Consider the following 225,139-nt stretch of genomic DNA (forward strand, 5'->3'; position numbering starts at 1 on the left):
ATCTAGGGCGTGGGACACCTCGTCCATCGCCTGCGCGCCCCAGGCGGCGGCATCTTCGGCCTCGGCTGTGGTCGGCGCGAAGGCCGGATCGTCGCTCGGACGGGCCAGCACCGCATGCAACTCGGCCAGCCTGCGCCCGGTGGCCCGGATGAACGGGGTGAGCCCGTTCACCTGTTCGTCGAAGGCGGCCCCCTTTTCTTCGCCGGCCGGCGTGGTGGCACCGAGTACGCGGCGCAATTGCTCGATCATCCAGGTCCAGCCGTCGCCCTGGTTGCGCACATGGCCCAGCAGCAACGCGACCACGGCGGGCTGGCTCTCACCATCGAAGCGCACCACTTCCCCGAGCAGCGGCGCCGTGTTGGCGTATTCCTGTTCGGTGAGATGCCGCGCCATCTCGGATTCCGGGTGGATGCCGAATACCGTGCGACGCACCACCTTCAACACCGCCAGATCCTCGATGATGATGGTGGAGTTCGACTGTTCGGCGGCGATGCGCAGCACCGGCGTTTCGGCCGGAATGTCCATCGCGGCGAGCCGCGCGGTCGGCACGAAGCGCAGGTCGCCGCCGTCCGGGATGGGCAGCGCCAATTCCTTGCGCAGGGCGGCGATCACCGCATGCGGCATGGCATCGAGGGTCAGGGCATCGGTGAGATAACCCACCCGGCGGCCCTGGCGCACCCGCGATAGGGCGAGCTGAGTCACCAGCGGCGCGGGCTGCTGATCTTCCCAGGCGATGGCCAGCGGCATCATATATTGCTCGGTGCGCCCGCCCACTTCCACGTCGATGGCGGCAAGCAGCAGTTCGGAACGGTCGGCACCCGCAGGGAGGGACAGGGACCAGGCGATGCGGACCGCGCCCAGCTTCTCATTCTTGGAGGCAAACCACCGGCGTCGGCCGATGTAGGCAGGCAGGGCCTCGCTCTCCAGCAGCGCCTTGTGGCGATCGCGGCCTACCTCCGGCAAGCCAGAGCGCAGCACCAAAGTAACGAATTCAGGCAGTTGCTCGGGAGGCGGCGCGTGCCAGCTCGGTTCCGCGACCTCTTTCGAGAGGTAGAAGGCGTAAAAGCCATAGGCGGGCAGAGTGAGCAGATAGGGCAGGCGGCCGACGGGCGGAAAGGGCGTGCCGCCCACCATCTCGACCGGCACGCGATGCTCGAACTCCACAATATCAAGCTCGACCGCTTGTAGCGTCTGCGAGAGATTCGCCACGCACAGGATGGTCTCGTCCTGGTATTCGCGCAGAAATGCGAGGATCTTGCGGTTGCCAGGATAGAGCAGGCGGAAGGTACCACGGCCGAATGCGCTATGTCGCTTGCGAATGGCCAGAACGCGGCGCGTCCAATTCAGCAGCGAATGGGGATCGCGCAATTGGGCTTCGACATTCAACGCATAATACCCATACAGAGGATCCTGAATGGGCGGCAGGACAAGGCTTTCCGGGTCGGCGCGGGAGAAGCCGCCGTTGCGGTCCGGCGACCATTGCATCGGCGTGCGGACGCCGTCGCGGTCGCCGAGGTGAATATTGTCGCCCATGCCAATCTCATCGCCATAATAAATGACGGGAGTTCCAGGCATGGTGAACAATAACGCATTCATCAGCTCGATCCGGCGGCGGTCCCGCTCCAGCAAAGGCGCAAGTCGACGGCGAATGCCGAGATTGATGCGAGCGCGACGATCCGCAGCGTATACGCTCCACAGATAGTCTCGCTCGGAATCGGTCACCATTTCCAGCGTCAACTCATCATGGTTGCGCAGGAAGATCGCCCATTGGCAGTTTTCGGGAATGGCGGGTGTCTGGCGCAGAATATCCGTGATCGGAAACCGATCTTCCTTCGCAATCGCCATGTACATACGCGGCATGAGAGGGAAATGGAATGCCATATGGCATTCATCGCCCTCGGACCCAAAATATTGTTGTGTATCTTCCGGCCACATATTGGCTTCGGCAAGCAGCATTCGCCCGGTATAATTCTCGTCGAGATGGGCGCGGATCTTTTTGAGGATGGTGTGTGTCTCGTCCAAATTCTCGTTGGACGTGCCTTCACGCTCAATCAGATAAGGGACGGCGTCGAGCCTGAGTCCGTCGACGCCCATGTCCAGCCAGAAGCGCATGACGGACAGGACCCGCTCCAGGACTTCCGGATTGTCGAAGTTCAAATCTGGTTGGTGGGAATAAAATCTGTGCCAAAAATATTGGCCTGCGACTGGATCGTAAGTCCAGTTGGACTTTTCGGTATCAAGAAAGATGATACGCGTCCCGGAATATCCGTGATCATCATCGGCCCATACATAATAATTACGCTCCGGCGATCCCTTTGGTGCGGATCTGGCGGCCTGAAACCATGGATGTTGATCGGAAGTATGGTTGATGACCAGTTCGGTGATGACGCGAATGCCGCGTGCATGCGCCGCCTCGATGAAGCGGCGGGCATCTTCCATGGTCCCGTAATCGGGAGATACGCCCTCGTAAAGCGAAATATCATACCCATCATCGCGTCGTGGTGACGGGTAGAATGGCAGAAGCCATATGGTATCGACGCCGAGATCGGCGATATAATCCAGCTTAGACAGCAAGCCCGGAAAATCGCCAATCCCATCATTGTTGGAATCGAAGAATGATTTTACATGAACCTGATAAATAACGGCATCTTTATACCAATAAGGATTGGGATTGCCGGCGCCGGGTTCGCTCATTCAGGCCTCCCCGGACAAGCGGTAGATCGCGAAGGGAAGGGCCGGGTCGAGATGCTGGTGCTGGATCTTGCCACTCCAGCTAAAGGATTGATCATGAATGAGGTTTTCCACATGGATGGTGGCGTGGTCAGGCAGGCCGAGTTCCCACAGGGGGATCTCAAAGTCGCATCCCTGGGCCGCGTGAGGATCGAGATTCACGAGTATCACCAGAAGGTTGTCGCGATCAGGCGTAAATTTCGCGAAGGCCAGCACCTGGTCGTTCCAGGCATTGAGGAAGAGCAGGCCGAGATGGGTGCGCAACGCCGGGTTTTCCCGACGAACGCGGTTGAGAAGGGTGATTTCGGCACTTATACCGCCCTCTAAACCGTAATTTCGCGCACGTATCTCGTATTTATCGGAGGACTTGTATTCCTCCTTGCCCGGAACCGGATCCGCCTCGCACAATTCGAAGCCCGAGAACATGCCCCACAGCCCGGAGAGGGTGGCGGCGAGGGCGGCGCGGGCCAGGAAGCCGGGGCGACCGGAGGTCTGAAGGTAATAGGGATTGATGTCGGGCGTATTGACGAAGAAGTGGGGGCGATAAAAATCGCTGACCGGCGGCTCCGTCAGCTCGTTCATATATTGAACCAGCTCCGCCTTCGTGTTCCGCCAGGTGAAATAGGTATAGGACTGGGAAAAGCCGATCTTCGCCAGCCGATGCATGATCTTCGGCCGGGTGAAGGCTTCCGCCAGGAACACCGCGTCGGGATGCCGCGCGCGGATGTCGCCGATCAGCCATTCCCAGAAATTGAAGGGCTTGGTGTGGGGGTTGTCGACGCGGAACAGCCGCACCCCCTGGTCGATCCAGTGCAGCACCACGTCGCGCAGGGCCAGCCACAGATCGGGCACGGCATCCTTGGCGAAGAAGTCCACATTGATGATGTCCTGATATTTCTTCGGCGGATTTTCGGCATATTTGATGCTGCCGTCGGGCCGCCAGTCGAACCAGCCGGGATGGGCGGCGAGCCAGGGGTGGTCGGGGGCGCACTGGATGGCGAAATCCAGCGCGATCTCAAGCCCATGGTCCTTCGCGGCGGCCAGCATGCGGCGGAAGTCGGCGGCCGTGCCCAATTGAGGGTGCACCGCATCGTGGCCGCCTTCGTGGGAGCCGATCGCATAGGGGCTGCCGGGATCGTCCGGGCCGGGGGTCAGGGTGTTGTCCCGCCCCTTGCGGTTCTTCGCGCCGATCGGATGGATCGGCGGAAAATAGAGCACGTCGAATCCCAGGTCGCGGATGCGCGGAAGGTCCGCGATCACATCGTCGAACGTGCCGTGGCGGGTCGGCTCGCCGGAGGTGGAGCGCGGGAAAATCTCGTACCAGGCGGCGAAGGCGGCACGCTCGCGCTCGGCATCCACCGGAAACAGGCGGGGATGGCGCACCGCAAACGGCCTGACGTCGCTGCCGGCGAGGATCTCCTGGGTCTGGTCGCTCAGCAGCAGATCGCGCGCGCCCGCGGCGTCCGCGCGCGCCATGGCAAGGCCGAGCTCGGCGATGCGCGCGCCGGCCTCTCCGGTCGCCGAGGCACCGGCAATGAGCATCCGGCCTTCCTCGATCTCCAGTGCCACGTCTTGCCCCGCCTTCACCTTGGCCTCGAAGCCGTGATGGAAGCTGGCATAAGGGTCGCGCCACGCCTCAATGGTGAAGAGGTGGCGACCGAGGCGCTCCAGGGGGAACTCGGCGCCAAAGCGATCATTGCCGAGCGGCGCCATGCGCACTTCGCGCCAGGCGCCATCGTCGGCGGGGCGCCAGAGCAGGGCCACCGCTATGGCATCATGCCCGTCGCTCACCACGTCCGCTTCCACGGAGATGCGCTCGCCGACCACGCGCCGCACGGGAAAGGCCCCATCGTCCACCGCCGGGCTCACCGCTTCGATGGCGAGGCGCTGGGCGCGCGCGGCGCTAAGGGCGCCCTTGCGGCCCTGTTCCTCCAGCAAGACCGGCTGGGGGCGCTGGCCGTGCAGGCGCATCACCGCGCCGGGCGGCACGGCAAGGCTGGATGTGGTGTCAAAGACGGTTGCATCCGGCCCCTCGAACCGGGCGAAGCCGTCGGTGCGGGGCATCAGGGCGGCGCCACTGGCCTGGCCCTCGCGCTCAAGGCTGGCATTGGCGAGGACAAGGTCCGCCGCATGCCCGTCAGCGCAGGCGCGGATCAGCACCGCGAGCGGGGCGGCGGGTGGCGAGATCAGCCGCCAGGGTCCGCTGGCGCCATCGCTGGCGCGCTGCGCCATGTCCTCGTTCGCCTGCACGATGGCGGGCGAGAGATCGAAGGCGGCGATGTCCCGCAATTGGGCGAAGTCGGTTGGAACGGCGCCGGTCGGATCAAGGGGATCGCGCGCGCCAAATTCAAATCCCGCCGGCATCAGCAAGCCGTCGCCGAGCGCGGCCGCGAGCGCGAGAGCTCGCCGGTGGGCACGGGCAGGATCGCCGGCATCGGGCCGGGCGGGCAGCCGGGCGGCGAACGGCGCCTCGGGAAAGGCGATGACTGGGCCGAGGCGGTTCAGCATCGCCATTTCCTGCGCGAGCCAGGGCTTGCGAACATCCCACCACGCGAGCGAGGAAAAGCCGCCATCGAAGCCCGCCGGCAGCAGGGCTTCGATCTGCGCGTAGGTGAGGCCGGGCGTCCAGGCGAAGAAACGCGCCTCGGGCGCGGTCTCCCGTCCGGCGGAGATGATGGTGCGCCACACGCTGGCGGGCACCCGTTGCGGGGCATCGCAGCGAAAGCCGGCGACGCCGCAATCCACCAGCGCGCCGGCGAGATCGGCGAAATAGGCCGCCACAGCGCCGGCAACCCCGGCATCGGCAAAATTGACTTGTGCGCCCTCGCGGGCCGGTGCGCGGCGCGGATCGGGCGCGGGCGGCGCAGCTTCGCGCGGCTGGAACCAGTCGGGTTCCATGGCTGGCAAAAGACCGTCCGGCGCCATGCGGTCCACCACTAGGTCCAGGAACAGGTCCAGCCCGTGCTGGCGGGCCTCGTCCACCAATGCCGCGACCGCGTCAAGCGCGTCTCCGGGGCGCTCGAAACGGGCGTTCAGCTGGTCATGATCCGCGCTGAGGAACACGCTCTTGTCTCGCCCGGTGGCGAAGGGGGAGGCCAGAAGAATGGTGTCGAAGCCGAGGGCGCTCGCATGCGCGCACGCCTGCGCGAAGGCCGCCTGCTGCATCGGCTCAAGGAAATACAGCCGGGGGGTCGGGCGGCCCGAGACGGAACTTTGTGGGGTGGCGCGCGGTTCGGAGATTATCAGCATGGGCTCGTCACTGCGGCGGGAGAAGGCGAAAGGCTCTCGTCCGGCAAACAGCCGGCTGAGCCCTTTCAGGGAAGCAACGCGCCAGACCGTGGAGGGTTCCCCTTCTTTCGCGCGCCATTGGGGAGAAGCAGCATAACCGAGGGGCGGGCTGGGAACCGGCGCGGCGCGGCTTTGGTTATGACGATCACGCCGCTTCCCCGGCCCGAGAGCGGGAAGCGTAATGCGCCGGTCGCGCCGGGCTGCTTGAATGGCGGTGGCAGGGCGCTCACAGCCAGGGGAAGGACCATCCATGGATGCAGCAAGCGAGACCGGAGCGCTCCGGCCCCCGGCGACATGGTGGCAAAAGGCGGTGATCTACCAAGTCTATCCGCGCTCCTTCCAGGATTGTTCGGGCGATGGGGTGGGTGATCTGCCGGGCCTGCTCTCGCGGCTGGACTATCTTGCCGACCTCGGCGTGGACGCCATCTGGATATCGCCCATCTTTCCCTCGCCCATGGCCGATTTCGGCTATGACGTCAGCGATTACGTGGGCATCGACCCGCTCTTCGGAACGCTTGCGGATTTCGACCGGCTGGTGGCGGCGGTGCACGAGCGCGGCATGAAGCTGCTGCTGGATCTGGTGCCCAATCACACCTCCGATGCCCATGCCTGGTTCCAGGAGGCCCGGGCCTCGCGCAATAATCCCAAGCGCGACTGGTACATCTGGCGCGATCCCGCGCCCGACGGCGGCCCGCCCAACAACTGGCTGTCCGAATTCGGCGGCAGCGCCTGGACGCTGGATGCGGCCAGCGGGCAATATTATTACCACGCCTTTCTTGACCGGCAGCCGGATCTCAACTGGCGCAATCCGCAAGTGGTCGCGGCGATGCATGAGGTCATGCGCACCTGGATGCGGCGCGGCGTGGACGGCTTCCGCGTCGATGTCATCTGGCACTTGCTGAAGGATCTGGACTTCCGCGACAATCCGGAAAACCCCGCTTTCGCCACCGGGATGAATCCCTATTCCCGCCTCCAGCCCGTGCACACCACCGACCTCGCCGAGGTTCAGGATGTCATCGCCGGCCTGCGCGCCGTGGTGGATGAGTTTCCCGAGCGGCTGCTGATCGGAGAAATCTATCTCCCCATCGAGCGGCTGGTCACCTATTACGGCGCCGAATTGAAGGGCGTGCACCTGCCGTTCAATTTCGCCTTGCTCGATACCCCCTGGACCGCCCGGGCGCTGGACCGTCTCATCGCCACTTATGAGGCCGCCTTGCCGGCCGGCGGATGGCCGAATTGGGTGCTGGGCAATCATGATCGCCCGCGCATCGCGAGCCGCGTCGGGCCGGACCAGGCGCGGGTGGCGGCCATGCTGCTGCTCACCCTGCGCGGCACGCCCACGCTTTATTATGGCGATGAGATCGGCATGGCCAACGTTCCCATCCCGCCCGAGCGGGTGCAGGATCCTTATGAGAAAAACGTCCCCGGTCTCGGCCTCGGGCGAGACGGCGTGCGCACGCCCATGCAATGGGACGACGGCCCGTTCGCCGGCTTCTCGACCGTCGAGCCCTGGTTGCCCTTGGCGGCGGATTTTCCTGAAGTGAATGTGGCCGCACAGCGCGGCAATGGTCATTCCATGCTGACCTTGGTGCGGCGCCTCATCGAGGTGCGGCGGGGGCGCGAGGAGCTGATGCTGGGGGCCTATCGCGCCCTCGCGGCGCAAGGTGATCTGCTGCTTTATGTGCGCGTGCGCGACGGCGCGGGCCGGGTCCTGGTCGCGCTCAATCTCGGTGATGAGCCGCTGTCGGCCACCCTGCCGGGACTTGCGGGAGAGGTGCTGCTCTCCACCTTCTGCGATCGCGAGGAGGAGCGGATTTCAGGCGAAATCGCCCTGCGCGCCAATGAGGGATTGATGGTGGCGCTGGCGCAGGGGGCGGTTCTGCCGTCCTGAAGCCGGCGCACGTGGCCGCGCGGCGCGGGCGCCGGTTATTCCGCGGCCTGCGCCAAGGCTTCCAGATCGGCGCTGACGGTGATCCATTCCTCTTCCGCCTGCGCCAAGGCGTCCACCAGATCCCCGCGCTGCTTGGTCAGCCGGGCGGCGTCATTGGGGAATTTCTCGATCTTGGGATCGGCCAGGCGCTTGTCCACGGCGGCGATATCCTTCTCGATCTTCGCCACCTGGGCTTCCACATCCTTGAGGCGCTTGCGCAGGGGAGCAAGGTCCGCCGTCTCCTCGGCCGACGCCACCCCGTCGATGCGCTCCTTCTTGCCGTCGCCGGTCATGCGGCCGTTGGATTTGCTCAGCACCTCGCGGCGATATTGGTCAAGATCGCCGTCATAGGGCTTCACCGTGCCGCCGCCGACCACCCAGAGTCGTTCCGCGCACGCTTCCAGCAGATGCCGGTCATGCGACACCAGGATCACGGCGCCGGGGAAATCGTTGATGGCGGTGATCAGCGCCTCGCGCGCCTGGATGTCCAGATGGTTCGTCGGCTCGTCGAGGATCAGCATGTGCGGGCCGTTGAAGGCCGCAAGGCCAAGCAGCAGCCGCGCCTTCTCGCCACCCGAAAGCGAGGACACCTTGGTGTCGGCCGCCGCGCCGGAGAAGCCCATCTCGGCCGCGCGGGCGCGCACCTTCGCCTCGGGCGCGTCGGGCATCAGCTTGCGCACATGCTGGGCGGCGCTGTCGCCGGGGATCAATTCGTCCAATTGGTGCTGGGCGAGATAGGCGACCTCCAGCTTGTCGGCGCGCACCACTTTGCCCTTTTGCGGGGCGAGGCGATCCGCCAGCAGCTTCGCGAAGGTGGACTTGCCGTTGCCGTTCGGCCCCAACAGGGCGATGCGGTCGTCCTCGTCGATGCGCAGGTCGAGATTGCGCAGGATCGGCTTGTTTTCCACATAGCCGACCTCGACCCGGTCCAGCACAACGATCGGCGGGGAGAGCAGCTTCTCGGGATGGCGGATGGAGATGGCGGCCTGGGTCTCGCCGACTTCGGCGGCGAGCGGCTCCATCTTGGCCAGCGCCTTCATGCGCGACTGGGCCTGCTTGGCCTTGGAGGCCTTGGCGCGGAAGCGGGCGACGAACGCTTCCATATGGGCACGCTGGCCCTCCTGCTTCTTGCGGGCCTTCTGGTCCAGCAGCAGCCGTTCCCGGCGTTGGCGATCGAACGCCGTGAAGCCACCGCGATAGAGGGTGAGCTTGCCGTTGAAGAAATGCAGGATGTGATCGACGCTGGTGTCGAGCAGGTCGCGGTCATGGCTGATGAGGATGACCGTGCGCGGATAATTGGCGAGATAATCCTGAAGCCACAGCGTGCCTTCCAGATCGAGATAATTGGTCGGCTCGTCCAGCAGCAGCAGGTCCGGCTCGGTGAACAGCAGCGCCGCGAGCGCGACGCGCATGCGCCAGCCGCCGGAAAATTCCGAGCAGGGGCGGGCCTGCGCGCTCTCGTCGAAGCCGAGGCCGGCGAGGATGCGGGCCGCCCGCGAGGGTGCCGAATGGGCGTCGATATCCACCAGGCGGATCTCGATCTCGGCGATCCGGTGCGGGTCGGTGGCGGTCTTGCTCTCTTCCAGCAAAGCGGCGCGCTCGGTATCGGCGGCGAGCACGCGTTCCAGCAGGCTGTCGGGACCGGAGGGCGCTTCCTGCGCCACGCGGCCGATGCGGGTGCGGTTCGGCAGGCGCACCACACCGCTCTCCAGCTCCAGCTCGCCGACCAGGGCCTTGAAAAGGGTGGTCTTGCCCGTGCCGTTGCGGCCGACCACGCCGACACGCGCGTTCTCGGGGATGGCCGCGGACGCGTGATCAATGAGCAGGCGCCCCGCGACGCGGAGCGAAATATCGTCAAGAACGATCATGATGCCTGCCTTCTCGCAGGCGCGAAGGCGAAGGGCAAGAAAAAGCGCCCCGGAACGGGAAAAAGCGATACGAAAAGGCATGGCCCGAACGAGACCGCCCGCGGGCCGATCGGGCGCCGCGGCCGCACGGTAGGTCGGAACCTTCGCCGTGCGGCGAAGGTTGAATAGAGGAGGCGGGCGCACGGGCCCGCGACACCTCCCGAACCGTCCGGGTATCGCCAGCATGAACAGTTTCGTTCCCCCAGACGTCGCTTCGGATGCCCCGCGCGGCCATGCCATGCCGTTCGGCGCGCAGATCGAGACGGGTGCGGTGCGGTTCCGCCTGTTTGCGCCGGCGCAGCAGCGGGTGATGCTGGTGCTCGATGAAGCCCGCGCCTCACCGATGCATCGCACCCCCGACGGCTGGCACCAATGCGTGACTCCGGCGGCCGGCGCGGGAACGCGCTATCGCTTCCAGCTGGAAGACGGGCTGATGGTGCCGGACCCGGCCTCACGCCACCAGCCGGAGGATGCCCACGGCCCGAGCGAGGTGATCGACCCCGCCCGCTACGTCTGGCGCGATACGGATTGGCACGGCCGCCCCTGGCATGAGGCGATCATTTACGAACTGCACATCGGGGCCTTCACCTCCGAGGGCACGTTTCGCGCCGCGACCGAACGGCTCGACGATCTGGTGGAACTCGGGATCACCGCGGTCGAGATCATGCCGGTGGCGGATTTTCCCGGAGGCCGGAACTGGGGCTATGACGGCGTGCTCTTCTACGCGCCGGACAGTTCCTACGGCCGGCCCGAGGACCTGCGCGCCTTCGTGGATGCCGCCCACGCCCGCGGGCTCATGGTGATCCTCGACGTGGTCTATAATCATTTCGGGCCGGACGGGAATTACCTGCACGCCTATGCCCCCTGCTTCTTCACCGATCGCCACCAGACGCCCTGGGGCGCCGGGCTGAATTTCGACGGACCAAACAGCGCGGTCGTGCGCGATTTCATGATCCACAATGCCCTGTATTGGCTTGAGGAATTTCATATGGACGGGCTGCGGCTGGATGCCGTGCACGCCATTTTGGACGACAGCGCCGACCGCTTCCTCAATGAGCTGGAACGGCGCGTGCGCGCCGCCTGCCAGGGCCGGCATGTGCATCTCATCGTCGAGAACGAGGCCAACGAGGCGCACCTTCTGGAAGGCGACCCCTCGACCCGCTTCACCGCCCAATGGAACGACGACGTGCACCATGCCGTGCATGCCGCCATCACGGGGGAGGCGGAAGGCTATTACGCCGATTATGCGGGTGACACCGAAAAGCTCGGCCGGGCCCTGGCGGAAGGCTTCGTGTTCCAGGGGGAACACATGCCCTATCGCGGCTCCGAGCGGGGCGAACCGAGCGCGCACCTCGCCTCCATCGCCTTCGTCGCCTTCCTGCAAAACCACGACCAGATCGGCAACCGTGCCTTCGGCGAGCGCATCACCGCCCTGGCGCCGCGTGAAGCGGTGCGGGCGGCGGCGGCGCTCTATCTCCTCGGTCCGCAGATTCCCATGTTGTTCATGGGCGAGGAATGGGCGGCCCCGCAGCCGTTCCTGTTCTTTTGCGGCTTCGATGGAGATCTGGCCGAGGCGGTGCGCGCCGGGCGCCGGGCGGAATTTGCCCGCTTTCCCGCCTTTCGAGATCCCGACATGCGCGAGCGCATTCCCGATCCGGTCGCGCAATCCACCTTCCTCGCCTCCAAGCTCGAATGGTCCGACCGCGACCTGGCCGAGCACATGGATTGGCTGGACTGGTATCGCCACGTCATCGCCGCGCGGCGCGAGCATGTGTGGCCGCTTCTGCCTCTGTTGACCGGGCGCCTGTCCGCCACGCGGGTGGTTGGCCGGGCGGCGGTGGAGGTGGCGTGGACGCTGGAGGACGGCCGGCGGCTCTGCCTCGCGGCCAATCTTTCCGCCGCCGCGCAGGAGGGCTTCAGCCCCCCGGCGGGCGCCGTGATCTGGACCGAGGGCACGTTCGAGGACGGCCGCGCGGCGCCTTGGTCCGTGCGCTGGTGCGTGGCCGGCGCTTAAAGTCGAGGCCATTGCAGCAGGGCATCGTCCTGCACGGGCGTCTCCCGTGCATCCACGCGGCCCCATTAGCACCGGCGTTTCAAGGCCCGCGCGGGTGGCTCGGTGTGGATGGCCGGGACAGGCCCGGCCATGACGTCCGGACCGTATTTATGGGTTGAGGCCATTGCAGAAGAGCATCGTCATGCACGGGCCTGTCCCGTGCATCCACGCGGCCCCATTGGGACCGGCGTTTCAAGGCCCGCGCGGTGGCTCGGCGTGGATGGCCGGGACAGGCCCGGCCATGAAGACCGGTCGAAGAAAGACAATGGCGTGCAATTGCCGTCAGCGCCTCGACGCTCCACCACGCCGCCGACTGTCAATTGTCCCTAGGCGCCGTAGATCCAGCCGTAATGGTCGATGAGCCGGTCGGCAGTGATGCGCAGCAGCGCGTCGCGGGCAAATTTGGCCGGGCCGGAGAGATGATAGACCGTGCCGTTGGTGCGCGCGTCGCGCTGGATGCGCGCGGTACGCGGCTGGCGCGCGGTCTCATAGGCGCGCAGCGCGGCGGTCACGCTCGAGGCCCGGTTCAGCTCGGCGGCGAGCGCGGCGGCGTCCTCGATCGCCTGGGCGGCGCCCTGGGCGAGGAACGGCAGCATGGCATGGGCGGCATCGCCCAGCAGCGTCACCCGCCCCGAGCCCCAGCGGGGCAGGGGATCGAGATCATACAGGCCCCAGCATTGGAAAGAGGGGGCGGCGGCAAGCAGCCGGCGCACCGGCTCGGCCCATTCGGCGAAGGCGGCATGCACGCGGCTCGCGTCGCCTTCCTCGCTCCAGCGGGTGACCGGACGCGATTCCTGCACCACCGCCACCACATTGATGGCGCGGCCGGACCGCACGGGATAGGTGACGAGGTGCGCCTCGGCGCCGAGAAACAATTGCACCACGTTCGGCGCGCGCCCCTGTTCCACGGGCACGGTGGCCCGATAGGCCACGCGCTGCGCGAACACGGGCACCGCCGAAAGTCCGATCTGCGGCCGCACCACCGAGCGGATGCCATCCGCGCCCACCAGCAAATCGGCTTCGAGCGGCACCGGGTCGCCGGCGCGGTTGGCCACCGCCGAGGCCTGGCTGTCGTCGGCTTCCACGCCTTCGAGCCGCGTCCCCAGCATGATCTCGGCACCGGCCGCGCGCGCGGCCTCGCTCAGCACGCGGTGCAGGTCGGCACGATGCACCACCAGGAACGGTGCGCCGAAGCGGGCGGTGGCGGCGTCATAAGGGCAATGGGCGATGACGGAATCGCTGCGCCCGTCGCGCACTTCCAGCGCGTCGGGAGCGATCGCCACCGCTTCCAGCGCCGGCAACAGATCCAGATCGCGCAGGACCCGCGTGGCATTGGGCGTGAGCTGGAGGCCGGCGCCGACTTCCTCCAGCGCCTCCGCCTGTTCCAGCACGCGCACGGACAACCCCGCGCGGCGCAGGGCGATGGCGCAAGCCAGCCCGCCGATTCCCGCACCGACGATGATGGCGCTGCGCGCGACAGGGGATGTCATGGGCGATCAGGCGGCGACCGGCCGCTGCTCCCATACGCAGCCCTCGGGCTTGGCCTCGTCGGCGTGGAGCGCCGGATTAAAGCGATAGAGGGTGGAGCAATAGGAGCACACCGCCTCCGTCTCATCGCCCATGTCGATGAAGATGTGGGGATGATCGAACGGCGGCCGGGCGCCGATGCACATGAATTCTTTCGCGCCGACCTCGACCACGGTTACGCCGAGATCGTTGCAGAAATGGGGAATGCTGTGGGCTGCCATGGCTGTGCCTTGTCCGTCATCGCCGGCCTGAATCCGCGCGACATTAGCGCTTCGTCCCGGCCCCTCCAAGGGGAAAGGGGCGCGCCGGGTGCGGCGGCGCGACACAAATTGCGGCGCTGCCGCAAAGGTATCGCTGGCCGCCCTTTAGCGGCGCGCCTTGCCCTTTTTATGCCGCTTCTCTAGCGTAGCCATATGTCCATCGCGAACAGGGAGGCCACAGGATGAAGCAGTTTATCGCGCTCGGCCGCCGTTCGCCGATTCCCGAAACGATCGCTCGGACCACGGCCCGCTAGCTCCGTTTCCGCGCCCCCGGCGCACACTCCTCTCCCATCGGATTTGCGACCTGCGCTCGCTTTGGCGCGTCGCGTCCGTTCCTCGTCTCCACCAGAGGCCGGTCCTGCGCACAGGCGCGACCGGAAGTCTGCCATGTCGTTTTTCGGTTCACACAAGCGGGCGGACACGTTCCGCACCGTCTTCGCGTTTCTCTGGGGCCATTGGCGCCGCCGGCCGACCCTGCTTGCCGCCATCATGGTGGGCATGCTGGTGGCGACCCTGGGCGAGGTGCTGGTGCCGATCTTCGTCGGCCGCCTGGTGGATGCCCTGTCTGCCGCCCAGGGCGGTGCCGAGACGGTGCGCCTCGCCGCGCGGGCGGTGGCGCTAAACGCGTTCCTCGCCATTCTCGCGCTCGGCGCGGTGACGGTGGTGGTGCGCCATTTCGCCTTCATGGGCATCGTCACGCTGACCCTGCGCATGATGTCCGATATCGCCGCCGACGCCTTCGCCCGGGTGCAGCGCTTCTCTTCCGATTGGCACGCGAATTCATTCGCCGGCTCGACCGTGCGGAAGATCTCGCGGGGCATGTGGTCGCTCGACCTGCTGAACGACACCATCGTGATGGCGCTTCTGCCCTCACTGGTGGTGCTGGCGGGCTCGGCGCTCGTGCTCGGGCTCTATTGGCCGGTCATGGGGCTACTGGTGGGCACGGGAGCGGTGCTCTATGTGGCCATGACGCTGCTGCTCTCCACCGCCTATGTGGCGCCGGCGGCGCGGCTCTCCAATGCCTGGGACACCAAGGTGGGCGGCACGCTCGCCGATGCGGTGAGCTGCAATGCGGTTGTGAAGGGCTTCGGCACCGAGGCGCGCGAGGAGGCGCGGCTGGCCGGCGTGCTCGCCAAATGGAACGCCCGCACCACCCGCACCTGGCGGGCCGCCACCTGGAGCGGCACCGCGCAGCTGGTGGCGCTGCTGGCCTTGCAGACCGGCATCATCGGCACCGCGCTGCTGCTGTGGTGGAACGGGCAGGCGAGCCCTGGCGACGTCGCCTATGTGCTCACTACTGAATTTGTGGTGCACGGCTATCTGCGCGAGGTGGGCATGCATGTGCACAATCTCCAGCGCTCGGTGAACGAGATGGAGGAACTGGTGGAACTGCACCAGACCCCGATCGCCATCGCCGACAAGGCGGGCGCGGTGCCAGCGCGGGTGGACCAGGGCGCCATCGCCTTCGAGAATGTGCGTTTCCATTACCAGGGCCACGAGAAGCCGCTCTACGACAACCTCTCGCTCTCCATCGACGCCGGCGAGCGGGTGGGCCTCGTGGGTCATTCCGGCTCCGGCAAGACCACGTTCGTGAAGCTGATCCAGCGGCTGCACGACGTGACCGGCGGCCGGGTGCTGGTGGACGGGCAGGATGTGCGCGACGTGCAGCAGGGCTCGCTGCGGCGCTCGATCGCGGTGGTGGCGCAGGAGCCGATCCTGTTCCATCGCTCGCTGGCCGAGAACATCGCCTACGGCCGGCCCGACGCCACGCGCGCCGAGATCGAGCGGGCGGCGGCGCTGGCCAATGCCAGCGGCTTCATAGACCGCCTGCCGCGCGGCTATGGCACGCTGGTGGGCGAGCGGGGCGTGAAGCTTTCTGGCGGCGAGCGTCAGAGGGTGGCCATCGCCCGGGCGTTCCTCGCCGATGCGCGCATCCTGATCCTGGACGAGGCCACCTCCAGCCTCGATTCGGAATCCGAGGCGCTGATCCAGGAGGCGATGGAGCGGCTGATGGTAGGGCGCACCACGCTCGTCATCGCGCACCGTTTGTCCACGGTGCGGGCGCTCGACCGCCTGCTGGTGTTCGACAAGGGGCGGATCGTGGAGGAGGGCGACCACGACGCGCTCGTCGCGCGCGAAAACGGCCTTTATCGCCGGCTGTTCGAGCGCCAGGCGCTGGACCTCGTGAAGGGGCTGGCCGCCTGAGGGATGCAAAAATAACGGGGTGGCCGCGTGCCACCCCCTGACAAAGCCACAAATCGATCCCCATATGCCACCCATCTGCCGTTAGGTCATCTCCTGGATAAGCGGAGGGGCCGGGGCGGACTGCGGGTGGTTCCTTTCGAGGGTGAAATGAAGATTTTCAAGCGCATGCCGGTCCTGATGGGCGTTCTCGCTCTCGCCTCGGCGGTGACATTGACGATGGTGGATCATGCCGACGCACGCCAGGGCGGCGGCTTCGGCAGCCGGGGAACACGCACCTTTCAGGCCCCCGCCGCGACCAAGACGGCGCCCGGCGCGGCGCCGATCCAGCGGTCCATAACGCCCCAGCCCCAGCCCGGCATGAACACCGCCGGCGCGGCCACTGCGGCGCGTCCGGGCGGCATGTTCGGCAGCGGGTTCGGCGGCGCGCTGATGCGTGGATTGCTGATCGGCGGCTTGGTGGGCATGTTGTTCGGTGGCGGCCTCGGCGGCCTGTCGGGCTTCCTCGGCCTGCTGCTCCAGGTGGCCCTGGTCGGCGGCCTCGTGTTCCTCGCCATGCGCTTTTTCGCGAACCGTCGCCAGCAGCCCCGGCCGGCTGGCGCGGGGGCGCCCTTCCCCGGGCCACTATCGCGCGACAGCATGTTCGGCGGTCCGTCGCGTCCCGCCGGGCCGGCTAATGGGCGCAGCGCGCTCGGCGGTCTCGGTGGAATCGGCGGCGCGGCTCCGCGCCCGGTGCCGCAGGAGCCGGCCCCGGCCAACCGCGTGAAAGACGAGCTTGGCATCGGCCCGCAGGATCTCGACGCGTTCGAGCGTCTGCTGTCCGAAATTCAGGCCGCCTTCTCCCGCGAGGATCATGGCGCGCTCGCCGAGCGCACGACGCCGGAGGTGCTCGCCGTGTTCTCCGAGGAGCTGCGTGACAATGCGGCCCGCGGCGTGCGCAACGACGTGAGCGACGTGAAGCTGCTGCAGGGCGACCTCTCCGAAGCCTGGCGCGAGGGCAATCTGGAATATGCGACCGTGGCCATGCGCTATGCGATCCGCGACCTGATGCGCGACCGCGCGACCGGCGCTCTGGCCGCCGGCAGCACCGATGCCGTGAGCGAGACCACCGAGGTGTGGACCTTCGTGCGCCCCAAGGGTGGGCAATGGAAGCTCTCGGCGATCCAGGACGTTTGACCGCCCTCGATCGGCGATCCCATTCAACACGAACGGCCGGGATTTCCCGGCCGTTTTTTTATGCGTGCCGTTCCGCCGCCCCGTTTTCCGATGCTGGGCTTGACGCTGCGACATCCTGCCGCGCGTGTCCTGATCTGGCCCAGCGGCCTTCGGCTCCCTAGCTATAGTCTCACGATCCGGGCCCCTCTGGCGCGTGCATGAAAATGCGTGCGTGATGTCGGATCTCTTCCGACATTTTTGCCGGCGAGAGGCCCAATGCCCTGGATCGACCCTCTGACGCATTTTCGCGCGCGCATTTTTGCCGCCGCTCCCGCCTGCCGCGATCCGCATCGCCGTCGGCTCGGGGCGGCTTTGCCGCGCGCCGTGTCCGTCCGGGCCGGCGCCCCGGCGCGCAAATCCCATCTTCCCCCGTTCGCACGGATCGTCGCGGTTCGCGGCGCGCCGTGTCACAAGTTTCATCCGTCGAAGGCAGGTGAGTGATCCATGGACTATCTTTTGCAATTGGCAGCCGATCCCGCGGCCTGGGTGGCCCTCATCACTCTGGTGGCGATGGAGGTCGTGCTCGGCATCGACAATCTGGTGTTCATCTCCATCCTCACCAACAAGCTGCCGGAGGTGCACCGCTCCAAGGCCCGGCGGATCGGCATCAGCCTCGCCCTGGTGCTGCGCCTTGCGCTGCTGGGGACGGTGGCGATCATCGTGCAGCTCACCGAGCCGGTGTTCTCGGTGTTCGGCCAGGCCTTTTCCTGGCGCGACATGATCCTGATCGCCGGCGGCCTGTTCCTGGTGTGGAAGGCCACCAAGGAAATCCATCACACGGTCGACCCCGCGCCCCATGACGACGTGTTCGGCACCAGCAAGGTGACCCTCGGCTTTGCTGCCGCTATCGCCCAGATCCTGATGCTGGACATCGTGTTCTCGGTCGACAGCATCATTACGGCGGTGGGCATGACGGACCATATCCCCATCATGATCATCGCCGTGATCGTGGCGGTGAGCGTGATGATGCTCGCGGCCGATCCACTGGCGCATTTCATCGAGGCCAATCCCACGGTGGTCATGCTCGCGCTGGGCTTCCTCATCATGATCGGCATGACGCTGATCGCCGACGGCTTCGGCGCCCATGTGCCCAAGGGCTATGTCTATGCCGCCATGGCTTTCTCCACCGGTGTGGAGGCCTTGAACATGCTGGCCCGGCGCGCGAAGGCGCGGTCGAACGGGGCCGGAGGCCACGCCGAGGGCGGTGCGCGCCCCCACTGACCGGCATCATTGGCACCAAAGCAAAGCGGCCCGCCTCCTGTCGGAAGCGGGCCGCTCTCTTTCATTCGAACGCCGGCGCGGCGAGGCGATGGGCGTGGGTGCGGATATCTTCCGGCCACGCGGCGGTGAGCTTGGCAAAGCCCGCCGCGTCCCCCGCATAGAAAGCCCGCAGCGCCTCCTCGAACTGGGAGAGATTGCCGGCGAGCGCGCTCATGAAGCGATAGGCGGCGTCCTGCGCCGCGCGGCGGCGGGCGGGCGCGCTCTGGTCGCGCCGGGCGGCCTCCACCAGCTTGCGCAGCGCCACGGAGGCGCCGCCCGGCTGGGCGGCGAGCCATTCCCAATGGCGCGGCAGCAACGTGACTTCGCGTGCGACGACCCCGAGCTTGGGCCGTCCGGGGCCACGGGCCGGCTCGGCTTCGGGCGGTGCGGGGGGGACAGCATAGCGCGCCGCCACGTCCTCGGGCGTGCCGCGCAGATCGAAGTCCACCGGGTGGGCGGTCTCCAGATCGAACGTCAGCACCTCCTGCGTCTCGTCTTCGAGCTGCAGGCGCTTGACGGCCGCTGCCACCTCTGAGGCGGAGCCTTCCGCAAACCGGCGCGCACCGGCAAACGCGATGAACGGGCCCGAGAACGGGAGGGGCGGAAGGGAAGCGGGGGCGGTGGCTGTCATGGGAAAGTCCTTTCCCGCCCGTTATATCCGGGTGTAATTGGCTCGTCAATTTGATCCGGATAAAAATAATCGACTCCACGACGGATCGGCATTCGGCGGTGCGGGGAATAGCGCGGGCCTTGAAGCGCCGGTGCCGGCGGTGCCGCGTGGATGCACGGGGACCGGCCCGTGCATGACCATGCTCCCGCGACGACGGCACGCCAGGATTGGCGACGGGTCCCAGGGCACCGGCTTGCCACAAATGGCGTTTATCTCTTCAACTGGAGAAGAAGATGGCGCGTATCCTGGCCTTGTTTGGTTTGCTGGCGGCCTTCGCTGGCCTCTTGCCCTGGGCAGCGCCCTTGGCGAAGGGCGGTGCACGCCTGATCCAAGCGCGCGACAATCCCGCCCTTCTCTCCGATCTCGCGCTCCAATCCTTTAGCGCCGCAGATGCCGACGAGGCGATCGCGCACGCGCTGGCGGATGATGACGGGGAGCTTGCCGCCTCCTATCTCGAACTTGCCGATGCCCGCGGCCTTGCGGTCGATCCGAACCTGCGCGCCCGTGTTCTCGCGGCCAACGATGGCGCCGCGGCGGCCTGGCGGTCCGCGAAGCATTTCGGCTACGGCTTCTTCACCGGCACGCCGGAGGATCTGGCGGGTTTCGCCGGTGCCGCCGCCGGCGATCTCACCGCCTGGGGCGATCTGCGCGACGCAAGCCGCGAAGGCTGGAAATATGCCAATGGCGAAGCGGTGGATCCGTTGATCCTGGGCCTGTCGGTGGCCGGGCTGGCGCTCACCGCCGGCACCTATGCCACCTTCGGCGCCGGCCTGCCGGTGCGGGCCGGGGTGAGCGCGGTGAAGATCGCCAAGCGCACCGGCCGCCTCTCGGTGGGCATGACCCGCCTGCTGACCCGCGCGGTGAACGAAACCGTGGATTTCGCGGCGCTGCGCCGCGCCGGCACGAGCCTGGATGCCACCGCCCTGAAAGGCGCGGTGCGGGCCGATGGCTTGAAGCCGCTCGCCCGTCTCATGGGCGATCTCGGCACCGTGCAGGCGAAAGCCGGTTCGCGCGCCGCCGTCGCCGGTCTTGCCGTTGCGGAGAATGGCAAGGACCTCTCCCGCCTCGCGCGCCTCGCCGAGGCCAAGGGTGGGCAGACGCTTGCGATCCTCAAGACATTGGGGCGCGGCGCCCTGGTGATGGGCTCGGCGCTGCTTAAGCTGGTGTGGTGGGGACTGGTGGCGGCGCTTTGGCTGTTCGGCCTCGTCGCCTCTTTCAACCGCTTCTGCGTGGAAATGGTGCGGCCCATCTGGCGCCGCAAACGGGTGCGCGGGCGCAAGGCGCAGCCCCGCGCCCTGTGTGCAGCCCCCATGCCGCCGGCCGATCCGCGCCTTGATGTGAGCGCGAGCGCCGACGCGACCCACCCGGCGCCCGCCGGACCCTCAGCCGTCGCTCGCTTCGAACAGGCGGCGCGGGAGGCGGCCTCCCTCTCGGCTGTCTGAGCGCGAGGCCAGACGGCTTTCAACAGGCAGAAGATCGTGGCGGAACAGGGCCTTGGGCGGAGGCGGCGAGCGCACGGGCAGCTTTCGCTTCCGCAAAGCCCCGCGGCGAATTAGGGTCCGCCCGAAACATCGCTTCGGGATACGCTTATGCCCCTCCTTTCCGCCGACGGTCTGGACATCTCCTATCTGGACGAGGGTTCCGGCCCGCCGATCCTGCTGATCCACGGCTTCGGCTCCACCAAGGAGATCAACTGGGTCCATACCGGCTGGTTCAAGACCCTGATGGGCGCCGGCTATCGGGTGATCGCGTTCGATCATCGCGGCCATGGCGCCTCCAGCAAGCTGTATGACCCCGCGCTCTACGACACCCGCCTGATGGCGCAGGACGCGCGGCGCCTTCTCGACCATCTCGGCATCCCGCGCATCGACATCATCGGCTATTCCATGGGCGCGCGGGTGGCGGCGCAATTTGCTCTCGCCGAGCGCGATCGGCTCAACAGCCTCATCATGGGCGGGCTCGGCATCCATCTGGTGGAGGGCGATGGCCTGCCGCAGGAGGTGGCGGCAGCTTTGGAAGCGCCGAGCCTTGCGGACGTGACCGACCCCCTCGGCCGCATGTTCCGCGCCTTCGCCGATGCCAACAAGGCGGATTTGAAAGCGCTCGCGGCGTGCATTCGCGGCTCGCGGCAGACCCTGACGCGCGCGCAGGTGGCCGATATCGACCAGCCGGCGCTGGTGGCGGTGGGCACGCGCGACCTGATCGCCGGCAGCGGGCAGGAACTGGCGGACCTGCTGCCCCGGGGCGAGATGCTGGACATCCCCGGCCGGGATCACAATCCCGCGGTCGGCGACAAGGTGTTCAAGCAGGGCGCGCTCGACTTCTTCGCCCGGCATGGATGATGTGCGCGAGCCGGCTCGGAACGACGGCCGGCTTGTGCTAGAAATGCGTCGAAACGTGATCCACCGGGAGGCAGGAATGCCCCAGTCTTTGTTCAAGGCGCCGCACCAGCCGTTGGCGCGCATCAATACGGAACGCTTTCAGGACGTGGTCGACCCCGTCTGGGCGCGCATCCGCAATGAGGCCGACCTTGCCGCCGAGCGCGAGCCGCTGCTGGCCGGATTCCTGATCGGCGCCGTGCTGGGGCAGGGGAGCCTCGAAGCGGTGATCGGCGAACGCATCGCCGCGCGCCTCGACCACGCGGAGCTGCCCGGCTCCGCCATTCGCGCCGCCTATCACGAAGCCGTGTCGCAGGATCGCACCATCTCCCAGGCGGTGCGCGCCGACATCATGGCGGTGGTGGACCGCGACCCCGCGACCACCCGCGCGCTGGAGCCCGTGCTCTATTTCAAGGGCTTCCACGCGCTCCAGACGCACCGTCTGTCCCATTGGCTGTGGACCCACGACCAGCGCGACTTCGCGCTCTATCTCCAAAGCCGCGCCTCCTCCGTGTTCTCGGTGGACATCCACCCGGCGGTGCCCGTGGGCCGCGGCATCTTCCTCGACCATGCCACCGGCATCGTGATCGGCGCGACCGCGGTGATCGAGGATGACGTCTCCATCCTCCAGGGCGTCACCCTCGGCGGCACGGGCAAGGAATCCGGCGACCGGCATCCCAAGATCCGGCGCGGTGTGCTGCTGGGAGCGGGCGCCAAGGTGCTCGGCAATATCGAGGTCGGCCATTGCGCCCGCGTCGCCGCAGGCTCGGTGGTGCTGAAGCCGGTGCCGCCCAAGACCACGGTGGCGGGCGTGCCGGCCAAGGTGGTGGGCGAGGCCGGCTGCGCGGAACCCTCGCGCGCCATGGACCAGATGTTCGACGACAATATCTTCGCCGGCGCGGACATCTGAGCCGCCCTTAGATTTCACGCGCATCTCGCGCTTTCGTGGCCGTCCCCGGGCGGCCATTCGACCCTTGGAGGAAGACACTTGGATAAAACGGAACTCGAGCGCGTGCAGCGCTACATGCGCACCCTGTTCGGCAATCCGCAGATCAAGGTGACGGCGCGCCCGAAGAAGACCGATTCGGCCGAAGTCTATCTTGGCGACGAATTCATCGGCGTCCTGTTCAAGGACGAAGAGGACGGCGACCTCTCCTACAATTTCCAGATGGCCATCCTGGAAGCCGACCTCGACTGAGTTTCGGCGCGACCGCCTGCCGGCCGGTCCTTCTCGATCGGCTCTTCCACCCTCCGGCCCGGCTGGAGGGTGTTTTCGGCGCGATTGGGGGCGCTTTCCCGCCCATCGACCTTGCCAATTGCCGGCAAGGCTTTAAACCGGCGTCGTATACAGAATGCCGACCGGGGGTCCCGTGTCCGTCCTCGATATTGCAGGTGAGCGTTTCCGGGTTCAGGTTGAGGGCAATGAGGGCGCGCCGCCCTTGGTCCTCGCCCATTCGCTGGGCACCACGCTGGAGATGTGGGACGCGCTCGTGCCCCATCTCACGCCCCATTTCCGCGTCATCCGCTATGACGCACGCGGCCATGGCCAGTCCAGCGCGCCCGACGCGGTCTATGCCATGGGCGATTTCGGCCGCGATCTTCTCAACATCCTCGACCGTCTCGATGTTTCCGAACCGGTGAACTATTGCGGCCTCTCGCTCGGCGGCATGGTGGGGCAATGGCTGGCGCTCAACGCCCCGCAGCGCCTGAAGCGCGCCGTGCTCGCCAACACCACCGCCCATGCCGGCCCCCATCGCATGTGGGAAGGGCGCATCAAGGCCGTGCGCCGCACCGGCACAGCGCCCATCGCCGATGCCGTGATCGACAGCTGGTTCACGCCGAAGTTTCGCGCGGCCCACCCCGACCAGGTGGCAAAGGTGCGCGAGATGATCGTGCACACGGCGCCAGGTGGCTACATGGGCACGAGCTGCGCCATGCGCGACATGGATTTCCGCCACGGCCTGCCGCACATCAAGACGCCCTGCCTGGTGATCGCGGGCCTTCAGGATCGCTCGACCCCGCCCGAATGGGGGGAACTGATCGCCGCCCATATTCCCGGTGCGGAGCTGGTGAAGCTCGACGCAGGCCATATGTCGGCAATCGAGCTGCCTGCGGATTTCGCGCGCGAGGTGCTCGGCTTCCTCAGCTGAGGTCTGGCCCTATTTTATTGCGCCGAGGGGCGCGCGAGACCGTGCACGATGGTATCTAGGCGGCCGTCAGTTTCGCGACCGCGGCAAGGAGCCCACCATGACGGCACAGGGGCAAGACCAGCACGACGGCAAACCTACACCCGGTACGGCATCCGAAGAGGCATCCCAGCCCGTTTTCCCACCGGGGCATGAGAACCACAATCACGCCAGCCACAACCATGCCGGCCACGACCACGGCACCGGCCATGCCCATGCCGCGCCGGCGGCGAAGCGCGGGGACACCGCGCTGCACGACCACGCAACGCATGACGATCATGGCCACGAGGATCACGACCACGGCGCGGGCGAAGGCAGCCATTCGGGCCACGATCATTCCGGCCACAGCCATGGCCATGGCGGGCACAATCACGCCCATGCGGTGCCGAGCTCGCTTCGGGCGTTCGCCATCGGCGCCTCGGTGAATTTCGGCTTCGTGATCATCGAGGCCATCTTCGGCCTGCTGTCCGGCTCGCTCGCTTTGCTGGCGGACGCGGGCCACAATCTGTCCGACGTGCTCGGCCTGCTGCTCGCGTGGGGCGCCGCATGGCTCTCGCGCCGCGCGCCGAGCCCGCGCCGCACGTTCGGCTATGGCCGGTCCTCCATTCTTGCCGCGCTCGCCAATGCCATGATCCTGCTGCTCGGCACCGGCGGCATCATCATCGAGGCAATCGGGCGCTTCGGCGATCCCGCGCCGATCCAGACCGGCGTCGTGATGATCGTCGCGCTGGTGGGCATCGGTGTGAATTTCGGCACCGCCATGCTGTTCATGGCCGACCGCAAGAATGACCTCAATGTGCGCGGCGCCTTCGTGCATTTGATCGCCGATGCCGCCGTCTCGCTGGGCGTGGTGGTGGCGGCGGCAGTCATCGCCGTCACCGGCTGGCTGTGGCTGGATCCGGTGGTGAGCCTCATTATCGCGGCCGCGATCATCGCAGGCACATGGGCGCTGCTGCGCGACAGCGTGAACCTCGCCATGGATGTGGTGCCGAGTGGGATCGACCATGACGCCGTCGCGGCCTTCCTCGCTGCCCGCCCCGGCGTCAGCGAGGTGCATGACCTGCATATCTGGGCACTCAGCACCACCGATTGCGCGCTCACCGTCCATCTGGTGCGCCCCGACGCACCGCTGGACGATGTCTTTCTCGCCGAAACCTGCGCTGCGCTGAAGGCGCGGTTCAACATCGGCCATGCGGCGATTCAGGTGGAGAACGGCACCATTCCCTGCGCCCTCGCGCCCGCCCATGTGATCTAAGGCGGGCCCGCGCGGCCCTATGGACGAAACCAGCCGGAAAGGCGGACCCATGACCACTGACGGCCTTGCCGATTTTCGTGCACTGCTCGGCGAAGCCGGCGTGATGACCGCGGCGGATTTCATCGCCCCTTATGTGGTGGACCATCGCCAGCTGATCCGCGGCGACACGCCGGCGGTGCTGCGGCCGCGCACCACCGAAGAGGTGCAAGGCCTGGTGCGCCTGGCCGCGCAACTCGGCTTCGGCCTCGTGCCCCAGGGCGGCAACACCAGCTATGTGGGTGGGGCGACCCCGGACCAGACGGGCCGCCAATTGGTGGTGAGCCTGGAGCGCATGAACCGCATCCGCGCGGTGGACCCGCTCGGCTTCACCCTGTCCGCCGATGCTGGCGTGATCCTCGCCGATGCGCAGCGGGCGGCACAAGAGGCGGGCCTCATGCTGCCGCTGAGCCTCGGTTCGGAAGGCAGCTGCCGGCTGGGCGGCAATGTGGGCACCAATGCCGGTGGCCTTTCTGTGCTGCGCTACGGCATGACGCGGGACCTGGTGCTTGGCCTCGAAGCCGTGCTGCCCGACGGCAGCCTGCTCGGCGACATGCGCGCGCTGCGCAAGAACAATGTGGGCTACGACCTCAAGCAGATGTTCATCGGCGGGGAGGGTACGCTCGGCATCGTCACCGGCGTTGTGCTGAAGCTGTGCCCCGAACAGGTGCTCACCGCGACCGCCTGGCTGCAACTCGCCAAGGGCGCGCCGCTGCCGCAGATGCTCGCGGAAGTGCGGCGCGAGACGGCGGACCTCATCTCCTCGTTCGAATTCATCACCGCCAATTCGGTGGCGCTGGTGGCGGCGCTGAAGCCCGGCGAGGTCAATCTGACCACGGGCAGCGGCGGGGCGGTTCTGCTGGAGGTCTCGTCTTCATCCCGGCGGGTTCCGCTGGATGAAATTCTCATGGGAACGCTGGAAGCACTGATGGAAAAAGGATGGGTGGAGGATGCGCTCCTCGCCCAGTCCGAGCGCCAGCGCGCCGACATGTGGGCGGTGCGCGAGACCATTCCCGAGGGCGAGAAGCACGCCGGCGGATCGGTGAAGCACGATATCTCGGTGCCGATCTCCGCTCTCGACGCCTTCCTGGAGCAGGGCGGCGCGGCGGTGGCGGCTTATGATCCCGCGTTGATGCTATCGGTGTACGGCCATGTGGGCGACGGCAATATTCACTACAATATCGTCGTGCCGCAGGGCGAGGACCGGCTGGCCTTCACCCGGAAGATCGAGGCGGGCCTCGCACACGACCTTTATGCCATCGCTGCCGCGCTGGGCGGCAGCTTCAGCGCCGAATATGGCATCGGCCGGCTTAAGCGGGACCTGCTGGAGCGCTATGGCGACCCTGTCCGCCGCGCGCTCATGGGGCGGGTGAAGTCGGCCTTTGACCCGGCCGGCCTCATGAATGCCGGCGCCATGGTCGATCCCGCGCGCGATCCTTCAGCCTGAGCCTCAGGCCGCGACGGACGTGCCGCGCAGGCTTTCCAGGGCTTCCTTCGCGATCGGAGAGAGGCCTTCGCCGCCATGATCCAGATGTTCGAAGATCTTCGAGCGCATGCGCGGATCCCAGAACTTGTGGATGTGCTCGCGCGTGGAGGCGACCGCCGCCGCATGCTGCTGGGTGGAAAAGGCGGTCGCGATCTGGTTCGCCATATAGACGAGGCGGTCGTTGGTGCTGGTGCTATGCGACATGTGCGTGCCGTGAGGATGACCCGAGGTCGATGCGCTCGGGATGGGTGAAGAGTTCAAACCCGTCGCCGCGCACGATGGCGGCCAGCGTGATGCCGGCCGCCTGCGCGGTACGGATGGCGAGGGATGTGGGGGCAGAGACGGCGGCGATGACCGGCGTGCCCAGCACGGCGGCCTTCTGCACCATCTCGATGGAAACGCGGCTCGTCAGCAGAACCATGCCGTGGGCGGGATCGGCATCGAGCTTCACCACCTTGCCCACCAGCTTGTCGAGGGCATTGTGGCGGCCGACGTCCTCGCACACGGCGAGCAGGCCGCGCCCCGGCTCGAAATAGCCGGCGGCATGCACCGCGCGGGTCTCATGGTTGAGCGTCTGGGCGGGCGCCAGCGTGGCCATGGCCTCCAGCACCAGGGCGGCTGAGAAGACCGGGCGCGCGGTGACCTGCGCGGCGGGCTTGATGGCTTCGGCAAGGCTCTCCACCCCGCACAGGCCGCAGCCGGTCGGCCCCGCCATGGCGCGGCGGCGGGCGCCGAGCACGGCGGCCTTCTCCTCGGCGATCCACATCCGCGCCTCGATGCCGTCTTCCACGGCGATCACGTCGAGGCTGAGAATGTCCGCCGGGCTGGAGATGATCCCCTCGGTGAGCGAGAAGCCGAGAGCAAAGTCAGCGATGTCGAGCGGGCTCGCCATCATCACGGCATGGGTGGTGCCGTTATAGGTGAGGGCCACCGGCGTTTCCTCGGGCACCGCGCGTTCCGCAACCGTGACGCCATCCAGACGCCACACGTCGCGGCTCACACGCCGCACAGGCTCGGGAAAATCGGGGATTTCGGACATCTCATCCATGAGGCGCGCCACCGGGTGTTGCTGCCATCAAGGTTGTGCCGAACGCGCCCGCATTCAAGTGCGGCCCCGCCATGGGCACCTTGCCCCGCTTGCAAGCGCATGCGAGGACGGAACGGCCGGCAAACGCCCACGACCCGACGCCCGATGTTCCTCGTCCCAGCCCTCGCCCGCGTACGGGAGAGGGGCCTGGGTCCAGGCGGGAAGGGCGCGGGGCGGCGCCGGCCTTCATCTCACTCCGCCGCTTCGGCGATGCGACGGCTCTGGCGGGAGAGTTCTTCATACTCTTCCTGCCAGGCGCTCGGCCCGTTGGAGGGGGCGACCTGCACGGCCGTCACCTTGTATTCCGGGCAATTGGTGGCCCAGTCGGAGAAGTCCGTGGTCACCACGTTCGCCTGCGTCACCGGATGGTGGAAGGTGGTGTAGACCACGCCGGGCTGCATGCGCTCGCTGATCACCGCGCGCAGGGAGGTGCCACCGGCGCGGCTTTCCAGCTTCACGAAATCGCCGTCGCGAATGCCGCGGTTCTCGGCATCGTGCGGGTGGATTTCCAGCACGTCTTCCGGATGCCAGGCAACATTCTCCGTGCGGCGGGTCTGCGCGCCGACATTGTATTGCGACAGGATGCGCCCGGTGGTGAGCAGCAGCGGGAACAGCGGGCCGGTGCGCTCGTCGGTGGCCACATATTCGGTGAGCACAAACTTGCCCTTGCCGCGCACGAAGCCGTCGATATGCATGATCGGGGTGCCTTCCGGCGCCTTCTCATTGCACGGCCACTGCACCGAGCCCAATTCGTCCAGCTTCTTGTAGCTGACGCCCGTGAAGGTGGGGGTCAGGCGGGCGATCTCGTCCATGATCTCGCCGGGATGGCTGTAATCCATGGGATAGCCGAGCGCCTCGGAGAGCATGACGGTGACTTCCCAATCGGCATAGCCGTTCTTGGGGGCCATCACCTTGCGGATGCGCTGGATGCGGCGCTCCGCATTGGTGAAGGTGCCGTCCTTCTCCAGGAACGAGCAGCCGGGCAGGAAGACGTGGGCGTAGTTCGCCGTCTCGTTCAGGAACAGATCCTGCACGACCAGGCATTCCAGCGCGCCGAGGCCGGCCGAGACGTGGCGGGTGTCGGGGTCGGACTGGAGGATGTCCTCGCCCTGCACATACATGCCCTTGAACGTGCCATCGACGGCGGCATCGAACATGTTGGGAATGCGCAGGCCGGGCTCGGCATCCAGCTTCACGCCCCACAGGCTCTCGAACAGCGCGCGGGTGGCGTCGTCGGAGACGTGGCGATAGCCGGACAGCTCATGGGGGAAGGAGCCCATGTCGCATGCGCCCTGCACATTGTTCTGGCCGCGCAGCGGGTTCACGCCCACGCCGTTGCGGCCGACATTGCCGGTCGCCATGGCGAGGTTGGCGATCGCCATCACCGTGGTGGAGCCCTGGGAATGCTCGGTTACGCCGAGGCCGTAATAGATCGCCGCATTGCCGCCGGTGGCATAGAGGCGCGCGGCCTTGCGCACGTCCTGGGGATCGACGCCGGTGTATTTGGCGACCGCTTCCGGGCTGTGGCGCTCGTCGGCGACGAAAGCCGCCCATTCCTGGAACTCGTCCCAATCGCAGCGCTCGCGGATGAACTGCTCGTTCATCAGCCCTTCGGTGACCACCACATGGGCGAGCGCCGTGACCAGAGCCACGTTGGTGCCCGGGCGCAGCGGCAGATGGAAGTCCGCCTGCACATGGGGCGTGCGCACGAGGTCGATCTTGCGCGGGTCGGCGACGATCAGCTTCGCGCCTTCGCGCAGGCGCTTCTTCATGCGCGAGCCGAACACGGGATGGCCGTCGGTCGGGTTGGCGCCGATCACCAGGATCACGTCGGTCTCTTCGATGGAATCGAAGTCCTGCGTGCCGGCGGAGGTGCCGTAGGTCTGGGAGAGGCCGTAGCCCGTGGGCGAGTGGCAGACGCGGGCGCAGGTATCGACATTGTTGTTGCCGAAGGCGCCGCGGATCAGCTTCTGGACCAGATAGGTCTCTTCATTGGTGCAGCGCGAGGAGGTGATGCCGCCCACCGCGCGGCGGCCGTACTTCTCCTGGATGCGCTTGAACTCGGAGGCGGCGTATTGGATCGCCTCCTCATAGCTCACTTCCTTCCACGGCTCGTGGATGGAGGAGCGGATCATGGGCTTGAGGATGCGTTCCTTGTGGGTCGCATAGCCATAGGCGAAGCGGCCCTTCACGCAGGAATGGCCGCGGTTCGCCTTGCCGTCCTTATAGGGCACCATGCGCACCAGCTCGTCGCCGCGCATCTCCGCCTTGAAGGTGCAGCCGACGCCGCAATAGGCGCAGGTTGTCACCAGCGAATGCTCGGGCGTGCCGATGTCGTACATGGCCTTTTCGTTCAAGGTCGCAGTGGGGCAGGCCTGCACGCAGGCGCCGCACGACACGCACTCGGACGAAAGGAAGGTCTCGTTCATGCCCGGCGACACGCGCGAGCCGAAGCCGCGGCCGGAAATCGTCAGCGCGAACGTGCCCTGCACTTCCTCGCAGGCGCGCACGCAGCGGTTGCAGACGATGCACTTCGACTGTTCGTAAGTGAAATAGGGGTTGGACTCGTCCTTGCCCAGCTTGGTGTGGTTCTCGCCCTCATAGCCGTAGCGCACGTCGCGCAGGCCGACCACGCCGGCCATGTCCTGCAGCTCGCAATCGCCGTTGGCGGAGCAGGTCAGGCAATCCAGCGGGTGGTCGGAGATATAGAGCTCCATCACGCCCTTGCGGATCTGTTTCAGCCGCTCGGTCTGGGTCTTCACCACGATGCCTTCCGCCACCGGCGTGGTGCAGGAAGCCGGGGTGCCGTTGCGGCCCTCGATCTCCACCAGGCAGAGCCGGCAGGAGCCGAAGGCGTCCAGCATGTCGGTGGCGCAGAGCTTGGGGATCTGGTTCCCGATCTCCATGGCCGCGCGCATGATGGAGGTGCCTTCCGGCACCTGCACCTTCATGCCGTCGATGACGAGCGAAACCAGCTTCTCGGACTTGGAGCGGGGCGTGCCGTAGTCGATTTCATGCACGAGGGACATTGAGTTCCTCCTATTCCGCAGCCGCGGGCAATTTCGGCGACACGCCGAAATCTTCCGGGAAATGGGTGAGTGCGCTGATGACGGGATAGGGCGTGAACCCGCCGAGGGCGCAGAGCGAGCCGAGCTTCATCGTGTGGCAAAGGTCGGTCAGAATGGCGAGATTGGCCTCGCGCCGATCGCCCTTGATGATCTTGTCGAGGGTCTCCACGCCGCGCGTGGAGCCGATGCGGCAGGGGGTGCACTTGCCGCAGCTCTCGTGCGAGCAGAACTCCATGGCGAACTTCGCCATGTGGGCCATGTCCACCGTGTCGTCGAACACCACGATGCCGCCATGGCCGATGAGCGCGTCCTTGGCCGCGAAGGCCTCATAGTCGAACGGCGTGTCGAACTGCGACACCGGCATATAGGCGCCGAGCGGGCCGCCCGCCTGCACCGCCCGCACGGGACGGCCGGACGCCGTGCCGCCGCCAATGTCGTTCACCAATTCGCCGAGCGAGATGCCGAAGGCGGTTTCGAACAGGCCGCCGAACTTGATGTTGCCCGCGAGCTGGATTGGCATCGTGCCGCGCGAGCGGCCCATGCCGAAGTCGCGATAGAACTGGCCGCCCTTGTCCAGGATCACCGGGACGGTGGCGAGCGAGATCAGGTTGTTGATGACCGTGGGCTTGCCGAACAGGCCCTTGTGGGCCGGCAGTGGAGGCTTCGCGCGCACCACGCCGCGCTTGCCTTCCAGGCTGTCGAGCAAAGCGGTTTCCTCACCGCACACATAGGCGCCGGCGCCCATGCGCATTTCCATGTCGAAATCATAACCCGACCCGGCAACATTCTTGCCGAGCAGGCCGTTGGCGCGGGCGATGGCGATGGCCTTTTCCATCACCGCCAAAGACAGCGGATATTCCGACCGGCAATAGACGAAGCCCTTGGTCGCGCCCACCGCGAGACCGGCGATGGTCATGCCCTCGATCAGGCAGAACGGGTCGGCTTCCATGATCAGGCGGTCGGCGAAGGTGCCGCTATCGCCTTCGTCCGCATTGCAGACGATGTAGCGCTGGTCCGCCGGGGCGGCGGCGACGGTGCGCCACTTGATGCCGGTGGGGAAGCCCGCGCCGCCGCGCCCGCGCAGGCCGGAGAGGAACACCTCTTCCACCGTTGCGGACGGACCGATTTCCACCGCTTTGGCCAGGCCGCGATAGCCACCGTGGGCCTTGTAATCCTCCAGCGAGAGCGGATCGATGATGCCGCAGCGGGCGAAGGTGAGGCGGGTCTGCTTCTTGAGATAGGGGATCTCTTCCACCAGCCCGAGATTGAGCGGGTGGGCGGCGCCCTCCAGCAGGCCGGCATCGAGAAGCGCGTCCACGTCGGACGGCTTCACCGGGCCATAGCCGACGCGGCCGGCGGGGGTCTCCACCTCCAGCAGGGGCTCCAGCCAGAACAGGCCGCGCGAGCCGTTGCGCACGATCTCCACCGAAAGGCCGCGTGCCGCGAAGGCGTCCTGCAGCTTACGGGCGATGCGGTCGGCGCCGCAGGCGACGGCGGTGGCGTCGTTGGGGACGAAAATGCGGGGGCTGCTCATCGGTCGGTCTCCGCGACCAGTTCGTCAATGGTTTCGCGGTCGAGGCGGCCGACCAGGCGGCCGTCGATCATGGCCGAGGGCGCGCAGGCGCACAGGCCGAGGCAATAGATCGGCTCCAGCGTCACGCGGCCGTCGGTCGATGTTTCGCCCATGGCGACACCAAGGCGTTCCTGGGCATATTCGGCGAGCTTGTCCGAGCCCATGGATTGGCAGGCTTCCGCCGCGCAGAGCTTCAACACATGGCGGCCCGGCGGTTCGCGGCGGAAGTCATGATAGAAGGTGACCACGCCATGGACCTCGGCGCGCGAGAGGTTCAGGCTCTCGGCGATCATCGGCACGACGGGCTCGGGCACGAAGCCGAACGTCTCCTGAATGGCATGCAGGATCGGCATGGTGGCGCCGTCCATATGCCGGTGCGAGGAGATGATCTCGGACGCGCGTTCCGCGCTCCACGATTCGTAGCCGACCATCGGCAAACACCCTTCCCTGGCCCGCTGGAGGCGGTTTCCTTGTTACGATTCCAGAAAGAATGGCACGTTGTCGCGGCAGATCAAGCGAGCTGTGGGATGTTGCGATAGAACATCTCTATCGAAAACAGCTCGCAAAATCCGGACATGTCTTGCAAACGCTCAATTGTGGCTCGCCCCCTCGTCCGGACAGCGGGTTTGTTCTCGGTATATTGATTGTCGTTCTCTATCTAAACCCCCTCGGCGCACCCCTGTCTCGCGCATGGATGGTGCAGTGCAGCATGCGCCGAGTGCCGTGCGCGGCTCGCTGAAGAGGCCGGCATTGGTGCGCTTCCCGTTTATTCAAGTCTCAGGGAAAGGACGAAGTATCTGAAAATAATGGGTTTTGCTGCACGCGGCTCGGATTGATCGCGAGCAGGACCTATTCCAGGGCTCGGCCATGGCGCCGGGGCCTGTCCACGGGCCGAAAACAGGTCGCGCGCGATCGCCAGGGGCTTCAGCCAGATCCTATTCCGGAGCGCCGGGCATGGGGCCATCAGGTGGCATATCTCAGATGTGCAATTTTAAAGTCAAAAAACATATTGATACCCGTATAGGTTGTAGTAATGTTCGCATCGTCACCGCGTTTCGTCGGATGCGAACGGAGGCGTGAGGCGGGCAATTGAGCCTGGCCTCAGCTGAAGTTTCTATCTCTCTGCTTTGGGTTTCGCGTGTCCGCACAAATGCGGACGGATGCCGCGCGAGCTGAACGCAGGCGAACCACGCGAGGATTGCTTTCAAAAAAAATAGGGGAGAAAACGATGGCTTACGCTCAATGGGCTGAATTCACCATCAAGGCCGTCAATTGTTCGGTGATGCTGAAGAACGTCGTCCATCAATGGGGAAAATTCTATATCGGGAGCAAGGATAACGAAATCAGCCCCGACAAGCTGGAAGGCAAGGTCATCAAGCCGGGCGATAGCTACACGTTCGGCGCCTGCGGCCGCGAGAACGCCTCGTCCGGCACTGAAGGCAGCTTCGATCTCTATGATGGCGACAAGAACATCGGCAATTATTACTGGGATTGCCCGTGGGGCAGCAAGACCAATACGTCCACCTGGACGCCCGGCTCCGACGCCTATATCGGCCAGCAGACCGGCGCCAATCTCAACAGCGGCGCCCTGGGCAACATCACGATCAAGGTCGCCTATCTCGGCTGATCCCGCCGCCGATCAAAGCGACACTTTCCCGGCCGGCCGCGCTCAGGTGCGGCCGGTTGTAAGCCTGTGCGATGGGCGAGACGGGTTCAGCCGAACTTGAACAGAACGCCGTAGCCGCCGCGGGGATAGCTCCATTCGATATCGCCAGTGGGCTCCGCAATCACACGGCAGGTGCCGCATTCCACGCAACCGTCCACAGTCACTTCCACCTGGCCGCTTTCGGTCAGATCGTAGCAGCGGGCCGGGCAAGCCTTCAGCAGGGCCAGCAGCGGCGCCGGCGGCACGGTATGGGGACGCACCTTGATATGGGCGCGGCCGGCATCCACCAGATAGCGATTGTAGAACAGCTTGTCTTCGACGCGGACGGACGGATCGCTCATCGTTCCAACTCCAGGGTTTGAGGGTGTCGGTGCGGTTTGAGGCCGGGGCATGGGGTGCGGCCCATGCCCCGCAATCTTCAGCGCCAGGCGCGGGCGAAGCGGAACGCGTCGCCGAACAGGCCGGCCCAGGAACGGGCGGCCACGAAGGAACGCAGCGTCATCTTCTCTTTTTCGATCTTCGGCGTGCCGTCGACGCGCACGAAGTTCTGCATCGCCTTTGAGACGAGCTGGGGATAGGTGAGGAAGAAGTTCTGCGACTGGACATGCATCAGCGCGGGCATATCCTTGTATTTCTTTAGATCCTTGATGACGAAGGAATCATCCAGCAGCGTCTTGTACAGCGCGAGATTCTTTGCCGTCATGGGCTCGCGTCGCGACTTGATCTGAAAGATCGCTTCGGCGGCGATGCGTCCGGAAGTCATGGCGAGGTTCGAGCCTTCGCGATGGATGGCGTTGTTGAGCTGGGCCGCGTCCCCCACCACCACCCAGCCGTCGCCATAGAGCTTCGGGATCGCCTTGTACCCGCCCTCGGGAATGAGGTGGGCGGAATATTCCTTCACTTCCGAGCCCTCGATCAGCGGCGCCACCGAGGGATGGTTCTTGAAGCGCTCCAGCAGGCCATAGGGGGTCTCGCCGGATTTCTGGAAATCCGCCACCAGGCAACCGATGCCGAGCGAGACGCATTCCTTGTTGGCATAGATGAAGCCCATGCCCGTCATGCCGCGGGAGATGGTGCCGACGGCCTCGATCACGGTGCCTTCGTCGCCCTTCAGATTGAAGCGCGCCTCGATGGTCTCGCGCGGCAGGAAGTGCATTTCCTTCACCGCAAGGGCCACATTGTCCGGCTTCGGACGCTCGCGCAGTCCCGAACGGGTGCCGAGCAGGCCGTTCACGCCCTCGGCCAGCACCACCACATCGGCATGGATCTGTCCGCCCTTGCGATCGGTGCGCACGCCGATCACCTTGCCATAGGCATCCTGCACCAGTTCCGTCACCGTGGTCTCGCACAGCACGACGGCGCCGGCCTCCTTCACCTTGGAGGAGAACCATTTGTCGAACTGGGCGCGGATGATGGTGTAGCGGTTCGGCTTTTCCTCGTTGAACTCGTCCGACTTGTAGTGAAGGCCGGTGTGCGAGCGGTCGTCCATCATCCAGAAGCGCTGTTCCACGAGATGGCGCTCCAGCGGCGCCTCCTCGCGGAATTCGGGGATGAGCTTCTCCAGCATGTCGGCATAGAGAATGGCGCCCTGCACGTTCTTGGAGCCGGAATATTCCCCGCGCTCCAGCTGCAGCACCTTTAATCCACGCTGGGCGAGGGTGAGGGCGGCGGCATTGCCCGCCATGCCCGCGCCAACGACGATCGCGTCAAATTTTTCCTCGATCATGGCACGCTCCTCCTTCAGCTTGCGATCCGGTCGCGCGAATGGGGCGACAGGCGGGCACGAAAAGCCTCGGTCAGCGCCGGCAGGAGCCGGATCGCGTCGGTGACGATGCCCACATGGGCGAATTGGAAGATCGGCGCGTTGGGGTCGGTATTGATGGCGACGATCATGTCCGCCCCCTCCACGCCCACGCGATGCTGGATCGCCCCGGAAATGCCGGCGGCGATGTAGAGCTTCGGCCGGATGGTCTTGCCGGTCTGGCCGATCTGCCGGTCGGAGGTGACCCAGCCCTTCTGTACCAGAGGGCGCGAGCAGCCATATTCCGCGCCAAGCACGCCGGCGAGCTGGCGCACCAGCTGGAAATTCTCCGGCGATCCGAGGCCGAGGCCGCCCGCCACCACCACGTCGGCATAGGCGAGGTTGGACTTCGCGGAATCGCGATCGGGCATGAAGGACAGCACCTTGGTGACGATGTCGTCCTCGATCATGCCCAGGGGGTGGGTGATGATCCGTCCCGCCATCTTCTCCACGCGCTCGGGCATGGACATGACGCGGGGGCGCACGGTCGCCATCTGCGGGCGATAATTGAGCGTGTAGATGGTGCACAAAAGCGAGCCGCCGAAGGTCGGCCGGGTCGCCGCGAGCGAGCCGTCGGCATCCACGTCCAGCTCGGTGCAGTCGGCGGTAAGGCCGGTGAGCAGCGTGGTCGCCACCGAGCCGGCAAGGTCGCGGCCGAGCGTGGTGGCGCCCAGCAGCAGGATTTCCGGCTTATAGGTGTTCACCACATCGGTGAGCGCCTTGGTATAGGCCTCGTTGCGATAATCGGCGAGGAGGTCGTCCGCCACCACATAGGCGAGGTCGGCGCCGTAGCAGAAGGATTCGGCGGCGGCACTGCGGGTGGCCTCGCCCTCCGGGCCGATCACCACCGCCGCCAGCTCCACCTTGAGCTTGTCGGCGAGAATGCGCCCCGCGCCCAGCAATTCCCAGGAGACCGGATGGACGACGCCGCGCTCCTGTTCGATGAACACCCACACATGCTTATAGGCCTTGAAGTGCTCGGGGAGCTCCTTCTTGGTTGCCGCGCGGCCTGCGGCCGGGGCGGGCGCTTTGGTTGGTTCGCTCATCGCCTTGGTTCCCTCGTCCTTCGCTCAATAGCCGCGCGCCAAGGTCCCAAGCTCGGCTTCGAGCTTGGGCTGGCGCTTGAAGATGTCCTCGATCAGGGCCTCCGCGGGCGGGCGGCTGGTAAAGTCCACCATCGCCACCTTTTCCGCGCGCGGCGGCGGGGCGAACACGCGCTTCACAATGGTGGGCGAGCCCCGCAGGCCGCATTTGGCGATATCTTCCACGCCGGCATCCTGCGCGCTCCATTTCACGATGGTGGCACGCGCGGCCCGCAGGGCGTCTTCCATGCCGCCGCGCCGGATCTCGTTGGTCGCTTCCAGCATGGTGATGAGGCACGGCAGCTGCGTCTTGAGGACCTGCACGCCGCCTTCCGAGCGGCGCTCGGCCTCGATGGTGCGCGCCTCCAGGTCCAGCGTATTGATCTTCGCCACATAGGTGAGCTGCAGCAGCCCGAGCCTTTTCGCGATGCCGGGACCGACCTGGGCGGTGTCGCCGTCAATGGTCTGCTTGCCGGTGAAGATCAGGTCCGGCGCGCCGAAGGTCTCGCCGATCTTGCGCACGGCGGTCGCCAGCGCATAGGTGGTGGCGAGTGTATCGGCGCCGGCGAAGAAGCGGTCGGTCAGCAGCACCGCGCGGTCGGCGCCGAAGGTGAGCGCCTTGCGCAGGCTGTCTTCCGCCGAGGGCGGGCCCATGGTGAGGACAGTGACCTCGCCGCCGAACGTGTCGCGCAGGGCCAAAGCCGCTTCAAGCGCGAACAGATCGTAGGGATTGATGATGGTCGGCACGCCCTGACGCATGATGGTGTTCGTCACGGGGTGGACGCGGATCTGCGCCGAGTCTGGAACCTGCTTGATGCAGACGACGATGTGCATTCGGTTGCTCCGAGCATGTCTGACAGTTCGAAGAAGACAAACGCAAGTGTCGTACCAAGTGCGAAAAGAAATAAATTGCCGATCGAATTCAATAAGTTGCGCACATTGGTCGGAGTGTGTCGCAAGGTGGGCCGGCGGGCGCTGACAAAAGCGGGCCGAACGCGTCGGGAATACGACAGCCCGGCGGCGAGACCGGACGACGGATGTGGGATCGCCGTTGCCATCGGGTTTGTCGGTGCGCTTCGGCACCGCCGATACGCAAACGGCCGCCCCGTCCTTGATGCGGAGGAGGCGGCCGGCGGATACGTTCGGAAGACGTCGTTTTTAAAATGCGATTACTTGAGCACGTTCAGCTGGACCATGGGCTTCGGCTTGGCCGGCGCCACGGCGTCCTTCAGCACTTTGAACACCCGTTGATCAATGGGGGAGGAGGCGACGAAGTCGGCATAGGCCTGTTCCAGCACCGCCTTGCAGCGCTGCGTCACGGCCTCTTCGCTCAGGCCGGTGAAATCCTCGCTGACGAGATATTGCCCCATGCGACGCAGAATGTGCAGGCGCGCCACATTGACCACCAGAGGATCGTATTCGACCCCCAGCAGCGTGAAGAAATCCTCGGCGGATGATGCTTTGTTCAAGTTTTCGAGCACGCGGGGCGCATTGCTCACCGATCCTGCGGAACTGCTCATCGCCTGTCTCCTTCGCACATGTTGAGCCACGCGGCGCGGTGGCCGCGCCCAGCCGGGACGCGGGCGCCGGGGATTGAAAAGGCAACCGGCGTGCCAATCGACCGGGGTGACGCAAGTCCATGATTTTTTGAAGTTTTAAAAACGTCGCGCGATGTCGCGCTTGCGACAATGCGGGGCGGTCCGGCCGGTTGGCCGAACCAGACCGCCGTCACAGCCGCCGGCGCAGCCGCACCACCACATCAATGCCGGAGACTTCAAATCCCTCCGGAATGTCCGGCAGCCGGCCGATCACCACGCTGTCGGCGGGAATGTCGCACAGCGTGTTCTCGTCCTCGATATAGAAATGGTGATGCTGGCTCGGGTTCGTATCATAGAAGGCGGTGGCGCCGTCGATGCCGATCCGCCTCAGCAGGCCCGCTTCGGTGAAATGGTTCAGCGTGTTGTAGACGGTGGCGAGCGACATGGGCACGCGCGCCTTCTGCGTCTCCTCGTGCAGGATTCCGGCGGTGATATGCCGGTGACCCTTGGAGAACAGCAGGCGGCCCAGCACGATCCGCTGGCGGGTCGGCCGCAGGCCGGCGCGGCGCAGCATCCCGCCGCAATCGACCCAGTTCCGATCTTCCTGCTTGGTCCGCCGCCACATCAACCTCAGTTCCAGGTCCAGATCCTGGTCGAGGACGGTCGGTTCGCAGGATGCGGTGGCGTGCATGTCTTCCATCGGGCGCACCATGATCAGGAGGGTTGGGACGAAGCGAGATCGGTTTCGGATGCCGCCCCGAGGGCCAGCGAGCGGCGCCGGTCCGCCATTCGGCTTTCCCCGCTCTCGTCGCCGAAGCAGAGCGCGAAGTCGTTGCATTGGGTGCAGACCGGCGTGGAGCACATCACGAAGCCGTCGTCCTCGCAGAGCATGCGATAGAACAGCCGCTTCCAGCGCATGTTGTTGGTGTTGCGCTCGGCAAGCGGCGCGAAATGACGGGCGATGAGGCGCGAGAGTTCGGCGCGGTCACGCAGTCCGAGGTCTTCCCAAAGATGGTTCGGCTCCATGGCGCGGCGGGCGATCATCGCGGCCAGCCATCGGCCGGTGTCGCCGTGAGAGGAGCACTTGGCGCGCAGGAGGTCGCGCACCATGGCTACCTCTTCTTCCATCGGCGCCGCGCCCTGCGCAATCCAGCTTGCGGTGCGCGGGTGCGCCAGAGGGAACCATTGGTCCATGAGTTCGGAGAGTTCGCAGGGGGAGAGGCCAACCCGTTCCGCGACCGGCGCGCCTTCCATCGCGGCCACCGCGATGATCGAAGCCAGCACGTGCCGATCGAAGGCGATGTCGTCCTCGGCTACGACGGTGTCGGGCGTCACGCCGGTCAGCATGCGATAAGCCGCAATGCCGGGATGTTCGGGCTGATCGCGGGTCCGCCCAAGCTGCGACAGGGGCCGCAGAAAGCCGAGGGCTGGGTCGATCCTATCCTCTCGTGTCGCGGTAAGGCTCACGGTGCGCTCCAAAGGCCGTCGTGCAGCCCGCCTGTGGTTGTCTCCGGCCCGGTTGCGGCGATTGTTTTCGCCGGCTCATGATATCTGGGGGAGATGCCGGCCCGTGGGCCGGCATCGTATTCGCTAAGACGTGCAGGCCTCAGGCGGACATGGCAGCCAGTTCGGCAGCGGTCTTGCCGACGACGCTCTCGTCCACGGCCTTCATGATGCCGTGCTCCATGAGCATGTCTTCCAGCTCGTCCATGGTGATCGGGGTCGGGATGATGCCCTTGCCGCCGTTCGCATGGATCTTCGTCGCCAGCGAGCGATAATGGCCCGCCTGCACCGAGTCCGGAGCGTATTCGAGCACGGTCATGCGGCGCAGCTCGGCGTGCTGCACGATGTTGTCACGCGGCACGAAGTAGATCAGATGCGTGCCGAGCTTCTTCGCCATGGCTTCCGCCAGTTCCAGCTCCTTGTCGGTCTGGCGCTCGTTGCAGACGAGCCCGCCCAACCGCACGCCGCCGGAATTGGCGTATTTGAGAATGCCCTTGGAGATGTTGTTGGCCGCATACATGGCCATCATCTCGCCGGACATGACGATGTAGATTTCCTGGGCCTTGTTCTCGCGGATGGGCATGGCAAAACCGCCGCACACCACGTCGCCGAGCACGTCGTAGGACACATAGTCGATGTCCTCGTAGGCGCCGTTTTCTTCCAGGAAGTTGATGGAGGTGATGACGCCGCGGCCAGCGCAGCCGACGCCGGGCTCGGGACCACCGGATTCCACGCAACGAATGTCGCGATAGCCGACCTTCATCACTTCCTCGAGTTCCAGATCCTCGACGCTGCCGGCGGCAGCCGCGAGGCTGAGGATGGTGTCCTGCGCCTTGGCGTGCAGGATCAGACGCGTGGAATCCGCCTTGGGATCGCAGCCGACGATGAGGATCTTGTGTCCCATCTCGGCGAGCGCCGCCAGCGTATTCTGGGAGGTGGTCGACTTGCCGATGCCCCCCTTACCGTAAAATGCGATTTGTCGTAGTGACGACATGATTGGTTTCCTTCGAACCGATTGCCAATGACCACCACGCGCAAGGCGTGAATGTTCCTCGCTCACAAACAGGCTCGCCGGTTACGGGAAGGAGCGCATCGCTCGTCGTCGCGTCTGCGTGCACTCAGCCCTCACTCGCCGTGCAGGATTTCTTCAGCAAACCGCGTGCCAGATTGAGATATTCAGTAATTCGCTGATTTATAAGCGAAAAATCTGACGTTTTGCTTGTCGGGCGCTGTGTCTTGAATCGGACAGCGGGCGCTGCGCTGTCACAAACGAAACAAGCGGGCGGGCTCCGCACGGCGCCGCGAACTCTGCGCTAACCCGCGCGAATACTGGCATCTCCCGAGCGGAACGGAACTTGCTTCGAGCGGTATGGAACGCGGACGGGCAGATGTGCCGCGACACGCCAGCGAGGGTGACATGCAGATTGGTGTCGAAACATCAAAGGCCGTGGATCAGCGGCGCGTGTTTGTTGTCGATCAGGATGAAATCACGCGTGCCGCCCTCCAATTCATGCTGCACGATGAAATCGAGACGCATGAACTTGCGACCCCCGAAGAAGCTTATGAAAAGGGCGTCGGCTGGCTGAAGCCGGACGTGGTGTTGTTGGGCGTGTCCTTCCTCAGCGAGCGCGGCACCAACCTCGTGAGCGATCTCAATGCCAAGTTTCCCGGGGTGCGCATTCTCATCGTCTGCGAAAAGGCCCAGGAGGCCACGGCGGTTGATGGCATCAAGGCTGGAGCCCATGGCGCGCTGGTGAAGCCGCTGACGCTGGAGGCCGTGCGCAAGAAGGTGGATACGATCCTCGGCCGTGGCGGTGCCCAGCCGATCGTGCAGCTCGGCTTCATGCGATAGGGGGCGGTCGTGACCGCGATCGTGTTCTTTCAAAAGCCCGGCTGCGGCACCAATGCGCGGCAGATCGCGATGCTGGAGCGCGCCGGCTATCGTGTGGAGGCGCGGGACCTGCTGCGCGAGCCGTGGACGCCCGAGCGCCTGCTCGGCTTCTTCGGAGATACGCCGGTGACGAGTTGGTTCAACCCGGCAGCGCCGCGGGTGAAATCAGGCGAGATCTTGCCGGAACGGCTGGATGCGGCGTCCGCGCTGGCGCTGATGATGGCCGATCCGCTGCTGATCCGCCGGCCGCTGGTGGAGCGTGGCACCGAGCGCTGCGCGGGATTCGATCGGGAGCCCGTGACATCCTGGCTGCGCGACGGGGACGCGCTGAAGGCCGTTCAGGGCTGCATGCGGCCCGAGGCTCCAGGCGGGTGCCCTGAGCCGGAACCGTCGGTTGCCGAGGCATGACGATCACCGCCCCGCAGGCCCTGAGCGCGGTTGATACGGTGCTCGCCTATCATGCGCGGACCAAGCACAGCCTGGCGCGCTATGCGCCGGGGCCGGAAACCCTGGATTGGGATGCGCAGCCGGATCCCTTCCGCGTCTTCGCGGGTGCGCCGCGTGTGGCCCTTCCGCTCGCGGCGCACGCCCTGAAAACGCGCTTTTCCCAAATATTTGACGCATCGCCCCGCCCCGCCGCGCTGAACCTGGACAGCGTCGCGCTACTGCTGGAAGTGTCGTTCGGTCTTGCGGCCTGGAAGGCGTTCGGGCCGGACCGGTGGGCGTTGCGCTGCAATCCTTCCAGCGGAAATCTTCACCCGACCGAAGTCTATGCACTTACGGCGCATGTGACAGGCCTTGCCGACGGGCTGCATCATTATGTCAGCCGCGACCACGTGCTGGAGCAGCGCTGCCACGCGCCAGCCTCGCCCGGCAGCGCGCCGCGTCTTTGGATCGGGCTCAGTTCGATCCATTGGCGCGAAGCGTGGAAATATGGCGAGCGCGCCTTCCGCTATTGCCAGCTCGATATCGGCCACGCCCTGGGCGCGCTGCGTTATGCGGCCGGTGCGCTGGGCTGGAGCGCCCGCATCGTGGAAGGCTACGATGCCGCGACCTTGGCGGCGATGATGGGGCTCGATCGTCCGGCGGATTTCTCTGGCGTGGAACCGGAAGACGCAGACGTAATCGTGGCCCTCGAGCCGGCCGCGAAGCCGGTTCATCGCGAGGTCGAGCGGCCTACGCCCGCTGACCTTGCAGGGGGCGACTGGGCGGGCCGCGCGAGCCTCTTGGACCCGCACCCGCTCTATCGCTGGCCGATCATCGCCGAGGTGAGCCGGGCGACGCGGGCGACGGCAGCTCCGGTCACACCCGCCGCTTTGCCTGCCCGTCCCGCCCTGACCGGCGCCGGTCACCAGCGCGCCGCCGAGATTCTGCTGGGGCGGCGCAGCGCCCAGCGCTTTGATAGCCGCTTTGAAATGCCGCGCCCCATCTTCTTCAGAATGCTGGACGCGGTGCTGCCGCGCGCCGCCGCGCCGTGGGATATCTGGCCGCACGAACCTGCCCTGCATCCCATCCTGTTCGTCCATCGGGTGGAGGGATTGCCCCCGGGGCTCTATGCCCTTCCGCGCTCCGAGGCGGCCGGCCGGGCGTTGCGGACGGCTTTGCGCGCGGATTTCGTCTGGGAGCCGGTCGAAGGCACGCCCGCTCATCTGCCGCTGGTACGCCTGGTGCAGAGCGATTGCCGGGGCATCGCGCGGACCGTGAGCTGCCACCAAGCTATTGCCAGCGACAGCTGTTTCGCCATGAGCATGTTGGCGCAATTCGAGGGGGCGGTCCGAACCGACCCGTCTCACTATCGCCAGCTACATTGGGAAGCGGGCCTGCTGGGCCATGTGCTCTATCTGGAGGCGGAGACGGCCGGGCTGCGTGGCACCGGCATCGGCTGCTTCTTCGACGATGCGCTACATGAGCTGCTGGGCCTCGCCACGCTGGAGTTCCAGAGCCTTTACCATTTCACGGTCGGTCGGCCGCTGAGCGACGACCGGATCACCACCGAGCCGGCCTATGAAGGCCGGGCGATGCTTCCCGAACGAGGATAGACATGCGCCAGCGCGTTCCGTTCCGCCGCCTCGGCCTCGCCGAGGCCGAGGCCCTGCTGGGTGGCAATCTGCTTCTTCTGGATGTCCGCGATCCGACGTCCTTCGGGGAAGCCCGGATTGATGGCGCGGTGCGGGTTACGTTTTCCGATCTCGGGCCGACGCTCGCCGGCACGCCGAAGGATCAGCCGATCCTGATCTATTGCTATCACGGCAATGCCAGCCAGGAATATGCGCAGGCCTTTTCCGATTTCGGCTTCTCGCAGGTCTATAGCCTGGACGGCGGTTTCGAGGCGTGGCGGCAGCGCACGCCGGCCGCGAAAGCGCTTCCGGCAGAGCTGGATGCTTGGCTCCAGGCGCAGGGATTCACGCCCGGTGCTGTCGAGGCCACCATCGCCAATGGTACGACCCCGCTCATGCACGCCGCCCACACGGGCGCGCTGGTTATGGCGCGGGCGCTGATCGCAGCGGGGGCACGGCTTAATGCCCGCAATGCGGACGGCAACACCGCCCTCTGGCTCGCTTGCGTCGGCCGGCATTTCGACATGATCGACCTGCTGGTGGAGAGCGGCATCGACCTCGACACGGCCAATGACAATGGCGCGACCGCGCTGATGTATGCCTCCTCCGCCGGGCTCGCCGATGTGGTGGCGCGCCTGCTGGAGCGCGGCGCCGATATCCGTCCCGAGACCCTTGACGGCTTCACGGCGCTCGACCTTGCCGGAAATGTCGAATGCCTCACGCTGCTGCGTCGAGCGAGCCAGGCGCAGGCTGTGGTGGCCTGAGCAAGGGAGCGGGTTTTCGCCCCGCGGCGTGACCACCGCGGGGCAGAACCGGACACTCTCAGGCCGCGCCGACTGCCACGCCTTTTTCGGCGAGCACGGTGGAAAGCTCGCCGGCCTGGAACATTTCCCGGACGATGTCGCAGCCGCCGATGAACTCGCCCTTGACGTAGAGCTGGGGAATGGTCGGCCAGCTGGAGAAGGCTTTGATGCCTTCGCGGATCTCGAAATCCGCCAGCACGTCCACGCTCTCGAACGGCACTTCGAGCCGCGCGAGGATCTGAACCACGGTGGCCGAGAAGCCGCATTGCGGCGCGGCCGGAATGCCCTTCATGAAAAGCACCACATCGTTTGCGGCGACGATGCCTGCGATGCGCTCTGCTGTGGAACTTGCCATCAATTTTCCCTTTCACGATTAGTGAATTGAACCGCCATTGCAATCGCGTCAGGCGGGCACGATGGTTTCGAGGGCGAGCGCGTGCAGCGTTCCGCCCATGTGCCCCTGAAGCGCGTCATAGACCATCTTGTGTTGCTGCACCCGGCTCTTCCCCCGGAAGGTCTCGCTCGTCACGCGGGCGGCGAAATGATCGCCGTCGCCCGCGAGATCCACGATGATCACCTGCGCTTCGGGAAATGCCTCCTTGATGAGGCGCTCGATGTCGGACCCGACCATTGCCATCGTCGTCGCTCTCCAGATGTCACCCGCCATGCCTCTGCAAGGTTCAAACCACCCCTGCGAAACCCGAAGCGGGCCTGCAAATGCTTCGATTCCCGGCCACGTGACGAAGGTTTCAAGCGCACGGCGGACAGAATGTTAGGGCCATGTCGCATTGCCGACAGGGGCGCGCGGTGTCGAACTCAAGGGACCGAAGCCCTTCCGCGACGGCCCGGCTCTTGCTTGGAGGGAGAGACATGCGCGGGCATCGGCTGGGTGATCCGGTCACGCCCGCTTGAGCGAGTCGCCGATGATCGAGCTTTTCCAAGACCGCGACCCCATCAATTTCGGCGACCTGCCGGCGGAGATCAATGCCTTGCTCCAGCAAGGCGTCGCCGCGTATCGGCAAGATCATGCGCGGGCAGACGGCCTGTTCCGCCAGGCGCTGGCCGCGGCCCCGGGCGAATTGCCGATCTATTTCTGCCTCTACAAGATCCACACCTATCAAGGAAACCTGGACGAGGCCCAGGCGGTGGCCGAGAGCGGGTTGCGCGAGGCGGCACGGCAGGCCGGGTGGGATGAGGACTGGCGCCGGTGGCGGCCGGAGCGGAACCTGCCCGAGGGCGCGGGCCGGTTCGCGCTCTATACGCTGAAGGCGCTCGGCTTCATCCATCTGCGGCGGAACGAGCCGGAGCGCACCGAGGAAATCCTTGCCGCTCTGCGGCACCTGGATCCCACGGGCGCCGTCGGCTGGACCGTGATCGAAGCGCTCGCGCAGGGCATTGCCTGACGCGAGCATGGCACCGCGTTTGCACGTCCTGTCCCATAGGCCGCCCAGAGAGGTTGGATTGGGACTGAAATTCGTGATGACCTTGGCGAAAGCCTCCGAAGCACCGGCGAATACGCACCGAAAACCGGCAAATGTCGGCGCTCTGCTTGCCGTGCCTGCGCCGTGTCGGTTCACCGCCATGTCTCAATGCCGCCAAGGTCGCAAATCCAACAGGGCAGCCGTTGGCGAGAGGGTGGCAGGCAGATGACACAGCTCGATGATGGCGGCGCATCGCACGCGACGCGCGTGGCAGGGCCCGAAGTCGGTGTGGACGAAGCATTGATGGAGGCGATCATTGCCGCCATCCGCACCGTTCACGATCCAGAGATACCCGTAAACGTCTATGATCTCGGGCTGATCTATCGCATCGACCTTTTGCCGGGCGGTCATGTGGAGATCGACATGACCTTGACTGCCCCAGGCTGCCCGGTTGCCGGCGAATTGCTGAGCTGGGTCGAGAAAGCGGTGGTCGGCGTCGAGGGGATTTCCGGGGCCGCGATCAAGCTTGTGTTCGATCCGCCTTGGGATAATTCCCGCATGTCGGAGGATGTGCAACTGGAGCTTGGATTGCTTTAGGACATCTTCAAAAGAACCAGAAGAAGTAAGAATTGAACGTTCTGGGCGCGAGCCTGGCACCTTATCCGCCGTCCGAATGACCGAGGCTGGGCGGATCGAGCACGCAATGCCTGCCTCAATCAGCGGCGGGCAAGAATTGAGGATGCCATGATCGAGCTTATTGCTTCCGACGGACATGCCCTTTCGGCCTATCGGGCCGACCCTGTGGAAGAACCCAAGGGGGCTGTCGTCATTCTCCATGAATTGTTCGGCGTCAATCCACACATTCGAAAGATCGCCGATGCTTTTGCGGCCAAAGGCTATGTGGCCATTGCACCGTCGCTGTTTGACCGGGTCCAGACCGGCGTAGATCTGAGCTACGACGAGGAGGGCTTTTCCGCCGGCCTCGCGGTGCTGGAGCAAGTGGACGATGCCAAGGCGTTCGCCGATATCCAGGCCAGCGTGGATGCCGTGAAAGAGGCCGGGAAGGTCGCCATCGTCGGCTATTCCTGCGGGGGCAACATGGCCTATGCGGCCGCGAACGCGGTTTCCGGCATTGCTTGCGTGGTCGCTTATTATGGTCCCGGCATTGTCGAAACCCAGGGCGAGAAGCGCAAGGTGCCGACCTTGCTGCACTTCGCCGAGAATGATCCGCTGATCCCGATCGAGCAGGTGGAGCAGTTCCGCGCCTCCCATCCCAATGTCAGCGCCTTCACTTATCCCGGCGCAACCCACGGCTTCAATTGCGATGAGCGGGGCAGCTATCACGCGGCTTCGGCGGGTCAGGCACTGGAGCGGACATTGTTCTGGATTTCGCAGTTCGTCGAGGGTCAGGCGCCGATCGCCCTGAAGAATTCGGGCATGTATGCGCAGGCCAAGGTGGAAAAGAAGAAGACCAAGAAGAGCGCCGACGATGATCTCGGCCCGCCGCTGGATTAAGCGGGTCGAGCGCGCGTCGCGGAGGTGATGATGAGCATCATCAAGGCTGATTTCGGAGCGGAGAAGCGCACGGCGGCCCGCCGCCTGCGCACCCTGCTGAGCTTGAACGCTTTGCACGAGGCCAATGTCCGGGGAAATCCCGTGCCCTATCTCGAGCGCGCCAGCGAGCGGATCTATCAGCTTGAAAAGGTGCTGTTCGAGGCCGCCGCCGCGTCCCGTTCTTGCGCGGACGTGGCGGATGGGGAAGGCCGGCGCGATGCCGAACCGGTGACGATCGAGAAAGCCGAGTATCTGCAATTGCTTGCATGCCGGGACATTGTCGAGGCCGCCTTGAAGCAGCTCGCTTCCGAGGACGCAGACGCGGAATTCTAGCCCGCGGGGCAGTGCGCATTCAGTTTCAAATGGAGGAATAGATGTCGCTTGAGGGCTTCTTCGTGGATTGGAACGGCAATGTGCGCGAAACGCGGGATCCGGGCGGCGGATATGTCTGCGAAAGCGATCCCGTGGCGCGCTATGTGGCGATCACCACCAAGGGCGGCACCCTGATCCACGAGGCCACATTCTATCGCAGCCTCGCCGACATCGCGAAAGCCGGGATCAAAGCGGAACTGGTGCCGGGATCGCACCCCTGGGGGCAGCGGGACGAAGGGTTTTGACCCCCTACCGTCGCGCGCGCCTGTCGCGCGTGACGGTTCACCAGGGAAGGCTTGCCATGAGGGGAGACGTGTCATGATGCCGACCACCATCCTCATCGACGAGGCGCCCCGCTGTGTGGTGCGGCCGGTCGACACCAAGGATCTTCAGCGCTTCCTGCGCAACGCCAAGTCCTATCTGCTGGCGGAACGGCCGGACGGCAAGATCAGCCATCGCTCCGCCGATGAAGCCGAGCTGGCACGCTGGCGCAATGCCTTGGCCCTGCACAAGGCCTGGGGCGGGGCAGACGAGGAGTTCTTCGGCGTTCCGCTTTAGGCACCGATCGGCTTACGGCCGGGCGTGGCCGGAATCATGGGGATTGTCGGCCTGGTTGCGCATCCAGTCCGCAAGCTTCGTCAGCGCCTCGTCAATCTCGCGCCGGGCGGCCTCGTCGGCGACGGTTTCCTCCAGAGCGCCGCGCATGCACACCAGCCACGCATCGCGCTCCGCATTGCCGATCTTGAAGCCCATGTGACGCTGGCGCAGGCGCGGATGGCCCTTTTCGACGGAATAGAGCTTCGGCCCGCCGGTCCATTCGCACAGATAGCGCTTGAGGACATTCTTTGTCGCCGAAAGATCCGGTGCATGCATCGCGCGGATCTCGCGCGCCTGCTCCAGTGTGTCCATCCGCCGATAGAAGGCTTCCACCAGGCGATCAATGGTGGGCGCCCCGCCGACGCGTTCGAACATCGAGATTTGCACCGCCACGTCAGACATGGCTCACCTCCAGGTTTTGGCCCACGGGCGGGGCCTGCCGGCCGGAAAGGGCGAGTTGCAGGAGTTCCGGATCGGTCACCGGCAGCGAGCAGGTCTCCCCGATGCAGACATAGGCCGTCGCCTTGGCCGAGATGCTTTCCTTGCCATGGGCAGGATGTCCTTGCGGCGGGTGCTCGCCGGCGCCCAGCACGCGCAGCACACGGTTCGGAATGCAGCAGGCGTGCACGGCGTCCACCAGGTCGCGCGTACCGGTGCCGGGGCAGATGATGATCTGAACGCTGTTGGCGAAGGCGTCGAGCCCGCTGAGGAAGGCCGCAAGCGGTATCGCATTGCGCGCCACCTCGCCGGCGAAGGCGCCGATCTGCCGCTCGGCGCGGGCGCGATATTCCTCTTTCCCTGTCAGCAGGAAGAGGGAGGAGAAGACCTCCACCATCATGCCATTGCCGGAGGGGGTCGCATGGTCGAACGCATTGCGGATGCGCGTGATGAGACCCGGCGCATCGTCGGGGGTGAGGAAATAGCCACCCCGCTCCGCATCGCTGAAATGGGCCTCCAGGAGTGCCGCCCAGGTCTCGGCACAGGCCAGATAATAGCCATCGCCGCAGGCCTGATACAGGATCAGAGCGGCGCGGCTCATGGCGGCATAGTCATCCAGCAGGCCGCAATGGGTCCGCCCCTCGCACCAGGAATGGTGCAGGCGGCCGCGCGCGTCGGTCATATGCGCGAGAATGAAGGCGAAGGCCTGTTTGGCGGCGTCGATCCAGTCCTCCCGCCCGAGCGCACCGCCGGCAAGGCAAAGCGCGCTGATGGCAAGGCCGTTCCAATCCGCCAAAACCTTGTGATCGCGCCCCGGACGCACGCGCGCGCTGCGCGCCTCGAGCAGCCTTTCGCGCGCCGCGGCGAGGCGAGTCTCGATGGCCGGCTCGGCAAGGTCCGGCTTCTCGGAACGGTTGAGGATGCTGCGCCCCTCCCAATTGCCGATCCGGTGCACGTCATAATGGGCTTTGAAAAGCGCGGCCTCCGAACCGAGCACGCGTTCGACCTCGGCGGCGGTCCAGACGTAGAACTTGCCTTCCTCATGCTCGCTGTCGGCATCGAGGGCGGCAGCGAAGGCGCCACCCTCCACGCGCATCTCGCGCAGCATCCAGGAGACGGTTTCCGTGATCCGCGCGGCATAAAGGGGATTGCGCGTTTCCTGCCAGGCCCAGGTCAGCAGCTCCACCAATTGGGCGTTGTCGTACAGCATCTTTTCGAAATGCGGGACGAGCCAGGCATTGTCAGTGGAGTAGCGCGAATAGCCGCCGCCCAGATGATCGTAGATGCCGCCTTGCGACATGCGATCCAGCGTCAGCAGAACGCCGTCGCGCAGCTTGGCCTTGCCGGTGCGCTTATAGCCGCGCCACAGCAGCGCGAGCACGGGCGATTGGTGAAATTTCGGCGCTTGGCCGATGCCGCCGTCCACCTCGTCGATGAGGTCCGAGAATTTGAGGCAGATCTCGTCCAATATATCGGGGGTGAGCAGATTGTCCGGCGGCGGCTCCGACAAGCGCGCGAGCCCCGCGCGCATCGCCGTCGTGTTCTTCTCCACCGTATCCTTCTGGCCGGAATAGACCTGTGCCGCACGCGCCAGCATGTCGCGAAATGCCGGGCGGCCGTAGCGGCTTTCGGGCGGATAATAGGTGCCACCCCAGTACGGCTCGCCCTTCGGAGTCAGGAACATGGTCAGCGGCCAGCCGCCGCGCTGGCCGAGCAGGGTGAGGGCGTTCTGATAGATGAGGTCGAGGTCCGGCCGCTCTTCCCGGTCCACCTTGATGGGAACGAACAGGTCATTCACCAGGGCGGCGGTCTCGGCATTCTCGAAGCTCTCCGCCGCCATGACATGGCACCAATGGCACGCGGCATAGCCGATGGAGAGCAGGATCGGCTTGTCTGCCGCCTGCGCCGCGGCCAGCGCCGCCTCGCCCCAGACCTGCCAGTGGACCGGATTGTCCTTGTGCTGGAGCAGGTAGGGACTGGTTTCGCTCGACAGATGGTTCATAGCCCCGGCGCTTCCCTTGCCGCAGATCTTCGCTGGTAAGGTCAAAGCAATTTGCTCGCCATCGACGCGGAAAGCGCCAGGCCGCGTGATTTTATTGGAAAGCGGCGCAGCGTGCCGGGGCTAAGAGTGAAGGAAGTGCGACATAAAACGTCGTATCATCATGGCCGACACGACAATGAGCACCCGGATTGGCGTCATTCATCCATGCTCGCAAGCAAGATGACCTCCGCCGGAGCGCCCGGGCCGTGATCTTCCACGAAGTCCAGCGCATCGACACGTGAGAGGCCACCGTCGGCCTCCATGAGGACGACCGCGTCCTTCGGCATCTGCATGAGCGCGTCGAGCAATTGGGCAACCGTCATGGCGATCCGCATCCTTCATTTTCCGCGGCCAGATCCGCTTCCGGCAGCAGGTCCACGTCCGGACGTGGCGCGCCGGTCTCGTCGAAACAGAGCGCCGCCGTCTCCTCGTCCAGCATCACGATCTCGGCGCGCTTCAACTGGCCGTTGGGGTGATAGGCATAGCGATGGGAGAGTTCCACTTCGCCGTAAACCATCTTGTCGAAGCCGCGCAGCACACCGGCAGGATCGTAATAGGCGTGGATGAATGTGTTGCGGTTTGACAGCGCATCCGCCTCGATTGCGTTGACCAGTGTGAAGGGCAGTTTCACCCCGGTGTAGGAGACAAAGAAGCGGCAATGCTCTTCGGTCGGCTCCGCCATGTGCCTCGTCTCCTCACAGCCCGTCATTCCGGGTGGATCATGATTTCCATGGTTTCATCGAGATCGCTAAAGGGATCGGGAAAGCCATCGTCTTCCACCAGCTCGATCCCGCACACGCACACCTCCCCGTCGACCACGGCCAGCGCGAGGGGCTCCAGGTTCTTGCCTTTGCAGGGACCCTTCACGCATGCCCCAGTGTCGATTTCAAAGGTGGAGCCGTGTCGTCCGCACCGCAGAAACTCCCCGTCGGGTGTGAAGAATTCGCCCGAGCCGATATTCAGCCAGCGGCCCTCATGCGGGCAAACGTTGGAATAGCCGAAATAATCGTTGGTTAGCGTGCGCACGATGAAGATGGGGAAGGGGCGGGTCTCGCGGCTTTCCCCGGTATCTACGACGCGGGACAGGCGGAACGATTTCACCCCGCCGGGGGCGATGGCCGACATTGGGCAAATGACGAAAACCTGAATTTCTCCTGGCGACATCGGCAAGCTCCTGCTCCCCTTCGCGGCGGCGTCGTTGCGTGCCCGGCGTCAGATCGCGGACAGGGTACGCGCACCCTGAAGAACCGGATAATTGTCGCGCAGCAGGCGTTCCAGCTTGCGGCACAAGGCGGTGTCGGACGCTGCGCCGGGACCGACGAAATCGGTGCCCTCATCCCAGATTTCAAAGAAGCAATGCAATTGCTCTTCATAGGCCGCATCTGGCACCACGGTGAGATCGTTGAGCCGCGCGATGCCTTCGGAGGAAACCTCCAGGCGCCAGCTGCGGTCATCAGCGACCGAGGCCAGCAAAGCGCTGACATCGGCTGTGGTCCAGGGTGATTTCAGGTCGAGGGCCATGCTGGTTTCTGTCGCAAACGCGACGCTCCCGGTCACACACCCCGCACAAGTGGCTCCTGTACGGGGGAATGCCCCGATATTTGCATGAAGCATGCCGTGAGACGCCCGCAGGCGTGCGCCTGCCAGCTTCCCGACATGGCGAGGATGACCCATGGCCCTGATGAAGTTCTATATGACGCCGGGATCTTGCTCCACGGGCATTCACATCCTGCTGGAGGAACTGGAGGAGGTGTTCGAGGTCTCGGTCGTGAACCTTCCCGCCGGCGATCATTTCAAGCCGGACTATGTCGCGATCAACCCAAAATCGACAATTCCGACCCTCGTCCGCGCGGACGGCTCGGCGCTCACCGAGGTCCAGGCCATCGCCTATTGGCTCGCGCGCAGCCGGCCGCGCGCAAGGCTCTGGCCGGAGGATGTGGAGCTTCAGACGCGGCTCGTGGAAGCCATGGCCTATGTGGTGGGAACGATCCACGGCCAGGGGTTCGCGCGCATCTTCGCAACCTCCACCTTCGCTCGGGATGTCGCGGAGCACGAGCGCGTGCGCCAGCTGGGCCGGGACATCGTGCACAAGGGCTTCGAGGTGCTCGACGCGGCGATCGGCCAAGGGCCTTATCTGGCGGGCGCCTTCTCGGCGGGCGATCCGGTGCTGTTCTATGTGGAATTCTGGGCCGAGAAGACCGGCATCGCTTTGCCGGAGAATCTCCTCGCCCATTACCGGCGGATGCTTGCGCGGCCGGCCGTGCAGAGAGTGCTGCGCGAGGAGGGATATAACACCGCGGTGCTCGGGCAGGGCGCCACCGTTGGGGCGGCATGAGATGCGCGCGGGATGAGGCGCGCACGGATCTTGCATCGCAGGGGCAGGGCGAACGCAACGCTTTGAGGGATCATCATGAGCCAGATGTTTGTCGTGGAAGAGCGTAATCAAGACGACATGTCCCGCAAGGCCGGAATTTATCTCTACGGCGATACGAAGCTCTGGCTGGACGGCGACGTGGTGCACCGCGCGGATGGCCCGGCGATTATCGGGCCGGATGGGGTCGAGCGCTGGTACATCCACGGCAAGGACATGACCCGCGACGTGAAGACCTTCTTCTTCGACCATCGCTGGCCGGTGCAGAGCGGGCTCGATACCGCGGAGAAACTGGCCTTGTTCCAGGGCCAGTTTCTCAAATAAGCCGCTGACCTGTAGCGGGGGCGGGCGATGCGCCTGTCCGTCCCGCGCCGTCAGGACGCAATCATCGTCGAACAGGCGGCGTATGTGCAAAGGCTGATCCCGTTCGGGATCAGCCTTTATCGCTTGGTCGCCCGCCTGGCTGACTAAATCCCTGCCGTCAGGCCGCGCTTGAGGTTGCTTCCGCTTTCAGGGTCTCAAGCTTGGTCTTCTCGATGCGGAACACGCCGCGGCCGCCCGAGAAGGCCTGGTAGACATCGCCCGCCCGGTCGCTGAGCAGATTGAACCAGTCCTGCGGGGTCAGGCCGGCCGGGCGCTCGCTGATCTCCACCACCGAGCCGTTCGGCACGAAGCGGGCATGGATCATCACGATTTCCATTTTTTCCTCCTGGCCGGTCAGGAATCGAAGCCGAGCAGCTCGATCTTGATGTTTTCGGTGCCGAGCACCTTCGCCTGGCAGGCAAGGCGCGACTTGGAGCTGACGCCGACGATGGCATCGAGCTTCTCATTCTCCTCGCGGGCGATCTTGGACAGACCCTTGCGGCCTTCCAGCACGAAGATATGGCAGCTGCCGCAGCTCGCCTTGCCTTCGCATTTGTGCGGGATGCCGATCTCGGCGCCGAGCATCGCCGCCAGCAGGCTGGAGCCTTCCGCGACATCGAACGACTTGCCGGAAGGCATAACGGTAAGCGTGGTCATTTTTCTCTCCTGAGATTGATGTTTGGACGTTAAAAGATTTGACTTGAACTCAAACTTCAGTAAATCGCCGCCCCGGCGCCCACGTTTATGGATGCATCCTTCATCGTGGCGACGATGAATTCGATCTGATCTTCGGTGAGGTGAGTGTGGAACGGCAGGGCCACGGCCCGGTCGGCGAGCTTCTCAGTGACCAGCAGGTCGCCGCGGCGATATCCCATGTCGAGATAGTGGCGCTGGAGGTGGAGAGGATTGCAGTACCCGGCCGCCTCCACATCCTCCACCCGCAAGTCTTCGACGATGGCGTCGCGGCTGGAGCGAGAGAAGCGGTTCCCGAGGTGGACGAGATAGAGGAACCAGTTCACCTCTGTGACATCCGGCCCCACATAGGGATCCTTGATGCCTTCGAATGATGCGACATGCTTGTAGTACAAATGCTCGATGAGCCGTCGCCGCTCCAGGATATCGTCGATGCGCTTCAACTGGGCCAAGCCCAGCGCGGCGGAGATATCGCTCATGTTTGCCTGATAGGGGGCAGAGCCGCCCACCACCACGGAACCGCGCTCTTCCAACCCATGCGCGCGGTGCCTGCGCACGGTGACCGCAAGGTCGATGTCGTCGGTCACCAGCATCCCGCCTTCGCCGCAGGTGAGTGCGGAGGGCTGGGAGAAATCAAACACCGACATGTCGCCAAAGGTGCCTACCAGCTTGCCTTGGTAGCGCGAGCCGATGGCTTCGGTGGAATCTTCCAATAGGGCGAGGCCATGGCGCTGCGCGAGTGCGCGCAGACCTTCCCATGCGGCGGGGTGGCCATTGGTATTGGCGGCGATGATGGCGCGCGTATGCGGCGTGATCTTCGCTTCGGCCTTTTCCGGCGCAAGCGTCCCGGCCCAATAGTCGATATCCGCGAACACCGGGCGCGCGCCGGTGAGGCTGATCGCGTGGGCGGTCTCGCGGAAGGAATAGGAGGAGGCGATCACCTCGGCGCCCGGCCCAATGCCCGCGGCCTTCAGCGCAAGGAGCAGGCCGATCGTGCCGCTCGGAACCGCGATCGCATATTTGCGGCCGAGATATGCGGCAAACGCATCCTCGAAGGCGGTCACGCCCGGACCCGCAGACAGGCGCGGCGCCCGCATCGCGGCGTCCACGGCTTCGATTTCGGCCAGCGTAATGTCCGGATCGGAAAGCGGGATCAGCTCCACCTCATCTTCGGCGGAGGAGGCGACATCATTGAATTCCTGGGAAACGGCAGCCTCGATCATGGCATCGCCTTCCGGACTGCAAGCACGATGCCGGTGGCGCGCTCCGGGTCCGCCGTGATCAGGACGCAATGATCGGCGGCATCGAGAAGGTGGACCTCGAATTTCGGATAGATCCTGAACGGGGTTTCGGTGACATCCGACGCATCGCACCTTGTCCAGGATAAATGTGGAAACCGCTTGCGTAAATCGGGGAACACGCCCGCATCCGCATCCACGGCTGAAAGTATCTGGTCGATCTGCGTCAAGTCGTCCGCTTTCAAGGCCATGTCCAGGATCCTGTGTTGGAGATCTGACAATTTTATCTATGCAAGATCATTGCCAGAAGGTGCGTTCGTCATCCATGTTCAGCTGGTCGAGGATCGAGCTGAGGCGGATGTGAACGCTGTGAAGCTCCCACGTTCCGGTCTTGTGGTTCTTCCAGAACAGGCGCCAAGTGCGGTGCTCCGGCTCGAACAGGAGCAGGGCCACGTCGATGATGCCGCCCTCGGCGTCGATATTCCGCGAGCAGCAGGGACTCGCGATGCGATAGCCGCCGTCCACGTCGACGACGCTCGGCTCCACATAGCGATAACGCCGCCGCGCCTTGATTCCGCGCGCGATGCGGCGGCGATCCAGCTCGTTCGGATGTGCCGATACGGGCGCCGCATGAGATTTTAGCGTTGCCGAATTCATGGCTCAGCTCGTGCTCTAGAGCGGAACGATTTCTTCTTCGAAGCAGCCGATCACGAGGTGCTCGCCGAATTCGACGAGATAGATCGGCATGTTGGCCTCGGTGTGGGTGCCAACCTGGACAATTTCGCCGGTCGCGCCGGTGGCCACCAGCAGCGCCTCCAGAGGGGCGGCGGGAAAAGAGCCGTCGTTGTGAAGGTCGATCGTCGCCTTCACGCGCTGTCCCCATTGGTATTTCGGAAGCCTGGGCTCGATCACGCTATGGTTCCTCCGGGCAGGGGAATGTCCGCCATGTCGTCGCGGGAAAGAACCGGCTCAAGTTCCTTCTTCTTCATGCCAACGCGATTGCCGCTTTCCATGAATTCGACGCCGTAGATATAGAATTGCTGAAGGAAGGTGCCGATGCTGACGACGTATCCCTCCTCGCCCTTCTTCGCGAGGATGTCGCCGATCTCCTTTCCGGCATAAGTGCCGTCGTTGCGAATGGTCCGCTTCGCCTTCACCTTTTCGCCGAAGGAAAAATAGGGAGGGGCGGTGATTTCGACGACGTCGCTATCGCGAACAATATTGCTCATCGCGGATGCTCCATTGATCGACCCTGGCTGTTCAATCTGCGCGAGCGCGCCATATCCTGGACGAACGCGTCCGCGTCGTCGGCAAGCTCGGCGATGTCTTCCACTGCGATCTGGCGCGCCACCTCGTAGCGCACGCGCCAGTCCGGATCGTGCCGCAGGCGGGCCAGCAGATCGGGCGACAGGCGCTGGGCGATCTCCAGTCGCACCGCCGCGTCGGCATCGTCCACCATCTGAAGCAGCCAGTCGCGGGGCAGGCGCTGCGCCACGATCCGGCGGACCTCGACCTCCGGATCTTCGATCATGCGCGCCAGCAGCGGCGCCGCGACGCGCCGGGCGATGACCAGGCGCACGTAATAATCCGGATCCGCCATCATGGGGATTAACTCGGGATCATCGAGCAGCGACACGATGCGGATGCGCACCTCGCGATGCGGGTCGTGCCGCAGCCGCAGGATCAACCGCTTCGGCAGCCGCCGGGCGGCGTTCCAGCGTACGGTTTCTTCCGGGTCGTCCAGCAGGGGCTGGAGCACGAAGGGGCTCGCGTGCTTCGCCGAGATCGCCCGCACTTCGAAATGGGGATGGGCGATATAGCTGTTTGAGAGGCCCGGATTCCAGTTGAAGAAACGGTCGATGCGCCGGGCATATCGGTCGTGCACGCAGGCATGCTTCAGCCGGCAGAGGCCCTCGGCGAGCAGATCCTGGTGCGCGCAGACAGCGCAATTGATTTCGTTGCCCTGCCAATCGCGGGCTTCGTCGATTTCATCCATCATCGTCTTGCCCAATGCGTTCGAGAACGTCGAGCAATACCTTCGCGCCGATCTTGTCGCTGGGGTCGAGCTGGATCAGCTTGGTGACGGCGGCGCGTCCCTCTTCCAGCGCACCCAGGCGCATCTGGAGGTAGGCGTAGCCCTTGAGAGTGAACAGATAAAAGCGGGGCAGCATGGCGTCGTAGCGACCGAACTCGGCATCGCCCGGGCTCACGTCCTGCCAGCGCGGGGCGAGATTGTTCTCGCGGGCCGCCTTTTCCAGGCATTGCTTCGCCACCTCGAGCGCCTCCGCAAGTCGCCCCTTGTAAAAATAAAACCGATAGAGGCCGATCAGCACGGCCGCGTGCCCTGGGGCGAGCGCCTCGGCTTCGCGCAGATGGCGCTCCGCGACCTCGTCCAGATGATAGGAACGGCCCGCCTGAGCGAGATGCGCCTCGGCTGCGGGCGGCAATCCTCCGCCGAGGAGGGCTGCCGCCAACACACCATCGTCGAGGCCGGGGCCTGCCATGTCCAAACGTGTGGTCTGCGTCATGGCTGGGGCCCCGACCTCGCGCGGCTTAGGCTCAACCGTGCGAACTGCACGAACGGGCCTTGGGATCGCGAAACACAAGCCCGGTCTGGGCGGGCGTGTCCGCGAAATCGATGGTGACGCCGTTCAGGAGGAGTCGGCTCTCGGCGGGCAGGAAGAAGCGCACGCCGTTGCGTTCGACGATCGCATCCCCCGCCGAAGGGGCGGGCAGGACCGCGATGTCGGCGGAGAGGCCCGAGCACCCGCCGGGCGTCACCGCCAGCCGGAACCCGCTGGTGGCGCCCCCGTCGGCACGCAGCATGAGGCGGACGAACTTTTCGGCTGCCGGTGTAATGGTGAAGTTCATGACGGGCGCCTCACGCCGGAGCTTGGTAGCGGGGATAGGAGGTGTCGATGACGCAGGTGTCGTCGACCGGGCAAACCGCGGTGCATTGCGGTGAATCGAAGTGCCCGATGCATTCGGTGCACTTCTTGGGATCAATAACGAAGGTGCCGTTCTTTTCCCGGATCGCCACGTTGGGGCATTCCGGCTCGCAGGCTGAGCAACTCGTACACTGCGAGGCAATGATCTTCAGGGCCATCGTCTGCTCCTAGACTTCGTCGATATTCGAATGATCAGGCGGCGGTGATCAGCGCGCCCTGGCGGATCTCGGCGTCTCCACGCTCGATATGCTCGATCTCGCCGCTGTTCACCTTGTCGAGATACGCCTTGAACCAGGCGATGGCCGACTTCTCGATGAATTCGTGGGCATACTGGTCCACGGGGTCGATCCCGGCCTTTTGCAGATCACCCTTGGGGCAGCCGCCGATCTTGGCCACGAACACCGCATGGCAGTCGTTGATGGCGCGGATCACGGTTTCCAGGCTGTCCTCGTCGCCATAGCCGCCCTGGCAATAGAGGTCGACGCGGCGGTGACCGACGAACTTCGCGCCGGCGGTGGAGAGTTCATAAACCTGGAACTCCTTCGCATGGCCGAAATGTTCATTGATGAGTCCCGAGCCCTTGGTCGCGACCGCCACCAGCAGCTTGATGTCGCTCTGCTCGCCGGCGAGCGTCGTCAGCTCTTCCTGCTTGGCAGCCACCTTGGCGACGCGCTCTTCCTCCACCATGGCCTGATAGGCCTTGCGGCTGTCCAGGTCGTAATTGACCTCCATGGCCATGATCTTGTCGGTGGTGAACTCGGCGCTGCGGTCCTCGCCCAGCAGGCCCACAGCATCGGCGCGGCACTGGCGGCAATGGCGCATCATATTCATCTCGCCCTCGCAGCTGTCCTGCAGGGCCTTCAGCTCTTGAGCCGTGGGGCCGCGCTGGCCGGTGAGGCCGAACACGGTGCCGTGCTCGGGCGCCGAGATCAGCGGCATGATGTTGTGCAGGAAGGCGCCGCGCGACTTCACGGCCTTGTTTACCTCGACCAGGTGCTTATCGTTGATGCCCGGGATCATCACCGAGTTGACCTTGCACAGGATGCCGCGCTCGGTCAGCATTTCCAGGCCCAGCAACTGGCGGTCGGTGAGCAGCTTGGCAGCTTCCACGCCGGTATAACGCTTGTGCTTCCAGAACACCCAGGGATAGATCTTCGCACCGATCTCGGGGTCCACCATGTTGATGGTGATGGTGACGTGATCGACGTTGAAGCCGGCGATGGTGTCCACGTGGTCGGGCAGGGTGAGCCCGTTGGTGGAGAGGCAGAGCTTGATATCGGGCGCGGTCTTCGAGATCAGCTCGAAGGTCTTGAAGGTCTTCTCCGGATTGGCGAGCGGATCACCGGGGCCGGCGATACCGAGCACCGTCATCTGCGGGATGGTGGAGGCGACCGCGAGCACCTTCTTGGCGGCCTGTTCGGGGGTCAGCTTCTCGCTCACCACGCCGGGACGGGATTCATTGGCGCAGTCGTATTTGCGATTGCAGTAATTGCACTGGATGTTGCATGCGGGCGCCACGGCCACGTGCATGCGGGCGTAATGGTGGTGGGCTTCCTCGCTGTAGCAGGGATGGTTCTTGACCTTCTCCCAGATTTCCGTCGGCAGGTCGCCCTGGCCGGCGGCGGAGCCGCAGCTGGCCTTGCCGCTGCCGCCCGACGTGCCGCAGCCCTTGTGCTCCGCAATCGCCTGCATGACTTCGCTGACATTCGCGACGCTTCCGGCCGACGCGCCTTCGTGCTCTGCTAATGCGTGCATGTCCGTTCCCCGTTGCTGGCCAAATTTCAAAAATGTCCTGGGGAGATACGAGCAACTCGCGTGCCACCGCCTGAAAATACATGAATTTGAGCAATATCAATTTCTTGCTCGCCATCCTGCTCTGTCGCCTTGCGAACATGTGTCGACGAAAGCTTTGGCGGTATGTTGGAAAGATTACAGATATCGCGGCGCGGTGCGGCGGCCCTGTTGGGCCGATGAGCCCTTCAAAAACACATCGGAGCGCCGAGGCGCTCCGATGGACAGGATGCGAAAGGGGAGGCAGATCAACCGCGCAAAATCTCCACGGCGCGCTCCAGCGGCAAGGCGATCGGTGTCAGGCCCTGGGAGATGAAAAAGCGCGTCTCGTTCTTAGACAGGGCCTGCGGCTCGACGATCGCAAAATGCTGCGATCCCGAACGCTTGGAAATCTGGCGCGCGTAGGTCCGCAACAGCTGGTCGTTGAAGCGGCAGCCGATGAACAGGAAGGTGCGTTGCGTGCGGCGATCCTTCACGACGTCCGGAATCGGCGTCTGAATGTCGATTTCCGTCAGGACTTCCACATAATCCGCGTCGGAAATCAGGAAGTTCTTCGCCGGCGCGATAGAGCCGTGCGGCTTGTAGAGCAGCGTCGTCCAGCCGGGAGCCGCTGTGCGCTCGGTTTCCGCACCCGAGGCATCGTAGAAGCGATACCAGCGGTCTTCGCCAATACCGGCGCGGGTGATGCCCTGCACCTCGCCCCAGTCGGAGCGGTCCGACAGAGCCGTGCGCATGGCGCCGTCATACCAGGTGTCGACGATCATCGGCAGGCGCAGGGTTGCGAGATAGCGATGCAAAGCGGTGGGCTCGACCGGCGGGCTGAAGGCTTCGTTCATCAGCGCCGTGACGGTGGAGCGGTGCTTCATGCTCTCGATGTGCTGGGCGGAGGCCCAGGCATTGCCCTTGGCGCGCCGCGGGAGCGCCACCTTGGTGGCGAAGAAGGCCGCCAATGCCTCTGGATTCATGGGAATGGCGGGCTTTGACAGCTCCGTCAGGCCCGGTCCGAGATAGGGGACGACCAAGCCGGCCCGCATCTGCTCGGCCACCTTGGTCAGCACCGCCTCGGCATCGACGGCGCTGGCGAAATCCATATGGGGAATAGGGGCGTTCATCGACGTTCAACCTTCTTCGCCACGCTTGCGCGCGTTGATGGTGATCGGCAGCGTGGTGCCTTCCGCCATTTCGGGCAGATCGAGCACCCAGCCGTTCGCGATCTTGATCCAGCCGCCCCAGAGCGTCTCGTGTTCGGTCTCGACGATCGGCTCCTCAAGGTCCTTCTTGGGCACATAGATGGACAGGCCGGTCTCGGGCGAGCGGCGGATCATGATCTTCATAATAAAGCTCCGTGAACTGGGGACGTGTATTCCGGTGTAGGCCTGCCGCTTCATTGTCAGTTGGGTGACAATGTCCGGAGTTTCGTGATGATCTCGGGCAGCACCTGCAAAACCCGGTCAACGTCATCGACCGTATTTTCACGCGAGAACGAAAAGCGGATGGCGCCGCGCAGGGCGCTCGCCGGCACGCCCATGGCGCGCAGCACATGCGAGGGCTCCATGGAGCCGGACGAGCATGCCGATCCCAGCGAGGCGGCGATGCCGGCGCGGTTGAGATGATGGAGGATGGCTTCGCCTTCGAGATGCTCGAAGGCGATGTTGGATGTATTGGGCAAGCGGTTGTCGCGGTCGCCGAGGACCAGGCAGTGGCCGATCTGCTGCACCGCATTGTGCTCCAGCCGGTTGCGCAGATCGCTTACTTGGCCGGGTGCCGCGGTGAGATGGGCACGGGCGAGTTCCGCCGCTTTGCCGAGCCCGATAATGCCCGGCACATTCTCCGTGCCGCCGCGGCGCCGCCGCTCCTGCGGGCCGCCGCGCACCAAGGGAGTGAATTTCGTGCCCTTGCGCACATAAAGCGCGCCGATGCCCTTTGGGCCGTGCAGCTTGTGCCCGGAAAGCGAGAGCATATCGACCTGCGTCGCCTGGAGGTCCACAGGAACCTTGCCGACCGCCTGCACGGCGTCGGTGTGGAACAAGGCGCCGGCGGCGTGGGCGAGCTCGGCGAGATGCGCGACCGGGAACAAGGTTCCGGTCTCGTTGTTCGCCCACATCACGGAGGCCAGCGCCGTGCGCGGCCCGAGCGCGTCGCGATAGGCGTTCATGTCCAGCCGGCCGCTGGCGTCGACGCCGATGATGTGGACCTTGATCCCCCGCGTCACCTGAAGATGTTCGACGAGGGCAAGCACCGCGGGATGCTCGACCGCCGAGGTGACGATCTCGTCGCGTCCCTCCTGCGCCTCGAGTGCGGACAGGATGGCCGTGTTGTCGGACTCCGTGCCGCCCGAGGTGAAGACGATCTCATGGTCGAAAGCCGCCCCCAGCAGGGCCTGGAGGCTCTTGCGGGCGGCCTTCAGGCCGGTGGCGACATCGCTGCCGAAGGCGTGGGCCGAGGAGGCATTGCCGAACTGCTCGGTAAAATACGGCAACATCGCCGCGACCACGGCCGGGTCCGTGCGTGTTGTCGCATTGTTATCGAGATAGATCGGCACCGCATGTCTCTTTCAGTGCCGTGCCTTCGCCGCGCCGGCCACCGGCACGATGCGCACCAGTTCGCCGAGGCGCTCGACCACCTTGGACTGGATGCCTTCCAGCGTCATGCTGGCCAGCTTGCAGAACACGCAGGCACCTGTGAGCCGCACCATCACCTTGTTGCCCTCGATACCCAGCAGCTCGCAATCGCCGCCGTCGCGTTGCAGGTTCGGGCGAATGTCCTCGATCACCGCCTTGATGATCCGCACGCGCTCGCTGTCCTCGGCGGGGGAGGCCTGCACATTCTCGGTTTCGGCCAGCATGATAATCTCCTGAAGAAGAATTCGGCGGAAGCGGGCATGCGCGTTGGGCGACGCGCATGCCCGCATGTGGATGAAAGAGTTCAGCCGAAGGATTTGCCGCAGGAGCAGCTAGATTTGGCGTTGGGATTCTCGAAGGTGAAGCCCGAGCCTTCCAGCGCCACCACGAAGTCGATGGTGGTGCCAGCCAGATATTCGTGGCTCTTATTGTCCACGAACACCTTGACGCCATTGCGCTCGATCACGGTGTCGTCCGGGTCGCCCTCGGCCACAAGGCCCATCTGATATTTGTAGCCGGCGCAGCCGCCCGCTTCGACCTGGATGCGCAAGCCGCTGGCGGGCTCCGCGGCCGAGGTCATCGCCGTCCGCACCGCATTCACAGCACTATCCGTCAGATTGATCATTGTCCGCCCTCACTGATTGGACCTGTCTGAGATGATTTCAGCAAGTCCCGTGCCATCCGGTAAGGGGTTGAATTGCAACGATATTGTTGACTTGATCCTGTGTGGTTTGCGACGCGTGTCGCCTTTGCGACAGGCCGCGCGGCGTCCGAAAGCGGACGTGCTTTGCCGGCGTCCGGATGGTGCCGGTGCGGTCCTTGCGCAGGCGCGCGTCAGGCCGCGTGGCCGAGTTCGATGCCTCGGAAAATCGCGCAACGCTCGAACACCTCGATCGTCGGCGGCACGCGCTTGTGGCGGCAATATTTCGCCACCAGCTTCGCCAGCCCCTTGATGTCGCGTCCCGTGGTGGCCGGAAACCGGTCCACCAGCGCATCGAGCAGCGGTGTGCCGAGGGAGAGGCCGAACTGGTCGCTCATCACGCCCCAAATCCGGCGCCGCGCGGCGCTGTCGGGCGCGTGAAACTTGATGAGGGCGATGCAGCGCGAGACAATCGCCTCGTCGATATCGTCGATGCGATTGGTGGTCAGGAACAGCAATCCGTTGAAATATTCCAGCACCCGCAAGAACACGCCAACCACGGCATTCATGGCGATGTCGTCTTCCCGTCGCTTGATGTAGACATCGGCTTCGTCGATCAGCATCACCGCGCCCCAGCGCTGCGCGCGGGTCAGCGTATCCTTCAGCGCGCTCTCCATGGCCGCCGCGTTCAAGCCCAATTGGCCGGAATGCACGCGGTAGAGCGGACGCTGGATGATCTCGGCATAGACTTCTGCGGTGAGGGTTTTGCCGACCCCGGGCGGACCCGCGCACAGCACGGTGGTGCCGCCGGACTTTCCCGCCACGATATCATCCATGAGCACATCCATCTCGGCGGTCAGGATGTCGATGAGGTCGGTCTGTTCCTCCGGCAGAACCAGCTTTTCCTTCAAGTTCGGCTGGTAGGCATAGGGCTCCATGTCATCCGCATGCACCCACAGATAATGGTGCAGGTCGAGATGAAACATGAGGATATAGGGATGGATCGGGATCCGGCTGAACAGGCCCGGGCGGATCGCTGCCTTCGATTCCTCCACCTCCTCCTCGGCGTCGTAGAGATTGCTCTTCGCCGCCTTGCGCAGATATTGGCCGAGAATGTCGCCGGTGACCTCAAGCGTCAGGGCACGGGCGGTGAGAATGCTTTCATCGTTTACCAGCCGCGCGGCTCCCCCGCCGGAGGACAACACCACCACATCCTTGCGCGACCAGTCGGTATCGCGATGGGAGGAATTTGGGTCGTCGGTGTAGAAGCCCGTGCCCCGGCCGGAGAATTGGGCGCCATAGCGCCCGCGCCAGGCGAAATAGCGCGTCTCGGTCTCCTCATAGGCGGCGATCAGTTCCGGGGTTTCCTTCAGGAATCCCTTGGCGGCGAAGATTTCCGCCACTGTCTTTCCTGCGATATCGCCGCCGGAAATGCGCAGCGTGGTGGAAGTGATGCTCCCCTTCGCATTGGCCTTCAACTCGACGAAGACGCGTCCGGTCTCATCATTGGAAGGTGGCGTGTAGTCGAGGCGGGTCACCACATAGGGCAGGGGCCGGCTGGCGACGCTGGCGGTGAACATCCAGCCGTGGATCGCCTCGCCGATCAGATAGCGGGCGATGGCCGGCACGACGGATTCCAGGTCGTTCGCAGCAAACCTGACACTTTTGTCGCTGAACGCCCGTTGCAGGGTCGCGATCTGCGCCGCGCGCGTCTGCATCTGCGGGCCTGCGCCGCGGTACAGGTGCTGGAGGAAGTCCAGCTCGACCTCGGAAAGATGGGTGAAGGCGACCTCGATCTTCTCGCCGAAGCGCAACTGCTCCGTGAGCGGCGCCAAGGCTGGAAAACGCGTGACCATCGCCTCGATATAGGGACGTTCGATTTGCAGCTTCATCGCCATGTGTCGGTTTGAAGGGGCGCGCAGACGCGGAGCTCTTTCGCATGCACGGTTCACGCCAGCAGGGAAGCGGCAGGCTATTTGCATCGGTGGTCCCGGTTGGCGCTTTTGCGCCGGAAATGTCTTTGAAACCCGGGGATTCATCCATGACGACGCTTGAGAAGACGATCACGATCGAGGAGACCGCGCTGGCCCGGCTTGATCGGGAGGGACGGCTGCTCAATGCGGTTCTCAAGGCGCCGACGAAGAAGCCGGGCCGCTTCGGCTTCCGTGGCGACATCGCGCTGAAGTTCCAGGCCCAGGTCGCGGACGAAAAGCGCCCGCCGGATTTCTCCATCGAGCAGGTTCTGACCGTCGTCCAGGCGGGCGAACCCACCATTCCGATCCTGGTGGGCTATATCCATTCCTTCGCTTATCTCTCGGTCGCCGCCGAGGTGCTGAAGGGATTGCTGAGCCCGAGCGGGACCTATTTCATTTTCGCCAACAACATTGATCTTCTGGCCAAATACAAGGTCGTGATCGACGGCATCACCTTCTTCGTCCTGCCGTGCGATGAATCGACGGTGTGGAAAGAGATGATGGACCTGATGAGCATCGACAAGAACGATGTGAAGAAGCTCGACACGGCCGGTAAGCTCGATCACCTGCTCGATGCGGCCATCGGCTTCAACGAGGCCTATACGCCGATCACCTTCGAGGAAGGCGTCGCCCGCATGGAGCCGGTGAAGAACCGCAACGAGAACCGGCCCGTCTGACGGGCCGGCGTTTCTTCACGCCTGCGCTTCGTCGGCGACCGCGTCGTCCTCCTCCGCGTCATCCTCCTCCACGAGGGTGACGCCGGTCACGCAGATGTCGTTGTCGAGGATAGCCAGCGCCACGGGAATGAGGCTCTTGCCCTTGCAGGGGCCATCCACGCAGGTGCCGGTGCCCAGCTCGAACAGGGCGCCGTGCTTTCCGCACATGAGGCGGATGCCATTCGGGTCGAGGAACTGGTTGCGCTCCCAGTCGAGATTCACCCCATCATGGGGGCATTTGTTGACATAGCCGAACACCTGGCGCCCCCATCGGACAACAATGATGGGCCAGGGCTTGGGTTCGCCGTTCTCCCCGATGATCATCAGATGAAAGCCGGCCGCCCGCTGGCTCGGAATGTCGCTCATGCTACAGATGGCGTAGGCCACGTTCTCGTCCATGTTGCGCTCGCTCATGAAGAAATCCCCGGTATCTGCAGGTTTGCGTGCAGGTTCCCCCGCGCGTCCCCAGGCAGGCCCTGTGCCGGCCGCGCCTTCGGGAGCAGCAGGCGGTTGGCGGCGAGCGAGAATTCCTGCCACGCCGCCGCGATATCCCGCAGAATGGCCTGCTCATAAGCCTTCGATAATTGATGCTCGTCAGGAAAATTCGATAAGGCGCAGGATGTACGGTTGAAGGCGATCACATCGCCCATCAGCGACTGCATGAAGGCGCCGAACGGCTCCTGGATCAACGGCGTCAGGCTGGATCGTCCGCGCTCCACACGCGCCGCGGCGAGATCGAAGGGCAGTTCGCCCAGTTTCACCAGCGCCTCGGCAAAGGTTGCCTCCGCAGCGGCGAGGATCGCCCGCTGGGTGATCTGTTCGCGCTGCTGGGTCGTGAGCGCCTGGGTCAGGCGCCGACGATAATCATCGAACGCGACGTCCCCTTGAAGCGCCACCCAGGCGCGCCAGGCGGCGAGCGCGGGTTCGTCTCCCCTGCCGTCGCCATCCTGAGAGAAAGTTCCATCGAGCCGGGTCTCTTGGGTGGCCCAGGCGTGGGTCAGAGCCCGCTCGATGCGCCGGGCGGCATCCAGCGCCCCTTCCAGATAGCCGGCGCCCTGCGCGGCCGTCTCCGAGCCCCCGATGTGCAGCCGGCCGCCCCACAGTGGGCGACGCAGAAGCGGATTGCCGGTGTCGGAATGGGTGCCGGTGGTTGCGTCCCGGTCGCGGGCGCTGCATGTGAAGGGCTCGCTCGCCCAATCCTGGCAATATTGCGTGCCGCCCTCCGCGGCCGCGCCGAACACTTGCACCAACTGATTGTCCATCAGCATGGGCAGGCCGATGCTGAAGGCTTGGCGCAATTGCGGCGTCAGGGCCAGAAAGCCGCCGAGCGCGGCCTTTTCCGCCGTGCCGTCGCAAGCATCGAACACTTCGCCGATGACCGCCTGTTCGTGGGTGACGAAGGCGTTGCCGGAGATCCCGGCGTCCCGCCAGAAGGCCCTGGGATAGGCGACCATCACCTTCGCTCGGGCCGCCATCCAGGTTTCGGTTCCCCGCATGGCATCGCGGACCGCCGCGCTGAGCTCCGGCTCGAACTGGATGCTTTCCTCCAGCAGGCGGGGTGGAAGGGCAAGGACCACGTGGCGCGCCTCCAGTGAGACCGTATGATCGCCAACGCGAAAGGCGAGGGCGACATGATCGCCCCGATCCGTCACGCGGGTCAGCACATGGCCGAGATAGGTCCGCGCCGACGGCAGATCTTGGGCCAGCGCGTCCACCAGCAGTCCTATGCCCCCTTCCAGGCGGCGGGCGTCGCCATGAACCTGACGATTCGTAATTTCCTCCGTGCGCTTGTCCGGGTCGCGCAGGTGCAGCACCACGCCTTCGTCATGCTGCGGAATATGGGCGAGGCAGGTCTCCGCGATGAGGCCGGTGACCAATGGCTGGCTCTGCGGCCAGAACCACGTGGGGCCAAGGTCGAGCGGAAGACCGCTCGTTGCGTCCTCAACCGTCAGGATGCGGCCGCCGAGCCGCGGGCGCGCCTCGAAGAGCGCGGCCGGCCGGCCGTGTCGGGAAAGGCTCCGCGCCAGGGCGAGGCCGCATAGCCCGCCTCCGATAATCGCCGTGTCCAGCATGGGCTGCCTACATCTGTTCGTCTCGCCGGAACATCCCTGCAAGATTCGCGCAAATTTCCCGCAGATAGGCACGCGATCGGCAGGTTCTGCCAGTCCACGCGGATGCGGGGGCAATTGGCACAGAAATTGATCTGTCGTTTCTCAACCCGCCATTGTTTGGAGACTGACATGAACGTTGCAGAAGAATTTGCCCAAACCTCCCTGGAAGAGCTGAAGGCGCTTCTTGCCGGCGGAACCTTGACCATCTATTCGGTCGCCCGGCCCCTCACCGCGGACCGGCCGGTGGAGCGCAGCGGCATCCTGACCACCTTCACCTTCGCCACCCCGGCGTTCGGCCCCGAGGCGGAAGGCGAGGAAACGCCTTTGTTCGTCGCGAGTTCGGTGCCGGCCGTTACGGTCGGGACGCCTGGCTTCGCGCGTGCGCGCACGGCGGACGGCAAGGTGGTGGCTGACTTCTCGGCCGGGCCTGGAAATCGCGAGATCAAGTTCGCGGAGGTGTCCTGCTCGGTGGGCGCCCCGGTGCGGATCGCCCATTTCAAATTCATCGCCGAGGGCGGCTGGCCGGAGCGGCCGGACTATTACGATGCGCGGCCCCAGCCGGGCTATGCGATGCCGCGCGTACTGTGACGGAAGCGGTGAGATAAGGCAGCACCGGGCGCGGGGGTCCGGTGTCTAATTCGCGACAGTGGGTCGGCTTTCCGACAGGGAGATCAAGTGCATGAGCTCGGAAAATCCTGAAGGACTTGTAACCACCGAATGGCTTGCAGCGCATCTTGCGGATCCGGATGTTCGGATCCTGGACTGCACTTGGCACCACACCAGCACAAATCTTGACGGGCGCACGCAATATCGCGGGCGTCACCTTCCCGGCTCGGTTCATTTTGATATTGATCACGTAGCGGATACATCGAGCCCGCTGCCGCACATGCTGCCGAGCGCCTCGGACTTCGCCAAGAAGGTGGGGCTTATGGGCGTGGGACCCGGCGATCGCGTCGTGGTCTATGATCGTTTGTATGGCGGCTCCGCGGCTGGTCGTGCCTGGTGGATGTTCCGCGTGTTCGGCCATGACAATGTGGCGATGCTCGACGGCGGATTCGCCAAATGGGTCAAGGAGAAGCTGCCGACCGAGATGTCGCCGGTCCGCCCCGAGCCGCGCGCATTCGAAGCCCGATTCCGGCCGGAACTGGTGCGCAGCATGGGCCAGATCCAGGACAACCTGCTCAGTGGAGCAGAACAGCTTATTGACGCGCGCGGCCCGGCGAAATTCGACGGAACGCAGGAAGATGTCTTCCCGGTGAAGAAGCTGGGCCATATCCCCAATGCCATCAACATTCCCTGGGCCGATCTGATCCATCCCGAGACCGGAGCCCTGCTGGGGCGCGAGGCCCTTGCGGCGCGGTTCGCCGCCGCGGGAATAGATCTCAGCCGGCCGATCGTCACCACCTGCGCCTCGGGGATCTCATCCTGCGTGCTCGCGCTCGGCTTGCATGTGATCGGCCATCCCTCGGCCGCCGTCTATGACGGCTCCTGGGCGGAATGGGGCGGCGCCGAGGACACGCCTGCGGCCGTGGCCGCATGAAAGTCGCGGCCAGAAGGAGGTCAAGCGCATGAGCGAGCAGACGATCGCGGCCGATATCATCCTGGAGGGCGAGGAATATCAGCTTTGCGCGGGCGGGGATGGCGCGTCCTTCGTGTTGCGGTTCAAGACCGAGCACATGGTTGCCCATCTCGCCGGAGACGACGCGGCCCGCTTCCAGAGCGATTTCGACACGGTGCAGCAGCAGTTCCCCGGCTGGAAGGCCGACCAGGCCCTGGCCCAGCTCTGGGATCAGGGTGGCTACAGCTGGCTTGCGACAGAAGAGGAAGGCAGATCATGACCACCCTCATCAAGACCACACAGGATGGACGGAAGCTGGAGGTGATCGGCCTCGCCATCTGTCTCGACGGCGCGCTTGAGGCCTTCGAGCTGATCGAGGTGAAGGATCATCCGAACCGGCGCGCGATCCTCGCTGCGGTACCAGAGGCCACCCACGTCGCCGGGCGCCTGCCCCTGACCCGCGAGGAGGCCGATAAGGTGGTGGCGGCATTCGCCGAAGCCGAGGCGGAAATTCTCGCGAGTCCAGCTGCCATCAACGAGCGCTTCCGCATCGCCGCCATGTGGAAGGCGCGCGAACAGGGCATCGAATAAGTTCGTTTGAAACAACGCGCGAATGAAACGGCCGCGGTCATGCATCCGAGTGGTGTGATGGCCGTGGCCGATGGCGTTCAAGTATCTTAGGAAGAACGGAATATCGGCGCCGGATCGGCGCGACTCCGCCCCGCCTTGGTACATGACGCCACCCGTCAATCGACAGTGATGAACCGGCATGTCACGCAACCGCCGGCTCGCGTCTCGCCGGCGGTTGCGTGCATTTCCTGCGGTGGCAGCTCAGGCGGCTTCCGCCTTCTCCGCGCCATGGGTCTGGCAATTGGTCGGGCAGACGCGCGCGCAGGCGCCGCAGCCGATGCAGGCCCCATCGTCGTTCATGACCATGATCTTCTTCTCGACTTCATCATCCTCATCGTCATCGAGGCTGATGAATTCGCCCTCTTCATTGATGCCTTTCAGGGTCATCACATCGCGGCCGCAGACCTTGTAGCAGCGACCGCAGCCGATGCACTTCTTAGCGTCGATGGCCAGGAGATATTCCGGCTGCCAGGCGCGGCCGTCGCGGGTTGCGTTTGACATGATGCTCTCGACTTTCAAATGAGACCAACGGCGCCGTTCCTTGACCGGCGCCGCGAGCGATTGCGTTGAGCCGCGCAGGCATCGCGCAAGGCGGATGCGCGCCGGTAGTATCAGGCGGCCTCAAGTGCCTTCAGCTGGGCGCGTTTCTGCTCCAGTTCGGCGAAGGCCTCGTGGGCCCGCTTGGCGACTTCCGGGATGGTCTCCCAGCTGATCGGCAGTTCCTCGGACAGATCATGCAAATCCATCTTGGCTGCCGTCGCTTTCGCCGACAGCTTCTTGATTTCAGCTTTCAAGCTTTCCAGGTCACTCATGGATCACCTCAATATTTCGCGACGGCTTCGAACTTCTCGATCATTTCGATGCCGGCATTGACGTGCTTCTGACCCTCCTCGGCCAATTTCGCGAGGGAATCGAAGCCAAAGCGGTGCACGTCGCGCAATTGCTTGTTCACCACGATCAGCCGGCCGCCGATCAGCACCATGCGGCCGAAGCCTTCATGGCTCATCTTCATCATGGGAGTGATCATCACGCCGGTTGCCTTCTCGATGGAGAGGCAGACAGCATTGAAGAACAGCTCCATGCGCCAGAGCGTGTCGGGATCGGGATCGCCGATGATCGGCAGGGCGCGGCGCGCCTCCTTGTCAAGAATATAGGGTTCCAGCAGGGCGAGATCGGCCTTGCTGTCCCACGCGCCATGAGAATCCTGCGCGCGCCAGACCTTGATCAATTCCTTGATGAAGGGGGCTTCGGCAGCGGTGGTCGGGGCGAGTTCTGCAGTTTCGGCCATGTGATCCTCATTCATCAAAGTCGAAGGTGCGTTCCTGGCCCTTGGACAGGGCCTTGCGCAGCCAGGGAGGAGGATTGCCCTTCAGCACATCCTCCAGCTTCACGAGAAGGTCGGAGATGTCCTCCGGCTGGTTCACCTTCATGGGATGGATGTTGTTCGCCACGACGCGCGCCGCGCCGGACCCGCCGATGGCCGCGACATAGAGGATGGCGCAATCCTTGATCGCCTCGATCTTCGGACCGAGCTTGTCCTCATTGCCATCTTCTTTGAGGTCGCCATCAAACTGGATGGCCTCGAGAAACTGATGCCCTTGGGGACCGATTTCATAGATCGCGATGTTCTTGGCCCAGCCAAAATGAGCATCGACACGCTTCAGATCCTGGGTGGCGAAGGCGATTTTCATGGGATCTTCCTTTCCTCGTCTCGCATCAATGCGCCGCGGCGGCATGGCCGGCGGCGTGGCCTTCGCCGCGCCAGGTATCGGGCGTGGGTTCGTGATTTTCCTCGTGGTCGGCAATAATGAGATTGCTGATGGCGAAGATCGTGTCGCGCGTGCCGCGATAACCAACGCTCAGCTGATGCCCGGCGCCGAGTCTGTCGAACATGGGCATGCCGGCGCGATAGAAGGGGATGTGCAGACGCTCGGCCGCCTGTCGGCCGTGGGAATGCGTCACCAGGAGGTCGCACCCGCGCGTCTTCGCAAGGGTTTCCAGATCCTCCAGATCACCGATCAGCACCTCCTCCGCCTCGACCCGGCAAAGAACGGGCGACTGGGTGGTGGTGACGGCCGCCGTCACATGGGCGCCCAGCTCATGCAGCATGGAGCTGAAATCGAACAGCAGGTCGGGTTCCGCGCCGATGGCGAGCTTGCGGCCGCCGATGTGGAAATGGGCGTCCAGCATGGCGTCGACCAATTGGCCCCGCTGGCGGCGATATTTCAGCGGGACAGGCCGGCCACTGATCTCGCTGAGGAAAGAGACGAACGCATCGTTCGGACCAAGGCCGCACAGGCGTTCGAACACCCGGAACGGGGTCCCGGTCTTCTTGTGCATGGCTTCGGCTGCGAGCTGCATCTGGGCGCCAATGGCGATAGTCCAGCTCGCCTGGCCCATGGTTGCGACTTCATCCACGCCGATGCCGCCGATGGTGGTCGGAGTGAACTCATCGGGGATGTGCCCGTCGAGCGAGCCTCCGAGGTCCGGCAGGAACGAGGGCTCCAGGCCGAAATCCTCAAGGATGGTGCGCACTTCCTCGATATCGCCTGGCGTGAGATGGCACCCGGGCAGAACGTTCACCCGCGCCGCATCGCGGCGGGCGGCATTGGCGGGCGTCTCCACCAGCACTTCCACCATGCGGGCCACGGTCTTTTCCCAGCCGTCCTGGAACGCGTCCTTGAAGTCGGGCGTCGAGACATAGACCATCGGCAGGTTGGCCACTTCCGGATGGTTCTGCCGGATCAGCTTGATGTACCCCTCCACGTCATCGCCCTTGGTCTCGGTGACGCCGGTGGAGCAGATGCCGATGATCTCCGGCTTGGTGCGCTTATGGATGTTCAGCACCGCCTGCTCGACGTTCTCATAGCCCCCGAGCACCGTGGCCACCTCGCTCATGGCGGTGGTCTGCATCGGGATCGCTTCCTTGAAATGCCGCACGAACAGCACCAGGCCGAACGAGGTGCAGCCCTGGGAGCCGTGCAGGAGCGGCATGGCGCCGCGCAGCCCCATGAAGGCGAGCGCGCCGCCGATCGGCTGGCTCATCTTCAGCGGATTGACCGCGCAGGCCTTCTTGCCGAGTGTGACCGTGGCCATGGCGCCGCCTATTCCGCAGCCTGGAGAGCAGGGACAGCCGTCATGGCGACGGCTGCGAGGATGTCGTCGATGCGTTCGGAGCAGGCCCCGCAGCCGCCGGACGCGTGGGTGTGGGTGCGCACACCCTCCACGTCGGTCAGTCCATGGACGGCGATCGCATCCTCGATGGTGCCGAGATCGACCGACTTGCAGTTACAGATCTTCTTCGCGCGGCGCGCGGCTTCGGCGGCCACCGGATCCGCCGCCAGCGCGGCGGCTTCCGCATCCATCTGCGCCATGGCCACGGCTTGCCAATTGGTGCCGGCGACTTCCCAGGGCGCCGCCTTGCGCACCTGTTCCCAGATGGGATTGTAAAGCGCCTTGTCGATCTCCTCGACCAGCTTCACCATGCCCACATAGCCCATATAGGCGTGGTGGCGCTCCTGGTTGATGTCGAGCCAGGGCATGGACGCCTTCAGCGCTATGAATTGCGAGCGACCGCCCGAGAGCATGATGTCCGCCTTCGCGTCCTTCAGCATTTTGTACATTTCGCGCGGCGTCATGTCGTCGATCATGTGGGCGTCCTGGCCCATCAATTCCTTGATGCGTTCCTTGTCTTCCTTGGTGGACTTCTTCACCGAGGTGCCCACCAGCTCAAGGCCGGCTTCCTGCAGCGCCGCCACGACCGACCATGATTTCACGCCGCCCGTGATGAGCAGAACCTTTTTGCCCCTGAAGCGGGGCTTGTAGGAGGCGATCGCGGCCCAGGCCTTGGCCTCCTCACGGGCGATCACCGCCTCGGTGCGGGTCATCAATTCCTCGGGCGCGCCGCGCTCGATCAGCAGGCGGGCGATTTCGCGCAAGGAGTCGCTGGAATCCTCAATGCCGTAGAAAGAGCCCTCGAAGAAGGGAATACCGTAGCGTTCCTCCATCTTGCGGGCAACATTGATCATGGCCTTGGAGCACACCATCATCGCCGCCTTGGCGCGATGGGAATAGGCCACTTCTTTGTAGCGCCCGTCGCCGGAGATGCTGGAGAAGATGCGGATGCCCAGCTCATCGAGCAGCGGCTTCACCTGCCACAACTCGCCGGCCAGGTTGTATTCGCCGATGATGTTGAGGTCATAAGGGGTGGTATATTCGGGTTCCTCGGTGCCGATGACATGCTCCAGCAGGGCTTCGCCCGCGAGCTTGTTGCCGAGATTCTTGGGGCCGACGAAGCCTGGGGAATTCACCGGAATGACCGGCTTGCCGAATTTCTCTTTCGCCGCCTTGCACACCGCATTGATATCGTCGCCGATCATCGCGGGCACGCAGGTCTGATAGACGAACACCGCGGGGGGGTCGTATTTCTCGATGACCTCGCGGATCGCCTTGAACAGACGCTTCTCGCCGCCGAACACGACATCGGTCTCGTTGATGTCGGTGGTGAAGCCGGTGCGCCAGATGTTGGAACCGGAGGATTTGGCCCCGCGATTGTCCCAGCTGTTACCTTCGCATGCGATCGGGCCGTGGATGAGATGAGCAACGTCAGTCAGCGGCTGGAGCGCGATCTTCGCGCCGTCGAACGCACAGCCGCCGGCGGCGCCGCCGGGTTGCAATTGCTTGGTGCAGCCCTTCTTGCGCTCGGCCTCGGACTTGTTGGCATTCTTGCCGCAGCCGGGTTCGTTGAAGACGTCCTGGATCGTGGCCGATAACGACGACATGCGCATCTCCTGTCCATGGAACGGATATGAAATGAACCAAATAATCGGGTCGTAAATACTTTCATTGGATGTGCCCCACCGCCCATTCGGGTGGTGGGGCAGGCTTGTGGAACCGCCGATCAGCGGATGATGTCGAAGCTGTAGTCGGTCTTCGAGGGGACGTTGGTGTTCTTGTCGATTTCGTCGAAGATCTTATCCAGGATCCAGACCAGCACGTTCATGCCACCCTGATAGCCCCACACCGGGTAGCGATGGTGGTGGTGGCGATCGAAGATCGGGAAGCCGATGCGGATCAGCGGCGTACCCGTGTCGCGCTCCAGATACTTGCCGTAGGTGTTGCCGATCAGGAAATCCACCGGATCCGTGAACAGCAGCGAGCGCATGTGCCAGAGATCCTTGCCGGGATAGACATGGCAGTTCTGGCCGAAGGGCGAGGAGTCAAACAGGGCCTGGACCTTTTCCGCCCATTGCTTGCTGCCGTTGGTGGCGAGCACATGGGTGGGTTCGGCGCCGAGCTCCAGCAGGAAGGCGGCGAGACCGAGGCACAAGTCCGGATCGCCGTAGATGGCGAACTTCTTGCCATGGATGTGCGCGCTGGAATCGGCGATGGCGTCCACCAGGCGACCGCGCTCGCGCGCCAGTTCCTCGGGGATTTCCTTGCCGATGATGCGGGACACCGCCATCAGGAAGGCGTCGGTGCCGGCCACCCCGATGGGATGGTTGAAGGCGACCACTTCCTGGCCGTGGGATTGAATGAAGGGCAAGGTCTTCTCGGTGCAATATTCCTGCATCGAGATGGTGGCCTTCGCGTGGAGCGCGTTGGCCGCCTCCTCCAGCGTGGTGCCGCCGTCATACATGCGGAACTCGCCGTCGGTGGGGGTGTCCCACACGTCGCTATTGTCGCCGAGGATGGTGTAGTCGGCGCCCATGATGCCGAGCAGCCGCTTGACTTCACGCAGGTTGCCGACGGTATAGCCGTCGAAGCCGCCGATGAAGTTGATCTTCTCGTTCGGCACCCGCTCCAGCACCGGCGCGGTGCGGGCCTTGCCGTCCCAGAAATGCTCGAAAATGCCCTTCATGACATTGTCGTAGCCGGTGACGTGGCTTCCGACGAAGGCCGGGGTGTGCGCGAAGGGCACATCATATTCGGCCGGCACGGAGCCTTTTTCCTTCGCCGTCTTGATGAAGGCGTTGAGGTCGTCGCCGATGACTTCCGCCATGCAGGTGGTGGACACCGCGATCATCTTCGGCTTGTACATCGCATAGGTATTCGCGAGGCCGTCGATCATGTTGTTGAGGCCGCCGAACACCGCGGCGTCTTCCGTCATGGACGAGGAGACGCAGGAGCTGGGCTCTTTGAAGTGGCGGGAGAAATGGCTGCGATAATAGGCGACGCAGCCCTGCGAACCGTGGACGAAGGGGATGGTGCCCTCGAACCCGACCGCGGCGAACACGGCGCCGAGCGGCTGGCAGGCCTTCGCGGGGTTCACGGTCAGCGCTTCGCGAGCGAAGTTCTTCTCGCGATACTCAGGGGTCTTGGCCCATTCCCGAACGCGCTCCACTTCGGCCGGATCGCGTGGGTTCTCGAACATCTTCTTCTTGTTCGCCAGCATCTGCTGGTATTCCGGGCCGCGGAACAGCTCGAGATGGTCGAGCACGTGATCGGCATTTTGAGTCATGGTGGTGTCCTCTTGAAATGTCATGTCCCGATCTGGGGTCCCGGCGCCTTCCGCGAACGGGGCGCCGGGACGCGGTTAAGCTATTCCGCTGCCATCAGGGTGGGCTTGGGCACCGCTTTCCACGGGGCCTTCGTCATCTTCCAGACGGGGGAATTGATCGCCATGTCCATGTCGCGCGCGAAGATCGCGAAACCGTCATAGCCGTGGTAGGGGCCGGAATAGTCCCAGGAGTGCATCTGGCGGAACGGCACGCCCATCTTCTGGAACACGTACTTTTCCTTAATGCCCGAGCCGACCAGATCCGGCTGGATCTTCTCGACGAACTTCTCGAACTCGTAGCCCGTCACGTCGTCATAGATCAGCGTGCCGTCCTTCACATAATGCTGGGCGGTGCGCTGGTAGTCGTCGTTGTGGCCAAATTCATAGCCGGTGCCGACCACTTCCATGCCGAGGTCTTCGTAGGCGCCGATGACGTGACGCGGGCGAAGGCCGCCGACGAACAGCATCACGGTCTTGCCTTCCAGGCGCGGACGATACTTCGCGATCACCGCATCCATCAGCGGCTGGTACTTGGCGATCACGCGCTCGGCGCCTTCCTTGATCTTGTCGTCGAAATAGCTGGCAATCTTGCGCAGCGATTCCGCGATCTTGGAGGGGCCAAAGAAGTTATACTCGCACCAAGGAATACCGTACTTTTCTTCCATGTGACGCGAGATATAGTTCATGGAGCGGTAGCAGTGCAGGACGTTGAGCTTGGCCTTGGGGGTGGCCTCAAGCTCCGCCAGCGAGCCGTCGCCGGACCATTGGGCGATCACGCGCAGGCCCATTTCCTCGAGCAGGATGCGTGAGGACCAGGCGTCGCCTCCGATGTTATAGTCGCCGATGATCGCGACGTCGTAAGCCGTCGGCTCGAAACGCGGGGTGGCGTCGGCCGGGATCTTGTCGAACACCCAGTCCCGGATCGCGTCGTTGGCGATATGGTGGCCGAGCGACTGCGACACGCCGCGGAAGCCTTCGCAACGCACGGGGACGATGGTCTTGCCTTCGTATTCCTTCGACTTGGCCTTGGAGACCGCCTCGATGTCGTCGCCGATCAAGCCGATCGGGCATTCCGACTGAACCGTGATGCCATTGTTCAGCGGGAACAGTTCCTGGATTTCGTCCATGATCTTGGCGAGCTTCTTGTCGCCGCCGAAGACGATGTCCTTTTCCTGGAAGTCGGACGTGAACTGCATCGTCACGAAGGTATCGATACCGGTCGTTCCGATATAATAATTGCGGCGCGCCGCCCAGGAATACTGGCCGCAGCCGACCGGGCCGTGGCTGATGTGGATCATGTCCTTGATCGGCCCCCAGACCACACCCTTCGAACCGGCATAGGCGCAGCCGCGGATGGTCATCACGCCGGGAACCGACTTCAGATTGGACTTCACGCCGCAATCGGACTTGCCGGATTCGTGGACATTGAGGTGCTTGGCGCGCCTCTTGGCGGTCTTCTCCGGGTAGACCTGCAGGACTTCGGTGATCAGCTCTTTGTTGCGAGCCTTGATTTCCTCAATGCTCTGTGTCTTTGCCAGGCTCATTTCGCTATCCTCGCTTAACCCCAGTTTTCGTGGCGGAAAACCAGCCCCTCACGAAAAGGGGCTGGGATTTGCTTTGAAAAGCCTCAGGCGGACATTGCAGCCAGTTCGGCGGCGGTCTTGCCGACGACGGTTTCGTCCACGGCCTTCATGATGCCGTGCTCCATGAGCATGTCTTCCAGCTCGTCCATGGTGATCGGGGTCGGGATGATGCCCTTGCCGCCGTTCGCATGGATCTTCGTGGCCAGCGAGCGATAATGGCCCGCCTGCACCGAGTCCGGAGCGTATTCGAGCACGGTCATGCGGCGCAGCTCGGCGTGCTGCACGATGTTGTCGCGCGGCACGAAGTAGATCAGATGCGTGCCGAGCTTCTTCGCCATGGCTTCCGCCAGTTCCAGCTCCTTGTCGGTCTGGCGCTCGTTGCAGACGAGCCCGCCCAACCGCACGCCGCCGGAATTGGCGTATTTGAGAATGCCCTTGGAGATGTTGTTGGCCGCGTACATGGCCATCATCTCGCCGGACATGACGATGTAGATTTCCTGGGCCTTGTTCTCGCGGATGGGCATGGCAAAACCGCCGCACACCACGTCGCCGAGCACGTCGTAGGACACATAGTCGATGTCCTCGTAGGCGCCGTTCTCTTCCAGGAAGTTGATGGAGGTGATGACGCCGCGACCGGCGCAGCCGACGCCGGGCTCGGGGCCGCCGGACTCCACGCAACGGATGTCGCGGTAGCCGACCTTCATCACTTCCTCGAGTTCCAGATCCTCGACGCTGCCGGCGGCAGCCGCGAGGCTGAGGATGGTGTCCTGCGCCTTGGCGTGCAGGATCAGACGCGTGGAATCCGCCTTGGGATCGCAGCCGACGATGAGGATCTTGTGTCCCATCTCGGCGAGCGCCGCCAGCGTATTCTGGGAGGTGGTCGACTTGCCGATGCCCCCCTTACCGTAAAATGCGATTTGTCGTAGTGACGACATGTGCTTCTCCTGCGAACTGGTTGCTTTGTCACGCCAAGGGCGTGAGCCGCTCATTTCCGAACTCGTCAGCCCTGCTTCGCGAAACGGAGGGGACGTTGCTTGTCCAGGTCATCGGCGTGAGCCAGCAACCAGTCGCCGTGCGCTGAATAGGTTTTGCAACTCCCGTGCCAAGGGTTTTGCTTTAACAAAATCCAGAGAAAACAACGGATTACGCGGCGCCGCAGCGCCATTTCAGAGTTGTTTCAAATCCGACATCCATGCAGGCCACCCGACATCCTTGGAGATGCCGCGACGAAGTCCCAGGCGGGCGCGAAACCTGATCTTTCGGATGCGCTTGCACGGGGTGGCGCCCGCAACGGGCGGCAGGCCGGATTTGGCCCCGGATGTGCGTGGCCTCCCGCAGTGTGCGAGTGGGCGGGTGCTGCCGATCGCCTTGCGCTTGCCGAGGTCGCCATACGCGTCGGACATCGGCCTGTAGCAGACGCGACACCCTGTCGGGCGCGCGACAGGGGCTCGCGGGTTCTATTGGAATTTATCCAATTAAATCAGCGAAAATCTGTGTGGCACAGGGCTTGCGTGGGCGATCTGGCGAGATGTCACGGGGACATCGTACGCGCGCTCTGGAGTCACGTAGATGGCCTACAAGATCGTCGCCTCGCAATGCACGGTATGTGGTGCATGCGAATTTGAATGCCCCAATGCGGCCATTCGCCTGAAGAACGACATGTACATTATCGACCCCAAGAAATGCACGGAATGCGAGGGCAGCTTCGAGACGCCCCAATGCGCCGCGGTTTGCCCGGTCGCAGACACCTGCGTTCCCGCCTGAGGCGATGAGATCCCACTCCGGGCGGGCGACCGCGCCGGACCCGTGCCGAACGGCGCCGCCGCCGACGGAGCCCGCGATTAAGGGCTCCCTCGGGAGCGCACGCGCCGCCTGTAACCGTGAGGGGAGTGACTGAATGGCCGCCGTACAAGAGACAGTCGAGCAGGTCCGCCGCATCGACGTCGAACAATACAAGTACGGGTTCGTCACCGACATCGAATCCGAGAAGGCGCCGAAAGGTCTTTCGGAAGATATCGTTCGCTTCATCTCCGCGAAGAAGAATGAGCCGGCCTGGATGCTGGAATGGCGCTTGGATGCCTATCGCCGATGGCTCACCATGCGTGAGCCGGACTGGGCGCGCGTCAGCTATCCGAAGATTGATTACCAGGATCTCTATTATTATTCCGCGCCAAAGAAGAAGCCGGAACTCGCTTCCCTCGATGAGGTGGATCCGGAAATTCTGAAAACCTACGAAAAGCTTGGAATCCCCTTGCGCGAGCAGGAATTGCTGGCCGGCGTCGTGCGGCCCGAGGGGGAGCGGCGCATCGCGGTGGACGCAGTATTCGACAGTGTCTCGGTGGCGACGACGTTCCAGAAAGAATTGCAGGAAGCCGGCGTGATATTCATGCCCATTTCAGAGGCATTGCGTGAATATCCCGAGCTTGTGCGTAAGTATCTCGGCAGCGTGGTGCCGACCTCGGACAATTATTTCGCGACCTTGAATTCCGCCGTCTTCTCGGATGGCTCCTTCGTCTATGTGCCGCCAGGGGTGCGCTGCCCCATGGAACTCTCCACCTATTTCCGCATCAATGAGCGCAACACGGGGCAGTTCGAGCGCACGTTGATCATCGCCGACAAGGGCGCATATGTGAGCTATCTGGAAGGCTGCACCGCGCCCCAACGGGACGAGAACCAGCTCCATGCCGCCGTGGTCGAACTTGTCGCCATGGATGACGCCGAAATCAAGTACTCGACCGTCCAGAACTGGTATCCAGGCAATGCCGAGGGCGTCGGTGGCATCTATAATTTCGTCACCAAGCGCGGCGATTGCCGGGGCGACAATTCCAAGATCTCGTGGACCCAGGTGGAGACCGGATCCGCCATCACGTGGAAATACCCAAGCTGCATCTTGCGCGGGGATAATTCCAGCGGTGAATTCTATTCGATCGCAATATCCAACGGCCATCAGCAGGTGGATTCAGGCACGAAGATGATCCACCTCGGCAAGAATACGTCGAGCCGCATCATCTCCAAGGGTATTGCGGCCGGGGTATCCCAGAACACCTATCGCGGCCAGGTCACGGCACATCGCAAGGCTGCCGGCGCGCGCAATTTCACCGCGTGCGACTCTCTGCTGATCGGCGACATGTGCGGGGCCCACACTGTGCCTTACATCGAGGCGCGCAATCCGACGGCTGTGTTCGAGCACGAGGCGACCACCTCGAAGATCTCCGAAGACGTGTTGTTCTACTGTATTCAGCGCGGCCTCTCCCAGGAAGAAGCGGTTGGATTGGTTGTGAACGGCTTCGTGAAGGATGTGCTCCAGCAGCTTCCCATGGAGTTCGCCGTGGAGGCCCAGAAACTGATCTCCATCTCGCTCGAAGGCAGCGTCGGTTAGGCGCTCGGCACGAAACCCGCACAGGATAGGAATTGGCGATGACTGCGCTTTTGGAAATTCGCGACCTTCGCGCCGAGATCGGCGGGCGGAAAATCCTCAACGGGCTCGACCTCACCGTCAATACGGGGGAGATCCACGCCATCATGGGTCCGAACGGCGCTGGCAAATCCACGCTGTCCTATGTGCTGGCCGGCAAGCCAGGGTACGAGATCACCGGCGGGCAAGTGCTGTTCAACGGCGAAGATCTGTTCGAGATGTCCCCGGATGAGCGCGCCGCCAAAGGCGTATTTCTCGCATTCCAATATCCGCTGGAAATTCCCGGCGTCGCGACGCTCACCTTCCTGCGTGCGGCACTGAACGCTCAGCGCAAGAAGCGCGGAGAAGAGGAGCTGTCCTCCCCCGACCTGCTGAAGCGCGTGCGCGAGTTGGCGAAAAAGCTCGGTATTGATCCGGAAATGCTGCGCCGGCCGCTCAATGTCGGCTTTTCCGGCGGCGAGAAGAAGCGCAACGAGACCTTGCAGATGGCGCTTCTGGAGCCGCGCCTGTGCGTCCTCGACGAGACCGATTCCGGCCTCGACATTGACGCGCTGAAAGTGGTGGCCAATGGCGTGAACCAGCTGCGCTCGGCCGAGCGGGGCATGATCGTCATCACCCATTACCAGCGGCTGCTGGACTATATCGTGCCCGATGTCGTGCATGTCCTCGCCGCGGGCCGCATCGTCGAGACGGGGGGCAAGGAGCTCGCCCTGCAGCTCGAAGCGACCGGCTATGCGCAATATCAGAACGAGGCGGCGTGACGGTCATGAACGCAGGGATCGCCGCCATCAAGACTGAGGCCGAGACCGGCCTTGCCGACACCTATGCGGCCGCGCGGCAGGACCTGCCGGGCGGACCTGCCGTGGCCGCAGCGCGCGCCGCGGCCTTCAATGTGTTCACGCTCGGCGGGTTGCCACACCGCCGCCTGGAGGCGTGGAAATATACCGACCTGCGCCGGTTGATGAAGGATGCCAAGCCGCTCGCGGGCACGCCCGATGCCGCTGCCCTGGCCGCCGCAAAGGTGGCCGGGCAATGGCTTTGCGACCTCGGCGCGCGACGCCTTGTGGTGGTGAACGGCACGTTCGCGCCCGCCCTGTCCGATCTCGCTGATCTTGAGGAGGGCGTGACGATCCGTGCCCTGGCGCCGGCGCTGGCGGGGGATGAGCCGCTTCTGGCGGCCGATCTCGGTCCGCTGCTTCCCCATAATGAGCCGGCGCTTGCGTTGAACACAGCGTTCGCCGGGGACGGCGTTATCATCGAGATTGCCGCAGGGGTGCAGGTAAAGCGTCCGATCCATCTGCTGTTCGTGACCGCTGGCGATGTGCCATCTGCGATCTTCACCCGATCGGCGGCGGTGATCGGGGCCGGTGCCAGCGTGTGCCTGATCGAGAGCCATGAAGGACCGGAAGGGCTGGACTATCAGGTCAATGCCGCGCTCCAGCTCCAGCTCGGCGACGACGCACGCCTCGATCATGTCAAGACCGTGGGTGAAGGCGGCGCAGCGCTTCATGTCGGCACCTTGCTCGCCGATATCGGGGCGCGGGCGCGGTTCAACGCATTCGGCTTCATCGTCGGCGGCTCGGTGGTGCGCAACCAGATGTTCGTGCGCCTTTCGGGAGCGGATACGGTGGCGGAGGTCTCGGGGGTGAGCCTGCTTGCTGGCCGGCAACATGCCGACACGACCCTCTCCATCGAGCACGCCGCACCCGGCAGCCAGAGCCGGGAGACCTTCAAGGCGGTGGTGGACGATGCGGCGCACGCGGTGTTCCAAGGCAAGATCGCGGTGCGGCAGCAGGCCCAGAAGACCGATGCGCGCATGATGTCACGCGCGCTTCTGCTTTCGGAGGAGGCGGAAGTCTTCAGCAAGCCGGAGCTTGAGATTTTCGCTGACGACGTCCAGTGCGGCCACGGGGCCACCACCGGCACGCTCGACGATCAGCTGAAATTCTACCTGATGGCCCGCGGCATCCCCGCCAAGGAGGCCGAGGCGCTGCTCATTCAAGCCTTCGTCGGCGAAGTCATTGACACCGTCGCGGATGAAAGCCTGCGCGATGCGTTGAGCGCCGCGACGCTCGCGTGGCTCGGCGAGCGGGGTTGAAGTGATGCATCCGGCCGTCAGCAATGGAAGCTATGATGTGAACCGCATCCGCGAGGATTTCCCCATCCTCGACATGCAGGTTTACGGCAAGCCACTGGTATATCTCGACAACGGCGCATCGGCCCAGAAGCCGAAGGCGGTTCTGGAGCGGATGAACCAAGCCTATACATCGGAGTACAGCAATGTGCACCGGGGTCTGCATTATCTCGCCAATGCGGCGACCGATGGATATGAGGGCGCGCGCGAGCGGGTTGCGGCGTTCCTGAACGCCGAGCGCACGGAAGAGATCATCTTCACCCGGGGCGCGACGGAAGCCGTAAATCTCGTAGCCCAGACCTATGGGCGCGCCAACATCGGCCCCGGCGACGAGATTGTGCTCTCGATCATGGAGCATCACGCCAATATCGTGCCCTGGCATTTCCTGCGCGAGCGGCAGGGCGCGGTGATCAAATGGGCGCCGGTGGATGACGAGGGAAATTTCCTCCTGGATGAGTTCGAGAAGCTTCTGAGCGATCGCACCAAAATCGTCGCGATCACGCAGATGTCGAACGTGCTCGGCACCGTGGTCCCAGTGAAGGAAGTGGTGCGCATCGCCCATGCGCGCGGCATTCCAGTTCTGGTGGATGGCGCACAGGCGAGCGTCCACATGGACGTGGATGTCCGCGACCTGGATTGCGATTTCTATGTCATCACCGGCCATAAGCTTTATGGGCCGACAGGGATTGGTGCGCTCTATGGCAAGCATGCGCTTCTCTCGCAGATGCCGCCCTTCAATGGCGGCGGCGAGATGATCCGCGAGGTTTCCCGCGACGCGGTCACGTACGGCGCGCCTCCGCATCGCTTCGAGGCGGGGACGCCGGCAATCGTCCAGGCAATCGGCCTTGGCGCCGCGCTGGATTATATCCGCTCCATCGGCAAGGATCGGATCCACGCTCACGAGACGTCTCTGGTGGCGTATGCTCACGAAAAACTAAGTGAAATCAATTCTTTGCGAATTATCGGCAATGCGGTGGGAAAGGGCGCCATCGTGTCCTTCGCCATGGAGAATGCCCATGCCCACGATGTGGCGACGGTGATCGACCGGGCGGGCATTGCAGTGCGCGCCGGCACCCATTGCGCGATGCCGCTGCTCGAGCGCTTTGGCGTCTCGGCCACCTGCCGTGCATCGTTCGGGCTGTACAATACCCACCAAGAGGTGGAAGAACTCGCCCGGGCGTTGACCAAGGCGGGCGAATTCTTCGCGTGATTTCAGCCTAGCCCGCGAGGCGCCTGGCGACAGGCGCTGGAAGGATGGAAAAAGGCCAGCAATGCGCTGGCCTTTTCTCGTTCAGGTTCGGTGAAGACGTAGCGCCCCAGCCAGCGCGCGCCGCCGCAGAAAGCCTGCCCCGCGTCGTGCCCCGCCTGGGGGCGCAGCGGTGCGACACGGGGCTGCGGACCTACCGGCCGGAGCCGTCCCGCCCGGTATCCTCGATGAGGCGCCGCAAGGCCAGTTCGCGTATTTCGCTCACCGGGTCATCGACAAGTGCCGCGAGATGGGAGCGGCCGATGCGCTCGGCCACTGCAAATCGCACACGCAGGTCGGTGTCTTTCATCAGCACGGTGAGGCGTTCGGGCGACAGCCGCTCGGCCACCACCAGGCGTACCAGCGGATCCGGATCGCCGGCCATGGTCACGAGATGGGGCAGGGCGATGCGGCGGGCGATTTCGCGGCGCACTTCCGGCTCGCTGTCGTAGAGCGCCATCACAAGCGACGCCGGCGGCACCCTGCGGGCAGCGGTGAGGCGGACCGCATAATTCTCGTCCGCAAGCATAGCAATCAGATCGTTGCCCTCCAGGCGCTGCGTGACCGCCATGCGGACGCGTGCGTCAGCATCCTTGCGCATGTCCCGGATCCGGGACAGGGGAAGGCGATAGGCCACCATGATCCGCACGTCGGGTTCGGGATCCTCGCGCAGCGGGGCGAGCAGGAACAGGCTGGCATGTTTCGCCGCGAGCGTGCGCACCTCGAAATAGGGATGGTCGAGATAGCGGGCGGCAAGATGGGGGTTTCGCGCAAAAAACCGATCTATTCGCTTGCCGCGGCGGTCGGCGACGCAGATCTTGCCGAGGTCGCATCGCCCCTCCGCATGAATGTCTTCATGCGGACAATCCTGGCAGCGCACGGGACGGCCCTGCCAGTCCATGGCCTCGAACGGTTCGACGGGGTGGGCTGGCGCTTCCCCGATCATGGCGCGCCAGCCCTGGCGGCCCCGCAGCCGCGTTGCGCGCCGGGCCACTGGAAGCGCTGGCCGGATGCCGGCGGTGCGATGGAGGCGCCGGGATGCATCAGAACCGCTTGATGTCGATGCCGTGCTTGCGCAGGGCATAGCCGATCTGGCGCGGTGTCAGATTGAGGATGCGGGCGGCTTTCGCCTGCACCCAGCCGGAGCGTTCCATGGCCTGGAGCAACTGCTCCTTTTCGCTCTGGCGCGGCGGCACCGCCGGGCAAGCCTCCGTGCCGGGACAGGTCGCGGGCGGCGCCGCCTCTGCGGCGGGCGTAGCGCTGGCTGGCGGCGCCGGCTGCAATTGGGTCAGCGTCTGCACCGGGGCGATGGGCAGCGGCTTGGGCGCACTGCCCTTCCACAGCATGGCGGAGAGGCATTGCCCGGTGTCGCAGGCGAAGTCGTGGGGCGTGATCACATCATCATGGGCGAGGGTTGCGGTACGCCGGACGCAATTTTCCAATTCGCGCACGTTTCCGGGAAAATAGCAGCGTCGCAGAACCTCAAGGGCCGGCGGAGACAGGCTCAGGCCCTGCTTGTTTTCCTTATTGAAGCGATCGAGGAAATTCTTGGCCAGCTTGGGGATGTCGCCCGGCCGCTCGCGCAGCGGCGGCAGGATCAGCGGCACCACGTGGATGCGGTAATAGAGATCCGCCCGGAATTCGCCCTTGGAGACGGCCTCCTCCAGATTCTTGTTGGTGGCGCAGACCAGCCGCACATCCACCTTCAAGGTCTTGTTGCCGCCGACCCGCTCGAATTCCCCTTCCTGGAGCACGCGCAGAAGCTTGGCCTGGAACGCGGGGGAAATCTCGCCGATCTCGTCGAGGAACAGCGTGCCGCCGTGGGCCATTTCGAAGCGGCCCTGGCGCATGTTCAACGCGCCGGTGAAGGCACCCTTCTCATGCCCGAAAAGTTCGGATTCCAGCACGGTCTCCGGCAGGGCCGCGCAGTTTACCTTCACGAACGGCTTCGCCTTGCGGGGCGAAAGCTCATGGATCGCACGGGCGAACAATTCCTTGCCGGTTCCGCTTTCGCCGCGCAGCAGCACGGTGGAATTGGAGCGCGCCACCACCTGGGCAGTCGCGATCAGGCGCTTCACCAGCGGACTATCGCCGACGATGCCCATCGGACCCGCGTCGGCGACGCTGGTGTCGGAAAGCTCGTCCGGCTGGGTCTTTTCTTCCTTCAGCGCTTTTTCCAGGCGATGGGTCTGGGCGATGAGGCGGTCACGGTCGCCGGCCACCAGAGTGTGCAGGCGCACCGCTTGCCCGACGAGATTGGCCACCATGGTGAGAAAACGCACATCCTCGTCGAAGCGGAAGCGCGCGGAGCCGTCCCATACCCGGTCGATGGAGAGCGTGCCCATCACCTGCGTATCGGCCTTGATGGGAACGCCGATGAAGGAAACGGTTGTATTGTCTGACGGTGCGAAGAGATCCTCGTGCCCCACGAACATGGGATCGGCGGAGACATCCTGCACCACCAGCGGCGTCTGGGTCGCGACGATCTGGTCGATGGCCTTCTGGGGCACACGCGCACGGATCTGGCCCGCGATCTGCGGCATCCAGCCGGTGGTCGCGACCATGTCCGGCTCGCCGGCGGAATCAAGAATGACGATCATGCCGTGCCGCATCTGCAGCATCGAGGACAGCACGTTCACCACATTGGCGAGCGTGACTTCCATCCGGCGCGGCGCGGTAAGGATCTTCGAAATTTCGTAGATGCCGATCAACGCGACTTCCGGCGACGTGCCCCGGGTCGGATGCGCGTGCGGCACCCCGGGCGCAATGCCGGAGCTTGGGTTCGACATGGCTAGCAAGGCTTCCCCGTTAGCGTTGCTGGACGCTCGAGGCACACGAATCTGAAAGACGTCGGACATGGACGTACTCCCCGCCGCAAGCGGCTCGCGAGAGGTTCGCCCTCCTGTCGGTGCTTCCCTGCGCCACCATCTTTTCGATGTGGCTGCAATTTTTTATAGAACTTTCAGGAAACACCCGGGGGTGATCGCAAGCTTTGATCCAGATCAAAAAAGTGTGCTCATTGACACAGCGACACGAAAGTCATTCCGCCGCCGCAGGCAGGTGCGCCGCTGCGGCTTCCTGGGCCACGGCCGCCGAAGCGACAATGGCGGCGATCCGCACCGCGGTCTGGATCTGCGCCTCGCTGATTCCCGCGTCGCGCAGAACTTTTTCGTGGGAATCGATGCACCGCCCGCACCCGTTCATGGCCGAAACGGCGAGCGACCAGAGCTCGAAATCCGCCTTGTCCACGCCGGGGCTGCCAATCACGCTCATGCGCAGCTTTGCCGGCAGGGTTTCATAGGCCTTGTTCGAAGCCAGATGCGTAAAGCGATAATAAACGTTGTTCATCGCCATAATGGAGGCGGCAGCCTTGGCGGCATCCATCGCGGCGGGAGAGAGGTGGGGCGCAGCTTCCGCCTCCAGCGCCTGGGCCACCGTCGCGTTGCGCGTGGTCAGGCCGCAAGCCACCAGCAGCCCGTAGAGCTGCTGGGACGAGATGGACTCCTCGCGCGTGAGCGAGGACAGGTTGAGCTTCACGTCCTTCGCGAAGTCGGGAAGCTGGGCTTTGAGCGCCTCGATGCTCATGGGGTCACGCAACCTTCAGCACGTCGCCGCCGACTTCGCGATTGCAGGGGCACAATTCGTCGGTCTGGAGCGCGTCCAGCACCCGCAGCGTATCCTTGGGATTGCGACCCACGTTGAGGTTGGTGGCATAGACGTGCTGGATCACGTTGTCCGGATCCACGACGAAAGTGTAGCGATAGGCCACCCCGTCGGGCGAACGCACGCCAAGCCCGTCCACAAGCGAGCCGTTGGTGTCGGCAAACGACCAGATGGGCAGGCGGTTCAGATCCTTGTGATCGCGCCGCCAGGCAAGCTTCACGAACTCATTGTCCGTCGAGCCGCCGAGCACGACCGCGTCCCGGTCCGCGAATTCTCCGGAAAGGCGGGCGAATTCAGCAATTTCGGTCGGGCAGACGAAGGTGAAATCCTTCGGATAGAAGAAAATGATCTTCCATTTGCCGGGAAAGCTCGCCTCGGTCAGAGGCTCGAAAGCGGGCTGGCCGTTCTCTTCATGGAAGTTGAACCCAGGCTTCACGCCGGTGACAGTGAAGGCGGGAAGGGTGCTGCCGATACCGAGCATGTCAGTCTCCAAAGTCGCCCAAGGGGCGCGTGCTGTGACGTATGGAGAGATTCTAGCAAGCCATGTGCCATCGGTGTTGCAGTGCGAAATGCTTCTGATTCCAATGAGCCGGTTTGCGACAGCCATGGCCTGTCCGGTTTGCGACACGACATTGCCTCGACGCGATGTCGGCCTATGTCGCAAAACCCACCGCTGACCCGGATGGCCCCGGCCGGCCGCTGCGAGCCCTTGCAAATGCAGCGGATCGGCCAGCGCACCGCGCGGACGCAGACGCGACCCATATTTCGGCGTGCCGCGAGGGCGACTTGGCACGAATGTCGCTACACGCGGTGCGACACGTTCTCGTGGGGCAATATTGAGATGCGCAGCGAAACCGAATTCACCCCGTCCGGGCGTGCGCCAGTGGCCGTGGTGCTCGGCACCAATGATGTGGCCTCGGCGGTGGCGCACCGGATGTTTCATGCTGGGTACGGGGTCGTGCTGTCGCGCGATCCTTCCCTGCCGGTCCTGCGCCGAAGCATGGCTTTTGACGATGCGTTGGTGACCGGCTTTTCGGAGCTGGAAGGCCTGCCCGCCCGGCCCGCGGATACTCTGGTGGAAGTGCTGCGCGGTTTCACCGAGCGCCACGCGGTCATGGTGACGTCTTTGGAGATGGGCGAGTTGCTGTGCCTCGGCCTCATCGACGTGTTGGTGGATGCGCGCATGCGCATGCGGAATTTGAAGGTGGATATTCGCCCCTTCGCCCGGGTCAGTGTCGGGCTCGGACCCGGCTTTACCGCCGGGCGCCACGTGGATGTGGCGGTGGAGACGGCCCCCGAAGCCATCGGTATTCTGCGCGATGGATCCACGCTGGCGCCCCATGGTCGCTCTACGCCATTGGCTGGGGCCGGCCGGGAGCGTTTCGCCCGGGCGCCCGCATCGGGCCTCTGGATGACACGCGCGGCGATCGGTGATCGCGTGCGCCGCGACGAGGTGATCGGCACCTGCGACAGAACTCCGATCGTGGCTCCGCTTGCCGGGCATCTGCGTGGCCTCGTGCGCAGTGGCATTGCGGTGCCGGCCGATCTCAAGCTCGCGGAAGTTGACCCGCGTCTTGAGGGAGAGCCAAGCTGGCTGGGAATTGCCGAGCGCCCGCGCCGGATCGCGGAAGCGACCCTGGATGCGATCCGCACGGTTGAAAACATGGCCACCGGCGCCGTCGGCGGCATCGCTCATTGACCTTTTCCGCCGCTCTCCCGCGGGCGGGCGGCCCCGGGAGGATTTCGACATGGATCTCGGCTGGTTGCCGGAGCGGCTTGACGCGCTCTTGGCGGAAGACGTCCCCCATGGGGATCTGACAACGCATCTCCTCGGCATCGGCGGCGCCGTTGCGCGCATGCAGTTTCAGATGCGGGCGGCGGCTGTCGCCTGTGGTGTCGAGACGGCGGCCGCGCTGATCGTGCGTGCCGGCGCGCAGGCCGAGGTCCTGGCGCCCTCCGGTTCGCGTGTGGAGGCGGGCGCGGTGCTGCTGCGGGCGCAGGGAAGCGCCGGCGCAATCCATCGTGCCTGGAAGGTTTCCCAAACCCTCGTGGAATATTTGTCGGGCATCGCCACCGCCACCGCCGCCATTGTCGATGCGGCACGCGCGGTCGCGCCCGGCATCTCCGTCGTCACGACCCGGAAAACCCTTCCGGGAGCCAAGGCGCCGATGATCGTCGCGATCCGCGCCGGAGGAGCCGAGCCCCATCGGCTCGGCCTGTCGGAAACGCTGCTGGTGTTTCCCGAGCACCGGGTGTTCCTCGGCGATCCCGCATCCACGATCGCGCGCCTGCGGCAGGCCGCACCGGAAAAGAAGGTTGTGGTCGAGGTCGCGTCGCTGGATGAAGCCGCAGCCATGGCGTCGATCGCCGATGTTCTCCAGTGTGAGAAGATGACGCCGCAGGACATCGCGTCCGTGGTGCAGATGGTGGCGGCTTCCGGCGTGCGGACGCTGGTGGCGGCCGCGGGTGGTGTGAATGCCACGAACGCTGCCGCTTATGCCCGGGCGGGCGCGCATATTCTGGTGACGTCCGCTCCCTATTGGGCTGCACCCGCTGATGTGAAGGTCACGCTTGGGCCCGCCTGAGGCCGGATGGGCCGGCGGCGCGTTTTTTCCTCAAAGCGATCGACGGTAGCTGTGTGGGAGAGGCGCGACAGGTTCTGTCGCGAACCTGCCGAACGCGTCGTCCCTCCGACGGAGGACGAGTGCACGGCTTCCCGAAAATGCCGAAGAAGAGTGCAAATTCAGGTGCTTAATTCAGTGGCACATCGCTTGCTTTAAGTTTTGGTTACAGTCTCAATCCAGTGGATAGCCGAGACACACCATGCTCGCTAAGACCTCTAAATCCGACAACATCCCCCAAGGCCGGCCCGGCTCCACAAACGCCCCCGGCTCGCATGAAAACGGGCGCTTCCGCGACGTTTTCCTCAACGACACCACCCTGAGGGATGGCGAGCAGGCGCCCGGCGTCGCATTCACCCGACGCGAGAAAATCGAGATTGCCGAGGCGCTCGCCGCCGCCGGTGTGCCGGAGATCGAAGCCGGCACGCCGGCGATGGGCGACGAGGAAATCGAGACCCTGCGGTCCATCGTGTCGCTGAAGCTGCCGACCCGGGTCATGGCCTGGTGCCGCATGAGCGAAGATGACCTTATGGCGGCGGTGGCTTCCGGGGTTGGCATCGTCAATCTTTCCGTGCCCACCTCGGATCGGCAATTGGCGGGCAAGCTGGGCAAGGACCGCGCCTGGGCGCTGGAGACGGTGACCCGCATCGTTTCGCTGGCGCGCACGCTGGGCTTCGAGGTCGCCGTGGGCGGCGAAGATGCCTCGCGCGCGGACCCCGATTTCCTCTGCCGCCTTGCGGAAACGGCCCGCGCGGCTGGTGCGTTCCGCCTGCGCCTCGCCGACACGCTCGGTGTGCTCGATCCCTTCTCCACCTATGCCCTGGTGCGCCGGGTGGCGGCGGCGAGCGACCTGGAGCTGGAATTTCATGCCCATGACGATCTCGGCCTCGCTACCGCCAACACGCTTGCGGCGGTGATGGGCGGCGCCCGCCATGCGAGCGTCACCGTTGCCGGGCTTGGCGAGCGCGCCGGTAATGCGGCGTTGGAAGAAGTCGCCATCGCATTGCGCCAGACGGCCCGCGCCGAGACCGGCATCACGCCCGCGGCCCTCGGCCCGCTGGCGGAACAGGTCTCGCTCGCGGCGCGCCGCCCGGTCCCGCGCGGCAAAGCGATCGTCGGCGCTGATGTCTTCACCCATGAATCCGGCATCCATGTCTCCGGCCTGCTGAAGGATCGCGCCACCTATGAAGCGCTGAACCCGGAATTGTTCGGGCGCGGCCATCGGGTGGTGCTGGGCAAGCATTCCGGTCTCGCGGCGGTGGAGAAGGCGCTGGCGGACGAAGGCATCACCGTGGACGTGGTGCGCGGCAGGGCGATCCTGGAACGGGTCCGGGCCTTCGCGGTGCGCACCAAGGCCACCGTGCCTTCGGAGATGCTGCTGCGTTTCTATGAGGACACATTCACCGAGGCGGCCCTGCGGCTGCGCCGGTCCACCGTCGGGAGCGCGACATGATCATGGGAACGAGCCGTCAGGAAGCCCCCGCCGCCGTCAACCGATCCGTGCCCGTGGTGCCGCGCGCGCCCGGCCTGTGGCGCCAGATCCGCGATGACATCGCCTGCGTGAAATCGCGCGATCCGGCGGCGCGCGCCACCCTCGAGATCGTGCTCACCTATCCCGGCGTGCATGCCGTGATCTGGCATCGGTGCGCGCACCGGCTCTGGCAGGGCAAGGCGAAGTTCCTGGCGCGCTTCCTCTCCTGGTTTGGCCGTCTGGTCACCAATGTCGATATTCATCCCGGCGCGCGGATCGGCGCCCGGTTCTTCATCGACCACGGCGCGGGTGTGGTGATCGGCGAGACGGCGGAAGTGGGAAATGACGTCACGCTGTATCACGGCGTCACGCTCGGAGGCACATCCTGGACCGTCGGCAAGCGTCACCCGACGTTGATGGACGGCGTCCTGGTGGGGGCCGGCGCCAAGATCCTGGGCCCGATCACGGTCGGGGTGGGAGCACGCGTCGGAGCAAATTCGGTGGTGGTGGAAGACGTGCCGCCGGGCATGACCGTGGTGGGCATTCCCGGGCGGATCGTGAAGCCCCTGTCCGAGCGCCGGCGATTGGGCGACGGGCGGATCGACCTCGAGCATCACCTGATGCCGGATCCGGTGGGAGAGGCGGTCGCCGCGCTGCTCGACCGGATCGAATTCCTGGAAATGCGGCTGAAGCACCACCAGGAGCAGGGGCATGTGGCAGGCGGGCGTGCCATGGCTGTGCCGGACGGGTGCGCCATGCCGATCGTGGCGCCGGGCACCGCAGCGCTCGAGACGCGCGCGCACGACACCCCCGTTCAGTAGTGCGGCGGCGTCGCCCTAAGGCTTGAGGGCCGCCAGCGCGGGGTCGCGCTCCATGATCAGATTCTGTTCCAGGCGCGGCGCGATGCGCCGGGCTTCCGCCACCAGCGCCGCGGTAATGGGCGTGGTCGGCTCGCGATGCGGCACCACGAGCCCGATGGAATGGGTGATGTCCGGCTCCACGATGGGGATCGAGCGGACAATCGAGGTCAGCCCGAGAGAATCCGCCAGCATTGCCGGCATGACGCTCGCCCAATGGCCGGTGCGGACATGGGTGAACAGCACGATCATGGAATTGGATTCCAGCGACGGCTTGGGCGGGCTGCCGCTAACGCTCAGCATGCCGTCGATGATGCGGCGGTTCTGCATGTCCGGCGTCAGCAGGCACAGCGGCAGGCCTGCGATCTCGGCCCAGGTCACCGCTTCGCGGTCACCATATTTGGCGTTCGGCGAGGTCACGAGGCGATAGCGCTCGCGGTAGAGCGGCACTGTGTTCACGCGGCCGAGCGGTTCGTTGTCCAGATAGGTCAGTCCCGCGTCGATCTCCAGATTTTCGAGATGGTTCAGGATCTCGATCGAGGTGCGCGAGATGATCGTGAAGCGCACATCGGGATGGCGCGCGCGGAACGGCGTGGTCAGCGCCGCCACCATCGGCAGGGCCGTGGGAATGGCGGCGATGCGCAGCGGGCCGGAGAGGCCGCGCTTCAGCGCGTCGATGTCCTGCCGCATGGCGCGCGAATCGGCCACGATGCGACGCGCCCATTCCAGGGTGCGCTCCCCCTCGGGCGTGAAGCCCATGAAGCGCGAGCCGCGCTGCACCAGGAGCACGCCGAGCGTGTCTTCCAATTGCTTGATGCCCGCCGACAGCGTCGGTTGGGTCACGCCGCAGGCTTCGCCGGCGCGGCCGAAATGGCGCTCGCGCGCCAGGGCGATCAGATATTCGAGTTTGTCGATCATGTCGCCGTTTCAACGCATAAGCTGACCTAAGGTCCCGTTCCTTCGCCCGGAATGGCGCGCGCCGCAAGCCACAAGAGCGTTGCGGCGAAGAAAGCTGGCGGATCGCCGCTCCACCCCCAGCGCTTGATCTGACGAGAGTGATGGAACTGTGTGGTTAATAAGGCGTTCCCATGGCAGCCCTCCGAGATCAGAGCGGAGGAAGGCGAGGCACCGACGGAGTTTTGCCATGTCCATGATCGCACGCGCGCTGGTCATCGTCTCGATGATGGTGACCCTGGTTTCCGCTTCCGCTTTCGTTGTCTTGCCTGAGTTGGACGCGCCCGCGCCCAAGCAGCGCTATTTCGGGCCAAGCGCCTTTGCTTCGCTCGAAGTCCCCGCTCCAGCACCCACGTCTATCGGTTGACCGGCTGCCGGCCCGAGAACGGAGGGGATGGAATGCGCACCGCGTTGAAGCTTCAGGCGGCCGCCGTCCTGCTGGTTGCAGTCGGCGCGGGGCCCGCGTCGGCGCAGAGCCCCGGCGATTTTTTCGCCGCCCTGTTCGGCGGGATCGTTCGCGCCGTACCAATTGCTCCGCCCACGATCACGGTCACACCTGGCGCAGAACCACGCCGCAGCACGGGCGGCAGCGGTGTCGCCTTCTGTGTGCGGACGTGTGACGGGCGCTATTTCCCCATGTCCGGCGTCACTTCCGGGCAGGAGGAGGGTCGCTGCGCCGCCCTTTGCCCGGCGGCAAGCACTGCCGTGTTTCGTGGCGGCAGCATCGAGCATGCGACGGACCGCGCGGGCACGTCCTATACCGATATGCCCAATGCCTTTTTGTACCGAACCAAGCTGACGGATGCCTGCACCTGCACCGGCAATGGTCCCCTCGGACTTGCCGCCGTCCCGATCGAGGAGGACACCTCCTTGCAGAAGGGTGACATCGTCATGCAGGCGGATGGGCCACGCATCTTTGCGGGCGCAAAGGGGGGCGTGCCTTATTCGCCCGCCGCGTTCGTGACGCCGGAGCGCTACCCGAGGATCACCAGCGACCTCAGGCGTCGCATCCAGGATCTGGTGGTCTCGCGCGAAGCAACGGGAAATATCATCCGCTGACTCCAAGTGCGCCCGGGGCCTAAAGCTGGCCCTCGGGATCAGCTGGCGCGCTTGCGTCTGCCGGTGCCAGCTTTCTCAACGCTGCCGGCGGGCTGCGCCTCGGCCGGGAGCGCGGGGGCGATGGTCGGTCCTCCGGCGAGGCCACTGGCTGCAGATGACGCCGACAGTGTCACCACCTGCTCGGCCAGGCCCGCAAGCGTCTTGCGCAGAAGATCGAGGTCTTCCTCGCGTTCCAGATGCGCGTCCCGCTCGGCGCGCGCCTTGGCGAGGGCGGCTTCCATCATGGAATGGTCGGCGCGCAGCATGTCGAGCGCCTGCGACAAGCGCGTCTGCTGGGCTTGAGCGGACGCGAACTCGTTCGCACGCTGCTGGGAGAGGGCTTGGAGAACGCCGCGGCTGGCATCCAGGTCTGCGGTGCTGGCGGCGAGGCGGGTTGTCAGGCTTTCGATTTCCGCCGACTGGGTCGCCAAAGTGACGGCCCGTTCTGCGGCGAGGGATTCGCTGGCGGCGAGACGGCGGCCTGTATCGGCCAGCGCCGCTTCCAGGCGCAAGCGCTCGGCTTCGGTGCTGGCAGCCGCTGCGGAGGCAGCGGCGCGTTCGGTCGCGAGGATATCGCTGGTTTCGGCCAAGGTGGCGCGGACGGCGGCGAGGTCTGTCGAGAGCTGGGTGCGTTCCGCCTGAAGCGCGGAAATGTCTGCGACACGCGCAGCGAGCTCCGTCTCCCGTGCGGCGAGGCGCGTGGCCAGATCCTCGGCGCGGGCGGTGGTCGTCGCAAGCGTGCTTCGGGTCTGTGACAGGTCCGCTTCGGTCTGCTCCAGCGTCGCGGAGGTTTGCGCGAGCTGCGTGTTGCGCTCGATCAGCGCCGTCTGCTCGGCATTGAAGCGCGCGTCCAGTTCACCGTGGGCGAGGGTCAGGGCTTCATGCGCCGCGGTCTTGGCGCTCAGCGCCTTCTCCAGCTCGACCAACTGAAGCCGTTGCTGCTCGATGGTGCGGGCATGGGTCACCACGCTTTCGCGCACCGCGTCGAGCTGGAGTTCCAGGCGCCGCTGGTTGAGCGCGAAGCCGGCGCGCTGCTGGTCCTTCTCCGCCTGAATCTCGAACATGGATATGGGCACAGCCGCTTCGATGCGGCGCGTGGTGAGGCGCACCGCCCGATGCCAAACGGCAGGCAGCACCATTAGAGCCACGAGGGTCGCCCCGAGGACGCCCAGCGCGAAATACATGATCTGCTCGATCACGCGGAACCTACGCTTTCAACTGCAACGTCCCGATACATACGACGCCGCAGCGTTTCGTGCCAGCGGGGGAGGGGCCTGCGCGATCAGAACGGATTCCAGGTGGCCTGTGGTGTGAATTTCAAATAGCCCACGTTCGCGCCGAGCCGCACGCCGACGCCGGAGCGGATGGGAACCACGACGATATTATCCGCGGTCAATGCGGTCATTCCAAAGCCCGCCACGAAATAGGCGGAGCCGGAAATCCCGCCGAAGCGGCGGAACACATCGTCCACGGTGCGCAGGTTATAGACCAGCACCATGGTGCGGGCGCCGTCGCCGCCGAAATCCCAGCCGATCGAGGGACCCTGCCAGAACACCTTGAGGTCGCCCGCGTTGCGGGTATAGAGCGTGCCCTCGCCATAGCGCAGGCCGCCGACGAACGCGCCGCCGCCTTCCTGGCCGAGGATATAGCCATTGGGCTGGCCCCACTGGCCGACCGCCTTCTCGATGGAGAGCGCGAGCCCGCGCGACACGCTGCCGAAGAAGGAGTGCCCCTTGCTCACCAATTCGTTCGTGGAATAGGGCGCCGGCTGGGAATTGGGCTGGGCGTACCGGTTCTGCGCGGCATATTGCGGCTGGGGCGCGCCGGCCGGCTGGCCCTGGACATATTGCGGGGCCGGCTGCGGCTGCTGCGCATATTGGGCCGAGGCGCCGGTCGCGAAGCCCGCGCACAGCGCGGACGCGGCGGCGAGGCGGAAAAGGGCGGATCGCAGTGCGGTCATGAAGGTCTCGCGCTGGGCTTTCAAGGATCGCCGCGAATCGGCAGCGTAGGTTCGCCGATGACTGTGACGCAGAAAAGGCGCGAGGCAAGGCGTTCGGACCTTTCTGCCTGCCGGTTTCTGCGTCATGGCATGTGCGCCGCGCCCTGGAATTGCAGGATTCTCCTCTCGACCTAGTCCAAAGCCGGCTTGTGGCCGGCCGAGGTGCGGGGTATCAGACCGCACTCGCTCCCGCGGGCATTGCCGGCTTCGCCTTCGCGGTGGGATCGGCCGGTCTCGCCGTCTACGGATCCGCCATGTCCCTTTCCGACGCCCCCGTGAAGCTTGCGGTCTCCCCTCTCGATCTTGCAGCACTGTTGTGTTCGCGGGTGTGCCACGACGTGATCAGCCCGGTGGGCGCGATCGTCAACGGCCTCGAAGTGCTTGAGGACGAGGACGCGCCCGACATGCGCGAGGTCGCGCTCGACCTGATCGCGAAGAGCGCGCGACAGGCTTCCGCGCGTCTGCAATTCACCCGGCTCGCCTTTGGCGCGGCGGGCTCGGCCGGCGCCACCATCGACCTCAGCGACGCCGACCAGGTGGTGCGCGGCATGATGGAGGATTCCCGCACCAAGATCGAATGGACCCTGCCGCGCGAGTTCCAGCCCAAGAACCGGGTGAAGCTGCTGCTCAATCTTGTATTGCTGGCCGGCACGACCATTCCGCGCGGCGGCCTGATCAAGGTGGATGCGGCGCCGGGCGGGGTGGAGAAGGGGTTCGTCATCACCACCAACGGCGTCAGCGCGCGCATCCCGCAGACGGTGCCGGCGCTGATCGCCGGCGGCATTCCCGACGGCGGGCTCGATGCCCACGCGATTCAACCCTATTACGCCGGTCTTCTGGCCCGCGATTGCGGCATTTCCGTCGATTTCGCTCTCGATGGCGAGACCGTGACGCTCAGCGCCCTGGCCGGCTGACCAGCCTGCAGGGGTCCCGCTGACGGGGTGCCGCCTACCGCCCTGCGGCGGAGCCGGCGCGGCGGTCGCCCTTGTTTTTCCGCTCCCGGGTCCCAATCTCTCCTCGCGCCGGTGGGGGCGCATGTCTGCCGGCGAAGTTGAGATGCCGCGGGCGCAGCGATGACGTCCGCACCAACGGAGCGCACAGTCCATGCCCCCTCTTGCCATGCCCCCGCATTCCATGCCCCCTCTTTCCATTCTCGACCTTGCTCCCGTGCCCGATGGCGGCACGCCGGCCGATGCGCTGGCTCGCTCGCTCGATCTGGCCCGTCACGCGGAGGCATGGGGCTACACCCGCTTCTGGCTCGCCGAACACCACAATATGATCGGCATCGCCAGTGCGGCGACCTCGGTGGTGATCGCTCACGTGGCCGGCGGCACCAAGACCATCCGGGTGGGGGCAGGGGGCATCATGCTGCCCAATCATTCGCCCCTGGTCATCGCCGAGCAATTCGGCACCCTCGCGACGCTGTTTCCCGGCCGCATCGACCTTGGGCTCGGCCGGGCGCCCGGCACCGATCAGCGCACCTGGCGCGCGCTGCATCGCGATCCCGCCGCGTCCGACCGTTTCCCGCAGGATGTTCTGGAGTTGCAAGCGCTTCTGGGACCGGCGCGGCCGGACCAGACGATCCGCGCGGTGCCCGGGACCGGCACCAACGTGCCCCTTTGGATCCTCGGCTCCAGCCTGTTCGGGGCGCAACTCGCGGGCATGCTCGGCCTGCCTTATGCGTTCGCTTCCCATTTCGCCCCGGATGCCCTGCTCCAGGCGCTGGAGGTTTACCGCGAGCGGTTCCAACCCTCGGCGCAGCTTGCGAAGCCCCACGCCATGGTTGGCGTGAATGTGATCGCCGCCGATACCGATGCGGAGGCAAAGCGGCTGTTCACCTCCGCCCAGCAGGCATTCACCAATATGTTCCGGGGGACCCGGGGACTGCTGCCACGACCGATCGACGATATCGAGACCTATTGGTCGCCGATGGAGAAGCACCAGGCGTCCGGCATGCTCGCGTGCTCGGTGGTCGGTGGTCCCGCTACGGTTCGGGCGGGGCTGGAACGGCTGCTTGAGCAGACCGGAGCCGACGAATTCATGGTCGCCGCAGCGATCCACGACCATGGGGCGCGGCTGCGCAGCTATGAAATCCTCGCTGAAGTCGGCGCCGTCGCGGCGCGCACGCCGGTGCCTGCTTGAGGGCGGGGCCGAGCTGTGGGAGGCTGACGGGCGAGCTCAACGAAGCGCATGCCTTTGAATGGAGCGGGTTATGACTGCCGATTCTTCGCCTTCCCCCTCCGATCCTGCTTCTCTTGCTTCCGCTCCCGAGACGGCGGAGACCAAGCTGACCCGCACCAAGCAGCGCTGGGCCAAGGAAGGGCGCTTCCTGACGGGGCGGATTTCCCGCCCGGAGGCGGAGCGCCTGCCGCCCGGCCAGCATCTGGTCAAAGACTGGCCGGTGCTGGATCTCGGCACGCAGCCCTTCGTCTCGCCCATGTCCTGGCGGCTGGATGTGGATGGGCTGGTGGAAAACCCGCTGTCCTGGGATTGGGCCGCCTTCCGTGCCCAGCCCCAGACCCATGAGGTCAGCGACATCCATTGCGTCACCACCTGGTCGCGCTACGACAATGGATGGGACGGGGTTTCCACCCGCGATTTGCTCGCCATGGTTGAGCCGATGCCGGAGGCACGGTTCGTGCTGCTCTACAGCTATGACGGGTACACAACCAACCTGCCGCTGGAGGATTTCGCCGCGCCGGACGCGATCCTCGCCCACAGCTGGCAGGGCGAGGCCCTCACCCGCGAGCATGGCGGCCCCATGCGGCTGGTGGTGCCGCATCTCTATTTCTGGAAGAGCGCCAAGTGGTTGAAGCGCATTGAATTTCTCCCGGCTGACACGCTCGGCTTCTGGGAGGAGCGCGGCTATCACGAGCGCGGCGACCCGTGGATGGAACAGCGCTATTCGGAGTGAGCGCGCGCGCGGCGCACCGGCCTCAGATCGGCGGCAGGTGCAGCCATCTTGAGAGCGCGGTCAGCACGATATCCACCGAAAGGGCGGCCAGCACCAGGCCCATGATGCGGCGGATCAGGTTCGCGCCTGAGCGGCCGATGAGCTTGAGCACGTAATCTCCCAGGAAAAACAGCACCGCCATCAGGCCCATGAGCAGGGCCAGCACGGAGATCGTCACCGCCTGGTGCTCCAGCATGCCGCGGTTGTTGTCGGCGAGGATCACCACGGACAGGATCGCGCCCGGCCCGGCAATGATAGGGATCGCAAGGGGATAGACCGCAAGCGAGGCGATATTCTTATCGGCATCCACGTCCAGGGTCGGCGCGGGATGGGGATCGGAAAAGATCATGCCGGTGGCGAAGATGAACAGGACGAGGCCACCGGCGATCTGGAACGACAGCACCGACACGTGCATGGCATCCAGCAACGCCCGGCCCGCTACGGCGAAAAAGACCAAAATCAGGAACGCAAAGAAGCAGCACAGAAGCGCCGTCTTGCGGCGCTGGACGGGCGGCATTTCCGCCGTCGTCGCAACGAACATGGATAGGTGGCTTACGGGTTCCAGCACAGCCCACAGAGTCACGAACTGGGTCAGGAACAGATCGTAATCTTCAAGCATGCCGCCGCCCCATGTATGAATGCGCCGAACGTGCAATAATTCGCAGGCCAACGCCACAGGTGCGTGGTCGCGTGATTTGCGCGGCCGCAGCGGGCGCAATCTTGAGGAGCATTCATGAAATGGGTTGTCTGGGTCGGTAGCGTGCGCAAGGGTTCCTACAACGCGGCGATTGCCCGCGCGCTTCACTCCCTGGCGCCCGTGGGCGTCGAGGTGGAAATACTACCTTCGGTTGCTGAACTCCCCATCTATGACGCGGACATCCAGGCGGATGGCTTCCCCGCCGCCGTCACCGCCCTCGGCGCGACGCTGAAGGCCGCCGACGGGCTGATCATCGTGACCCCGGAATATAATTATTCCGTCCCAGGCGGCCTCAAGAACGCCATCGACTGGGTGTCCCGCTTGCCCTCCAAGCCATTGAAGGAAAAGCCGGTTCTCATCCAGTCGGCGTCCATGGGTGTGTTTGGCGGGGCGCGGGCGCAATATCATCTGCGCCAGATCCTGGTGTTTCTCGACGCCTTCGTGATGAACGTGCCCGAGGTCATGGTGGGGCAGGCGCAGAACAAGGTGAACGAACAGGGTGAACTCACGGACGCAGGCACCCGCGAGTTCATCGCCGGCCAGCTCAAGGCGTTCGAGGCCTATGCCCGGCGGGTAGCGCCCTGATGTTCAGGGCGCTCAGGCGCCCTGGTATTCCGCCCAAGACATTGGCGTTTCAAACACTTTCACTGCGAACAGGGCTGGGAGCGCGGGCTTGGCACGCTCCCAGATCCACACCGCGATATGCTCGGCGGTGGGGTTCTCCAGCCCTTCGATCTCGTTCAGGCAATAATGGTCTAACCGCTTGAGAAGCGGGGCAAAAGCGGCTTCCACGTCGAAAAAGTCGACGACGAAGCCGCTGACCGGATCCACGGGCCCATCCAGCACCAGTTCCACCCGGTAGGAATGGCCGTGCATGCGGAAGCAGCGGTGCGTCTGCGGCACGTTGGGCAAGCGGTGGGCGGCTTCGAAGGTGAAGGCCTGGGTAATCTTCATGGGCGCATGCTCGGTAAAAACCTAAGGAATTCCAACCATCTTGTGGGTTTGGACGCTGAGGCGCCAGCGCGGATGGTCGAGGCAATAGGCAACCGCCGCGGCGGTATTCTCCACCCGGCGGGGACCGTCCATGGGTTGCAGGAAGAAATGGGCGAAATCCAGCTCATCCAAAGCGTCCGGTACAATTCCAGATTGTGGATAGACCAGCTTCAGCTCCTGTCCGCGTGTCACAACAAGCGGCGCGCCGGCCTTCGGGCTCACGCAGATCCAGTCGATCCCCTCCGGCGGCTCCAGCGTGCCATTGGTCTCGATCGCAATCTCAAAGCCGCGCGCATGGGCTGCGGCCACCAGATCAGAATCCAGTTGCAGCAAGGGTTCTCCGCCGGTGAACACCACATAGCGGCGCTCAGGTCCGCCGGCGCCCCACACCCGCGCCAGGGCCTCCGCCAGGGCGTCGGCATCGGCGAACCGGCCGCCGCCCTCGCCATCCATGCCAATGAAATCGGTGTCGCAGAAGCGGCAAATGGCGGTATCCCGATCCTGTTCTCGGCCCGACCACAGGTTGCAGCCGGAAAAGCGGCAGAACACCGCCGCCCGCCCCGCCTGGGCGCCCTCGCCCTGGAGGGTCTTGAACATTTCCTTCACCGCATAGGCCATGGCGCGCCTCTTAGCCCATTTTGCCGCGAAAGGGCAGATGGGCGCGGGCGGCCGACGAACGCCCGGTTTGAAGCGCTTCGCCGCGCTTCACCGCACCTTCTCGCACGGCATTCGGGAAAGTTCCGCCGATTTCCAAATGCGCCCGTGCAAACTTGCTTTGCGAAGGCGCTGCTCGCACCCTGAGGAGCCCGCCCCTAAGTAGATGGCCATGGACCCGGCCGACAGCGCCGGATCAAGACCCCAAACGGGCGGCGGGACGTCGCCTCGGGAGACGGCTATGGAACTCACCGGCATCCACCACCTCACCGCCATCACGGCGGATGCTCCGTACAATCATAATTTCTACACCAACACGCTGGGAATGCGGCTGGTGAAGAAGACCGTGAACCAGGACGACACCTCGGCCTATCACCTCTTCTATGCGGACGGGGAGGCCAACCCCGGCACGGACCTCACCTTCTTCGACTGGCCGGTGATGCCCGAAAAGCGCGGCACCAATGCGGTGGTGCGCACCGGCCTGCGGGTGCGGGACGAGGCGGCGCTCGACTATTGGGCGCAGCGCCTCGCCGATTCCGGCGTCAAGGCCGATCCCATCGCCGAGCGGGACGGGCGCGCGACGCTTGATCTTCAGGATCGCGAGGGCCAGCGCCTGAGCCTCATCGTCGATGGCGGGCGCGGTCCCGGCATCGCCTGGGACCGCAGCCCGGTGCCCGCCGCCCATCAGATCCGTGGCCTCGGCCCGATCACCCTGAGCGTGCCGGACCTTGCGCCCACCGACGCCGTGCTGACCGGCCTGATGGGCATGCGCAAGGCGCGCAGCTTCGCCGGACCGGACGGGGTGGAAACCTTCGTCTATGAGATGGGCGCCGGCGGTCCCTCGGCCGAAGTGCAGGTGCGGGTGGACAAGGGCATGGGCCGGGCGCGGCAGGGCGCGGGGGCGGTGCATCACGTGGCGTTCCGCGTGCCCACCTTCGCCGATTACGACGCCTGGTCGGCGCGCCTGCGGGAATTCGGCATGCCGTCCTCCGGCCCGGTGGATCGCTTCTATTTCCGCAGCCTCTATTTCCGCGAGCCCAACGGCATCCTGTTCGAGCTGGCCACCGACGAACCCGGCTTCACCGCCGACGAGCCTTTGGCGACGCTGGGCGAAAAGCTCTCGCTGCCGCCCTTCCTTGAGGCGCGCCGCGCCCAGATCGAGGCGGGCCTGAAGCCGCTGGCGGCGTGAGGGGACAATCTGGGCTTTAAGAACGGGCGTCGGGGGTTCCTCCGGCGCCATTTTCTTTTCGGTGGCTCGTCGTGGCCGGGCTTGCCCCGGCCATCCACGCGGCGCCGCGGGCGCAGGCGGGACAGGTTCGTGCGGGCGGCGCGGCGTGGATGCCCGGCATGGGGCCGGGCATGACGAGTGGTAGGAAACGGCGCGCAGCAGTAGGGCGGGGCGGCGCACCCTGGAATCCGGCTTCTCCCCCCGTGGATCACGGGGACGATCGCACCCGCGCCCTGTCGCGCGGCGCCTCGTGCGCTATCCTGGGCGGCCATCCTTGCGAGTCGTTTGTCCATGGCCATCCGCCGCCTGCCTCCCGTCCTGATCGACCGCATCGCCGCCGGCGAGGTGGTGGAGCGGCCGGCTGCGGCGGTGAAGGAGATTGTCGAGAACGCGCTCGATGCCGGCGCCCGCGCCATCGAGGTGGTGATCGACGGCGGCGGCCGCAGGCTCATCCGCGTCACCGACGACGGCGGCGGCATGGGGCCGGACGAGCTCTCGCTCGCCATCGAGCGGCACGCCACCTCCAAGCTGCCGACGGAAGACCTGCTCTCCATTTCGACCCTCGGCTTTCGGGGCGAGGCGCTGCCCTCCATCGGCGCGGTGGCACGGCTCGCCATCACCAGCCGGCCGGCGGGCGCGGCCCATGCCTATGAAATCCGCGTGGAGGGCGGCGTGGTCGCCCCGCCGCGCCCCGCCGCGCTCAATGGCGGCACGCGGGTGGAGGTGCGCGACCTGTTCTTCGCCACCCCGGCGCGGTTGAAATTCCTGAAATCCGACCGGGCGGAAACCGCCGCCGCGCTCGACGTGGTGCGCCGCCTCGCGCTCGCCCGGCCGGAGGTGGCCTTCACCTTGGTCGCCGAGGAGCGCGGCCCGCTCACCTATCCCGCCCGCACGGCGGACGATGCCGGCCGGGCGCTGCGCATCGCCGACGTGCTGGGGGCCGAGGCGGGGCATAATGTGATCCCCGTGCGGGGCGAGCGGGGCGGGGCGGTGCTGGAGGGGCTGGCGGGCCTGCCCACCTTTTCCAAGGCCAATTCGCTCTCCCAATATGTGTTCGTGAACGGTCGCCCGGTGCGCGACAAGCTGCTGATGGGCGCGATCCGTGGTGCCTATGCGGACCTGCTGCCGTCCGATCGCCACCCGCTGCTGGCCTTGTTCATCACGCTCGACCCGCGCGAGGTGGATGTGAACGTCCACCCCGCCAAGACCGAGGTGCGGTTTCGCGACGGCGGCAACATCCGCGCGCTCATCGTGCGCACGCTCACCGATGCACTCGCTTTGCGGGCACCCCGCACCGCTGGCAGCATGGCCGACCGGCTGGTGGCCTTCGCGCGTCCGCAGGAGCAGGCGTTCGCCATGCCTTTGCGGACGGGAACGGGCACGCTGGCCTCCGGGCCGGCCTGGACGCCGCGCTTCGTCGAGCCGCGCCCTTCGCCCGCCGCACCCTATGATTGGCGGACCTCGCCGGCGCGGCCTGTCGGGGACGATGGGTTTTCCGAAAGCGGGGAGGGCGCCGGATCGCTCCCGGGCCTGCAAGGCCTGCTGGACGTGGGCGCGCCGACCGCCGATTCCCGCCCCGCCGCGACGCCGGTGGATGGGGCGGATCTCGACAAGCCGCTCGGCGCCGCGCGGGCGCAATTGCACGAGACTTATATCGTCGCCCAGACCCGCGATGGCGTGATCCTGGTGGACCAGCACGCCGCCCACGAGCGGCTGGTCTATGAGAAGCTCAAGGCCGCGCTCGCCCGCGACGGGGTGGCCCGCCAGGGGCTGCTGGTGCCCGTGGTGGTGGATCTGGAGAGCGCCGAAGCGGACCGGCTGATTGAGCGGGCGGAGGATCTTTCCGCCCTCGGGCTGGTGGTGGAAAGTTTCGGCCCCGGCGCCGTGCTGGTGCGCGAGGTTCCCGCTTTGCTGAAGGACAGCGACGTCACGCGCCTGGTGCGCGACCTCGCCGAGCATGCGGCGGAATGGGACGATGCTTTGCCGCTGGAACGCCGCCTGCTGCATGTGGCCGCCACCATGGCCTGCCACGGCTCGGTGCGGGCGGGGCGCCGATTGAAGGTGGAGGAGATGAACGCTCTTCTCCGCGACATGGAATCGACCCCTAATGCGGGGGAGTGCAATCACGGCCGGCCGACCTTCGTCAGCCTGTCGTTGAAGGACATGGAAAAATTGTTCGCGCGGCGGTGAGGACCTACCAGGGCTAGTGCGGTCCATTCTCCCTCCCCCCTTGCGGGGGAGGGTTGGGGAGGGGGTCTCGGGCCGAAAACCCCAGCGCTGGGAGGGCGGAAAGATACCCCCCTCCCAAGCCCTCCCCCGCAAGGGGGGAGGGTGAAACCCCGTGCGGGGAGTGCAATCACGGCCGGCCGACCTTCGTCAGCCTGTCGTTGAAGGACATGGAAAAATTGTTCGCCCGGCGGTGAGGACCTACCAGGGCTAGTGGGGTCCATTCTCCCTCCCCCCTTGTGGGGAGGGTCGGGAGGGGGTATCGGGCCGAAAACCCCAGCGCTGGGAGGGCGGAAAGATACCCCCCTCCCAGCCCTCCCCCGCAAGGGGGGAGGGTGAAACCCTTTGGGGGAGGGCGAGTCGGGACGGCGCAAGCGCTTTCCGGCCGGGGCGAAAAAATGGCGCGAATATGGTTCGCCGGCTGTGGATGACGTGCATAAGACGGCCCGCGCGCCGGGGCCGCTATCCACAGGGCGGGACCTGCGGAAACTCCACGCCCGCAAGGGCGTTAGGACTTTATTAACAGGCAGTGGTCCACTATATTTAGTAGGCGAATGGCTTCGTTGGCCCCAAATCTGTGTTTGCGGAATCGGCAGACTCGCTTTAGCGTCAGTCACCTCAGCGGCGGACAAATCCTCTGGCTTCGGCCTCGGACCCGACCGGCGCGGATCCCCATCACAGCAGTCCGGCCAGGGACGGCGCACGCCGCCGTACCCGCTTTGTTGCGTACCGGTTGCGCCCTTTGAGCTAATATGTGCCCCCAGGGGCGAGGAGCTTCGGTCATGCGCGTTGAACGCCGCTACACCACGGATGGACAGTCTCCCTACGCGGCCATTCCGTTCCGCGAGACGGTGAGCGAGATCCGCAATCCGGACGGTTCGGTGGTCTTCCGCCAGGAAGGCATCGAAGTTCCGGCCCAATTCTCCCAGGTCGCGAGCGATATCCTCGCGCAGAAATATTTCCGCCGCGCCGGCGTCCCCGCGCGCCTCAAGAAGGTGGAGGAGAATGCCGTCCCCTCCTTCCTGTGGCGCTCGGTGGCGGACGAGGCGGCGCTCGCCGATCTGCCGAGGGAGCAGCGCACGGTGGGGGAAATCTCCGCCAAGCAGGTGTTCGCCCGTCTCGCCGGCACCTGGACCTATTGGGGCTGGAAGGGCGGCTATTTCGACACCGAGGCGGACGCCCAGGCGTTCTTCGATGAGCACCGCTACATGCTCGCCATGCAGATGGTGGCGCCCAATTCCCCGCAATGGTTCAACACCGGCCTCCACTGGGCCTATGGCATCGACGGGCCGGGGCAGGGCCATTTCTACGTGGACCACGAGAGCGGGGAACTGACCGCCTCAACTTCCGCCTATGAGCATCCCCAGCCGCACGCCTGCTTCATCCAGTCGGTGGCCGACGATCTCGTCGGCGACGGCGGCATCATGGATCTGTGGGTGCGCGAGGCGCGCCTGTTCAAGTACGGCTCTGGCACCGGCTCCAATTTCTCGTCCCTGCGCGGCGAGGGCGAGAAGCTCTCCGGCGGCGGGCGCTCGTCCGGCCTCATGAGCTTCCTGAAGATCGGCGATCGCGCCGCCGGCGCCATCAAGTCGGGCGGCACCACGCGCCGCGCCGCCAAGATGGTGGTGGTGGATGCCGACCATCCCGATATCGAAGCCTATGTGGACTGGAAGGTCGCGGAAGAGCAGAAGGTCGCCGCGCTCGTCACCGGCTCCAAGATCAATGCCAAGCACCTGAAAGCCGTGCTCAAGGCGTGCGTGAATTGCGACGGCAATGGCGATGATTGCTTCGACCCGGAGAAGAACCCGGCCCTGAAGCGCGAGATCAAGGCCGCCCGCAAGGCCTGCGTGGCCGACGCCGCGATCCGCCGCATCATCCAATATGGCCGCCAGGGCTATAAGGACCTGGATCTCGCCATCTATGACACCGATTGGGACGGGGAAGCCTATCTCACGGTGGCGGGGCAGAATTCCAACAATTCGGTGCGCGTCACCGACGACTTCCTGCGCGCGGTGGAAGCCGATGCGGACTGGAACCTGATCCGCCGCACCGACGGCAAGATCTCCAAGACCATCAAGGCCCGCGAATTGTGGGAGAAGATCGGCTCGGCGGCGTGGCATTGCGCCGATCCCGGCATCCAGTTCCACACCGCCGTCAACGATTGGCACACCTGCCCGGCGGGCGGCGAAATCCGCGCCTCCAATCCGTGCTCGGAATATATGTTCCTGGACGACACGGCCTGCAATCTGGCGTCCTTGAACCTGCTGCAGTTCCGCGACGCCGAGAAGCGCTTCGACGTGGAGAGCTTCGAGCACGCGGTGCGGCTGTGGACCGTGGTGCTGGAAATCTCCGTGCTGATGGCGCAGTTCCCCTCGCGCCGCATCGCCGAGCTGTCCTACGAATACCGCACGCTCGGCCTCGGCTACGCCAATATTGGCGGCCTGCTGATGAGCTCCGGCATTCCCTATGACTCGCCGGAAGGCCGCGCCATCGGCGGCGCCATCTCGGCGATCATGACCGGCATCTGCTATGCCACCTCGGCCGAGATGGCCGCCCAGCTGGGCACCTTCCCGGCCTATGACGCCAATGCCGCGTCCATGCTGCGGGTGATCCGCAACCACCGCCGCGCCGCCTATGGCGAAGCCTCGGGCTATGAGGGGCTTTCGGTCGCCCCGGTGCCGCTGGACCATGCCTCGATCAAGGACGCCCGCCTCGCCGCGCACGCCAAGAGCGCGTGGGACAAGGCGCTCGCCGGCGGCGAGGCCAATGGCTATCGCAATGCCCAGGTCTCGGTGATCGCCCCCACCGGCACCATCGGCCTGGTGATGGATTGCGACACCACCGGCATCGAGCCCGACTTCGCGCTGGTGAAGTTCAAGAAGCTGGCCGGCGGCGGCTATTTCAAGATCATCAACCGCGCCGTGCCCGAGGCGCTCCGCGCGCTCGGCTATGGCGAAGCGCAGATCGCCGAGATCGAGGCCTATGCGGTGGGCCACGGCTCGCTGGCCCAGGCCCCGGCCATCAACCATTCCACCTTGCGCGCCAAGGGCTTCGACGACGCGGCGCTGGCCAAGGCGGAAGCGGCGGTGAAGACCGCGTTCGACATCAAGTTCGCGTTCAACCGCTGGACCTTCGGCGAGGACTTCCTGGTGAAGTCACTCGGCGTTGTCCCGGCCCAGCTCGCCGATGCGAAGTTCGACCTCTTGACCCATCTCGGCTTCTCCAAGGCCGATATCGACGTGGCGAACGTGCACATTTGCGGCGCCATGACGCTCGAAGGCGCGCCCTTCCTGAAGGCCGAGCACCTGCCGGTGTTCGACTGCGCCTCGCCGTGCGGGCGCATCGGCAAGCGGTCCTTGTCGGTGGAAAGCCATATCCGCATGATGGCGGCGGCGCAGCCCTTCATTTCGGGCGCCATCTCCAAGACCATCAACATGCCGAACGACGCGACGGTGGACGATTGCAAGGAGGCCTATCTGCTCTCCTGGCGCCTCGCGCTGAAGGCCAACGCGCTCTATCGCGACGGCTCCAAGCTCTCCCAGCCGCTTAATGCCCAGCTCGTGGCGGACGATGAGGACGAGGAGGATGCGGTGGAAGCGCTGGTCGCCCAGCCCGCCGCCGCCCGCACCGCGACGGTCAGCGAGAAGATCGTCGAGCGGGTGATCGAGCGCATCGTCGAGCACCGGGTGCGCGAGCGCGAGAAGATGCCCGATCGCCGCAAGGGCTATACCCAGAAGGCGGTGGTCGGCGGCCACAAGCTCTATCTGCGCACCGGCGAATATGACGACGGCTCGCTCGGCGAGATCTTCATCGACATGCACAAGGAGGGCGCGGCCCTTCGCTCGTTGCTGAACAATTTCGCCATCGCGATTTCGCTGGGCCTGCAATATGGCGTTCCGCTGGAAGAATATGTGGACGCCTTCACCTTCACCCGCTTCGAGCCCGCCGGCCCGGTGCAGGGTAACGACACCATCAAATACGCCACCTCGATCCTGGACTATGTGTTCCGCGAACTGGCGGTGTCCTATCTCGGCCGCAACGACCTCGGCCATGTGGAGCCTTCCGAGACCGGCTTCGACGCGCTCGGCAAGGGCGTGGACGAGGGCAAGGCGCCGACCTCTGCGGCGTCGCGGGTGGTCTCCAAGGGTCTGGTGCGCGGCAAGAATGTGAGCCTGCTCGCCACCCCGCCGGCCGAGCCGCGCGCGGCCAGCGACAATGTCACCATGCTGCGGGCGCGCACCGAGGGGGCGACCGCCCTGAAGGCCGAGCCGGAGGTGTCTCCCGCCCTGCGCGAGGAGGAATTGCCCGAGACCGCACCGAGCCTTGAGATTTCGGTCTCGACCTCGCTCAACTGGGGCGCGGCCCGCACCGCCGACCGCCGCGCCGAGGCCCGCGCCAAGGGCTATGAAGGCGAAGCCTGCCCCGAGTGCATGAACTTCACCATGGTGCGCAACGGCACCTGCCTGAAGTGCGACACCTGCGGCGGCACCACCGGCTGCAGCTGAGGAAAAGCTGCGGCGCCTGATGGGCCGCACCGGTGCTTGAGTGAAAGAAGGCCCGTCGCTGGCAAGGCGACGGGCCTTTTCGCATCGAGGCGGGCAAGACGGGAAAGCGGCGGCTTCAGCAGCGGACAGGGGCTGATGATGCGCCGGCCAACCGGCGTTTTGCCTAATCGCGATGGGCGGCCGCGATGATCCATTCCTTGAAGCGGCGGATCTCCGAGCGGCGCTCGTGCTCGTGGGGATGGATGAGGTGCCAGCCGCCCGGCACCTCCACCGCCAGCGTGAACGGGGCGACCAGCCGGCCCTTGGCGAGGTCGTCGGCGACGAGGCTGCGGCGGATGATGGCGACGCCCACGCCCGCATGGGCGGCGCCGATGGCGAGGACGAAGGAATCGAGCCGTGGCCCGCGATCAATATCGTCCGCGCTGACCTGGGCGGCGGTCAGCCAGGTGCGCCAATCGTCCGGATCGGTGGTGGAGTGCAGGCGCGTATAGTGCAGCACGTCCTCCGGATTGCGCAGGCCCGGCCCCCGCGCGAGCAGAAGCGGGCTGCATACGGGGGTGATCTGGGTGCCCATGAGGAATGTGGCATCCAGCCCGGGCCAGCTCACCCCCACCCGCACCGCGATGTCCGCCTCCCCATGGGGGAAGTCAGCGGTGCGGTGAGAGGTCGTCAGGTGGATCTCCACGTCGGGATTGGCGTCGCAGAAGGATTTCAGGCGCGGCACGAGCCAGCATTGGGCGAAGCCGGGCAAGGTGCTGACCCGCAGGATGCCGGGCGGGCGCCGGGTTCGCACCGATTCCGACACGGCAGAAATGGAAAACAGGGCATCCTGGTAACGCGGCAGAAGCTGTGCCCCCGCTTCGGTAAGCTGAAGCATGTTGTGATGCCGAATAAACAGGGCGTTGCCTAAATATTGTTCAAGAAGCCGCACCTGCTGGCTGATAGCCGCCTGCGTCACGCCCAGATCCGTCGCCGCTTTCGTGAAACTCAAAGTTGCGCCGGCCGCGACGAATGACCGGAGGGCGTTCAACGGCGGGAGATTTTCCATTTTTGAACCCCTGGGAGATGCTGTGCATTAGATAATCTATCTCAACTGAAACATCTGCTAAACCAAAAATGGCGGAAATAGAGATTTTTCAAAGTTGGCACGGTCGTTGCGAGGAGAATGGAAACATTTTTTCTAATGGAGCCGATCATGCCGCACCTGCTTCCCCGGCGCAGCTTCCTGCAATTGATGGGCGCCGCCGCCGTGCCACTCGTCACCGGCCTTCCGGCCCGCGCGGCTTCGACCATCACGGTGGTGTCGGGCCGGCTGGGCTGGCCGCATTGCATGCCGTTCATCGCCACGGAAATGAAGCTGTGGGAGAAATACGGGCTTTCGGTCGATCACCGCGACCTCGGCAATGGCGGCGCCGCGGCGGAGGCCATGGCGGCCGGCAGCGCGCCCTTCGGCTACATCAACGTGCCGAACGCGGTGACGCTGCTTAACGTGGGCCTGCCCATCAAAATCCTGGCCGCGACCACGATCGGCGGCACCAGCGTTTATGCGTTCGACGACAAGATCAAGGCCGTCTCCGACCTTAAGGGCAAGAAGGTCGCGGTGCCGCGCGGCGTCACCACGCATGCGCTCCAGTTCGAAATGTACGTGATGCCGCAGGCCGGTCTCACCAAGGCCGATGTGGAGATCGTGCCGCTCGCGCCCACCGACAACATCACGGCCCTGCGGCGCGGGGATGTGGATGCCGCCGTGTCGTTCGATCCTTACGTGTCCCAGGCGGTCGCCATGGGTGCCAAGGTCCTGGTGCCGCCGGACCGGATGTGGGACGGCCCGGCCTATTCCGCCATCGTCGCCGCGCGGGCCGACATGGTCGCCAAGGACCCCGACACGGTGCGCAAGCTGGTCGCCGTCCATTGCGACGTCATCAAGTTCATCAACGATGATCCCAAGAAGGTCGCCGAGATGGTCAACAAGATCATGCGCGGCACAGAGGCGGATCTGGCGCTGCAGCTGGAATCCATGCGCAGCCTCACCTTCACGGCGAAGATCGAGCCGGCGGCGCTGTCGAAATTCGCCGACGCCATGGTGAAGTTCGGCATCATCAAGTCCGCGCCGGACCTCGCGCCCGTGGTCGATACGTCCTTCCTGCCGAAGGATGCCATGTGATGGCCGGCATCACCATTTCCAACGTCAGCAAGAGTTTTCCCAAGCCCGACGGCAAGGGCACGTTCGTCGCCCTCTCGCCCACGGACATCGAGGTGCAGGAGGGGGAGTTCGTGTGCATCCTCGGCCCGTCGGGCTGCGGAAAGACGACGCTGCTCAACATCATCGCCGGCTTCGAGAAGCCGTCCACGGGCGAGGTTCTGGTGGGCGGCAAGCCGGTGAAAAAGCCTGGCCCGGAGCGCGGCTACGTGTTCCAGGAATACGCGCTTTTCCCCTGGATGACGGTCGCGGAGAATGCCGCGTTCGGGCTGCGCAATCTCGGCATGGCCGTCGCCGAGGCGAAGCAGAAGGCCGGGGAGTTCCTGAAGCTCGTGGGCCTCGCCGGCTTCGAGGATTCCTATCCGAACCGCCTCTCCGGCGGCATGAAGCAGCGTGTCGCCATCGCCCGGGCGCTTGCGCCGAACCCCGACATCCTCCTGCTCGACGAGCCGTTCGCGGCGCTGGATGCCCAGACCCGCTACCTGATGCAGATCGAGCTGCTGCGCATCCAGCGGGAATCCAAGAAGACCATGGTTCTCATCACCCATTCCCTGGAAGAGGCGATCGTGCTCGCCGATCGGGTGATCGTCCTGTCCGCGCGGCCGGGGCGGATCAAGCTGATCGAGGCCATCGACCATCCGCACACCCGCAACCCCAACGATCCGTCCATGACCGAGCTGCGCTACCGCCTGTTCCAGGCCATCGCCGATGAAATCGCACCCGTGGGAGCCGCCGCATGAGCCTCACGAGCCTCGACCGGCGACCGGCGGACGGCAGCCACGTGAAGGACACCGCCTTGAAACTGTTCCTGCAATTCATCGCCCGCCCGCTGCGCCATCTCTGGCTGCTGGTCGCCCTCGTGGTGCTCTGGCACGTCGTGGCGTCATTGCGGATCTATCCGCCCTTCCTTCTGCCCTCTCCCAAAGCCGTGGTGATCTCGCTGGTTGAGATGACGCGGTCCGGATACCTGCTGCAGAACATCGGCATCAGCCTGGGGCGGCAGATGACCGGCTTCCTGCTCTCGGTGGCGTTCGCGCTGCCCGTGGGGGTGCTGCTGGGCTATTCCAAGGCGTTCCGCGAGCCGGTGCAGCCCATCCTCCAGCTGCTCTACCCGATCCCGGGCCTCGCCTGGGTGCCGCTGGCCATCTTGTGGTTCGGCATCGGCGTCGAGTCGATCATCTTCGTGATCTTCTTCTCGTCCATCTGGCCGCTGCTGTTCAACACACAGGCCGGCATCACCAGCATCAATCCCGTGTATCGCCGGGCGGCGCTCGCGCTCGGCACCTCGCAATGGCGCACCTTTACCCGCGTCATCATCCCCGCCGCGCTGCCGTTCGTCATCGCCGGCCTGCGGCTCACCTACGGCACGTCCTGGCGCGTGATCGTGGGCGCGGAAATCCTCTCCGCGCGCTCCGGCCTCGGCTTCATGATCGACAATGCCCGCGGGCTCATGCGGGGCGAAGAGGTGATCGCGGGCATGATCACCATCGCGATCATCGGCTACGTGTTCGAGAAATTCGCCTTCGACCTGATCGAGAAAGTTACCATCAAGAAATGGGGTATGAGTCTATGAGTGCCTTCGTTCTCGGCTCCAGCCAGATCGCGCCCGGCACGCGCGCCCTCGTCTCGCTGCCCGTCACCCGCACGCTGCGGGGCGACCTGTCGATCCCCGTCCACGTCCTTGCCGGCGCCACCGAAGGCCCGACGCTGGCGGTCCTGTGCTCCGTGCACGGGGATGAGAACGGCTCCCTCGTCGCCCTGAAGGCGCTGCTGGATGGCCTCGACCTCTCGACCCTGGCGGGAACCCTGCTGCTCCTGCCTGTCGCCAATCCCCTGGCGTTCGCGGACCTGCGCCGGGAGACCAGCGAGCAGCGGGAGAATACCGACCTTCATCGCTGCTTTCCCGGCAATGCGCGCGGCTCCATCACCGAGATGATCGCCGCGGTGATCGCCCGCGAGGTGATCGCGCGGTGCGATGCGCTGATCGACATCCATGCGGGCGGCAATGGCGGGCGTATCCAGCAGCGGGCCGACCTCAACGAGGACGCGACGGGTGATGTTCGTGCCCGCAGCCTCGCGATGTGCGAGGCCTTCGGCACCGGCTTCGTGCATGTGAACTTCCTGCCGCCGTCCACCGCGGCCGGCCACGCCAACAAGCTCGGCATCGCGGCCTGCGCGGTCGAAGTGGGCGGCACCTATCTTCCGACCCCGCTCGCCAATTTCTATCGCGACATGACCGTCCGCGGCATCGAGGCGGTCATGGGCCTGCTGGGGATGCTGGAGCGCCAGGCGGCGCCCGTCCCCGACCAGCATATGTTCGGCCGCAAGGCCCGGAAGGAGGCGAACCCCACGCGCGCCGGCTATCTTCTCTCGCTGGCCGACGAGCCTTCCGATCTCGGCCGCGCCGTGCAGCGGGACGAATTGCTGGGCACCGTGATCGACCCCTTCACCCTGGAAGCCGTGGAAGAGCTGCGCGCGCCGTGCGACGGCGTGATCTTCTTCAGCCGCATGTCGGGCATCGTGGATGCCGGCGCGAAGGGCTATGCCATCGCCGAAAGCGCCCTCATGGAGAGCGGGCATTGACCGCAGCCGCGCCTGCAGCCGCAAGTCGTGTGGAGGCCGGTGCGCTCGAGGCATTCGCAGCGCGGATCCTCGAGCAGGCGGGGTGCTCCCCCACCCATGCGCAGGAGACCTCAGCCTGCCTCGTCTCCGCCAATCTGGAAGGCGTGGACACCCACGGCGTCGCGCGCCTCGCCATCTATGCCCGGCGGGTGCGGGCAGGGGCCATCAACCCCGCGCCGTCCCTCTCCTGGATCAGGGGGCGGGGCGGGCTCGGCGTCCTCGACGGCGACAACGGCCTCGGCCCGGTCGTGGGGCAAGCGGCCATGCGCCGCGCCATCGACCTCGCTCGGGAGTTCGGCATCGGCTGGGTCATGGCGCGCAACAGCAACCATTATGCCCATGCCGGCTTTTATGCCGCCATGGCGGCGGAGGCGGACATGGTGGGGCTCAGCGCGTCGAGCGGCGAGCCCGTGGTCGCGCCCTGGGGTGGCACGAAGGCCTTCTTCACGAATAATCCGCTCGCCGTCGCCGCGCCCAACGGCGCCGCGCCGATCGTGGTGGACCTTGCCACCAGCGTTGCGGCGCGCGGGCAGATCCTGCTCGCCGCCCGCACCGGCCGCGCCATTCCGGAGGGCTGGGCGGTGGACGACAAGGGCGAGCCGACCACCGACCCCAAGGCCGCCCTTGCGGGCTCGGTGCTGCCGATGGCAGGCGCGAAAGGCTATGCGCTCATCCTCGCGCTGGAGATCCTCACCGGCATCCTCGCCGGTGGCGCGTTCGCGCCGAATGTGGGGTCCCAGCATTCGGCACAGGGCGCCGCCGGCATCGGCCAGCTGTTCGTGGCCATCGATCCCACCGCGCTCATGGACGAGGCGGACTTCGCAAGCCGGATGGCGCAGATGACCGATGCCCTGGCCGAGGCGCCCGCACGCGAAGGCGAGACCATCCGCCTGCCGGGTGCCCGGCGCCAGGCCGTGGCGCGCGAGCGCGCGGCGGCGGGAATTCCGCTGGCACCCGAAATCCTCGCCGAACTCCACGCCCTCGCCGACGAGTTCGGCCTGCCCGAAAGCATGCGCCTCCATGGCTGAAAACTGGCTCGGCTTCCGGCGTGCGGACGGCACGCTCGGCATCCGCAACCTGCTCGCCGTCATCTCCGCCACCGATGCCGCCAACCCGGTCGCCCGGCGGCTCGCGGCCGCCGTCCCGGACGCGGTGGCCCTGACCCCGCTCTATGGGCGCGGCCAACTGGGTGACGACCTCGACCTGTCCATCGGCACCATGGCCGGCCTCGGCCTCAATCCCAATGTCTATGCGGTCCTGGTGGTGAGCCTGGAGCCGGTGGCGGGGGAGCGCGTAGCGGCCCTGATCCGCAGCGGCGGAAAGCCTGTCGAGACGCTCTCCATCCAGGGGTGCCTGGGCACGCGGAATATGATGGAGGCGGGGCGGGCGATTCTGGAACGCTGGCAGGCGGACGCGGCGGCGCTGGAGCGCTCCGCTTTCTCGCCGGCGGAACTGACCATCGGCCTTGAATGCGGGGGCTCGGATTCCTCGTCCGGCCTGGTCTCCAACCCGGCCATCGGCATCCTCTGCGACAGGATGGTGGATGCCGGCGCTCGCCTCGTGTTTTCCGAACCGGTCGAGCTGCTCGGCGGGGAGGCGGCACTGGATGCCCGCGCCGCCAGCCCGGATGTCGCCCGTCAGGTGCGCGAGACCATCCTGAAATATGAGCGCATCGCCGAGGCGGCGCATGTCAATCTAAACGCGGTCAATCCGGCCCCGGACAACATCAAGGGCGGCCTCACCACCATCGAGGAAAAATCCCTTGGCGCCATGTGCAAGAGCGGGTCGCGCCCGCTGCGCGGCGTGCTCGCCTATGGCGCGGCGGCCCCTGCGCCGGGCCTCTGGCTGATGGATGCGCCCGCGCCCGCCACCGAGAACATCACGGCCCTCTCGGCGGGTGGCGCGCACATCATCCTGTTCGGCACCGGGGCCCTGAATTCCATTGGCAGCCCGGTGTCGCCGACGATCAAGATCTGCGGCAACCCAAGAACCTGCGCCACCATGGCGGAGCATATCGACGTGCCGCTGGATGATATCGTCACGGGGGACACCAGCCTCGCCGAGGCTGCGGCGCGCATCGAGGCCTGCATGCAGGATGTGGCGCGCGGCACGTTGACCGCCGCCGAGCGGCTGGGCGAGCTTGAAATCGCCATCAGCCGTATCCGGCCATCCATCTGAGGGGAGACTGAGAATGGCTGCGGTCGCATTCATCCTCCACACCAGCGACAATGTGGCGACCGTGCTCGGCGCGGATGCGCAGGCCGGCGAAGCGCTTGCGCTGCGGGGTGTGGAGCAGGGCCGGCGGGCGCCGTCCGCGCCGATCCCGGACGGTCACAAGTTCGCCCTCGCGGCGATCGCGCAAGGGGCGCCGGTCATCAAATATGGGGTGACCGTGGGGCGCGCCACCGCCCCCATTCCGGCCGGTGCGCATGTCCATATCCACAATATGGAGTCCCTGCGCGGACGCGGGGATCTGGCTTAGCGACGGGAGCGTCCCTGCGCCCGCGCTGGGCATTCAGCGTCACCGGCACGGCAGCGCCGGTCTCCGCGAGGATGGCGGGCCAGAAGCCGGTGCCGCCGGCCAATCCTCGCGACCGGGAACACCCCCTTCAGGCCCAGCGCTGAAAGGTCGATTCGGGTGCATCAGGCGAGGGCCGGAATGCCGAAATCCTGGGCCGCCTTGGCGAGCGCGGCCAGCGTTGTGTCCGCGATCGCGACACCCTCGCGCCGGCCGCGCTCGGCCGCAGCGCTCGCGCGCTCGCCGGGGAGCAGGATTTCGGAAAATCCGGCCGCCGGCGGTCCCGCCTTCACATCGCGCATCAGCATGTCGTAGCGCGCGCGGAACATCTCCATCGGCATGAAGGCGGGGATATGTATGGCGACGAAAAAATAACCGACGTTCGGCATACCGTCCCCCTCCTGGTACATATTGCGGGTCTGGAGGCCGAAGGCGGCGCCGCTGAGCACGCCCGACAGCAGGTCGATGAACAGCGCGAGCCCGGAGCCTTTCGGGCCGCCGAGCGGCAGCAGAACGCCGTCCATGGCGGCGGCTGCGTCCGTGGTCGCCTCGCCCTGCGCGGTCAGCGCCCAATCGGCGGGGATCGCCTCGCCCCGCGCGGCGGCAAGGCGGATGCGCCCCTTCGCCACCACGGAGGTCGCCATATCCAGCAGCAATGGGGCGAAGGTGCCGCCCGGCACGCCCAAGGTGAGCGGGTTGGTGCCGAGCGTCGCCACGCGGCTGCCCCAAGGCGCCACCGCCGGGGCGGCATTGCACATGATCATGGCGATGCAATCCTGCGCCATGGCCTCGGCCGCGAAGAAGGCGCCGACGCCGAAATGATTGCCGTGGAGCACGCTCGCCGCGCCGATTCCCTGTGTCTTCGCAAGGTTCACCGCCTCCTGCATGGCGCGCTGGGCGGTGACGAAGCCGACCGCATTGTCGCCATCCACCCGCGCCGCGCCTGGGGCGAGGGGGGTGATCGCGATGTTCGGCGCGGTGTTCAAAAGCCCGCGCCGCACGGCGGCGGCATAGCTCGGCAGGCGGCTGACACCATGGGACTCGGTGCCCCTGAGGTCGGCGAACACCAGGCACTCGGCCGAAAGGGCGGCGTGCGCGGGACACAACCCGGCGGCGGCGAGCAATTCTGCCGCAAAAGCGGTCAGTTTCTGATGGGGAACCAGAGCCATCGTCATCTTCTTTTTCGGAATTGGATGAGGCCATCCCAAAGCAAAAGGCGGGACGGTGATGAGATGCCGAAAAGATTTCATATCCAATAATGGAAGTCTAGAGAGGCAGCCTCATTCTGAGGCACTGCGACCGGCCTCATGGTGCGAAGCGATATGCACGCTAGGCGTGTACGCCATCGTTTGGTAGAGGCAAGAGCTAAAAATCGCGTATATCTCTCTATTTTGAAACGAAATAATGGCGACAGGCATAATATACATAATGAAAATTATGTATCATTAAATACAAATTGACAATATTTGATTTTAAAAATGTATAATATAAATATAGTTTCGAATCAAATCATAAAATACAAAATTTATATACAAATAGCAGATCATTATTCAGCGAATTAAAATTTAAAAATATCGAAATATAGGGGTAAAATACATATTTATTGCAACGCACCAAATTGGTGCGATAGACGCATTAATTGTTCTTCTTGCGCACTAAATACCTCGATGCTAAATTTTAAGTCGTGCCTCAAACTTAATCAGTGGTGGATTTGCCGACTTAACACATGCCCTTTTTCGGTGCAGGACGCCTCATCCTTAGGCGGTGATTTATTTGCATATATGCCATTCATTCGAGACGTGTGGGTGTAACGCCCTGTTGTTTCGGGTGTCATTAAAGGTATATCGCCATGAGTTTGTCAGATGCCGCTTATTCGTCTCCGGCTTCGATGGCCAATAAGCTGATTGCACATCTCCCTCAGGGGCCTTCCGCATTGTGGATGCTTGTGCCGTCGCTTCTGTTTGTGCTCGTGTTTTTCATATTTCCGTGCGTTTCACTCTTTTCCTACAGCGTGATGACCCAGGCGGGGGGAGGGCGGATCGGGGCGCCGTTCACTCTCGCCAACTTCGCCCAAATATCCGCTGACCCATTCATATGGCGTATATTTGTAGCGACGATCAGAATCAGCATAATTACATCAATCTTTTCCGTGATATTAGGGTATCCGGTCGCGATGGTGATCGCTCGCGGCGTTCCGCAGATCTCGCGCCTGACGACCATAATAATAATCGCGCCGCTGATGGTGAGTATCGTGGTGCGTACCTATGGGTGGCAGCTATTGTTGGCCAATAGCGGCAACGGCGTCGTCAATTGGGTGCTGTACCAGTTCGGATTTCCCAAGGTTACCTTCCGTGTGATGTTTTCGGAGACGGCGGTGATCATTGGCTCATTGCACGTCTTCTTCCCCATGATGGTGCTGCCGCTGGCCACCGCGCTCTCGCGCATTTCCCCGGCGGTGGAAGAGGCCGCGAAGACGCTCGGCGCGCCGGCCTGGCTGGTGTTCTGGCGGGTGACGCTGCCGCTGAGCATTCCCGGCCTTGCCGCCGGGCTCACCTTCGTCTTCTCGCTCACTGCGAGTTCCTACGTCACGCCCGCTCTGCTCGGCGGCAACCGGGCGATGATGCTGGGCAATTTGCTCGATCAGCAGATCACCGCCACCTACAACTGGCCGCTCGGCGCCGCGATCGCGGTGGTGATGGTGGTGCTGGTGTTCGCGGTGAACGCGCTGTCCATGCTCGTCCTCGAACGCCGGCGCGCGGGCGGGCAGGATGCGGCTCCCGCCGGCGCGCGCAAGGCCGGTGCCCAATGAAGCACGAACTCACGGGCGGCCTTGCCGTCGTCTCCTATGCGGTCACCGCGCTGATGCTGGTGTTCGTTCTGGCGCCCCTGGCGATCGTGTTCGTCATCTCCGTGTCGGATACCCCGCTCGCGGTGTTCCCGCCGCGCGGCTTCACCCTCGGCTGGTATTGGAAAGTGCTGGGCGATCCGGGTTTTCGCGGGGCGGTGGGCTTCAGCCTCGGGCTCGCGCTTTCCGCGACGCTCGCCTCCCTCGCGCTCGGCATTCCGGCGGCGCTGGTTCTGGTGCGCCATCCCTTCGCCGGCCAGTCGGTGGCCGAAGGGGTGCTGATGTCGCCGCTGGTGTTCCCCACCCTGATCATGGGCGTGGCCCTGCTGCAATTCTACGCGCTGTGGAACATGCAGAACTCGGCGATGAACCTGTTCTTCGCCCACATCCTGGTGACGCTGCCCTATGTGATGCGCACCGTCATGGCCAGCCTGCGGCAGGCGGACATGACGCTTGAGGAAGCTGCGCTCACCCTGGGCGCGAACCGGCTGCGGGTGCTGTGGCGGGTGACCTTGCCCCAGATCGCGCCGGGCATCGCCGCCGGGGCGCTGTTCGCCTTCATGCTGTCGTTCGACAATTACCCGATCTCCATGTGGCTCACCGACGCGAAGGCCGAGCCGCTGCCGATCTACCTGATCCAGGCCATGCAGCGGATCTTCGATCCCTCGGTCGCGGCCATGGCGAGCCTGATGACCTTGATCGGCGCCGTCGCGGTTTTCGTGGTCGAGAAGCTGGTCGGCCTGCGTCGTGCCATGAGCGTTTGAATTCCAGGAGGATGTCATGAACAAGCCCATCGCAAGACGTTCCGTTCTCGCCGGATTGGCCGTGGCGGCCGGCGGCCTCGCCGCGCCGGCCGGGTTTGTCCGCAATGCCTGGAGCGAGGGTCGCTCGATCAATGTGGGCACCTATCTCGGCCCCCAGGGCGAGTTTGTGCGCCACAATGTGATCCCGAAGTTCGAGAAGGATTTCGGCTGCAAGATCAACCAGACCCAGGGCGTGACGCTGGATCAGATCGCGATCCTACGGGCGCAGCGCGCCAACCCCACCTACAGCGTCATGTTCATGGACGATTCCGGCGTGCCGATCGCCAAGGACGACGGCCTCATCGTGCCGCTGCCGCGCGACAAGATGCCGAACCTGGAGAAGGTGATCTCCGGCCTCGTGGTCTCGGACGGCCATGGCGCGGCATTCGCGGTCTCCGCGCTCGTGCCGTACTTCAATTCCGACGTGGTGCAGAGCATCGACAGCTATTCTGACCTGTGGGACCCGAAGTTCCAGGGCCGCTTCATGATGCCCACCCCCAAGCAGACGCAGAGCCTGGCGCTGCTGATCGCCACCGCGGCGCTGGTCACCGGCAAGCCCTTGAAAGACGCGCAATACGATATCGACAGCGCCTGGAAGAAGATCGCCGAGCTGAAGCACAACATTCTGACGGTGTATGACAATAACGTCACCGCCATTCTCCAGGTCTCGCAAGGCCAGGCCGATGTGGGCGGGCCGGACTTCACCAAGTCCATCATCCCCTACATCCGCAAGGGTGCCACCATCGGCATCAGCTATCCCAAGGAGGGGATCGCGGCGGGTGTGAACTGCGTGACCGTGGTGAAGGGCTCGCCCGAGCCGGACCTCGCCGCCGCCTTCGCCAACCGCATGCTCGATCCCGAGGTCCAGGCGGGCATGGCCAACGCCACCTTCTCGGCGCCGAGCATCTCGGGCGTCACGCTGGATCCGGAGGTCGCCAAGGTCGCCATGTACCCGGAGGCGAAGATGAAGGAAAAGGGCCTGCTGCTGATCGACTGGTCCTACATCTATCCGCGTCGCGCCGAGATCATCCAGAAGCTTAACCAGGTTCTGGCAAGCTGATGGCGCTCGAGACCAATTCCGCCTCGGTCGCCCTCATGGGGTTGACCAAGACCTATGGCGGCTCCACCGCCGTGGACAAGCTGTCGCTGGAGATCGAGGCGGGCGAGATGGTCGCCTTCCTCGGTCCCAGCGGCTGCGGCAAGACCACCAGCCTGCGCATGATCGCCGGCCTGGTGCAGCCGAGCGCGGGCGATATTCTCATCAGCGGCCGGCCGGTGACGCGGGTGCCGGTGCATCGCCGCAACATCGGCATGCTGTTCCAGAATTATGCGCTGTTTCCCCATCTCAACGTGGCGGAAAACGTCGCGTTCGGCTTGCAGATGCGCGGCCTCAACCGGGCCGAGCGGGACGTGCGGGTGCGCGATGCGCTCGCCTTGGTGCAATTGGAGCGGTTCGCCGAACGCATGCCCAGCGCGCTCTCCGGCGGCCAGCAGCAGCGCGTCGCGCTCGCCCGCGCCTTGGTGATCGAGCCGTCCGTCCTGCTGCTCGACGAGCCGCTCGGCGCGCTCGACAAGGAATTGCGCGAGAATATGCAGATCGAGCTGCGGCGGCTTCAGCAGCGGCTCTCCATCACCACCATCATGGTCACCCACGACCAGGAAGAGGCGCTGACCCTGGCCGATCGCATCGTCGTCATGCGCGGCGGCCGGCTGGAGCAGGTGGGCACGCCCGGCGACATCTATGGGCGCCCCTCCTCGCGCTTCGTTGCCGGTTTCGTCGGCGCCTCGAACCTGTTCGAGGGGCGCGTCACCGCCAGCGATGGGCAGGCCTGCCAGATCGCGCTTTCCGGCGGCATCCGCCTGACGGCGGCATGCGCCGCCGACGTCGGCGACGATGTGCTGGTGCTGATCCGGCCCGAGGCGATCCATGTGCGCCCCGCCGATCTTGGCGCACCGGGCGCGCCCAACAGCGCGACCGCCACCATTGAGGACGCAATCTATCGCGGGCCGCTAACCCATCTCTACCTGCGCCTTTCCAACGACCGTCCCCTGGTGGTCTTCGTCCCCAACCGCGCCGGCCCCGCCGGTGCCATGCGCTGGGATCGCGGCATGCGCCTCGCGGTGGACTGGGCGGAAGACAGCAACCACATCATCCGAGACAAAGCCCATGCTGACCAAATCGCCGACGCTCACTGAGCCCGCGGACGCTCATTCCGACGGCATGTCGCTCGGCATCGACATCGGCGGCACCTTTACCGATCTCGTGCTGTGCGATGGCGAGGGCTGCTGCGTCAGCAGCCTCAAGGTGCTGACCACCCATGCCGATCCGGTTGCCGGCATCATGGAGGGCGTGGCGCGCATGCTCGCCGACGCCGCGACCGCGCCGGGCGAAATCCGCCGTGTGGTCCATGCCACGACCCTTTTCACCAATGCCCTGATCGAGCGCAAGGGCGCAGCCACGGCGCTGCTGACCACCGAGGGCTTTCGCGACGTGATCGCCATTGCCCGCGAGCGCCGCTACGAACTCTACGACCTCTCGCTCACGCCCGCCGCGCCGTTGGTGCCGCGCGACCTGCGGTTCGAGATTCCCGAGCGGGTGAAAGCGGACGGCACGGTGCTGCGTGCGCTCGACCGCGACGCGCTGCTGGCGCGGGTGGGCGAGGCGGTGGCGGCGGGGGTCACCTCCTTCGCCGTGGTGTTCCTGCACGCCGATCTCCATCCCGCCCACGAGGCCGAGGCGGCCGCACTCATCGCCGAGCATTTTCCCGCTGTTTCGGTGACCACCTCGCATGAGATCGTGCGTGAGGTGCGCGAATATGAGCGCGGCACCACCGCCACCGCCAATGCCTTCATCAAGCCGCTGGCCGAGGGCTATCTCCAGCGGCTCGGCGCGCGGCTGACCGATTTCGGCATCGAGCCGGCCTGTCCGCTGCTGATGATGCTCTCCAGCGGTGGCCTGACCCATCTGGACGAAGCGCGCCGGGTGCCGGTCCATCTCCTGGAATCCGGTCCGGCCGCCGGCGCGCTCGCCGCCGCTACCCTGGCGGGGGTGGAGGAAACGCGCCTTCTCGCCTTCGACATGGGCGGCACCACCGCCAAGCTGTGCGTGGTCGAGGACGGCGAGCCCGACGTGGTGTTCGGCTTCGAGGCCGCGCGCCAGGCCCGCTTCATCGAGGGCAGCGGCCTGCCGATCCGCATCTCAACGGTGCATCTGATCGAGATCGGTGCCGGCGGCGGCTCCATTGCCTATCCCGACTCGCTCGGCCTGCTGAAAGTGGGGCCGCGCAGCGCCGGCTCGGAGCCCGGCCCGGCCTGCTACGGGCGCGGCGGCAGCGAGCCGACGGTGACCGACGCCAATCTGCTGCTCGGCTATCTCGACGCGAAGAGCTTCGCCGGCGGTGACATTCCGCTGGACGTTGGCGCCGCGCGCGCCGCCATCGGGGAACTCGCCGCGCGCCTCGGGCTCAGTTCCGAGGCCATTGCCTGGGGCATCCATGATGTCGTGACCGAGGCCATGGCGGGCGCCGCGCGCACCCATCTTGCCGAGCGCGGGCGCGATCCCGGTGCCTTCACCTTGGTTTGCACCGGGGGCGGCGGACCGCTGCACGGCTTCAATCTTGCCCGCAAGCTCGGTATTCCGCGCATTGTGGTTCCGGCCAATGCGGGTGTTGCCTCCGCTCTCGGCCTCCTCACCGCGCCGCCGCGCGTGGACCGCCTCGCCACTCTCGCGCTCGCCTTGGCGCAGACCACGGCCCCCGAATTGACCGCGGCCTTCGCGGGCCTGGAGGACGAGGGCCTCGCCGTGCTCGCGCGCGGCGGCTGGGAGGCGGCGGAGATCGACATCGTGCGCTGCGTGGATGCCAAATGCGCCGGGCAGGGCACGCATATTCCCGTCGCCTTGCCGCCCATGCCCTGGCCGCAGGAGGCCGAGGCATTGCGGGCGATGGTGACGGCCGCCTTCCGCGCCGCCTATGCCGAGCGCTACGGCCGCGCGCCGCCCCAGGTCCCCATCGAGCTGGTGAATGCCCGCATCACTTTGCGCGGCCGGTCCGAGGCGCTCACGCTTTCCGCCGGGGCCGCCGATGGGGCCGCCGGCACCGGGCGCAGCCGTCCAGTGCATTTCGGCGACGGGCCGCCCCTTCAGGCCGCGCTGTATCGGCGCGAGCATCTACCGGTCGGCTTCGTCGGTGCCGGTCCCGCGCTGGTGGAAGAGGATGGCAGCACCCTGGTGGTGGGCCCCGGCGCCACCTTCACCGTTCTGCCCACCGGCAACATCGTCGTGGAGCTGTCCCATGTCTGAGCGCAACGCGGCCTCCGGCGCGATCAACGCCGTCACGCTGGAATTGATCTGGACCCGCCTCATCTCGGCGGTGGACGAGGCGGCGAAGGCGGTGGTGCGCACCTCCTTTTCCACTTTGTCGAACGAGGCGAACGATTTCGCCTGCGTGCTCACCGACGCCGTGGGCCGATCGCTGACGCAGAACACCGGTTCCATCCCCTCCTTCATCGGCACCTTGCCGGCGACCGTGCGGGCGATGCGGGTGCATTTTCCGGTCGCGGAGATGCGGCCGGGCGACGTCTATGTCACCAACAATCCCTGGATCGGGACCGGGCATCTCAACGACATCTGCGTGGTGCGGCCGATCTTCGCCGGGCCTGAGATCGTCGCGTTCGCCGCCGCCACCTCCCACGTGCCGGACATCGGCGGGCGCCAGCGCTCAACCGAGGCGCGCGAACTGTTCGAGGAAGGCTTCCACATTCCGCCCATGCGCCTTTTGCGCGAGGGCGAGCCCGACCGTTCGCTGATCCAGCTCCTGCGCACCAACGTGCGCACGCCGGACCAGACCGAGGGCGATGTGTGGGCGCTGGTGAATGCCTTGGCGCTGATCGAGGAGCGTGTGCGCGCCACCATGGCGGACCACGGCCTTGCCGACCTCGCGCAGGTCGCCGAGGAAATCTTCAGCCGGTCCGACCAGGCCATGCGCCGCCAGATCGCGGCGCTGCCGGATGGCGTCTACAGCCACACCATGCTGACCGACGGGCTCGCCGAGCCGTTCACGCTTGCGGTGCGCATCACCATCAAGGGCGATGAGATCCTGGCCGATTATGCCGGCACCTCGCCCCAGCAGCCGCGCGCGGTGAATTGCGTGCTCGCCTACACCTTCGCCATGACCGTCTATGCGCTGAAATGCCTGCTGCTGCCGCAGCTCGCCAATAATGACGGGATATTCCGGGCGATCCGCGCCGTGGCGCCCGAAGGCAGCCTGCTGAACCCGCGCCATCCGGCGGCGGTCGGCGGGCGGGCGGCCACCGGCCATTATGTGCCGGTGCTGGTGTTCAACGCGCTGGCCGATATCCTGCCGGACAAGGTGCGCTCGGCGCCGGGCTCGCCGCTGTGGATCATGAACATGGCGGGCACCACGGCGTCCGGCCGCACGTTCGCGAGCGTGATGTTCTTCAACGGCGGCACCGGGGCCGGCGAGGGGCATACGGGGGTAGACTGCCTCTCCTGGCCCTCCAACATCTCGGCGACCCCCATCGAGGTGGTGGAGCGCACCGCGCCGGTGCTGATCCACCGCAAGGTGCTGCGCGACACCTCCGGCGGCAGCGGGCGCCATCGCGGCGGCCGGGGGCAGGAGGTGGTGATCGAGACCGAGGCCGAGGACGTGGCGGCGGTGTTCGTGGCGGAGCGTCTGCGCTTCGGCGCCTCGGGCCTGCACGGCGGCGGCGAAGGCGCGCGGGGCGAGATCCTGATCGACGGCGTCGCCATCGACGGGCGCACGCTCCAATCCCTCAAGCGCGGCACCATCGTCACCGTGCGCACCCCCGGCGGCGGCGGCTTCGGCGCCGCCTGACCCCAATCCCCTTCTCCTTCAGCGCCGGGCCTTGCCGCCGCGTGCGCAGCGAAAGTCAAATCCATGTCCACCGTCCAGGATCCGACCCTCGCCCCCACCGGCTATCGCCTGCGCATTCCCGGCCCCGTGCCGGTGCCGGAGGTGGTGCGCGCCGCCCTGGCGCGCCCGGTGGTCGCCCATCGCGGCCCCTATGGCCGCGCGCAGATCGCCCGGATCCAGGAGCTGATCCGCCCGGTGTTCGGCACCCACAATCCGGTGCTGACGTTGGCGAGTTCCGGCACCGGCGCCATGGAGGCGGGCCTGCTCAATGTGATCGCGCCGGGCGATCGCGTGCTGGTGGTGGTGCAAGGCCAGTTCGGCGACCGCTATGCCGCCATCGCTGCTGCGCTGGGGGCGGTGGTGGACAAGGTGGAATTTCCCTGGGGCCAGCCGGCGCAGCCCGATGTGATCGCCGAGCGCCTCGCCGCTGCCGACTACCGCGCGCTGGTGATCACCCACAACGAGAGTTCCACCGGCATCGAGAACGACCTTGCCGCCATCGGCGCCCTGGTGCGCGATCGCGACACGCTGGTGGTGGTGGATTCGGTCAGCGGCCTTGCCGGCACCGCCATGCGCATGGACGACTGGGGCCTCGACGTGGTGGTCTCGGCCTCCCAGAAGGCGCTGATGTGCCCGCCGGGCATGGGGCTCATCGGCCTCAGCGACCGGGCGATCGAAGCGGTGAAGCGCGACAGCGGCATGCCGCGCTTTTTCTTCGATCTGCGCCGCGCGCTCGCCGTCATCGACGACGACCAGACCCCGTTCACGCCGCCGGTGTCGCTGAACGCCGGCCTGTGCGCGGCGCTGGAGCTGATCCACGAGGAGGGGCTCGACCATGTGTTCGCGCGCCACCGCAGATGTAACGATGCCCTGCTCGCCGGCTGCGCGGCGCTGGGATTTGAACCGTTCGGCCAGCATGCGGCACGCTCGCGCACCGTGGTGGCGCTCTCGGTGCCGGGCAATCTGGATGGCGGGCAGATCATCAAGGAGCTGATGGCGACCCATCGCACCGTGGTCGCGGGGGCGCGCAACCATCTGTCGGGGCGCATGATCCGCCTCGGCACCATGGGCCAGATCGGCCTGCCGGACGTGATGCAGGATATCCTGGACATCGGCGCGACGCTGGCGCGGCTCGGCCATTCCCGCGACGTCAATGCCGCTCTCGCCGCGGCGCTTCAGGCCTATGATAATGGCTGACAAGAGCAATGCGCCCTCCGCCCCGCGCGGGCGAGGGGGCGTCAATGGGAAAACGCGAACGGTGGCAGGCATCATGAGAGGACGACCCTCCCGCAGCAATGCAGAGACCCCGCTGGCCGACAAGGGTGCGGCCACGGCGGAGCGGGCCTTGCAGGTGCTGGACGCATTCCTGACCGCCGAGGAGCCGCTGTCGCTGCGCGATCTCGGCAAGCGCACCGGCTTCTACAATAGCACGCTGCTGCGCCTGCTGGCTTCGCTGGCGCGGTTTGGCTGCGTGAACCGGCTGGACGATGGACGCTATCAGCTCGGCGCAAAGGTGCTGCTGCTGGGCTCTGCCTTCCGGTCCACCTTCAAGCTCGACGATTACGTGCCGCCGGTGCTCGACCGGCTGGTGCGCGAGACCGCCGAGAGCGCCACCTTCTACGTGCCTCAGGGTGACGCGCGCCTGTGCCTGTTCCGCGTCAACAGCGCCCAGCCGCTGCGCGACCATATGCACATTGGCGAGCAGACCCCGATCACGCCCGTCGGTGCGCAATTGCGCTCCAACAGCTCGGCGGACCAGGCGATCCGCGCTTTTTCCGCCGGTGCGCCGGAGGAAAACCGGCCCGCCTTGCCAATCATCACCCAGGGCGAGCGCCTGCCGGGCATCGCCTCCATGTCGGTGCCGGTGTTCTGGAGCAACGGCCTGCTCGGCGCGCTGACCCTGTCCGGTCCGGCGAGCCGGTTCGACCAGGCGGAAATGGGCAAGTGCGCGCCGATCCTGATCCGCGAGGCGATGGATTTGAGCCGTGCGCTCGGCGGCAGCGTCGCCGCCTTCCGCGAGCTCGAGCCGGCATGACCCGCCCGCCGCTCGCCCTGCCGCCCTAGCCGGCGCTTCCCGGGCGCGTTCGCGCCGCCCGCGCAGTCCTCATCTCCCCGCATCGCCATCGTGCCGGCTGTCCCTCCGGCGCCAGCGGATCCGCGCGCCCATGTCCCAACCGGCCTCCTCTCCTCCGCCCGTTTTCGATGCCCCACCCGGCAAGGCACGCCCCAGCCTCGCCATTCCGCTCGTGGTGGCGCTGGCCATGTTCATGGAGCAGATCGACATCACGATCACGCTCACGTCCCTGCCGGCCATGGCGGCGGATCTCGGCACCACGCCGGTGGCCGCCAATTTCGCCGTGACCGCCTATGTGCTGAGCCTCGCCGTGTTCATCCCGGTGAGCGGATGGATCGCCAACCGGATCGGCGCGCGCACCGTGTTCTGCGCGGCCATCGCGCTGTTCACGATCAGCTCGGCGGTCTGCGGCCTCGCGCAAAGCTTCGAGCTGATGGTGCTGATGCGGATTGTCCAGGGGGCGGCGGGAGCGCTGATGCTGCCGGTGGGCCGGCTCATCCTGCTGCGCAATTATCCCAAGGCGGACCTTGCCATGGCGGTGCAGGTCATGACCACGCCGGCGATGATCGGCCCGGCCATCGGCCCGCTGCTGGGCGGCTTCCTGACCACCTATCTGTCCTGGCGCTGGATTTTCTACGTGAACGTGCCGATCGGCATCATCGGCATTGCGGCGGTGCTGCGCTATATTCCCAACACCAAGGGCGTGCGCTCCGGGCCGTTCGACCTGCTCGGCTTTCTCTTGTGCGCGGTCGGGATTGCGACCTTGCAAGTCGGCATCGAGATGCTCGGCAATGCCGAGGTCGCCGGGCTCACGACACTGGCCGTCCTTGTGCTGTCGCTGGCCCTGCTGGCGGGCTTCTATCTCTATGCCCGCAGGCGCGCCGATGCGGTAATCGACATCTCGCTGTTCCGCATTCGCGCCTTGCGCATCGGCGTGGTGGCGGGCGGGATATGCCGGCTGGGGTTGAACGGCGTGCCCGCGCTGCTGCCGCTGATGTACCAGATCCAGTTCGGCTACACCGCCTTCCAGGCCGGATTGATGACCATATTATCGGCGATCGGCGCGCTGACCACCAAGGGGTTGCTGCGCGCGCTGCTGCGCCGCTACGGCTTTCGCACCCTGCTGCTGTTCAACGCGCTCGCGGGCACGGCGGTCATCGCCGCCTTCGCCCTGTTCAAGCCGGGAACCTCCACTGCCGTCATGCTGGCGGTGATCTATGTGTTCGGCATGGTGCGCTCGGTGCAGCTCACCTTGAGCAATACGCTGAGCTATGCCGACGTGCCCGAGGCGCGGGCACACGGGGCGGTCAGCCTCGTGGGCTCGGCGCAGCAGCTCTCCATGGGGTTCGGCATTTCGCTGGCCTCCTTCATCTATTCGATGCTGTCCGCGGCCGGCCCGGTGTCGCACTTGGGCAGCATGCAGGAAACCTTCCTCTATCTCTCGCTCGCCACGCTGGTCTCGGTCGTCGGCTTCCGACAATTGACCCGCGAGGATGGGCGCGCCGTCAGCGGCTGAACCCTTCGCGCCGGACCGCCGGCCCCACCGCGCCCGTCCGCCGCCGGCGCCGGGCCTGACAGGAGAAATCGCAATGAGCGACCCCGCGGCCGTGGCCCGGCTGGCCATCGACATCGGTGGCACCTTCACCGATCTGGTGCTGGTGCAAGGGGCGCGGACCTTCTCCGCCAAGGTCCTCACCACCCACGATGCGCCGGAACGCGCGGTGCTGGAGGGGGCCCGCGCCATCCTCGCCGAAGCCGGCATCGGCCCGGATGCGCTCGGCCTCGTCATCCACGGCACGACGCTCGCCACCAATGCGCTGATCGAGCGCAAGGGCGCGCGCACCGCGCTGATCACCACGCGCGGCTTTCGCGACAGCCTGGAGATCGCCTACGAGCACCGCTTCGAGCAATACGACCTCTATATGGAGCGCCCCGCGCCGCTGGTGCCGCGCCCGCTTCGCTTCGAGGTGTCCGAACGCATGGCCGCCGACGGCACGGTCCTGCTGGCGCTTGAGGATGCGGAGGTGGAGGCACTCGCCGACCGGCTGGTGGCGCAAGGGGTGGAGGCGGTGGCGGTGTGCCTGCTGCACGCCTATCAGAACCCCGCGCACGAACAGCGGGTCGCACGAATTCTCGAAACCCGCTTTCCGCGCGCGCTCCTCTCGCTGTCCAGCGAGGTATGCCCGGAAATCCGGGAATATGAGCGCACCTCCACCACGGTCGCCAACGCCTATGTGCTGCCGATCATGGAGCGCTATCTCAGCCGGCTGGAACAGGGCGTGCGGGACCTCGGCTGCGCGGCGCCGCTGCTGCTGATCATGTCGTCGGGCGGCATCACGACGGTGGAAACCGCGCGGCGCTTCCCGATCCGGCTGGTGGAGAGCGGGCCGGCGGGCGGGGCGATCATGGCCCAGATGGTCGCCGCCCAGAACGGCCTGGCCCAGGCGCTGGCCTTCGACATGGGCGGCACCACCGCCAAGGTGACGCTGATCGACGATCTGAAGCCGCAGCACGCGCGCCATTTCGAGATCGCCCGCGCCGCGCGGTTCGTGAAGGGCAGCGGCATTCCCGTGCGCATTCCGGTGATCGACATGGTGGAGATCGGCGCCGGAGGCGGCTCGGTGGCGCGGGTGGATCCGCTCGGCCGCATCACGGTCGGCCCCGACAGCGCCGGCTCCATGCCGGGGCCGGCCTGCTACGGGCGCGGCGGCGACATGCCCACAGTTACCGATGCCGATCTCGCGCTGGGCTGGCTCGATCCGGTGCGGTTCGCCGGCGGGCACATTGACCTGGCGCCGCAAAGCGCCACGGCGGCGCTTGACCGGGTGCTGGCCGGCCCGCTCGCCATGGCGGGCGAGACCGCCGCCTATGGCGTCACGGAAATCATCATCGAGACCATGGCCAGCGCCGCGCGCACCCATGCGGTGGAGAACGGCAAGGCGATGGAGGGCCGCGCCATGATCGCCTTCGGCGGCGCGGCGCCGCTCCACGCCGCGCGGATGGCGCAGAAGCTCGGCATCTCACGCGTCATCGTGCCGGTGGGGGCGGGGGTGGGCTCCGCCCACGGTTTCCTCAGCGCACCCATCGCCTATGAGGTGGTGCGCACGCGGCTGATGCCGCTGTCGGCCTATGACGGCGCGCGGGTCGCGGCGCTGTTTTCGGACATGCGTGACGAGGCGGAAGCGGTCGTGCGCACCGGCGCGCCCGACGCCCCGCTCCAGGAACTCCGGGCCGGCCTGATGCGCTATCGCGGGCAGGGCCACGAGATCACCGTGCCGCTGACGGAGGCGGCGTTCGGGGCGGATGGCGCCGCGGTGGTTCGTCGGGCGTTCGAGGCGACCTATCACGCCCTTTATGAGCGCATCATTCCCGGCCTGGACATTGAAATCCTCACCTGGACGCTCGCTCTGTCGGAGGCGCTGATCTTGCCGCCCCGCGCGGAGGACGTGGCGGCCTTTCCCGCCCCGCCGCCGCGCACCCATCGCCGCCTCGTCGATCCCGGCAGCGGCGAACGGATCGAGGCGGCCATCTACGAGCGGGCCGACATGCAGCCGGGGGGTACCGTCAGCGGGCCGGCCATGATCTGCGAGGCGGAGACCTCGACCCTGATCCCGGCGGGCTTCACCGCCGCCCTCAACGGCGTCGGCCACATCATCATCGACAGGAGCCCGGCATGAGCGCGCAGATCGGCGAAATCCAGTTCCAGGTGCTGTGGAACCGCATCATCGCGGTGGTGGAGGAACAGGCGCAGACGCTGGTGCGCACCGCCTTCAGCACCGCCGCGCGCGAGGCCGGCGACATCTCGGCCGGGGTGTTCGATACCCGCGGCCGCATGCTCGCCCAGGCGGTCACGGGCACGCCGGGCCACGTCAATTCCATGGCCCGCTCAGTGGTGCATTTCCTCGCCGAATTTCCCGCCGATACGCTGAAGCCCGGCGATGTCCTAATCACCAATGATCCCTGGATGGGCACCGGGCATCTGTTCGACATCACGGTGGTGACGCCGGTGTTCAAGGCCGGCCGGATTGTCGCGCTGTTCGCCTGCACCACCCATGTGGTGGATATCGGCGGCCTCGGCGCCAGCGTCGAGGGGCGGCAGATCTATCATGAGGGCCTGCAGATCCCGCTGATGTACCTCGCCCGCGCCGGGGTGATGAACGAGGACCTGCTGCGTATCGTGCGCCGCAATGTGCGCGAGCCGGTGCAGGTGGTCGGCGACATCTATGCGCTGGCCGCCTGCAACGATATCGGCGCCGCTCGGCTGGTCGAGATGATGGATGAATACGGCCTCGATGCGCTCGATAGCGTCGGGGAGGAGATCATCGCCCGCAGCCGCAAGGCCATGGTGGAGGCATTCGCGCGTCTGCCGCGCGGCAGCTGGGACGCCAGCATGGTCATCGACGGCTTCGAGGCGCCGGTGACCATCGCCTTGCGCCTCACCGTCGAGGAGGAGCGCATCCTGGTGGATTTCGCCGGTACCTCGGGCCTCTCCAGCTATGCCATCAATTGCCCGATCTGCTACACCGAGGCCTATGCCGCCTTCGCGATCAAGGCGGCGCTCGCGCCCTTCGTGCCGAACAATACCGGCACGCTCGACATGGTGGTGGTGACGGCGCCCGTGAACACCATCGTCAATGCCCCGCACCCTGCGGCGGTGTTCGCCCGCTCGGTGATCGGCCACATGATCCCCGACGTGGTCTATGGCTGCCTGCATCAGGCCTTGCCGGACACGGTGCCGGCCGAGGGCACCTCCTGCCTGTGGAACCTGAGCCTCGCGGCGGGGCACGGCCTCACCGGCATCAGCGGCGACGGGACGACGGCCTTCAACGTCACCACCTTTCATTCCGGCGGCGCCGGGGCACGGCCGCAGCAGGACGGGCTGTCCGCCTCGCCCTTCCCCTCCGGCGTGCGCAACGTGCCGGTGGAGGTGACGGAAGCCATCACCCCCCTCGTCATCTGGACCAAGGAATTGCGCGCCGGCTCGGGCGGCCCGGGCGCCCGGCGCGGTGGGCTCGGACAGCGCATGGTGATCGGCAGCCGGGAGGATGCGCCGTTCGGCATTCATGCGCGCTTCGAGCGGGCGCGCTTTCCCGCCCGGGGCCGCGACGGCGGCGGACCGGGGGAGATCGGCCGCCTCTCGCTCGCCTCCGGCGCCAGCCTGCGGGCAAAGGGGTTTCAGGTGGTGCCGGCCGGCGACCGGCTGGTGGTCGAGATGCCCGGCGGCGGGGGATATGGCGATCCCTTCATGCGCGATCCGGAGGCGGTGGCGCGCGACGTGCGCCATGAATTCCTGGATGCCGCGCAGGCGGCCGCCCATTATGGCGTCGGCCTCACGGACACCGGCGCCGTCGATGCCGCGCGCACGCGGCATCTGCGCGGCGCCGCGCGGGAATGAGGTGCGCCGGGACGCGCGGCGCGGCCGATCGACGGGAACGGAAATGCCCACCGCGCGGCGCGCCGGCCGCGCGGATCAGCGCCCGCTGATCTGCTCCTGATTTTGCGTGTGCAGGGCGGCGATGTCCGGCGTCAGCGCCTCGCCGAAATCGGCGAACTCATACACCGGGCGGATCTCGATCTCGCTGGGGCCGGGCATGGGATTGGGGCAGCGCTTCACCCACGCCACCGCTTCGGCCATGTCCTTGACCTGCCACATCCAGAAGCCGGAGACGATTTCCTTGGTCTCCGCGAACGGGCCGTCGATGACCGTGCGGCTTGCGTCGTCGAAGGCAACGCGCTTGCCCTTGGAGGTGGGCTGCAGGCCGTCGCCGGACAGCATGATGCCCGCGGCAATCAGCTCGGCATTGAACTTGCCCATGGCTTCCAGCAAGTCGCTGGAGGGCATCAGTCCCGCTTCGCTCTCGGCGGTCGCCTTTACCATCACCATCACGCGCATGGGTCTCTCCTTTCGGGGCGTTTCCTTCGCCTTCCGACACGAGGACGCTCCAGGGGGCGCCGCGCCGACATTCGCCGCGACACTTTCAGGAGATCGTCATTCCATGACGACCGCGTGGTCATTGTCCGCCGGTGCGGCGGCGGGGGCGCGCAGCAGCAGCACCAGGGGCATGGCGATCAGCGTCAGGATCATCATGAACTTGAAGTCGTCCATATAAGCAATGATCGTGGCCTGAAGCGTGATGATCTGGTCCAGCGCCGCCCGTCCGCCGGCCAGCAGCGGGTCCAGGTGCTGATGCACCCACGGATCCTCGAAGGCGTGGTTGAAGGGCGTCACATAGGCCGCGATATTCTCGTGGTTCACCTGTACATTATCGGTCAATAGCGCGGTCACATAGGCGATGCCGACACTGGAGCCGATGTTGCGGGAGAGATTGTAGAGGCCGGTTCCCTCGCCGCGCATGTGCGCGGGCAAGGTCGAAAAGGCCACCGTCGTCAGAGGCACGAACAGGAAGCCCAGCCCCGCGCCCTGCACGAAGCCGACCCACACCACGGTCCATTGCGATACGTCTGGCGTCCATCCGGTCATGGCGTACATGGCCCAGGCGGTGAGGCCGAGGCCGAGGGTAAGAAGGATGCGCGTGTCCACCCGCCCGATCAGCCGGCCGACGATGAACATGCACAGCATCGTGCCCATGCCGCGCGGCCCCATCACCAGGCCGGCGGTCATCACCGGATAGCCCATCAGGGTCTGGAGATAGGGCGTCATCAGCGCCAGCGAGGCGAGATAGGTCACGCCGACGATGAAGATGAAGAACATGCTGACCGAGAAGTTCCGGTCCAGAAACAGGCGCGGATTGACGAAGCTGTTGGTGGCGGTGAACGTGTGGGCCAGGAACACATAGGTGGCCGAGGCGCACACCACCGCCCAGATGATGATCTCGCCGGAGGACAGCCAATCGAGCTGCTCGCCCCGGTCGAGAAACAATTGCAGGGTGGCGATCGCAACCGAGAGCGCGCCGAAGCCGAGCCAGTCGAGCTTCGCGGCAGCATTGCGCGTGGTCTCCGTGACGAAGACCGTGATGCCGGCGAACGCCAGCAGGCCGATCGGCAGGTTGATGTAGAACACCCAGCGCCAGCTCATGTTGTCGGTGAGCCAGCCGCCGATCACCGGCCCCAGCACCGGGCCGACCATCACCGAGACGCCGAACAGCGCCATGGCGGAGCCGCGTTCCTCCGGCGTGTAGATATCCAGCAAGATGCCCTGCGACAGCGGCACCAAAGCCGCGCCGAACAGGCCCTGCGCCAGGCGAAAGGCGACGATCTCCACCAGCGATTGCGACAGGCCGCACAGGATCGAGGCGATCACGAAGCCGGCGATGGCGGTCAGCAGCACGCGCTTGCGCCCGAACCGGTTGGCGAGGAAGCCCGAGGGTGGCGTCATGATCGCGGCGGCGACGATATAGGAGGTCAACACCCAGTTGATCTGGTCCGCGCTGGCCGAGACGCTGCCCTGGATATAGGGCAGCGCCACGTTGGCGATGGTGGTGTCCAGCGCCTGCATGATCACGGCGAGGATCACGCAAGCGGTGATCGCGCCCCGGTTGGCGATCGCGGGCGCGGCGCCCGCTGAGGCCTCAGCCATGGCTGGCGGTTCCGAACAGCTGGGAGATGAAAGTGGGCAGGCCGCGCGGATGGCCGGTGTCCACATCCACCGTGACGCTCATGCCGACGCGCAGCGGCGGCTTGCCAGCGAGATCGGTGAAATGGACGATCATGGGAATGCGCTGCACCACCTTCACCCAATTGCCGGTGGTGTTCTGCGCCGGAAGCAGCGAAAAGCTCGCGCCCGAGGCCGGGCTGATGCTGGCCACCGTGCCTGACCATACGATCCCGGGATAAGTGTCCACGGTGATGCTCACCGGCTGCCCCGGCTTCACGAAGGTCAGCTCGGTTTCCTTCGGGCTCGCTTCCACCCAGACATTGGTTGTCGATACAAGGCTGAAGGCCTGCTGGGCGGCATCGAGATAGGCCCCGACCTGGAGCGAGGGCACATTGGTGACGATGCCGTCGAACGGGGCCCGGACGGTCGCTTCGTTGAGATCGCGCTGGGCCTTGTCCACGGCGGATTTCGCCTGGAGATAGGACGGGTTCTGCTCCACCGGCTGGTCGGCGTTGCCGCCGAGCTGGGCCAGCGTTGCCATAGCCTGGGCCTTCGCGACATCCACCTTCTGGTTGGCGGCGTCGAGATTCTGCTTGGCCTGGTCATAGGCGGCCTTGGAGGCGGCCGCGCTCGCCAGCAATTCCTCCTGGCGCTTGAACGAGGTCTGGTAGAAAGGCAGATCCGCCTGCGCCTGGGCGATCTCGGCCTGGGCCTGTTTGTAATTGGCCTTCAGGGTCAGGATCTGGTTGCGCACGGTGCCGAGCTGCGCCTTGGCGCCGTCGAGCGCGATCTGGAACGTGTCCTGCTGGAGCTGGAACAGGATATCGCCCTTCTTCACCACCTGGTTGTTGTGCACGGCGATGGACGCGACGATGCCGGCGACGTCGGTGGAGATGCCCACGGTATCGGCCTGCACATAGGCATTGTCGGTCGACATGACGCTTCCGCCGGTGACGTAGAAATAGCCGCCGACGATCAGCGCCACCGGCAGCAGCGCGAACAGAAGGACGCGGATGCGGCCACGGCGCGATTTGGGGGGCTGCGAAGGAGCAGGGGGCGCGGCGACTTCGGGCGAAGCTTCCGCCTCCTCGGTGCGCGCCTCGCGCATCGTGTCGAGGCTGGCTGGCATCGCGGCGCCCACGGGGGCGCGGCGCGACGCGTCGGGGCGATTTAGGGTTTGGGCTTCAGCCATGGTTTTCCTCCTGATCGGGGCCAGGTTCGTTGGAAACGTTGAGAAGGTTCGCTTTCATGGTGGCGAGCGCGTGCATCATCCGGGTGCAATCCTCGTCCGAAACGCCGGCGAGGGCCTCGCAGCGCGTGGCTTCGCCCAGCTTCTGCATTTCGGTGAGCATGGGTTGCGCGCCTTTGCCCATGTAAAGCAGCCACACCCGCCGGTCGGTGGGGTGGCGTCGCCGTTCGATCAGGCCGCGCTGCTCCAGCTTGTCGAGAATGCGCACCAGCGTGATGGGTTCGATCTCCATCAGGTCCGCAAGGCCGCCCTGGTGGATGCCCTCATTGTGCTTGAGATAGGCGAGCGTTTGCCAATGGGAGCGCGTCAGCCCGCTATCGCGGGCGCGCTGCTCGAACCGCTTGCGCAGCAGGCGGGCAACGTCGTGCAACAGGAAGCCGAGCGTGGAATGGTCCACCATTGGAGAGCTTTCATATAATAAGCATGCTCATTACCAGCAGCATATACGACATCAACGCCCGTAGTGCCAGTTTTGTGCGATCACGCTTGCTCGATCCGGGTGCACGTCGGCCATGAACGGGGGCGAGGGCGGGGCGGGGCGGGGACGGGCTGCCACGATCGCGCGGCTGCGGTGGTGCCAGGGCCGCGCGCGCGGCAGGGCGCTCATCGGCCGTGCCGATGTCTCATGTCCAGATGCGGATTGCCGGACGTACGGACTGCCGGCCAGCGCCGGCGACCTCCGCCGTCTCAGGCTCAGGCTTAGACTTGTGCGGCGTGCGCCGATGCCACCAGCCGGTCCACCTCGGCGGACTCGGTGCGGAACGAGCAGACCAGGCGGACGAAAGCCCGGTCGGCCTCGATGGGGGCGAGCCCGGAGGCGAGGCGCGGCCATTCGTAATAATGCGCGCCGGCGGCTTGCAGCGCGTCATGCAGCGGGCGCGGCAGGATCGCGAACACTTCATTGGCCTGTGTCGGCAGGGGCAGCGCGACCCCAGGAACGCCGGCGAGCCCGGCCGCGAGCCGCGCCGCCATGGCATTGGCATGGCGCGCCGTTTCGAGCCAGAGCCCGTCTTCCAGATAGGCCGCCATCTGGGCCCCCAGGAACCGGCCCTTGGAAATCACATGGGCGCCGCGCTTCACGCGATAGTCGAAATGGTCCGCCAGCGCCGGGTCGAAGATCACGACCGCCTCGACCCCCATGGCGCCGTTTTTGGTAGCCCCGAAGCTCATCACGTCGACGCCGGCCTTCCAGGTCAGCTCCGCGGGGCTGGCGTTGGAAGCGGCGAGCGCATTGGCGAAGCGGGCGCCGTCCATGTGCAGGGTGAGGCCGTGCGCGCGGCAATAGGCGCCGATCTCCCCCACCTCCTCGGCCGTGTAGACGAGGCCGAGTTCGCTGGCCTGGGTGATCGACACCGCCGCCGGCATCTGCTGGTGGAAGCCGCGCTTGAAGTCGCGGCGCGAACGCTCGATCTCGTCCACGCTCAGCTTGCCGCCGAAGCCTTCCAGCGTGGTGAGCTTGGCGCCGCCGGTGAAGAATTCCGGCGCGCCGCATTCGTCCGTGTTGAGATGGGAATCGCGGTGGCAGAACACGGTGCCATAGGCCGGCGTCAGGGCGGAAAGCGCGAGCGCGTTGGCGGCGGTGCCGGTGGCCACCAGGAACACCCGCGCCTCGGTCTCGAACACGTCCCGCAAAGCCTGCGCCGCGCGCGCGCTCCACGGGTCCGCGCCGTAGGAGGGCGCGGGACCTTCATTCGCCTGCGCGAGCGCGGCCATGATCGCGGGATGAACGCCGGCTGTGTTGTCGGATGCGAATTCCATTGGGTGAGTAGACAGAATTCCGCCGCCGCGCGAAGCCCCATGGCGTTCACGATCCACAGATCAAACCGGCGCCGCCGGGCCTTTGCCCGGTGCGAACCCGGAGGACCAATCGACATTCATGGCTTGGCACGAGCGCAGCAGAGCATCGTGATGCACGGGCCTGTCCCGTGCATCCACGGGGCGCCGCCGGCACCGGCGTTTCAAGGACCGCGCCTGCGGCCGGGCGTGGCTGGCCGGGACAGCCCCGGCCATGACGACCGGTCCATGCGGACAATCGCGCACCCGCCGTCAGGCGCCTTGATGATCCACCATGCCGCTGAATCCCGGTCGGCCCTAGGCGCTGGCGGCGGTCGCGGGGCAGGGCTCTTCCAGCAGGATGCAATTGCGCCCCGCCATCTTGGCCCGATAGAGCGCCTTGTCGGCGCGTCCGTAGATATCGGTCGCGCTCTCGCCCGCAATGGCGGCGGCGACGCCGGCGGAGAACGTATAGGCGAAGTCCGGCCGCTCCGGCAGCGGGCGGGACTTCTGAATGGTGGAGAGCATCTGCTCCACCAGCAATTGTGCCTGGGTAATGGAGGTGTCGGGGAAGACCAGCACGAATTCCTCGCCGCCGATCCGCCCGAAGCAATCGCGCCGCCGCACCTGCCCCTGGATGCGCCGGGCGAAATCCCGCAGGATCAGGTCGCCCGCCTGATGGCCATAATGGTCGTTGATATATTTGAAATTATCGAGATCAAGCACGGCCACGCAACCCGTGCCGCCGGCCGCATCGGAAAGCGTGTCGTTGCGCGCGAGCATGTCGTCAATGCGCGCGAGCACATAACGCCGGTTGGCCACGCCGGTGAGATCGTCGGTATGGGCGGCCTTGATGGCGATGTCGCGGTCTTGTCGTACGCTGCGCTCTTCCGCGCGCAGGGAGGTGATGTCGCTGGCGATGCAGAGCATCCAGCCGTTGGGCTGCACGGTTTCCGTCATCCACAACCAGCGCCCGTCCATCAGGTCGGTTTCGAAGGCGCGAAATCCGATCTTGCCCCGGCGCGACTGGGTCGAGATCAGCCAAGCCTCGAAATCGGCGGTGCGGATCACGGTGCCGCGCCCGGCATGGAAGTTGCGCCGCATCAGCTCGCCCCAGAACGGCGCCTCGCCGGGGTCTAGGGAAAATGCCGCGCGGAAGGACGCGTTGGCATAGCGCAGCCGGTCGAACATGTCATACGCGGCCACCAGGACCGGCGTATGTTCGTAAAGCTGGGCAAGCGCTTCGCTCGTATCTTGCATCCCGCGCAGTGTAGACGAGCGCGCTGCCACAAACGAGCACGATTGCAGCATTCCGCCGTCGCAAATCCGCGCAAGCGGCGCTTGCCGATGGGGGAGGACAGGGCCAGCTGCCTTGCCTCGCGACATCTTTTATGCAGTTTCCGATGGGGCCGGCGCGACGATCCTTCGGCCCGGCCGCCGTTCAGCGGGTCTCGGGTGTGGTGCCGGCGCGTCCTGCGAGCCAGGAGAGCAGGGGATTGTCGTGCTTGGGCTGGGCACCGGGCAGGCTTGCCACGACGATGATCCGCGTGACCTCGCCGCGCTTATAGGCTTCCAGGAACTTCGGATAATCGTTGAACGAGATGCAGCCGTTCGAATCGCCGCGCGGACCCATCATGTAGCTGTGGGTCAGGAAGCCGTCGCGGCCATACATGGGCTCCTTGCCCACGGGGCGCATGCGCAGCGCCTCGACCCCATGGAACAGGGATTCGCGCATGGTCAGCTCATAAGTGTTCGGCGGGGTAGGGCCGACCATCTTTTTCGAGACGTGGCGCACGTCGTCGAAGGTGTCGCCATAGCCGGAATGCGCCTCCAGCTTCTCGCCGCTCGGCATGTACACGGTCTTGCCGGCGATATCGTAGACCGCGAAGCGGTCGGTGGGGCCGGGCAGGATGGATTGAGCGGCCGGTGGCACCACCTGGGGCGCGAGCTTGGGCGCGGGTTCCTCGCCGAACGGCTTGTCCGAGGGCGGCAGATAGGCGAGCTGCGTGCCGCCGATCTGGTTGGCGATCTGCCGGCCCAGCGGGTTGCGCGTGGGCAGCGGGGCGGTTCCGGACAAGCCGACATCGCTCGCGGCGGACAGCTCGGTCTGCGACGGCAGGCCGGGCGCAAGCAGCGGCTTCACCGGTGGCAGGGGCACGATGCGGGAGGCTTCCAGCGGCTCGGCCGGCGGAAGCGCCGACGCAATTTGGGTGCGGCGGGGCACGAAGGTGCCTTGCGCGGTCCGCACGCCGCCGTCGAACATCCAGCTCGGCGCCAGGATGATCGCCCCGGCGGAGCGGAAATTCTCGATGTCGGTGACGTCCTTGTCGGCGTCGTCGACGGCAGGGGCCGGCTGCACGGGGGCGGCGAACACCTGGACCGGCGGGGGCAGGGGCGCCGGGGGCACCTCGATGCGGTGGCTGGAACCACCCGCCAGCATGCGCCATTCAGCATCGGAGGTGACGATGAGCGTGGCGGCGGCCAATGCGCCGATGCCGATGACGAACGCGCCGAAGACGACCAGCGGCAGCCGGGCCTTGGATGAGACAGGGCTATCCATGTAGCCGGTGTCGTCAAAGGACGTGTAGGTCATGGTCCTCACTGCGCGAACGGATTTCGATCCCGATCCTAGGCGCGGCGGATTGTGCCACGCTGTGCGTACCGGATGTCTTCGCCCGCGCCGAACGGCCCGTGGGCTTTTCAATCACACCTTGTCGTGGCAGGGCGGAACCGATGGTCTATCCGTCCTGTCGATACCCCACAGCTACCATCGCTTGGTAACCATTTTATTGATCTTGCCGCTTCAAGCAAATCAGCATGGCGCAAATATGTAGCGCGTGCGCCCCGATCCGCGCAAACGCCGCGCCGTCGCACCTTAAAAGCGCAGCAAAACAAGCTGTTTGGAAAATTTTTCGCCGGGCGGCGCGTCCGCGCATTGGTGCTGCCCGGCGCCAGTGCGGATACGAAAATGGTATCTGAATGCGATGAACGCGCCGCGCGGCGGCGGCGGTGCGTGCGTGAGCGGCGTGGAAGTTTCGGTTGGAGGCGGCGACGGGCAGGGCCATCATTGCCCGATGATCGACCTGAGAAACATCGAGACCTTCTTCTGGGCGGCGGCGCTCGGCAGCCTGCGAGCGGCCTCGGAGAAGCTCGGCACGACCCAGCCCGCCATCTCCCAGCGCATCGCCTCGCTGGAGACGGCGCTGGGCGTGCGGCTGTTCGAACGCGAGGCGCGCGGCGTCAAGCTCACCGCCAAGGGGCATGAATTGCTCTCCCATGCCGAGCGCATGATGCAAGCGCGCCACGACATGCTGCAAGCGGCGCGCGACCAGACCACCATGAGCGGAACCTTGCGGATCGGCGTGGCGGAAACCATCGTCCAGACGTGGCTGCCGCGTCTCATCGAGCAGGTGCATTCCGCTTATCCCTCCCTGGTGCTGGAAATCGAGGTGGACAGCACGCACGTGCTGCAATCCCACCTCATGGCGCGGCAGATCGACGTCGCGTTTCTGATGGGGCCGGTGCTGGAGGCGCGGGTGGAGAATTTGCCGCTCTGCACCTATCCGCTGGCCTGGGTGGTGAAGCCGGGGGTTGATCTCGGGCCGGGGCCGGTGACGCTGGACCGGGTCGCCACGCTGCCGATCATCACCTATCCCTCCAACAGCTCGCCCTATCGCATGGTGCGCGACATGCTGATGCGGTGGGGGATATCGACGCCGCGCATGTATGGCTGCGCCTCGCTCTCCATGGTGGTGCGCATGGTGCTGGACGGCATCGGCACGGCGGTCATCACCCCGGTTTTCCTGGGCAAGGAGCTGGAAAGGGGCGAATTGCAACTGCTGGAGGTGGTGTGCGATCCGCTGCCGGATCTCGGCTTTACCGCGAGCTGGATCGACGGCCCGGAGAGCTATCCTTCCCGCGTCATCGCGCGTCTGGCGCAGACCGTGGCGGCGGGCGCTCCCGCGCGGGATTAGGAGACATAAATCCAGCTTATACGTCGCTTCCAAACATACAATTGGACAGTGGCCACTCCCATGCCTTGCAATGACCCTCAGAACGACGGCGTCAACGCTGCGGCAGAGGGATTTCAGCAATGGCTTACACGCGTGCGCTTGGCGTGCGATGGTCGTCCTGTGTGGATCGCGCCTTCGCGTCCGTCGGCTGAGAGCCGGCCATGCCATTTGTTTTTCCCATCGACGACTTGGCTTTCCTCGCGGCGCGGCGCGCGGCGCTGCTGGATCTTGCCGGCGCGCGCGGATGCGCCGGGATCGCGGTGTTCGGCCATGGCAGCGCGCTCGGCACCGGCACGAAATCCCACGGCGCCCTGCGGTTCCTCAGCGGCTGGGACGGACATGAGAGCGCCTCGCTGCTGCTGATCCTGCCCGGTGAAAGTCATCTCCTGGTGGCGAGCCCCTTCATGGTGCCGCTCGCCCGCGATCTGCGCCCGGACCTCATCGTGCACGATGTGCGGCCCGATGCCTGGGGCGCAACGCTCGGCGTGCTGCTGCCGGTGGGCGGCCGGCTCGGGCGCGTCGGCTTCGACGAGATGCCGGTGGGCATCCACCGCGGCCTCGGCGATTTCGGCGGCGGGCCAGCGCTGGATGCGGACGTGGCGCGGCTGCGGCTGGTGAAGGATGGCGCCCAGCAGCATCTCCACCGCGCCGCCGCCGCTTTGTGCGACGACCTGTTCGCGGCCTTGGGCGCCGAGCTTTCCGCCCGCCTGCCGGCCTGGCAGATCCAGCTGAACCTAGAGATGCGGGCCCGCCGCGCCGGTGCCGATTATTGCCGCACCTGGCTCACCATTGCCCCCCAGGCGGATTATTGCCGCTATTGGCGCGAGGAAGCCCAGGCGGTGCCGCAAGCCGGGGACCAGGTGCTGCTCGGCGTGGCGCTGACGGTGGACGGGCATTGGGGCCACGGCATCCGCATGGGCAGCATCGGCCCGCAGAGCGCGGCGCATGCGGAACTTACAGGCCATGTGGATGCTATGCTGGAGGCGGGCCTTGCCGCGCTGCGTCCCGGCCTGCCGCTGGCCGGCGTGGAAGCCGCCATGGAGGCGGAGCTGGCTCGGCGTGGCGTGACCTCCGCCGATCCGCGGCTGCGCCGGTTCAGAAACGGCCACGGGCTTGGCTGCTCCTACGAGGATCCTTTGCTGACCGATGCCTTCCGTCAGCATTTCGACCCCACCGCCGCGCCCGTGGCGGCGCCCGAGCTCACCTTGTCGCCGGGCATGCTGTTCGAGCTGCATCCCAATCTGTTCGTCGCCGGGCTCGGCGGGGCCGCGCTGGGCGAAATGGTGCTGCTCTCGCCGAGTGGGGCCGAGGTGTTGCTGCGTTTTCCGCGTTCCTGCGTGCGATGGAGCTGAATGTTCTCGTAACATCTCCAATAAAATCAAGATCAGAACCCAGACCAACCAGAGGATTTAAAATGAAACACCTGACTTTAGCCGCCGCCGCATTGTTTGCCGCGACTCTCTCCGCCGGCGCGCAGGAACTGCCCAAAACCAACCTGAAGGTCGTGGGCGGCCTGAGCAATCTCACCGCGTATCAGGATTATGAAAAGCCGTTCTGGACCAAGACCATCCCCGAGAAGTCGAACGGCCAGGTCACGGCCGAGATCAAGGGCTTCAATGAGATGGGCCTGAAGGGTCCCGAACTGCTGCGTCTGATGTCCCAGGGCGTGGTGGAGTTCGGCACCGCCACCTTGTCCTATTTCGCCTCGGACAATCCGATCAACGAAGCGATCGACCTCGCGGGCCTCGCCCCCGATGCGCAGACCGCCCGCAAGGTGACCGATGCGTTCGAGCCGGTGCTCGCGAAGGTCTATGGCGATGGCTCGAACGTGCGCCTGCTCGGCATCTCCACCTATCCGGCGCAGGTGCTGTTCTGCAATGCGGAGATCAAGAGCCTCGCGGACCTGAAGGGCAAGAAGGTGCGCACCTCCTCGCGCACCCAGGCCGAGTTCGTGGAAGCCTTCGGCGGCTCCAGCGTGACCATGGCGTTCGGCGAAGTGGTGCCGGCGCTGCAGAACAAGGTGGTGGATTGCGCCATCACCGGTTCGCTCTCCGGCTATTCGGCCAAGTGGTATGAAGTCTCCACCCACCTCGTGGCACTGCCCATCAATTGGAACCAGCAGATCCACGCCGTGAACGAAAAGGCCTGGCAGAAGCTGGACCCGAAGGTGCAGGCGTTCCTTACGACCAATATCAACGGCATGGTCAACGACATCTGGGCGGCTGCGGCCAAGCAGACCCAGCAGGGCTATGATTGCAACACCGGCGCTGCCGCCTGCCCGTTCGATGTGAAGGGCAAGATGGTGCTGGTGACCCCGAGCGATGCGGACAAGGCGCTGCTGCACAAGGTGCTGGAAGAGCAGATCCTGCCCAAGTGGGCGGCCCGCTGCTCGGCCGAATGCGTCGCGAGCTTCAATGCCACCATCGGCAAGGAACTCGGTCTCGCCGTCAACAAGTGACGGCGCCGGCTTGGGAGGGCCGTTTCCGCGGCCCTCCTAACCGTTGCGTCCGTGGAGCCTCTGCCATGAACAGCCCGAAACCCCTTCCAGCGCTTGCCAAGGTGCTCAGCTTCGCCGAAACCCTGTCGCGGGGCGCGGTATGGTTCGGCGGGGCGCTCACCATCGCCAGCGTGCTGCTGATTTCCTTCGACGTGCTGTGCCGCAAATTCATCGGCTGGACCACCGGCGGCGCGGATGAGCTCTCCAGCTACGCCTTCGCCATCAGCACCTCCTGGTCGCTCGCCTTCGCGACGCTCCAGCGGGCCAATGTGCGCGTCGACGTGCTCTACCAATATATGCCGGTGCGCGTCGCCGCGGTGCTGGACTGGCTGTCGCTGGTGGCGCTCGGCACCTTCATGGGCGTGCTGACCTATTATGCCTATGACGTGGTCGGGGCCTCCATCTCCCAGGGCTCGCACGCCAATACGCCGCTCGCCACGCCTTTGTTCATTCCCCAGGGCCTGTGGTTCCTCGGCCTCGTGTTCATGTGCGTGATCCTCGCCATGATGCTGCTGCGCGCCTCGGTGGCGCTCGTCACCGGCGACATCGCCACGGTGAAATCCATCGCCGGCGTACGTTCCACCCAGGAGGAGGCCGAGGAAGAAGCCGCCGCCGGCGAACGCATGGTGAAGGGAGAGGTGGCATGATCGCGACCACCATCGTCCTGCTGCTGGTGCTGATCGGCCTGTCCATTCCCGTGGGTGCCGCCCTCGGTGTGCTGGGGCTGATTCTCGACCCGCTCTATTCCATGCTCCCGCTTTCGCGCGCCATGGGCGAACTGGCCTGGAGCACCAACAACGAGTTCCTGCTGGTCGCCATTCCGCTGTTTATCCTGCTCGGCGAAGTGCTGCTGCGGGCGGGTTTCGCGGAGCGCATGTACAGCGCCATGAGCCTGTGGCTCTCCTGGCTGCCGGGCGGGCTGATGCACGCCAATATCGGCGCCTCGGCGCTGTTCGCGGCGACGTCCGGCTCCAGCGTCGCCACGGCGGCGACGGTGGGCACGGTGTCGATCCCGCAGATCAAGCGCTATGGCTATAACGAGCCGCTGTTCCTCGGCTCGCTCGCCGCCGGCGGCACGCTGGGCATTCTGATCCCGCCTTCCATCAATCTCGTCATCTATGGCGTACTCACCAACGCCTCGGTGCCGAAGCTCTATCTTGCGGGCATCATTCCGGGCCTCCTGCTGGCGGGCCTGTTCATGCTCACCATCATCGTGGCTTGCCTCGTCAAGCCGCATTGGGGCGGGCACAAGGTGAAGGCCACCTGGGGCGAGCGGCTGCGCAGCCTGGTGCATCTCGCCCCGCCGCTCGGCATTTTCCTGCTGGTGGTCGGCTCGATCTATGCCGGGCTTGCGACGCCCACGGAGGCGGCGGCACTCGGTGTGCTGGGGGCGCTCATTCTCGCCGCCTGGTTCGGCCGTCTCACGCTCACCATGCTGCGCGAGGCGGTGGAAGGCACCATGAAGGCGACGGCGATGATCATGCTGATCATCATCGCGGCCAGTTTCCTGAATTTCGTGATGTCGGCCACGGGGATCACCGACGCCATCACCAATTCCATCTCCGGGCTCGGGATTTCCGCGACGGCGATGCTGTTCGTGATCGTGATCTTCTATCTCATCCTCGGTTGCTTCATGGAGACGCTTTCCATGATGATCACCACCATCCCGATCGTGGCGCCGATCATGTTCAAGCTCGGGTACGACCCGATCTGGCTCGGCATCCTCATCATCATCCTGGTGGAAGCGGCGCTCATCACCCCTCCTGTGGGCCTCAACCTGTTCGTGGTGCAGAGCCTGCGCAAGAGCGGGTCGATGGGTGCGGTGATCGTCGGGTCCCTGCCGTTCGTCTTCGCCATGGCGATGCTGCTGGTGCTGATCTCCATCTTTCCGGGCCTCGCCCTTTATCTGCCGCGCGTCTTCTCCTGAGGCGCGGCTTTCCCCTGGTCTTTCTTCGCAGGTTGTCATGGAACTGAACTTCAACGTCGATGCCGAGGGCGCCGCGCGGGCGCTCACGGTCACCCTCACCGATCTCGTGGTCGCCGGCTGGGCCGGGCGCGACATGGCCGCCATCGAGCACCATATCGAGGAACTCTACGCCATCGGCGTGCCGCGCCCGAGCGCCGTGCCGCTTTATTATCGTGCCGCCGAGAACCTCATGACCCAGGCCGACCGCATCCAGGTGCTGGGTGCGGAAACCTCGGGCGAGGTGGAGACCTTCGTCTTCTCCGCCGAGGGCGAGATGTATGTCAGCCTGTCCTCGGACCATACCGACCGCAAGCTGGAGACGCAGAGCGTTGCGCTCTCCAAGCAGATTTGCGCCAAGCCCATCGCCCGCACCGCCTGGCGCTTCGCGGATGTCGCCGGCCATTGGGACGAAATGATTATCCGCGCCTTCATCGAGGAAGGCGGAAAGAGCGTGCTCTATCAGGAAGGCCCGCTCAGCGCGCTGCGTCCGCCGCTTGAACTGATCGAGGGCTTCACCGGCGGCGCCCGTGCGCTTCCGGCGGGCGTCGGCATGATCTGCGGCACGGTTGGCGCCATCGGCGGCATTCGCCCGGCGCCGGCTTTCACCATGGAGCTGTTCGACCCTGTGAAGGGCCGCACGATCCGCCACAGCTACACCATCGACATCCTGCCGGAAGTGGCCTGACCATGATGCGCCCCCTCACCGATCTGCGCGCCGACCTCGAGGCCGGCCGCACCAGCGCCGCCGCCCTCGCGGACTCGGCTCTCGACCGCGCGCGCGATCCGGCCGGGGAGGGGGCGCGGGTGTTCACGCGCCTCTATGAGGAATGGGCGCCGGAGCTGGCGCGCGCCTCCGACGCGGTGCGCAAGGCGGGGGTTTCCCGCTCGCCCATCGAGGGGCTGCCGATCTCCATCAAGGACCTGTTCGATGTGGCCGGCGAAACCACGCGCGCCGGCTCGGTCGCGCTCGACGACGCACCGCCCGCCGCCGCCCATTCCCCGGTGGTGGCGCGCCTGCTCGCCGCCGGCGCGGTGCTGACCGGGCGCACCAACATGACCGAGTTCGCCTTCTCTGGCCTCGGCCTCAATCCCCATTACGGCACGCCGCTGAACCCCTATGACCGGGCCACCTGCCGCATTCCCGGCGGCTCCTCCTCGGGCGCCGCGGTTTCGGTGAGCGACGGCATGGCAGCGGCCGCGATCGGCACCGATACCGGCGGCTCGGTGCGTATTCCCGCCGCCCTCTGCGGCCTTACTGGATTTAAGCCCACCCCGCGCCGGGTGCCCCGCGACGGCGTGCTGCCGCTCTCAACCAGCCTGGATTCCATCGGCCCCATCGCGCCGACCGTGGCGTGCTGCGCGATCCTCGATCGCATTCTCTCCGGCAGTGGGGACGCTGTGCCGGCCCCGGCCTCGCTTGAAGGATTGCGGCTCGCCGTACCCACAACCCTTGCCCTCGACGGCATGGATAGCGCGGTCTCCGCCGCCTTTTCCCAGGCGCTCTCGATCCTTTCGGCGGCCGGCGCGCAGGTGCGTGAGATCGCGGTTCCTGAATTCGCGCAGCTTCCCGCCATCAATGCCAAGGGCGGGCTGATCGCCGCCGAGGCGTGGCATTGGCATCGCGCGCTGATCGAGCGCGCCGGACCGCGCTATGATCCGCGCGTTATGGTCCGCCTCATGCGCGGCAAGGACATGTCGGCGGCGGATTATATCGACGTGCTGGAGGCGCGCGCCGCCTGGATCGCTTCCCTCGAAGCGCGCCTCGCGCCGTTCGATGCGCTGATTTTGCCGACCGTGCCCGTCATCGCCCCCGCCCTTGCCGCGCTCGAGGCGGACGATGCCGCCTATGGGGCCGCCAATATCCTGATGCTGCGCAATCCCACCTTCATCAATTTCCTGGACGGCTGCGCCCTGTCCATCCCCTGCCATTGGCCGGGGACGGCCCCGGTCGGCCTGATGATTGCCGGTGCGGCGGGCCGTGACCGCGCCATCCTCGCCATTGGACAAGCGGCGGAGGCGGCCTTCGACGCCGCCCTGCGCCGCTGAACGCACGGAGGCTCCCATGTCCCCAGCCCTTGCCGCCATGCCCAGCGCCACGATGCCGTACGAGGCTCGCCTTGCTGCCCGATCCGGCGTGCTGAGCGGGCCGACGGCGAATGTCGCGCCCGGCTTCGTGCAGGCCAATCTCGCCATCCTGCCGCGCGCGGTGGCCTATGATTTCCTGCTGTTCTGCCAGCGCAACCCGAAGCCCTGTCCGCTCGTGGGAGTTTCGGAAGTCGGAGATCCGTTTCTGCCGGTGCTCGGCCGTGACCTCGACATCCGCACCGATATTCCGCGCTATCGGGTATGGCGCGCGGGAGAACTTGTCGGCGAACCGACGGACATCACCGATCTGTGGCGGGACGATCTGGTCGCCTTCCTGATCGGCTGCTCGTTCTCGTTCGAGGAAGCCATGCTGGCGGCCGGACTGCCGGTGCGCCACATCGAGCAGGGCAGCAACGTGCCCATGTATCGCACCTCCATCCCCACCCAGCCGGCGGGGCGGTTCAGCGGGCCGCTCGTGGTTTCCATGCGGCCGCTCTTGCCGGCCGATGCCATCCGCGCCGTGCAGGTGACCTCGCGGTTTCCCTCCGTGCATGGCGCGCCGGTGCATATCGGCGATCCGGCCGCCATCGGCATCGCCGATATCGGCGCCCCGGATTACGGAGATCCGGTCGAGATCCGGCCCGGCGAAGTGCCGGTGTTTTGGGCTTGCGGCGTCACCCCGCAGGCGGTCATCGCCAGCGTGCGGCCGGATTTCTGCATCACCCACGCGCCCGGCCATATGCTGGTGTGCGACATCGCCAACGGGGCGCTGGCAGCCATGTGAGGCCCGCCGCGACCGAGACGGGCAGCGCAACGCCTTCTCCCGTCGTGCGCCGCGTTGTCCTCTCGCGCGCCGGCTTTAGTGTTCCGGCTTTCCCACGCAGGCCGGGTCGATGGCCTCTTGCGCGATCTGCCGAAAGCGCGGCCAGGGGCACAGCCCGTCCGCACCGCCCGCGCAGGCGGGCAGCGGCAGCAACGCCGTGGCCGGCGGGGCGACGTCCGAGAGCTCGGCGTCGGCGTGCATCTGCGCGATGGTCTGGGCAAAATAGACGAGGCGGACCATCCTCTCGCCGTCCGCGCTGCGCCACAGCTCGAACGCGACGGCCCCGCCGGGCGGGGCCTGCTCGGGCTGATAGCTTTCGAGCTGCCAGTTGAGATCGAGCATTCCCGCGACATTCAAGATCAGGTCGTCGTGGCTGGCGAAGACCTGGAGCACGGGACCATTGTTCGCCGCCGCCTCCAGCGCTGCCAGCATCCGGGCAAGGACTGGCGATCCTTTCTTCACGGCCTGATATTTCGGCATGTGCGCGGCGCGGTCGTAGAAGGCGTGGATGGCGCTGACGAATGTCAACGCTTCCGGCAGCGGACGGCCGCTCGCCGCCTCCAGCCGGCCCCACGCCACCTCATCGGCGGGATGTCCGGCGGCATATTGCATGAGAAACTGCTCGGACGGGGCGGTAGCGAGCGCGATCGGCCCCGGCGCTTCGGCGGATATGGGCACAGTCGAGAGCGAGCAGGGCGCGGCGGCGCCGTGGGCCGCGCAGCCGGCATCGGAAAACGGTCCGAGGGCCGCGTCCATGGCGGCGAGGGGCGCGCGCAATTCTCCCGCCGCCACAGCAGCCCAGGAGCCGCCGGCCATCGCCTGCGCGGCACGGGCCGCCAGCGCGGGATCGAAGCCGCAGGACGGCCCCTTGTAGACATCGGGGCTAATCGACCAGCCCGGGATCGCGCAGCCGGGAAACATGGCGTCCATCAGCGCGGCTGCCGTCACGATGGTGCGCTCGGACGTGTCGGCAGTGAAGGCCACGGCGTGACGCGGCGGGCAGGCGCCTCCCGCCAGCATGCCGAGCGCCGCATAATGGGTGCGATAGAATTGGCCGAGGCGGGCGACGCGCCCATAGCCTTCCGGCAGCAGGTGTCCGGCCGCGACATCGGCCGGCCAGGGACGGCTCGCGAGCGCGTCGAAGCATTCACCAGCTTCTTCGGCGGTGTCGCAGTGCGTGGCCTTGGTGGGGCCGCGCAGGCCATGGCGGCTCAGCAGCACCATGCCCTGAAGGCGCGCGCCCGCCGGCGCGGCCAGCCCTGCCGGCGCCTGTGCCGCACCGGGATTGGCCAGTGCCGCGCCGCAGAGGGTGGAAAAGGCCAGGAAAACACCCACGACGATTCGATACGGCACGGCGCACCCCGGCAGATTCGCGCATTCGGGCGCCTTCCGAAGCCTGCCGATCTGAGGGCGGCGCGTTCGCTTATGCCCCGAGCGGGGATCAGGAGGCGGCGCGCACCACATTTGCCTCGGCGGGATGGTCGGTGGCGATGCGATAGCGCCCCTGCGCGAACAGGAGCGTGCCGCGCTCGAAATGTACCGCGCGCCGGACCCGGCCGACAAGGATGAGGTGATCGCCGCCGCGATGCTCGGATTCCCGGGTGCATTCGAAGAAGGCGGCCACATTGTCTAGGATGGGCGCGCCGGTTTCCCCCACGCTCCAGCCGATGTCCTGGAACTTGTCCGGCCCCGAACGGCCGAAATGGCGCGAGAGGGCGATCTGGTCGTGGGCCAGCACATTGATCGTGAAATGGTCCGCGATGCTGAACTTGGGGTAGCTCTTCGACGCTTGGTCGATCGACCACAGGATCAGGGGGGGATCCAGTGAGACCGAGGCGAAGGAATTCACCGTGAGCCCCACCAGCTCGCCGCCCACATTGGCCGTCACCACCGTGACGCCGGTGGCGAACTGCCCAAGGCAGCGGCGGAATTCCTGGGGCTCGCGGGCGGGATCGCATTCAAAGGCCGCATGCACGCTCATGTCTTCTTCCTCCCTTGGGGGTGCCGCCGCGTGCACGGCGGCCCCGGCCTCGATGCGCCTCAGCCCGCCTTCGCATACATGCTCGCGGGACGCCGCAGGCCAAGATTTTCCCGCAGCGTGCTGCCGGTATATTCAGTGCGGAACAGGCCGCGATTCTGCAGCTCGGGGATGATGTGCTCGCAGAATTCGTCGAGCCCCGCGGGCAGGATCGGCGGCTGGATGAGGAAGCCGTCCACGCCGCGATTGAGGAACCAGCTTTCCATCTGGTCGACAATGCTCGAAGGCGTGCCCTTCACCGTGCGTTGGCCGCGTCCGGTGCCGAACTGCTCGTACATCTGGCGCAGCGTGGGATTGCCCTTGAGCATGTAGGAGACGCGCGAATTGGAGCGGCCCAGCTCTTCGGCGATGAGATGGGCGGGAAGGGGCTCCTCCACATCGCATTGGCTCAGATCGATGCCGCCGAGCGCGGCGGAGAGCAATTCCTTGCCGACGTCGGGATGGATGAGGCTCTGGAGATAGCGGATCTTCTCGTCCGCCTCCTTCTCGGTCGCGGCGACCACCACGTTGAGGCCGGGCATGATGACAATCTCGTCCTCGCCCCGGCCGTATTTCGCGGCGTGGTCCTTCAGTTCGCGATAGAATTTCTGCGCCTGCTCCAGGTCATGGAGCGGGGTGAAGATGACTTCCGCGATCTGTGCCGCAAGCTCCTTGCCGGTGTCGGAGGCGCTCGCCTGGAAGATCACCGGATAGCCCTGCGGGGGACGGGCAACGTTCAGCGGCCCGCGCACGGAGAAGTGCTTGTCCTTGTGGTTGAGGTAATGAAGCTTGTCGGGGTCGAAATAGCGGGCGGTGGCGCGGTCACGCAGGAAGGCATCATCCTCCCAGCTGTCCCACAAGCCCTTCACGACCTTGACGAACTCCTCCGCCCGCTCGTAGCGCTCATTATGGCCGTAATGGGCATCGCGGCCGAAATTATAGGCCTCCGAGGGGTTGGAGGAGGTCACCACGTTCCAGCCCGCGCGCCCGTGGCTGATATGGTCCAGCGAGGCGTATTTGCGGGCGAGGCTGTAGGGTTCGTTGAAGGAGGTGGTGGCGGTGGCCACCAGCCCAATGTGTTTCGTGACGGCCGAGATCGCGGAGAGCAGGGTCACCGGATCAAAATAGGCCATGTATTGCGGCCAGCGCGAGAGCGCCTGGAGGTTGCCGTCGCGGGTGGCGATGGCATCGGCGAGGAAGATCAGGTCGAACTTCGCCTTCTCGGCGGTTTGCGCAAGCCGCACATAATGGTCGAAATTGGTGCCGGCATCAATCTGCGAGCCGGCGTCGAGCCAGGCGGCCACGTGATTGCCCGTCGGATGGAAGAAGCCACCCAGCCTCATCTGATCTTTACGTCGTTCGGTCATTTTCTTGTTCTCCTCGTGCAACGCCGAGGCGCGGCACGGCTTTCTTGTTACGGGACGGGTGAAACGGGCAGATCACGTGGCGCCTAGGTCAGCGCGTCCTCACCATGTGGACGCCTTGGCCATCGCCTCGATCTTCTTCGCGTCGAAGTCGTTGATCTGGGGGATGAACTGGTTGGTGTAGGCGGCGGTGACGTCGAAGTCCTTGGGGATCAGCCCTTCCTCAATGGAGATGTCGGCCATGCGCTTCCATTGGGCTGGCACGTTCTCGCCCCACTTCACGCCCGGCTCCAGCTTGGTGAGATTGAAGCGGGAATCGAAGATGCGGCGGGCCTGCTTGAACGTCTCGTCATTCACCGTCTGCGGCTTCGTTTCGGGATACATCTTCCAGTGATTGCGCAGGGCGGCATCGGGATTGGTGAGGCCGTAGACCGAGGCTTCGGCGATGCCGCGCGCGACCTTTACCACCACCTCGGGCTTCTTCTCGATGGTCTCCTCGCGGGCGATGATCACGTTGCCCACCACCTCGTCGATCCACGGCGGGTCGATATAGCGGAACTTGAAGCCGTTGTTCTCCAGCCCGGCGATCACTGTGTCCCAGGAGGCCCAGGCGTCGATCACGTTCTGGCGGAAGGCGTTGGCGGCCTGTCCGCCGATGCCGACCGAGAGCCACTTCACGTCGCTCTGCGGGTTCAGGCCGGCGGAAGAGAGCACGGCGCGGGAGAACGGCACAGAGCCTGCGGACATGTCGGGCACGCCGATGGTCTTGCCCTTCAAGTCGGCGACGGTCTTGATCGGGCTGTCTTCCGGCACCACGATGCGATAGATCGACTTGCGGGCGTAAGTATAGACGGCCTTCACCTTGATGCCCTTCGACCGGGCGATCAGCAGTGCGTCGCCGCCCACGGTGGCGAAATCCACCTGTCCGCTGGCCACCTGCTGCACGCCGGCCGTGGCGCCGGACAAGCCGATCACCTCGACATCGAGGCCTTCCTGCTTCCAGAATTCCGCCGCGAGGGGAATCGAGGACTGGGCCGCGTGGCCGACCGAAATGTTGGACGTGGTGACCGCATAGACCACCTTCTCGGCCGCGCCGGCCTGGCCGGCGGCACCGGTCAGGGCGATCGCCGCCGCAAGCGTACATAAAGACAAACGAATGCTTCGCATAATTAAACTCCGCCTCTGGTTGTTTTAGGTTTATTTGGGTCGCCTTCAGCTGAGCGACTTGTTCCAAAACAGGAAGTGGCTTTGCGCCATGCGCATGAGCACGCTGAGCACGACGCCGAACACGCCGAGCACCACCAGCACCGCGAAGATGCGGGCCACGTCGAACTGGAAGTTTGCTTCCAGGATGAGATTGCCGAGCCCGGCCTTCGACCCCACGAACTCGCCCACGATCGAGCCCAGGATGGCGAGTACGATGGCGACGTTCAGCCCGGCGAAAATGAATGGCAGGGCGTTCGGCAGGCGCACGGTGCGGAAGGTTTCCCAGCGCCCCGCGCCGAGCGAGCGCATGAGGTCCAGCTTGCCCTGGTCGCAGGATTTCAGCCCCATGATGGTGTTCACCAGCACCGGGAAGATGGCCACCAGCGCGACGATGATGACCTTGGAGCCGATGCCGTAGCCGGCCCAGATGATGATCAGCGGCGCGATGGCGATCTTCGGCAGTGTCTGCAGTGCCACCAGCCAGGGATAGACGATGCGCTCCACGATGCGGAACTGCGCCACCACCGCGCCGATGGCGGTTCCGATCACAGCCGCCAGCAGGAAGCCGGCAATGGTCTGGAAGGCGGTGACGAAGAAATTATAGACGAACAGGCCGGAGGCAAAGCCATTGTAAAGGGAAACCGCGATCGCCGAGGGCGCGGGAAGGATGAAATCAGGAACCTTGAACAGATCCACCGCCAGTTCCCACACCAGCGCCAGCATCACGAAGCCGCCGAAGGAGATCAGGGAATCCACGCTGGAGACGGAGAGCCAGCGCAGGCGCTCGCGCTTGCGAGAGGCGAGGATTTCGGCCGCAGCCGTAGCGTCGAGGGACATGGCGATGACTCACGGGTTCGGGTGGCGCGAAAACGCGCGGGACAGGGCGATGCGGCGGGACGCGGTCTAGTCGGTGCCGACGTCCAGCAGGCGGCGCAGCTTTCCGGTGTAGGCGCCGAACTTTTCCTCGCTCAGCATGCCGATGTGCCGGGGCCGCGGCAGGGCGATATCCACTTCCGCGATGACCCGGCCGGGACGCGGCGACATGACGATCACCCGGTCGCTCATGAACACCGCCTCTGTGATCGAATGGGTGATCATGAAGACTGTCTTCTTGGTGGCGTCCCAGATCTTGAGGACTTCGGCATTCATGGTTTCCCGCGTCAGCGCGTCGAGGGCACCGAACGGTTCGTCCATGAGCAGCACCGAGGGATCGTGAATGAGCGCCCGGGCGATCGAGACGCGCTGGCGCATGCCGCCCGACAATTCAAACGGATACTTATCCTCGAACCCCTTGAGGCCGACCAGTTCGATCAATTCGTGAGCGCGGGCAAGGGAGGCCTGCTTGTCCAGGCGCAGCACCTGCGCGGGCAGAAGCACGTTCTGGAGAATGGTGCGCCAGGGCAGCAGGTTCGCGTCCTGGAACACGATGCCGACATCCCGGCTCGGGCCGCCGCCCTTGCGCCCGGAGAGGATAAGCTCGCCGCCGAACCCGTCTTCGAGCCCGCCGATGATGCGCAACAAGGTGGTTTTCCCGCAGCCGGATGCTCCGATGACGGAGACGAATTCCGCGCCGCGGATCGCAAGATTGATCTTGCTCAGCGCATGTACCGTGCCGCCAGATGCCGTTTCATAGACTTTCGTCACGTCATTGAGGGCGACGACGGGCGGGGAAGCCGGCTTCTGCGCATGGGTATTGACGATGAAGGGTGTCGCACCCGCCATTGCTGCCATAATGATCCTATTCTCCTCTGGATGCCCGGTCGCGCTTTTTGCGCAATTCTCGGACCAACTTGGAAATGACTTAAAAAACGCTCCTGGCCGGGGATGCGAGTGAGGGGTGAAGGCGGGCGCCGTCAGGGCGTCCGCTGGTGGAGAACGGCGATTTCCTCGAGCCGCTCGCAGAAGGCGGCGGCGCTCTTTACATGGTCGCGCATGGCCTTGGCCGCGCGCTCGGTGTCGCGCCGTTCCAGGGCCGCAAGGATGCCTTCCAACTCCGCGAAGCCGTCCTGCACGCGTTCCTGGGAAACCGCGCATACGCGGCGGATCCATTGCACCTTGTCGCGCAGGTCGAGCAGCGTCTGGCGCACCAGGGAATTGTCGGCGGCGTCATAGATCGCGGCATGCAGGCGATTGTCGAGGGCGATGAAGGCATCGGCGTCGCCTTTGGCGATGCGCGGCGCCTTCGCGCGGAAATCGGCCCGCAGGGTCTTGAGCATGGGCGCCGACATGCGGGTCGCCGCCGCGCCGGCGGCATGCATCTCCAGCAGCATGCGCAGTTCCGTCACTTCGCGGATCTCGCGCGGGGTGAGCGCCTTGATATAGGTGCCGCTCTGCGGGGAGATGGCGATCCACCCCTCCGATTTCAGGCGTGACAGGGCGGTCCGGATGGGCGAGCGGCCGACCCCCAGATCTTCCGCGAGGCGCGCCTCCGACAGTCGCTCGCCAACCCCATAATACAGATCCACGATGCGCCTCTTGATCTCGCGATAGGTCACGAAAGCGGCATTCGCCTCGTCGATATTGAGCATTTTCTACTCTCTTCTTGTTTTCGCCCGAACCCGCGCGGTTCCCGCGCTTGGCACTGCCGCCGCCGCTTTTTCCAGTCCCGGCCCCGTCAAGCTCGGCCTGTGCGCCGTCTTGCGGCACCCGCCGCCGCGGGGGGCGTGAGGCGTAACCTGCTCGAAAGCCGTCGATTTCCCTGAGTGCTTAGCGAGCTAGTCGACTAGCAAAGTGGTCAACTAATTTGGAACATGATGACGCAGGTGAGTCAAGCGCATCTGGTAGGCAGTTGGGGTGACCGCGCGCGGCGCCGGGCGTGTCGCTTCCGACGCAGCAAGGTTCGTGCCGTCGGAGCGATCTGCCGGCAGAGCGGATGATGGGATCATCAGTTCTTGCCATGGCGCCCCCTTCGCGGTGGAGCGGTCTCGCCCGGATCAAAAGCGCCAAATGCGGAAGATGTGCCGCCTGGCCGTACTGGCGGGCTGCGTCTGCGATACGCGCCTGTGTTCCTTGGGAGCGGCGCGCGCAAACGGCGCGGCGGCGAAGGGGGCTGCGGGAAAGGTATCGAAAGCCGGGAAAATCGGGCACACCCTTTTGGGGGAATGGGATGGGAAACGGGGTGCCGTGATGATCGACTTCACATTGTCCGCAAAATTGTTCGCGGCGCTTTTCGCCATCATGGGTCCCCTCAGCATCGCGCCGATCTTCCTGGCGCTGACCGCCGATGACACGCCTGCCACGCGGCGCAGCACGTTGATGGCCATGATCGCGACCGTAAGCATCGGCGCGTTGGTCTGCGCGCTCGCCGGACATGCGCTGCTTGGACTGTTCGGCATCAGCGTTTCGCATTTCCGCCTCGCGGGCGGGTTGATCGTGCTGTTGATCGCCCTTTCGATGCTCAGCGGCGACGACCATCCCTCCCATCACGGCGCCGAGGGGGAGCAGGAGCAGTTCAAGTCGGTTGAGAATGCGGGTGTTTATCCGCTCGGCCTGCCGATCGCCCTCGGGCCCGGTGCCATGGCGACAATCATCATCTTCGCCCAATCCGCACACGAGCCGAGCGACATCGCCGCCTTCTATATTGGCCTGATCGGCTATCTGATCTTTTTTGCCGGCGCGATGGCGCTCACGCCTTGGCTCGGCTCGCGGCTCACGCCGACCGCGCTCTCCATCTCCAAGCGCTTGATGGGCATCATCCTCGCCGCCATCGCCATGGAAATGATCGCCGGCGGGCTGAGCGCGATCTTTCCCGGCTGGATGCGATGACAGGTGGCGTCTCGGCGCGGAAAAAACGTCGCCGGGACTGCGCCCCTGTCTCCAGCCAGCCCATGCCGCCTTGGTGCGCTGCACGCGGCGTCCTAGGCTGAGGCGCGCTTTGCTTAGGGAGTCGCGATGACCGACCGCACCCGCCATATTCCGCTGAGCGGAAACGACATGCCACGCTTCGGCGGCATCGCCACCATGATGCGCCTGCCGCACATCGCCGATGCCGCGCAGCTCGATGCCGGCTTCATCGGCGTGCCGTTGGACGTGGGCACCTCGAACCGCGCCGGCACGCGCTTCGGGCCGCGCCAGATCCGTACGGAATCCGTGTTCGTGCGCCCGTACAACACGGCGACGCGCGCCGCGCCGTTCGACAGCCTCGCCATCGCCGACCTCGGCGACGTCGCGACCAATCCCTACAGCCTGGAACGCTCGGTGGAGCTCATCGAGGCGCATTTCGCCGGCATCTTCGCGACCGGCTGCCGCCCGATGGCGCTGGGCGGCGACCACACCATGACGCTGCCGATCCTGCGCGCGGCGGCAAAGACCCATGGGCCGGTGGCGCTGGTCCATGTGGATGCCCATGCGGACGTGAACGACACCATGTTCGGCGAGCGCATCGCCCATGGAACGCCCATGCGGAGGGCGCTGGAGGAAGGGCTCATAGATCCGCGCTGCATGGTGCAGGTGGGCCTGCGCGGCTCGGGCTATGCGGCGGATGATTTCGATTGGCAGCGCGGTCTTGGCGTGTGGGTGGTGCCGGCGGAGCGCTGCTGGCATCGCTCGCTCGTCGATCTGGCACGCGAGATCCGCACCCGCTTCATGGGGCGCCCAACCTATATTTCGTTCGACATCGACAGCCTGGACCCGTCGATCGCGCCGGGCACGGGAACCATCGAGCCGGCCGGCCTCACCTTGCCCCAGGCTCTGGAGCTGATCCGGGGCCTGCACGGCCTCGATATCGTGGGGTTCGACCTGGTGGAGGTGTCGCCGCCCTACGACACCACGGGCAATACGGCCCTGATCGGGGCGAACCTGCTGTTCGAGATGCTGTGCATCCTGCCGGGCGTCGCCTATCGCGACGCCCGGCACCCGCTCTCCTTCCGCCCCGACCTGCCGCCGGATTGGGTATAGCCGCACGCCGGCCGCATCAGCCACCCAGCATGTCGCGCAAGGTGCCGCCGGGATAAGCGCTCCGCAGGGCGCCGCGCGCCTGCAACAGCGGAACCACTTCGTCGACAAAGTCATCGAACGTATCCGGCAGGAAGGCCGGCGAGATCACGAAACCGTCGGCAAGGCCGGCATCGACGATGCTCGCCAGTTCGTCCGCCACATCCTGCGCCGTGCCGACGATGCGCGGGCACATGACGCCGCGCCCATAGACACGCCCCGCCTCGGCGATGGTCATGGAGCCGTCGGGGGCGATGCTGCGGAGCGCGGCGAAATTGCCCTGGCTGCCGGAGACCGGGATCTCATCCACCCGTGCCTCCAGCGGCAGGCTGGAGAAATCCGCATTGGCATGGGCGGCGAGCGTGGAGAGGCCGACGCGCGGGTCGATCAGAGAATCATGCAGGTCGCGCTTTTCCTCCGCCTCCGCGCGGGTGCGGCCGATGAAGGGCATCACCGCCATGAGCACTTTGCTGGCGTCCGGGGCGCGGCCGGCAGTTTCCAGCGCGGCGCGCACGTCGCGCGTGAATATGCCCATGCGCTCCCGGTTGGGCTGGAGCGCGAAAATCACCTCCGACCAGCGCGCCGCGAACGCCTTGCCGCGGCCGGACGAGCCCGCCTGGATGATCACCGGCCGGCCCTGCGGGCTGCGGGGAATGTTGAGCGGCCCGCGTGACTGGAACCATTTGCCCTGGTGGTTCACGTAATGAACCTTGTCCGGGTCGGCATAGATGCCGTTGGCGCGGTCGAGCACCAGCGCACCTTCCTCCCAGCTGTCCCACAGCTTGAAGGCGACTTCCATGAATTCGTCCGCGCGGTCGTAGCGCTCGTCGTGGCCGAGGTGCGGCACAGAGCCGAAGTTGAGCGCTTCCCCATCGTTCATGGAGGTGACGACGTTCCAGGCCACCCGACCCCCGGAGAGATGATCAAGCGTCGCGAATTCGCGGGCGATGTTATAGGGCGCGTCATAGGTGGTGGAACGCGTGGCGCCGAGGCCGATGTGCTGCGTCACCGCCGCCATGGCGCCGAGCACCGGCAGCGGATCCATGCGCGTGGCATCCTGATCGCCGAGCCGGATCCCGGTTTCCAGGCTCTCGCCATAGCGGTCGGCGACCGCGAGCCGGTCGGCGAAGAACAGGAAGTCGAATTTCCCGCGCTCCAGGGTGCGGGCGATATGGGCATAATGGTCGAGACTGAGGAAGGCGGTCTCGTGCGCGGGATTGCGCCAGACGGCGTGGCTGTGCACCACCGGTCCGGCGATGAGAAAGCCGCACAGATGCATGGGTTTGGGATGTGTCATGATGTTTCTCCCGGTGGCCTTGAGGCGCACGTTCTCGTTGCGCGCGGAGGCTCTCCGCGCGCTGCTGATGTCCAGGCTTGAAAAAGCGCTAGCGGATCAGGAAATCACGCCGACGATCGTGTTCTTGCCGCCCTTGACGACCTGCACCAGGAACGAGCGGTTGATCTGATCGCCCTTGGCGTCGAAATCGCAGCTTGCGCCGGCGCCCACGAACTTGATCTTCTTGCCGGCGCGGATCAGTTCCAGCCCCTTCACCACATCGTCCACTTCCTCGCCAGGCGGGTTGCAGACTTCGGTAATGGACTTGGCCCAGGTCAGCGCATCGCTGGATTTGGCGTGTTCCATCGCCAGCGCGGTGACGCACATCTGGTCGTGGGCATTGCCGGCGAACAGGAACACGGTGCCGGCCGGTGCGCCCATCTCCTTCACGAACTTCTTGTAGGACGGGGTATCGAGCGGGGGCGCGGGCTGGAGGTGATAGATCCCTTCCGCCACTTCCGGGCCGACGGCCTGGAGAAACTTGCCTTCCGCATCGGCGCCGATGGAGAGCGCCACGATCTTGGACTTGAAGCCGCCGCGATAGACTTCCTTCGCGATCGAGGTGAAATCGGTCAGCAGCGACAGGCAGAACACGCCTTCGGGGTCACTGCCGAAGGCCTTTTCCACCTCGGCGCGATAGGAGGGCTGGTCGGGATTGTACATGACCACGTCCAGCACCGTGCCGCCGAGCTTGGCCATCTCCGCCTTGAAGGGCTCGATCATCGCCACCACGAACGGGTTCTGCTGCGCCAGCACCACCACCTTCTTGGCGCCGATGGAATTCATCACCTTGGCGCCGGCGGGGCCCCAGGACGTGCTCTTGGCCTGGAAGCGCCACACGAGGCCCTTGGTGTCGCCGTCGGTCACCGCATTGGCCGAGCAGGAGACCATCTGAACCTTGTTGGCGGCCAGGATGATGGGCTTGGCGGCCAGCGCGATCGGGCTGCCCCAGAAGCCGCCCACCAGTTCCACCTTGTTGACTTCCAGCAGCTTCTTGGTGGCCGTGACGCCGACGGTGGGATTGGTCTCGGAATCCTCGATGAACAGCTTGAGCTTGCGCCCGCCGAGGATGCCGCCGGCCTCATTGACCTGCCCGACCACCAGTTCGGCCGCCTTCTTCATGTCGGGCCCATAGGGGCCCGTGGCGCCCGAGAACGGCAGCACCATGCCGAGCGGGATTTCCGCGGCCTGGGCGAACGCCGGCATCGCGGCGCCGACGAAGGGGAGGGCGCCGAGGCCGGCAACGACCTGGCGGCGGGTAAGACGCGGCGAGTGGCTCATGGCTGTTCTCCTGAGGTGGCTGGTTCTTCTTTTGGGTGAAGGTTGAGCAAGGTTTCGGCGACGCCGTCGTCGATCTGCAACGCGTCGTTGAACCGGTTGAAGAAACCGCAAAGCGCGATGCGCAGGGTCAGCTCCACGATCTGCGCTTCGGAGAAATGCGCGCGCAATTGGGTGAAGACGCCGGAGCGGATGCCCCAGGCGCGTTCCGTCACCAGCCGCGCATAGGCGATGACTAGGCGATCGACCTCGTCGAAGGCCTCATGCTCGGCATCGGGCAGCGCTTCGATCGCGGCGGTGGGTATGCCCTCCACGGCAAGCAGGGGGGCATGATGGGAGACACAATAGGGGCAGGCGTTCAACTTGGAGACCACCACCACCGCCAGCTCGATATAGCGCCAGGGCACCGCTTCGCGCGCCCGCAATTCCATGAGCATGCGGTAGATGTGGTCGAGTGCCGGCGGCACATGAGCGAGCACCGCCGCCTGATCGGCGAAATCGGCATAGCCGCCGGCGAATTGCTCGTAGACCTGCGCGATTTCGGGCGGCAGGGCACTGGAGGGTAGCGGGGTTACGCGAGGCATCAGCCTTCTCCCTTCGCATCGGGAAAGAATTCGGTCGCGCGTCGGCGCGGTTCCGCCACAAGGCCCTGCGGGCGCAAGATCAGCAGCAGCACGATGCCGATGCCGATCATGCCGAGCCGCAGTGCCGACAATTGCGCGCCGTCGATGGACGGCACGAGATCCTTCAGGAAGCGCGTCGCTTCCAGCAGCGCCATGATCGACCCGGCGCCGAACAGGAGGCCGAGATTGGAGCCGCGTCCGCCCGCGATCACCGCCATGAAGGCATAAGCGGTGATGATGGGGGTGAACTGGCTCGGGTCGATATAGGTCAGGTAGAAGGCGTGCAGCGCTCCGGCGAGGCCCATGACCGCGCCACCCACGGCGAACGCCCGCACCCGCAGCGCCAGCACCGGCTTGCCCAGCGCGGAGGCCACGGTGGGATCGTCCCGGACCGCCCGCAACACCCGGCCGAAGGGCGAGCGCACCAGCAGTTCCAACAGCACGAACACCAACAGCACCAGCGCGATGGCGAACGCGAGGATCACCCCATCCCCTCCACCGGGCGGCGTGACGGTGGCGAACGGGCGCGGAATGTCGGCAATGCCGAGCGCCCCGCCAGTGAGCCACCCTTCGTTCAGCAGCAGGATGCGCACGATCTCGCCAAAGCCGATGGTGACGATGGCGAGGTAATTCTCCTCCAGCCGGATCGAGAGCAATGCCAACGCCATGCTGATGGCGGCGCAGAGCGCTGCGGAAAAGATCATCGCCGGCAACCAGCCGATATGAGGCGCGGTGATCGCCACCCCATAGGCGCCGAGCGCCACGAAGCCGGAGACGCCGAAATTGACCAAGCCGGCAAGGCCCCATTGCAGGTTCAGGGCAAGGCCAACCAGAGCAGCGACGCTGACCAGGATGATGAGGGTAACGAGATAAGCACTCATTTGCGCACCGCCTTTGCGCCGAACAGGCCGTTGGTGCGGAACAGGAGCAGGAGGAGGATGACGCAGAAGCTCACCACCTGCCGGTAATTGGTCGGCAGGATCAGCGCCGACATTTCCTCGGCAAGGCCGATCATGAGCGCGCCAGCCACCGCGCCGAGCGGGCTGCCGAGACCGCCCAGGATCGCGGCGGCGAAGATCGGGATCTGGTAGTTCCAGCCCATCAGCGGATCAATGGCGCGATCGAGCCCGGCGAGCACGCCGGCGACCCCGAGCAGGGCGCCGGTCAGCGCCCAGGCAATGCGCGCGACGGTGCGCCGTTCCACGCCGCGCACGGCGGCGAGGGCGGGATTGTCGGCCACCGCCCGCATGGCGCGGCCGAGGGGCGAGGCGGTCAGCAGCAGATGCACGAGCAGAAGCGCCACGACCACCACGCTCGCGGTCACGATCTGCTCGTGATTGATGCGCACGCCTTGCCAGCGGATCGGCCGAGCGAGCGTCACGTCGAAGCTGCGGGCGGCATTGCCGAAGACGAAGCGGCAGATGTTCTCCACCACCAGCGACACACCCATGGAGGCCACCAGCAAAGTGATGGAGCCGCGATCGCGCAACCGCTCGAACACGAGCGCATCCGCGATGATCGATGCCAGCGCCACGCAGAGCGCCGCAAACGCGGCGGCGAGCGGCAGTGGCCAGCCGAACTGCACATTCGCGACGAAGCCCGCGTAGGCCCCGAAGGTGAGCAGGGAGCCGACCGCGAAATTGGCGAATTTGAGAATGCCGAACACCAGCGTCAGGGCGAGCGCGGGCAGGGCGAGGAGCAGGCCCGTAACCAGGCCGTTCAGGAACAGCTGCGCCATGTCAGGCCGCCTTTCCGAAGAACAGGCCGGCGAGATCGGCCGGCGAGACATCGTCCGCCGGCGCCCGCAGGCTGAGGCGACCGGCCACCAACACCACCACTTCGTCGGCGATCTTGAGGGCGGCGGAGACATTCTGCTCCACCAACAGGATGGTGACGCCGGAGTCGCGCACGCGGGTGATGGCCTCCATGGTCTGGCCGACGATCTTCGGGGAGAGGCCGGCGGAGGGCTCATCCAGCAGCAGCACTTCCGGATTGGCCAGCAGGGCGCAGGCGAAGGCCAGCATTTGCCGCTGGCCGCCGGAGAGGTTGCCGGCGAGCGTGCGCGGCCGTGCGGCGATCTCGGGAAACAGGTTCAGCACCCGTTCCTCCTGCTCGCGCCCAATGCCCGGGCGGCCGCGCAGGAATTCCGTGGCGAGCTTGAGATTTTCGCGGATGGTGAGGCTGCGGAAGACATTGGCCTCCTGGGGCACATAGGCGAGGCCGGCGAAGACCCGGCGGGCCGGGGAAAGCGTGGTGACATCGCTTCCGGTCACCGAAACGGATCCGGCGCGGGCCGGCAAAAGGCCGGCGATGGTCTTGATGAAGCTGGATTTTCCCGATCCGTTGGGGCCGATTACGGCGATAATGGATTCCGGCCGCTGCGCGAAATCTATGCCGCACACGATATCGCCGCCGCGGCCGTAGCCCGCGCGCAGCCCCTGCACCCGCAGGGCGTCCGTTTCGCGGTTTTCGATCATGCCGCGAGGCCCAGATAGGCGTCCACCACGCGGGGATCGGAGGTTGCTTCGGCGAAGGTGCCGGAGACCAGGGTCCGTCCCTCCGCCAGCACATGCACATGATCGCAAACTTCGCCCACGAGGTGCATGTCGTGCTCGACGATGCCGAACGAGAGGCCCTCCATCTTCAGTTCGCGCACCAGGCGGATGATCTCCTCGCGCAGCGGCGGCGAAACACCGGCTCCGGGTTCGTCCAGCAGCAGGAGCCGGGGCTCCAGCAGCAGCGCGCGGGCCACCTCCAGCAGCTTTTTCTGGCCACCGGACAGCGCGGCGGAGGATTGATCCGCCAGCTTCCACAGCCCGACGCGCTCCAGCAGGATGCGGGCCTTGGCGGCGTTCGCATGCTCTTGCGCCCACCATTTGCGGCGCGAAACCACCGCATGCAAAAGCCCTTCGCCGATCTGGTGCGGCGGGGCGAGCAGCAGGTTCTCAAACACGGTGAGGCTGGAAAGCTCCCGCACGATCTGGAAGCTGCGCACCACGCCGAGCGCGGCCATGCGATGGGCGGGCAGGCCGGTGACATCGACGCCATTGAAGATGACCGTGCCGGCCTCGGGCTTAGCAAGCCCGGTGAGCGCATTCAGCAAGGTGGTCTTGCCCGCGCCGTTGGGGCCGATCAGGCCGGTGACCTCGCCCTTGCGAAGCGACAGGCTGCACCCGTCGAGGGCCGCCACGCCGCCATAATGCTTCACCAGCCCGGAGAGCTCCAGGAACGCACCTGACATCCAATTATCCCCTATGTACATAGATTTTATTAATTATTATCTCACCGCTTGTCGACTGCCTTTTTTGGTTGCACATCCGGGTTTGATTCAGATCAAATTTTGCGCACTTGCCTATGAGGTAATCAATATTACCCAAGTCGTAACAAATTAAAGCCTGGATGAGTCAAGTAATCAAATTTATATTGCTTTGCGAAAAGCGAAATAATATTTATGAGCGCAAATGGCGCGTCCCCTCGAAATTACCCTCTTGCGCACCTTCGTGATGCTCGTTCAGGAGCAGAGCGTGACCCGTGTCGCCCGCAAGCTGAACCGCACCCAGCCCGCTATCAGCCTCCAGGTGAAGCGGCTCGAGGAGGCGGCGGGCCGCGCCTTGTTCGAACCGGACTTGCGGCACCTGCGGCTGTCGCGCCATGGCGAGATGCTCTTGCCCTATGCGCGCACCGTGCTGCGCATGCATGAAGAGGCGTGCCTGCGCCTCGCGGCCGAGGAGATCGAGGGGCGGGTCACGCTCGGCTGTCCCGATCTGTACGCCGCTTTCCTCCTGCCCGAGACCCTCGCCAGCTTCCGCGCCAGCTATCCGGGTGTGGAGGTGACGGTGCGCTGCGCGCTGTCGCGGCAATTGGCGCAGGACATGACCGACGGGCTGATCGACATCGCCATCGCCACCCGCATGCCCGGCGTGGCGCCGAAAGTGGGGCGCGGCACGGTTCTGCGGGCGGAGCCGCTGGTGTGGCTCGGCGCCGCCAACGGGACCGCTCATCTCGACGATCCGCTGCCGCTCGCCATGTTGCCGGACGGCAATCTCTATCGCGATTATGCCCTGGCGGGGCTGAACGAACAGGGGCGCCCCTGGCGCATCGCCTGCGTCTCGGAAAGCATCGCCGGCCTTCAAGCCATGGCGCTGGCGGATGCCGCCATCATCGTGCTGGCCGATTCGGTCCGCTCCACCGGGCTGGTGCGCCTGGGTGCGGCGGACGGGTTGCCGGCCCTGCCGTCGGTGGATCTCATCCTGTGGGAGCGCCAGCCGGGGCTGCTCCAGGCCGCGGATTATCTGGCGGCCCACATTGCGCGCAACGTCAGCGCCGAGCGCTCGCGCAAGCGGACCTGACTGGGCCGACCGTCAGCCAACCTGCGACATTGGCCCTCATTGCCCGACTAAATTGAATGTATATTATATGCAGTCAAATAACGTGCCTGACTGGATATCAAATGGCCACCCCCTCCTGGCCCGCCCTGTCCCCTCTGGAAACCGGCTTGCGCGGGCGCTGTCCGCGCTGCGGGCAGGGGCATTTGTTCAACGGGTTCCTCACACTCGCCCCCAAGTGCGAGGTGTGCGGGCTCGACTATTCCTTTGCTGATCCGGCGGACGGCCCCGCCTTCTTCGTCATCTGCTTCGGCTGCCTGCCGTCGACCCTATTCGCCATCTGGCTGGAAGTGGCGCACGAGGCGCCGTATTGGGTGCACCTGGTGACGACGCTTCCCCTGTTGCTGCTCACCTGCATTCCGCCCTTGCGGCCGCTGAAGGGGTGGCTCGTGGCAAGCCAATATTTCTACAAAGCGGAAGAGGGAAAGCTCATCCCTCTGCCAAAGGTTGCGGAAAAATGAATGGATATTGCCGGCCGAATGACTGCATCACTCGGGTGGCAGCAGGGTGATGCCGTAGCGCTCCGCCACCTCGATCAGCTTCGGAATATCCGGTGTGGCGGGTGGCGGGAAAGCCAGCGGGCCGGCGGTGGTCTCGCCGGCTGCCAGAAAGAATTGTTCGTGCAGACCGCCGGGCACATTGATCACCAGCATGCGCGCCGTTTCGGTACCGGTATTGCGGAAGCCGTGGGCGGTGCCGCGGGGCATATAGACGAAAGAGCCAGGCCCGTGCCGGCTGATCGCGCCGTCGCGGAACACTTCATATTCCCCTTCCAGCACATAGAAGGCTTCCGCATCTGCGCTGTGGACATGGGGCGGCGTGAAGGCGCCGGGCGCGGTGGCCGCTTCCACCAGCGAATAATTGCCCTCGGTCTGCGCGGCGATGCCCCGGAACGTGACAATGGTCCCCAGCAGATGGATCGAAGAGCCAACCTCTGGCGGCGCCGCCTCAGCCAGGGCGGCGGGTGAAAGAAGTGTCACGGCTTGTGCCCTTTCCATAATTTTGATACAAAAATCTCATAACGAGACATTTGTCTCATAAGAGGTTTGCATTGGATCGTCAATCGTCAGGTGAACGGGTCGCGCAGAAGCAGCGCACGCGCGCCGCCCTCTTGGCCGCGGCGCGCCGCCTCCTGGCGGACGGCGGCACGCCCACCGTCGGCGAGGCGGCGGACGCGGCAGCGATTTCGCGCGCCACGGCTTATCGCTATTTCTCGACGCCAGAAGCCCTGGCCCAAGAAGCGCTGCTGGATGCCATCGCCGAGGAGGTGGATGGGGTGATGCTGGACGCGGGGTTACGTGCGCTCCCCCCGGCCCGGCAGGCGGAAGAGGTGGTGGCGAGCGTGCTCGCCATGGTGCTGCGTCACGAGGCGCTGTTCCGCACCTATCTTTCACTGGCCGCCGCAGGCCAGGGGACCAGCCGGGGAGGCCGGCGGGTACGGTGGATCTCCGAGGCGCTGTCCGGCATCGCCGCCACCATGGCGCCCGAGGCCTTCACGCGCCTGGTCAATGCCCTGTCCCTGCTGGCAGGGATCGAGACGCTGGTGGTGCTGAAGGATATCTGCGGCCTCGACACGGCGCAGGTCGAGGCCACCGTACGGTGGATTGCGCGAACCCTGGTCGCCGGCTCCCTCAACGCAGCGACCACGTGACGCCACACTCGGGCGCGGCTGCTCTCGGCGCTGCTGCCGGGCTCAGCAGGTGGGGGTGGGCGAGACGCGGCCGTCGAGCCGCAGGCGGTTCACATGGCCCATCTTGCGGCCGGCGCGGGCCTCGTCCTTGCCGTAGAGGTGTAGGTGGGCGCCTGGCTCGGCCAGGATTTTCGCCCAATCGTGCGCGTCCGCGCCGATGAGATTGATCATCTGCACCTCGCCGAGGCGCGATGCGTCACCGAGCGGCCACCCGGCTATGGCGCGGACATGCTGCTCGAACTGGCTGGTGACGGCGCCGTCCTGCGTCCAATGCCCGGAATTGTGCACACGGGGTGCGATCTCGTTCACGATCACCCGTTCGCCCGAGGCGGCGGAGGTGATGAACAATTCCACCGCGAACACGCCGACATAGGAGAGCGCGCCGGCGATCTTACAGGCGATCGCATGGGCGCGGTCGGACGCTTGCCGGGACACGGCGGCCGGTACGGTGGAGGTGTGCAGAATATGGTCGCGGTGGACGTTCTCGGTCACGTCATAGGCGGCGAAGGCATCGTCCATGCAGCGCGCCGCGATGACGGACACCTCGCGCGCGAAGGTCACGAAGCCCTCCAGGATCGCGCTCTGCGCGCCGATGGCATGCCACGCGGCGAGGAGGTCGTCACCGGGGCGGAGGGTCACCTGTCCTTTGCCGTCATAGCCGAAGCGCCGCGTTTTCAGCACCGCCGGCAGGCCGATGGCGGCCACCGCCGCTTCCAGGCCGGCAAAATCGTCCACGGGGGCAAACGGCGCGGTCTCGATGCCGAGGCCGCGCACGAAGGTCTTTTCCAGCAGGCGGTCCTGGGTGATGGCGAGCGCTTTGGCCCCTGGCCGCACGGGAACGTACCGTTCCAGGAATTCGGCCGTGGCCAAAGGCACATTCTCGAATTCATAGGTGACGACATCGCTCACCCGCGCCAGCTCGGCGAGGGCGGCTTCGTCGTCATAGGCGGCGCAGATGTGGCCGCCGGCCACCTGGAAGGCCGGGCTGTCCGCGTCGGGACACAGAATATGGGTCTTCAGGCCCAGCTGCGCCGCCGAAAGGGCGATCATGCGGCCGAGCTGTCCTCCGCCGAGGATGCCGATGGTGGAGCCGGGCTTCAGCATGGATCAGACCGGCCGTTCCGTCACCGCCGCCGTGCGTTCCGCGCGATAGGCATCGAGCCGCGCGGCCAATTCCTCGTCGCTCAGCGCCAGCACGGCGGCGGCGAGCAAAGCGGCATTGGTGGCACCGGCCTTTCCGATGGCGAGGGTGCCCACAGGGACGCCGGCGGGCATCTGGACGATGGAATACAGGCTGTCCAGGCCGGACATGGCTTTGGATTCCACCGGCACGCCGAACACCGGCAATGGGGTGAGGGCCGCCACCATGCCGGGCAGGTGGGCGGCGCCGCCCGCGCCGGCGATGATCACCTTGAAGCCTTCCGCTTTCGCGCCCTTGGCGAAGGCGAACATGCGCTCAGGCGTGCGATGGGCGGAGACGATGCGCACATCGTTGCCGATCTCGAGTGCTGCGAGCGTTTCCGCAGCGTGCCGCATGGTCTCCCAGTCCGACTGGCTGCCCATGATGACGGCCACCGGCCGCGAACCCATATCGTTCATCCCCGAAAAAAGGAAAGCGCGGCTTTATAGGATAAGGGGTCGAGGGGCAAGCGGGGGATTTTGTCCAAGGCGTTTCGAGGGGTCATTATCGCCACCGCCGATGCAGCCAGAGCCATTGGCCGGGATATTCGCGCACCCAATCCTCGATCACCGAAGTCACCGCCTGCATGGCGCCCTGAACGTCGATGCGCCCGTCCGCGTCGCGCGGCAGCACGATTTCTTCCGTGATCTCGATACGGAACCGCCCCTTCGGCAGGCGGATCACCCGCATCCCATGCACCGGGCATTCGAACTGCCGGGCGAGCCGCGCCAAGGTGGGGTTTGTGGGGCAGGGGCGGCCGAAGAAATCCACCATCACGCCCTGGCCCCAATATTGATCCACCAGCATGCCGATATGCTGGCCCTCCTCCAGCATGCGCGCCATCTGGCGGCCGGCATTGCGGTTGGCGCGGATCAGCCCGGGCATGGTCTCCGCCCGCATATCCTCGATCAGCTTGGCGGCTTTCTGGATGTTGGGCGCGCGATACAATACGCCGCCCTTCACGCCTAGCTTGCCGCCGGTGATCGCGTTCAATTCCCAATTGCCGGTGTGGGAGGTGAAGAAGAGCGCCGGCTTGCCGTCGTCCCGCAGGCGGGCCATCACCTCGGTGCCGACGATCTCGATGCGTCCCCGGTCGGGATGGGCCGGATTGTAGTCCCAGATCCGGTCGAGATGGGCGAATTCCGCCGACATGCGGCCGAGATTGTCCCAGACGCCATCAAGGATGCGGCGGATCTCGGCGTCGCTCTTTTCCGGAAAGGCGCGCCGCAGGTTCTGCCGCGCCACCCGGCTGACCAGGAAGAACGGGCCCAGCAGGCGGGCAAGCGTGCTCACCACCGCCGACGACCAGGAGATGGGAAAGAGCCGCGACCACCACACGAGCACCCGCACGACGCCGACGATGATGCTCTCGGCGATCGGCGCGAGCGCGTGGCGCACCCGACGCACCAGGCGGCCCCACAGGATCTTCAGCGGCGACACGGCCGGTTTCCTCGCGTGGCTCTTTAGAAGCGCACGACGATCTTGCCGAACACCTTGCGGCTCTCCAGGCGCTCCAGCCCCTCGTTGAAGCGCTCCAGCGGCACCACGGTGTCGATCACCGGCTTCACGCCCCGGCCCATCTTTTCCAGGCCGTCCGCCACATTGCGGATGGTGGCGCCGAACGAACCGAAAATCTTGTACTGCCGCTGAAACAGCTGCATCAGGTTCATCTGCACGCTCACCCCGGAGGTGGAGCCGCAGGTGACGAGCCGCGCGCCGGGCTTCATGGACAGCAGCGAGGCGTTCCAGGTGTCGGCACCCACATGCTCGAACACCACGTCCACGCCCACCTTCTTGGTGATCTTGCGGACCTCGTGCTCGAACCGGTCGACGCGGTAATTGATCACATGGTCGGCGCCGAGCGCCTTGGCCTTTTCCATCTTCTCGTCGTCGCCGACCGTGGTGATGACGGTGGCGCCGATATCCTTGGCGAGGCGGATCGCGGCGGAGCCGATGCCCGAGCCGCCGGCGTGGACCAGCACGGTCTCGCCCTGCTCTAGCTTGGCATTGTCGAACAGCATGTGCTCGACGGTGGAGAAGGTGATGCCGGCGCAGCCCGCCTCCTCGAAGGAGACGCCCTCGGGGGCGGGAATCACCAGCCGCTCGGGCATGTTGATGATGTCGCGGGCAAAGCCGTCGATGTGGAAGCCCAGCACCCCGCCGACGCTTTCGCACAGATTGTCCCGGCCCTTGAGGCATTGCTTGCAATGGCCGCAGGTCATGGCGCCGTACATGGCGACCGTCTGGCCCACCTTCAGCCCGCGCACGTCGGCGCCGAGCGCGATTACTTCACCGGCGGCTTCCGCGCCCACCACCAGCGGCATCTTGCGTTTGGCGAACGCCATGCCGCGCCAGCCCCACACGTCGATATGGTTGAGGGCGAGCGCCTTGACGCGAATCTGCACCTCGCCGGCGCCGGGGGCGTCGGGCTCGGGCATGTCGACGATCTGGAGATTGCGGTCGGAAACGAGCTGAAGGGCGCGCATTTTGGTCCTGAAGGTCAGCGATGGACGGCAAGCTGGGCCGAGAGGCCCCCATCCACCGGGATCACGGCCCCGGTGATATAGCTTGCTCCCGGCGAGAAGAGAAACCCGACCAGCGCCGCGACCTCATCCACCTGTGCGAAACGCCCGGCGGGGATCTGTGCCGCCATGCGGTCGCGGTAGTCGGCGAACTTGGCGAGCATGGCCGTGTCGATGAAGCCGGGGGCGACATAATTGACCGTGACGCCGCGCTTCGCGCTCTCCACGGCCAGGCCCTTCACATGGGCCAGCAGGGCGGCCTTGGAGGCGGCGTAGGCGACATTGCCCTGGTTGGCCTGCAATGCCGCCACCGAGCCGATGGCGACGATCCTGCCCACCCGGGCGCGGATCATGGGGCGCACCAGCGCGCGCGCCAGGCGCACGAAGGCATGGTGGTTGACCTGCATCACCTGCTCGGCCTTGTCCTGGTCCACCATGGCCGCGAGCGTGTCGTAGGAGGCTCCCGCATTATGGCAGAAGCCGTAATAGGCCGCGTCCGCCTCGATCTCCTGCGCCAGGGCCTCGACGGCGGCGCGATCGGCAAGGTCCACCGCCTTGGCGCCGATCGCCGCCTGCGGATGGGCGGCGCGGATCTCCGCAAGCAGCGCGTCGGCCTCGGGGCCGGCGCTGCGATAGGTGAAGGTCACGTCATAGCCGGCCGCCGCGAGCGCGCGCACGATCGCCGCGCCGAGGCCCCGCCCGCCGCCGGTGACGAGAACCCGCTTGTTTTCGGACGCGGTCATGGATGCCCGCGCCCTGCGGCGTCGATCGGCGCCGTCCAGCGGCAGAAGCCGTGCCTCACGCCGGCTCCCCCGTCAGCACCAGGCACACATTCTGCCCGCCGAAGCCGAAGGAATTGGAGATCACGCGGTTCACACGCGCGTCGCGGGCGACGTTGGGCACCACGTCCAGAGGAATTGCCGGGTCGGGGATGGTGTAATTGATGGTCGGCGGGATGCGTCCGTTGGCGATGGTCAGCAGCGAGACCGCCGCCTCGATCGCGCCGGCGGCGGTGAGCGTGTGGCCGATCATGGATTTGTTGGACGAGATGGGAATGCCCGCGAGGGCCTCCTCGCCGAACACGGCTTTCATGCCGACATATTCCATCCGGTCGTTCTCGGGCGTCGAGGTGCCGTGGGCGTTGATGTAGTCCACGTCGCCGGGCGTGATGCCCGCATCCTTCAGCGCATTCATCATGCAGCCGATGATGGGCTTGCCGTCCGGGCTGGAGCGGGTGCGGTGGAAATTGTCGGACATCTCCCCGCAGCCTTCCAGCACGCCGAGGATCTTGGCGCCACGGGCGGTGGCGTGCTCCAGGCTTTCCAGCACCAAAGCGGCGGCGCCTTCCGCCATCACGAAGCCATCGCGATTCTTGGCGAACGGACGGGCAGCCTCGCCCGGCTTGTCGTTGGCGGTGGTCAGCGCCGAGAGCAGGGAAAAGCGGATCAGCGCCTCGGGATGCACCGAGCCGTCGGTGCCCAGCGAAAGGGCGACATCACATTCTCCGCGCCGGATCGCCTCGACGCCGAGCTGGATCGCCGTGCCACCGGAGGCACAGGCGGTGGAGAGGGAAATCGGCTGGCCCTGGGTGCCGAAATGATCGGCGAGGCGGTCCGCCACCGAGCCGAACAGGAAGCGCTCGTGCCACGCGGAGAATTTGCCCGTCTCCGCCGCGTCGAGAAGGTCATGATAGACCAAGGGCTTGTTCGGGACGACCTCGGCCAGGGCGCGCTTCTCCGGCCATTCCAGCTCGACCGGGGGCACGGCGGCGAACAGCGGGCCGGGGAAATTGCCCTTGGAGCCGATGCCGGCCTCCGCGATGGCTTCTTCCGCCGCCAGGGTCGCGAGGCGCTGGGAGAGATCGGGCGCGGGCACGCGTCCGTCGAACAGGAAGTCCACGGTTCCCGCGATGGTGGTGCGCATGCCTTCCAGCGGGAAGCGGGTGATGGTGTGGATGCCGGATTCGCCGGCGGTCAGGCGACGCCAATTCTCCGCCTTACCCTGGCCCAGGGAGGTCACGATGCCGATGCCGGTCACCACCACGATCGGGCGGCCGAACTTGTCCGTATATGCCTGCGCCACAGGCGCCTCCTTCCAAGGACGTCACACCAGGGTGAGCGTCCGCACGTCCTGGGGCCGCGCCCGTGACAGACGGCGGCGGGGCGGCGAGGGAGGGGGACGTCGCGCCTCCACCCGCATGGACAGACCTCATGGGACCTTCCGGCGCGCCCCTCGCCAGCCCCGATGTCCGCCCTCTTACGCGTGAGATATAAGGCTCAACCCACCCGTTCCACCAGCCCCGCGCCTTCACCGCGCCAATGGCCGACGGCGGTGACGATCACGCGGGACACGGCTTCACCACCGGTCTTTGGCGCATCGCTTTCCAGCGTATCGCCGGCCAAGGCAGGAAACAGCGTGCCCTCGTTCACCGCCAGCGCGGCAAGGGCAAGGCCGGCGGCAAACTGCGCCTCGAAGCCATGGCCGATGCGATTGGCGAGCGAACGGACCGGCAGGGCGGCCGCGCGCAGGGCCTGCGCTTCCGCCTCGGTGGCGCCACGGGCGCCGGTGGCGCCGGAGAATACGGCGGTGCCCGGGGTCGTGCCGGCCTTGGAGAGCAGCGCCGTCACCTTTTCGGCGACGCTGCCCGGCGTGTCGCGGCGTGCCCGTTCCGACCACACGCCGGAGAGCTTCGCCAGCGGCTTGGCGCCGCGCGCGGTCGCGTGCTCGGGCGATTCGAGCACCAGGAAGGCGCCCATGGAGCCGGAGGGAATGCCCGGCGCGCCATCCGCGCCGAAGATCGGCCGGAAGCCGTTTTTCATGCAGAAATCGTTCAGCGCGTAGAGGAGCAGCATGTCCTCGCGCTCGGCGTTATAGGCCCCGCCCACCAGCGCGATCTCGCTCTGCCGCGCGGCGATACGCGAAAACGCGATGCGGGTTGCATCCACGCCCGCGCTTTCCTCGCCCATGAAGGTGCGGGAGGAACCGGTGACGCCATGGACGATGGAGATGTTGCCCGCCAGCAGATTGGACAATTGCGCCAGCGAGAGCGTGGGCCGCAGGTCCGAGAGCAGGCGCTCGTTCAGCAGCCGGCCCGCATCGTTGGTTGCCAGGATATCGTTGAGAATCGCCGCATCGACGAGGAAGTCGCGCTCGCCGCCGCCGGCCGCGACGATCATGTCGGTCTGGCCGAGGATCTCGGCATTCTTGGCGATGCCCGCGCTGTCCAGCGCCAGCCCGGCGGCATAGGTGCCGATACGCTGCCACGGCTCCATCTGCCGCTGATCGCCCTTCTTGGGGATCTGGCTGTCGTAATTCACCTTGACCAGGGGATGGACCACATAAGGCGCGAAGCGCTCGGCATCGGTCACCGGGGCGGTGCCGGCGGCGAGCGCCTGCCAATTGGCCTGCGGCCCCTCGCCCAGCGAGGAAACCAGGCCGATTCCGGTGATCCAGACGTCGCGCTTGCCGCTTGGGCTGTGATCAGGCATCGACATAGTCCGCGATCGGGAATTCCACCCGCTCGGCCACCTTGAGCACCACGTCCTTCATCCGGCCCTCGGGCCAGGGCAGCACGCGGAACACCAATTCGGCGTTGCAGATCGGCTTGCCCTCGCAGGTGCAGCGGGTCTGCGCCACCACGAAGCCGGAGCCCTCGTGCAGGATCTTGGAATAAAGGTCCAGATTCTGGCCGGGGACGACGAAGGTGCGCAGCTTGGCTTCCTTGACGGTGGCCAGGAACGGCATCTTGTCGAATCGGTTGCGCGCGAGCACCAGCCAGCCGGTGGTCTGGGCCATGGCCTCGATCAGCAGGACGCCGGGCATGAGGGGATGGCCAGGAAAATGCCCCTCGAAGATGGAGCTTTCTTCCGGCACAAGGCCTTCGCAATGAATGGTCTCAAGGCCCGGATCGATCGCGACGACCCGGTCCACCATCTTGAAAACTTCAGGACGCATTCGCTCCGTCCGACCTCAGGCGGTCTTCGCCGCGACCAGATCGTCGATGCGAGCGCACAGGTTCTTGAGCACGAAATACTGCTCGGTGGTGGCCTTGCCGTCGTTCACTTCCTGCGTCCACTGTTCCAGCGGAAGCTTGATGCCGAACGCTTTGTCGATGGCGAAGGCGATATCGAGGAAGTCCAGGCTGTCGATACCCAGATCGTCGATGGCATGGCTTTCCGGCGTGATGGTGTCGCGCGGGATGTCGCACGTCTCGGCGATGATATTGGCGACGGTATCGAACGTCGAAGACATGAGTGCGCCTCTGTTATGGCTCGGCCGCTCGGGGCACGACCTGCTCGCTGCGGGCGAGACAAAGCGGCCACGGCCGAGGCTTGGCCTCTGCGGCCCCTCGGATAGTCGAAGTGCCCTATAGCGAAGGCGGCCTGAGGTTTCAATGGGAACCGCGCGGCGGTGGCGGTGCGATACCGTTTCCTCTCACGCTTCGGTTAAGGCGCGATCCAGCAGCCGGGCGGGTTCGGCAATGGAATTGGCGCCGAACAGTCCGCGCGGACGCAACAGCCGGGTTGCCCCAAAGGCATGGGCGATCGGCCGCGGCGCATGCGCGGCCAGCGCCGCCGCGGCGGCCAGGGCGGCGAGCCGCTCGGCAATGTGCCGGGCGCGGCTTGCCAAGTGGTCGCCCGCCAGGGAATCGGCAATGTCCCGGGCTGTCTCAACGGCGCCGGGCACCTCGCGTGCCTCTTGCGCCAGGGCCGCGATCACCGCGCGGGTCGCGGCGGCATCCCGGCCCGCCGCGCGCAGCAGGTCGAGCGCCATCACATTGCCCGAGCCCTCCCAGATGGCGTTCACGGGCGCCTCCCGATAGAGCCGGGGCAGGGGGCTTTCCTCCACATAGGCATTGCCGCCGAGCGCCTCCATCGCCTCATAAATGAACCCCGGCGCGGCCTTGCAGACGGCGAATTTCACCGCCGGCGTCAGCAGCCGCGCGCGGGCGGCTTCCAGCGGGTCGTCCTTCGCCCGGTCGAAGCTTTGGGCAAGGCGGAAGGCGAGGGCGGTCGCCGCCTCGCTTTCCATGGCGAGATCGGCCAGCACGGCGGTCATGGCCGGCTGGTCGATCAGCCGCTTCTGGAACACCGTGCGATGGCGGGCATGGTGCACCGCCAGGGCGAGCGCCATGCGCATGAGGCCGGCGGAGGAGACGGCGCAATCCAGCCGCGTCAATTGCACCATCTCGATGATGGTCGGTACCCCGCGCCCTTCCGCGCCGACGCGCCAGGCGAAGGCACGGGCGAACTCCACTTCGGACGAGGCGTTGGAACGGTTGCCGAGCTTGTCCTTCAGCCGTTGCAGATGCAGGGCGTTCACCGTGCCGTCCGGGCGAAAGCGCGGCACGAGGAAGCAGGTCAACCCGCCCGTCGCCTGCGCCAGCACCAGGAAGGCATCGCTCATGGGCGCTGAGAAGAACCATTTGTGGCCGGTGATCTCATATTCGTCCCCACCGATCGCCTCGGCGTGGGTGATGTTGGCGCGCACGTCGGTGCCGCCCTGCTTCTCGGTCATGCCCATGCCGAGGGTGACGCTGCTCTTCTCCCAGAACGGAATGAACCGCGAATCATAGGGGCCGGACGTGATGCGCGGCAGCCACTCGGCCAGAAGCGCGGGCGCGGCGGCGAGCGCGGCCGGGGCGGCATGGGTCATGGTGAGGGGACAGACGTGCCCGGCCTCCACCTGCGCGATCACGAACAGGCGCGCTGCCCGCGCCACATGGCTGCCCCCGGTCCAGGTGGAGCTTGCAAGACCCGCCGCGTGGCTGTGCGCCATCAGGGCGTGATAGGCGGGATGGAATTCCACAAGATCGAGCCGCCGGCCCTGGGGATCGTGGGTACGCAGGCGCGGCGGGTTCTCGTTCGCGTGCCGGCCGAGGTCCAGGCGCGCCTGCGTCCCCCAGTCCGCGCCGAACGCCGCCAGATCCTCCGCGGCCTTGCCGGAAAGGCCCGCAGCCTCGCGCAACGGGGTGTCTCGGGTCACCAGATTGATGTCCGCGAACGGCGGCGGCTGATTGAAGACGGCCTCTTCGGCGGTGGAACGGGTCATGGCGCGCCCTCCCAGATGGCATGTCCCGGTGCTTTGCGGCGCCTTCGGCTGGACACGCCTTTTCTGCCCGCTAAGCTGCCCGCCCATGCCCCTGTTCGCAACCACCTGGCCCTGGATCGGCCTCGGCGCTGCCGGGGCCTTGCTCATTGTGCTTGCCGCCACCGACGGTCTTCAGGCCGACCGGCGGATTGCGCGCTGGTTCGATCTGCAATGGCTCACCTGGCTGGCGGTGACGGCCTATTTGCTGCACCAGTTCGAGGAACATGGGGTGAGCCTCTTGGGCGCGCCTTATGCCTTTCGCGGCGCCTTGTGCGCGACGCTGGGCTATGGCGATGCCATCTCCTGCCCGGTGCCGCTGGCCTTCATCACTTCCGTGAACGTCTCGGCGGTCTGGGTCGCGGGCTTTGCGAGCGCCTTGGTGGCGCGGCGCTTTCCCTTGATCGCGCTCAGTTTCTTCGCTGTGCCGCTGGTGAATGCCTTCGCCCATATCGTCCCGGCGCTGCTGGAACGCCGCTACAATCCGGGCTTGTTCAGCGCAGTGGTGCTGTTCCTGCCGCTATGCCTGTGGACGCTCACGGTGGCGGTGCGGCGCCATGGGGCGGGGGCGAAGGCGATTGGGCTGGTGGTTCTGGCGGGCATGCTGGTGCATGCGGTGCTGATGGGTTCCCTGCTCGCTTATCTGCGGGATTTCATCGGGCTTTGGCTGCTGGTCGCGATCCAGGTGCTGAATGCCGCCGTTCCGGCGACGCTCATGGCGGTGGCCTTCAAGGGGCGGACGCCGCAGGGGCGGGTGCCCGCGCCGCCGCCGCCCCCGGCCGCACCGGCGCGGGCGCCCCGAAAACCCCGCCGCCCGGCGGCGCCGGCCGCCTGATGGCGTAAAATGTTTCACGTGAAACAATGGCTTAGCCTAGAAGAACAGGGGCGAGAAGGCAGTTTTTCGCGCCTCTCCGTGCCTTTCCAGCCGACCAAATCGCGATTTCGGCCAAAGTTTCCCGTCGAATTTCGGCGCGGCGAAATTTGCCGCCGCCCCCAGGTCCACGCCTGGACTCTCGGCGCCAGATTCGCCGCGCTCTAACCGGGCGCGCCGACGTTAGACGCTCGCGCCCTTGGCCTTGTCGCGCCGCAGGTGCTCGTCCAGCCGGGGCAATATCTCCACAAAGTTGCAAGGGCGGTAGCGCACGTCCAACTGGTTGACGAGGATTTCGTCCCACCCATCCTTGCAGGCGCCGGGGGAGCCGGGCAGGCAGAAGATGTAGGTGGAGCGCGCGACCCCGGCGGTGGCGCGGCTCTGAAGGGTGGAGGTGCCGATCTTCGCGAACGAGATCATGTGGAACACGGTGGAGAAGCCCTCCATGCGCTTCTCGAACAGGGGCTCCACCGCCTCCGGGGTCACGTCGCGGCCGGTGAAGCCGGTGCCGCCGGTGGTGATGACCGCGTCGATGGCGGGATCGTCAATCCAGCCTTGAACCACGGCGCGGATTTCCGCCACATCGTCCGGCACGATCTTGCGGTCCGCCAGCACGTGGCCTGCGGTCTCGATGCGCTCGGCCAGCACGGCGCCGGATTTGTCGTCGGCGAGCGCACGGGTGTCGGAAACGGTGAGCACGGCGATCTTCAGCGGCACGAAGGTGCGCGCGGCATCTATGCCTGGCATCAGATGGCTCCCTGCAAGGTGTTGCATTGCTGCATGGAGCCGCTCTTAAGCCCGCGCGTGAACCACGTCACCCTCTGCTGCGAGGAGCCGTGGGTGAAGCTGTCCGGCACCACCACGCCCTGCGACTGGCGTTGCAGGCGGTCGTCGCCAATGGCGGTGGCGGCGGCGAGCGCCTCTTCCACGTCGCCGGGCTCCAGGATGCGGAAGCGTTCGTTGGCGTGATAGGCCCACACGCCGGCGAGGCAATCGGCCATCAGCTCGGCCCGCACGGAAAGCGCGTTCGCCTCCCTCTTGGTACCGGCATTGCGCTGCGCGGCCTGGATCTTCGGCAGGATGCCCGTGAGGTTCTGCACGTGGTGGCCCACCTCGTGGGCGATCACATAAGCGGCGGCGAAATCGCCCGGCGCTTTGAACCGCGTCTTCAGCTCCTGGAAGAAGGAGAGGTCGAGATAGACCTTCTGGTCGGTGGGGCAATAGAACGGCCCCATCTCGGCCGAGGCGCCCCCGCAGCCGGAGCGGGTCTGGCCGGAGAACAGCACCATCTTCGGGTCCACATAGGTGCGACCCTGGGCGCGGAACAGATCGGTCCACACATCCTCGGTCTGCGCCAGCACGGCGGCGGCGAAGCGGCCGAGTTCGTCGGTGGGGGGACCCTGCCGGGTCGCCTGGGAGGGGGCCGGCTGCTGATAGGAGCTGCCGCTGCCGCCGCCCTGGATCGCTTCCAGGCCGCTGAGCAGCACAAGCGGATTGATGCCGAGCGCCCAGCCCACCACACCGACGATGAGGATGGTGCCGATGCCGAGGCCACCGCGCCCGCCCGGCATCTGGAACCCGCCGCCGCCGCCTTCGCCGCGCCGGTCCTCCACATTACCGCTGGACCGGAAGTCGTCCCACCGCATGCTCAAGCCTCCTGCCCACAGGCGCGCCACCTGATGCTTCGCGCCGTCTTCGTTTCCGCCGACTTGGCCGCAGAGACAACGCTTGAGGGGGCCTGTGGTTCGATCCTCGTTCTCTTAAAGCACAGCTTTGCGGCGAAATCCTCGTTTGCACGCCGGGGCGCGCCTCGGGCGCCGCCGCGACACTGCGCCTCGGCCGGGATTAAATTTTCCTTAGGGAAAGTTTTTGGCGCGAAACCGCGCTCCAGCCCGGCTCGACATTCAAGGGCCTGCTGCATGTTCGAGGCACTTGGGGGCGGTCGCGCGAATGTCTCTCCTTTACCGATCGTCATGGCCGGGCGCGTCCCGGCCATCCACGCCGGGCCGCCCGCGCGATCCTTGAAAAGTCGGTGCCAGCGGCGCCGCGTGGATGCACGGGACAGGCCCGTGCATGACGCAGCACTGCTGCAACGGCATTAAGCCCGGAGTGTCGAGGCCTCGACGGCAGGTCCGCGCCATCGTCATCCTTTGATCGGTCGTCGTCTTTTGCGCGTCATGGCCGGGAGCGTCCCGGCGATCCACGCCGGGCGGACCGCGCGGACCTTGAAAAGTGGGTACCAGCGGTGCCGCGTGGATGCACGGGACAGGCCCGTGCATGACGATGGTCCTGCAACGGCGCAACGCCAGGACTTTCGATCGGCCCTTGTCTCGCACCCGGCGCACCCTTGCCTTCGGCCGGCGGCGGCGCCACCCTCCCGCATCGTCGGTGAAGCCGAATCGCAACGCTCGGGGAAGAGAGTTCACGCCATGGCCGCCATCGAGCCCCGCTCCGCGAAAGCCAAGTTCGGCCTCAATTTCAAGCGCGAGCATGCCGCCTATAAGGCCGGCGCGCGGCCGGTCGCTGGGGCGGACGAGGCGGGGCGCGGCCCGCTGGCCGGGCCCGTGGTCGCCGCCGCCGTGGTGCTGGATCCCAAGCGAATCCCCGTAGGGCTCAACGATTCCAAAAAGCTGACGCGCGAGGTGCGCGAGCGCCTGTTCGCGGAAATCTGCGCCACGGCGGAGGTTTCGGTGTGCCTCGCGCCGCCGGGACGCATCGACCGGGACAATATCCGCCAGGCCACCTTATGGGCGCTCGCCAATGCGGTGCGCGGCCTGCCATGCGCGCCGGCGCTGGTCTTTGTCGATGGAAACGATCGCCCGCCCTTATCCTGCACGGTGGAAATGATCGTCGGCGGCGACGGGCTCATCGCCTCCATCGCGGCGGCCTCCATCGTCGCCAAGGTCACGCGGGACCGGCTGATGTGCGGCCTCGGCGCGCAATTCCCGGTCTATGGGTTCGAGCGGCACATGGGCTATGGCACCCGCGAGCACGGGGATGCGCTGCGCGCCCACGGCCCTTGCCGCCATCATCGCCAGTCCTTCACCCCGGTGCGGGAGCAGCAATTGCTTCTGTTTGGCGCGCCCGCCCCCGAGGCGGAGGCCGAAGAGTTGGTCGCTGCGGAATAGCGGCGGGTTCGCCTTTCAGGCGGCTTGCCCCGCAACGCCGAGCACCTTCTCCACATTGTGGCGGTGGACCGCCTCGTAAGGCTCGAAATAGGCGACCGCCCCGGTCGCCAGCGCCTCGGCGGCGAAGGTGGGGAGGTCCTGCGCGGCCAGCGCGGGTTCGCGCTCCAGCCGCAACAGCTTCTCCACATAGAGGCGGGTTGCCGCGATGAAGGCCGGCGGATACCCGCCCGCGAGGATCTGCGCCTTGGAGCCGTGATTGGGCAGGATGGTGGAGATGTCCCATTCCGCCATGCGGTCGAGGTCGCGCAGGTGGATCGCCAGCCGGTCTTCTTCGGCCACATAGGTGATCGGGTCTTCCAGCGTATCGCCCGCCAGCAGCACGCCGCCGGGCAAAAGCGCCACCGTGCCGTCACGGCTGTGGATGTCGAGCTGGCGCAATTGCACCGGGATCTGCCCCACCATGAGGTCGAGCGTGCCGGAAAACAGGCTGTTGGGGAGGATCAGCGGCGTGATGGGCGGATCGCCGCTTTCAAGCGCATCCTTGTGGGCCGCGAGGATCTCGGCCGTGTCCTGATTGGCGATGATCTCGCAATCGGCAAACACCTCGGTGCCGGCCACATGGTCGTCGTGCCAATGGGAGAGCACGAGGCGCATGTGCGTGACGCCCATCTCCTCCAGCGTGCGGCGGATGATGCGGGCGTGGGGCAAGGAGATGTGCGGATCGTAGACCAGCGCCTCCGCCCCATCCACCACCGCATAGGTGCAGATGCCCAGCGCGAAGGCGCCGTCGTCGAGCCAATTGGGCTTTTCGCTGTAGAGGCGCACGCCGGGGATGCGGCCATCATAGAAGCCGAGCAGATGGGGCGCCAGATGCAGCACCTCCATTGTCGAACCATAGTCCGGCATCGCGCACTCCTAGATGGGGGAAAGGGGCGGGCTATTCGGCCGCCGCCTTGGAATGGCCGAGCCGCTGGGAGAGCGTCACCAGGAGGTCGCGCGCGGCGTCGGCGATCACGGTGCCGGGCGGGAAGATGGCTTCCGCGCCGGCCGCGCGCAGGGCGTCATAATCCTGCGGCGGCACGACGCCGCCCACCACCACCATGATGTCGCCGCGCCCTTCCGCCTCCAGCGCCTGCTTCAGCGCCGGCACGAGCGTGAGATGGCCGGCGGCGAGAGAGGAGATGCCCACCACATGGACGTCATTCTCCACCGCCTGCCGCGCGGCCTCTTCCGGGGTGGCGAACAGGGGGCCGATGTCCACGTCGAAGCCGAGGTCGGCGAAGGCGGAGGCGATCACCTTCTGCCCGCGGTCGTGCCCGTCCTGGCCCACCTTGGCCACCAGGATGCGCGGCCGGCGGCCTTCGGCATGCTCGAACTCTTCCACCTGGCGCTGCACCTTGCCCACCTTGTCCGTCATGGCGCCGGCCTCCCGCTTGTAGACGCCGGAAATGGCGCGGATCTCGGCGCGATGGCGGCCGAACACCTTCTCCAGCGCGTCGGAGATTTCGCCCACGGTCGCCTTGGCGCGGGCGGCGTTGACGGCGAGTTCCAGCAGGTTCGCGCCCGCGCTCGCGCCATGGGTGAGGGCGGTGAGCGCGCTTTCCACCTCGGCATCGCTGCGCTCGGCGCGCAGGCGCTTGAGCTTTTCGATCTGCGCGGCGCGCACGGCGGAATTGTCCACCTTCAGCACGTCGATCTGCGCCTCGGTCAGCGGCTTGTATTTGTTGACGCCCACCACGGTCTGCGCCCCGCCGTCGATGCGGGCTTGCGTGGTGGCGGCGGCCTCCTCGATGCGCAGCTTGGGAATGCCGGCCTCGATGGCCTTCGCCATGCCGCCGAGCGCTTCCACTTCCTGGATATGGGCCCAGGCCTTGGCGGCAAGGTCCGCGGTGAGGCGCTCCACGAAGAAGGAGCCGCCCCAGGGGTCGATCTGGCGCGTGGTGCCGCTCTCCTGCTGCAGCAGGATCTGCGTGTTGCGGGCGATGCGGGCGGAAAAGTCGGTCGGCAGCGCGAGCGCTTCGTCCAGCGCATTGGTGTGCAGCGACTGGGTGTGGCCTTGGGTGGCCGCCATGGCCTCCACGGCGGTGCGCATCACATTGTTGAACACGTCCTGCGCCGTGAGGCTCCAGCCCGAGGTCTGGGAATGGGTGCGCAGCGGCAGGGATTTGGGGTTCTTCGCCCCGAGGTCGGTCATCAGGCGGGTCCACAGGAGGCGGGCGGCGCGCAGCTTCGCCACCTCCATGAAGAAGTTCATGCCGATGGCCCAGAAGAAGCTGAGGCGCGGCGCGAACACGTCGATGGGCAAGCCGGCGGCGGCACCCGCGCGGCCGTATTCGACCCCGTCCGCCAGCGTATAGGCGAGTTCGAGATCCTGCGTCGCCCCGGCTTCCTGCATGTGATAGCCGGAAATGGAGATCGAGTTGAAGCGCGGCATCTCCTTGGAAGTGTAGGAGAAAATATCCGAGATGATGCGCATGCTGGGTGCGGGCGGATAGATATAGGTGTTCCGCACCATGAACTCTTTGAGGATGTCGTTCTGGATCGTGCCGGAGAGCTTGGCGTGGGGCACGCCCTGTTCCTCGCCCGCCACGATGAACAGCGCCAGGATCGGCAGCACCGCGCCGTTCATGGTCATGGACACGCTCATCTGGTCCAGCGGGATGCCGGAAAACAGCGTGCGCATGTCGTAAATGCTGTCGATGGCCACCCCGGCCATGCCCACGTCGCCGGCGACGCGGGGATGGTCGCTGTCATAGCCGCGATGGGTGGCGAGATCGAACGCGACCGAAAGCCCCTTCTGCCCGGCCGCGAGGTTGCGGCGATAGAAGGCGTTGGAATCCTCCGCCGTGGAGAAGCCGGCATATTGCCGGATGGTCCAGGGCTGGTTCGCATACATGGTGGGGTAGGGGCCGCGCAGGAATGGCGCGATGCCCGGATAGGTGTCGATGAAATCGAGCCCCGCCACGTCCGCCGGGCCGTACAGCGGCTTCACCGCGATCCCCTCGGGCGTCACCCAGGGTGCGAACTTGGCCGATGGGGGCGCCAGGTCCGGCGCGCGCCAATCGATATCGGCGAAGGCGGGCAAGCGGCTCATGTCTCATCCTAACTCAGTTCGGCGCACCGCGCGAGCAAGCGCTGGGTGACGCAAGTCTTTCGGGCACTCACCAGTTCAGGCACTCAATTGCTGCTGGGCGGTGCCGAGCACGTCCAGCACGTCGCAGCCGGCGAACAGGAAGCCGTCCACGCCGGCGGCGCGCCAGGCCGCCTCATGTTCGCCCGGCCGGCCGGCGAGCCACACCGCTTTCGCGCCCGCGGCCTTCAGCGCGCGGGCGGCTTCCTCCGCCTGCTCGGCATACATCTCGTCGGAAGAGCACAGGCAGGCGATGCGCGCGCCGGAGACCGCGAACGCCGCGATGAGATCCTCCAGCGTGGCGAACCCTTCCGGCACCGGGGCGGCGATGCCGCCGGCCTCGAACAGATTGCGGGCATAAGTCGCCCGCGCCGTGAAGGCGGCGATGGGGCCGAGGGTGGCGAGGAAGGCGCGCGGCGCCTCCGCCTCGGCGGCATCGCGCAGGGCCTCGAACGGCTCGGCGAGGCGGTGGGGCGAAAGGGCGCCCTCCACCGGCACCGGCTGCGCGGGACTGGGCGCGAGCACCGCCGGCACGGCCTGCCCCAGCAAGGGGAATTCGGAGGTGCCGGTGATGGGCTCCTTGCGGGTCGCCACATCCTTGGCGCGGCGGGCGCGCACCTCGGCCACCTGCTGCTGCCACCAGCCGGTGGTCAGCGCCTGCGCCATGCCGCCCTTGCCCTCGATGGCGCGGAAGATCTGCCAGGCGGCGGCGGCGAGCCCTTCGGTCTGGGTCTCCATGGCGCCGGCGCCGGCGGAGGGATCGGCGACGCGGTGGAGGTTGGATTCCTCCAGCAACACCAATTGCGTGTTGCGGGCGAGGCGGCGGGCGAACGCATCCGGCAGGCCGAGCGCCTGGGTGAAGGGCAGCACGGTCACGCTGTCCGCCCCGCCCACACCTGCGGAGAAGGCTGCGACGGTGGCGCGCAGTAGGTTCACGTAAGGGTCGCGCCGCGTCAGGGAGCGCCAGGCGGTGGTGGCATGCACATGGGCGGGACGGGCGGCAACGCCGCTCTCGCGCTGCACGGCGGCCCAGAGCAGGCGGAGCGCGCGGAACTTGGCGATGGTGGCGATCTGGTTCACGTCGGCGGTCAGCGCCAGCTCGATCTGGCCGAAGGCGGCCTCCAGCGATACGCCCGCCGCTTCCAGCGCGCGCAGATAGGCGATTCCGGTGGCGACCACCGCCGCCAACTCCTGCGCGTCCGAGGCGCCGGCCGCGTGATGCACCGCGCCGTCGGCACGGGCGAAGCGGGCCTTGAAGCCCTTGCCGGCCAGAATGCCGGCGGTCTCGGAAAAGCGCTGGGCAAGATTGGCCCAGGGCAGGGGCGCTGAGCCCGCCGCCGCGAGATCGCCGATGGGATCGAGGCCGAACGAGACCGAGAGATCCGCCGGGCTGTGGCCGCGATCCTGCACGAGCTTCGCCAAGGCGAGGGCGTTATCGCGGCCCTTGAAGCCGCCGCTTTCCAGGCGCGTGTCGATGAGATCCAGCATCACCTCGTCCAGCACGCGGTCGAGCACCTCGCCGTCCGGCAGGCCGAAGCCATGGGCATGGGGCGAGGAGGCATAGACCAGCGTCAGGCCCGAGGCGCCGCCGTCGAGGTCTTCCAGCGCCTGCGTGTTGGCGGCGTCCTTGTCCGCCTGATCGACGCGCGCGCTGATGATCCAGGGCGCGCCGGCCGGGCGCCCGGCGATGGGCAAGGCGTCGCGCTTGCGCGGCGGCAGCGGATCGAGCGAGAGCCCCTCATAGGTGCGGGTGACCAGCTTCTTGTCATAGGGCGCGCCCTTCAGCACGCCTTCCACCAGCTTCAGCCAGTCTTCGCGCGTCACGGGGGGAAGCTCGGTCGTGAACGGCAAGGTGCCGGTGTTCTCGGTCATTGCGCAAACTCCTGGCTGGAGGGGGCGGGCGGCAGGCGCGGTTCCTGCGCGGCCAGATCCTGCGCGGCCAGGGCCTCTTCCCCCGTGAACATGTAATCGCGCCGCACCGGCACGTCGTCGCGCCGGTCGGACAGCAGCAGCTGGAACACCATGTTGGAGCCGTGCAGGAAGCCCAGTTCCACCGCCGCGAGATAGAATTCCCACATGCGGGTGAAGCGCGCGCCCATCATCGCCTCCACCTCGGAATGGCGCGCCTCGAACCTGTGGCGCCACGCACGGATGGTCCAATAATAATGCAGCCGCAGCACCTCCATGTCGGCGACCCACAGATGGGTGCGCTCGGTGGAGGCGAACACTTCCGACAGGGCCGGCACATAGCCGCCGGGGAAGATGTATTTGCGGATGAAGGGCGCGGTCGTGCCCGGCGGCGACATGCGGCCGATGGCGTGCACCAAAGCGAACCCGCCGGGGCCGAGCAAGTCGCGGATGGTGGAGAAATAGGCGTCGAAATGATGGACGCCCACATGCTCCATCATGCCGATCGACACCACGCGGTCGAACGGGCCCTTCAGGTCGCGATAATCCATCTCGCGAAAGTCGATGCTGTCGGCGACCCCCGCCGCCTCGGCCAGGCGGCGCGATTCCGCCAGCTGGTCGGGCGAGACATTGATGGCGGTGACGTGCACGCCGCAAGTCTTGGCGAGATAGATGGAGAGCCCGCCCCAGCCGGACCCGATCTCCGCCACCCGCATACCAGGGGTGAGCTTCAGCTTCGCCGCCACATGGCGGAACTTGTTGCGCTGGGCATCCGCCAGCGGCTCGTCTGGCTCGGAGAAATAGGCGCAGGAATAGGCCATGGTCTCGTCCAGCCACAGCCGGTAGAATTCGGCCGGATGGTCGTAGTGGCTGGAGGCGTTCTCCTTCGCCTTGGCGACCGGGTTGGCCTGATGGAACCGCCGCAGCGCGCGCCAGCCCTTGCGCAGCGCCTGCTGCACGGGATGGGCGCCGAGGCCCTTGCGGTTGACCGAGAACAGGTTCAGCAGGTCGAACACCGCCCCGTCCTCGAAGGTGAGGCGGCCGTCCATATAGGCTTCGGCGGAGACCAGTTCGGGATTGAAGAACAGGTCGCGCTCGAGCTTCTTGTCGTGCATGCGCACGGTAACGCTCGGCCCGTCCACCCCGCTGCCGAACACGTGCCGCACGCCATCCACGGTGATCACCGTGAGCTGGCCCTTCTCCACGAAACGCTTCAGCAGGTGCGAGAGCAGACGCATCAGAGGGTCCTTCCCCGTGCAGAGCCGGCGCTTACGCAGGATGCTTGCGGTGCGGCGAGGATGCCCGGCCCGAGGCCGGGCATGACGACCTGCGCCATAGCCCACGGCGCCGTCGCAAAATAATCTTTACCACTGTCATGGCCGGGCTCGTCCCGGCCATCCACGCGGTTGGGCCGGGACGGGATTTCGCGGGTCCATGCTTGCGGCGCGGCGTGGATGCCCGGCACGAGGCCGGGCATGACGACCTGCGCCATATCCCACGGCGCCGTCGTAAAATAATCTTCGCCGTTGTCATGGCCGGGCTCGTCCCGGCCATCCACGCGGTTGGGCCGGGACGGGATTTCGCGGGTCCATGCTTGCGGCGCGGCGTGGATGCCCGGCACGAGGCCGGGCATGACGACCTGCGCCATAGCCCACGGCGCCGTCGCAAAATAATCTTTACCACTGTCATGGCCGGGCTCGTCCCGGCCATCCACGCGGTTGGGCCGGGACGGGATTTCGCGGGTCCATGCTTGCGGCGCGGCGTGGATGCCCGGCACGAGGCCGGGCATGACGGCCTGCGCCATATCCCATGACGCCGTCGCAAAATAATCTTTGCCGTTGTCATGGCCGGGCTCGTCCCGGCCATCCACGCGGTTGGGCCGGGAGCAACATGGAAGGTCGGTAGCGGCAGCAGCGTGAAGCCCGGCATAAGGGGCACGCCTCAGACGATCTCGTCCCAGAGGTCGCGCCATTCCGGGTTGGCGTCCAGGATGAGGCGCACTTTCCAGGCCCGCGACCAGTGCTTCATGGTCCGTTCGCGTTGAATGGCGAGCCGGATCTCGGTATGCGCCTCGAAATAGACCAGCCGCTTCAGGCCATAGCGTTTCGTGAACCCTTCCGCCAGTTCTTCGCGGTGCTCGAAGATCCGCCGAACGAGATCGTTCGTGACGCCCAGGTAAAGTGGCCCGTTGGGGCGGTTGGTGAGCATGTAGACGAAAGCTGCGGGCATGCGAGGCTCCGCATTTACCATTGTCATGGCCGGGCTCGTCCCGGCCATCCACGCGGTCAGATCGGGCGGGGCGATCTGAGGTCGGTGCTTGCGACGCGGCGTGGATGCCCGGCACAGAGCCGGGCATGACGGACACCTCTGGACGAGAGTGCATCCGCGTGGCCAACGGTCGCGTGCAGGCGGAGCTGTCCCTTCCGTCCCCGGCCGACCGCCGGGATGGTGCAGAAGGGGAAAAGACAGCCCGCCCCTTCATCACGCGAATTCCAGGATCACCGCGTCCACCGCCAGGCTCTCGCCCGGCTTGGCATGGACTGCCTTGATGATGCCGTCGCGTTCGGCGCGCAGCACGTTTTCCATTTTCATGGCCTCGACCACGGCCAGCGCCTCGCCGGCCTTCACGTCCTGGCCCGGCACCACCGCGATGGAGACCACGAGGCCCGGCATGGGGCAGAGCAATTCCTTGCCGCCGCCCGCCGCCACTTTTTCCGGCATCAGCAAAGCGAGGGCGGCTTCCCGCTCGGTATAGACCCGCGCCTGAACCGCGACGCCGCGATGGGTGAGGGCAACGCCATTGGGAATGGCGCGGACCTGCACGCTGACCGTGTCATCGAAGATGGTGCCGTTCCACACCAGATCGCCCGGCTTCCAATCGGTCATCAGGGTGTAGGTGTTGGTCACCTGCCCGCCCCAGGTCAGCAATTCCACATGGAAGCCGCCCTCGATGGTGTCGATCTCGGCGGATTGGAATTGCGTGCCGCCTTCGCCCACCAACTGCACCACACGGCGCCGGTCGAACGTGACCGGCTTGCCGGTGATCTGGCCGGAAATCTGGCGTTTGCGGGCGTTCTGCACATGGTCGATGGTCGCCGCGACGGCGCACAGCGTATGGGCGGTCTCGCCTTCGGGCGCGCGGGCGTGGAAGCCGTCGGGATATTCCTCGGCGATGAAGCCGGTGGAAAGGCGCCCTTCCTTCCAGCGGTCGTGGGCCATGAGCGCGGAGAGGAAGGGGATGTTGTGGCCGATGCCGTCGATGGTGAAGGCGTCCAGGGCATCGCCCTGGGCCAGGATGGCTTCCATCCGGGTCGGCGCGTGGGTCACGAGCTTGGCGATCATGGGATCGTAGAACAGCGAGATTTCCCCGCCTTCATAGACGCCCGTGTCGTTGCGCAGGGTGATGCCATTGTGCACGCCTTCCGCCGGCGGGCGATAGCGCACCAGGCGGCCGGTGGAGGGCAGGAAGGAGCGGTAGGGGTCTTCCGCATAGATGCGGCTTTCCACCGCCCAGCCGTTCAGCTTCACGTCGGCTTGGGAGAAGGTGAGGGGCTCGCCGGCGGCGACGCGGATCATCTGCTCCACGAGGTCGATGCCGGTGATCAGCTCGGTGACCGGATGCTCCACCTGGAGGCGGGTGTTCATTTCCAGGAAGTAGAAGCTCTTGTCCTGGCCGGCGACGAATTCCACCGTGCCGGCGCTGTCGTAGCCCACCGCCTTGGCGAGCGCGACCGCCTGCTCGCCCATCTTCCTGCGGGTTTCCTCGTCCAGCAGCGGGGAGGGGGCTTCCTCCACGACCTTCTGGTTGCGGCGCTGGATCGAGCATTCGCGCTCGCCGAGATAGACCACGTTGCCGTGCTTGTCGCCCAGCACCTGGATCTCGATGTGGCGCGGATCGACGATGAATTTTTCCACGAACACCCGGTCGTCGCCGAACGAGGACTTGGCCTCGCTCTTGGCGCGGTCGAAGCCGTCCTGCACTTCCTCGCGGGAATAGGCGATGCGCATGCCCTTGCCGCCGCCGCCGGCGGAGGCCTTGATCATCACCGGATAGCCGATCTCGTCGGCGATCTTGGCGGCCTGGGTGCCGTCCTCCAGCACGCCGAGATAGCCCGGCACGGTGGAGACGTTGGCCGCCGCTGCCGCCTTCTTGGATTCGATCTTGTCGCCCATGGCGTCGATCGCATGCGGATTGGGGCCGATGAAGACGATGCCGGCCTCGGCCAGCGCGCGCGGGAAGGCGGCGCGCTCGGAGAGGAAGCCGTAGCCGGGATGCACGGCTTCCGCGCCCGTCTGCTTGCAGGCGTCGATGATCTTTTCGATCACCAGATAGGATTGGGCGGCCTGGGGCGGGCCGATATGCACCGCCTCGTCCGCCATCTCGACGTGCAGGGCGTCCTTGTCGGCGTCGGAATAGACGGCCACGGTCTTGATGCCCATCTTGCGCGCCGTCTTGATGACGCGGCAGGCGATCTCACCCCGGTTTGCGATCAGGATTTTCGAGAACATCTAGGTCGATCCCCTCGGCGCTCGGCGCCCTCGATTTCTTGCGCCGTCATGGCCGGGCTTGTCCCGGCCATCCACGGCCATCCCTGAAGCGTCGCCCCTGCGGCGCCGCGTGGATGCCCGGGACAAGCCCGGGCATGACAACCCTGCTAAAGGGGGAGATTGTCGTGCTTGCGGGCGGGCTGTTCCACCTGCTTGGAGCGCAGCATGGCGAGCGCGCGGGCGATGCGCCGGCGGGTCGAATGCGGCATGATGACTTCGTCGATATAGCCGCGCTCGGCCGCCACGAAGGGCGAGAGGAAGCGCTGCTCGTAATTCTTGGTCTGGGCCGCGATCTTGTCCGGGTCGCCCATGTCGGCGCGGAAGATGATCTCCACCGCCCCCTTCGCGCCCATCACCGCGATCTGCGCGGTCGGCCAGGCATAATTGACATCGCCGCCCACATGCTTGGAGGCCATCACGTCATAGGCGCCGCCGAACGCCTTGCGGGTGATGAGCGTGACCAGCGGGACGGTCGCCTGGGAATAGGCGAACAGCAATTTCGCGCCGTGCTTGATGAGGCCGCCATATTCCTGCGCCGTGCCCGGCAAGAATCCCGGCACGTCCACGAAGGTGACGATGGGGATTTCGAACGCATCGCAGAAGCGCACGAAGCGCGCCGCCTTGCGGGAGGCATCGGCGTCCAGCACGCCGGCCAGCACCATGGGCTGGTTGGCGACGAAGCCCACCGTGCGCCCCTCGATGCGGCCGAAGCCGGTGACGATGTTCTTCGCATAGGCCGCCTGGATCTCGAAGAAGTCCGCCTCGTCGACGGTCTTCAGGATCAGTTCCTTGATGTCGTACGGCTTGTTGGGATTGTCCGGGATCAGCGTATCGAGGCTCTCGTCGATCCGCAGCGGATCGTCGAAGGAAGGCCATTCCGGCACGCCGGCTGCATTGTTGGCGGGCAGGAAGTCGATGAGGCGGCGGGTCTGCAGCAGCATCTCCACGTCGTTCTCATAGGCGCCGTCGGCGACCGAGGACTTGGAGGTGTGCACCTTGGCGCCGCCCAGTTCCTCGGCGGTCACGGTCTCGTTGGTGACGGTCTTCACCACGTCCGGGCCGGTGACGAACATGTAGCTCGTGTCGCGCACCATGAAGATGAAGTCGGTCATGGCGGGGGAATAGACGTCGCCGCCGGCGCAGGGGCCCATGATGAGCGAGATCTGCGGGATCACGCCGGAGGCGGTGACATTGCGCTTGAACACCTCGCCATAGCCGCCGAGCGCCGCGACGCCTTCCTGGATGCGCGCGCCGCCGGCATCGAACAGGCCGATGATGGGCGCGCGGGTCTTCAGCGCCATGTCCTGGATCTTGGTAATCTTGCGGGCATGCTCTTCAGACAGAGAGCCGCCGAATACGGTGAAGTCCTTGGCGAACACGAACACCTTGCGCCCGTTCACCGTGCCCCAGCCGGTGACCACGCCGTCGCCGGGGATCTTCTGGGTTTCCATGCCAAAGTCGATGCAGCGATGCTGCACGAAGGTGTCGAATTCCTCGAACGAGCCGCGATCCAGCAGAAGCTCGATGCGCTCGCGGGCGGTCAGCTTGCCGCGGGCGTGCTGCGCCTCGATGCGCTTTTGGCCACCACCCAGGCGTGCAACGCCGCGCCGGCTCTCAAGCTCTTCCAGAATTTCCTTCATGCGCCCAAGTCCCCTGCCGGATTGCCCAGTCTCGTCCCGGTTTCTTGCAACCAGTCTAATGGTGCCGAACGCCCGAGGGAAAGGGTTCACATCCCCCTGCGCCGGGCGAAATGCGGCACGATGGCTGCTGCGCTAGCAAATGCAGTGAGAAAGTTGAATATGTAAAAAAATCATGTTGTAATGTGTAAAGAATTTGCAATTCGAGGCGACCATGCGCCAAAAGGTTTTCGCCGGCCATGCGGTCCGTCGCCTGCGCGAGAAGCTCGGCTTGAAGCAGAGCGAACTGGCCCATCGGCTCGGCGTCTCGCCCTCTTATGTGAACCAGATCGAGAGCAACCAGCGCCCGCTCACCGCCTCGGTGCTGATCGCCATTTCGCGCACCTTTTCCGTCGATATCACCTCGTTCGGCGCCGAGGATCTGGACCGCCTGGTGGCGGACCTGCGCGAGGCCGCCGCCGACCCCTTGTTCCGCGATCTCGACCTCGGCCTGCAGGACATGAAGGCGGTGGCCAATCTCTCGCCCGCCTTCGCCCATGCCTTCCTGCGCACCAATGCCGCCCTGCGCCGCACGGCGGAATGGCGCGCCTCCATGGACGACATGCTCACCGCCGGCATCGGCGACGAGGCCAAGCTCATCCCCTATGAGGAGGTGCGCGACTATTTCCATTATATCGACAATTACGTCGATGCCCTCGACCGGGCGGCGGAAGGGTGTGCGGAGCGGCTCGGCCTGCTGGCCGGGGCCGAGCCCATTTCCGCGCTCATCTCCTATCTCGCCGACCGCTTCAACGTGCGCACCGAGCTGGGCGCGCCCGATCCTGCCCTGCCGCTGTCGCGCTATGACGCGCGCAACCGCCTGCTCACCCTGTCCGGCGTGCTCTCTCCCGCGAGCCGGGCGTTCCGCCTCGGCGTGACAATCGCCCAGCTGGAGCATGGCCCGTTGATGGATCGCTTGGTGGCGGGCGCCGGGTTCCGCAGCCAGACGGCCGGGGAAATCTGCCGCCTCGCGCTCAATAATTATTTCGCCGGCGCCCTGGTGCTGCCCTATGGCCGCTTTCTCGATCTCGCCCGCGCGCGCCGGCACGATCTCGACCGGCTGGTGCTGGAAACCGGCGCGAGCCTGGAGCAGGTGTGCCATCGCCTCTCCACGCTCCAGCGGCCGGGCGCCAAGGGCGTGCCGTTCTATTTCGCCAAGGTGGATCGCGCCGGCAACATCACCAAGCGCCACAGCGCCACGCGCTTCCAGTTCGCCCGCCACGGCGGCGCCTGCGCGGTGTGGAACGTGCACGAGGCATTCGAGGCGCAGGGCCGCACCTTGGTGCAACTCGGCGAAATGCCGGATGGCGTGCGCTACATTTGCCTTGCCCGCTCGATCCAAGCGCCGAGCTTGCGCCACGGCCAGCCGCACCGCGCCTATGCGCTCGGGCTCGGCTGCGAGGTCTCGTTCGCCGACGACATGGTCTATGCGGACGGGCTGGACCTGAAGGCGGCGCCGGTGGCGCGGCTCGGCGTGTCGTGCCGCATCTGCCCGCGCCGCGACTGCGACCTGCGCGCGTTTCCGCCGCTCGACCGGGAAATCCACACTGATCCGCACATCCGCGACGTGGTGCCGTTTGCCATCTCATGATTAAGCCCGCGCGGTGTCGCAATGCCGCCGCGGTCACGTACCGGAAACGCCATGGAAACAGATCACGACTCTCGTTACCGGTGGCGTCACCGGATGAAACGAGGATGCGGATGATTGGGGCAATGAGGATCGCGGGCTGGGCTGTGGCCTTTGCCTGCCTGGCGGGGGCGGCGCAGGCCTCGCCCGGCTTCACGACGGCGGACGTCAACATGCGCGCCGGTCCCGACACCCAATATCCCCGCGTCACGGTGCTGCCGGAAGGCGCACCGGTGGAGATTTTCGGCTGCCTGTCCAACCAATCCTGGTGCGATGTGGCCTGGGGTCCCAATCGCGGCTGGGTCTATGGGGAATATCTCGCCTTCGACTATCGCGGCGAGCGGGTGCTGGTGCCGGAATATGCGCCGGTGGTCGGTATTCCGGTGGTCGGGTTCAATTTCGGCAATTACTGGGGCCGCTATTATCGCGGCGCGCCGTGGTGGAACCAGTACAATCGCTGGCAATATTATAATCCCCGCCCGCGCCCGGGCTGGGGCGTGCCGCCGCCCGGCCCCGGCCCGCGCCCGCCCGGCTGGTGGAACCATCCCGGCCGTCCCGGCTATCCGGTCGGCGGTCCCGGCTATCCCGGCCGGCCCGGCTACCCCGGCGGTCCCGGAGCGCCCGGCTATCATCCGCCCGGTGCCTATCCCGGCCGGCCTCCGGGCGGTTATCCCGGCAATCCGGGCGGCCCGCCTCCGGGCGCCTATCCCGGCCGCCCACCGCTGGGCAATCCCGGCGCTCCCCCTCCGGGCGCGTATCCCGGCCGCCCGCCGCACGGCAATCCGGGCGCTCCCCCTCCGGGCGCCTATCCCGGCCGTCCGCCGCACGGTAATCCTGGCGCACCGCCTCCGGGGCAGCCCCAGCAAGGGCGCCCGCCCCATGGCAATCCCGGCGGGCCGCCTCCCGGCGCCAATCCCGGGCGTCCGCCGCAGGGCGCGCCCGGCGGTCCCCCTCCGGGGCAGCAGCAGCGTCCGCCGCGCGGGGCGCCTGCCGGCTGTGCACCCGGCGCGCCGTGCCCGCCGCCGCAATGAGCCGAACGCGCCAGCGTCAAGCGTGATCCGACGGGTGGGGCGATGCCCCGCCCGTCTCGATTCCCAGAGCTGCGGATTCCGGTCCGCTCGCGGACGCGCCATCCTAGGAATCGACGCGCGCGGCGCCGCGCGCTATGGGCTTGGCCATGTCGGCATCATCCTCCTCTTCGGACTTCCTCGGACCCGCGCCGGTCCTGCGCTTCGCGCCTTCGCCCACAGGCCTGATCCATGTGGGCAATGCGCGTACCGCCTTGCTGAACGCGCTGCTCGCGCGGCGCGGCGGCGGCACCTTCATCCTGCGCTATGACGATACGGACGCGGCCCGCTCGCGCGCGGAGTTCGCCGACGCCATCGCCGAGGATCTCGACTGGCTGGGCATTGCGCCCGATCGCGTGGCGCGCCAGTCCGACCGGCTCGCCCTTTATGATGCGGCCGCCGAGGCGCTGAAGGCCGCCGGCCGCCTCTATCCCGCCTATGAGACCGAGGCCGAGCTGGACCTCAAGCGCGGCCTCCAGCGCGCGCGCGGCCTGCCGCCGGTGTATGATCGCGCCGCCCTTGCTCTGACGGCGCAAGAGCGGGCCAAGCTGGAAGTGGAAGGGCGCGTGCCCCATTGGCGCTTCCGGCTGGAGCGACGCGTGGTCACCTGGGACGACGGCGTGCGCGGCCCGCAGCATGTGGACACCGCCACCCTGTCCGACCCCGTGCTGGTGCGGGCGGACGGCACCTATCTCTATACGTTCACCTCGGTGGTGGACGATCTCGACATGAGCGTGACCTGCGTGGTGCGGGGCGAGGACCACGTCACCAACACGGCGGTGCAGATTGAATTGTTCGAGGCCCTCGGCGGGGTCGCGCCGCGCTTCGCCCACCACAATCTGCTGACCTTGCCGAGCGGCGAGGGCCTCTCCAAGCGGCTCGGGCATCTCTCGCTGCGGGCGCTGCGCGAAGAAGGGCAGGAAGCGCTGGCGGTGGCCGCCGCTGCGGTTCTGGTCGGCACCTCCGATGCGCTCGCGCCGGTGGAGAGCCTGGACGCGCTCGCCGCCAAGGTGGACCTCTCCCATATTTCCCGAGCCCCGGCCCGGTTCGATCCGGCGGACCTCGCCATGCTGAGCGCGCGCACGCTGCATCATCTGCCTTTTGAGGCGGTGGCGGGCCGGCTCGTGGCGGCGGGCATCACCGGCGGCGCAGATTTCTGGCTGGCGGTGCGGGGCAATCTCTCAAGCTTCGCCGATGCCGCCCATTGGTGGCAGGTGTGCTCGGACGCCGGGAGCGGGATCATCGCCGAGGAAGACCGCGAATTTCTCGCCGCCGCAGGCGCCCTCCTGCCGCCGGAGCCCTGGGACGCTGGCACCTATGGCCCCTGGATCGCCGCCGTGAAGGCCGCAAGCGGGCGCGGCGGCAAGGCGCTGTTCCGTCCGCTGCGCCTCGCCCTGACCGGGCAGGAGACCGGCCCGGAACTCGCGGCGCTCCTGCCTTTGCTGGGCCGCGCCCGCGTTCTGGCGCGGCTCGGTGTCATAAACCCGTGAGCCGCGGCAATTAACCTACGACCATACCGCAGCTTAAGGCCGCGGCGTTTACGGGGCGGGGTGTGATGCGGGCGAAGCAACTGGCGCTGCTGATGGTTTTTCCGGTGGCGCTGGCCCTGAACGGCTGCGCCACCTTGTCCAAGGAAGAATGCCAGGGCGGCAATTGGCAGGAGATCGGCCAGGCCGACGGCTTCAACGGCGCGCCGGAAAGCCGCCTGCAGGAGCATGCCAAGGCCTGCAGCAGCTATGGCGTCGCGCCGAACGTGCCGGCCTATATGGCGGGGCGCGAGGTGGGCCTGGCCTCTTATTGCACGCCGGCCTCGGGCTTTGCCCATGGGCGCGCCGGCGATGATTATGCCGGCGTCTGCCCGCCGGCCACGGCGGCCGCCTTCTCGTCCGGCTATATGGTCGGCCGCAAATTGTGGGACGCGCAGCAGAATGTGCGGCGCTATGAATCGCGGGTGCTGGACCTGGAAAACCAGTTGCGCCGCGCCGAGGACGATCTCTCCAAGCCGTGCGTGAACGATTCCGCGTGCTACTTCACGAAGCAGAACCAGCAGCGCACCCGCAACAGCCTCCGCAACGACCTCGACCGCGAGCGCTGGAACCTCTCGGACGCGCGCAACCGTTATAATATCCTGGAAGCGAGCGTGATGAGCCAGTTCCGCGCCAGCGGTCCGGGCGGCCTGCCGCCCGGCTGAACCGATGCCCGCACGGTCCGCGTACCGGAAGGGGACGTTGATTTTGCGCGCCGCATGGGCATCGTTGGCGCACCCGGCGCGCGACTCGCGCGGCGGGGCAAGGTGCGCGGCGCAGGATGTGAAACCGGGAGGCGCGGATGGGTGAAGCTCGTGGAGCGGTGTGTGGGTCCCCTCAAGCCGGCGCCCGGCGCCCCATGGCGCTGCTCGCCGGCCTGATGCTGGCGGCGGCGGTGGCGAGCCCGGCGCGCGCGGCGGAGCCCAATGCCTGGTATTCCGGCGAATACAAAAGCTGCGACCAGGACACCACGCCCGAGATCGTGCGCTGCATCACCAAGCTCACCGAGGGCTGGGAGGCCCGCCTGGAGACCGCCCTCAAGGCGCTTTCCGCCCAGCAGACCGCCCCGCAGCAGGAACGCCTGAAGGCGGCGCAGAAGGCCTGGACCACCTTCCGCGATGCGGACTGCGCCTTCTACGTCAATGGCGAGGGCACCATCGCCCGCGTGGAGGGCGCCGAATGCCGGCGCGTACTGACCCAGCAAAGGGCGCAGGAACTGGAGCAGGCGGGGCGGCCCTGATCGGCCGCACGCCACCTTTTCTCCGGCGCCGATGCACCCCATATTGGCGCCATGGCCAAAGCATCCCGACCCGGCAAACTTGGTGAGCGCTCGCAGCGTCATTTCGAGCCTGCGCCCTCCCAACCCCTTGATCCTGAAGTTGCGAAGTCGCTCGGCCTCGCACCGGGAGACATGAGCGGCGATTTCGAATCCGCCGGCGCCTCGGCGACCGTGGCGGCGCTCTCGCGGCTGATCGAGGAGGGGCGCCGCGAGGTCACCGGCCAGACCTGGACCCCCCATCGCCCGCCCCGCCCGGACAAGAGCGAGGGCGGCGTTCCGCTCGTGATCAAGAGCGAATTCGAGCCGGCCGGCGACCAGCCGGCGGCCATCGCCGAACTGGTGGCCCAGGCGCGCGCGCACGAGCGCGACCAGGTGCTGCTCGGGGTGACGGGTTCCGGCAAGACCTTCACCATGGCCAAGGTGATCGAGGAACTTCAGCGCCCCGCCATCATCCTGGCGCCGAACAAGACGCTCGCGGCGCAGCTCTACGGCGAGTTCAAGAGTTTCTTCCCCGACAATTCGGTGGAATATTTCGTTTCCTATTACGATTATTACCAGCCCGAGGCCTATGTGCCGCGCACCGATACGTACATCGAGAAGGAATCCTCGGTGAACGAACAGATCGACCGCATGCGCCATTCGGCCACCCGCGCGCTGCTGGAGCGGGACGACGTGATCATCGTCGCTTCGGTCTCCTGCATTTATGGTATCGGCTCGGTGGAGACCTATTCCTCCATGACCTTCAAGCTGGAGGTGGGGGAGCGCATCAACCAGCGCCAGCTGATCGCCGATCTCGTCGCCCTGCAATACAAGCGGATCCAGTCCGATTTCGCGCGCGGCACCTTCCGGGTGCGCGGCGACAATATCGAGATTTTCCCCGCCCATTATGAGGATCGTGCCTGGCGGGTCTCGCTGTTCGGCGATGAGGTGGAGAGCATCGCCGAGTTCGACCCGCTCACCGGCCACAAGACCGGCGACATGAAGTCGATCAAGGTCTATGCCTCCTCCCATTACGTCACCCCGCGCCCGACGCTGATCCAGGCGATCGCCGGCATCAAGGCCGAGCTGAAGACCCGGCTCGACGAACTCTACAAGATGGGCCGCCTGCTGGAGGCGCAGCGGCTGGAGCAGCGCACCCGCTACGATCTGGAGATGATGGAGGCGACCGGCGCCTGCGCGGGCATCGAGAATTATTCCCGCTGGCTCACCGGCCGCAAGCCCGGCGAGCCGCCGCCGACCCTGTTCGAATATGTGCCGGACAATGCGCTCGTCTTCATCGACGAGAGCCACGTCACCATTCCGCAGATCGGCGCCATGTATCGCGGCGACTTTCGCCGCAAGGCGACGCTGGCGGAATACGGCTTCCGCCTGCCGAGCTGCATGGACAACCGGCCGCTGCGGTTCGAGGAATGGGAGGCCATGCGGCCGCAGACGGTGCATGTCTCCGCCACCCCCGGGCCGTGGGAGATGGACCGCACCGGCGGCGTGTTCGTGGAGCAGGTCATCCGCCCCACGGGGTTGATCGACCCTCCGGTGGAGATCCGCCCCGCGCGCACCCAGGTGGATGATCTGCTCGGCGAAGTGCGGGCGGTGGCGGCGAAGGGCTATCGCACGCTCGTCACCGTGCTCACCAAGCGCATGGCCGAGGACCTCACCGAATATCTGCACGAGAACGGCATCCGCGTGCGCTACATGCATTCGGACATCGACACCATCGAGCGCATCGAGATCATCCGCGACCTGCGGCTCGGCGCGTTCGACGTGCTGATCGGCATCAACCTGCTGCGCGAGGGCCTGGACATTCCCGAGTGCGGACTTGTCGCCATTCTCGACGCCGACAAGGAAGGGTTCCTGCGCTCGGAAACCTCCCTGGTGCAGACCATCGGCCGCGCCGCCCGCAATGTGGACGGGCGCGTCATCCTCTATGCCGATCACGAAACCGGTTCCATGCAGCGCGCCATGGCGGAGACCACCCGCCGTCGCGAAAAGCAGGTGGCGTACAACACCGCGCACGGCATCACGCCGGAGAGCGTGAAGAAGGCCATCGGCGATATCCTCAACTCGGTCTATGAGCGCGACCATGTGCAGGTGGATGCCGGCATGGCGGAGGAGGGGGCGGCCTTCGGCCATAATCTCAAGGCGGTGATGGCGGATCTGGAAAAGCGCATGCGCGCCGCCGCCGCCGACCTCGACTTCGAGACCGCCGCCCGTTTGCGCGACGAGATCAAGCGCCTGCAGGCGACCGAGCTTGCGGTCTCCGACGATCCCATGGCGCGGCAGGAGGCGGTGGACGACAAGACCGGCGGCTTCCGGGGCGAGCGCAAATACGGCCGCGCCGCCAACCAGCCGCCCAAGGCAGCGGGTTCTTCTGCCGGCGCGTCTGCGGGTTCGTCCGGCCGGGGCGGGCGCAAGATCACGGGGCGGGCGAAATCCGACACCGGCAGCGGCCACGCGCCGGCTGTGCCGCCGACGGGGGCGCCGTCCGTGGAGGCGCCCGTGGGCCGGGTGAAGCCGGCCCCGACCGAGCGCGACCGCACCCCCGACGAACTCCCCCTCTACGCCCCGCGCGCCTCCTCCCGCGTGGCGAAGCCGACGCTCGACGACATGGGGCCGGGGAGCGACCGGGCCGAGCCCCTGTCGGCCCTCGACTACAAGCCGGGGCCGCGTCCCGATCCGGGGACGAAGGGGTATCGGAAGGGTGGGAGAAGGAAGTGAGGGGCGGCCGGTGAAGGGCTGGAGGCTCGCCACAACGGCCTTCTCCCTCTCCCCGACGGGGAGAGGGCTGGGGAGAGGGGGCACGCCGTCGGTTCGGCGACCCTTGAAGTCGTGAAAGGCCCAACCCCTCACCCGTCCGCTGCGCGGCCGACCTCTCCCCGTGGGGGAGAGGTGAAATTGGCGGCTTGCGCGTGGCGAAGCCCTCGCTGGACGACCTGGGTCCGGGGAGCGACCGGGCAGAACCCTCTCTGTCGCGACGATAAGCCAGGCCCCCGCCCCGATCCGGCGACGAAGGGATCAGAAGGGAGATCAGAGGAAGTGATAGGGTACTAAATTGGATCAACGCTTATACCGCCAAGGCGGGCAGCACGAGCATTCGCTTCATTTTGAACTAAGCGTAAGATAGTGCTCGGATTCTTAGCATCCGCAATTGGTAGAATAATTTTTATCGCCTCGTCACTTTCTAATGGGCTGTAAATGTAACCAATTCCGGCGGTTGTGATTATCGCGCTTACGACAGCCGCTCCTCTCAGTGTTGTTGATTGAACATTGACACTCCATTGTGTTAGTCCGCTCGCTCTATCAGCCATTTGCTGGTCCGATATGGGTTTGTTAAAGTAAACAATGTCCCAGGCTTGCATAGTCGCGTAGGAATCGTATGTATGGCCATAGGGTGATCCAAGGAGAAATATCGCGATACCGCCCACCGCTCTGTTTATCAGAGTTCCATTTTTTCTAAAAAGCTCAAGGAATGAATTTCTAAAACACTCTTCGTCTGAAGTAACAAATCCTGAAAAATCATAATTTTGATCTTTATACATATTTTTTTCTACATCAAAAATCATTTTAACTATATGAGAGTCGCCAATATATGCATTTTCAACATCGTTTGATATGGTTCCATTAGTGATTTTTCGAATTTGTACTCCGTCAATGTGTGATATTATGATGTAATCTGATTTATGAACATGACTTGAAATCTTTAAAGCCTCATATAATTCCGTAATTGATTTGTTTTTATCCCATTTTTGCTTACATTTTCTGATTTCATCAATAGACTGATTTGCTGGCCCTGCGTAGCAAATTGATATGCGTAAATCTATCACAACTGATTTTATTCTTCCAGGAAGTTTATTTGTTTGAGTAACGTCTGTATCTGAAATCATGGTATCGCTAGCAATGACTATTCTTTCTCCAAATTTTCTTGCAATTACGATGGACATGTGTTTATCAATCTAAATTAGCGCGTATGAAATTGTTTTATTTTGAACGTCGATTTATTTAATTGACTGAAATTTTTTTTAAGGGGTCATTTTTTCTGCTCTAAATATAGGTTTCATTGGTCGTCTAGACATAATTTTGACGGTCGTTTTTGGTGTCGCCCTTTAGTGGTATCTAGCTATTTCATTGGTTCATAGAATAAAATTTCTAGACTCGCTCAATCCCACCCCTTGCCCCACCCCCGCCCCTGCGGTAAAAGCCCCGCCCATGGGCCGGGACCTCCAGCAGATGCGGGCCGCACCATGAGCCAGATCGTCAGCGCCGCCGACAAACCCTCGACCATCGAACGGCCGAAGGATGAGACGCGCCCCAAGCTCGCGCGGCCGCGCCTGCATAAGGTGATCCTGCTCAACGACGATTACACGCCGCGCGAATTCGTCGTGATGCTGCTGAAAGCCGAGTTCGGCATGAACGAGCCCCAGGCGCTCGGCGTCATGCTCACCGCCCACCGGCGCGGCGCCTGCGTGGTGGCGGTGTTTCCGCGCGATGTGGCGGAAACCAAGTCCGCCCGCGCCTCGGAGGCGGCCCGCGCCAAGGGCTATCCCCTGATGTTCACCACCGAGCCCGAGGACTGAAGCCCGGCGAGGGGACACGCGCGCAGCGGCAGCCGGAGGGGCAACCCGCGTACCTGGGGAAGCGGCGCGCCGGTCCGCCCGCGTCGAATTCAGGCGCCATTCATTCTCTATGCGGTTTCCGCTATAGCTTACGGCTGGCCTTTTGCCGGAAGGCGCGGCCGGGCAGGCGGGTTCCCTCATGGAGTTGCATTTCCTCACGCTCTATTGCGTGATCATCCTGGTATCCCTCGCCCTCTCCATCGTCTGGGCCGCCATCGCCTTCGAATATGCCACCTTTCACGCCGCGCGCCTGTGGCTCGGCGGTTGCGGGCTGTTCACCGCCGGCGGGCTCGCCTTGCCGTTCCAGCACATGACCGCCTCCATGCTGCCCGCCGTCGCCGGCAATGGCATGATCGTCGCCGGCTTCTGGCTGTTGTGGCTGGGTGCCTTGCGCTTCCACGGCCGGTCCGGCGGATGGAGCCTCGTGGTGCTCGCCACGGCTGCCAGCGTTGTCGCCATCGTCCTCGCCTTCGGCAGTGGCATCGCCCAGGCCCTCGTCTATGCCGTGGCCCAGTCGCTCCCCATGGGCCTGAGCGTCGTGTTCCTGATGTCCGGCGGCCGCCGGGCGGTGGGGAGTGCCATCACATGCGGTGGGATCTTCATCGGGCTCGCCGGCCATGGCACCGTGATGCTGATCAATCTGTGGACCCTCTCCGGCCGCGCGCCGTTCACCGATTTCGGCCAGCTCGCCGCGCTCACCATGCTCGGGGTGATCTTCAGCGGCATCCTGTGGAATTTCGGCTTCGCGGTGATGACCATCGACCAATTGCGCGGCGAGGTCGCCGTGCTGGCGCAGGTCGATGCCCTCACCGGCGTTTGGAACCGCCGCAAGTTCGAGGAACAGATCGCCTTTGAGCATGCGCGCACGCTGCGGACCGCGCGGCCCTATGTGCTGCTGCTGCTGGACCTGGACAATTTCAAACAGGTCAACGACCGTTTCGGCCACGGTGCCGGTGACCGCAGTCTCGTCCATTTCGCCACGCTTGCCGCGAGCCGCATCCGCCAGACCGATCTTCTGGCCCGGCTCGGGGGCGATGAATTCTGCATCCTGATGCCGGAGACCTCGGCCGAGGAGGCGCGCCTGGTCGGTCTCGATATCGCCCGCGCCCTGGCGGAGCACCCCTTCGTGCATGAGGGCCGTGAGGTGCGGCTGACCTGCAGCATCGGCGTCGCAGAGGGAACGCCGGGCGTGGCGAACCCGCAGGCGACGCTGGAGAGTGCCGATCGCGCCCTCTATCAGGTGAAGGCCGACGGCCGGGACGGGGTCGCGGTCGGCTGGTCCTGAGCGGGTGCGCCCTGCGCGGCGCGATCAGGGCACGAGATAGTGGGCGGACCAATCGCTCTTCGGCACCGCTTTGCCGAGCGTATAATCGAACGAGAGCACGTTCATGCCGTCCTCGCTCGTGCGGCAGGAATAGGAGAGGCGATACCAGGTCTCGCCGCTGCGCACCGCCGCGCCCGGCGCCTTGACGGCGGTGCCGGACACTTGGGTATCCCCGAACGCATAGGCCACCAGTTCGTCGGGATGCAGATCCTTGCGCGCGCGGCTGATTTCGCCCATGGCGCGGGCGTTGCAGCGCTGCTCCATGCGCGTGCCGGGCGCCAGCGAGAGCATTTCCTTGTCGTGCGCGCCGCTGGTGAAGGTCTGATGGCTGTGGGAGGCCGCGTGGGCGCCGCTCGTGCCCAGCACCGCAAAGGCCAGCAGGGGGAGCGCGCAAAAGGGGAGGGGGCGACGAATCAAAGCGTGCGTTTCCAGTGTTGCGACGCACAAAACCGCAACATCTGTATGGCGAAGGTGAGGCCGAGCCTTAGCCTAATGGCGAATATGACACATATCCGCCATGCGCCTCGCGCGTCGAATTGGGCCTCAAGCTGGCACGGCCCGTGCGCGCCGGCGCGCACGGCGCAGCCTCAGCGCTCCAGGTCCTTGTCGATCAGCTTGAACGCGGGATCGAACTTGAGATCATAGGTATGGCCATCCCGGCAGATGGCGTCGTCCACTTCGAAGATGCCGTCGTCCACGTCGATCGTGCCGCCGGTGCAGCCTTCCCGTGCCAGCGCGGCCAATACTTTCGCGCGATCAGCCTCGGTGATCCTGCCGTCGGCGAAGACGGGCGCCAGGGTCATCAGAAGCGTGCCGCAAATCAGGGCGAGACGTCGCATCGTGCCTTCCTTAAATGCTGGGCGGGGGAAGCGTTCGGCATGGCGTCGCGCGCCGTGCTTTCCTGGTCGATGAATGCTTTCGGTTCAAAGGCTTTGGGCCGCAGGCGAGACGGTGTCCGAAGCGGCGCGCGACCGCACCAAGGGCGTCGCCCCTGCGCAGAAACGCGCCAGAAGGCGCGGCTCAGTCGCGCGCGCGGCCCTTGTTCGGCTTGGCCTTGCCGCCCTTGCCGGCGCCCGGCGCCTTGGGCGGATATTTCGCTCCGGCCGCTTTCGGCGGTCGCGATTTGCCGAACGCGCCCTTCACGTCGGTGCGGCCGGAGCCGGCGGGGCGGTCCATGGCGGCGGGGTCGTAGGCCGGCTTGCGGGATTTGCTGAAGCTCGGGCGGCGCGCGGCGGGTGCCGGATCGCCGGTCAGGGGCTCGATGGGCACATCGCCACCCTCGGAGGCGCGCGCGTTCGCCAGGAAGCTCTCGGCCAGGTCCTCGGCGATCTCGAACACGGTTTCGCTGTCGAAGATGCGAATCGAGCCGATATCCTGCTTGGTGACGACGCCGCGCCGGCAGATCAGCGGCAGCAGCCATTTGGGATCGGCATTCTTGCGCCGGCCCACCGGCATGCGGAACCACACGCTGGCCCCGCCGGGACCACCGGCGCCGCCGGCCCGGCTTTCGCGCGGCGCGCGCTCGGGGCGGCGCTCCTCGCGGTCGCTGTCGCGCAGGCGCACGGCGTTGCGGCCCTCGCCGGGGTCGAGCACGTCTTCGGGCGCCGGCAGGCGGTCGCGATAGAGCCGCGCCAAAGCGGCGGCCACCTGTTCGGGCGAGCGCTCGGCAAGGATCGCCTGGGCGAGGACCAGATCCTCGGGCGAGGGCTCCTCGTTCAGCAGCGGGTCGGCGAGCATGCGCTCCTGGTCGAGCCGGCGGATGTCCTCGGCGCTGGGCGGGCCGCTCCAGAGCGGCACGACGTTCGCGAAATGCAGCAATTGCTCGGCCCGGCGGCGGCGCGAGGGCGGCACGAGCAGGACGCTCACCCCCTTGCGCCCGGCGCGCCCGGTGCGGCCGGAGCGATGCTGGAGGCTCTCCGCATCGTGCGGCAGGTCGGCATGGATGACGAGGCCGAGATTGGGCAAATCAATGCCGCGCGCCGCGACATCGGTGGCGACGCAGACGCGGGCGCGCCCGTCGCGCAGCGCCTGGAGCGCCTGGTTGCGCTCGTTCTGGCCCATCTCGCCGGAGAGGCCGACGCCCGCAAAGCCGCGCTCCTGCAAGGTGGAGAGCAGATGCCGCACGCTTTCGCGGGTGTTGCAGAACACGATGGCCGACGGGGATTCGAAATAGCGCAGCAGGTTGACGACCGCGTGCTCCATTTCCTTGGGCACGATGCGCACGGCGCGATATTCGATGTCGGCATGCCCGCCCTGGGTGTTCGCCACCTCGATGCGCATGGCGTCGTGCTGGTAGCGCTTGGCGAGCGCGACGATGCCGCGCGGCAGGGTGGCGGAGAACAGCAGGCTGCGACGGGTCTCGGGCGCGGCGGAGAGGATGAATTCCAGATCCTCGCGGAAGCCGAGGTCGAGCATCTCGTCGGCTTCGTCCAGCACCGCCACCTGGAGGGCGGAGAGGTCGAGCCCCCCGCGCTCGATATGGTCGCGCAGGCGGCCGGGGGTGCCGACCACGATGTGCACGCCGTCCGAGAGCAGGCGGCGTTCGCGGCGCGGGTCCATGCCGCCGACGCAGGCGACGATGCGCGCGCGGGCGTTCTCGTACAGCCATTCCAGCTCGCGGTGGACCTGTAGGGCGAGTTCGCGCGTCGGCGCGACGATCAAGGCCTGCGGTGCGCCGGCGGCGCCGAGGAATTCGGCCTCCCCGAGCAGGGTCTCGGCGATCGCCAGCCCATAGGCCACGGTCTTGCCGGAGCCGGTCTGGGCGGAGACCAGCAGATCGCGCCCGGCGGTTTCTGGGGCGAGCACGGCGGCCTGAACCGGCGTCGGCTCGTTATAGTCGCGGGCCGCGAGGGCGCGGGCAATGGACGGGGAGGGGGTCGAGAAAGCCAAAGGCGAAACCTGTTTTCGATTGAGGCGCAAGCGCCGTGTCGCGCCTCCCTGGGGAAGCGCTGGATGGGGTAGCGTTACGGCACGGGCATGCACCCTGTGCGACAGGGCTCCGCCCCGCGCGGCCGTGACGCGAAATGAAAATGCGCTTCCTTCTAGCCGAGGGCGTGGCGGGAAGCCATTGAAACCGTGCAAATCCGCGCGCGCACCAGACCCGCGCCATGCGCCGGGGCCGGCGCCCGTGCGTTCCTGTCACTAAGGCGCGAGGCGGTTGCGCCGGGCCCGGCGGCGGGGCGATGATCCCCGCGGGGCGGGATCGAACCTCGCGGCCCGGCCGAGCGCGCAGGACATGCGGCGCATCGGGCGCAATATCGGGAGACGTTTCATGACATCCTCCTTCAGTCCCTCCGCGCCCGAACGCCGCGCGCCGGACCCGTCCGCGCCCGCCGCGGGCTTGTCCCGTCGCGATGCGCTGGTGCTCGGCAGCGCCGCAATCGCCGCCAGCGTGTTCATGCCCCATGTGGCGCGGGCTGCGGCGCCGTTCGTGATGCCGCCGCTGCCCTATGCGGAAGATGCGCTGGCGCCCACCATCTCGGCCCGCACGGTGGGCCTGCATTACGGCAAGCACACCAAGGGCTATTACGACAAGGTCAATGCCCTTTCGACCGGCAAGCCCTATGCGGATATGACGCTTTCGGAAATCGTCGTCACCTCGAAGCAGGCGGGCGATACCGCCATGTTCAACCAGGCCGCCCAGGCCTGGAACCACGATCTGTACTGGGCGAGCTTCACCGGCGGCCCGGCCGCGCCCACGGGAGCGTTCGCCAAAGCCATCGAGGCGGACTTCACATCGCTCGACGCGCTCAACCGCAAGATGGTCGAAACCGGCGACGGCGTGTTCGGCACCGGATGGGTCTGGCTGGTGCGCGATGGCGAGCGCCTCGCCGTGCTGGGCATGAAGGATGGTGCCAACCCGCTGCCCGACGGGAAGAAGGTGCTGCTCGGCATCGACGTGTGGGAGCACGCCTATTATCTCGACTATGAGAACCGGCGCACCGCCCATGTGGATGCGGTGCTGAAGGATCGGGTGAACTGGCAGGTGGTCGGCGAACGCTTCGCCTGAGCCGCGCGTTCGCCGTTGCCGGCAGCCCGCGCGGCGTGCGCGCGGGCGCTGGGGGTCAGAGACCGATATCGTCCAGCTTGACGCCGGTGGTCTCGATACGGAACTGCCAGGTGATCCAGGCGCCCACCAGCGAGGTGGCGACGAGGATATACAGCAGCGGTTTCGTGCCGAGATCCACCAGCAGGATCGGGAACAGAAAAGCGGTGAGCACCGCGCCGATCTTGGCGAAGGCGGCGGCAAAGCCCGCGCCGCGCCCGCGGATATGGGTCGGGAACACCTCGCCGGCCAGAAGATAGGTCTGCGCGTTCGGTCCCATATTGGTCATGAAGTTGAACAGCATGAAGCCGGTATAGATCAGGAAGATCTGCGCCCCGCCGGTATAATCCACGGAGAAGGAGGCGATCAGCAGCCCGGCCGCGCAGCCGATGAAGCCGAACACCTGGAGCGGGATGCGCCCGACCTTGTCCGCCAGCAGGACGGCGGCGCAGATGCCGACGATCAGCAGCAGGTCGATGAAGGCCGCGCCCTCCGCCGCCAGCATGTCGCTGGCGATGATGCCGGTGAGGTTATGTTGCACGCTCGCATGCGAGCCGATGGCGGCGGCGAGGATGGTGGGGGTGAAGATGCCGATGCCGTAGGTGCCGAGATCCTGGAGGAACCAGGGCACCGAGGCGAGGATGGTGGCCCGCAGGTTCTTCGCCTTGAACAGGGCCCACATGTTGCGCTCATGGTGCGGATGGGCGTGGGAATGGCGCACCTTGAGCTTGATTTCCTTGGGATAATTGGGATTGCGCTTGAGCAGCTTGTGGACCTCGCGCTCGGCTTCCGCCATGCGGCCGTGGGCCGCCAGCCAATGGCCGCTCTCGGTCACATAGAAGCGCCCGACCAGCACGATCACGGCGGGAATGATGGCGGTGGCATACATCAGCCGCCACGCCGCCAGCTCCGGGGCGAAGGTGAGGATGAGATAGCCCACGCCGGTGCCTACGAGGGCCCCGACAGCCTGAAAGCCGAAGGCGCTGAGCACCAGGCGGCCGCGGGCGCTGGAGGGAATGCTTTCGGAAATCACCAGATGGGCGGTGGGATAATCGCATCCCAGCGCCACGCCCACGCCGAACAGGAAGAACACCATCCAATAGAAGTTCGGCGCCACCGACAGCAGGATCAGGAACAGGATGAACAGCGCCATCTCGGCGATGAACATCAGCTTGCGGCCGAACTGATCGGCAAGGCCGCCGAGGAACAGGGCGCCGATCAGGATGCCGAACAGGCTCGCCGCGCCCACGAGGCCGTGCTCGAACGCGCCCATGGAGAATTCCACCGCCATCAGCGGCATGGCGACGCCGGTCATGAACACGACCAGCCCCTCGAAGAATTTTCCGGCCGCCGCGAGCCCCCAGATGCGCCATTGCATGGCCGTCATGGGCGTTACGGAAACTTCCGTTCCGTCACGCCACAGCGGGCGCTCGTCGATATAGTCCTGAACCGAACGGGCTTCCACCGTGGGCGTCGATGGCATCGGCACGTGCATATCGTTCATGAGCAATCCCCCGCGATCCCCGCACAGATGCGCACCGCAGATGAATACCATATGACAGGGGTACCCTGGTGGCCGGGCGAACTCTCGGATATGAAAGGCTTTTACACGGGAGGCTCGGGGATGGCGGCGTGTTTCGAAGGGCTCGGTCGGCCCATCTTTGCCCTTGCGGGATTGGCGCTCGCGGGCGTCGTGGCCGGATGCCAGGCGCCGGGGCCGAGCTGGGGCACGGGCGCCGTGGTCGAAACCGGGCCGTTCGACAGCGTTTCGGAAACCGTCGTCGGCATTCCCGCGCCCACCGCCGGGCCGCGCGTGTTCCAATGCAGCGGTCCGTGGGCGCCCACCACCACGGAAGTCAATCTGATCGCCGATTTCGGCCCGCAGGCGATCACCCGCGCCGATGTGCAGGAGCCGGACGGCTCCACCGGTCCCGGCTCGGTGCTGCTCGCGGGCGATCCCAAGCTGCGGGTCGACATGGCCTGGGCCGACGGGCTCGGCTACACCGTGCCGACCCGCGCCGCCTTCACCGAGGAAAGCGCCTGGAGCGTCGGCGGGGTGCGCATCGGCTCCTCGCTGGCCGATGTGGAACGGGCCAACGGGCGCCCGTTCCGCATCCAGGGCTTCGGCGGCAATGCCGGCGGCGTGGTGGTGGACTGGCAGAAGGGCGCGCTCGGCAATTTGCCCGGCCCGTGCCGGCTGGGCGTGCAGTTCGCGCTGACGGCGGAAGCCTCGAACGCGGCGCAGGCCAGGGTTTCCGGACCGAAGATCTTCCTGTCGTCGGATCCCAATGTCCGGGCGCTAAAACCGATTGTGGGTCTCTTCTGGGTGAATTATCGCTGGTAAGGTCTCACCGCTGCCCCACGGGGTGGGGCGGCGTTCAACGGAGCTTGTCATGTCTGAAACCAAGACATCCGGGACGACGTCCCGCCGGTCTCTCGTGCTGGTTTTTGCCCTGGGCATTGCTTGCACCATCGGCGCGAACGCGCTGGTGTCCTCGGCGCGCGCGAACCAGCCGTTCATGGACGCCGCTCTCGGCTCGCTGCGGGCGGCGCGCGCCAATCTCATCCAGGCCGAACCCAACAAGGGCGGTCATCGCGACCGGGCCATAGATCTGGTGGATCGGGCGATCAGCCAGGTCGAGGAAGGCATCGCCTTCGCCGCCGGCCGGTGAGGCGTTTCGACCTTCGGTAACACACTCTGCCGGCAGCGGACCTTGATCCGCCGCCGGCAGAGCCAGACGGGACAGCCCCCCGCAGTCCCGTCTGGATCACATGATTAACGGCTTCGCGGCCGATCCTTCTGTCGGCCTATGAGCCCGGCGCGATCCGCGCGGGATAGGCGAGCGCGGTCTCGCTCCATTTCGCGACCCGCAGCAGCTTCACGTCCTCGCCGAACGGCGCCACCAGCTGGATGCCGAGCGGAAGGCCGCGCGGACCCGTTCCCGCCGGCAGGGCGATGGCGGGAACGCCGATCGTGGTCCACGGCACGCACAGGCCGGGGTCGCCGGTTTCGCCGAGGCCCTCAGGGGCTTCGCCCGTCGCCGGCGCGGTCAGCAGCACGTCGAATCCGGAGAGGACACGCGTGAACTCCGCGCGGAGCGCCAGCTGGGCCGCGCGGGCGGCGAGATAATCGGTGGCCGAAATCGCGGCGCCCCGCTCCACCAGCGCCTGCAAGCGGGCGGAGGTCTTGTCCGGGAAGCGGGCCACCAGATCACCGAAATTGGCCGCGCCCTCGGCGCCGCACACGGTCGCGGAGATCGCCGGCAATTGGGCGAATGCGTCCGGCAGCGTCACCGCCTGCACCGTCGCGCCCGAACCGGCAAAGCGCGCCGCCGCCATCTCCATGAGTGCGATCTGGCTGTCCTCCAGGGCCGGCGCACCGGCCGGGCGGACCCATGCGATGCGCGGCGCCGGGAAGGGCGCGACACCCGCGACGCCGAACGGGAAGATCGTGCGCCGCGCGGCGCCCGGCCCGCCGGCCAGCAGCGCCAGCATGAAGGCGGCATCGTCCACGCTGCGGGCGAACAGGCCGAGATGGTCCAGCGATTGGGAGAGATCATGCACGCCCTTGAGCGCGATGGTGCCATGGCTCGGCTTCAGCCCGACGACGCCGCAATAGGCGGCGGGCCGCAGGATCGAACCCAGGGTCTGGGTACCCAGCGCCACCTGGACCGAGCCGCTGGCGACCGAGGCCGCCGAGCCCGAGGAGGAGCCGCCCGGCGTGTGCCCGAGATTCCAGGGATTGCGGGTGGGGCCGGGCTCGCGCCAGGCGAATTCGGTGGTGATGGTCTTGCCGAGGATCGTCGCGCCGAGATCCTTCAGGCGGCCGACCACATAGGCATCTTCCGCCGGCTGATGGTCCGCATAGACGGCCGAGCCATAGGTGGTGGGCATGTCAGCGGTGGCGATCAGGTCCTTGACGCCGACCGCGACGCCGGCGAGCGGCCCCGCGCCAGGGGGCGCGGTGGGCGCTTCGGCGGGGAGATGGGCGAAGGCATGAAGGTCGCCTTCCAGGGCAACGGCGCGCGCGTGGCTGGCGGCGATCAGATCCTGCGGCAAAGCTTCGCCTGCGGCCACGGCGCGCACGATTTCGAGCACGCCGGCGCTGGTCTTGAGGGCGGTCATGGGAAGATCCGGGAGGGGAGGGGTACAGGCGGGACACAGCGTCCGGGCGGAGCCGCCTTCCTGGGAAGGCGGCGCGCGTGGCGCCGGGGGCAAGCCTGCCCGGTGCCGGATCGAGGTCCGTGAAGTGGGGCTCCGGCGGCGAAGGGTGAGAACCCCGCCGAAGCCCCCTGACGCACGAAAAATCCGCGCGTCAGTTCGTGGGCATGGCCATCGCCTTGTCCATATAGGTCCGCGGCACGAAGGTCTTGTAGTCGGGCTGGCCGGAGAGGTTGCCGAGCGCGATCTGGGTGTCGAGCGCGAGGGTCAGCGCCGCGGGGGTGATGTCCACGCTGGTGGGATAGACGTTGTCGGCCAGCATGCGCTTGGTGGCGGCGGCGACCACGTCGGGATCGAGCTTCGGGAATTCCTTCTGCGCGATCTCGATGGTGCGGGCCTCATTCTTGTGCATGAAGCGAACCGCCATCTCCAGGCCGTTGGTCAGGCGCTGGGCGAGATCGGGATCCACGTCGGTGCGGGCGGTGATGGTGGAGAAGGCATAGGGGCCGTAGAGCTTCGGAAAGCCGAGCACGACCTTCATGCCCTTGGCCACCACCTGGTCGAGGCCGGGTTCGTACATGACCGCGACCTTGGCCTGGCCGGCGACGAAGGGACCGGGCTCGGTGCCGAGCGGGACCTGGATCATCTCCACGTCCTTATTGGCATCCATGCCGTTTTCCTTCAGCAGCTTGATGAACAGCGAGGTGCTGGTGGTGGGCATCAGGCCGGTGACGATCTTCTGGCCCTTCAGGTCCTTCACGCTGTCGAACTTGAAGTCGGGCGTGGTGGCGATCCACACGGCGGCGCCGTTCACCACATTGGCGATGGTGTTCACCGGCGCGCCCTTGGAGGCGGCGATCGCCGTCCATTCCGGCCCGTGCAGCGAGAATTGCGCGCTCTTCGAGATCACGGCCGAGAGGGCGACCGAGCCCGAACCGGCGCTTTCCTTGGTGAGATCAAGGCCCTGCTTTTCGAAGAAGCCCTCGTCCATGGCGACGTACAGCGGCAGATAGAGCATGGACTGGAAGGCCTGCGAGATGGTGGCCTTCTTCATTTCCACCGCGGAGGCCGGGGCGAGCGCGGCGGAGGAAAGCGCCAGGGCGAGGGAAAAAGCGCCCAGTTTCGGCATAAAAGTCATGAGGACATGTCTCCGGTAACGAGAGGTCAAACGTTGATCTGGGTTCCGCCCATCTGCTGCTTCCAGGGCAACAGGCGCTGTTCGGTGACTTCGACCATCTGGTAGAAGAGGAAGCCAACCAGCATGAGCGTGAACAGGCCGGCCCAGACCGTATTGAGGTCGTACAGGCTGGAGGCGATGTAGATCACATGGCCGAGGCCATGCTGGGAGGAGATGAATTCGCCCACCACGGCACCGACCAGCGCGAAGCCGATATTGATGCGGAAGGTGGCGATGATGGCCGGCAACGTGGACGGCGTGATCACCCGCTTGAAGATCTGGTGCTTGCTGGCGCCCATGGAGAACAGTAGCGCCTGCAGGTCCTTGTCCGCGTCCTTCGCCGCCTGATAGGCGGTGATGAGCGCGACGATGGAGGTGAGCGAGATGGCCAGAGCCACCTTCGAGGTCAGCCCGGTGCCGAACCACAGGATGATGATCGGCGCGAGGGCGATCTTCGGCACCGAATTGATGGCGGCGATGAACGGCTCCACCAGGCGGGCGACGAAGGCCGAATACCACAGCGCCAGTCCGATCACGGAGCCGATCAGGGTGCCGAAGGCAAAGCCGAGGATCGCCTCGAATACCGTGTAGCCGGTATCGACGAACAGGGAGCCGTCAGAGACCATCGAGACCAGCACGTGGAGGACGCCGCTCGGCTGTCCCACGAGGAAGGCATTGAGCCATTCCATCCGCACCGCCAATTCCCAGAGCAGGAAGAAGGCGACGACGGCCAGGACCTGCAGCACGCCGCGGCCGGCGGTGGAATCGAACACATTGCGCCGCTTGCTGGCACGCAGGTGCCGGCGGACGCTGGTTTTTGCGAGTTGAGCCATCTCAGTCATGCGCTCGCCCTGGTCTGAATATCGAGTTCCGCACACAGCGTGTTGAAATATCCGGAGAAGCGAGGATCGCTGCGGGCGGCGATGGGGGAATGCTCGTTGAGCGCGATGTCATGAACCGCCTTCACCCGGGCCGGGCGCTGGCTGAGCACGACCACGCGCTTGGAGAGCGCGACCGCCTCGTCGATGTCGTGGGTGACGAGAATCACGGTCTTGTGGAAGGTCTCCACCGCTTCCATCAGGATGCCTTCCAGATAAAGGCGGGTCTGGTAGTCGAGCGCGGAAAACGGCTCGTCCAGCAGCAGGATGTCGGGGTCCAGCACCAGGGTGCGGATCAAGGCCACGCGCTGGCGCATGCCGCCCGACAGCATCTTGGGATAGGCGTTCTCGAAACCCGACAGGCCGAAGGTGGAAAGATATTCGCGCGCGGTATCCATGGCCTGGCGCGGATCGACGCCCTTGGTCTCCAGCCCGAGCAGGACATTGTCCAGCACCGTGCGCCAGGGGAAGAGCAGATCCTTCTGCATCATGTAGCCGACCTTGCCACGCAGGCTGTCCACCTCCTGGCCGCGATACATGAGCATGCCCTCGTCGGGGTCGACGAGGCCGGCGATGATGTTGAACACCGTCGTCTTTCCGCAGCCGCTGGGGCCGATGATGCTCACGAAATCGCGCTCGTGGATGTCGAACGTCAGGCCGTCGAGCACCTGGGTGGGACCCTGCTTTCCGGGAAAGCTCTTTCGGATGCCGTTGAGGCGCAGTTGCACTTTAGGTGATGACATGGCGTCTCCTGTCTGCCGCCAGTCCATACGCAACCGTTGTGCCACACGGAAAAAATGTTGCAGCGCAAGGAGCTTCACATTCGTGAGGCTGACGTCCCATAAATAGGCACATCTTTTAATGCCCGCCTTTGAGGCAGGTGGCGCGTTTTCATGCATAATGAATGCAAAATCACAACGCCGTTACGGCACGGTGCATTTCGGCGTCCGCCGGGGCACCATGGCGCGCGAAGCCAAGCGCGATTTGGCTCAGGCGCGGCCCCCGCATCGTGTGCGTTGGAGGAGTGGTGCATGGATTGGGTATCGTTCTGGGACGGCGCCAATGCCATCTATGTGAACGAGCGCCACAAGGGCGTGCACTATGAGCGCTTGGCGGCGGATCTCGCGCGGTTCGTGCCCGGCCCCTCGGCGCGGGTGCTGGATTATGGCTGCGGGGAGGCCTTGGCAGCGCAGGCGATGGCGCGCACCTGCGCGCATCTCACCCTGAGCGACGCGGCGCCGAGCGTCCGTGAAAAGCTGAAAGCCCGCCTGTCCGCCGATCCTGCCCTCTCGGTCTTGTCGATCGAGGAGGTGGAGGCGCTCCCGGATGGGAGCTTCGACCTCGTCATCGTCAATTCGCTCGCGCAATATCTCTCGCGCGCCCAGCTCGAAGGGCTGCTCGCTCTGTTTCATCGCCTCCTCGCGCCCGGCGGCCGGCTGCTTCTGGCGGATGTGATTCCCCCCGGCGTGGGCGCGGCGCGCGATGCGGCGGCGCTGCTCTCCTTCGCGGCGCGGGAGGGATTCTTCTTCGCCGCCGTCCTCGGGCTCGCCCGCACGGCGGTTTCCCCCTATCGCAAGCTGCGGGCGGACCTGGGGCTTGCGACCTATGAGGAAGCCGATGTGCTCGCCATGATGACGGCCGCCGGCTTTGCCGCCGTGCGCCATCGGCCGAACGTGGGGCACAATCAGGCCCGCATGGCGTTCCTCGCGACGCGCTGAGGCAGGCTCAGCGCGGTTCCGGCCGCGGCCGCTTCTCCGCGAACGCCCAGACCCGGTAGCCGCTGAAGGTCCAGCACAGGACCAGCGCGCTGGTGAGGAATTGTGCCAGCAGGTAGAACACGCCGAGGCGATGGACGAACACGTCCATCAGCAGCCCGTTCAGCACGAACGCCACGCCCGCCACCGCGAAATAGCGCGGCATGGCCCCGGCATGGGAGCGCGTGGACTTGAAGGTGAAGCGGCTGTTGAGCGTATAGGTCACGCAGCTGCCCACCACGAATCCCACCAGCGAGGCGGAGACCGGCCCCACCACCTCCCATTCCACCAGCGCGCTCAACACCAGGAAATGGAAGAACAGCGCCGTGAATCCGACGCCCAGAAAGGTGGCGAGCTGGATCAGCAGGGGGCGGTATTGCGATAAGATATGGCCGAAAGGGAGGGGCACGGGACTGCGGACTCCGGAGCATGGGGCCATGGAGGCGTCTTCCGTCGCGTCCAAATATGGTCTAAGGAAGCCCAATAGCGCGTCGGGAAGAGATAATTCAACGCCCTGCGCAGCGTCTGCCGTCATTCGCGACGGTTTCCATTCATCAGGGGCGCGCTTCCCGCGGCCCTTTTTTTGCGCCCGCTGAGCGCCCGCGAGACATGCCGAAACGCACTGACCTCGAAACCATCCTCATCATCGGCGCCGGCCCCATCGTCATCGGTCAGGCCTGCGAGTTCGATTATTCCGGAACCCAGGCCTGCAAGGCGCTGAGGGAAGAGGGCTACCGGGTTGTCCTGGTGAACTCCAACCCCGCGACCATCATGACCGATCCGGACATGGCGGACGCCACCTATATCGAGCCGATCACGCCGGAGATCGTCGCCAAGATCATCGAGAAGGAGCGCTATGTCCGCCCCGGCGGCTTCGCGCTCCTGCCCACCATGGGCGGCCAAACGGCGCTGAATTGCGCCCTGTCGCTGAAGCGCATGGGCACGCTCGAGAAGTTCGATGTGGAAATGATCGGCGCCACCGCCGAGGCCATCGACAAGGCCGAGGATCGCGAGCTGTTCCGCGAGGCCATGACCAAGATCGGCCTCGACACCCCCACCTCGCGCCAGATCAAGACCCTGGCCCAGGCGCTGGACGCGCTCGATATCGTCGGCCTGCCGGCGATCATCCGCCCGTCCTTCACCATGGGCGGCACCGGCGGCGGCATCGCCTACAACAAGGCGGAATTCATCGAGATCGTCGAGCGCGGCATCGACGCCTCGCCCACCAGCGAGGTGCTCATCGAGGAGAGCGTGCTCGGCTGGAAGGAATATGAGATGGAGGTCGTCCGCGACAAGGCGGACAATTGCATCATCATCTGCTCCATCGAGAATATCGACCCGATGGGCGTGCACACCGGCGATTCCATCACGGTGGCGCCGGCGCTGACGCTGACCGACAAGGAATACCAGATCATGCGCGACGCATCGCTTGCGGTGCTGCGCGAGATCGGCGTGGAGACCGGCGGCTCGAACGTTCAGTTCGCGATCGACCCGCAGACCGGCCGCATGATCGTGATCGAGATGAACCCGCGCGTGTCGCGCTCCTCGGCTCTGGCCTCCAAGGCCACCGGCTTCCCCATCGCCAAGGTCGCCGCGCGCCTTGCGGTGGGCTACACGCTGGACGAGATCGAGAACGACATCACCGGCGGGGCGACCCCGGCGTCGTTCGAGCCGACCATCGACTACGTCGTCACCAAGATTCCGCGCTTTGCGTTCGAGAAGTTCCCTGGCGCCGACACCACGCTCACCACCTCCATGAAATCGGTGGGCGAGGCGATGGCCATCGGCCGCACCTTCCAGGAGAGCCTCCAGAAGGCCTTGCGCTCGCTGGAGACCGGCCTCACCGGCCTCGACGAGATCGAGATCGGCGGGCTCGGCCATGGCGACGACAAGAATGCCGTGCGCGCGGCGCTGGGCACCCCGACGCCCGAGCGCTTGCTCTACGTGGCCCAGGCCATGCGCCTCGGCATGAGCGACGACCAGATCCATTCCGCGTGCAAGATCGACCCGTGGTTCCTGGCCGAGATCCGCGGCATCGTGGAAGCCGAGAACAAGGTTCGCCAGTTCGGCCTGCCCACCACGCCCGGCGCGCTGCGCGGGCTGAAGAGCATGGGCTTCTCCGACGCCCGTCTCGGAAGCCTCGCCGGCCTCGGCGAAGGCGATGTGCGTGCGCGCCGGCAGGCGCTGGACGTGCGCCCGGTCTATAAGCGCATCGACACCTGCGCGGCGGAGTTCGCCTCTCCCACGGCCTATATGTATTCCTCCTACGAGCGCCCGTTCGGCGCCGCGCTCGCCGACGAGGCGCGCCCGTCCGATGCGAAGAAGGTGGTCATCCTGGGCGGCGGCCCGAACCGCATCGGGCAGGGGATCGAATTCGACTATTGCTGCTGCCATGCCGCCTTCGCGCTGAAGGAAGCCGGCTACGAAGCCATCATGGTCAATTGCAATCCCGAGACCGTCTCAACCGATTACGACACGTCGGACCGGCTCTATTTCGAGCCGCTGACCGCCGAGGACGTGCTGGAACTGATCGAGCGCGAGCGCACCGCCGGCACGCTCGTTGGCGTGATCGTGCAGTTTGGCGGCCAGACCCCGCTGAAGCTCGCCCACGCCCTGGAACAGGCGAATGTGCCGATCCTCGGTACTTCGCCCGACGCCATCGACCTCGCCGAGGACCGCGACCGCTTCAAGCGCCTGCTGAACCAGCTCAAGCTGCGCCAGCCGGACAATGGCATCGCCTATTCGGTGGAGCAGGCCCGCATCGTCGCCGCCCAGCTCGGCTTCCCGCTGGTGGTGCGGCCGTCCTATGTGCTCGGCGGGCGGGCGATGCAGATCATCCGCGAGGAAGGCCAGCTCGGTGACTATCTGCTGGAGACCCTTCCCGGCCTCGTGCCGCAGGATGTGAAGGCGCGTTACCCGAACGACAAGACGGGCCAGATCAACACGGTGCTGGGCAAGAACCCGCTGCTGTTCGACCGCTATCTCTCGGACGCCATCGAGGTGGACGTGGATGCGCTGTGCGACGGCACGCAGGTGTTCGTGGCCGGCATCATGGAGCATATCGAGGAAGCCGGCATCCATTCCGGCGACAGCGCCTGCTCGCTTCCGCCCCATTCGCTTTCCGCGGAGATGATCACGCGGCTGGAGGAGGAGACCTCCGCGCTCGCCCTGGCGCTCGGCGTGGTCGGGCTCATGAATGTGCAATACGCCCTGAAGGGCGACGACATCTATGTGCTCGAAGTCAATCCGCGGGCCTCGCGCACGGTGCCCTTCGTCGCCAAGGTGGTGGGCGTGCCCATCGCCAAGATCGCCGCGCGGGTGATGGCGGGTGAGAAGCTTTCGAGCTTCGATCTCGTGAAGCAGAACATGAACCACATCGCGGTGAAGGAAGCCGTGTTCCCGTTCGCGCGCTTCCCCGGCGTCGATACGGTGCTCGGACCGGAGATGCGCTCCACCGGCGAGGTGATGGGCCTCGACACCGATTATGGCGTTGCCTTCGCCAAGAGCCAGATCGGTGGCGGCACCAAGGTGCCCAAGGCCGGCACGGTGTTCGTCTCGGTGAAGGAAAGCGACAAGGAACGCATTCTCCCCACCGTGCGTTTGCTGCAGGATCTGGGCTTCCGGGTGATCGCGACCTCCGGCACCCAGCGCTATCTGGAAGAGCACGGGATCATCGCCGGCAAGATCAACAAGGTTCTCGAAGGCCGCCCGCATATCGTGGACGCGATCAAGAACGGCGAAGTGCAATTGGTGTTCAACACCACGGAGGGTGCGCAGGCGCTTGCGGACAGCCGCTCGTTGCGCCGGTCGGCCCTCTTGCACAAAGTGCCATATTACACCACGCTATCAGGAGCCGTAGCAGCGGCGCAGGGGGTCAAGGCCTATGTGGGCGGCGATCTCCAGGTGCGCGCGTTGCAAAGCTATTTCGGCGTCGGTGCATCTAAGGGTGCGGACGAGGCGTTCGTGTCCTGAGGGCTCAGCCCTTTCGAACGTGCGGGACAAAAGGCCCGCGCGCGCGATCGGCATGACTGCTTGAAGGCGCGCCGTAAACCGAGACGGTGATCGTCGCGCGCTTGCGGTATCATATTCAGCGCCGGATGGGGCATCCCCACCGGTGGGCGACCAGTGAGTCGCTCCGTTTCTAGGAGGTTCTACGAAGGACCCATGGACAAGATTCCTATGACCCAGGCCGGCTTTGCCGCCATGGAAGTTGAATTGCGCAACCGTCAGCAGGTGGAGCGTCCGAGGATCATCGCAGCGATTTCCGAAGCGCGCGCCCACGGCGATCTTTCGGAAAACGCCGAATATCATGCGGCAAAGGAGCAGCAATCCCTGAATGAGGGTCGGATCGCGGAGCTGGAAGACAAGATTTCCCGCGCCGACATCATCGACGTCTCCAAGCTCTCCGGCGAGACGGTGAAATTCGGCGCCACCGTGACCCTGGTGGACGAGGATACGGAAGAAGAAAAGGTCTGGCAGATCGTCGGTGACAACGAGGCCGACGCAAAGGCCGGGCGCATCTCCATTTCCTCGCCCGTTGCGCGCGCGTTGATTGGAAAGCAGAAGGGCGCATCCGTCGAGGTGGTGACGCCGAAGGGCGCCCGCTCGTTCGAAATCGTCTCGGTGCGCTGGATCTAAAGCACAAAGGCCTCTGCCCGGCCCGTTCCCTCTCCCGCTTACGGGGGAGGGGACAGCGTGCCTATCTTGCGGACGGCGCCCTCACTCCGGCATCTCGATGGCTTCCAGCGGCACGATCGGGGCGTTCTTGGCTTGTTTCAGGGTCAGCGCGGTCTTCACATTGCGCACGTTCGGCGCGGCGGTGATCTCGAGCACGAAATTCTGGAACGTGCGCAGGTCCGGCGCCACGCACAGCATGAGGAAATCCACGTCTCCCGACAGCATCCAGGCGCCGCGCACCAGCGGCCAATTGTCGATGCGGTCTTGGAAGGCGGAAAGGTCCACCTCCGCCTGGCTGATGAGATGCACCATTGCAAAGCCCATGAGGTCGTAGCCCAGGCGCTTTTCATCCAGCAGGGCACGATAGCCCTGGATGATCCCCTCTTCTTCCAGCCCGCGCACGCGGCGCAGGCACGGCGGAGCGGAAATCCCCACGCGGCGGGACAGCTCCACATTGGTCATGCGCCCGTCTCGTTGCAGCTCGGCCAGGATTTTCCAGTCCACGGCGTCGAGATGAGAGGTCAAGGGATTACTCCTTCGGGGCGTTTGCGCCGCACCTTAGTGTAGCCGCCGCGGCACGCAACGAAATAATATTTCGCCAGTCGGCTGGGGACATCCATCGTGAACCCTATTCGGGTGCAGGCAGCGCCTTGTGGGACAGCGCGGCTGTCCTTACATTCACGCATAGCTCGCGCCAGGGAAGGCGCGGAGAGAGGCGGTCTCGGCCCTTGCAGCCCTCGCAAGCGGGGAGGCTGTTCCGGTTTGAGGTTGCCATGCCTGCTCATCACGCGTCCGCCCAGCATGTTAAGGTCGTGATCATCGGATCCGGCCCCGCTGGATATACCGCTGCCATCTATGCCGCCCGCGCCATGCTGGAACCTGTCCTGATCGA

At 65.9% G+C, this 225,139-nt stretch carries 218 protein-coding genes (2 of these 218 only partly in view); 97 read left to right on the top strand and 121 right to left on the bottom strand.

What is annotated here, in order from left to right; genetic code table 11:
• Both treS and V5F78_RS04920 read right to left on the bottom strand, forming a co-directional pair.
• Positions 1–2,694: the 5' portion of a maltose alpha-D-glucosyltransferase gene (treS, locus tag V5F78_RS04915; protein ID WP_394066047.1), read on the bottom strand. It extends 618 nt beyond the left edge of the window; the window shows 2,694 of its 3,312 coding nt (coding positions 1–2,694); it begins with the start codon at positions 2,692–2,694; its stop codon lies beyond the left edge, outside the window.
• Entirely contained in the window at positions 2,695–5,979 is a 3,285-nt protein-coding gene (locus V5F78_RS04920; protein WP_394066046.1) for a maltotransferase domain-containing protein, read from the bottom strand.
• Positions 5,980–6,268: 289 nt separating this feature from the next.
• Here V5F78_RS04920 and V5F78_RS04925 point away from each other — a divergent pair, with 289 nt between their 5' ends.
• Positions 6,269–7,909 carry an alpha-amylase family glycosyl hydrolase gene (locus V5F78_RS04925; RefSeq protein WP_394066045.1) on the top strand — a complete coding sequence of 547 codons (1,641 nt, stop codon included), beginning with the start codon at positions 6,269–6,271 and terminating at the stop codon, positions 7,907–7,909.
• A 35-nt stretch (positions 7,910–7,944) separates the two neighbouring features.
• On the opposite strand, the gene V5F78_RS04930 is transcribed toward V5F78_RS04925, so the two are convergent.
• Positions 7,945–9,816 (bottom strand): ABC-F family ATP-binding cassette domain-containing protein, encoded by a 1,872-nt coding sequence (locus V5F78_RS04930; RefSeq protein WP_394066044.1) that lies wholly within the window; start codon positions 9,814–9,816, stop codon positions 7,945–7,947.
• Between the two features lie 223 nt (positions 9,817–10,039).
• Here V5F78_RS04930 and treZ point away from each other — a divergent pair, with 223 nt between their 5' ends.
• Positions 10,040–11,869, top strand: a complete 1,830-nt coding sequence (gene treZ / locus V5F78_RS04935; RefSeq protein ID WP_394066043.1) for a malto-oligosyltrehalose trehalohydrolase — start codon at positions 10,040–10,042, stop codon at positions 11,867–11,869.
• Positions 11,870–12,234: 365 nt separating this feature from the next.
• Here treZ and V5F78_RS04940 read toward each other — a convergent pair whose 3' ends face one another.
• Both V5F78_RS04940 and V5F78_RS04945 read right to left on the bottom strand, forming a co-directional pair.
• Positions 12,235–13,398 carry an FAD-dependent monooxygenase gene (locus tag V5F78_RS04940; protein ID WP_394066042.1) on the bottom strand — a complete coding sequence of 388 codons (1,164 nt, stop codon included), beginning with the start codon at positions 13,396–13,398 and terminating at the stop codon, positions 12,235–12,237.
• A 6-nt stretch (positions 13,399–13,404) separates the two neighbouring features.
• A complete protein-coding gene (locus V5F78_RS04945) occupies positions 13,405–13,656 on the bottom strand; it encodes a zinc-finger domain-containing protein (RefSeq protein ID WP_394066041.1) in 252 nt (83 codons plus the stop codon).
• 426 nt (positions 13,657–14,082) lie between these two features.
• Here V5F78_RS04945 and V5F78_RS04950 point away from each other — a divergent pair, with 426 nt between their 5' ends.
• The 4 genes from V5F78_RS04950 to V5F78_RS04965 all read left to right on the top strand — a co-directional run bounded on the left by V5F78_RS04950 (position 14,083) and on the right by V5F78_RS04965 (position 18,333).
• A complete protein-coding gene (locus V5F78_RS04950; protein ID WP_394066040.1) occupies positions 14,083–15,900 on the top strand; it encodes an ABC transporter ATP-binding protein in 1,818 nt (605 codons plus the stop codon).
• A 147-nt stretch (positions 15,901–16,047) separates the two neighbouring features.
• Complete coding sequence (locus V5F78_RS04955) at positions 16,048–17,073, top strand: Tim44 domain-containing protein (protein WP_394066039.1); 1,026 nt, start codon at positions 16,048–16,050, stop codon at positions 17,071–17,073.
• Positions 17,074–17,328: 255 nt separating this feature from the next.
• Entirely contained in the window at positions 17,329–17,553 is a 225-nt protein-coding gene (locus tag V5F78_RS04960; RefSeq protein WP_394066038.1) for a hypothetical protein, read from the top strand.
• A 3-nt stretch (positions 17,554–17,556) separates the two neighbouring features.
• Positions 17,557–18,333 (top strand): TerC family protein, encoded by a 777-nt coding sequence (locus tag V5F78_RS04965; protein WP_394066037.1) that lies wholly within the window; start codon positions 17,557–17,559, stop codon positions 18,331–18,333.
• Between the two features lie 61 nt (positions 18,334–18,394).
• Here the strand turns inward: V5F78_RS04965 and V5F78_RS04970 are convergent, their stop codons facing one another.
• Positions 18,395–19,003, bottom strand: coding sequence for a DUF2239 family protein (locus V5F78_RS04970; protein ID WP_394066036.1), 609 nt, complete (start codon positions 19,001–19,003; stop codon positions 18,395–18,397).
• A gap of 272 nt (positions 19,004–19,275) precedes the next feature.
• On the opposite strand from V5F78_RS04970, the gene V5F78_RS04975 reads away from it, so the two are divergent.
• The 7 genes from V5F78_RS04975 (at position 19,276) to V5F78_RS05005 (ending at position 26,344) form a co-directional block, all read left to right on the top strand.
• Positions 19,276–20,484 (top strand): hypothetical protein, encoded by a 1,209-nt coding sequence (locus tag V5F78_RS04975; RefSeq protein WP_394066035.1) that lies wholly within the window; start codon positions 19,276–19,278, stop codon positions 20,482–20,484.
• Positions 20,485–20,631: 147 nt separating this feature from the next.
• Positions 20,632–21,384, top strand: coding sequence for an alpha/beta fold hydrolase (locus V5F78_RS04980; protein ID WP_394066034.1), 753 nt, complete (start codon positions 20,632–20,634; stop codon positions 21,382–21,384).
• 76 nt (positions 21,385–21,460) lie between these two features.
• On the top strand, positions 21,461–22,330 hold the full coding sequence (gene cysE / locus V5F78_RS04985; RefSeq protein ID WP_394066033.1) for a serine O-acetyltransferase: 870 nt from the start codon (positions 21,461–21,463) through the stop codon (positions 22,328–22,330).
• Between the two features lie 78 nt (positions 22,331–22,408).
• A complete protein-coding gene (locus V5F78_RS04990; RefSeq protein ID WP_394013071.1) occupies positions 22,409–22,618 on the top strand; it encodes a DUF3126 family protein in 210 nt (69 codons plus the stop codon).
• Between the two features lie 172 nt (positions 22,619–22,790).
• Complete coding sequence (pcaD, locus tag V5F78_RS04995; protein WP_394066032.1) at positions 22,791–23,570, top strand: 3-oxoadipate enol-lactonase; 780 nt, start codon at positions 22,791–22,793, stop codon at positions 23,568–23,570.
• Between the two features lie 97 nt (positions 23,571–23,667).
• Positions 23,668–24,861, top strand: a complete 1,194-nt coding sequence (locus V5F78_RS05000) for a cation diffusion facilitator family transporter (RefSeq protein ID WP_394066031.1) — start codon at positions 23,668–23,670, stop codon at positions 24,859–24,861.
• Positions 24,862–24,910: 49 nt separating this feature from the next.
• Entirely contained in the window at positions 24,911–26,344 is a 1,434-nt protein-coding gene (locus tag V5F78_RS05005; protein WP_394066030.1) for an FAD-binding oxidoreductase, read from the top strand.
• 3 nt (positions 26,345–26,347) lie between these two features.
• Here V5F78_RS05005 and V5F78_RS05010 read toward each other — a convergent pair whose 3' ends face one another.
• From V5F78_RS05010 to V5F78_RS05030, 5 genes are all read right to left on the bottom strand, one after another.
• The gene (locus tag V5F78_RS05010) at positions 26,348–26,587 is read right to left on the bottom strand and encodes a formate dehydrogenase subunit delta (RefSeq protein ID WP_394066029.1); all 240 of its coding nucleotides are present in this window, start codon (positions 26,585–26,587) and stop codon (positions 26,348–26,350) included.
• The gene (fdhD, locus tag V5F78_RS05015; protein WP_394066028.1) at positions 26,577–27,431 is read right to left on the bottom strand and encodes a formate dehydrogenase accessory sulfurtransferase FdhD; all 855 of its coding nucleotides are present in this window, start codon (positions 27,429–27,431) and stop codon (positions 26,577–26,579) included. The genes V5F78_RS05010 and fdhD overlap by 11 nt, the downstream gene beginning before the upstream one ends.
• Positions 27,432–27,661: 230 nt before the next feature.
• On the bottom strand, positions 27,662–30,499 hold the full coding sequence (fdhF, locus tag V5F78_RS05020) for a formate dehydrogenase subunit alpha (RefSeq protein WP_394066027.1): 2,838 nt from the start codon (positions 30,497–30,499) through the stop codon (positions 27,662–27,664).
• Positions 30,500–30,509: 10 nt separating this feature from the next.
• Positions 30,510–32,072, bottom strand: a complete 1,563-nt coding sequence (locus V5F78_RS05025) for a formate dehydrogenase beta subunit (protein WP_394066026.1) — start codon at positions 32,070–32,072, stop codon at positions 30,510–30,512.
• On the bottom strand, positions 32,069–32,542 hold the full coding sequence (locus V5F78_RS05030) for a formate dehydrogenase subunit gamma (RefSeq protein WP_394066025.1): 474 nt from the start codon (positions 32,540–32,542) through the stop codon (positions 32,069–32,071). The genes V5F78_RS05025 and V5F78_RS05030 overlap by 4 nt, the downstream gene beginning before the upstream one ends.
• A 797-nt stretch (positions 32,543–33,339) precedes the next feature.
• Between V5F78_RS05030 and V5F78_RS05035 the strand changes: the two genes are divergently transcribed.
• Positions 33,340–33,738 (top strand): aegerolysin family protein, encoded by a 399-nt coding sequence (locus V5F78_RS05035; protein ID WP_394066024.1) that lies wholly within the window; start codon positions 33,340–33,342, stop codon positions 33,736–33,738.
• Between the two features lie 86 nt (positions 33,739–33,824).
• Here V5F78_RS05035 and V5F78_RS05040 read toward each other — a convergent pair whose 3' ends face one another.
• The 8 genes from V5F78_RS05040 to nifH (V5F78_RS05075) all read right to left on the bottom strand — a co-directional run bounded on the left by V5F78_RS05040 (position 33,825) and on the right by nifH (V5F78_RS05075) (position 40,695).
• Positions 33,825–34,118 carry a ferredoxin family protein gene (locus V5F78_RS05040; protein ID WP_394066023.1) on the bottom strand — a complete coding sequence of 98 codons (294 nt, stop codon included), beginning with the start codon at positions 34,116–34,118 and terminating at the stop codon, positions 33,825–33,827.
• Positions 34,119–34,195: 77 nt separating this feature from the next.
• Entirely contained in the window at positions 34,196–35,503 is a 1,308-nt protein-coding gene (locus V5F78_RS05045; RefSeq protein ID WP_394066022.1) for an FAD-dependent oxidoreductase, read from the bottom strand.
• Between the two features lie 14 nt (positions 35,504–35,517).
• Positions 35,518–36,624 (bottom strand): electron transfer flavoprotein subunit alpha/FixB family protein, encoded by a 1,107-nt coding sequence (locus V5F78_RS05050; RefSeq protein WP_394066021.1) that lies wholly within the window; start codon positions 36,622–36,624, stop codon positions 35,518–35,520.
• Between the two features lie 24 nt (positions 36,625–36,648).
• Positions 36,649–37,494 carry an electron transfer flavoprotein subunit beta/FixA family protein gene (locus V5F78_RS05055; RefSeq protein WP_394066020.1) on the bottom strand — a complete coding sequence of 282 codons (846 nt, stop codon included), beginning with the start codon at positions 37,492–37,494 and terminating at the stop codon, positions 36,649–36,651.
• Positions 37,495–37,829: 335 nt separating this feature from the next.
• Positions 37,830–38,180: a nitrogenase stabilizing/protective protein NifW gene (nifW, locus tag V5F78_RS05060; RefSeq protein ID WP_394066019.1), complete on the bottom strand. Its 351-nt coding sequence runs from the start codon at positions 38,178–38,180 to the stop codon at positions 37,830–37,832.
• Positions 38,181–38,388: 208 nt separating this feature from the next.
• Positions 38,389–38,889, bottom strand: a complete 501-nt coding sequence (irr, locus tag V5F78_RS05065) for a Fur family transcriptional regulator Irr (protein ID WP_394066018.1) — start codon at positions 38,887–38,889, stop codon at positions 38,389–38,391.
• A gap of 23 nt (positions 38,890–38,912) precedes the next feature.
• The gene (locus tag V5F78_RS05070) at positions 38,913–39,605 is read right to left on the bottom strand and encodes a nitrogen fixation protein NifQ (protein WP_394066873.1); all 693 of its coding nucleotides are present in this window, start codon (positions 39,603–39,605) and stop codon (positions 38,913–38,915) included.
• Between the two features lie 199 nt (positions 39,606–39,804).
• Positions 39,805–40,695, bottom strand: coding sequence for a nitrogenase iron protein (gene nifH / locus V5F78_RS05075; protein WP_394066017.1), 891 nt, complete (start codon positions 40,693–40,695; stop codon positions 39,805–39,807).
• Between the two features lie 423 nt (positions 40,696–41,118).
• Here nifH (V5F78_RS05075) and V5F78_RS05080 point away from each other — a divergent pair, with 423 nt between their 5' ends.
• From V5F78_RS05080 to V5F78_RS05095, 4 genes are all read left to right on the top strand, one after another.
• Positions 41,119–41,553, top strand: coding sequence for a response regulator (locus tag V5F78_RS05080; RefSeq protein WP_348844604.1), 435 nt, complete (start codon positions 41,119–41,121; stop codon positions 41,551–41,553).
• A gap of 9 nt (positions 41,554–41,562) precedes the next feature.
• Positions 41,563–42,000, top strand: a complete 438-nt coding sequence (locus V5F78_RS05085) for an ArsC/Spx/MgsR family protein (protein ID WP_394066016.1) — start codon at positions 41,563–41,565, stop codon at positions 41,998–42,000.
• Positions 41,997–43,631 carry a nitroreductase family protein gene (locus tag V5F78_RS05090; RefSeq protein WP_394066015.1) on the top strand — a complete coding sequence of 545 codons (1,635 nt, stop codon included), beginning with the start codon at positions 41,997–41,999 and terminating at the stop codon, positions 43,629–43,631. The genes V5F78_RS05085 and V5F78_RS05090 overlap by 4 nt, the downstream gene beginning before the upstream one ends.
• Positions 43,632–43,699: 68 nt before the next feature.
• A complete protein-coding gene (locus V5F78_RS05095) occupies positions 43,700–44,413 on the top strand; it encodes an ankyrin repeat domain-containing protein (RefSeq protein ID WP_394066871.1) in 714 nt (237 codons plus the stop codon).
• 58 nt (positions 44,414–44,471) lie between these two features.
• Here V5F78_RS05095 and grxD read toward each other — a convergent pair whose 3' ends face one another.
• Both grxD and V5F78_RS05105 read right to left on the bottom strand, forming a co-directional pair.
• Positions 44,472–44,807, bottom strand: a complete 336-nt coding sequence (gene grxD / locus V5F78_RS05100) for a Grx4 family monothiol glutaredoxin (RefSeq protein WP_394066014.1) — start codon at positions 44,805–44,807, stop codon at positions 44,472–44,474.
• A gap of 48 nt (positions 44,808–44,855) precedes the next feature.
• Positions 44,856–45,089: a BolA/IbaG family iron-sulfur metabolism protein gene (locus tag V5F78_RS05105; RefSeq protein WP_348844609.1), complete on the bottom strand. Its 234-nt coding sequence runs from the start codon at positions 45,087–45,089 to the stop codon at positions 44,856–44,858.
• Between the two features lie 286 nt (positions 45,090–45,375).
• Between V5F78_RS05105 and V5F78_RS05110 the strand changes: the two genes are divergently transcribed.
• The 6 genes from V5F78_RS05110 to V5F78_RS05135 all read left to right on the top strand — a co-directional run bounded on the left by V5F78_RS05110 (position 45,376) and on the right by V5F78_RS05135 (position 48,357).
• Positions 45,376–45,855: a hypothetical protein gene (locus tag V5F78_RS05110; protein WP_394066013.1), complete on the top strand. Its 480-nt coding sequence runs from the start codon at positions 45,376–45,378 to the stop codon at positions 45,853–45,855.
• Positions 45,856–46,176: 321 nt separating this feature from the next.
• A complete protein-coding gene (locus V5F78_RS05115; RefSeq protein WP_394066869.1) occupies positions 46,177–46,470 on the top strand; it encodes an iron-sulfur cluster assembly protein in 294 nt (97 codons plus the stop codon).
• Between the two features lie 147 nt (positions 46,471–46,617).
• Positions 46,618–47,388, top strand: coding sequence for a dienelactone hydrolase family protein (locus V5F78_RS05120; protein WP_394066012.1), 771 nt, complete (start codon positions 46,618–46,620; stop codon positions 47,386–47,388).
• Between the two features lie 30 nt (positions 47,389–47,418).
• Entirely contained in the window at positions 47,419–47,760 is a 342-nt protein-coding gene (locus tag V5F78_RS05125; protein ID WP_394066011.1) for a hypothetical protein, read from the top strand.
• Positions 47,761–47,801: 41 nt separating this feature from the next.
• Positions 47,802–48,044 (top strand): hypothetical protein, encoded by a 243-nt coding sequence (locus V5F78_RS05130; protein ID WP_394066010.1) that lies wholly within the window; start codon positions 47,802–47,804, stop codon positions 48,042–48,044.
• A 73-nt stretch (positions 48,045–48,117) separates the two neighbouring features.
• Positions 48,118–48,357: a hypothetical protein gene (locus tag V5F78_RS05135; RefSeq protein ID WP_394066009.1), complete on the top strand. Its 240-nt coding sequence runs from the start codon at positions 48,118–48,120 to the stop codon at positions 48,355–48,357.
• Positions 48,358–48,369: 12 nt separating this feature from the next.
• Here the strand turns inward: V5F78_RS05135 and V5F78_RS05140 are convergent, their stop codons facing one another.
• The 6 genes from V5F78_RS05140 to V5F78_RS05165 form a co-directional block, all read right to left on the bottom strand.
• On the bottom strand, positions 48,370–48,798 hold the full coding sequence (locus tag V5F78_RS05140) for a group II truncated hemoglobin (protein WP_394066008.1): 429 nt from the start codon (positions 48,796–48,798) through the stop codon (positions 48,370–48,372).
• Positions 48,791–50,836 carry a thioredoxin domain-containing protein gene (locus V5F78_RS05145; protein ID WP_394066007.1) on the bottom strand — a complete coding sequence of 682 codons (2,046 nt, stop codon included), beginning with the start codon at positions 50,834–50,836 and terminating at the stop codon, positions 48,791–48,793. The genes V5F78_RS05140 and V5F78_RS05145 overlap by 8 nt, the downstream gene beginning before the upstream one ends.
• Positions 50,837–51,030: 194 nt before the next feature.
• On the bottom strand, positions 51,031–51,210 hold the full coding sequence (locus tag V5F78_RS05150; protein WP_509276644.1) for a hypothetical protein: 180 nt from the start codon (positions 51,208–51,210) through the stop codon (positions 51,031–51,033).
• Entirely contained in the window at positions 51,195–51,584 is a 390-nt protein-coding gene (locus V5F78_RS05155) for a DUF6156 family protein (RefSeq protein WP_394066005.1), read from the bottom strand. The genes V5F78_RS05150 and V5F78_RS05155 overlap by 16 nt, the downstream gene beginning before the upstream one ends.
• Positions 51,581–52,039, bottom strand: coding sequence for a Rieske (2Fe-2S) protein (locus V5F78_RS05160; protein WP_394066004.1), 459 nt, complete (start codon positions 52,037–52,039; stop codon positions 51,581–51,583). Before V5F78_RS05160 ends, V5F78_RS05155 begins: the two co-directional genes overlap by 4 nt.
• A gap of 48 nt (positions 52,040–52,087) precedes the next feature.
• Positions 52,088–52,396, bottom strand: coding sequence for a hypothetical protein (locus V5F78_RS05165; RefSeq protein ID WP_394066003.1), 309 nt, complete (start codon positions 52,394–52,396; stop codon positions 52,088–52,090).
• 160 nt (positions 52,397–52,556) lie between these two features.
• On the opposite strand from V5F78_RS05165, the gene V5F78_RS05170 reads away from it, so the two are divergent.
• Positions 52,557–53,210: a glutathione S-transferase family protein gene (locus V5F78_RS05170; RefSeq protein WP_394066868.1), complete on the top strand. Its 654-nt coding sequence runs from the start codon at positions 52,557–52,559 to the stop codon at positions 53,208–53,210.
• A gap of 75 nt (positions 53,211–53,285) precedes the next feature.
• Complete coding sequence (locus tag V5F78_RS05175; RefSeq protein ID WP_348844620.1) at positions 53,286–53,570, top strand: aldehyde dehydrogenase; 285 nt, start codon at positions 53,286–53,288, stop codon at positions 53,568–53,570.
• Positions 53,571–53,727: 157 nt separating this feature from the next.
• Here V5F78_RS05175 and V5F78_RS05180 read toward each other — a convergent pair whose 3' ends face one another.
• The 18 genes from V5F78_RS05180 to V5F78_RS05265 form a co-directional block, all read right to left on the bottom strand.
• Positions 53,728–53,946 (bottom strand): hypothetical protein, encoded by a 219-nt coding sequence (locus tag V5F78_RS05180; protein WP_394066002.1) that lies wholly within the window; start codon positions 53,944–53,946, stop codon positions 53,728–53,730.
• 17 nt (positions 53,947–53,963) lie between these two features.
• Entirely contained in the window at positions 53,964–54,266 is a 303-nt protein-coding gene (locus V5F78_RS05185) for a 2Fe-2S iron-sulfur cluster-binding protein (RefSeq protein WP_394016287.1), read from the bottom strand.
• A gap of 56 nt (positions 54,267–54,322) precedes the next feature.
• Positions 54,323–55,525 (bottom strand): DegT/DnrJ/EryC1/StrS family aminotransferase, encoded by a 1,203-nt coding sequence (locus V5F78_RS05190; protein ID WP_394066001.1) that lies wholly within the window; start codon positions 55,523–55,525, stop codon positions 54,323–54,325.
• Positions 55,522–55,791, bottom strand: coding sequence for a DUF6129 family protein (locus tag V5F78_RS05195; protein WP_394066000.1), 270 nt, complete (start codon positions 55,789–55,791; stop codon positions 55,522–55,524). The genes V5F78_RS05190 and V5F78_RS05195 overlap by 4 nt, the downstream gene beginning before the upstream one ends.
• A 46-nt stretch (positions 55,792–55,837) precedes the next feature.
• A complete protein-coding gene (locus tag V5F78_RS05200; protein ID WP_394065999.1) occupies positions 55,838–56,197 on the bottom strand; it encodes a DUF3024 domain-containing protein in 360 nt (119 codons plus the stop codon).
• A 15-nt stretch (positions 56,198–56,212) separates the two neighbouring features.
• A complete protein-coding gene (locus V5F78_RS05205; protein ID WP_394065998.1) occupies positions 56,213–56,452 on the bottom strand; it encodes a nitrogen fixation protein NifZ in 240 nt (79 codons plus the stop codon).
• On the bottom strand, positions 56,449–56,769 hold the full coding sequence (locus tag V5F78_RS05210; RefSeq protein WP_394065997.1) for a nitrogen fixation protein NifZ: 321 nt from the start codon (positions 56,767–56,769) through the stop codon (positions 56,449–56,451). The genes V5F78_RS05205 and V5F78_RS05210 overlap by 4 nt, the downstream gene beginning before the upstream one ends.
• On the bottom strand, positions 56,766–57,539 hold the full coding sequence (locus V5F78_RS05215; protein WP_394065996.1) for a 4Fe4S-binding leucine-rich repeat protein: 774 nt from the start codon (positions 57,537–57,539) through the stop codon (positions 56,766–56,768). Before V5F78_RS05215 ends, V5F78_RS05210 begins: the two co-directional genes overlap by 4 nt.
• A complete protein-coding gene (locus V5F78_RS05220) occupies positions 57,529–58,068 on the bottom strand; it encodes a tetratricopeptide repeat protein (protein WP_394065995.1) in 540 nt (179 codons plus the stop codon). Before V5F78_RS05220 ends, V5F78_RS05215 begins: the two co-directional genes overlap by 11 nt.
• Positions 58,069–58,099: 31 nt before the next feature.
• On the bottom strand, positions 58,100–58,411 hold the full coding sequence (locus tag V5F78_RS05225) for a HesB/IscA family protein (protein ID WP_394065994.1): 312 nt from the start codon (positions 58,409–58,411) through the stop codon (positions 58,100–58,102).
• Between the two features lie 10 nt (positions 58,412–58,421).
• A complete protein-coding gene (locus V5F78_RS05230) occupies positions 58,422–58,646 on the bottom strand; it encodes a YfhL family 4Fe-4S dicluster ferredoxin (protein WP_348844631.1) in 225 nt (74 codons plus the stop codon).
• 34 nt (positions 58,647–58,680) lie between these two features.
• Positions 58,681–60,243 carry a nitrogenase cofactor biosynthesis protein NifB gene (nifB, locus tag V5F78_RS05235; protein ID WP_394065993.1) on the bottom strand — a complete coding sequence of 521 codons (1,563 nt, stop codon included), beginning with the start codon at positions 60,241–60,243 and terminating at the stop codon, positions 58,681–58,683.
• Positions 60,244–60,527: 284 nt separating this feature from the next.
• Positions 60,528–61,391 (bottom strand): SIR2 family NAD-dependent protein deacylase, encoded by an 864-nt coding sequence (locus V5F78_RS05240; protein WP_394065992.1) that lies wholly within the window; start codon positions 61,389–61,391, stop codon positions 60,528–60,530.
• A 6-nt stretch (positions 61,392–61,397) separates the two neighbouring features.
• Entirely contained in the window at positions 61,398–61,613 is a 216-nt protein-coding gene (nifT, locus tag V5F78_RS05245) for a putative nitrogen fixation protein NifT (RefSeq protein ID WP_394065991.1), read from the bottom strand.
• A gap of 56 nt (positions 61,614–61,669) precedes the next feature.
• Complete coding sequence (gene nifS, locus V5F78_RS05250) at positions 61,670–62,821, bottom strand: cysteine desulfurase NifS (protein ID WP_394065990.1); 1,152 nt, start codon at positions 62,819–62,821, stop codon at positions 61,670–61,672.
• Positions 62,822–62,833: 12 nt separating this feature from the next.
• The gene (locus V5F78_RS05255) at positions 62,834–63,124 is read right to left on the bottom strand and encodes a NifU family protein (RefSeq protein WP_394065989.1); all 291 of its coding nucleotides are present in this window, start codon (positions 63,122–63,124) and stop codon (positions 62,834–62,836) included.
• A gap of 80 nt (positions 63,125–63,204) precedes the next feature.
• Positions 63,205–63,525 carry a HesB/IscA family protein gene (locus V5F78_RS05260; protein WP_348844637.1) on the bottom strand — a complete coding sequence of 107 codons (321 nt, stop codon included), beginning with the start codon at positions 63,523–63,525 and terminating at the stop codon, positions 63,205–63,207.
• 209 nt (positions 63,526–63,734) lie between these two features.
• Positions 63,735–65,432 carry an AAA family ATPase gene (locus tag V5F78_RS05265; RefSeq protein ID WP_394065988.1) on the bottom strand — a complete coding sequence of 566 codons (1,698 nt, stop codon included), beginning with the start codon at positions 65,430–65,432 and terminating at the stop codon, positions 63,735–63,737.
• A 149-nt stretch (positions 65,433–65,581) separates the two neighbouring features.
• Between V5F78_RS05265 and V5F78_RS05270 the strand changes: the two genes are divergently transcribed.
• Positions 65,582–66,190, top strand: coding sequence for a hypothetical protein (locus tag V5F78_RS05270; protein WP_394065987.1), 609 nt, complete (start codon positions 65,582–65,584; stop codon positions 66,188–66,190).
• Positions 66,191–66,205: 15 nt separating this feature from the next.
• Here V5F78_RS05270 and V5F78_RS05275 read toward each other — a convergent pair whose 3' ends face one another.
• Positions 66,206–66,628, bottom strand: coding sequence for a Rieske (2Fe-2S) protein (locus V5F78_RS05275; RefSeq protein WP_394066866.1), 423 nt, complete (start codon positions 66,626–66,628; stop codon positions 66,206–66,208).
• Between the two features lie 11 nt (positions 66,629–66,639).
• Complete coding sequence (locus V5F78_RS05280) at positions 66,640–68,301, bottom strand: flavin monoamine oxidase family protein (protein WP_394065986.1); 1,662 nt, start codon at positions 68,299–68,301, stop codon at positions 66,640–66,642.
• Positions 68,302–68,469: 168 nt separating this feature from the next.
• On the opposite strand from V5F78_RS05280, the gene V5F78_RS05285 reads away from it, so the two are divergent.
• From V5F78_RS05285 to V5F78_RS05300, 4 genes are all read left to right on the top strand, one after another.
• Positions 68,470–68,928, top strand: a complete 459-nt coding sequence (locus V5F78_RS05285; RefSeq protein ID WP_394065985.1) for a hypothetical protein — start codon at positions 68,470–68,472, stop codon at positions 68,926–68,928.
• 91 nt (positions 68,929–69,019) lie between these two features.
• Entirely contained in the window at positions 69,020–69,880 is an 861-nt protein-coding gene (locus V5F78_RS05290) for a sulfurtransferase (RefSeq protein WP_394065984.1), read from the top strand.
• 28 nt (positions 69,881–69,908) lie between these two features.
• Entirely contained in the window at positions 69,909–70,178 is a 270-nt protein-coding gene (locus V5F78_RS05295) for a hypothetical protein (protein ID WP_394065983.1), read from the top strand.
• On the top strand, positions 70,172–70,489 hold the full coding sequence (locus V5F78_RS05300; RefSeq protein WP_394066865.1) for a hypothetical protein: 318 nt from the start codon (positions 70,172–70,174) through the stop codon (positions 70,487–70,489). Before V5F78_RS05295 ends, V5F78_RS05300 begins: the two co-directional genes overlap by 7 nt.
• A 240-nt stretch (positions 70,490–70,729) precedes the next feature.
• On the opposite strand, the gene fdxB is transcribed toward V5F78_RS05300, so the two are convergent.
• From fdxB to nifH (V5F78_RS05345), 9 genes are all read right to left on the bottom strand, one after another.
• Positions 70,730–71,029 (bottom strand): ferredoxin III, nif-specific, encoded by a 300-nt coding sequence (gene fdxB / locus V5F78_RS05305; RefSeq protein WP_394065982.1) that lies wholly within the window; start codon positions 71,027–71,029, stop codon positions 70,730–70,732.
• 110 nt (positions 71,030–71,139) lie between these two features.
• Positions 71,140–71,340, bottom strand: a complete 201-nt coding sequence (locus V5F78_RS05310; protein ID WP_394046599.1) for a CCE_0567 family metalloprotein — start codon at positions 71,338–71,340, stop codon at positions 71,140–71,142.
• A gap of 8 nt (positions 71,341–71,348) precedes the next feature.
• Entirely contained in the window at positions 71,349–71,816 is a 468-nt protein-coding gene (locus V5F78_RS05315; protein ID WP_394065981.1) for a NifX-associated nitrogen fixation protein, read from the bottom strand.
• Between the two features lie 7 nt (positions 71,817–71,823).
• Entirely contained in the window at positions 71,824–72,219 is a 396-nt protein-coding gene (gene nifX / locus V5F78_RS05320; RefSeq protein ID WP_394065980.1) for a nitrogen fixation protein NifX, read from the bottom strand.
• Positions 72,220–72,244: 25 nt separating this feature from the next.
• The gene (gene nifN, locus V5F78_RS05325) at positions 72,245–73,624 is read right to left on the bottom strand and encodes a nitrogenase iron-molybdenum cofactor biosynthesis protein NifN (protein WP_394065979.1); all 1,380 of its coding nucleotides are present in this window, start codon (positions 73,622–73,624) and stop codon (positions 72,245–72,247) included.
• 8 nt (positions 73,625–73,632) lie between these two features.
• Complete coding sequence (nifE, locus tag V5F78_RS05330; protein ID WP_394065978.1) at positions 73,633–75,309, bottom strand: nitrogenase iron-molybdenum cofactor biosynthesis protein NifE; 1,677 nt, start codon at positions 75,307–75,309, stop codon at positions 73,633–73,635.
• A gap of 119 nt (positions 75,310–75,428) precedes the next feature.
• Entirely contained in the window at positions 75,429–76,988 is a 1,560-nt protein-coding gene (gene nifK, locus V5F78_RS05335; RefSeq protein ID WP_394065977.1) for a nitrogenase molybdenum-iron protein subunit beta, read from the bottom strand.
• Positions 76,989–77,068: 80 nt separating this feature from the next.
• Positions 77,069–78,571: a nitrogenase molybdenum-iron protein alpha chain gene (nifD, locus tag V5F78_RS05340; protein ID WP_394065976.1), complete on the bottom strand. Its 1,503-nt coding sequence runs from the start codon at positions 78,569–78,571 to the stop codon at positions 77,069–77,071.
• Positions 78,572–78,654: 83 nt separating this feature from the next.
• The gene (gene nifH / locus V5F78_RS05345) at positions 78,655–79,545 is read right to left on the bottom strand and encodes a nitrogenase iron protein (RefSeq protein WP_394065975.1); all 891 of its coding nucleotides are present in this window, start codon (positions 79,543–79,545) and stop codon (positions 78,655–78,657) included.
• A gap of 634 nt (positions 79,546–80,179) precedes the next feature.
• Here nifH (V5F78_RS05345) and V5F78_RS05350 point away from each other — a divergent pair.
• The 5 genes from V5F78_RS05350 (at position 80,180) to V5F78_RS05370 (ending at position 85,369) form a co-directional block, all read left to right on the top strand.
• Positions 80,180–80,374 (top strand): 4Fe-4S dicluster domain-containing protein, encoded by a 195-nt coding sequence (locus tag V5F78_RS05350; RefSeq protein WP_348844653.1) that lies wholly within the window; start codon positions 80,180–80,182, stop codon positions 80,372–80,374.
• Between the two features lie 133 nt (positions 80,375–80,507).
• Positions 80,508–81,989: a Fe-S cluster assembly protein SufB gene (sufB, locus tag V5F78_RS05355; RefSeq protein WP_394065974.1), complete on the top strand. Its 1,482-nt coding sequence runs from the start codon at positions 80,508–80,510 to the stop codon at positions 81,987–81,989.
• Positions 81,990–82,027: 38 nt separating this feature from the next.
• A complete protein-coding gene (sufC, locus tag V5F78_RS05360; protein ID WP_394065973.1) occupies positions 82,028–82,786 on the top strand; it encodes a Fe-S cluster assembly ATPase SufC in 759 nt (252 codons plus the stop codon).
• A 5-nt stretch (positions 82,787–82,791) separates the two neighbouring features.
• Positions 82,792–84,123: a Fe-S cluster assembly protein SufD gene (gene sufD, locus V5F78_RS05365; protein ID WP_394065972.1), complete on the top strand. Its 1,332-nt coding sequence runs from the start codon at positions 82,792–82,794 to the stop codon at positions 84,121–84,123.
• A 4-nt stretch (positions 84,124–84,127) separates the two neighbouring features.
• Entirely contained in the window at positions 84,128–85,369 is a 1,242-nt protein-coding gene (locus V5F78_RS05370; RefSeq protein ID WP_394065971.1) for a cysteine desulfurase, read from the top strand.
• Between the two features lie 190 nt (positions 85,370–85,559).
• Here the strand turns inward: V5F78_RS05370 and V5F78_RS05375 are convergent, their stop codons facing one another.
• The 4 genes from V5F78_RS05375 to V5F78_RS05390 form a co-directional block, all read right to left on the bottom strand.
• Positions 85,560–86,351 carry a 4Fe4S-binding leucine-rich repeat protein gene (locus V5F78_RS05375; protein ID WP_394065970.1) on the bottom strand — a complete coding sequence of 264 codons (792 nt, stop codon included), beginning with the start codon at positions 86,349–86,351 and terminating at the stop codon, positions 85,560–85,562.
• Between the two features lie 97 nt (positions 86,352–86,448).
• Positions 86,449–88,194 carry a nif-specific transcriptional activator NifA gene (gene nifA, locus V5F78_RS05380; protein ID WP_394065969.1) on the bottom strand — a complete coding sequence of 582 codons (1,746 nt, stop codon included), beginning with the start codon at positions 88,192–88,194 and terminating at the stop codon, positions 86,449–86,451.
• A gap of 250 nt (positions 88,195–88,444) precedes the next feature.
• Complete coding sequence (gene ahpD / locus V5F78_RS05385) at positions 88,445–88,990, bottom strand: alkylhydroperoxidase, AhpD family (protein WP_394065968.1); 546 nt, start codon at positions 88,988–88,990, stop codon at positions 88,445–88,447.
• Positions 88,991–88,994: 4 nt separating this feature from the next.
• A complete protein-coding gene (locus V5F78_RS05390) occupies positions 88,995–89,549 on the bottom strand; it encodes a peroxiredoxin (RefSeq protein WP_394065967.1) in 555 nt (184 codons plus the stop codon).
• 360 nt (positions 89,550–89,909) lie between these two features.
• Between V5F78_RS05390 and V5F78_RS05395 the strand changes: the two genes are divergently transcribed.
• From V5F78_RS05395 to cysE (V5F78_RS05410), 4 genes are all read left to right on the top strand, one after another.
• Positions 89,910–90,767: a hypothetical protein gene (locus V5F78_RS05395; RefSeq protein ID WP_394065966.1), complete on the top strand. Its 858-nt coding sequence runs from the start codon at positions 89,910–89,912 to the stop codon at positions 90,765–90,767.
• A gap of 49 nt (positions 90,768–90,816) precedes the next feature.
• Complete coding sequence (modD, locus tag V5F78_RS05400) at positions 90,817–91,653, top strand: ModD protein (RefSeq protein ID WP_394065965.1); 837 nt, start codon at positions 90,817–90,819, stop codon at positions 91,651–91,653.
• 238 nt (positions 91,654–91,891) lie between these two features.
• Positions 91,892–93,142 carry a homocitrate synthase gene (gene nifV / locus V5F78_RS05405; RefSeq protein WP_394065964.1) on the top strand — a complete coding sequence of 417 codons (1,251 nt, stop codon included), beginning with the start codon at positions 91,892–91,894 and terminating at the stop codon, positions 93,140–93,142.
• Between the two features lie 2 nt (positions 93,143–93,144).
• Positions 93,145–93,981 carry a serine O-acetyltransferase gene (gene cysE, locus V5F78_RS05410; RefSeq protein ID WP_394066864.1) on the top strand — a complete coding sequence of 279 codons (837 nt, stop codon included), beginning with the start codon at positions 93,145–93,147 and terminating at the stop codon, positions 93,979–93,981.
• A 15-nt stretch (positions 93,982–93,996) separates the two neighbouring features.
• Here cysE (V5F78_RS05410) and V5F78_RS05415 read toward each other — a convergent pair whose 3' ends face one another.
• The gene (locus tag V5F78_RS05415; RefSeq protein ID WP_394065963.1) at positions 93,997–94,935 is read right to left on the bottom strand and encodes a LysR family transcriptional regulator; all 939 of its coding nucleotides are present in this window, start codon (positions 94,933–94,935) and stop codon (positions 93,997–93,999) included.
• 226 nt (positions 94,936–95,161) lie between these two features.
• Between V5F78_RS05415 and V5F78_RS05420 the strand changes: the two genes are divergently transcribed.
• The gene (locus V5F78_RS05420; RefSeq protein WP_394065962.1) at positions 95,162–95,338 is read left to right on the top strand and encodes a hypothetical protein; all 177 of its coding nucleotides are present in this window, start codon (positions 95,162–95,164) and stop codon (positions 95,336–95,338) included.
• A gap of 32 nt (positions 95,339–95,370) precedes the next feature.
• Positions 95,371–96,030 (top strand): DUF2865 domain-containing protein, encoded by a 660-nt coding sequence (locus V5F78_RS05425; RefSeq protein ID WP_394065961.1) that lies wholly within the window; start codon positions 95,371–95,373, stop codon positions 96,028–96,030.
• A gap of 38 nt (positions 96,031–96,068) precedes the next feature.
• Here the strand turns inward: V5F78_RS05425 and V5F78_RS05430 are convergent, their stop codons facing one another.
• Both V5F78_RS05430 and V5F78_RS05435 read right to left on the bottom strand, forming a co-directional pair.
• Positions 96,069–97,268 (bottom strand): coiled-coil domain-containing protein, encoded by a 1,200-nt coding sequence (locus tag V5F78_RS05430; RefSeq protein ID WP_394065960.1) that lies wholly within the window; start codon positions 97,266–97,268, stop codon positions 96,069–96,071.
• Positions 97,269–97,351: 83 nt separating this feature from the next.
• Positions 97,352–98,029, bottom strand: a complete 678-nt coding sequence (locus V5F78_RS05435; protein ID WP_394065959.1) for a DUF1134 domain-containing protein — start codon at positions 98,027–98,029, stop codon at positions 97,352–97,354.
• A 293-nt stretch (positions 98,030–98,322) separates the two neighbouring features.
• Here V5F78_RS05435 and chpT point away from each other — a divergent pair, with 293 nt between their 5' ends.
• The 3 genes from chpT (at position 98,323) to V5F78_RS05450 (ending at position 100,982) form a co-directional block, all read left to right on the top strand.
• A complete protein-coding gene (chpT, locus tag V5F78_RS05440; RefSeq protein WP_394065958.1) occupies positions 98,323–98,982 on the top strand; it encodes a histidine phosphotransferase ChpT in 660 nt (219 codons plus the stop codon).
• Between the two features lie 220 nt (positions 98,983–99,202).
• Complete coding sequence (locus tag V5F78_RS05445) at positions 99,203–100,210, top strand: LLM class flavin-dependent oxidoreductase (RefSeq protein ID WP_394066862.1); 1,008 nt, start codon at positions 99,203–99,205, stop codon at positions 100,208–100,210.
• A gap of 70 nt (positions 100,211–100,280) precedes the next feature.
• Positions 100,281–100,982 carry a sulfite oxidase-like oxidoreductase gene (locus V5F78_RS05450; RefSeq protein ID WP_394065957.1) on the top strand — a complete coding sequence of 234 codons (702 nt, stop codon included), beginning with the start codon at positions 100,281–100,283 and terminating at the stop codon, positions 100,980–100,982.
• Between the two features lie 22 nt (positions 100,983–101,004).
• Here V5F78_RS05450 and V5F78_RS05455 read toward each other — a convergent pair whose 3' ends face one another.
• The gene (locus V5F78_RS05455; protein ID WP_394065956.1) at positions 101,005–101,640 is read right to left on the bottom strand and encodes a MarC family protein; all 636 of its coding nucleotides are present in this window, start codon (positions 101,638–101,640) and stop codon (positions 101,005–101,007) included.
• A 114-nt stretch (positions 101,641–101,754) separates the two neighbouring features.
• Between V5F78_RS05455 and V5F78_RS05460 the strand changes: the two genes are divergently transcribed.
• The gene (locus V5F78_RS05460) at positions 101,755–102,303 is read left to right on the top strand and encodes an NADPH-dependent FMN reductase (protein ID WP_394065955.1); all 549 of its coding nucleotides are present in this window, start codon (positions 101,755–101,757) and stop codon (positions 102,301–102,303) included.
• A 12-nt stretch (positions 102,304–102,315) separates the two neighbouring features.
• Here V5F78_RS05460 and queD read toward each other — a convergent pair whose 3' ends face one another.
• Both queD and queE read right to left on the bottom strand, forming a co-directional pair.
• Positions 102,316–102,672: a 6-carboxytetrahydropterin synthase QueD gene (queD, locus tag V5F78_RS05465; protein ID WP_394065954.1), complete on the bottom strand. Its 357-nt coding sequence runs from the start codon at positions 102,670–102,672 to the stop codon at positions 102,316–102,318.
• Between the two features lie 21 nt (positions 102,673–102,693).
• The gene (gene queE / locus V5F78_RS05470; RefSeq protein WP_394065953.1) at positions 102,694–103,329 is read right to left on the bottom strand and encodes a 7-carboxy-7-deazaguanine synthase; all 636 of its coding nucleotides are present in this window, start codon (positions 103,327–103,329) and stop codon (positions 102,694–102,696) included.
• Between the two features lie 277 nt (positions 103,330–103,606).
• On the opposite strand from queE, the gene V5F78_RS05475 reads away from it, so the two are divergent.
• The 3 genes from V5F78_RS05475 to V5F78_RS05485 all read left to right on the top strand — a co-directional run bounded on the left by V5F78_RS05475 (position 103,607) and on the right by V5F78_RS05485 (position 111,324).
• Entirely contained in the window at positions 103,607–104,554 is a 948-nt protein-coding gene (locus V5F78_RS05475; protein WP_394065952.1) for a ring-cleaving dioxygenase, read from the top strand.
• 330 nt (positions 104,555–104,884) lie between these two features.
• Positions 104,885–106,783, top strand: coding sequence for a DNA mismatch repair endonuclease MutL (gene mutL / locus V5F78_RS05480; protein ID WP_394065951.1), 1,899 nt, complete (start codon positions 104,885–104,887; stop codon positions 106,781–106,783).
• Positions 106,784–107,601: 818 nt separating this feature from the next.
• A complete protein-coding gene (locus V5F78_RS05485) occupies positions 107,602–111,324 on the top strand; it encodes a vitamin B12-dependent ribonucleotide reductase (protein WP_394065950.1) in 3,723 nt (1,240 codons plus the stop codon).
• Positions 111,325–111,487: 163 nt separating this feature from the next.
• Here the strand turns inward: V5F78_RS05485 and V5F78_RS05490 are convergent, their stop codons facing one another.
• On the bottom strand, positions 111,488–112,372 hold the full coding sequence (locus V5F78_RS05490) for a LysR substrate-binding domain-containing protein (protein ID WP_394065949.1): 885 nt from the start codon (positions 112,370–112,372) through the stop codon (positions 111,488–111,490).
• Positions 112,373–112,519: 147 nt separating this feature from the next.
• Here V5F78_RS05490 and V5F78_RS05495 point away from each other — a divergent pair, with 147 nt between their 5' ends.
• The 7 genes from V5F78_RS05495 to V5F78_RS05525 are packed head-to-tail and all read left to right on the top strand — an operon-like array spanning position 112,520 to position 118,628.
• Positions 112,520–113,488, top strand: coding sequence for an ABC transporter substrate-binding protein (locus V5F78_RS05495; protein WP_394065948.1), 969 nt, complete (start codon positions 112,520–112,522; stop codon positions 113,486–113,488).
• On the top strand, positions 113,488–114,264 hold the full coding sequence (locus tag V5F78_RS05500) for an ABC transporter ATP-binding protein (RefSeq protein ID WP_394065947.1): 777 nt from the start codon (positions 113,488–113,490) through the stop codon (positions 114,262–114,264). The genes V5F78_RS05495 and V5F78_RS05500 overlap by 1 nt, the downstream gene beginning before the upstream one ends.
• Positions 114,261–115,097, top strand: coding sequence for an ABC transporter permease (locus V5F78_RS05505; protein WP_394065946.1), 837 nt, complete (start codon positions 114,261–114,263; stop codon positions 115,095–115,097). The genes V5F78_RS05500 and V5F78_RS05505 overlap by 4 nt, the downstream gene beginning before the upstream one ends.
• Entirely contained in the window at positions 115,094–116,107 is a 1,014-nt protein-coding gene (locus tag V5F78_RS05510) for a succinylglutamate desuccinylase/aspartoacylase family protein (protein ID WP_394065945.1), read from the top strand. Before V5F78_RS05505 ends, V5F78_RS05510 begins: the two co-directional genes overlap by 4 nt.
• Positions 116,104–117,174 (top strand): Ldh family oxidoreductase, encoded by a 1,071-nt coding sequence (locus V5F78_RS05515; RefSeq protein WP_394065944.1) that lies wholly within the window; start codon positions 116,104–116,106, stop codon positions 117,172–117,174. Before V5F78_RS05510 ends, V5F78_RS05515 begins: the two co-directional genes overlap by 4 nt.
• Positions 117,167–118,324 (top strand): UxaA family hydrolase, encoded by a 1,158-nt coding sequence (locus V5F78_RS05520; RefSeq protein ID WP_394065943.1) that lies wholly within the window; start codon positions 117,167–117,169, stop codon positions 118,322–118,324. Before V5F78_RS05515 ends, V5F78_RS05520 begins: the two co-directional genes overlap by 8 nt.
• A 13-nt stretch (positions 118,325–118,337) precedes the next feature.
• Positions 118,338–118,628 carry a UxaA family hydrolase gene (locus V5F78_RS05525; RefSeq protein ID WP_394065942.1) on the top strand — a complete coding sequence of 97 codons (291 nt, stop codon included), beginning with the start codon at positions 118,338–118,340 and terminating at the stop codon, positions 118,626–118,628.
• A 161-nt stretch (positions 118,629–118,789) separates the two neighbouring features.
• Here V5F78_RS05525 and V5F78_RS05530 read toward each other — a convergent pair whose 3' ends face one another.
• Positions 118,790–119,833 (bottom strand): Ldh family oxidoreductase, encoded by a 1,044-nt coding sequence (locus V5F78_RS05530; protein ID WP_394065941.1) that lies wholly within the window; start codon positions 119,831–119,833, stop codon positions 118,790–118,792.
• Between the two features lie 845 nt (positions 119,834–120,678).
• Between V5F78_RS05530 and V5F78_RS05535 the strand changes: the two genes are divergently transcribed.
• From V5F78_RS05535 to V5F78_RS05585, 11 genes are all read left to right on the top strand, one after another.
• Entirely contained in the window at positions 120,679–121,473 is a 795-nt protein-coding gene (locus V5F78_RS05535) for an ABC transporter permease subunit (RefSeq protein ID WP_509276802.1), read from the top strand.
• Positions 121,470–122,273, top strand: a complete 804-nt coding sequence (locus tag V5F78_RS05540) for an ABC transporter permease (protein WP_394065939.1) — start codon at positions 121,470–121,472, stop codon at positions 122,271–122,273. The genes V5F78_RS05535 and V5F78_RS05540 overlap by 4 nt, the downstream gene beginning before the upstream one ends.
• A 16-nt stretch (positions 122,274–122,289) precedes the next feature.
• Positions 122,290–123,372, top strand: coding sequence for an extracellular solute-binding protein (locus tag V5F78_RS05545; protein ID WP_394065938.1), 1,083 nt, complete (start codon positions 122,290–122,292; stop codon positions 123,370–123,372).
• A complete protein-coding gene (locus tag V5F78_RS05550; RefSeq protein ID WP_394065937.1) occupies positions 123,372–124,508 on the top strand; it encodes an ABC transporter ATP-binding protein in 1,137 nt (378 codons plus the stop codon). The genes V5F78_RS05545 and V5F78_RS05550 overlap by 1 nt, the downstream gene beginning before the upstream one ends.
• Positions 124,480–126,612 carry a hydantoinase/oxoprolinase family protein gene (locus tag V5F78_RS05555; RefSeq protein WP_394065936.1) on the top strand — a complete coding sequence of 711 codons (2,133 nt, stop codon included), beginning with the start codon at positions 124,480–124,482 and terminating at the stop codon, positions 126,610–126,612. The genes V5F78_RS05550 and V5F78_RS05555 overlap by 29 nt, the downstream gene beginning before the upstream one ends.
• Positions 126,605–128,167: a hydantoinase B/oxoprolinase family protein gene (locus V5F78_RS05560; protein ID WP_394065935.1), complete on the top strand. Its 1,563-nt coding sequence runs from the start codon at positions 126,605–126,607 to the stop codon at positions 128,165–128,167. The genes V5F78_RS05555 and V5F78_RS05560 overlap by 8 nt, the downstream gene beginning before the upstream one ends.
• Before the next feature lie 63 nt (positions 128,168–128,230).
• Entirely contained in the window at positions 128,231–129,403 is a 1,173-nt protein-coding gene (locus tag V5F78_RS05565; RefSeq protein WP_394065934.1) for a pyridoxal-phosphate-dependent aminotransferase family protein, read from the top strand.
• 73 nt (positions 129,404–129,476) lie between these two features.
• A complete protein-coding gene (locus V5F78_RS05570) occupies positions 129,477–130,241 on the top strand; it encodes an IclR family transcriptional regulator (RefSeq protein ID WP_394065933.1) in 765 nt (254 codons plus the stop codon).
• Between the two features lie 130 nt (positions 130,242–130,371).
• Positions 130,372–131,796, top strand: coding sequence for a DHA2 family efflux MFS transporter permease subunit (locus V5F78_RS05575; RefSeq protein ID WP_394065932.1), 1,425 nt, complete (start codon positions 130,372–130,374; stop codon positions 131,794–131,796).
• 73 nt (positions 131,797–131,869) lie between these two features.
• Positions 131,870–133,957, top strand: a complete 2,088-nt coding sequence (locus V5F78_RS05580) for a hydantoinase/oxoprolinase family protein (protein ID WP_394065931.1) — start codon at positions 131,870–131,872, stop codon at positions 133,955–133,957.
• Positions 133,954–135,675, top strand: a complete 1,722-nt coding sequence (locus V5F78_RS05585) for a hydantoinase B/oxoprolinase family protein (RefSeq protein ID WP_394065930.1) — start codon at positions 133,954–133,956, stop codon at positions 135,673–135,675. Before V5F78_RS05580 ends, V5F78_RS05585 begins: the two co-directional genes overlap by 4 nt.
• Before the next feature lie 75 nt (positions 135,676–135,750).
• Here V5F78_RS05585 and V5F78_RS05590 read toward each other — a convergent pair whose 3' ends face one another.
• From V5F78_RS05590 to V5F78_RS05620, 7 genes are all read right to left on the bottom strand, one after another.
• Positions 135,751–136,173, bottom strand: a complete 423-nt coding sequence (locus tag V5F78_RS05590; protein WP_394065929.1) for a YciI family protein — start codon at positions 136,171–136,173, stop codon at positions 135,751–135,753.
• 96 nt (positions 136,174–136,269) lie between these two features.
• A complete protein-coding gene (locus V5F78_RS05595) occupies positions 136,270–137,817 on the bottom strand; it encodes a DHA2 family efflux MFS transporter permease subunit (RefSeq protein ID WP_394065928.1) in 1,548 nt (515 codons plus the stop codon).
• A complete protein-coding gene (locus V5F78_RS05600; protein WP_394065927.1) occupies positions 137,810–139,027 on the bottom strand; it encodes an HlyD family secretion protein in 1,218 nt (405 codons plus the stop codon). Before V5F78_RS05600 ends, V5F78_RS05595 begins: the two co-directional genes overlap by 8 nt.
• Complete coding sequence (locus V5F78_RS05605; protein WP_394065926.1) at positions 139,020–139,484, bottom strand: MarR family winged helix-turn-helix transcriptional regulator; 465 nt, start codon at positions 139,482–139,484, stop codon at positions 139,020–139,022. The genes V5F78_RS05600 and V5F78_RS05605 overlap by 8 nt, the downstream gene beginning before the upstream one ends.
• Positions 139,485–139,783: 299 nt before the next feature.
• A complete protein-coding gene (locus V5F78_RS05610) occupies positions 139,784–140,842 on the bottom strand; it encodes a threonine aldolase family protein (RefSeq protein WP_394065925.1) in 1,059 nt (352 codons plus the stop codon).
• 333 nt (positions 140,843–141,175) lie between these two features.
• Positions 141,176–142,117, bottom strand: coding sequence for a sensor domain-containing diguanylate cyclase (locus V5F78_RS05615; protein ID WP_394065924.1), 942 nt, complete (start codon positions 142,115–142,117; stop codon positions 141,176–141,178).
• A 181-nt stretch (positions 142,118–142,298) separates the two neighbouring features.
• Positions 142,299–143,450, bottom strand: coding sequence for a DUF2778 domain-containing protein (locus V5F78_RS05620; protein WP_394065923.1), 1,152 nt, complete (start codon positions 143,448–143,450; stop codon positions 142,299–142,301).
• A 481-nt stretch (positions 143,451–143,931) separates the two neighbouring features.
• Between V5F78_RS05620 and V5F78_RS05625 the strand changes: the two genes are divergently transcribed.
• The 8 genes from V5F78_RS05625 (at position 143,932) to V5F78_RS05660 (ending at position 152,202) form a co-directional block, all read left to right on the top strand.
• Positions 143,932–144,831: a LysR family transcriptional regulator gene (locus V5F78_RS05625; RefSeq protein WP_394065922.1), complete on the top strand. Its 900-nt coding sequence runs from the start codon at positions 143,932–143,934 to the stop codon at positions 144,829–144,831.
• Positions 144,832–145,031: 200 nt separating this feature from the next.
• On the top strand, positions 145,032–146,222 hold the full coding sequence (locus V5F78_RS05630; RefSeq protein WP_394065921.1) for a M24 family metallopeptidase: 1,191 nt from the start codon (positions 145,032–145,034) through the stop codon (positions 146,220–146,222).
• A gap of 62 nt (positions 146,223–146,284) precedes the next feature.
• A complete protein-coding gene (locus tag V5F78_RS05635) occupies positions 146,285–147,328 on the top strand; it encodes a TRAP transporter substrate-binding protein (RefSeq protein WP_394065920.1) in 1,044 nt (347 codons plus the stop codon).
• A 65-nt stretch (positions 147,329–147,393) separates the two neighbouring features.
• A complete protein-coding gene (locus tag V5F78_RS05640) occupies positions 147,394–148,014 on the top strand; it encodes a TRAP transporter small permease subunit (RefSeq protein ID WP_394065919.1) in 621 nt (206 codons plus the stop codon).
• Complete coding sequence (locus V5F78_RS05645) at positions 148,011–149,294, top strand: TRAP transporter large permease (RefSeq protein ID WP_394065918.1); 1,284 nt, start codon at positions 148,011–148,013, stop codon at positions 149,292–149,294. The genes V5F78_RS05640 and V5F78_RS05645 overlap by 4 nt, the downstream gene beginning before the upstream one ends.
• 37 nt (positions 149,295–149,331) lie before the next feature.
• Entirely contained in the window at positions 149,332–150,018 is a 687-nt protein-coding gene (locus tag V5F78_RS05650) for a DUF2848 domain-containing protein (RefSeq protein WP_394065917.1), read from the top strand.
• Between the two features lie 5 nt (positions 150,019–150,023).
• Positions 150,024–151,379 carry an amidase gene (locus tag V5F78_RS05655; RefSeq protein WP_394066861.1) on the top strand — a complete coding sequence of 452 codons (1,356 nt, stop codon included), beginning with the start codon at positions 150,024–150,026 and terminating at the stop codon, positions 151,377–151,379.
• Positions 151,380–151,395: 16 nt separating this feature from the next.
• Positions 151,396–152,202, top strand: coding sequence for a putative hydro-lyase (locus V5F78_RS05660; protein WP_394065916.1), 807 nt, complete (start codon positions 151,396–151,398; stop codon positions 152,200–152,202).
• 75 nt (positions 152,203–152,277) lie between these two features.
• Here V5F78_RS05660 and V5F78_RS05665 read toward each other — a convergent pair whose 3' ends face one another.
• The 7 genes from V5F78_RS05665 to V5F78_RS05695 all read right to left on the bottom strand — a co-directional run bounded on the left by V5F78_RS05665 (position 152,278) and on the right by V5F78_RS05695 (position 159,356).
• Positions 152,278–153,594 carry a histidine-type phosphatase gene (locus tag V5F78_RS05665; RefSeq protein WP_394065915.1) on the bottom strand — a complete coding sequence of 439 codons (1,317 nt, stop codon included), beginning with the start codon at positions 153,592–153,594 and terminating at the stop codon, positions 152,278–152,280.
• Between the two features lie 88 nt (positions 153,595–153,682).
• Positions 153,683–154,222, bottom strand: coding sequence for a flavin reductase family protein (locus tag V5F78_RS05670; RefSeq protein ID WP_394065914.1), 540 nt, complete (start codon positions 154,220–154,222; stop codon positions 153,683–153,685).
• Between the two features lie 59 nt (positions 154,223–154,281).
• Entirely contained in the window at positions 154,282–155,625 is a 1,344-nt protein-coding gene (locus tag V5F78_RS05675) for an LLM class flavin-dependent oxidoreductase (protein WP_394065913.1), read from the bottom strand.
• Positions 155,626–155,724: 99 nt separating this feature from the next.
• Entirely contained in the window at positions 155,725–156,789 is a 1,065-nt protein-coding gene (locus V5F78_RS05680; RefSeq protein WP_394065912.1) for an ABC transporter substrate-binding protein, read from the bottom strand.
• 45 nt (positions 156,790–156,834) lie between these two features.
• On the bottom strand, positions 156,835–157,665 hold the full coding sequence (locus V5F78_RS05685; RefSeq protein WP_394065911.1) for an ABC transporter permease: 831 nt from the start codon (positions 157,663–157,665) through the stop codon (positions 156,835–156,837).
• 66 nt (positions 157,666–157,731) lie between these two features.
• A complete protein-coding gene (locus V5F78_RS05690; RefSeq protein ID WP_394065910.1) occupies positions 157,732–158,559 on the bottom strand; it encodes an ABC transporter ATP-binding protein in 828 nt (275 codons plus the stop codon).
• A 122-nt stretch (positions 158,560–158,681) separates the two neighbouring features.
• Positions 158,682–159,356 (bottom strand): GntR family transcriptional regulator, encoded by a 675-nt coding sequence (locus V5F78_RS05695; protein WP_394065909.1) that lies wholly within the window; start codon positions 159,354–159,356, stop codon positions 158,682–158,684.
• Positions 159,357–159,621: 265 nt separating this feature from the next.
• On the opposite strand from V5F78_RS05695, the gene V5F78_RS05700 reads away from it, so the two are divergent.
• The gene (locus V5F78_RS05700; RefSeq protein ID WP_394065908.1) at positions 159,622–160,593 is read left to right on the top strand and encodes a MarC family protein; all 972 of its coding nucleotides are present in this window, start codon (positions 159,622–159,624) and stop codon (positions 160,591–160,593) included.
• A 126-nt stretch (positions 160,594–160,719) separates the two neighbouring features.
• Positions 160,720–161,724: an agmatinase gene (speB, locus tag V5F78_RS05705; RefSeq protein ID WP_394065907.1), complete on the top strand. Its 1,005-nt coding sequence runs from the start codon at positions 160,720–160,722 to the stop codon at positions 161,722–161,724.
• A gap of 16 nt (positions 161,725–161,740) precedes the next feature.
• Here the strand turns inward: speB and V5F78_RS05710 are convergent, their stop codons facing one another.
• From V5F78_RS05710 to V5F78_RS05740, 7 genes are all read right to left on the bottom strand, one after another.
• On the bottom strand, positions 161,741–163,057 hold the full coding sequence (locus V5F78_RS05710) for an LLM class flavin-dependent oxidoreductase (RefSeq protein ID WP_394065906.1): 1,317 nt from the start codon (positions 163,055–163,057) through the stop codon (positions 161,741–161,743).
• Between the two features lie 96 nt (positions 163,058–163,153).
• A complete protein-coding gene (locus V5F78_RS05715) occupies positions 163,154–164,377 on the bottom strand; it encodes an ABC transporter substrate-binding protein (protein ID WP_394065905.1) in 1,224 nt (407 codons plus the stop codon).
• The gene (locus V5F78_RS05720; RefSeq protein WP_394065904.1) at positions 164,374–164,958 is read right to left on the bottom strand and encodes a carboxymuconolactone decarboxylase family protein; all 585 of its coding nucleotides are present in this window, start codon (positions 164,956–164,958) and stop codon (positions 164,374–164,376) included. The genes V5F78_RS05715 and V5F78_RS05720 overlap by 4 nt, the downstream gene beginning before the upstream one ends.
• A complete protein-coding gene (locus tag V5F78_RS05725) occupies positions 164,958–165,878 on the bottom strand; it encodes a branched-chain amino acid ABC transporter permease (RefSeq protein ID WP_394065903.1) in 921 nt (306 codons plus the stop codon). Before V5F78_RS05725 ends, V5F78_RS05720 begins: the two co-directional genes overlap by 1 nt.
• The gene (locus V5F78_RS05730) at positions 165,875–166,735 is read right to left on the bottom strand and encodes a branched-chain amino acid ABC transporter permease (protein WP_394065902.1); all 861 of its coding nucleotides are present in this window, start codon (positions 166,733–166,735) and stop codon (positions 165,875–165,877) included. The genes V5F78_RS05725 and V5F78_RS05730 overlap by 4 nt, the downstream gene beginning before the upstream one ends.
• Before the next feature lies 1 nt (position 166,736).
• Positions 166,737–167,474, bottom strand: coding sequence for a branched-chain amino acid ABC transporter ATP-binding protein (locus V5F78_RS05735; RefSeq protein ID WP_394065901.1), 738 nt, complete (start codon positions 167,472–167,474; stop codon positions 166,737–166,739).
• A complete protein-coding gene (locus tag V5F78_RS05740) occupies positions 167,471–168,238 on the bottom strand; it encodes an ABC transporter ATP-binding protein (RefSeq protein WP_394065900.1) in 768 nt (255 codons plus the stop codon). The genes V5F78_RS05735 and V5F78_RS05740 overlap by 4 nt, the downstream gene beginning before the upstream one ends.
• A 220-nt stretch (positions 168,239–168,458) precedes the next feature.
• On the opposite strand from V5F78_RS05740, the gene V5F78_RS05745 reads away from it, so the two are divergent.
• Positions 168,459–169,346 (top strand): LysR substrate-binding domain-containing protein, encoded by an 888-nt coding sequence (locus tag V5F78_RS05745; protein ID WP_394065899.1) that lies wholly within the window; start codon positions 168,459–168,461, stop codon positions 169,344–169,346.
• A gap of 101 nt (positions 169,347–169,447) precedes the next feature.
• Positions 169,448–169,843 (top strand): DUF983 domain-containing protein, encoded by a 396-nt coding sequence (locus V5F78_RS05750; protein WP_394065898.1) that lies wholly within the window; start codon positions 169,448–169,450, stop codon positions 169,841–169,843.
• A 27-nt stretch (positions 169,844–169,870) separates the two neighbouring features.
• Here V5F78_RS05750 and V5F78_RS05755 read toward each other — a convergent pair whose 3' ends face one another.
• Complete coding sequence (locus V5F78_RS05755; protein ID WP_394065897.1) at positions 169,871–170,362, bottom strand: cupin domain-containing protein; 492 nt, start codon at positions 170,360–170,362, stop codon at positions 169,871–169,873.
• A 71-nt stretch (positions 170,363–170,433) separates the two neighbouring features.
• Here V5F78_RS05755 and V5F78_RS05760 point away from each other — a divergent pair, with 71 nt between their 5' ends.
• Positions 170,434–171,033, top strand: coding sequence for a TetR family transcriptional regulator (locus tag V5F78_RS05760; RefSeq protein WP_394065896.1), 600 nt, complete (start codon positions 170,434–170,436; stop codon positions 171,031–171,033).
• 42 nt (positions 171,034–171,075) lie between these two features.
• On the opposite strand, the gene V5F78_RS05765 is transcribed toward V5F78_RS05760, so the two are convergent.
• The 10 genes from V5F78_RS05765 to V5F78_RS05810 all read right to left on the bottom strand — a co-directional run bounded on the left by V5F78_RS05765 (position 171,076) and on the right by V5F78_RS05810 (position 180,825).
• Complete coding sequence (locus tag V5F78_RS05765; RefSeq protein WP_394065895.1) at positions 171,076–172,176, bottom strand: 5-(carboxyamino)imidazole ribonucleotide synthase; 1,101 nt, start codon at positions 172,174–172,176, stop codon at positions 171,076–171,078.
• Between the two features lie 3 nt (positions 172,177–172,179).
• A complete protein-coding gene (gene purE / locus V5F78_RS05770; protein ID WP_394065894.1) occupies positions 172,180–172,662 on the bottom strand; it encodes a 5-(carboxyamino)imidazole ribonucleotide mutase in 483 nt (160 codons plus the stop codon).
• Between the two features lie 94 nt (positions 172,663–172,756).
• Positions 172,757–173,683: a lipid A biosynthesis lauroyl acyltransferase gene (locus V5F78_RS05775; RefSeq protein ID WP_394066860.1), complete on the bottom strand. Its 927-nt coding sequence runs from the start codon at positions 173,681–173,683 to the stop codon at positions 172,757–172,759.
• 32 nt (positions 173,684–173,715) lie between these two features.
• Positions 173,716–174,738, bottom strand: a complete 1,023-nt coding sequence (locus V5F78_RS05780) for a zinc-binding dehydrogenase (protein WP_394065893.1) — start codon at positions 174,736–174,738, stop codon at positions 173,716–173,718.
• A 14-nt stretch (positions 174,739–174,752) separates the two neighbouring features.
• Positions 174,753–175,517 carry an SDR family oxidoreductase gene (locus V5F78_RS05785; RefSeq protein WP_394065892.1) on the bottom strand — a complete coding sequence of 255 codons (765 nt, stop codon included), beginning with the start codon at positions 175,515–175,517 and terminating at the stop codon, positions 174,753–174,755.
• A 55-nt stretch (positions 175,518–175,572) separates the two neighbouring features.
• Positions 175,573–176,856 carry a beta-ketoacyl-ACP synthase gene (locus tag V5F78_RS05790; RefSeq protein ID WP_394065891.1) on the bottom strand — a complete coding sequence of 428 codons (1,284 nt, stop codon included), beginning with the start codon at positions 176,854–176,856 and terminating at the stop codon, positions 175,573–175,575.
• Positions 176,857–177,050: 194 nt separating this feature from the next.
• A complete protein-coding gene (locus V5F78_RS05795) occupies positions 177,051–178,262 on the bottom strand; it encodes a beta-ketoacyl-ACP synthase (RefSeq protein ID WP_394065890.1) in 1,212 nt (403 codons plus the stop codon).
• Positions 178,255–178,728: a 3-hydroxyacyl-ACP dehydratase FabZ family protein gene (locus V5F78_RS05800; protein ID WP_394065889.1), complete on the bottom strand. Its 474-nt coding sequence runs from the start codon at positions 178,726–178,728 to the stop codon at positions 178,255–178,257. The genes V5F78_RS05795 and V5F78_RS05800 overlap by 8 nt, the downstream gene beginning before the upstream one ends.
• A 15-nt stretch (positions 178,729–178,743) precedes the next feature.
• Positions 178,744–179,025 (bottom strand): acyl carrier protein, encoded by a 282-nt coding sequence (locus V5F78_RS05805; protein WP_348844761.1) that lies wholly within the window; start codon positions 179,023–179,025, stop codon positions 178,744–178,746.
• A gap of 183 nt (positions 179,026–179,208) precedes the next feature.
• A complete protein-coding gene (locus tag V5F78_RS05810; protein ID WP_394065888.1) occupies positions 179,209–180,825 on the bottom strand; it encodes an acyl-CoA dehydrogenase family protein in 1,617 nt (538 codons plus the stop codon).
• An 85-nt stretch (positions 180,826–180,910) separates the two neighbouring features.
• Between V5F78_RS05810 and V5F78_RS05815 the strand changes: the two genes are divergently transcribed.
• Positions 180,911–181,696, top strand: a complete 786-nt coding sequence (locus V5F78_RS05815; RefSeq protein ID WP_394065887.1) for an HXXEE domain-containing protein — start codon at positions 180,911–180,913, stop codon at positions 181,694–181,696.
• Positions 181,697–181,915: 219 nt separating this feature from the next.
• On the opposite strand, the gene moaB is transcribed toward V5F78_RS05815, so the two are convergent.
• Both moaB and ypfJ read right to left on the bottom strand, forming a co-directional pair.
• Positions 181,916–182,479, bottom strand: coding sequence for a molybdenum cofactor biosynthesis protein B (gene moaB / locus V5F78_RS05820; protein WP_394065886.1), 564 nt, complete (start codon positions 182,477–182,479; stop codon positions 181,916–181,918).
• Positions 182,479–183,378 (bottom strand): KPN_02809 family neutral zinc metallopeptidase, encoded by a 900-nt coding sequence (gene ypfJ, locus V5F78_RS05825; RefSeq protein ID WP_394065885.1) that lies wholly within the window; start codon positions 183,376–183,378, stop codon positions 182,479–182,481. Before ypfJ ends, moaB begins: the two co-directional genes overlap by 1 nt.
• 783 nt (positions 183,379–184,161) lie before the next feature.
• Here ypfJ and rnhB point away from each other — a divergent pair.
• On the top strand, positions 184,162–184,860 hold the full coding sequence (rnhB, locus tag V5F78_RS05830; protein WP_394065884.1) for a ribonuclease HII: 699 nt from the start codon (positions 184,162–184,164) through the stop codon (positions 184,858–184,860).
• A 15-nt stretch (positions 184,861–184,875) separates the two neighbouring features.
• On the opposite strand, the gene V5F78_RS05835 is transcribed toward rnhB, so the two are convergent.
• From V5F78_RS05835 to V5F78_RS05870, 8 genes are all read right to left on the bottom strand, one after another.
• On the bottom strand, positions 184,876–185,766 hold the full coding sequence (locus V5F78_RS05835) for an MBL fold metallo-hydrolase (protein WP_394065883.1): 891 nt from the start codon (positions 185,764–185,766) through the stop codon (positions 184,876–184,878).
• 31 nt (positions 185,767–185,797) lie between these two features.
• Complete coding sequence (scpA, locus tag V5F78_RS05840) at positions 185,798–187,954, bottom strand: methylmalonyl-CoA mutase (protein ID WP_394065882.1); 2,157 nt, start codon at positions 187,952–187,954, stop codon at positions 185,798–185,800.
• A 75-nt stretch (positions 187,955–188,029) separates the two neighbouring features.
• Positions 188,030–189,862 (bottom strand): methylmalonyl-CoA mutase family protein, encoded by a 1,833-nt coding sequence (locus V5F78_RS05845; RefSeq protein ID WP_394065881.1) that lies wholly within the window; start codon positions 189,860–189,862, stop codon positions 188,030–188,032.
• Positions 189,859–191,136: a class I SAM-dependent methyltransferase gene (locus V5F78_RS05850; RefSeq protein ID WP_394066858.1), complete on the bottom strand. Its 1,278-nt coding sequence runs from the start codon at positions 191,134–191,136 to the stop codon at positions 189,859–189,861. Before V5F78_RS05850 ends, V5F78_RS05845 begins: the two co-directional genes overlap by 4 nt.
• Complete coding sequence (locus V5F78_RS05855; protein WP_509276660.1) at positions 191,136–191,768, bottom strand: hypothetical protein; 633 nt, start codon at positions 191,766–191,768, stop codon at positions 191,136–191,138. The genes V5F78_RS05850 and V5F78_RS05855 overlap by 1 nt, the downstream gene beginning before the upstream one ends.
• Positions 191,769–191,839: 71 nt before the next feature.
• Entirely contained in the window at positions 191,840–192,127 is a 288-nt protein-coding gene (locus tag V5F78_RS05860; RefSeq protein WP_394069076.1) for a GIY-YIG nuclease family protein, read from the bottom strand.
• A 252-nt stretch (positions 192,128–192,379) separates the two neighbouring features.
• Positions 192,380–194,407 (bottom strand): acetyl-CoA carboxylase biotin carboxylase subunit, encoded by a 2,028-nt coding sequence (locus V5F78_RS05865; RefSeq protein WP_394069077.1) that lies wholly within the window; start codon positions 194,405–194,407, stop codon positions 192,380–192,382.
• A gap of 146 nt (positions 194,408–194,553) precedes the next feature.
• Entirely contained in the window at positions 194,554–196,086 is a 1,533-nt protein-coding gene (locus V5F78_RS05870) for an acyl-CoA carboxylase subunit beta (protein WP_394069079.1), read from the bottom strand.
• 211 nt (positions 196,087–196,297) lie between these two features.
• Here V5F78_RS05870 and V5F78_RS05875 point away from each other — a divergent pair, with 211 nt between their 5' ends.
• From V5F78_RS05875 to uvrB, 6 genes are all read left to right on the top strand, one after another.
• On the top strand, positions 196,298–197,713 hold the full coding sequence (locus V5F78_RS05875; RefSeq protein ID WP_394069081.1) for a short-chain fatty acyl-CoA regulator family protein: 1,416 nt from the start codon (positions 196,298–196,300) through the stop codon (positions 197,711–197,713).
• A 122-nt stretch (positions 197,714–197,835) separates the two neighbouring features.
• Positions 197,836–198,780: an SH3 domain-containing protein gene (locus tag V5F78_RS05880; RefSeq protein ID WP_394069083.1), complete on the top strand. Its 945-nt coding sequence runs from the start codon at positions 197,836–197,838 to the stop codon at positions 198,778–198,780.
• Positions 198,781–198,926: 146 nt separating this feature from the next.
• Positions 198,927–200,306 carry a glutamate--tRNA ligase gene (locus tag V5F78_RS05885; RefSeq protein ID WP_394069085.1) on the top strand — a complete coding sequence of 460 codons (1,380 nt, stop codon included), beginning with the start codon at positions 198,927–198,929 and terminating at the stop codon, positions 200,304–200,306.
• Between the two features lie 65 nt (positions 200,307–200,371).
• Complete coding sequence (locus V5F78_RS05890; protein WP_394069087.1) at positions 200,372–201,007, top strand: DUF2799 domain-containing protein; 636 nt, start codon at positions 200,372–200,374, stop codon at positions 201,005–201,007.
• A gap of 137 nt (positions 201,008–201,144) precedes the next feature.
• Positions 201,145–201,582 carry a lysozyme inhibitor LprI family protein gene (locus V5F78_RS05895; protein WP_394069088.1) on the top strand — a complete coding sequence of 146 codons (438 nt, stop codon included), beginning with the start codon at positions 201,145–201,147 and terminating at the stop codon, positions 201,580–201,582.
• A 51-nt stretch (positions 201,583–201,633) separates the two neighbouring features.
• Complete coding sequence (gene uvrB / locus V5F78_RS05900) at positions 201,634–204,336, top strand: excinuclease ABC subunit UvrB (RefSeq protein ID WP_394069090.1); 2,703 nt, start codon at positions 201,634–201,636, stop codon at positions 204,334–204,336.
• Between the two features lie 329 nt (positions 204,337–204,665).
• Here uvrB and V5F78_RS05905 read toward each other — a convergent pair whose 3' ends face one another.
• Complete coding sequence (locus V5F78_RS05905; protein ID WP_394069091.1) at positions 204,666–205,559, bottom strand: hypothetical protein; 894 nt, start codon at positions 205,557–205,559, stop codon at positions 204,666–204,668.
• A gap of 300 nt (positions 205,560–205,859) precedes the next feature.
• Between V5F78_RS05905 and clpS the strand changes: the two genes are divergently transcribed.
• Together clpS and V5F78_RS05915 are read left to right on the top strand one after the other, a co-directional pair.
• Positions 205,860–206,192 carry an ATP-dependent Clp protease adapter ClpS gene (clpS, locus tag V5F78_RS05910; protein ID WP_394069092.1) on the top strand — a complete coding sequence of 111 codons (333 nt, stop codon included), beginning with the start codon at positions 205,860–205,862 and terminating at the stop codon, positions 206,190–206,192.
• 178 nt (positions 206,193–206,370) lie between these two features.
• On the top strand, positions 206,371–207,516 hold the full coding sequence (locus V5F78_RS05915; protein WP_394069093.1) for a GGDEF domain-containing protein: 1,146 nt from the start codon (positions 206,371–206,373) through the stop codon (positions 207,514–207,516).
• A 24-nt stretch (positions 207,517–207,540) separates the two neighbouring features.
• On the opposite strand, the gene V5F78_RS05920 is transcribed toward V5F78_RS05915, so the two are convergent.
• The 3 genes from V5F78_RS05920 to V5F78_RS05930 form a co-directional block, all read right to left on the bottom strand.
• Positions 207,541–207,972: a DUF930 domain-containing protein gene (locus tag V5F78_RS05920; protein WP_394069095.1), complete on the bottom strand. Its 432-nt coding sequence runs from the start codon at positions 207,970–207,972 to the stop codon at positions 207,541–207,543.
• 170 nt (positions 207,973–208,142) lie between these two features.
• Entirely contained in the window at positions 208,143–208,394 is a 252-nt protein-coding gene (locus V5F78_RS05925; protein ID WP_394069096.1) for a PepSY domain-containing protein, read from the bottom strand.
• Between the two features lie 181 nt (positions 208,395–208,575).
• Entirely contained in the window at positions 208,576–210,444 is a 1,869-nt protein-coding gene (locus V5F78_RS05930; RefSeq protein ID WP_394069097.1) for a DEAD/DEAH box helicase, read from the bottom strand.
• A 508-nt stretch (positions 210,445–210,952) separates the two neighbouring features.
• On the opposite strand from V5F78_RS05930, the gene V5F78_RS05935 reads away from it, so the two are divergent.
• Positions 210,953–211,564, top strand: a complete 612-nt coding sequence (locus tag V5F78_RS05935) for a superoxide dismutase (protein ID WP_394069557.1) — start codon at positions 210,953–210,955, stop codon at positions 211,562–211,564.
• A 55-nt stretch (positions 211,565–211,619) separates the two neighbouring features.
• Here the strand turns inward: V5F78_RS05935 and V5F78_RS05940 are convergent, their stop codons facing one another.
• Positions 211,620–213,104 carry an MFS transporter gene (locus V5F78_RS05940; RefSeq protein ID WP_394069099.1) on the bottom strand — a complete coding sequence of 495 codons (1,485 nt, stop codon included), beginning with the start codon at positions 213,102–213,104 and terminating at the stop codon, positions 211,620–211,622.
• 120 nt (positions 213,105–213,224) lie between these two features.
• On the opposite strand from V5F78_RS05940, the gene V5F78_RS05945 reads away from it, so the two are divergent.
• Together V5F78_RS05945 and V5F78_RS05950 are read left to right on the top strand one after the other, a co-directional pair.
• Complete coding sequence (locus V5F78_RS05945; protein WP_394069100.1) at positions 213,225–213,944, top strand: hypothetical protein; 720 nt, start codon at positions 213,225–213,227, stop codon at positions 213,942–213,944.
• A gap of 49 nt (positions 213,945–213,993) precedes the next feature.
• On the top strand, positions 213,994–214,272 hold the full coding sequence (locus tag V5F78_RS05950) for a hypothetical protein (protein ID WP_394069102.1): 279 nt from the start codon (positions 213,994–213,996) through the stop codon (positions 214,270–214,272).
• Positions 214,273–214,408: 136 nt separating this feature from the next.
• Here the strand turns inward: V5F78_RS05950 and V5F78_RS05955 are convergent, their stop codons facing one another.
• The 4 genes from V5F78_RS05955 to V5F78_RS05970 all read right to left on the bottom strand — a co-directional run bounded on the left by V5F78_RS05955 (position 214,409) and on the right by V5F78_RS05970 (position 218,559).
• Positions 214,409–215,725, bottom strand: coding sequence for an amidase (locus V5F78_RS05955; RefSeq protein ID WP_394069103.1), 1,317 nt, complete (start codon positions 215,723–215,725; stop codon positions 214,409–214,411).
• A gap of 190 nt (positions 215,726–215,915) precedes the next feature.
• Positions 215,916–216,899 (bottom strand): ABC transporter substrate-binding protein, encoded by a 984-nt coding sequence (locus tag V5F78_RS05960; protein WP_394069105.1) that lies wholly within the window; start codon positions 216,897–216,899, stop codon positions 215,916–215,918.
• A 26-nt stretch (positions 216,900–216,925) separates the two neighbouring features.
• Positions 216,926–217,780 carry an ABC transporter permease gene (locus tag V5F78_RS05965; protein ID WP_394069107.1) on the bottom strand — a complete coding sequence of 285 codons (855 nt, stop codon included), beginning with the start codon at positions 217,778–217,780 and terminating at the stop codon, positions 216,926–216,928.
• The gene (locus V5F78_RS05970; protein ID WP_394069108.1) at positions 217,777–218,559 is read right to left on the bottom strand and encodes an ABC transporter ATP-binding protein; all 783 of its coding nucleotides are present in this window, start codon (positions 218,557–218,559) and stop codon (positions 217,777–217,779) included. Before V5F78_RS05970 ends, V5F78_RS05965 begins: the two co-directional genes overlap by 4 nt.
• 288 nt (positions 218,560–218,847) lie before the next feature.
• Here V5F78_RS05970 and V5F78_RS05975 point away from each other — a divergent pair, with 288 nt between their 5' ends.
• Positions 218,848–219,534: a class I SAM-dependent methyltransferase gene (locus tag V5F78_RS05975; RefSeq protein ID WP_394069110.1), complete on the top strand. Its 687-nt coding sequence runs from the start codon at positions 218,848–218,850 to the stop codon at positions 219,532–219,534.
• Positions 219,535–219,541: 7 nt separating this feature from the next.
• Here the strand turns inward: V5F78_RS05975 and V5F78_RS05980 are convergent, their stop codons facing one another.
• On the bottom strand, positions 219,542–219,979 hold the full coding sequence (locus V5F78_RS05980) for a GtrA family protein (RefSeq protein ID WP_394069111.1): 438 nt from the start codon (positions 219,977–219,979) through the stop codon (positions 219,542–219,544).
• A gap of 200 nt (positions 219,980–220,179) precedes the next feature.
• Here V5F78_RS05980 and carB point away from each other — a divergent pair, with 200 nt between their 5' ends.
• Entirely contained in the window at positions 220,180–223,542 is a 3,363-nt protein-coding gene (gene carB / locus V5F78_RS05985) for a carbamoyl-phosphate synthase large subunit (RefSeq protein WP_394069112.1), read from the top strand.
• 192 nt (positions 223,543–223,734) lie between these two features.
• Positions 223,735–224,208, top strand: a complete 474-nt coding sequence (gene greA / locus V5F78_RS05990) for a transcription elongation factor GreA (RefSeq protein ID WP_348844794.1) — start codon at positions 223,735–223,737, stop codon at positions 224,206–224,208.
• 81 nt (positions 224,209–224,289) lie between these two features.
• Here greA and V5F78_RS05995 read toward each other — a convergent pair whose 3' ends face one another.
• Positions 224,290–224,772: an Lrp/AsnC family transcriptional regulator gene (locus tag V5F78_RS05995; protein ID WP_394069113.1), complete on the bottom strand. Its 483-nt coding sequence runs from the start codon at positions 224,770–224,772 to the stop codon at positions 224,290–224,292.
• Positions 224,773–225,020: 248 nt separating this feature from the next.
• On the opposite strand from V5F78_RS05995, the gene trxB reads away from it, so the two are divergent.
• A protein-coding gene (gene trxB, locus V5F78_RS06000; protein WP_394069114.1) for a thioredoxin-disulfide reductase crosses the window boundary here: on the top strand, positions 225,021–225,139 show its start. The gene runs 856 nt beyond the window's last position; only the first 119 of its 975 coding nucleotides appear in the window; it begins with the start codon at positions 225,021–225,023; its stop codon lies beyond the right edge, outside the window.

Source organism: Roseixanthobacter glucoisosaccharinicivorans (genome assembly GCF_043195095.2).
Lineage (GTDB): Bacteria > Pseudomonadota > Alphaproteobacteria > Rhizobiales > Xanthobacteraceae > NCEH01.

Coding starts and splice junctions, on each gene's coding strand:
- purE (WP_394065894.1), bottom strand. CDS start 172,662: ATGGGTTCGCGGCCGGTGGCCGTCATCATGGGCAGCCAGTCGGACTGG.
- V5F78_RS05730 (WP_394065902.1), bottom strand. CDS start 166,735: ATGGCGCAGCTGTTCCTGAACGGCCTGGTTACGGGCCTGCTCCTCGCC.
- V5F78_RS05815 (WP_394065887.1), top strand. CDS start 180,911: ATGCCCCTGTTCGCAACCACCTGGCCCTGGATCGGCCTCGGCGCTGCC.
- cysE (WP_394066864.1), top strand. CDS start 93,145: ATGGGAACGAGCCGTCAGGAAGCCCCCGCCGCCGTCAACCGATCCGTG.
- V5F78_RS05285 (WP_394065985.1), top strand. CDS start 68,470: ATGAACGTTGCAGAAGAATTTGCCCAAACCTCCCTGGAAGAGCTGAAG.
- sufB (WP_394065974.1), top strand. CDS start 80,508: ATGGCCGCCGTACAAGAGACAGTCGAGCAGGTCCGCCGCATCGACGTC.
- V5F78_RS05655 (WP_394066861.1), top strand. CDS start 150,024: ATGCGCCCCCTCACCGATCTGCGCGCCGACCTCGAGGCCGGCCGCACC.
- V5F78_RS05690 (WP_394065910.1), bottom strand. CDS start 158,559: ATGGCAGCAATGGCGGGTGCGACACCCTTCATCGTCAATACCCATGCG.
- V5F78_RS05615 (WP_394065924.1), bottom strand. CDS start 142,117: ATGCAAGATACGAGCGAAGCGCTTGCCCAGCTTTACGAACATACGCCG.
- V5F78_RS05555 (WP_394065936.1), top strand. CDS start 124,480: ATGCTGACCAAATCGCCGACGCTCACTGAGCCCGCGGACGCTCATTCC.
- V5F78_RS05645 (WP_394065918.1), top strand. CDS start 148,011: ATGATCGCGACCACCATCGTCCTGCTGCTGGTGCTGATCGGCCTGTCC.
- V5F78_RS05170 (WP_394066868.1), top strand. CDS start 52,557: ATGAAGTTCTATATGACGCCGGGATCTTGCTCCACGGGCATTCACATC.
- V5F78_RS05810 (WP_394065888.1), bottom strand. CDS start 180,825: ATGACCCGTTCCACCGCCGAAGAGGCCGTCTTCAATCAGCCGCCGCCG.
- V5F78_RS05765 (WP_394065895.1), bottom strand. CDS start 172,176: ATGCTGAAGCCCGGCTCCACCATCGGCATCCTCGGCGGAGGACAGCTC.
- nifV (WP_394065964.1), top strand. CDS start 91,892: ATGCTCGCTAAGACCTCTAAATCCGACAACATCCCCCAAGGCCGGCCC.
- V5F78_RS05835 (WP_394065883.1), bottom strand. CDS start 185,766: ATGCCGGACTATGGTTCGACAATGGAGGTGCTGCATCTGGCGCCCCAT.
- V5F78_RS05185 (WP_394016287.1), bottom strand. CDS start 54,266: ATGACCACGCTTACCGTTATGCCTTCCGGCAAGTCGTTCGATGTCGCG.
- V5F78_RS05965 (WP_394069107.1), bottom strand. CDS start 217,780: ATGACTGAGATGGCTCAACTCGCAAAAACCAGCGTCCGCCGGCACCTG.
- V5F78_RS05850 (WP_394066858.1), bottom strand. CDS start 191,136: ATGCGTCTGCTCTCGCACCTGCTGAAGCGTTTCGTGGAGAAGGGCCAG.
- V5F78_RS05960 (WP_394069105.1), bottom strand. CDS start 216,899: ATGACTTTTATGCCGAAACTGGGCGCTTTTTCCCTCGCCCTGGCGCTT.
- V5F78_RS05180 (WP_394066002.1), bottom strand. CDS start 53,946: ATGGAAATCGTGATGATCCATGCCCGCTTCGTGCCGAACGGCTCGGTG.
- V5F78_RS05210 (WP_394065997.1), bottom strand. CDS start 56,769: ATGAGCAATATTGTTCGCGATAGCGACGTCGTCGAAATCACCGCCCCT.
- V5F78_RS05570 (WP_394065933.1), top strand. CDS start 129,477: ATGAGAGGACGACCCTCCCGCAGCAATGCAGAGACCCCGCTGGCCGAC.
- V5F78_RS05890 (WP_394069087.1), top strand. CDS start 200,372: ATGCGGGCGAAGCAACTGGCGCTGCTGATGGTTTTTCCGGTGGCGCTG.
- V5F78_RS05745 (WP_394065899.1), top strand. CDS start 168,459: ATGGCGCGTCCCCTCGAAATTACCCTCTTGCGCACCTTCGTGATGCTC.
- V5F78_RS05530 (WP_394065941.1), bottom strand. CDS start 119,833: ATGGCTCTGGTTCCCCATCAGAAACTGACCGCTTTTGCGGCAGAATTG.
- V5F78_RS05270 (WP_394065987.1), top strand. CDS start 65,582: ATGACGACGCTTGAGAAGACGATCACGATCGAGGAGACCGCGCTGGCC.
- V5F78_RS05880 (WP_394069083.1), top strand. CDS start 197,836: ATGAGGATCGCGGGCTGGGCTGTGGCCTTTGCCTGCCTGGCGGGGGCG.
- V5F78_RS05950 (WP_394069102.1), top strand. CDS start 213,994: ATGTCTGAAACCAAGACATCCGGGACGACGTCCCGCCGGTCTCTCGTG.
- carB (WP_394069112.1), top strand. CDS start 220,180: ATGCCGAAACGCACTGACCTCGAAACCATCCTCATCATCGGCGCCGGC.
- V5F78_RS05895 (WP_394069088.1), top strand. CDS start 201,145: ATGGGTGAAGCTCGTGGAGCGGTGTGTGGGTCCCCTCAAGCCGGCGCC.
- V5F78_RS04940 (WP_394066042.1), bottom strand. CDS start 13,398: ATGACATCCCCTGTCGCGCGCAGCGCCATCATCGTCGGTGCGGGAATC.
- V5F78_RS05265 (WP_394065988.1), bottom strand. CDS start 65,432: ATGAAGCTGCAAATCGAACGTCCCTATATCGAGGCGATGGTCACGCGT.
- V5F78_RS05420 (WP_394065962.1), top strand. CDS start 95,162: ATGTCCATGATCGCACGCGCGCTGGTCATCGTCTCGATGATGGTGACC.
- V5F78_RS05160 (WP_394066004.1), bottom strand. CDS start 52,039: ATGTCGCCAGGAGAAATTCAGGTTTTCGTCATTTGCCCAATGTCGGCC.
- fdhF (WP_394066027.1), bottom strand. CDS start 30,499: ATGTCCCTCGTGCATGAAATCGACTACGGCACGCCCCGCTCCAAGTCC.
- V5F78_RS05115 (WP_394066869.1), top strand. CDS start 46,177: ATGGAGGCGATCATTGCCGCCATCCGCACCGTTCACGATCCAGAGATA.
- V5F78_RS05350 (WP_348844653.1), top strand. CDS start 80,180: ATGGCCTACAAGATCGTCGCCTCGCAATGCACGGTATGTGGTGCATGC.
- V5F78_RS04955 (WP_394066039.1), top strand. CDS start 16,048: ATGAAGATTTTCAAGCGCATGCCGGTCCTGATGGGCGTTCTCGCTCTC.
- V5F78_RS05375 (WP_394065970.1), bottom strand. CDS start 86,351: ATGATCGGGGAAGCGCCAGCCCACCCCGTCGAACCGTTCGAGGCCATG.
- V5F78_RS05080 (WP_348844604.1), top strand. CDS start 41,119: ATGCAGATTGGTGTCGAAACATCAAAGGCCGTGGATCAGCGGCGCGTG.
- V5F78_RS05165 (WP_394066003.1), bottom strand. CDS start 52,396: ATGGCCCTCGACCTGAAATCACCCTGGACCACAGCCGATGTCAGCGCT.
- V5F78_RS04920 (WP_394066046.1), bottom strand. CDS start 5,979: ATGCTGATAATCTCCGAACCGCGCGCCACCCCACAAAGTTCCGTCTCG.
- V5F78_RS05720 (WP_394065904.1), bottom strand. CDS start 164,958: ATGCCTCGCGTAACCCCGCTACCCTCCAGTGCCCTGCCGCCCGAAATC.
- V5F78_RS05875 (WP_394069081.1), top strand. CDS start 196,298: ATGCGCCAAAAGGTTTTCGCCGGCCATGCGGTCCGTCGCCTGCGCGAG.
- V5F78_RS05785 (WP_394065892.1), bottom strand. CDS start 175,517: ATGACCGCGTCCGAAAACAAGCGGGTTCTCGTCACCGGCGGCGGGCGG.
- V5F78_RS05800 (WP_394065889.1), bottom strand. CDS start 178,728: ATGCGTCCTGAAGTTTTCAAGATGGTGGACCGGGTCGTCGCGATCGAT.
- V5F78_RS05610 (WP_394065925.1), bottom strand. CDS start 140,842: ATGGAATTCGCATCCGACAACACAGCCGGCGTTCATCCCGCGATCATG.
- sufC (WP_394065973.1), top strand. CDS start 82,028: ATGACTGCGCTTTTGGAAATTCGCGACCTTCGCGCCGAGATCGGCGGG.
- fdhD (WP_394066028.1), bottom strand. CDS start 27,431: ATGGATGAGATGTCCGAAATCCCCGATTTTCCCGAGCCTGTGCGGCGT.
- V5F78_RS05525 (WP_394065942.1), top strand. CDS start 118,338: ATGGCTGCGGTCGCATTCATCCTCCACACCAGCGACAATGTGGCGACC.
- V5F78_RS05585 (WP_394065930.1), top strand. CDS start 133,954: ATGAGCGCGCAGATCGGCGAAATCCAGTTCCAGGTGCTGTGGAACCGC.
- V5F78_RS05395 (WP_394065966.1), top strand. CDS start 89,910: ATGCGCAGCGAAACCGAATTCACCCCGTCCGGGCGTGCGCCAGTGGCC.
- sufD (WP_394065972.1), top strand. CDS start 82,792: ATGAACGCAGGGATCGCCGCCATCAAGACTGAGGCCGAGACCGGCCTT.
- V5F78_RS05220 (WP_394065995.1), bottom strand. CDS start 58,068: ATGACGCAGACCACACGTTTGGACATGGCAGGCCCCGGCCTCGACGAT.
- V5F78_RS05870 (WP_394069079.1), bottom strand. CDS start 196,086: ATGAAGGAAATTCTGGAAGAGCTTGAGAGCCGGCGCGGCGTTGCACGC.
- V5F78_RS05740 (WP_394065900.1), bottom strand. CDS start 168,238: ATGTCAGGTGCGTTCCTGGAGCTCTCCGGGCTGGTGAAGCATTATGGC.
- V5F78_RS05045 (WP_394066022.1), bottom strand. CDS start 35,503: ATGATCGAGGAAAAATTTGACGCGATCGTCGTTGGCGCGGGCATGGCG.
- V5F78_RS05640 (WP_394065919.1), top strand. CDS start 147,394: ATGAACAGCCCGAAACCCCTTCCAGCGCTTGCCAAGGTGCTCAGCTTC.
- V5F78_RS05625 (WP_394065922.1), top strand. CDS start 143,932: ATGATCGACCTGAGAAACATCGAGACCTTCTTCTGGGCGGCGGCGCTC.
- V5F78_RS05155 (WP_394066005.1), bottom strand. CDS start 51,584: ATGACGGGCTGTGAGGAGACGAGGCACATGGCGGAGCCGACCGAAGAG.
- nifA (WP_394065969.1), bottom strand. CDS start 88,194: ATGTCGAACCCAAGCTCCGGCATTGCGCCCGGGGTGCCGCACGCGCAT.
- moaB (WP_394065886.1), bottom strand. CDS start 182,479: ATGCCAGGCATAGATGCCGCGCGCACCTTCGTGCCGCTGAAGATCGCC.
- V5F78_RS05550 (WP_394065937.1), top strand. CDS start 123,372: ATGGCGCTCGAGACCAATTCCGCCTCGGTCGCCCTCATGGGGTTGACC.
- V5F78_RS05370 (WP_394065971.1), top strand. CDS start 84,128: ATGCATCCGGCCGTCAGCAATGGAAGCTATGATGTGAACCGCATCCGC.
- V5F78_RS05695 (WP_394065909.1), bottom strand. CDS start 159,356: ATGCTCAATATCGACGAGGCGAATGCCGCTTTCGTGACCTATCGCGAG.
- scpA (WP_394065882.1), bottom strand. CDS start 187,954: ATGAGCCGCTTGCCCGCCTTCGCCGATATCGATTGGCGCGCGCCGGAC.
- V5F78_RS05050 (WP_394066021.1), bottom strand. CDS start 36,624: ATGAGCGAACCAACCAAAGCGCCCGCCCCGGCCGCAGGCCGCGCGGCA.
- V5F78_RS05005 (WP_394066030.1), top strand. CDS start 24,911: ATGACCACTGACGGCCTTGCCGATTTTCGTGCACTGCTCGGCGAAGCC.
- V5F78_RS05905 (WP_394069091.1), bottom strand. CDS start 205,559: ATGTCCATCGTAATTGCAAGAAAATTTGGAGAAAGAATAGTCATTGCT.
- V5F78_RS04980 (WP_394066034.1), top strand. CDS start 20,632: ATGCCCCTCCTTTCCGCCGACGGTCTGGACATCTCCTATCTGGACGAG.
- V5F78_RS05190 (WP_394066001.1), bottom strand. CDS start 55,525: ATGATCGAGGCTGCCGTTTCCCAGGAATTCAATGATGTCGCCTCCTCC.
- V5F78_RS05475 (WP_394065952.1), top strand. CDS start 103,607: ATGGAACTCACCGGCATCCACCACCTCACCGCCATCACGGCGGATGCT.
- V5F78_RS05635 (WP_394065920.1), top strand. CDS start 146,285: ATGAAACACCTGACTTTAGCCGCCGCCGCATTGTTTGCCGCGACTCTC.
- fdxB (WP_394065982.1), bottom strand. CDS start 71,029: ATGTCAAACGCAACCCGCGACGGCCGCGCCTGGCAGCCGGAATATCTC.
- nifN (WP_394065979.1), bottom strand. CDS start 73,624: ATGGCCACGGTCACACTCGGCAAGAAGGCCTGCGCGGTCAATCCGCTG.
- V5F78_RS05135 (WP_394066009.1), top strand. CDS start 48,118: ATGATGCCGACCACCATCCTCATCGACGAGGCGCCCCGCTGTGTGGTG.
- V5F78_RS05225 (WP_394065994.1), bottom strand. CDS start 58,411: ATGAACTTCACCATTACACCGGCAGCCGAAAAGTTCGTCCGCCTCATG.
- V5F78_RS05750 (WP_394065898.1), top strand. CDS start 169,448: ATGGCCACCCCCTCCTGGCCCGCCCTGTCCCCTCTGGAAACCGGCTTG.
- V5F78_RS05310 (WP_394046599.1), bottom strand. CDS start 71,340: ATGAGTGACCTGGAAAGCTTGAAAGCTGAAATCAAGAAGCTGTCGGCG.
- V5F78_RS05150 (WP_509276644.1), bottom strand. CDS start 51,210: ATGCGGATCGCCATGACGGTTGCCCAATTGCTCGACGCGCTCATGCAG.
- V5F78_RS05455 (WP_394065956.1), bottom strand. CDS start 101,640: ATGCTTGAAGATTACGATCTGTTCCTGACCCAGTTCGTGACTCTGTGG.
- nifW (WP_394066019.1), bottom strand. CDS start 38,180: ATGAGCAGTTCCGCAGGATCGGTGAGCAATGCGCCCCGCGTGCTCGAA.
- V5F78_RS05865 (WP_394069077.1), bottom strand. CDS start 194,407: ATGTTCTCGAAAATCCTGATCGCAAACCGGGGTGAGATCGCCTGCCGC.
- V5F78_RS05970 (WP_394069108.1), bottom strand. CDS start 218,559: ATGTCATCACCTAAAGTGCAACTGCGCCTCAACGGCATCCGAAAGAGC.
- V5F78_RS05295 (WP_394065983.1), top strand. CDS start 69,909: ATGAGCGAGCAGACGATCGCGGCCGATATCATCCTGGAGGGCGAGGAA.
- V5F78_RS05120 (WP_394066012.1), top strand. CDS start 46,618: ATGATCGAGCTTATTGCTTCCGACGGACATGCCCTTTCGGCCTATCGG.
- V5F78_RS05595 (WP_394065928.1), bottom strand. CDS start 137,817: ATGGCTGAGGCCTCAGCGGGCGCCGCGCCCGCGATCGCCAACCGGGGC.
- V5F78_RS05195 (WP_394066000.1), bottom strand. CDS start 55,791: ATGGCCTTGAAAGCGGACGACTTGACGCAGATCGACCAGATACTTTCA.
- V5F78_RS05860 (WP_394069076.1), bottom strand. CDS start 192,127: ATGCCCGCAGCTTTCGTCTACATGCTCACCAACCGCCCCAACGGGCCA.
- V5F78_RS04965 (WP_394066037.1), top strand. CDS start 17,557: ATGGACTATCTTTTGCAATTGGCAGCCGATCCCGCGGCCTGGGTGGCC.
- V5F78_RS05915 (WP_394069093.1), top strand. CDS start 206,371: ATGGAGTTGCATTTCCTCACGCTCTATTGCGTGATCATCCTGGTATCC.
- V5F78_RS05600 (WP_394065927.1), bottom strand. CDS start 139,027: ATGGCTGAAGCCCAAACCCTAAATCGCCCCGACGCGTCGCGCCGCGCC.
- V5F78_RS05505 (WP_394065946.1), top strand. CDS start 114,261: ATGAGCCTCACGAGCCTCGACCGGCGACCGGCGGACGGCAGCCACGTG.
- V5F78_RS05630 (WP_394065921.1), top strand. CDS start 145,032: ATGCCATTTGTTTTTCCCATCGACGACTTGGCTTTCCTCGCGGCGCGG.
- cysE (WP_394066033.1), top strand. CDS start 21,461: ATGCCCCAGTCTTTGTTCAAGGCGCCGCACCAGCCGTTGGCGCGCATC.
- nifB (WP_394065993.1), bottom strand. CDS start 60,243: ATGCACGCATTAGCAGAGCACGAAGGCGCGTCGGCCGGAAGCGTCGCG.
- ahpD (WP_394065968.1), bottom strand. CDS start 88,990: ATGAGCATCGAGGCGCTCAAAGCCCAGCTTCCCGACTTCGCGAAGGAC.
- V5F78_RS05795 (WP_394065890.1), bottom strand. CDS start 178,262: ATGCCTGATCACAGCCCAAGCGGCAAGCGCGACGTCTGGATCACCGGA.
- V5F78_RS05670 (WP_394065914.1), bottom strand. CDS start 154,222: ATGAGCGTGCATGCGGCCTTTGAATGCGATCCCGCCCGCGAGCCCCAG.
- nifH (WP_394065975.1), bottom strand. CDS start 79,545: ATGTCGTCACTACGACAAATCGCATTTTACGGTAAGGGGGGCATCGGC.
- V5F78_RS05175 (WP_348844620.1), top strand. CDS start 53,286: ATGAGCCAGATGTTTGTCGTGGAAGAGCGTAATCAAGACGACATGTCC.
- V5F78_RS05650 (WP_394065917.1), top strand. CDS start 149,332: ATGGAACTGAACTTCAACGTCGATGCCGAGGGCGCCGCGCGGGCGCTC.
- V5F78_RS05040 (WP_394066023.1), bottom strand. CDS start 34,118: ATGAGCGATCCGTCCGTCCGCGTCGAAGACAAGCTGTTCTACAATCGC.
- treZ (WP_394066043.1), top strand. CDS start 10,040: ATGAACAGTTTCGTTCCCCCAGACGTCGCTTCGGATGCCCCGCGCGGC.
- V5F78_RS05200 (WP_394065999.1), bottom strand. CDS start 56,197: ATGAATTCGGCAACGCTAAAATCTCATGCGGCGCCCGTATCGGCACAT.
- uvrB (WP_394069090.1), top strand. CDS start 201,634: ATGGCCAAAGCATCCCGACCCGGCAAACTTGGTGAGCGCTCGCAGCGT.
- V5F78_RS04945 (WP_394066041.1), bottom strand. CDS start 13,656: ATGGCAGCCCACAGCATTCCCCATTTCTGCAACGATCTCGGCGTAACC.
- V5F78_RS05510 (WP_394065945.1), top strand. CDS start 115,094: ATGAGTGCCTTCGTTCTCGGCTCCAGCCAGATCGCGCCCGGCACGCGC.
- V5F78_RS05535 (WP_509276802.1), top strand. CDS start 120,679: ATGACCCAGGCGGGGGGAGGGCGGATCGGGGCGCCGTTCACTCTCGCC.
- queD (WP_394065954.1), bottom strand. CDS start 102,672: ATGAAGATTACCCAGGCCTTCACCTTCGAAGCCGCCCACCGCTTGCCC.
- V5F78_RS05215 (WP_394065996.1), bottom strand. CDS start 57,539: ATGATGGATGAAATCGACGAAGCCCGCGATTGGCAGGGCAACGAAATC.
- V5F78_RS05435 (WP_394065959.1), bottom strand. CDS start 98,029: ATGACCGCACTGCGATCCGCCCTTTTCCGCCTCGCCGCCGCGTCCGCG.
- V5F78_RS05240 (WP_394065992.1), bottom strand. CDS start 61,391: ATGAACGCCCCTATTCCCCATATGGATTTCGCCAGCGCCGTCGATGCC.
- V5F78_RS05055 (WP_394066020.1), bottom strand. CDS start 37,494: ATGCACATCGTCGTCTGCATCAAGCAGGTTCCAGACTCGGCGCAGATC.
- V5F78_RS05390 (WP_394065967.1), bottom strand. CDS start 89,549: ATGCTCGGTATCGGCAGCACCCTTCCCGCCTTCACTGTCACCGGCGTG.
- nifT (WP_394065991.1), bottom strand. CDS start 61,613: ATGAAGATCATGATCCGCCGCTCGCCCGAGACCGGCCTGTCCATCTAT.
- V5F78_RS05275 (WP_394066866.1), bottom strand. CDS start 66,628: ATGGACGAGAACGTGGCCTACGCCATCTGTAGCATGAGCGACATTCCG.
- V5F78_RS05315 (WP_394065981.1), bottom strand. CDS start 71,816: ATGGCCGAAACTGCAGAACTCGCCCCGACCACCGCTGCCGAAGCCCCC.
- nifD (WP_394065976.1), bottom strand. CDS start 78,571: ATGAGCCTGGCAAAGACACAGAGCATTGAGGAAATCAAGGCTCGCAAC.
- rnhB (WP_394065884.1), top strand. CDS start 184,162: ATGGCCGCCATCGAGCCCCGCTCCGCGAAAGCCAAGTTCGGCCTCAAT.
- V5F78_RS05565 (WP_394065934.1), top strand. CDS start 128,231: ATGTCCACCGTCCAGGATCCGACCCTCGCCCCCACCGGCTATCGCCTG.
- V5F78_RS05145 (WP_394066007.1), bottom strand. CDS start 50,836: ATGAACCATCTGTCGAGCGAAACCAGTCCCTACCTGCTCCAGCACAAG.
- V5F78_RS05715 (WP_394065905.1), bottom strand. CDS start 164,377: ATGAGCCACTCGCCGCGTCTTACCCGCCGCCAGGTCGTTGCCGGCCTC.
- V5F78_RS05660 (WP_394065916.1), top strand. CDS start 151,396: ATGTCCCCAGCCCTTGCCGCCATGCCCAGCGCCACGATGCCGTACGAG.
- V5F78_RS05035 (WP_394066024.1), top strand. CDS start 33,340: ATGGCTTACGCTCAATGGGCTGAATTCACCATCAAGGCCGTCAATTGT.
- V5F78_RS05280 (WP_394065986.1), bottom strand. CDS start 68,301: ATGCTGGACACGGCGATTATCGGAGGCGGGCTATGCGGCCTCGCCCTG.
- V5F78_RS05680 (WP_394065912.1), bottom strand. CDS start 156,789: ATGCGAAGCATTCGTTTGTCTTTATGTACGCTTGCGGCGGCGATCGCC.
- V5F78_RS05500 (WP_394065947.1), top strand. CDS start 113,488: ATGGCCGGCATCACCATTTCCAACGTCAGCAAGAGTTTTCCCAAGCCC.
- V5F78_RS05545 (WP_394065938.1), top strand. CDS start 122,290: ATGAACAAGCCCATCGCAAGACGTTCCGTTCTCGCCGGATTGGCCGTG.
- V5F78_RS05955 (WP_394069103.1), bottom strand. CDS start 215,725: ATGACCGCCCTCAAGACCAGCGCCGGCGTGCTCGAAATCGTGCGCGCC.
- V5F78_RS05260 (WP_348844637.1), bottom strand. CDS start 63,525: ATGATCAATCTGACGGATAGTGCTGTGAATGCGGTGCGGACGGCGATG.
- chpT (WP_394065958.1), top strand. CDS start 98,323: ATGTCCCTTTCCGACGCCCCCGTGAAGCTTGCGGTCTCCCCTCTCGAT.
- V5F78_RS05975 (WP_394069110.1), top strand. CDS start 218,848: ATGGATTGGGTATCGTTCTGGGACGGCGCCAATGCCATCTATGTGAAC.
- V5F78_RS04950 (WP_394066040.1), top strand. CDS start 14,083: ATGTCGTTTTTCGGTTCACACAAGCGGGCGGACACGTTCCGCACCGTC.
- V5F78_RS05460 (WP_394065955.1), top strand. CDS start 101,755: ATGAAATGGGTTGTCTGGGTCGGTAGCGTGCGCAAGGGTTCCTACAAC.
- V5F78_RS05805 (WP_348844761.1), bottom strand. CDS start 179,025: ATGTCTTCGACGTTCGATACCGTCGCCAATATCATCGCCGAGACGTGC.
- grxD (WP_394066014.1), bottom strand. CDS start 44,807: ATGGCAAGTTCCACAGCAGAGCGCATCGCAGGCATCGTCGCCGCAAAC.
- V5F78_RS05935 (WP_394069557.1), top strand. CDS start 210,953: ATGCCCCATGTGGCGCGGGCTGCGGCGCCGTTCGTGATGCCGCCGCTG.
- nifX (WP_394065980.1), bottom strand. CDS start 72,219: ATGAAAATCGCCTTCGCCACCCAGGATCTGAAGCGTGTCGATGCTCAT.
- clpS (WP_394069092.1), top strand. CDS start 205,860: ATGAGCCAGATCGTCAGCGCCGCCGACAAACCCTCGACCATCGAACGG.
- V5F78_RS05885 (WP_394069085.1), top strand. CDS start 198,927: ATGTCGGCATCATCCTCCTCTTCGGACTTCCTCGGACCCGCGCCGGTC.
- V5F78_RS05230 (WP_348844631.1), bottom strand. CDS start 58,646: ATGGCCCTGAAGATCATTGCCTCGCAGTGTACGAGTTGCTCAGCCTGC.
- V5F78_RS05125 (WP_394066011.1), top strand. CDS start 47,419: ATGAGCATCATCAAGGCTGATTTCGGAGCGGAGAAGCGCACGGCGGCC.
- V5F78_RS05255 (WP_394065989.1), bottom strand. CDS start 63,124: ATGCTGGCCGAAACCGAGAATGTGCAGGCCTCCCCCGCCGAGGACAGC.
- V5F78_RS05675 (WP_394065913.1), bottom strand. CDS start 155,625: ATGACCGAACGACGTAAAGATCAGATGAGGCTGGGTGGCTTCTTCCAT.
- V5F78_RS05490 (WP_394065949.1), bottom strand. CDS start 112,372: ATGGAAAATCTCCCGCCGTTGAACGCCCTCCGGTCATTCGTCGCGGCC.
- V5F78_RS05010 (WP_394066029.1), bottom strand. CDS start 26,587: ATGTCGCATAGCACCAGCACCAACGACCGCCTCGTCTATATGGCGAAC.
- V5F78_RS05590 (WP_394065929.1), bottom strand. CDS start 136,173: ATGCGCGTGATGGTGATGGTAAAGGCGACCGCCGAGAGCGAAGCGGGA.
- V5F78_RS05290 (WP_394065984.1), top strand. CDS start 69,020: ATGAGCTCGGAAAATCCTGAAGGACTTGTAACCACCGAATGGCTTGCA.
- V5F78_RS04970 (WP_394066036.1), bottom strand. CDS start 19,003: ATGACAGCCACCGCCCCCGCTTCCCTTCCGCCCCTCCCGTTCTCGGGC.
- V5F78_RS05445 (WP_394066862.1), top strand. CDS start 99,203: ATGCCCCCTCTTTCCATTCTCGACCTTGCTCCCGTGCCCGATGGCGGC.
- V5F78_RS05735 (WP_394065901.1), bottom strand. CDS start 167,474: ATGATCGAAAACCGCGAAACGGACGCCCTGCGGGTGCAGGGGCTGCGC.
- V5F78_RS04930 (WP_394066044.1), bottom strand. CDS start 9,816: ATGATCGTTCTTGACGATATTTCGCTCCGCGTCGCGGGGCGCCTGCTC.
- V5F78_RS05130 (WP_394066010.1), top strand. CDS start 47,802: ATGTCGCTTGAGGGCTTCTTCGTGGATTGGAACGGCAATGTGCGCGAA.
- V5F78_RS05560 (WP_394065935.1), top strand. CDS start 126,605: ATGTCTGAGCGCAACGCGGCCTCCGGCGCGATCAACGCCGTCACGCTG.
- V5F78_RS05845 (WP_394065881.1), bottom strand. CDS start 189,862: ATGACCGAGAACACCGGCACCTTGCCGTTCACGACCGAGCTTCCCCCC.
- V5F78_RS04960 (WP_394066038.1), top strand. CDS start 17,329: ATGCCCTGGATCGACCCTCTGACGCATTTTCGCGCGCGCATTTTTGCC.
- V5F78_RS05580 (WP_394065931.1), top strand. CDS start 131,870: ATGAGCGACCCCGCGGCCGTGGCCCGGCTGGCCATCGACATCGGTGGC.
- queE (WP_394065953.1), bottom strand. CDS start 103,329: ATGGCCTATGCGGTGAAGGAAATGTTCAAGACCCTCCAGGGCGAGGGC.
- V5F78_RS05520 (WP_394065943.1), top strand. CDS start 117,167: ATGGCTGAAAACTGGCTCGGCTTCCGGCGTGCGGACGGCACGCTCGGC.
- greA (WP_348844794.1), top strand. CDS start 223,735: ATGGACAAGATTCCTATGACCCAGGCCGGCTTTGCCGCCATGGAAGTT.
- V5F78_RS05495 (WP_394065948.1), top strand. CDS start 112,520: ATGCCGCACCTGCTTCCCCGGCGCAGCTTCCTGCAATTGATGGGCGCC.
- V5F78_RS04925 (WP_394066045.1), top strand. CDS start 6,269: ATGGATGCAGCAAGCGAGACCGGAGCGCTCCGGCCCCCGGCGACATGG.
- V5F78_RS05415 (WP_394065963.1), bottom strand. CDS start 94,935: ATGATCGACAAACTCGAATATCTGATCGCCCTGGCGCGCGAGCGCCAT.
- V5F78_RS05110 (WP_394066013.1), top strand. CDS start 45,376: ATGATCGAGCTTTTCCAAGACCGCGACCCCATCAATTTCGGCGACCTG.
- V5F78_RS05540 (WP_394065939.1), top strand. CDS start 121,470: ATGAAGCACGAACTCACGGGCGGCCTTGCCGTCGTCTCCTATGCGGTC.
- V5F78_RS05925 (WP_394069096.1), bottom strand. CDS start 208,394: ATGCGACGTCTCGCCCTGATTTGCGGCACGCTTCTGATGACCCTGGCG.
- V5F78_RS05605 (WP_394065926.1), bottom strand. CDS start 139,484: ATGGTGGACCATTCCACGCTCGGCTTCCTGTTGCACGACGTTGCCCGC.
- V5F78_RS05105 (WP_348844609.1), bottom strand. CDS start 45,089: ATGGCAATGGTCGGGTCCGACATCGAGCGCCTCATCAAGGAGGCATTT.
- V5F78_RS05140 (WP_394066008.1), bottom strand. CDS start 48,798: ATGTCTGACGTGGCGGTGCAAATCTCGATGTTCGAACGCGTCGGCGGG.
- V5F78_RS05425 (WP_394065961.1), top strand. CDS start 95,371: ATGCGCACCGCGTTGAAGCTTCAGGCGGCCGCCGTCCTGCTGGTTGCA.
- ypfJ (WP_394065885.1), bottom strand. CDS start 183,378: ATGCGGTGGGACGACTTCCGGTCCAGCGGTAATGTGGAGGACCGGCGC.
- mutL (WP_394065951.1), top strand. CDS start 104,885: ATGGCCATCCGCCGCCTGCCTCCCGTCCTGATCGACCGCATCGCCGCC.
- irr (WP_394066018.1), bottom strand. CDS start 38,889: ATGCACGCCACCGCATCCTGCGAACCGACCGTCCTCGACCAGGATCTG.
- V5F78_RS05945 (WP_394069100.1), top strand. CDS start 213,225: ATGGCGGCGTGTTTCGAAGGGCTCGGTCGGCCCATCTTTGCCCTTGCG.
- nifE (WP_394065978.1), bottom strand. CDS start 75,309: ATGTCGTCGTTATCGGCCACGATCCAGGACGTCTTCAACGAACCCGGC.
- V5F78_RS05025 (WP_394066026.1), bottom strand. CDS start 32,072: ATGAGCAGCCCCCGCATTTTCGTCCCCAACGACGCCACCGCCGTCGCC.
- V5F78_RS05000 (WP_394066031.1), top strand. CDS start 23,668: ATGACGGCACAGGGGCAAGACCAGCACGACGGCAAACCTACACCCGGT.
- V5F78_RS05620 (WP_394065923.1), bottom strand. CDS start 143,450: ATGACCTACACGTCCTTTGACGACACCGGCTACATGGATAGCCCTGTC.
- V5F78_RS05685 (WP_394065911.1), bottom strand. CDS start 157,665: ATGTCCCTCGACGCTACGGCTGCGGCCGAAATCCTCGCCTCTCGCAAG.
- V5F78_RS04975 (WP_394066035.1), top strand. CDS start 19,276: ATGGCGCGTATCCTGGCCTTGTTTGGTTTGCTGGCGGCCTTCGCTGGC.
- nifK (WP_394065977.1), bottom strand. CDS start 76,988: ATGACTCAAAATGCCGATCACGTGCTCGACCATCTCGAGCTGTTCCGC.
- V5F78_RS05780 (WP_394065893.1), bottom strand. CDS start 174,738: ATGCGCGCCCTTCAGCTCGTTTCCGACCGCAATCTCCAGATCGTCGAC.
- speB (WP_394065907.1), top strand. CDS start 160,720: ATGACCGACCGCACCCGCCATATTCCGCTGAGCGGAAACGACATGCCA.
- modD (WP_394065965.1), top strand. CDS start 90,817: ATGGATCTCGGCTGGTTGCCGGAGCGGCTTGACGCGCTCTTGGCGGAA.
- V5F78_RS05485 (WP_394065950.1), top strand. CDS start 107,602: ATGCGCGTTGAACGCCGCTACACCACGGATGGACAGTCTCCCTACGCG.
- V5F78_RS05940 (WP_394069099.1), bottom strand. CDS start 213,104: ATGAACGATATGCACGTGCCGATGCCATCGACGCCCACGGTGGAAGCC.
- V5F78_RS05090 (WP_394066015.1), top strand. CDS start 41,997: ATGACGATCACCGCCCCGCAGGCCCTGAGCGCGGTTGATACGGTGCTC.
- V5F78_RS05710 (WP_394065906.1), bottom strand. CDS start 163,057: ATGACACATCCCAAACCCATGCATCTGTGCGGCTTTCTCATCGCCGGA.
- V5F78_RS05575 (WP_394065932.1), top strand. CDS start 130,372: ATGTCCCAACCGGCCTCCTCTCCTCCGCCCGTTTTCGATGCCCCACCC.
- V5F78_RS05450 (WP_394065957.1), top strand. CDS start 100,281: ATGACTGCCGATTCTTCGCCTTCCCCCTCCGATCCTGCTTCTCTTGCT.
- V5F78_RS05725 (WP_394065903.1), bottom strand. CDS start 165,878: ATGAGTGCTTATCTCGTTACCCTCATCATCCTGGTCAGCGTCGCTGCT.
- V5F78_RS05030 (WP_394066025.1), bottom strand. CDS start 32,542: ATGGTCGGCTACGAATCGTGGAGCGCGGAACGCGCGTCCGAGATCATC.
- nifH (WP_394066017.1), bottom strand. CDS start 40,695: ATGTCGTCACTACGACAAATCGCATTTTACGGTAAGGGGGGCATCGGC.